The organism is Shigella sonnei (assembly GCF_002950395.1).
Taxonomy (GTDB): Bacteria; Pseudomonadota; Gammaproteobacteria; order Enterobacterales; family Enterobacteriaceae; genus ECMA0423.
In genome coordinates, this window is sequence record NZ_CP026802.1 from 1,841,269 (window position 1) to 2,071,954 (window position 230,686).

Consider the following 230,686-nt stretch of genomic DNA (forward strand, 5'->3'; position numbering starts at 1 on the left):
CTTTGAATCAACATATTAAAATTCATCGAATGGCATCCTTGCTAACCAACAATGCAAAATAGGCAAAAAAATGCCCGCCCCGGCGATCCCAGAGCAGGCAGACAAAACATACCCAGTTTCATGATATGTTTTAAAGCGAAATTATTTGTTGAGCTGGAAGAGCGACAATCCCTGCATATCGGTAAATGCTTTATACGATGCCTGCAATGCCGTTTGCTGCATGATGTAAGATGAAATAGTTGCATTCCAGTCCACATCAACCAGATCGCTCATCTGCTGCGTTTGCCCTAAAGCGCGATCGCTACCTAATGAATCCAGCGACTCCAGTTCGTTCAGCTGCGTGCCTAATTCCGCGCGAACGGTCAGCACATTGTTCAGCGAGTTTTTCAGTCCGCGGTTGGTTTTATCTAACGCCGCAGCGGCGGTTTCTTTATCCGCTTCGCTATCCGCGACCGGCGTTTTCAGGGCTGCGATGGCGCTATCCAGCATGGCAAAAAGATTGGTTTCAGAAGCGCTACCGTCTGGTTCCGCTACCGCGTTACTGGTAATACTGTCGAAAATTTTGTCGCCCGTATGTCCTATCACCATCGAACGCGAAGCATCGACCTGTTGCTTAATACTTTCTGTTCCGCCGACATAATCACCGTTAGCCTCACTAAACGGCGCAGTCTCTGTTTTATAACCGGCAAAAATGTAGCGCCCATTACCGTCAGTGGTGTTCGCCAGATTCAGCAACTGGTCACGAAGCCCCTGAATATCCGTAGCCAGCGAGGCCCGGTCATCGTCACTCAAGGTGCCATTGCTGGCGTAGACAATTTTTTCCTGAGCATTCTGGATAGCAGTGGTGACCTGGCTAAGTACACTCTCTTCCAGTGACACTTTTTGAGTGGCGAAAGTACGCGCCAGCGTGTACTGGCTGTTTTGCGCCTGTGCCTGGGAGAGAACAACCGCTTGTGATGCAGCAATGGGATCATCTGAAGGGTTAACGACTCGCTTACCCGTCGACATCTGTTCGCCGTACTTCATCCATTCTGCCTGAGAATTGGTGATACCACGCATGTTTTGCTGGTACATCATCTGGGTACTGAAACGCATTTTATCTCCCCTTAGCGAATGTTAATCAGCGCATCAAAAATCGCGTTTGCCGTCTGCAGAACCTGCGCATTCGCCAGGTAATACTGCTGAAAACGTTGCAGATTTCCGTACTCCTCATCGAGATTGACACCGGAAATCGACTGCTGCTGATTGGAAAGCTGCGTCACCACATTACCTTGCGTGGTGCTACTGGTTTTCAACGTCGCGGTTTTATTACCGATATCACTCACTAACGAGGCATAAGCGTCGTTAAAGGATTTCGCACCGCCCACCGTTTTACTGTTGCTTTGCAGATCCAGCAGGGCCTGACCGTTGCGGTTATCGCTATCACCCGCATCTTTTTCGCTCGCCATCGCTATTTTCGCTTCGTCGGTGATTAATACATCCATGTTGACGATGGCGTCACTTACTGGTTTCAGCGTGAAGCTGTCGTTAACGGCAGGCGTTCCTGTAAACGTCAACTCCAGACCATCAAATGCCACTTTACCGTTGGCATCCGGCGTCACCGTAAAAGTGGTATTGCTGGCAAGGCGGGTGACCTGCCACTGATTATTATCGAACGAGATTTTGTAATCTGTCGCCAGTACCACGGAGGCATCAGTTACCGTGGCACCGATCGCAACGTCACCTTTGTTTTTCGTGTTTTGCAGAACCGCGGGCTTACCGATAGTAAAGAAATCTTCACCAGCATCGCCGTTAGCATCAAATCCGGCTTTGTGTTGGGTGTTGAAAGCCTCGGCAAATGCCAGCGCCAGTTGTCCAAGCGTATTACGCGTCTGGTCCAGCTCCTGAGAACGGAATGTCAGAATGCCGCCCAGCGACCCGGTATTCAGTAATTTCTCCGGGATCTCAATATTGCCTGCCGTCCCATCAACATAAGCGACAGTCGTACGAGAAGGGTCAGCGCTGGAAGGAACTGCCGCCAGTTGCCGCGCCGTACTTCCCTGAACCAGTGAGTAACCATTGGCCACCGTGATGTTATAAGTGCCGCCATCCTGAACGCTGACTTCTACACCAACAATCTGGTTTAATTCGCTCACCAGTTGATCGCGTTGATCCAGCAGATTGTTAGGTGACGCCCCTGCCCCCACGCCTGTCAGGCGCGAGATTTGATCGTTCAGGCTGGCAATTTGTTTAGCGTAATTGTTGATCTGATCAACGCTGGCACCTATCGCGATATTGACCTGTTTGTCCTGGTCGCGCAGATATTGATCGGTGGTTTTAAACTGATTCACCAACCCTTCTGATTTCCCAATCAGCGCCTGGCGCGCTGCCGGGTCTTCCGCGTTACTCACCAGCGTTTGCAGGCTGGTGAAGAAATCCTGCATCTGTGTTGCCAGCGAAGAGGTACTGGTGGAGAGCATATTGTCGATTTTCGACATCTGCTCATAGCGGGCGGTCAGGCCGCTACTTTGCGTCTGCGCAGCACGTAACTGGTTGGTAATAAACGCATCATACTCACGCTGCACACCAGAAACGTAGACGCCATTGCCAACCCAGCCGCCAGCGCCCAACGTGCTATTGGCCTGCGCCATAATAGTGGTTTGGCGGGTATATCCGGCAACGTTATAGCTGGAGATATTATTACTTGCCGTATTTAACGCCGCCTGGGCCGCGTTCAGTCCGCTCATGGCGTTATTGATCAAGCTGGACATGGAGGTTCCTTATAAGCCTTCAATTACAGAGTATTATCGGCAGCGACCCGCCGGACTTGAGTTATTCAGAACAGATTATCAATGTTCATGCTGTAGGTTTTGCTCACCTTGTCGCTTATCGATTTCATCTGCTGGATCATGTTGGTGAGTTTACGGGCATAGTGAGGATCGGTAGCATACCCCGCGTCCTGTAGGGCCTGCGCCCCCTGCTCCGCACTCGCGGCTGTCGTCACGGCGGCGTAGCGCGGGTTACGTGTTAACAGCCCAACGTAATCCGACAATGCTTCCAGATACGAGCTGTAGACCCGAAATTTCGCTTTTACTTTCTTCGCTTCGCCATTTTCATATTCAGTCGTGGTGATTTCAGTAACTGGACCTTTCCAGTTGCCAGAGGCTTTGACGCCAAACAGGTTATAGCTCGGCTCGCCGTTTTCGCGGCGGATTTGCCGTTGCCCCCAACCAGACTCCAGCGCCGCCTGAGCGAGGATCAAATGATGTGGCACACCGCTTTGCTGGCTTGCCAGTTGGGCGGGCAGCGAGAGTTGCGCGAGGAATGCTTTACTGTCACCCGGCAGCGAATCATCGTAGTTACGTGGCACGGCCTTTTGCACCAGCTGCGAAAGCGCCTGATTTTGATAACGCACCACAGTTTCGAGCGGGAATTTCATCGGTGCTGCTGGCGTGGACTCCTCTGGCAATGGTTGTTCTGGCGTCATCTGTTTAACCATCATCTCTGCAAGCCCCAGACCTTTGCCCGCCGTCATCTGTTGGGCAATCTGCTGGTCATACATACTGGTATACAGGCGAGTGTGCTCGCTGCTGAACAGGCCATCTTTTGGTAAAGCGTCGCGCATGCTTTTCAACATCATCTGCACGAACATCCCTTCCACCTGACGGGCCACCGGACGGATATTTGCCGCCGGATCTTCGCCCGCTTTCGCCTTTAGTTCGTTGAGTGATTGCGCATCCCAGGCCGCACTTGCCAGTAGTTTGCTGTCGCTGATCATCAGATGATTTCCAGTTTTGCCCGCAGACATCCCGCACTTTGCATTGATTGCAGTATGGACATCAGATCCATCGGCGTAGCGCCCAGCGCATTGAGCGCGCGCACCACGTTATTGAGGCTGGCGCTGGAACGTACGCTTTGCAGCGAACCGCCGCTCTGGCGTAAATCGATCTGCGTTTGTGGAGTAACCACAGTCTGTCCACCACCAAACGGTGTATCTGGCTGGCTGACATTGGCCTGACGATTGACTGTTACTGAGAGATTTCCCTGCGCTACCGCGCAGCTGTCGAGGGTCACTTCGCGATTCATCACCACCGAACCGGTGCGCGAGTTAATCACTACTTTAGCGTCCTGCGGGGTGACATTAACCTGCATATTCTGGATATCTGCAAGGAAACGGACCTGGGAACTGTTGCCACTTGGTACGCGCACCTGAATAGTCCGCGCATCTAACGCGGTGGCGCTGCCATATCCACGCACGCGGTTGATGGTGTCAGCGATTTGCTGCGCCATGCTGAAATCTTCGTCGTTAAGTTGCAAATTAAGGGTATTCCCGACGCCAAACTGGCTGGGCAATTCACGTTCAATAACCGCACCATTGGTGATCCGTCCACCGTTCAGTTGGTTCACCTGAACACTGCTACCGCCAGCGGAGGCTCCTGCGCCGCCAACCAGAATATTGCCCTGCGCCAGCGCATACACCTGACTGTCAACGCCCTTAAGCGGCGTCATCAACAACGTACCTCCACGCAAGCTTTTGGCATTTCCCATGGAAGAAACCACCACATCGATGGTTTGCCCCTGACGTCCAAACGGAGGAAGTGACTCTGTCACCATTACCGCAGCGACGTTTTTTAGCTGCATATTGGTGCCCGTCGGAACGGTAATTCCCAGCTGTGAGAGCATGTTATTAAGCGTTTGTGTGGTAAACGGCGTCTGGGTTGTCTGGTCACCGGTGCCATCCAGCCCCACCACCAGACCATAGCCAATCAGTGAGTTTTGCCTTACCCCCTGAACACTGGTGAGATCGCGAATACGCTCAGCCTGAGCCGCCGTCGTAACCAGTAGAAGAATTAATGCAGAGAGAAATTTAATCACCACAGCCTCACTTACATTGGCGACAGGTTAAGGAAGAAACGCTGCAACCAGCCCATATTTTGCGCTTCGTTAATGTAGCCATTGCCTACGTATTCAATGCGCGCATCCGCCACCTGAGTAGACGGTACGGTATTGCTGCCGCTGATAGTGCGTGGATTAACCACGCCAGAGAAGCGAATAAATTCGGTACCCTGATTAATGGCAATCTGTTTTTCACCCACCACATGCAGGTTGCCGTTGACCAGTACCTGGTCAACCGTCACCGTCAACGTGCCGCTAAAGGTATTGCTGGCATTGGCCCCGCCCTTTCCGTTGAACGTGTTACCACCGGAGGCTTCGACATCGGCACGAGCGTTACCAAACAGCCCCTGCAAATAGCGCGGCACAGTATCAAAGCCAAAATTAGTTTTACCGTCACGGCTGGCATTCGCAGAGGAGCTTTTGCTGGCGCTGACGTTCTCCTGCAACACGATGGTCAGCGTATCGCCAATATTGCGTGGTCGACGATCTTCAAACAGCGGTTGATAGCCATAGTTAATCGGCTGAGCAGACTGGAAAATAGAACCGTTGGCGACGGGCGTCGGACCGGGAACCGGTTGTGCACTGGTCGCCCCCTGCACCAGCGGCGTGGAGGGTATCCAGGCGCAGCCGGTTAGTGAAAGCACCAACAAGCTGGAAATGGCATAAGTATGCGCAGCGTTTTTTTGCATGGCTATCATCTTCAAAAATCAGTAAACCGGTGAACCTGCCACCGGTTAAGCCTTAGAGTTGCGTCAGTTTTTGCAGCATCTGATCGGTGGTGGACACCGCTTTACTGTTGATTTCGTAAGCGCGTTGCACCTGAATCATATTGACCAGTTCTTCCGCCACGTTGACGTTAGACGTTTCAACATACCCTTGATACAGCAGTCCCGCGCCGTTCAGGCCCGGCGTGCTTTCGTTCGGTACACCAGAGGATTGCGTTTCGGTGTAGAGGTTTTCGCCAATGCTCTCCAGCCCGGTGTCATTCATAAAGGTGGTGAGATTGAGCTGCCCAACCTGAACCGGAGCTGCCTGGCCTTGTTGGGTTACGCTGACCACGCCATCACGACCGATGGTGATACTTAACGCATTCGCCGGAATGGTGATCGCTGGCTGCACCTGAAAACCACCAGCTGCCCGTTCTGATCCACCTGGAAAGAGCCGTCACGGGTATAGGCTGATGAACCATCTGGCAACATCACCTGGAAAAAGCCCTGCCCTTTAATCGCGACATCTTTGCTGTTGTTGGTCTGCGACAGGTTTCCCTGGCTGTGTAAGCGTTCAGTGGCGACCGGGCGTACCCCCGTGCCGATTTGTAATCCGGAGGGTAAGGTGGTTTGTTCGGAAGACTGTGCCCCCGGCTGGCGAATGGTTTGATAAAGCAGATCTTCAAACACCGCGCGCTGACGCTTAAAACCGTTAGTACTGACGTTTGCCAGGTTGTTGGCAATGACGTCCATATTGGTTTGCTGGGCGTCAAGGCCCGTTTTGGCGATCCATAATGAACTGATCATAAAATGTCCTGTAGTGGATTAGTGACAAAGTGCATATGTCTTCTTGCCGGATGCGGCGTAAACGCCTTATCCGGCCTACAAGTGCTCGCAAAATCGATAAATTGCGATTGCCCCCATAGACCCGATAAACTTGCGCATCGGGCAACTTATACTTGTCATGTATCCTTTCAATTAACTCATCGACAGCAGTTGGTTGGCACGGCCTGCGTTATCATCGACGCTGCTGATCACCTTCATCTGCATTTCAAAACGCCGCGCGCTGGCAATCATGTCGCTCATTGCCGCAACGGCATTGACGTTACTGCCTTCCAGAACCCCCGACATCACACGCAAGGTTGGATCTGCCTGCAGTACCGGCCCTCGCGTGGCCTGGGTTTCTGCGCTTAAACGAAAAATGCCGTCGTCACCGCGCTGCACTTCGCTGCCCGTGGCTTTCACCAGTTTCAGACGCCCTACTGGCGCAACTGTATTTGCCGGATCGCCCGGATTGAGCGCCGAGATTGTGCCATCGGCAGCAATAGTGATTTCCGCTCCTTCCGGCACAGCAATTGGCCCCGCCTCGCCTATCACCTGATGCCCCTGAATTGTCAGTTGCCCGGTGGGATCAACCTGAATGCTGCCATTACGCGTATACCCTTCGCTGCCGTCAGCGGTCTGCACGGCCAGCCAGCCATCCTGCTGCAACGCGACGTCCAGCGGGCGCGAGGTGTAATCCATTTTGCCGGGCGTCATATCTGCGCCCGGCGTTGACGCCGTGACCAACGTGCGCGTGGGCAGAGAAAGCCCTTCCACTGGCACCGCGCGTAAAGCATTCAACTGCGCGCGAAAACCGGGCGTTGAGGCATTGGCCAGATTACTGGCGGTTACCGCCTGTTGATTCAGTGTCTGGCTGGCTGCTCCCATCGCGGTATAAATTGCGTGATCCATTGAGCTATCCCGTCAGCGATTAGCGTAAGTTAACCAGCGTGTTGAGGATCTGGTCCTGAGTTTTGATGGTCTGGGCGTTAGACTGATAGTTACGCTGGGCAACGATCATATTGACCAGTTCTTTACTGAGATCGACATTGGACGCTTCCAACGCACCGTTGGTCAGGGTGCCAAAGTTGCCCGTCCCGGCTGTCCCCAACAGCGCCACGCCAGAAGATTGCGTCGCAGACCAGACGTTGTCGCCTTCGGATGCCAGACCTTCGTTGTTGGCAAAGTTCGCCAGTACAATCTGCCCCAGCAGTTGTGTTTGTTCGTTGGAATAGTTGCCGACAACCGTACCGTCATCATTGATTTGATAACTCACCAGATCGCCCGGTTTGTAGCCATTCTGGGTGGTTGCCACAATATTGTTAGCGCCGGTATTTTGCTGCATGGAGTTGAGGAAGCTCAGGCTAAACGTGGCGGGATCTGCGCCGTTAATTGCGCCAGTGGTAATATTCTCTGTTGGATTTGAGGTCAGAACGCCATTGGCATTAAACACCAGCTTCATTGCAGGCTCGGCTGTACCTGTTGGATCACTGCTATCCTGGGTGTAGACCTGCCAGTTATTATCCCCGGTCTTCACAAAGTAGACGCTCATGTCATGAGCATTACCCTGACTGTCGAAAACAGTCACCGAACCTTTTTTGTTATAGCTATCCGCATTGCTGGCGCTGAATGGCGTAACAGTAGGAAGCGGATCACTGGAATTCAGGTTGATCTGCATCGACGCCGTGGTGGTAGTTTTCGCTGCCATCAGGGTATTCGGGATCGAAATATTGGTCGGATTCGCCCCTTGCTGAATAGTCGGCGGCGTACCGGTTGCCGGGTAACCCGTCAGCTGTAAACCTTGCATATTCACCAGGTTACGGTTTTCATCCAGCTTAAATTGTCCGTTACGGCTGTAGAACACCGAACCGTTGCTGTCTACCAGACGGAAAAAACCGTTCTGGCTGATAGCAACGTCCAGACCTCGCCCGGTGTTGGTGGTCGTGCCATCGGTAAAGTCCTGAGTGATACCGGCAACTTTTACCCCCAGTCCCACTTTCGAACCGGCAAACATATCGGCAAAAGAGGCCGTGCCTGATTTAAAGCCGTAGGTGGCGGAGTTGGCGATATTGTTGCCAATAACATCGAGGTTGGTGGCGGCAGCGTTTAATCCGCTAACCGCTTGAGAAAAGGCCATGACTGACTCCTGAAATGTGAAGGCTTAAATTATCTGCCGTACTTCGTCGAGGGTGGTGGTGCCGTAAGTGCCGAGATCCAGCGTATTACCGCTGTTGCCGCGGATCACACCCTGCACCAGAGCAAACTGCAGCGGCTGGGCAACCAGTTGTGTACCACCGTTACTGGCGCTAATCGCTACATTGTAAGAACCGTTCGGCGCAGTGCTGCCATCAGTCAACGTACCGTCCCAGGTGAAACTGTGGACTCCGGCGGTCAGTTCACCAATATCAATGGTGCGCACAACCGCGCCATTTTTATCGGTGATGGTGGCCGTAACTTTGTCTGCCGCCTGTTGCAGCTCAACACCAAACGGCGTGGTCGTGGTCACAGCCCCTTCTTCACTGCCGGTTCCCGCAAGAACAGTGGTGCCGGGGATCATCACGCCGTGACCGATCAGGTTACTGGCCTGTAACGACTGGCTGTTATCAATCTGTCCGGAAATAGATCCGAGCGTGGTATTGAGTTTTTCAATCCCGCTGACCGTGCTGATTTGTGCCAATTGCGACGTCAGCTCGTTGTTTTCCATTGGATTGGTCGGGTCCTGGTTTTTCAGCTGCGCCACCAACAAAGTCAGAAAACTGCTTTGTAAGTCTGCGGCGTTGCTGCCCGTGAGCGAACTACTGCTGGTGGTACTGACGCCGGTATTTGTCGGATCGGTGGTGGTTACCGCAATGGACATAGCTTTCTCCTTTATTGACCGAGCGTAAGGGTTTTCAGCATCATGCTTTTCACCATGTTGAGCACTTCAACATTGGCCTGATAGCTGCGTGACGCCGACATGGTGTTAACCATCTCCCCGACGACATCAACGTTCGGCATTTTTACGTAGCCCTTTGCATCCGCCAGCGGATTACCCGGTTCATAAACCAGTTTGTCCGGGGCCTGACTTTCTATAACATCGGCAACCTTTACGCCGCCTGTCGCAGCACCTGGTGCAGCGTTAACCTGGAATACCACCTGTTTTGCCCGATATGGCTGTCCATCGGGACCGGTCACGCTATCAGCATTCGCCAGATTACTGGCCGCCACGTTCAAGCGCTGGGACTGGGCAGTTAACGCCGACCCGGCGATATCAAAAATATTCAGCAGTGCCATCCGTTAATTTCCGCTCTGTAAAACGTTCATCATGCCTTTGATTTGCCCGCTCAACGCGCTAAGGCTCATCTGGTATTGCAGGCTGTTATCGGCAAACTGGGTGCGTTCGCGATCCATATCGACGGTATTACCGTCAAGCGAAGGCTGGTCCGGAATACGGTATTGCAGTTCTGCGGTAGGAGGCGTCAGCGCCTGCGCCGGAATGTGTTGCGTTGAGGTCATCGTCAGTGCAACCACACTGGTTGCATCCCGTCCACGTTGCATGACTTTTTTAAGTTCACTGGCAAAATCGATATCGCGCGCCTGATAACCAGGGGTATCGGCATTGGCGATGTTTGCTGCCAGCACTTCCTGACGCTGGGCGCGCAGATTGAGCGCCTCTTGTTGAAAACGTAAGGCGGCGTCGAGCTTATCGAGCATATCTCCTCCGCAGGTATCAAAATTCTGCCATCAGCTTAAATGCCTTTACGCGCGCGTTATCGGCGGAATAAACGCAAAATGGGTCGCTATTTATGCCGTTGATGACCATTGCGGACAGGTACAATTCACGTTGTAGAAATGGCTGGGGGCGAAAATGCTGGCAATAAAACGTAGCGTGGCGATCATCTCGATACTATTCACTCCGTTAAGTGCGGCGAGTAATCTCACATCGCAATTGCAAACCTTTTTTAGCGCCCAGCTCGCGGGGGTAAGTGATGAGGTTCGTGTTTCTATTCGTACAGCGCCCAATCTACTACCGCCGTGCGAGCAGCCATTGCTTTCGATGAGCAATAATTCCCGCCTGTGGGGCAATGTGAATGTGTTGGCACGCTGCGGTAACGACAAACGATATTTACAGGTTAATGTACAGGCCACAGGAAATTATGTGGTTGCCGCGATGCCCATTGTGCGGGGAGGAAAGCTGGAAGCTGGCAATGTCAAACTAAAACGCGGACGGCAGGATACCCTGCCACCGCGTACGGTGCTGGATATCAATCAACTTGTTGATGCCGTTAGCCTGCGCGATCTATCACCCGATCAACCTATCCAGTTAACCCAGTTTCGCCAGGCATGGCGGGTAAAAGCGGGACAACGCGTCAACGTGATCGCCAGCGGTAACGGGTTTAGCGCCAACGCAGAAGGTCAGGCGCTGAACAATGCAGCCGTCACACAGAATGCGCGGGTGCGCATGGTATCGGGACTGGTGGTCAGCGGCGTTGTTGATGCAGATGGGAATATTCTTATAAACCAGTAAGCTGTTAAAGATTACCCGTCCCTTGCCGATAAATAAGCAACACATGATAAAAGCGCCCTCAATGAGGAATAAACCATGAGTATTGATCGCACTTCGCCTCTGAAGCCCGTAAGCACCGTTCAACCACGCGAAACCACTGACGCGTCGGTAACGAACACCCGGGCGGCAAAAACAACAGCCTCCACCAGCACCAGTGTGACGTTAAGCGACGCGCAAGCAAAACTGATGCAACCCGGCAGCAGTGATATCAATCTTGAACGTGTCGAAGCGTTAAAACTGGCGATTCGTAACGGTGAACTAAAAATGGACACCGGCAAAATTGCCGATGCGCTGATCAACGAAGCGCAGCAAGACTTGCAGAGTAACTGATCGTATGACACGTCTTGCAGAGATCCTCGACCAGATGTCCGCTGTGCTTAACGATCTCAAAACGGTAATGGATCAAGAACAGCAACATCTCTCTATGGGGCAGATCAACGGCAGCCAGTTGCAATGGATTACAGAACAAAAAAGCTCACTGCTGGCGACGCTGGATTACCTCGAACAGTTACGCAGGAAAGAACCCAATACAGCAAATAGCGTTGATATTAGTCAACGCTGGCAGGAAATTACTGTGAAAACGCAGCAACTACGCCAAATGAATCAACATAACGGCTGGTTACTGGAAGGACAGATTGAGCGCAATCAACAGGCGCTGGAAATGTTGAAACCGCATCAGGAACCGACGCTATATGGGGCGAACGGTCAGACCTCAACAACCCATCGCGGCGGTAAAAAGATTTCGATCTGAATATTATCTCCGGCCTGCACTGCAGGCCGGAATGCATTGTTACACCGTCCGGCGGGCAAATTCTTTAACTTTGAAGCCCAGTACCGCCAGTGCAGCGAAGTACGCGGCAATCCCCGCCAGCACGACCGCCATTAAACGCAGTAAGCGCCAAGGCATGGTACCCAATGACCACTCCGGCATGATATGTAACATACCTAAAAGCACGCCAGACATCACCAGTACCGCCACCACCAGACGCAACAGAAACGCCATCCAGCCGGGTTGCGGAGTAAAGATTTTCTGCTTACGCAACTGCCAGTAAAGCAGCGAAGCATTCAGACACGCCGCCAGACCAATAGAAAGTGACAGCCCGGCATGTTTCAACGGACCAATAAACGCCAGGTTCATCAATTGCGTTAAAATCAGCGTAACGATGGCAATTTTCACTGGCGTTTTAATGTCCTGGCGGGAATAAAAGCCAGGAGCCAACACTTTCACTACAATCAGGCCAATCAAACCCACCGAGTAGGCAATTAACGCCCGCTGGGTCATCAGCGCATCAAACGCGGTAAATTTACCGTACTGGAACAGCGAAACGGTTAACGGACCCGAAAGAATGCCCAACGCAACCGCACTCGGCAGCGCCAACAGGAAACAAAGACGCAACCCCCAGTCCATCAAACGGTTGTATTCATCATGATTGCCACTGGCAAAACTTTTCGACAGCGACGGCAGCAAAATGGTGCCAAGCGCCACGCCCAGCACACCGGAGGGAAACTCCATTAAGCGGTCGGCGTAATACATCCAAGACACCGAACCGGAAGCAAGAAACGAGGCAAAAATGGTGTTGATGATTAAGGAGATCTGGCTCACAGAGACGCCAAGGATCGCCGGTCCCATCTGTTTCACCACGCGCATTGCTCCGGCATCGTGGAAGTTAATGCGCGGCAGGACCAGCATGCCGATCTTCTTCAGGTGCGGTAGCTGATACACCAGCTGCAGGATGCCGCCGACCGTAACAGCCCACGCCAGCGCCAGCACCGGTGGGTTAAAGTACGGTGCGGCAAACAGCGCGAAACCAATCATGCTGATGTTAAGCAGTGTTGGCGCAAACGCCGGAATCGAGAAGCGGTTCCACGTATTCAGAATCGCTCCCACCAGCGACGCCAGGGAGATCAGCAAGATATAGGGAAAGGTAATCTTTAGTAGCTGGCTGGTCAGGGCAAATTTGTCAGCTGTGTCAGCGAAGCCTGGCGCGGTCACCATGATCACCCACGGTGCGGCGAGCATGCCAGCGACCGTCACAACCGCCAGCGCAAGTGTCAGCAGGCCAGAAACATAAGAGACAAAGACCCGCGTGGCGTCTTCACCCTGCTTACTTTTATATTCCGCCAGAATCGGTACAAATGCCTGGGAAAATGCCCCTTCGGCAAAGATACGGCGTAACAAGTTAGGAAGTTTAAAAGCGACGAAAAAGGCGTCGGTTGCCATCCCTGCGCCAAAGATTCTGGCGACAATTGCGTCTCGTGCGAAGCCAAGCACACGCGAAAACATGGTCATCGAGCTGACGGCGGCCAGCGATTTTAATAAATTCATCGGTGTTCTAATCCAGACCCACGGGCAAAACGCCTGCAAGGCAGGCGCTGAAAGAGGCGAATAGTCTACCTGGATTATGGTGAATTGCTACCGCCAGATGTTACAGGGTTTATTCACTCATCGCATCGCGCCAGATCTTGTCAACGATACGTTGCGCCAGCACTGCCTGTTCGCCGGCGGTTTGCAGAACTGTCTGATTTTGCACACATTCAATGAAGTGCCGCGCACAGCCGACAAATCCACGTTGCTCAAGAGTGCTCTGCCAACCAGGAATCGGTTTATGCACTACGCCCTGCCCGCGCTCCTCACGCCATTCGCGCATATCCGTAATGTCGATGAGCGCACCGTCAGTCACGGCCTGCACGGTTTCACGCTGACTTCCGGCACGGCGATGCATACAGGTGGTGATCTGCAAAGGATCGGCCGAAAAATGGTGCTCGGCAAACAGCATTTCGCCAGCGTCGTTAGTCAGTAGCGTACCGCCATCCAGAGAGGCTTTGCCGCCCGACAACCACAGCGCGGTATCCACCACATGCAGATAATCATCCAGCAACGTGAAATAAAGATCGTGTGGCCCGACACTATTGCTACGATGTTTATCCATTCTTAGCGAAGCTGCGGTAGCGAGTTGCGTTTTTAACTCACCGTAGAGTGGTGCGAAACGACGGTTAAAACCGACCATCAACGTCAGTTTTTTCCGCGCCGCCAGTTCCACCAGCCGTTCAGCATCGCGCAGATTTTCTGCCAGCGGTTTATCGACACAGACATGTACACCCGCATTGAGTAACGTACTGACCACGTCAAAGTGGCTGGCGGTGCTGGAATGCACAAAAACCGCATCGCAACTGGCGGCAAGGCTGGATAACGAATCGGCATAAGGAATGCGCCAGCTTTCACAAATTGGCAGGGCTTTCGCGCGCGTAGGCGACCAGGCTCCTTGTAACATCCAGTCAGACGCTGCCGCCAGCACCGGTAACCACGCTTTTTGCGCAATGCCGCCTAATCCCACAACGCCGATACGTAATTTTTTCACTTTAATCTCCCAGATGGGCCAGCAACGAATCAAGACGCTGTTTCAGTTCTGCCACTTCGATTTCCAGGGCTTCGACGCGGGCCTGTAAATCACCATCAACCGCGTTCGACATATCCGTTACCGCCGGCTGATCCTCTACCTCACCACTGAAAAGATGCATGTAGCGGCTTTCGCGTTTACCCGGTTCGCGGGCCAGACGCACCACAAAAGGACCATCTTCGCGATTTGCCAGTTGTTCCAGCGTCGACTCCACTTCCGCCATATCGCTGAATTCATACATTCGCGCGGCGCGGCTGCGCAGTTCACCCGGCGTCTGGGCACCACGCAATAACAACGTGGTGATTAACGCCACTTCCGCTGCGCTCAGTTTCAGATCGCCAAATTCTGAATTACAAAAACGTTGTTCATATTTGGTGACCCGATTACCAAAGCCACTCACCGTGCGCAGATAATGGCGTTTGACCAGATTATCCAGTTGCTCCTGCACTTCAGATTCACTCAGATTCATGACCGGTTCACGGTTCGTTTTCTGATTACAGGCCGTGACTACACCATTGACTGAGAGCGGGTATTGCTCCGGCGTGGTCACCTGCTTTTCCAGCAAGCAACCAATCACGCGAGCTTCAAGGGCAGTAAGTTGATATTTCATGAGATTCTCCTTAGCGGCCGGGCGTCCAGTCTGGGGTAGTTAATGCCGTCAGTACGTGATCGCGCCATTGTCCATCAATCAACAGATAGTCTTTCGCATAGCCTTCTTTTTCAAAACCCAGTCGCGCCAGTAAATCACCGCTGCGTTTATTGTGCGGCATATAATTAGCCATAATGCGATGAATATGTTGGGTGCGCTGCATATAACGAATGGCTGCGGTCAGGGCTTCAAACATGAGTCCTTTGCCCTGCCATTTTTGCCCAATCGAATAACCGAGATAGCAGGCATGAAAAGAGCCACGAACAACATTGGAAAAATTGGCAACGCCAATAATCTCTTTTTCGTCCGGGTCGAATAAGCCAAAGTAGAAAGCTGAACCTTGTTTATGAAATTCGTTAATCATCCCCAGCCTGGCCTGCCAGCCTGATGGATAACAGTGGCTTTCGTCGCGCACTGGCTCCCAGGGCTTGAGGAAATGGCGATTCTCTGCGTAATAATCCGCAAGACGCCAGGCATCACGATCATGCACCAGACGCACGACCAGTCGGTCTGTGGTTAAGCGCACTTTTGGCACGTTACTGCGATAGCCAAACATTCTATACCTACTCCTTCCCGTAACGTCTTTAATACGCTGTAAGTATTACTATACCTGCGCAACCAGACCCTGTGAAAAGTCCAAAATGCCATTTTCTGCATTATTCACATATTTGATAAAAACTCTCTATCAAAGCGACGTTTTGATAAAAAAATATTGTCCCCGAAGTGATGGGAAAAGTCTTAGCGGCAATGCAGAATAGAAAGTGCTCATCTTTTATTTCCCGGGAGGGGAAATGTCCCGCGTATCGCAGGCGAGGAACCTGGGTAAATATTTCCTGCTCATCGATAATATGCTGGTCGTGCTGGGGTTCTTTGTTGTCTTCCCGCTGATCTCTATCCGCTTCGTTGATCAAATGGGCTGGGCCGCCGTCATGGTCGGTATTGCTCTCGGTCTACGCCAGTTTATTCAGCAAGGTCTGGGTATTTTCGGCGGCGCAATTGCCGACCGCTTTGGTGCCAAACCGATGATTGTTACCGGTATGCTGATGCGCGCCGCCGGATTCGCCACAATGGGTATCGCCCACGAACCGTGGCTATTGTGGTTTTCATGCCTGCTCTCGGGACTCGGCGGCACGTTGTTTGATCCGCCGCGTTCGGCGCTGGTGGTGAAACTAATCCGTCCACAACAACGTTGTCGTTTTTTCTCGCTGTTGATGATGCAGGACAGTGCCGGTGCGGTCATTGGCGCATTGTTGGGGAGCTGGCTGTTGCAATACGACTTTCGCCTGGTCTGCGCCACAGGGGCCGTTTTGTTTGTGCTGTGTGCGGCGTTCAATGCGTGGTTGTTACCGGCATGGAAACTCTCCACCGTACGCACGCCCGTTCGCGAAGGCATGACCCGCGTGATGCGTGACAAGCGTTTTGTCACCTATGTCCTGACGCTGGCGGGTTACTACATGCTGGCTGTACAAGTGATGCTGATGCTGCCAATTATGGTCAACGACGTGGCTGGCGCGCCCTCTGCCGTTAAATGGATGTATGCCATTGAAGCGTGTCTGTCGTTAACGTTGCTCTACCCTATCGCCCGCTGGAGTGAAAAGCATTTTCGTCTGGAACACCGGTTGATGGCTGGGCTGTTGATAATGTCATTAAGCATGATGCCGGTGGGCATGGTCAGCGGTCTGCAACAACTTTTCACCCTGATTTGTCTGTTTTATATCGGGTCGATCATTGCCGAGCCTGCGCGTGAAACCTTAAGTGCTTTGCTGGCGGACGCAAGAGCTCGCGGCAGCTATATGGGGTTTAGCCGTCTGGGTCTGGCGATTGGCGGCGCTATTGGTTATATCGGTGGTGGCTGGCTGTTTGACCTGGGCAAATCGGCGCACCAGCCAGAGCTTCCGTGGATGATGCTGGGAATTATTGGCATCTTCACTTTCCTTGCGCTGGGTTGGCAGTTTAGTCAGAAACGCGCAACGCGTCGTTTGCTGGAACGCGACGCCTGATTTGATACTCCCCCCTGACTCCTCCATACTGAAAGTGAACTGACAGCCAAATGGAGGAGTCACGTGAAGCTATACATTTACGATCACTGCCCTTACTGCCTCAAAGCCCGCATGATTTTCGGCCTGAAAAATATCCCCGTCGAATTACATGTTCTGCTCAACGACGACGCAGAAACACCCACCCGGATGGTCGGTCAAAAACAGGTTCCCATTCTGCAAAAAGATGACAGCCGCTATATGCCAGAAAGCATGGATATCGTTCACTATGTCGATAAACTCGACGGCAAACCGTTACTGACCGGCAAACGTTCCCCTGCCATTGAAGAGTGGCTGCGCAAGGTCAATGGCTACGCCAACAAACTGCTGTTGCCGCGTTTTGCCAAATCGGCATTTGATGAGTTTTCTACTCCCGCCGCGCGCAAATATTTCGTCGACAAGAAAGAGGCCAGCGCGGGTAATTTTGCCGACCTGCTGGCCCACTCTGACGGTCTGATTAAGAATATCAGCGATGATTTGCGTGCGCTGGACAAACTGATCGTCAAACCGAACGCCGTGAATGGCGAACTTTCGGAAGATGATATTCAGCTATTTCCGCTACTGCGTAATCTGACGCTGGTAGCCGGAATCAACTGGCCAAGCCGCGTTGCTGATTACCGCGATAATATGGCGAAACAGACACAAATCAATTTGTTATCATCAATGGCGATTTAATCCTGACCCGCCGCGGCAGCCTGTATTCGCGGGTTGCCGCCGTTTTCAGTTTTTTCTGCTGGCGAGTTTATCGCTGGTGACACATGCTGCGTTGTGTCAGGATATTGACGCAGATTTCATGTCGAGGACTACCATGAACAAGTTTTTATTTGCCGCTGCATTGATCGTCAGTGGCCTGCTCGTTGGCTGTAATCAACTCACCCAATACACCATCACCGAACAAGAAATTAACCAGTCGCTTGCGAAACATAATAATTTCTCAAAAGATATCGGTTTACCCGGCGTGGCTGACGCCCATATTGTTCTGACAAACTTGATCAGCCAAATTGGTCGCGAAGAGCCGAATAAGGTTACCCTAACCGGAGACGCCAATCTGGACATGAACTCCCTGTTCGGTAGTCAGAAAGCGACCATGAAACTGAAGCTGAAAGCGCTGCCCGTGTTTGATAAAGAAAAAGGTGCGATCTTCCTGAAAGAGATGGAAGTGGTCGATGCGACGGTACAACCGGAAAAAATGCAAACGGTGATGCAAACGTTGCTTCCCTATTTGAACCAGGCATTACGCAATTACTTTAACCAGCAACCTGCTTACGTCCTGCGCGAAGATGGCAGTCAGGGCGAAGCAATGGCGAAAAAACTGGCGAAAGGCATTGAAGTGAAGCCAGGCGAAATTGTCATTCCGTTTACGGATTAATGACGAGGGCGCATTCGCGCCCTTTATTTTTCGTGCAAAGGAAAACGTTTCCGCTTATCCTTTGTGTCCGGCAAAAACATTCCTTCAGCCGGAGCATAGAGATTAATGACTGCACCATCCCAGGTATTAAAGATCCGCCGCCCAGACGACTGGCACCTTCACCTCCGCGATGGCGACATGTTAAAAACTGTCGTGCCGTATACCAGCGAAATTTATGGACGGGCTATCGTAATGCCCAATCTGGCTCCGCCCGTGACCACAGTTGAGGCTGCCGTGGCGTATCGCCAACGTATTCTTGACGCCGTACCTGCCGGGCACGATTTCACCCCATTGATAACCTGTTATTTAACAGATTCGCTGGATCCTAATGAGCTGGAGCGCGGATTTAATGAAGGCGTGTTCACCGCTGCAAAACTTTACCCGGCAAACGCAACCACTAACTCCAGCCACGGCGTGACGTCAATTGACGCAATCATGCCGGTACTTGAGCGCATGGAAAAAATCGGTATGCCGCTACTGGTGCATGGTGAAGTGACACATGCAGATATCGACATTTTTGATCGTGAAGCGCGCTTTATAGAAAGCGTGATGGAACCTCTGCGCCAGCGCCTGACTGCGCTGAAAGTCGTTTTTGAGCACATCACCACCAAAGATGCTGCCGACTATGTCCGTGACGGAAATGAACGGCTGGCTGCCACCATCACTCCGCAGCATCTGATGTTTAACCGCAACCATATGCTGGTTGGTGGCGTGCGTCCGCACCTGTATTGTTTACCCATCCTCAAACGCAATATTCACCAACAGGCATTGCGTGAACTGGTCGCCAGCGGTTTTAATCGAGTATTCCTCGGTACGGATTCTGCGCCACATGCACGTCATCGCAAAGAGAGCAGTTGCGGCTGCGCGGGCTGCTTCAACGCCCCAACCGCGCTGGGCAGTTACGCTACCGTCTTTGAAGAGATGAATGCTCTGCAGCACTTTGAAGCATTCTGTTCTGTAAACGGCCCGCAGTTCTATGGGTTGCCGGTCAACGACACATTCATCGAACTGGTACGTGAAGAGCAACAGGTTGCTGAAAGCATCGCACTGACTGATGACACCCTGGTGCCATTCCTCGCCGGGGAAACGGTACGCTGGTCCGTTAAACAATAAAAATCGTAGCTTCCTGTTGTCATTAGGTTATTTAACCTGTATAAATAACCAGTATATTCAACAGGGGGCTATTATGCGAATTGAAGTCACCATAGCGAAAACTTCTCCATTGCCAGCTGGGGCTATTGACGCCCTGGCTGGCGAACTTTCCCGCCGTATTCAGTATGCGTTTCCTGATAATGAAGGCCACGTATCGGTACGTTATGCCGCAGCGAATAATTTATCGGTTATTGGCGCAACAAAAGAAGATAAACAGCGCATTAGCGAAATTCTCCAGGAAACGTGGGAAAGCGCCGATGACTGGTTTGTCAGCGAATAATATGCAGTGATTTTTGTTTTTGCCGGGTCGCCCCGGCTTTTTTATTTTACTTACGAATTTTGAGTACAAAATTTCTACACTTCCTCAAAATAATTGCACAATATGCTAAAAAAATATGAATGACATGCTGTTTTATTGTTCATATAAATCTTAAAAGCAGAAATTTATCTGTTCCCCCCTTTAAAAATTCGGTGAATACCCTTACTTATTGGTATACTGAAGTTGCTTCAGATAAAAACGCATTGAACCTCGAATAACGTTGTCTAGTAACACGAATTAGGGGGCCATGATGGAAAAAAATAATGAAGTCATTCAGACTCATCCGCTCGTAGGGTGGGACATCAGCACCGTTGATAGCTATGATGCGCTGATGTTGCGTTTGCACTACCAGACCCCAAATAAGTCCGAGCAGGAAGGGACTGAAGTTGGTCAAACGCTCTGGTTAACCACTGATGTTGCCAGACAATTTATTTCGATATTAGAAGCAGGAATCGCCAAAATTGAATCCGGTGATTTCCAGGTAAACGAGTATCGGCGTCATTAACATGACATGACCATCCACCCAAAAGGCACCTCACCGGTGCCTTTACCATTTCTGGGTTGTATATCTGCATTCAGTTAATTACTCTGCTTAAACCATGAGAGCAGAGAGAAAAAAATGAAATACGATCTCATCATTATTGGCAGCGGTTCCGTAGGCGCTGCCGCCGGGTATTATGCAACCCGCGCCGGTTTAAACGTGCTAATGACCGACGCCCATATGCCACCGCATCAACACGGCAGCCACCACGGCGATACGCGATTAATTCGCCATGCTTATGGTGAAGGCGAAAAGTATGTCCCGCTGGTCCTCCGCGCGCAAACGCTGTGGGATGAACTTTCCCGCCACAACGAAGATGATCCCATTTTTGTACGCTCTGGTGTCATTAACCTCGGCCCGGCTGACTCCGCATTTCTCGCCAACGTCGCCCACAGCGCCGAACAGTGGCAACTCAACGTTGAAAAGCTCGATGCGCAAGGGATTATGGCCCGCTGGCCAGAAATACGCGTCCCGGACAACTACATCGGCTTATTTGAGACTGATTCCGGTTTTTTTGCGCAGCGAACTGGCGATTAAAACCTGGATCCAACTGGCGAAGGAAGCGGGCTGTGCGCAACTGTTCAACTGCCCGGTCACCGCAATTCGTCATGACGATGATGGCGTAACTATTGAAACGGTTGACGGTGAGTATCAGGCGAAAAAAGCGATTGTCTGCGCGGGAACATGGGTAAAAGACCTGCTCCCGGAGCAGCCTGTCCAGCCCGTACGTAAAGTATTTGCCTGGTATCAGGCCGATGGCCGCTATAGCGTGAAGAATAAATTCCCGGCGTTTACCGGTGAACTGCCCAATGGCGATCAATATTATGGTTTTCCGGCAGAAAACGACGCGTTGAAGATTGGCAAACATAACGGAGGCCAGGTTATCCATTCAGCGGATGAACGTGTTCCGTTTGCGGAAGTGGTCAGCGATGGTTCGGAAGCCTTCCCGTTCTTGCGCAATGTATTGCCGGGTATCGGTTGCTGCCTGTACGGCGCTGCCTGCACCTATGATAATTCGCCTGACGAAGATTTTATTATCGATACCCTACCCGGCCACGATAATACACTGCTCATTACCGGCCTGAGTGGGCACGGTTTTAAATTTGCGTCAGTTTTAGGGGAAATAGCTGCCGATTTTGCGCAAGACAAAAAAAGCGATTTTGATTTGACGCCATTCAGGCTTTCCCGCTTCCAATAATCATCATTACGGCCTCCAGAATGAGGCCGTTTTTACAGGAGTATTTAATGCGTCGGCTGTTGCACTATCTCATCAGGTAATGACTCCAACTTATTGATAGTGTTTTATGTTCAGATAATGCCCGATGACTTTGTCATGCAGCTCCACCGATTTTGAGAACGACAGCGACTTCCGTCCCAGCCGTGCCAGGTGCTGCCTCAGATTCAGGTTATGCCGCTCAATTCGCTGCGTATATCGCTTGCTGATTACGTGCAGCTTTCCCTTCAGGCGGGATTCATACAGCGGCCAGCCATCCGTCATCCATATCACCACGTCAAAGGGTGACAGCAGGCTCATAAGACGCCCCAGCGTCGCCATAGTGCGTTCACCGAATACGTGCGCAACAACCGTCTTCCGGAGACTGTCATACGCGTAAAACAGCCAGCGCTGGCGCGATTTAGCCCCGACATAGCCCCACTGTTCGTCCATTTCCGCGCAGACGATGACGTCACTGCCCGGCTGTATGCGCGAGGTTACCGACTGCGGCCTGAGTTTTTTAAGTGACGTAAAATCGTGTTGAGGCCAACGCCCATAATGCGTGCTGTTGCCCGGCATCCAACGCCATTCATGGCCATATCAATGATTTTCTGGTGCGTACCGGGTTGAGAAGCGGTGTAAGTGAACTGCAGTTGCCATGTTTTACGGCAGTGAGAGCAGAGATAGCGCTGATGTCCGGCAGTGCTTTTGCCGTTACGCACCACCCCGTCAGTAGCTGAACAGGAGGGACAGCTGATAGAAACAGAAGCCACTGGAGCACCTCAAAAACACCATCATACACTAAATCAGTAAGTTGGCAGCATCACCCTCTCGCAAATTCGTATTGGATGCACTTATGTCATTCACAAATACCCCTGAACGCTATGGTGTTATATCTGCGGCCTTCCATTGGCTAAGCGCAATTATTGTCTACGGCATGTTTGCTTTAGGTCTGTGGATGGTCACGCTCAGTTATTACGATGGCTGGTATCACAAAGCACCCGAACTGCATAAAAGCATCGGTATTTTGTTAATGATGGGGCTGGTTATTCGCGTTCTGTGGCGTGTCATATCTCCACCGCCGGGTCCGCTGCCGAGTTATTCGCCCATGACTCGTCTTGCCGCAAAGGCTGGACATCTCGCATTGTACCTATTGCTGTTCGCCATCGGCATCAGCGGCTATCTGATCTCAACTGCCGATGGTAAACCGATCAGCGTTTTTGGCTGGTTTGACGTCCCCGCGACCCTTGCCGACGCTGGCGCACAGGCAGACTTTGCCGGTGCCCTGCATTTTTGGCTCGCGTGGAGCGTCGTAGTACTGTCCGTTATGCACGGATTTATGGCCCTGAAGCATCATTTCATCGATAAAGACGACACTCTGAAGCGCATGCTGGGAAAGTCGTCATCTGACTATGGAGTATAAAAAATGAAAAAAAGCCTGCTTGGTTTAACCTTCGCGTCCCTGATGTTCTCTGCCGGTTCAGCGGTTGCCGCCGATTACAAAATTGACAAAGAAGGTCAGCACGCCTTTGTTAATTTCCGCATCCAGCACCTTGGCTATAGCTGGTTATACGGCACCTTTAAAGATTTCGACGGTACTTTTACCTTTGACGAAAAAAATCCGGCTGCCGATAAAGTGAATGTGACAATTAACACCACCAGCGTCGATACTAATCACGCCGAACGCGATAAACATCTTCGCAGTGCAGATTTCCTCAATACCGCAAAATATCCACAGGCAACATTCACCTCCACCAGCGTGAAGAAAGACGGTGACGAACTGGATATTACCGGCGATCTGACGCTGAATGGCGTAACCAAACCCGTCACGCTGGAAGCGAAATTAATTGGTCAGGGCGACGACCCATGGGGTGGTAAACGTGCAGGCTTCGAGGCCGAAGGCAAAATTAAGCTCAAGGACTTCAATATCAAGACAGATTTAGGTCCAGCTTCTCAGGAAGTGGATCTGATTATTTCAGTGGAAGGCGTACAGCAGAAGTAAGCGTGAAATGTTGCCGGATGGCACGCATCCGGCAATGATATTTATTCTGTTGGATCAGGAATGCCCAGTGTTGTATTCAGACGTCCACGAGACTTATTAAAGATCTTATTGCCATTTTCACGTCCTGCCCGACGGCGTCGCTGTTCTTCTGGCGGTAACGCGCTTTCTTCGCAGCAAATCTCACTACAACAACCTTTGTATTTTTCCGCGCATACTGGACACTGAATAAACAGCAGGTGGCAGCCATCATTTTTACAGTTGGTATGGCTGTCGCACGGCGCGCCGCACTGGTGGCAATGCGCGATAATCTCATCCGATATACGTTCGCCCATCCGCTCGTCAAAAACAAAATTTTTGCCAATAAAACGCACCGGCAAGCCCTGCTCGCGCGCCTTACGGGCGTATTCAATAATTCCGCCCTCGATATGCCAGACTTTGTTGAATCCGTTATGTTTCATCCAGGCACTGGCCTTTTCACAACGAATGCCGCCGGTGCAGTACATGACGATTTTTTTATCTTTATGTGCCTGCATCATCTCGACTGCTTTTGGCAGCTGCTCACGGAAGGTATCTGCCGGAATTTCGAGCGCGTTTTCAAAGTGCCCCACTTCATACTCATAGTGGTTACGCATGTCGATAAATAGTGCATCGGGATCGTCAAGCATGGCGTTCACTTCCGCCGCTTGCAGATACTCACCAACATTGCTGGCATCAAAGTGAGGATCGTCAATACCGTCGGCAACAATGCGATCGCGTACCTTCATGCGCAGTACCCAGAAGGATTTCCCGTCATCATCCAACGCGATATTCAGGCGTAAACCCTCTAAAGCCGGGTCGAAGGCATAGAGCTGCGCGCGAAATGTTTCAACATTGCTCGCAGGTACGCTGATTTGCGCGTTAATGCCCTCATGCGCCAGATACACTCGCCCAAAAACATTCAGCGCGGTAAACAGCTGATATAAAGCGTCACGGGTCGCCTTAGGATCGGCGATGTGGAAATACTTGTAAAACGAAATGGTGGTTCGCGGTTCGCTCTCAACCAACATTTTGGCTTTTAACGCGTCGTTGGAAATGCGGTTGTGTAACACTGGCATGGTGTACGGTTCCTGCGAGATGGGAAAGTAAAAATCCGCGGCATGATATAGCAATTATCGATAATTAACATCCACACATTTTACGCTACATTTGCGCATTAAAAATTATTTGTTATTTACAAGCGCGGCAATTTCGCCCAGTCTTCAGCCACAAATTTTGGTTGCGGGCGAAAAAATGCGACAATACATACAATTGCCCGAATAGGTTGAAAAACAGGATTGATATGACGAATCTACCCAAGTTCTCCACCGCACTGCTTCATCCGCGTTATTGGTTAACCTGGTTGGGTATTGGCGTACTTTGGTTAGTCGTGCAATTGCCCTACCCGGTTATCTACCGCCTCGGTTGTGGATTAGGAAAACTGGCGTTACGTTTTATGAAACGACGCGCAAAAATTGTGCATCGCAACCTGGAACTGTGCTTCCCGGAAATGAGCGAACAAGAACGCCGTAAAATGGTGGTGAAGAATTTCGAATCCGTTGGCATGGGACTGATGGAAACCGGTATGGCGTGGTTCTGGCCGGACCGCCGAATCGCCCGCTGGACGGAAGTGATCGGCATGGAACACATTCGTGACGTGCAGGCGCAAAAACGCGGCATCCTGTTAGTTGGCATCCATTTTCTGACACTGGAACTGGGCGCGCGGCAGTTTGGTATGCAGGAACCGGGGATTGGCGTTTACCGCCCGAACGATAATCCACTGATTGACTGGCTACAAACCTGGGGCCGTTTGCGCTCAAATAAATCGATGCTCGACCGCAAAGATTTAAAAGGCATGATTAAAGCCCTGAAAAAAGGCGAAGTGGTCTGGTACGCACCGGATCATGATTACGGCCCGCGCTCAAGCGTTTTCGTCCCGTTATTTGCCGTTGAGCAGGCTGCGACCACGACCGGAACCTGGATGCTGGCACGGATGTCCGGCGCATGTCTGGTGCCCTTCGTTCCACGCCGTAAGCCAGATGGCAAAGGGTATCAATTGATTATGCTGCCGCCAGAGTGTTCTCCGCCACTGGATGATGCCGAAACTACCGCCGCGTGGATGAACAAAGTGGTCGAAAAATGCATCATGATGGCACCAGAGCAGTATATGTGGTTACACCGTCGCTTTAAAACACGCCCGGAAGGCGTTCCTTCACGCTATTAAATCTCCCCTGCCGGATGCTTCAGAATGGCATCCGGCATTACCACAGCAAATCCCCCTGATTTAGCGATAAAAGCTCTCTGGATTGCGCCCCCTGGAAGTCGGGCGCATAATTAGTGTGCTTATCTTTTCTTCTTATGTTCACCGCGCCTGGCGCACCAACAGCGGATTGCTATGTCACCCTGTGGAAATGACACCCCTATAAACTGGAAACGAAACCTGATCGTCGCCTGGCTAGGCTGTTTTCTTACCGGTGCCGCCTTCAGTCTGGTAATGCCCTTCTTACCCCTCTACGTTGAGCAGCTTGGCGTTACCGGTCACTCCGCCCTGAATATGTGGTCCGGTATTGTCTTCAGTATAATACCTTCCTAAATACACTACCTGAGAGAAGAGATGAAAAGAGCTATCAGCTACATGAGGTTTTCAACTGAGAAGCAGATAAAAGGGGACTCTATACGAAGACAGTCTAAGCTGGTCACTGACTGGTTATCAAAGAACCCTGATTACTGAGGTGTACTGGCAATAGCGGACACTACCATTTGTTCTTTTTTTAAGCAGCCATCTGATGATATTTTTCCCTGAAGGCTGCCGGGGAGATATTCCCCAGACGAGAGTGACGACGCTGACGATTGTAGAAAATCTCAATGTATTCCCGTATTACTGAGATGGCTTCATCCCGGTTATTAAAACGATAGTGGCTCAGGCTCTCATTTTTCAGCGTTCCCCAGAAGCTTTCCATCGGAGCGTTGTCGTAACAGTTACCTTTACGCGACATTGATGTTTTCAGACCAGACTGCTCCTGTATGACCCGGTAATCGTATGCGCAGTACTGTGAACCTCGATCAGAGTGGTGGATTAGCCCGGCAGGTGGGCGCTGGCTCCTGAGCGCCATAAACAGGGCTTTACCTGTCAGCTCTTTTGTCATGCGCTCTCCCATGGCGTAGCCGACAATTTCGCACGTATAAACATCTTTGATGCCAGCGAGGTACAACCATCCCTCCTGTGTGGCAACATACGTCAGGTCCGCCACCCAGACCTGATTTGGTGCTGTAGGAGCGAACGTCTGGTTCAGCAGATTTGGCGCAACTGGCAGATTGTGGTTCGAGTTCGTAGTCGCTCTGAACTTGCGTTTCTGCTTACAGCGTAGCCTTAGCTCCTTACGAAGACGTGCCAGTCGGTCACTAGACTGGCCCCCTGAATCTCCAGACAACCAGTATCACTTAAATAAGTGATAGTCTTAATACTAGTTTTTAGACTAGTCATTGGAGTACAGATGATTGATGTCTTAGGGCCGGAGAAACGCAGACGGCGTACCACACAGGAAAAGATCGCAATTGTTCAGCAGAGCTTTGAACCGGGGATGACGGTCTCCCTCGTTGCCCGGCAACATGGTGTAGCAGCCAGCCAGTTATTTCTCTGGCGTAAGCAATACCAGGAAGGAAGTCTTACTGCTGTCGCCGCCGGAGAACAGGTTGTTCCTGCCTCTGAACTTGCTGCCGCCATGAAGCAGATTAAAGAACTCCAGCGCCTGCTCGGCAAGAAAACGATGGAAAATGAACTCCTCAAAGAAGCCGTTGAATATGGACGGGCAAAAAAGTGGATAGCGCACGCGCCCTTATTGCCCGGGGATGGGGAGTAAGCTTAGTCAGCCGTTGTCTCCGGGTGTCGCGTGCGCAGTTGCACGTCATTCTCAGACGAACCGATGACTGGATGGATGGCCGCCGCAGTCGTCACACTGATGATACGGATGTGCTTCTCCGTATACACCATGTTATCGGAGAGCTGCCCACGTATGGTTATCGTCGGGTATGGGCGCTGCTTCGCAGACAGGCAGAACTTGATGGTATGCCTGCGATCAATGCCAAACGTGTTTACCGGATCATGCGCCAGAATGCGCTGTTGCTTGAGCGAAAACCTGCTGTACCGCCATCGAAACGGGCACATACAGGCAGAGTGGCCGTGAAAGAAAGCAATCAGCGATGGTGCTCTGACGGGTTCGAGTTCTGCTGTGATAACGGAGAGAGACTGCGTGTCACGTTCGCGCTGGACTGCTGTGATCGTGAGGCACTGCACTGGGCGGTGACTACCGGCGGCTTCAACAGTGAAACAGTACAGGACGTCATGCTGGGAGCGGTGGAACGCCGCTTCGGCAACGATCTTCCGTCGTCTCCAGTGGAGTGGCTGACGGATAATGGTTCATGCTACCGGGCTAATGAAACACGCCAGTTCGCCCGGATGTTGGGACTTGAACCGAAGAACACGGCGGTGCGGAGTCCGGAGAGTAACGGAATAGCAGAGAGCTTCGTGAAAACGATAAAGCGTGACTACATCAGTATCATGCCCAAACCAGACGGGTTAACGGCAGCAAAGAACCTTGCAGAGGCGTTCGAGCATTATAACGAATGGCATCCGCATAGTGCGCTGGGTTATCGCTCGCCACGGGAATATCTGCGGCAGCGGGCTTGTAATGGGTTAAGTGATAACAGATGTCTGGAAATATAGGGGCAAATCCATTTACAGACACCTTCTAAGTTATTACAATACCTCTATCCTCGTTCTTCGGTTGTTACTCGTCTTTTTATTGAGTACCTTAGAAGATAGTGTAACTCTCACTAAGAACCCAAGAACATGTGACCCAGAGCGAAGCGACAAGGTTTTAGGTTAAAAAGCATACTCTGTTTTAACAGCTATATTTAATAAATAGCACGAATTGCTAAAGACAAAGGTATTGACAAACTGCTAGTACAAACTGCTAGTATTGAGACATAGCCCTTAATTAATAGATACTTTATAGGCTTTACTTAAACAGTCTGTTCAAACGGTCAACGGTCACTTCCTCTGGTTCTTCGTTCCTCTCTTCTTGGAAGATATCCTTTAAGACTTTTAAGTTATCTATTAAGACAGTCTATTAAGACTCCTACTTAATAAGGGACTTTCCTTCGGTTCTTTGTCCCTCTCTTCTTATCTTAGTGGTTCTTTACAGTAACTTCTAAGAATCTCTTAATACCCTTTATAGATACTGTGTCTCTGTATACAACGATATCTAATGAATCCTCCCAGAAGCTCTAGGAAGCTCTCTAAGCGAGTGTCAGTCTAAAAGGCATCTTATGCCACTTATACAGTTTAGCTCGTTACAGAGCGTTTTAGACCCCTTAAAATTGATTTCTAAGGTACTTCTTAGCCTACTTAATTTTTTTATAAAATAGACTACTGCAAAATGGCATCTGAATCGATCGCAGTTTGGCATTCGAATCGATCATGATTTGGCATCCATCTCCGATCACAGTTTGGCATCACAATCGATCACGATTTGGCATACTTCCGATCATTGATTGGAATTCGCCAGTCACTCCGGGAATTAACTCTTTTCACCACAGTCTCCATTGCCGTGTTTAAACCAGTGGAGACGTCAATGTCCAAAAAGAGAAAATCCAGGAGCACTATGGAAACTTGTTTTAAGATCCTTCAGCTCAAGTTCGATAAGAAGCTGACTAACCGTTGTATCGGACTGACGTTACACATCAGCGCCTCAACCGTTTTTGAGGTTCTTGCCCGCTTCAAAGCCTCTTCTCTGTCATGGCCATTACCTGCGGATATATCCCATGACACGCTGGAGAAACTCATTTTCCCGCCCAAAGACACCTCTGCGTCAGAGCTTGTTATGCCTGACATGCTGTACTTCGATACGGAAATGAGAAAACCTGGCGTGACGCGCCAACTGTTGTGGATGGAATACAAGGCACAGGCGGGTGACAAAGCGATGGGATACTCACACTTCTGCCGTTGCTACCGGAAGTGGAAAAAAACGCGACGCCTCTCCATGCGACAGGAGCATCGTGCTGGCGAAAAGCTCTTTATCGACTTCTGTGGTCCTACGGTCCCTGTTATTAATCCGGACACCGGAGAGATACGCCGCGTGGCAATCTTCGTGGCTGTAATGGGGGCGTCCAACTATACCTATGTTGAAGCGTGCGAAGGTCAGGACATGATGTCATGGTTAAATGCCCACAGCCGTTGCCTGACCTTCCTGGGCGGCGTACCGAAGCTGCTCATCCCCGATAACCTCAGAAGCGCAGTGAAAAAAGCCGATCGCTATGAGCCTGTCATCAACGACAGTTATCAGGCGCTGGCTGAGCACTATGGCACGGTTATTATCCCGGCCCGCCCGCGCAAACCTAAAGATAAACCAAAAGCAGAAAACGGCGTCCTCATCGTCGAGCGATGGCTTCTTGCCCGCATCCGTAATGAAACCTTCCACACGCTCAGGGCGCTGAATGCACGCCTTCGGGAGTTGCTGACGGACATGAATAACCGACCAATGAAGGGATACGGTAATCAAACCCGCGCAGAACGCTTCCGCATGCTGGATGCACCAGCACTCTCTCCGCTGCCTCTGGAGCCTTATGAATACACGGAATACAAAGCCGTGAAGGTTGGCCCTGACTACCACGTTGAATATGCCCGTCACTGGTACTCCGTTCCACACGAACTGGTCGGTCAGCGTCTGTCACTGAAGGTGGGGCAGTCGGTGGTACAGCTCTGGCACAAGGGGCAGTGTGTGGCGCAACATCCGCGCAGCACACATGAATATAAACACACAACCAATCCGCTTCACATGCCAGAACGCCACCGGCGGCATGGGACATGGACACCGGAACGCCTTATCGAGCAGGGAAACCGTACAGGTCCGTCCACAGGCCGGGTGGTTGAATCCATGCTGAAAGCCAAACCCCATCCGGAGCTGGCTTACCGTGCAGTCCTGGGTCTGCTGGCACTTCAGAAAAAATACGGCCCGGAACGGCTGGAAAAGGCCTGTTACGTTGCCCTGCACTATAACGCCCCGGACAGACGCTTTATCGACAATCTGCTGCGTCATCATCGGGATAACGTTGAGCTTCCGTTATCCCGCCAGGGCGAACAACATCCGGCATATGCTTCAGAGCATGAAAACCTGCGTGGTCCTGGCTACTACCACTGACAGAAGGAACAACCGTATGAGTGATAATCTGTTAAACAAACTGACCCAACTGAAACTCCCGGCGATGGCCGGGAGCCTGATACGGCAACGGGAAACGCCTCAGACTTACGACGAACTGTCGTTCGAGGAAAGGCTGACACTGCTGGTTGATGACGAGCTTCTGAGCAGAGAAAACAGTCGTGTGGCACGGTTGAGAAAAAATGCCTGCCTGAAATATCAGGCAACACCGGAAGGGCTGCGTTATCCGGCCTCAAGAGGTCTGCGGGCTGAACAGATGAGGGAACTGCTGAACGGCCACTACATAATCCACAGGAAAAACCTACTGATAACCGGTCCGACAGGATGCGGTAAGAGCTGGATAGCCAATGCGCTGGGCGAACAGGCATGTCGACAGAAATACAGCGTCCGGTACTGTAGAACCGGGCGATTACTGGAACAGTTGGCTCAGGGACGTGTTGATGGCAGTTGGCTGAAATATCTGAAACAGTTGCAAAAAATACAGGTTCTAATCCTGGACGATCTGGGGCTGGAACAGTTAAGTAACGCCCAGTGTAATGACCTTCTGGAGATCACAGAGGATCGTTACGGACAAAGCAGCACGATAGTGGTAAGCCAGTTCCCGGTAGATAAATGGCATGGTCTGATGGAGAACCCAACAACAGCAGATGCCATCCTGGACAGACTGGTACATAACTCACACAGAGTGGTCCTTCAGGGAGAGTCCCTGAGGAAAAATCCCCCTACAGTGGAAAGCAGCGAAAAAACGAGTTAAAAAGCGGTAGAAAAAGTTAAGTTCCCGGTTGATCGAATGGATGCGAATCGCTGATCGAACTTCGATGCCAATCCGTGATCGAATAGAGCGGAATACGCAGACTACCCCCCTTTATATATACCCCTACCCCGTTACTTTATTCGTACCCCTTATAATGGGGTGTTAGCCAGCCAGACCCGGCATGATTACTGCCCCCAGTCGTCCATGATCCGGGGGGTGATGTCACCGGGTCTGGTGGGGCGCTGGTAACCGCTAATAGGGGTCAGGTCAGGCACTTTTGCCGGGACCGTCTGTAACGTGGATGCCGGTACCTGCTCCCCGTGGTTATCTGGTTAACCCATATACAAGGGAGACAGAATGACCGAATCCAGCGATTACGAATCCGTCCAGGTCTTTATCGGCGTTGATGTCGGTAAAGATACGCATCACGCTGTTGCCATTAATCGTTCAGGTAAACGCCTGTTCGATAAAGCATTACCCAACGACGAAAACAAACTCAGGTCGCTAATATCTGACCTGAAACAACATGGTCAGATACTGCTGGTTGTTGATCAGCCAGCTACCATCGGTGCGTTACCTGTCGCCGTTGCCCGCTCAGAAGGAGTCCTTGTCGGATACCTCCCTGGACTGGCCATGCGCCGCATAGCCGACTTACACGCCGGTGAAGCTAAAACTGATGCTCGTGACGCTGCCATCATTGCCGAAGCTGCCCGTACCCTGCCTCACGCGCTACGCACGCTGAAACTGGCTGACGAGCAAATCGCCGAACTCTCCATGCTCTGCGGCTTCGATGATGATCTTGCCGCACAGACAACGCAGGCCAGCAACCGTATCCGCGGCCTTCTGACCCAGATACATCCGGCACTGGAGCGCGTTCTCGGTCCGAGACTTGAGCACCCGGCGGTACTCGATCTTCTCCAGCGATATCCCTCACCAGAAAAACTCGCTTCGCTGGGCTTCGCTGGGTGAGAAGAAGCTGGCAGCCCAGCTCTGCAAACTTGCGCCTCGTCTGGGTAAACGCCTTGCAGCAGACATAGCTCAGGCACTGGCCGAACAAACCGTCGTCGTTCCCGGCACGAATGCCGCTGCCGTAGTACTGCCACGTCTGGCACTCCAGCTCATCACGCTGCGTAAGCAAAGAGACGAGGTGGCGCTTGAGGTAGAACAGCGAGTTCTTGCTCACCCTCTTTACCCGGTCCTGACCAGTATGCCCGGAGTCGGTGTCAGGACCGCAGCCAGACTCCTCACCGAGGTCGCCTGCCGCGCCTTCGCCTCTGCCGCACATCTCGCTGCTTATGCTGGCCTTGCGCCGGTAACTCGGCGATCCGGCTCGTCAATACGCGGTGAGCATCCCTCGCGACGGGGTAATAAAGCTCTCAAACGGGCGTTGTTCCTGTCGGCCTTCGCCGCGCTCAGGGATCCGCTCTCCAGGGCTTACTACACCCGCAAAATGAGTCAGGGAAAACGACACAATCAGGCGCTTATCGCCCTGGCGAGACGACGCTGCGACGTTCTGTTCGCCATGATGCGCGACGGGACTTTTTATACCCCGCAGGGGTCATAACATGCTTGACAACTTAATAGGGGCACCCCCTTGAAGAATATCTGCTCAGGTACTTTCCAGCCTTAGATGTATGTGTTCTTAGTAGCCCTGTTTCAGCCTTACACCTCCCCTTGCAAAATCTACGAATATCACTTGACAGAAGCCCTAAAAGTATCTATGTGACCCACGACAAGAAACGTCCGTTTAATATCTACATAGAAGAGTCACTATAGCTATAGACAACAAACCTACCATTTGCTTTAATGTCTATAGACAAGACAAACTAACCGTTTAATGACTACCCAGAGGGATATCTATGTCACGAACCTTTGCTTACTGCCGTGTATCAGTAGAGACTTCCACCACAGAGAACCAGATTCAAGCCATTAAGAAGGCTGGCTATGATATTCCTAAGTCACGAGTTATAGAGGAGGTTGTCTCTGGTTCAGTGTCAGCTATGGATAGGGACGGATTTGCGAATCTGATCAACCATAAGCTAGAAGAAGGTGACACCCTTGTTGTTCTTAAACTTGACCGTCTGGGAAGGGATAACATCGACCTACAGAATACAGTGACCCTTCTTAATGATAAGGGTGTGAAGCTCATCTGTTTAGATTTACCCGTTAAAGACCTTTCAAGCTCAGAGGGTAAGTTGGTTCTACAGCTATTTAGTACCTTTGCAGAGTTTGAAAGAAACCGTATCAGAGAGCGCACTAAACAGGGTCTAGAGCGTGCTAGAGTTCAAGGTAAGGTACTTGGAAGACCTATAGCGAGTGACACAACTAGAGCGGTCTTAGAGTACAAGGAAAGGGGACTATCTCAGTCTCAGGTAGCTAAGGTTCTTAACCTCTCTGTAAGGACTGTTAGCAGACACTGGACCAAGACCCTGTAAGACCCTTAATAGACTACACAGCCTCCTTTATAGGGGGCTTTTTTGTACCTGTGACATAGCTATCAAGGCGCTATGTAGAGGTCTTTATAGCGTTGTATAGGCCAGTATACAGCACTTTTTAGGAATGGAGAGGGAAACGACTAGACATAACGCTAAGTTATCTATTCAGACTGCACAAGAATCTTTATTGATTTCAATAAGTTACCTTAATAGTATCTATTCATCTCTATACCAAATCTACACAGTCTTCTACCAATAATACTGTATAAACATACAGTAATAACCTGTATAGGCTCACTTATCAGGTAGTGCATTAAGATAGCATATATGAGCATTACATTTTTATTTTCGGCCATCGCCTCACCGTTTTGGGGTGGACTCGCCGACCGTAAAGGCCGAAAACTCATGCTATTACGCTCTGCCCTCGGCATGGGCATCGTGATGGTGTTGATGGGGCTGGCACAAAATATCTGGCAGTTTTTGATCCTGCGGGCGCTTCTTGGGTTACTTGGCGGATTTGTCCCCAACGCTAATGCTCTTATCGCCACACAAGTACCGCGTAATAAAAGCGGCTGGGCGCTGGGTACGCTCTCCACAGGCGGCGTTAGTGGTGCGTTGCTCGGCCCAATGGCTGGCGGCCTGCTCGCCGATAGCTACGGCTTACGTCCGGTATTCTTTATTACCGCCAGTGTGCTCATACTCTGCTTTTTCGTCACCCTGTTTTGCATCAGAGAAAAATTCCAGCCGATCAGCAAAAAAGAGATGCTGCACATGCGGGAAGTGGTGACATCACTTAAAAACCCGAAACTGGTACTCAGCCTGTTTGTCACTACGTTAATCATCCAGGTGGCGACGGGCTCAATTGCCCCCATTCTGACGCTGTATGTCCGCGAACTGGCGGGTAACGTCAGTAACGTCGCCTTTATCAGTGGCATGATCGCCTCGGTGCCAGGCGTGGCGGCTCTGCTAAGTGCACCACGACTCGGCAAACTTGGCGATCGAATCGGACCCGAAAAGATCCTGATTACGGCGCTGATCTTTTCTGTACTGCTGTTGATCCCAATGTCTTACGTTCAGACGCCATTGCAACTTGGGATTTTACGTTTTTTGCTCGGTGCCGCCGATGGTGCACTACTCCCCGCCGTACAGACACTGTTAGTTTATAACTCGAGCAACCAAATCGCCGGACGTATCTTCAGCTATAACCAATCGTTTCGTGATATTGGCAACGTTACCGGACCATTGATGGGAGCAGCGATTTCAGCGAACTACGGTTTCAGAGCGGTATTTCTCGTCACCGCTGGCGTAGTGTTATTCAACGCAGTCTATTCATGGAACAGTCTACGTCGTCGTCGAATACCCCAGGTATCGAACTGATTTTTCGCCTTTCATACTTGCAAAAGCGGAGAATCAGCTATCCTTTTCCCTGAAACCTCATCAACTCAAAGGGAGAATCGTGATGACCATGTACGCAACGCTTGAAGAAGCCATTGACGCTGCACGCGAAGAATTTCTTGCAGACAACCCCGGCATCGACGCCGAAGATGCGAATGTGCAACAGTTCAATGCCCAAAAATACGTTTTGCAGGACGGCGACATCATGTGGCAAGTTGAGTTTTTTGCCGACGAAGGGGAAGAAGGTGAATGTTTACCTATGCTTAGCGGTGAAGCCGCGCAAAGTGTTTTTGATGGCGACTATGATGAGATAGAGATCCGCCAGGAGTGGCAGGAAGAGAATACATTACATGAATGGGACGAGGGGGAATTTCAGCTTGAGCCACCGCTGGATACCGAGGAAGGACACGCTGCAGCTGATGAGTGGGATGAACGTTAATCACTCATACGGGCCATGATGAGTGTCGATCGGCAGCAGTAAAGTATCAAAAACCAGGGAGAATGGCAGATCAAGGATTGTGACATAACGCCAAGCGGAGTCACGCACATCCCATTGCACACCGGGATAATATTGGTTGCCGTGCCCCTGCCCCGGTATAGTGCGGCTAATGATGCTGCCACAGCCACTCAGCAAGGTCACCATGATGCTCACCACAATTAAACGCATTTGATACCTCTTCCGTAAAAAAATACCGGCATAACGCCGTAATGCCAGTCAGTTAAGCAACTGACTGGCTCTTTTTCGGGGCTGTGGGGTATTTCCAGGGCCTCTCCTTTACCACTCTCGGGAAGGCCCTTTCCCTTCTCGTCGGTAATTTCACAAGTTGTCCCATACTTGCAAGATCGCGCATCAGCTCCGGTATACGTCCCGGTGAAGCGCCCTGCAATGTCATCAGCATTCTCATCACCATTCCGCATGATTCTGAGAAACTCAGTTGATTCGGCCAGTAACCTTTCAGATGTTCCGCCATTTTAATCATCTGATATCTCACCAGATTATAAGCCAGTAAGACACCCCACAGCTCTTGCTCCACAAGCTCCGGCTTTTTACTTCTCAGCGTCAGCCTGCTCAGTTGCATCGTCTGTTTTATCTCCCTGTATCCCAGTTCGATTTCCCAGCGATGACTGTACAGATCCGCCATTTCTCCTCCGGGGAAGCGCATGGCGTCCGTCATCGACGTCAGCAGATGGCAGACTTTTCCTTTGCGCGTCACGGTCAGCAGGCGGGCTGTCACTTCATTTCCCAGTCCCGGCCACTTTTTTCGTGCCTGCGGGCTGGTTTTCAGCTTCACCAGATGATCGCCTTTACCCAGTTTTCTGAGCTCTTCATATTGCGCTCCCTTTCTGAGAGGTATCATCCAGTGGCGGTGTTCTCCCGCCAGGCTCCAGGCATTTAACAGTCCCAGTGAGTAATAACCTTTATCCATTAACGTCAGAGTGTTATCGCCGGTTTGTTCTATAAGTTGCTCAGCAAGCTCATTTTCGCTGTTCTTCATCGTGCCGAAGGCTGCAGCCGTCAGCAGATGGCTGGTCAGTTCCATCTGGCAGACCATTTTGACCTGCGGGTAGAGCGCCGGGTTCCCGGCATGTGTCTGGCGGGGGAAGGCTGCATCGTTCTCTGGTGTATCCGGTGTGCGCCAGAACACACCATCGATGGCCAGCAGGGTCAGGCCGCACCAGTGCGGATGCGGCGTGGCGTTATGCCAGAGCTGCGCTGTTTTCGTGAACACGCGGCGGACAGCCTCACTTCCCAGGCGCTGGCGGGCCTGAATAACGGCACTGGGGGCAACGAAGGGGCGATTGCCCGGCAGCATGATGTCCAGGCGATTCACAATCTGGTGAAGAGGTTCTTTACGCTCAAGCGCCATGCCAACAATACACCAGACCATCATTTCGAGGGGAAGACGGCGCTTGCGTAGCGTTACAGTACCTGATTCGGCAAGGCAACGAGAGATGAGTTCGGGGTCGAGGTAATCCCCCAGAGAAGTCAGTGGGTTACGCAGAGAATCGTAACGGGATACCAGATCAAGAGCCTGTCCAATGTGCATAAAAAAATCCGGAAACAAGTGAGCGTTTCCGGATTCTTACACAGCCACTGGATCGGTCAACTGATCCTTAACTGATCGGCATTACGGCATAACGCCGGTATTTTTATTGGCTCGTTGTTTTTGCCGGATGCGACGTGAACGCTTTACCTAACCCACAAAAGCTTGCAAAATCAATAAATTGCATGAACGATGTAGGCCTGATAAGCGTAGCGCATCAGGCAACTACATTTTTATTGCGAAGCCGCATCCGGTTTACGCAATGCCAGTGGATTGAGCTTTATCCCTTCGTAATAACTCACCCATGAAGAATATCTCTCAGGGGAATTCCAGACGCGGAAATGCAGACGGGCCATCGTCACCGGATCGCTTAGCAGCACAAGGCGACGATCGCGATTCAGCTTCTCTGGCGTCTCGTTCAGCGCCTGTTCAACGTGGCGGTCACGGGCGATTTCCAGCACCTTACTGGCGCGGTGACGCGCGGTCGCCATTGCGGTTGCCAGAGCGTTAAATGACGGGTTAAACACTGCGTGCATAAAGCCATCGTCAAGGGAGCGTTGGCGATTCATCTCAAGGAACCGATCGGTATCAACCAGCACCTGCGGCGGTGAATACTCTTCCGGGATCAGGAACAGTTTCCAGCGTTTGGTGCGCAGACCAACGGTGGCACGGCTGGAAATCACCGAAACAAACGGTGACAGGATCAACGAGAAGACAATCGGTGCCAGCCAGAACAGGAAACGCAGATCCAGCCACGCCATCCCAACAGCCCACACTAACCCTAACAGCAGCTGTGAGCCGTGGCGTTTGAACGCTTCACCCCAGGAAGTGGAGTCATCATCACGCTGCGGTGAATTCCACACCACTTCCCAGCCAAGGAACGCGCTGACGACGAAGACCGTATGGAACAGCATGCGTACCGGAGCCAGCAGCACGGAAAACAGCACTTCCAGCAGCAACGATAATGTAACGCGCCAGAAGCCGCCGTATTCTTTCGTTCCTTTGCACCAGATAAGCAAAATGCTCAATAACTTCGGCAGGAACAACAGCACCATGGTCGAAGCAAAAAGTGCAATCGCCAGCTCAGGACGCCACTGCGGCCACACCGGGAACAACTGCCGTGGTTGCAGGAAGTATTGCGGTTCGGTCAACGCATGTACTACCTGCAATGCAGTAGAGAGCGCGAGGAACATAAACCACAGCGGAGCGGAGAGATAAGACATCACGCCCGTCAGGAACACCGCACGGTGAACCGGGTGCATACCCTTCACCAGGAACAGACGGAAGTTCATCAGGTTACCGTGGCACCATCGGCGGTCACGTTTTAGCTCATCAAGCAAGTTAGGCGGCAATTCTTCATAAGAACCCGGGAGATCGTAAGCAATCCAGACCCCCCAACCTGCACGGCGCATCAACGCCGCTTCCACGAAGTCATGTGACAGGATTGAACCGGCAAAGGAACCTTCGCCCGGCAGCGGAGCCAGTGCGCAGTGCTCGATAAACGGTTTCACGCGGATAATCGCGTTATGTCCCCAGTAGTGCGACTCGCCAAGTTGCCAGAAGTGCAAACCGGCTGTAAATAGTGGCCCATACACGCGGGTCGCGAACTGCTGACAGCGCGCATACAGCGTATCCATACCGGACGCTTTCGGCGACGACTGAATGATCCCGGCGTTCGGGTTGGCTTCCATCAGGCGCACCAGCCCGCACAAACAATCACCGGTCATTACCGAGTCAGCATCCAGCACCACCATGTAGCTGTACTGGCTGCCCCAGCGACGGCAGAAGTCATCGATATTACCGCTTTTACGCTTCACGCGGCGACGGCGGCGGCGATAGAAAATCTGACCTTCGCCACCGACTTCAGCGATAAGCTCCATCCAGGCTTTTTGCTCTGCGACGCAGATATCCGGGTTATAACTGTCACTAAGAATGTAGACATCAAAGTGTTTGGCATTCCCGGTGGCTTTTACTGATTCCCACGTTGCACGCAGGCCAGCAAAAACACGGTTCACGTCTTCGTTACAGATAGGCATGATCAACGCCGTGCGATGCTCCGGGTTTAATGGTTCATCGCCAACTGTTGACGCAGATATACTGTATTTATCGCGACCAATAAGCAGTTGCAGGAAGCCCATTAACGCCGTCCAGAATCCGGCGGACACCCAACAGAACAGTACCGCAAAGAGGATCAGGATACCGGTTTGCAGCATATAAGGCAGAAGCTGCATAAAGGAAACCCACAAATCCTGACCAACCATATCCATAGGATTAATCAGCGCCCAACCCTGATAAGGAAGAATGGTCTTCATATACCAGGTCGCGACGACAGTTTGCGCGAGCGTCAGGATCAACAGAATGTAACGGCGGATGGTACCGACGGTACGCCACTTTTGCTCGCTCTCCTGCTCTTCTTTGGTCAAACGAGCCAGATAGCGCGGCGTGACATCGCGTCCACGCAGGCGATCCCAGAAACGGCCTACCGGGTTGGTACGCCACGGGTCGGGAAACATCGAGGAGCGTTTTGCTTCTGGCATCGCCTTCAGCTGATCGCGCCCTTCGTCGTCTTTAATTAACTGTCCATCAGCAAGTGAATCTGGCCAGGCTTGTTCCAGACGCGCCTTTACCGAGCCTTGCGGGGAATCATCCTCCCGCGCCCAGGTGCGGTGTTCGGCATCCAGCGCCTGATGAACGGCGCGGATATCAGTCTTCGGCAATGCCGCTTTCTCGCTTGCGGCGATGGGCATTGCGTCAATGTACTCAGTTGTCTTATTCATTGGCAGGTAACTGGTAGCTCCAGGTTTCACTCAACGTCTGATCGGCATTCACCAGCGCAGCACGCATTTCAGTGGTTTTCTTGGCATCTTTCACTTTCACACGCATCACCAGACGCCAGCCTTTGGTAACCGGGTTATAGCGCACCGTGCTTTCAACTATCTCACCATTATCACCAATGCTGGTTTGCGCTGTGACCGGGGTATCCTCTGGCAGTTTTTTCATCTCTGCGCCGGTAAAATCGACCACAAAGGCGATAGTACCGTCAGGCTGGCGAATCAGGTTCGACTGCTTCACATCCCCCGTTGAACGACGCGTTTGTTGCACCCATGCGTTATCTGGCGCATGCAGTTTGTCTTCATCACGGCTGAAGGTGATGGTGTATTTAAAGTTCATCTCTTTACCCGGCTCCGGCAGCTGATCCGGCGTCCAGTAAGCGACGATGTTATCGTTGGTTTCATCGTTGGTTGGAATTTCCACCAGCTCAACGCTGCCTTTACCCCACTCCCCTTTCGGAGTCACCCATGCGCTTGGACGAAGATCGTAACGATCATCGAGATCTTCAAAGCGGGAGAAATCACGACCGCGCTGCAACAGACCGAAGCCTTGCGGGTTTTCCATCGAGAAGCTGCTAACCGCTAAATGTTTCGGGTTATTCAACGGACGCCAGATCCATTCGCCATTACCGGCATGGATAGAGAGACCGTTAGAGTCGTGCAACTCCGGACGATAGTTATTTGCAGGCGACGGTTGGTTCGGCCCAAACAGGAACATACTGGTTAACGGTGCAACCCCCAGTTTGCCGACTTTATCGCGCAGATAGATTTTCGACTGCACATCCACAACCGTGTCACGCCCTGGCATAACCACGAATTTGTAAGCACCTGTCGCGCGCGGCGAGTCAAGCAATGCATAAATGGTTAAACGTTTATCAGTCGGTTTTGGACGCTCGATCCAGAACTCTTTGAAGCGTGGAAATTCTTCCCCCGATGGCAAGGCGGTATCAATTGCCAGGCCGCGGGCAGAAAGGCCATAAACCTGACCTGCACCAATCACGCGGAAATAGCTGGCCCCGAGCATGCTGACGATTTCATCGTTTTTATCTTTGCTGTTGATCGGGTAAAGCACTTTAAAACCGGCAAAACCAAGGTCTTTTACCGTGTCTTTGTCATGCTGAACATCGCCGAAAGTGAAATAATCCGGGCTGTATTTGATTCGTTTGACTGCGGTGGCAGTCACTTCATTTATTTTGACCGGGGTATCGAAGTACATACCCTGATGGTAGAACTCGAGTTTGAATGGGGTCTTCAGATTGTTCCAGTACGCTTTGTCATGATTAAACTGGATCTGCTGATAGTCCGCGTATTTCATATCGCGGAAAACGGAGGGCAAGTTGCTTTTGGGCGCCTCATAGCCTTTCCCGGCTAAGGATTGAGCTTGCTTTGCGACATCATCAATACTGAAAGCCCAGCTTGAAGATGTATACAGGGTTAACATTACTGCAGCACTCAACCAACGCATTTTCATCATTTGTAGTTTATGTTTCATAATTAGTAAGCACTTCCCCCTTTGTGTGCTTATATCGATCCGATCTATTTTAATGGATAACCAGCCATTCCGACAACAGAATCCCGGTATCGTTCAGCACGCTGGCTCATGGATTAAGCACCTGATTGCAACCGTTTTCACTTTCCGTGCTTCTCCTAAAGACAGAAGCATCGACTTCGTGTAGGGTTTGCCAGCAATTTTATTTATCAACCGTCTTACAGACGCTTCCATTCTGGTTAGTGGTAGCGATGATGCTATGCATAAAAACCTTGAAGCCTGCGCCTGGCGCGGTCAGGTCGGTGTCGCTATGGCAACAAGCCTAAAGGCATAACCCGACAGGGATAAGACGAAAAATCCGAGATTAGTTAACCATATATGAATCCAGTACCCGCGCAACGTGAATATTTCCTCGACTCCATCCGCGCCTGGCTGATGTTGTTAGGGATCCCTTTTCATATTTCTTTAATCTATTCGAGCCATACATGGCATGTGAATAGCGCCGAACCGTCATTGTGGCTGACCCTTTTTAATGACTTCATCCACTCGTTCCGCATGCAGGTATTTTTCGTTATATCCGGCTACTTTTCCTACATGCTTTTTTTACGCTATCCCTTGAAAAAATGGTGGAAAGTACGTGTCGAACGTGTAGGTATCCCGATGTTAACAGCCATCCCCTTACTGACATTGCCGCAATTTATTATGCTGCAATACGTCAAAGGGAAAGCGGAAAGTTGGCCTGGGCTGTCATTGTATGACAAATATAATACGTTGGCCTGGGAATTAATATCACACCTGTGGTTTTTACTGGTGTTAGTAGTCATGACGACGCTGTGCGTATGGATATTTAAACGCATCAGAAATAATTTAGAAAATTCTGATAAAACGAATAAAAAATTCTCGATGGTAAAACTATCGGTGATTTTTTTATGCCTCGGCATCGGCTATGCGGTAATAAGAAGAACGATTTTTATTGTGTATCCGCCCATTCTGAGTAATGGCATGTTCAATTTTATTGTCATGCAAACGCTATTTTATTTGCCGTTCTTTATCCTCGGTGCACTGGCTTTCATTTTCCCTCATCTTAAAGCCTTGTTTACCACGCCGTCTCGTGGCTGTACCCTTGCAGCAGCATTGGCATTTGTCGCTTATTTACTCAACCAGCGCTATGGCAGTGGCGATGCCTGGATGTACGAAACCGAGTCGGTGATCACCATGGTCCTCGGTCTGTGGATGGTGAATGTGGTCTTCTCCTTTGGCCACCGTTTGCTTAACTTCCAGTCAGCGCGGGTGACTTACTTTGTTAACGCATCGCTATTTATCTATCTGGTTCACCACCCGTTAACGCTGTTTTTCGGCGCATACATTACACCGCACATCACCTCCAACTGGCTTGGTTTTCTCTGTGGCCTGATATTCGTAGTAGGGATTGCGATAATTCTGTATGAAATTCATTTACGCATCCCGTTACTGAAGTTTTTGTTTTCTGGTAAACCGGTTGTTAAGCGTGAGAACGATAAAGCACCAGCCCGTTAAGCCACATTTACAATAACCATTCCACGGGCAATATCGACGCCAGTCTGACCATAACCCGCTTCCAGAAACTGGTGGCGGGTTCTTTTTTGAGAATAATCTCTTTCTTTGCATGACGATCAACCCAGTTGATCCGTCCCCACCTGTCCAGACGGAGCTGCCAGGCCGCATCATACTGGCTCTGAATAAAGCGTTTATCAATTAACTGTGCCAGCGTTTCGCTCTCTATCACGAAGCCCATTTCAGTATTGAGCAATGTTGAACGCGGATCGAAATTGAAAGAGCCGATAAACACCGTTTTACCATCGATGCTAAAAGTTTTAGCATGCAGGCTGGCTCCGGAATTACCGGTTATGCCGCGATCGTGTAACGTACTACTTTGTTCACGCGTCGGCTTGAGTTCATATAATTCCACGCCATAGCGGAGCAATTTTTTGCGCCAGCGCGCGTATCCGGCATGGACGACAGCAACATCGTTAGCGGCAAGAGAATTGGTTAGGATCGCAATCTTTACCCCTTTTCTCACCATCCGTAAGAGTTGCGCCACACCTGCGCGTGTCGGTACAAAATAGGAAGAGATAATATCGATGCGTTCACTGGGTGAGCCCATGATATCGGACAGGCGCTGCGGTAACAGTGAATGCCGTTTTGCCTTGCCCTCCCCTTTCGCCGGATCATCACTTAATAAACGTGTTTTCGCCCAGATAAGCGGCAACGTTCCATCAACCAGATGATTTATAAACGGACTGGATTCCATTTGGCGTAAGTAACGATGCGTCATGGCATCGTTATGCCAGGAGGCGGGTAACTCGATGCGATCCGCCATTTCACCTTCCGGGACATCCAGCACCTGCTGTAAGGGTGAAACCGATTTGCAATACCAGTAGCGGGCGAAATCATCGGCAACGTCCTCTACCACGGGTCCTATTGCCATAACATCTAAATCCGAAAAAAGTGGCTCTTCCCCTGCCCCAAAATAGGCATCACCAATATTTCGTCCTCCCACCAGGGTAACCACGCCATCGACAGTGAAACTTTTATTGTGCATACGGCGATTGAGACGGGAAAAGTCGGTGATATAACCAAGCGGACGCAGCAAGCGAAACGAGAAAGGATTAAAAAGCCGGACTTCAATGCGGGGATGGCTGTCAAGCAAGCGTAAAATATCGTCAAGTCCGGGCGTATTGTTGTCGTCCAGCAACAAACGGACGCGAACGCCACGCTTTGCTGCGGCTAACAGGGCGGAAAACAGTAACCGACCCGACATATCGTCCTGCCAGATGTAATACTGAACATCCAGCGTATGCTCTGCCATTTCGGCCAGACGATACCGGGCGGCAAACGCATCCAGACTTTTCTCCAGAGGGAAAAGACCACACTGACCGGGATGTTGCGAACACAGTGGCAGCACCGCGCTCGCCAGCCGGGGCAAATCATTCATCTCCTTGTTGGGTAAGGAGTCTTTCGTAGAGGTGGGCGTTTTCTTCATCATAACAGACAAAGTATACCTGTTCGGGTAAAGCGTGACGGGTAATAAATTCTGAAACGGTTTTAACTGCGATTTCAGCCGCTGCCGCACGAGGGTAACCATAAACCCCAGTACTGATTGCAGGAAAAGCCACTGACGTATAGCTGTTTGCCGCCACCAGTCGCAGGCTATTCAGATAGGCATCCTGCAAAAGCTGGTCTTCGTTTTGTTCACCACCACGCCAGACTGGCCCGACGGTGTGTACTACGGCTTTAGCGGGAAGATCGCCTGCAAGCGTAATAACGGCATGCCCCGTAGGGCAATCGCCCTGCTGTTGCCTGACTTTTAAACAGGCATCCAGCAGGGCCGGACCCGCTGCGCGATGAATGGCCCCATCGACGCCGCCGCCTCCCATTAATGACGGATTAGCCGCATTCACAATCACATCAACGGCCAGTTTGGTAATATCACCCTGCACAACATGAATACGCGTTTTCATAACGCCTCCTTACACCTTCTTGTTTCTTAAGTGTACAGCAGGCTTTTTGGTTAAATCGCATTTTTCTGCTCAGCAACGTGCGTTGTTCAGAAACTTAGTTATATTCGATGTTCATTACAGCCAGCTTTTTCTGTTTATCAAGATACTGCACTTTTACTGAGGCTATTTGCGCGTTTTTAACATTACCGCTCATTAACGCTTTGCTGGAATAGGTTTTGCCCGGAACAGAACCATTCTGTGGGCAGTTCATTTCTACGGGTGATGACTGGGTGCTGACGTCACATGCCGGTTCCACAATTTGGCCATAAAAATGGATCACACCCCCTTGCGCGGTGCTTCCTGCGATGGCAATAAAAGGAAAAAACAAACTGCCGAGCATAAGAGAGTTTAAAAAAGGTCTGAACATTTATTCTATTTCCTCAATGATTAGTCATCCTTGAGGGTTGTGTTATCCATACTTTCAGGTTGGCTGATTCGCAGCAGACCATTCTCTCCAGATTCATCTTATGCTCGATATTTCAACAAATTAAGACTTTTCTGAAGAGGGCGGCCATTGTTGTGATAAATGAAGTGCCTGTCCATCAGAAACAGTAACAACTATTTTCACCCGATCTTCCGGGGAAATATTTAAACTCAACTTCGTCAAAGCAATAGGTTGATTAGCAGGCAATGAGAGGGTCTTTTCTTGCTTCGTCTGACTTTGCCCTGAACTGCCTTCGCGCAGGGACAATATTTGTACTCTGCACAGACAAGATTGAGTAAGAGTGACTTCAGGAATAATGGTATACACATCCCCTTGCTGGGTCGTATTAAAGGTTATCTGGCTGGAAAGTGCCGCAAGGAGTAATAACGCATTCATATTCTTCTCCCGAAAAAAACAGGGCTTGCGCCCTGTTTCTGTAATACTGTCAACGCCACGATGTTTGACCGTTATTTGCCATTTTCATGCCCGCTAAATACTTTCGTTACTGATGCTGTCCGCTTTCCACCATTTCATCATCACTGATTGGCGTTGTGTTTTTGGTCAGCACTCCAGCTTTACGTTTCTCTTTTAACCGGTAACTCTCTCCTTTGATATTCAGCGTGGTTGAGTGATGTAGCAACCGATCCAGGATCGCTGTTGCCAGTACGTGATCTCCGAACATTTCTCCCCAGTCTGCGAACCCTTTGTTTGACGTCAGTATGATGCTCGCTTTTTCATATCGACGGTTCAGTAGCCGGAAGAACAGACTGGCTTCCTCTCTGTTCATCGGCAGATAGTCTATTTCATCCAGGATCAACACCCGGGCATAACTCAGTTGCTGTAGCTGACGCTCCAGCCGGTTTTCCTGTTTCGCTTTCATCAGTGTCGCGATCAGTCTGTCCAGTGGCATAAACAGTACCCGATGTCCCGCATCCACCGCTTTCACGCCAAGAGCTATGGCCAGATGAGTTTTTCCGACACCAGGAGGGCCCAGCAGGATCACGTTTTCGCTGCGCTCCACGAACGCCAGACCAGCCAGTTCCCGGACAACCTTACGGTCGATGCCCGGCTGGAAGGTAAAGTCGAACTGCTCCAGCGTTTTGACCCACGGCAGACGAGCCTGCTTCAGCCTGGACTCCATACCGCGCTGATGCCTGCCGTTCCATTCCTGCTGTAGCGCCATGCACAGGAACTCCCGGTAGTTCAGCTCTTTTTTAGCTGCCTGTTCCAGCAGGCTTTCAACGTGATAACTCAGATGCTCCATTTTCAGGCGACTCAGCAGGACTTCCAGTTCATGCATCACAACAGCTCCTCATAGGCACTCAGTGGTCGATGTTCCACCTGACTGACCTGCTGCCAGAGCGGGGCGTGATGCTCCGGCACTGTCTGCCAGCCAGACGATGCTGAACAGAGGCGATGTGAGGCCACCAGTTTCTCATTACTGTAGATCCGCAACTCGTCATCCAGCGATATTCGTATCGATACCGGCTGACCACACAGCGCTTCGGGAACGCTGTAACGATTACCACCAACCTCGATATAGCTGTCCCAGGACACATGGCGGATATCGAAGTAACTGGTATCGAAGTCTGTATCCGGTAACGGCTGCAGATGTTCCTGCTCCAGCGCGAAGCGCTGTTCCGGCGTTTCTTTGAACTGGCGAAGCTCCCGTTTGTCAGCCACATCGGCTATCCATTGCTCCAGTTGTTGATTGACATGAGTGAAGCTGTCGAACCTGCGGTACCGGACGAAGAAGTTCTCCTTGAGGTATTTCACCATCCGCTCAACCTTACCTTTTGTTCTGGCCCTGCGTGGACGGCATGCCCGTGGCAGGAAGTTATAGTGGTCAGCCAGCAACAGGAATCCGGAGTTGAACACGACTTTCCCGTTGTTATTCTTCAGCACCGCAGCCTTCTGGTTATCAACCAGCACCGTTTTCACACAACCACCGAAGTAGCGGAAGGCGCGAACCAGTGATTCGTAGGTATGCTCAGCATCCTGTTTTGGTGCGGCGAAGACATGGAAGCTGCGGGAGAACCCCAGCGTATTAACCGCAAAGTTAACTTTGCACCGTTGCCCGGCAACCTCCACCTCAACTTCGCCCCAGTCATGCTGGAGCTGGTATCCAGGCTGAGTTTCGAAGCGAACTGTTCTTTTTGACGGACGCATTTTACGTTTGGGCTGGATGTAGTAACGCAGCATGGAACGTCCGCCCGTATAACCCATTGCCTTAATCTCCGCGAAGATAACCTCGCTATTCCAGACATTCTCTGCCAGGCGCATGTCGATGTAATCCATAAACGGTTTCAGCTTAACCATTTTGTGGCGGGTCTTTCTGGCTGGCGGTTCAGGGTATTTGAGGTAGCGTCTGACCGTCCGTTCAGAGCAACCAATCTGAGTCGCAATATCGACGATGTACGCGCCCTGCTGGCGCATTTGCTTTATCATGTAAAAGTCCTCTCTGCTCAGCATGTTGATGTCCTTTCTGGTGTGAGAACCTTAAGGAAACAACATGTTGGGTGGAGCGGACAATCCAAATGGCGAATTACCGTCTTATATCACTGGCGCTGACAATACAAATGATGTATTAGTACTGATGAGCGGTCGCGTTGTTACCAAAGCCAACCTGAGTCACGTTGACGGAGGAGTTAGATGCAGTCTGGTCAACTGCAGCACCGTTGCCACCACCGAACTGTTTAACCGTCATTTCAGAATTTTTGCCGTTCCACTGATCAAGAGTAGCGCTGTTACCGAAGCCACGTTGGGTCAGATCGATTGAGCTGTCATCCGAGCCCTGACCAACATCTGCACCATTACCGCCGCCATGCTGGGTAATAGTCAAGTCAGAGTTACGGGCATCAGTTTGCAGAGCAAGTGCAGAGTTACCGCCACCGTACTGGTAAATGTTCAGCTCAGAATTTGGGCCGCTATTATTACCGCCACCACCATGGTTACCGCCGCCGTACTGAGGAACAACACCTGCCAGAGCGCTACCGGAGAATACGATTGCTGCAATTGCTGCTACTTTTAAAAGTTTCATGTAAAACCCCCATCGGATTGATTTAAAAGTCGAATGGAAATTAACGTTGTGTCACGCGAATAGCCATTTGCGACTGTCTCTGCACTACAATTGCCGTTTTTTGAGTACCATACTGTGTAATATTTGCTTTATTACCAGAACCTTTCTGGATAATCATCGCAGTATTACCATAAGCACCTTGCGAAATACTGGCATCGTTGGCACTGCCCGCCTGATCAATATATGCAAGGTTATAATCTCCTGTCTGGTCAATCTTTGCCCGGTTGCTACTACCTTCTTGCGCAACAACCGCCAAAAGTTTTGAGCCTCCCTGCCGTAACTGAGTACTATTATTAGTCCCAGCTTGACCAATTATGGCTGCCTGATTAAATGAAGACTTACTCAATTCATTTACCGCGAAGTTATATTCTGAATTAGCTAAATCATAACCTGCTGCGGCTGCAATCCCAGGCGCACCCAGTATTGTTAACATCATAAATAACAATTTGTTTTTCATGTTGTCACCCTGGACCTGGTCGTACATTTAAGAAATTAAATCATTTCAACTTGGTTGTTAACGCAACCTGTATTTTGTTAACGCTGCGTTACGATGGAAAGTATGTCTGCGGAAATATTTTTAATAACTCACCCGCGCGTTGTATTTTTCTTTTTTTGTTCATACCAAAGTATTAAAAGCCACGTAAATACGCTGTTATCTACGCAAAAAATATTTTGTTTTCTTTTAAATCTCCGTTTCCGCTATCAAAAATCACCAGACAGTCATTCTTCTTGCCCATCGCTGATTGCTGCGATATGTCTTGCGCACAAGCCGTGACAAACCTCGTCTTTTTGGAGTAAAAATTTGTCCACGGAGGTGTGGAGAAAAAACAACAACTTTTTACATGACGAAAGGACTACACCGAAATATTTTTTATATGCATTATTAGTAAGTTATCACCATTTGTATGATTTTTTAAAATTGTGCAATAAAAACCAAATGTACAACTTTTCTATCATTTCTAAACTTAATAAAACCTTAAGATTAACATTTTAATATAACGAGTTGCATTTAGTTACATGTTTAACACTTGATTTAAGATTTGTAATGGCTAGATTGAAATCAGATGTAATCCATTAGTTTTATATTTTACCCATTTAGGGCTGATTTATTACTACACACAGCAGTGCAACATCTGTCAGTACTTCTGGTGCTTCTATTTTAGAGGCAGCTGTCAGGTGTGCGATCAATAAAAAAAGCGGGGTTTCATCATGTTTAATGAAGTCCATAGTATTCATGGTCATACATTATTGTTGATCACTAAACCTTCTTTGCAGGCGACGGCTCTCTTGCAGCACCTTAAACAATCGCTGGCAATTACAGGAAAATTACATAATATTCAACGTTCTCTGGACGGGTAATGACTCCAACTTATTGATAGTGTTTTATGTTCAGATAATGCCCGATGACTTTGTCATGCAGCTCCACCGATTTTGAGAACGACAGCGACTTCCGTCCCAGCCGTGCCAGGTGCTGCCTCAGATTCAGGTTATGCCGCTCAATTCGCTGCGTATATCGCTTGCTGATTACGTGCAGCTTTCCCTTCAGGCGGGATTCATACAGCGGCCAGCCATCCGTCATCCATATCACCACGTCAAAGGGTGACAGCAGGCTCATAAGACGCCCCAGCGTCGCCATAGTGCGTTCACCGAATACGTGCGCAACAACCGTCTTCCGGAGACTGTCATACGCGTAAAACAGCCAGCGCTGGCGCGATTTAGCCCCGACATAGCCCCACTGTTCGTCCATTTCCGCGCAGACGATGACGTCACTGCCCGGCTGTATGCGCGAGGTTACCGACTGCGGCCTGAGTTTTTTAAGTGACGTAAAATCGTGTTGAGGCCAACGCCCATAATGCGTGCAGTTGCCCGGCATCCAACGCCATTCATGGCCATATCAATGATTTTCTGGTGCGTACCGGGTTGAGAAGCGGTGTAAGTGAACTGCAGTTGCCATGTTTTACGGCAGTGAGAGCAGAGATAGCGCTGATGTCCGGCAGTGCTTTTGCCGTTACGCACCACCCCGTCAGTAGCTGAACAGGAGGGACAGCTGATAGAAACAGAAGCCACTGGAGCACCTCAAAAACACCATCATACACTAAATCAGTAAGTTGGCAGCATCACCCTCTGGACGATATATCTTCAGGCTCTATTATTCTTCTGGATATGATGGAAGCGGATAAAAAGCTTATCCATTATTGGCAGGATACTTTGAGCAGGAAAAACAACAATATCAAAATATTGTTGCTAAATACGCCTGAAGATTACCCGTACCGCGACATTGAAAACTGGCCTCATATCAACGGCGTTTTTTATGCCATGGAGGATCAAGAACGTGTTGTCAATGGGTTGCAAGGCGTCCTGCGCGGCGAATGCTACTTTACGCAAAAGCTTGCCAGCTACTTGATTACGCATTCAGGTAACTATCGTTATAACAGCACGGAATCAGCCCTCCTTACTCATCGGGAAAAAGAGATCCTGAATAAACTGCGTATCGGCGCGTCTAATAACGAGATCGCTCGTTCGTTGTTCATCAGCGAAAATACGGTTAAAACGCATCTTTATAATCTTTTCAAGAAGATAGCCGTAAAAAACCGGACACAAGCGGTTTCCTGGGCAAACGATAACCTCAGGCGATAAAGCCATGAAACGTTATTTACGCTGGATTGTGGCGGCAGAATTTCTGTTCGCCGCAGGGAATCTTCACGCCGTTGAGGTAGAAGTCCCGGGATTGCTAACTGACCATACTGTTTCATCTATTGGCCATGATTTTTACCGAGCCTTTAGTGATAAATGGGAAAGTGACTATACGGGTAACTTAACGATTAATGAAAGGCCCAGTGCACGATGGGGAAGCTGGATCACTATAACGGTCAATCAGGACGTTATTTTCCAGACTTTTTTATTTCCGTTGAAAAAAGACTTCGAGAAAACTGTCGTCTTTGCACTGATTCAAACTGAAGAAGCACTAAATCGTCGCCAGATAAATCAGGCGTTATTAAGTACGGGCGATTTGGCGCATGATGAATTCTAAATAAAAAATTGTTCGGAGGCTGCAATGCGTGTCAAACATGCAGTAGTTCTACTCATGCTTATTTCGCCATTAAGTTGGGCTGGAACCATGACTTTCCAGTTCCGTAATCCAAACTTTGGTGGTAACCCAAATAATGGCGCTTTTTTATTAAATAGCGCTCAGGCCCAAAACTCTTATAAAGATCCGAGCTATAACGATGACTTTGGTATTGAAACACCCTCAGCGTTAGATAACTTTACTCAGGCCATCCAGTCACAAATTTTAGGTGGGCTACTGTCGAATATTAATACCGGTAAACCGGGCCGCATGGTGACCAACGATTATATTGTTGATATTGCTAACCGCGATGGTCAATTGCAGTTGAACGTGACAGATCGTAAAACCGGACAAACCTCGACCATCCAGGTTTCGGGTTTACAAAATAACTCAACCGATTTTTAAGCCCCAGCTTCATAAGGAAAATAATCATGCAGCGCTTATTTCTTTTGGTTGCCGTCATGTTACTGAGCGGATGCTTAACCGCCCCGCCTAAAGAAGCCGCCAGACCGACATTAATGCCTCAAGCTCAGAGCTACAAAGATTTGACCCATCTGCCAGCGCCGACGGGTAAGATCTTTGTTTCGGTATACAACATTCAGGACGAAACCGGGCAATTTAAACCCTACCCGGCAAGTAACTTCTCCACTGCTGTTCCGCAAAGCGCCACGGCAATGCTGGTCACGGCATTGAAAGATTCTCGCTGGTTTATACCGCTGGAGCGTCAGAGTTTACAAAACCTGCTTAACGAGCGCAAGATTATTCGTGCGGCACAAGAAAACGGCACAGTTGCCATTAATAACCGAATCCCGCTGCAATCTTTAACGGCGGCAAATATCATGGTTGAAGGTTCGATTATCGGTTATGAAAGCAACGTTAAATCGGGCGGTGTTGGGGCAAGATATTTTGGGATCGGTGCAGACACGCAATACCAGCTCGATCAGATTGCCGTGAACCTGCGTGTCGTCAATGTGAGTACCGGTGAGATCCTCTCCTCGGTGAACACCAGTAAGACGATACTTTCCTATGAAGTTCAGGCCGGGGTTTTCCGCTTTATTGACTACCAGCGCTTGCTGGAAGGGGAAGTGGGTTACACCTCAAACGAACCCGTTATGCTGTGTCTGATGTCGGCTATCGAAACAGGGGTCATTTTCCTGATTAATGATGGTATCGACCGTGGTCTGTGGGATTTGCAGAACAAAGCAGAACGGCAGAATGACATTCTGGTTAAATACCGCCATATGTCGGTTCCACCAGAATCCTGACAGATAAAAATGCCGGAATTAATAATCCGGCATTTTACTGTTTAAGCGAAAGCGTGAGTGCCCCTCACGCTTTATTTTTGATTTCCTGCTCACGGTGAGCCGTCTTTGCACTACGCGCCGCCAGCCACAGGCCGCTGTTTTTCATTGCGTAACCAAATACCAGCCCAAGCGCCAGCGAAGGTAACACCAGTTTCCAGTCACCCTGCCCGGCAAACGTCGCGCATGCGCCTATAAACGTCCCCGGAACAAATGAAAGCAGCAGCTGTTTGGCCTGAATACACATCAGAAACGCCACAATACCGGTTATGACATAACCGAGAATTTCCAGATGTGGTGCCAGTGCACTACCGTAAATAATGACCATCGCCCACACCACGCCACTAAGCAGGGTTGCAGCGGAGATCGCCAGCCCTTTCAGCCCACCTTGCGGGCAGGCAAAGTAGGCCGTACAGCCCAAGAAGCCCGCCCAGCTTAGTAAGCCCAGGGAAACAGCCACCCATCCCCAGATACCGGAGAGAATGCCTGTTGTGATTGCAATAGAGAGAAGTATGTTCATGCCGCGCATGATAGCAGAAAACGCGGCCATGAATGAGATCGAGCACACATTTTATGCAACAACAAATTATCTGTTGCAGTTATGAGTGACGATGATCACATTTACTCTTCAGAATCTTCTTCCAGCTCGTCCCACATTGCACTAATGGCATCACGGGTTAGCGGTGCCATGGTGCGCCAGAAAGGCGTGGTTGCATGGGCCTCCACTTTGCCGAGGAACGCACCACACCAGGGTAACAGATACTCACTGAACAGTGTTTCCAGTGCTTCGCTCTCATCTTCCGTTGACTGATCTTCCAGCCAGGAAGCCGCAAGCAGCAATGTGCCGATGTGATCGGCTGGCGTATCCGCCAGTGGCATCCCTCGTTCGGAAAGAAAAGCGCGCACTTCCGCTTCCGTTACGTCCTCAACCCATGCGCTACGATATGGCGGCACTGCACATTCATCGCCGATAAACAACGCATTGTAATCGGCAGAGACTTGCGCCATATCACAGCTTTTCTGTAAACGCGTCAGTAACTCATCCTGCTCCAGTGGCCAGTTCGCAGCCAGTTTCCCCTCACGAATCAGGGTAAACAGCGGCACCAGTAAAGGATCTTGCGGTTGGCGGTAATAGAGCGAACCCAGCACACGACAGAGGATAGAAAACTCGTTCATTAATATATTTCCATTACTAGTAATTAAAGGTCTGCAAATTCCGCAATCGGTGCCATACCGCGAGATTCAAGGAAGTTCAGTAAGCGGCGCGGAGAAACATTCAAAATGCGCTCTGGCGGAAAATCTACCGCGTCGAGGATTTTAAGACACTCTTCAAATTCCCCCATGGTAAACGCGGTGTGAGAATCCGAGCCTAATGCCACCCAACCTCCAGCATCACGTACCGCTGCGGCTACCGCACGACAGTTGTCTTCACTGCCCTTACGTGAGTGTAAAAATGAAGAATTATTGATTTCCAGCGCCACCTGATGTTTCGCGGCTGCTTCAGCAACGGCTTTCACATCTATTTCATATTTGGGATTTCCGGGATGGCTTATTATATGCACATTGCCGCTGGCGATAGTGGCGATCATCGCTTGTGTATTGGTCGCTTTGTCATGTGGTGCAAAAACCGGCTCATGAAAACCGGCAATAATCAGATCCAGCGAGTCAAACATTTTACCGCTGCAATCAATTTCACCATCAACATTTTTAATGTTAGCTTCGATGCCGCGCAGGATCCCTACCCCATCAACCACTCGCGGCCAGATACGCATGTTAATGAAGTGCCAGTGATGCGGAGCATCTTCCATATCCGGGCCATGATCGGTGATCGCAAAAAGTTTAATGCCCTTTTGTTTGGCCTGGGCAATGTAATCACTCAATGTGCTATATGCATGTGTGCTGGCAACGGTATGCATATGAAGGTCGACGGGATACATAACTCTCTCCTGTATTCAATTCCCGCCAAGGATAGCAGGAATCCTGATGCTTTATTAGTAGCCGCGTGCGCGGTCGACTTGCCCGCAGACCCTCTCCCCTTTTTCGAGCTGGGCAATGGTGCGAGAAATGTACTCCACAGCTTCAGCGGGACGGGTAATCGCGGCGACATGTGGTGTTATCGTCACGCGTGGATGTTGCCAGAGCGGACTTTCAGGCGGTAAGGGTTCACGATTAAAAACATCCAACATTGCGCCTTTAACTTTGCCGCTATCCAGCGCCGCGAGCAGGTCATCTTCCACAACATGAACACCACGCGCCAGGTTGAGGAGATACGCGCCATCCGGTAATTTTTCGAGTAATTGTTGATTAATAATGCCGACGGTTTCAGGGGTATTCGGTAACAAATTAATCAATACCCGACATTGGCTCAGAAATGCAGACAGTTCTTCCCGTCCGGCAAAGCTTTGCACGCCAGGCCACGATTTACGGGTTCGACTCCAGCAACGCAGCGGAAAGCGCCAGGTTTGCAGACTCTGAGCAACTTTACTGCCCAGTACGCCTGCGCCCAAAATGCCGATGGTAAAATCTTCCCGATGATATTCAGGCAGCGGTTGCCAATGCGAACTATTTTGCTGGATGCGATAATCGTCAAAACGTCGAAACCAATGCAGCACCTGACTGACAGCATATTCCTGCATTTGCTCGCCCATACCGGTATCTTCCAGGCGAAAAAGTGGAACAGAAGGGTTCAGCATTTCAGGGTGTGCCTGTAGCTTGCTCAAAATAGAATCAACACCGGCCCCGAGTGCGAACACCGCTTTAAGATCGCGCCCTGCCAGCATTTCAACAGGAGGATGCCAGACTAAAGCATAATCAGCAGAGTCATTATCTCCGCTTTTCCATGCTCTGACTCTTGCCTGAGGAATAGCTTTGCGCAGTGCCTCAATCCACCATTGGGTATCGAACGTTGGGTGATAAAAGATGATATCCATACTGACTCCCGAAAAGCGTTGTGCGAAATTTATTCGCACTTATCGTTATGATCTACAAAGGCCACCAGCATAACAAATCCGTGGTCGGTGGCAAAAAAAGCAGATTTCGCTTATTAAAACCACACATTGATTGAAGTTTGAATAAACGCGCGATTTTTTCAAAAAGTTTGTTGACCTCAGGTCATGATTTCCCTAAATTAGCGCCCGTTCCAGCAAGACAGGAACGACAATTTGGTGAGGTGTCCGAGTGGCTGAAGGAGCACGCCTGGAAAGTGTGTATACGGCAACGTATCGGGGGTTCGAATCCCCCCTCACCGCCATATTTAAAGAAGAGCTCGTACGAAAGTACGGGCTTTTTTTTCGTATATTGCACACACCGGGGGGATGAGAAGCCCCGACCGGGGTTCGACAACTGGCGACAGCCAGTTGGACAGACCGTGAACGCAGTGAGCGGGCTGCCCGCAGGGCGAGCGAAGCGAGTCAATCCCCCCTCACCGCCATCTTTAAAGAAGAGCTCGTACGAAGGTACGGGCTTTTTTTCGTATATTGCACACACCGGGGGATGAGAAGCCCCGACCGGGATACTTAGTTAATGCACCGGTTCACTCTTTGTCGCCGCGACTAATGGGCGAATTTTGTCACGAGTCTCCCAGACCGGAGGAATTTCCTCCAATTTAGTGACAGAAGCTCGTACAAAAGGCACCCGTGCAAGAGTCATAATTGTATCCAACCAACGGTCACGAATAATGCGATCCGCCCTTTCATGACTCGGGTCATCCAGCTCAATAACACAGACTATTTTATTGTTCTTCTTTGAAACCAGAACATAATCCATTGCCATGCCATTATAAATTGCAAAGAAACGCTTTCTTTCTTCTTCGCTAAACTCAGGTTGTTCTGGAAAGTTGATCAAGCGCCCCAGAGAGACCTGGCAATGGATATGACAATAATGTCCAAACCATTTTTCCAGATTATCGAAATACATTTTTTCACAACGCGTGATTAACCACTCTTTTCTTTCCAATAAAATACCTTCGGCAACCATTCCCTGAAATAACTCATCTCGCTCTTGCCAACGAGAGTCACGATAGGTTTTCTGCGGTATATAGCTCCTTGTCGACGCCTTAGCGGCAGGGGAAGTTGCAGATGAAGGGACGGGTTGCGATTTAGCGATGATTACCGATGAGGCAACTTTTCGGAGTGTCAATTTTCTGGCAACAGCAAAACCGGCGATAAATGCAATTGTCAAACAAGTTACAAAAGCCATAAAGCTCATAATTAATTTTCACCTATCCATGTTGATTATATTTCATTACCAATGTTACTCGCTGCAGCGTGTTACATGCCAACAATGCAACGATCAATATATAGTTAGTATCATGTTTTGATTATTACAACCATCCCTATTTAGCCATTGCGGCTTGCCTTCCACAAAAAAATAACAACACACAATATTAGCAAAGAATTAATTAAGATTAACCTTACATTTATAATATTATCCCTAAAGAATAAATCAGAGGAATATATTCGGTGTTAAACAGTCAGTCAAAGTATAGCCCATTGTTGATTAAACCTCATAAGCAAAATTGGCACCAGATCTCCTGTACAGGTTGAATGGCCGAAAAAAGATAGGCAGATGCTCATTTTTTTGGCTTCTGGAAGAAAAACTCTCCGCGCTGGCAGTATTACACTGGTCTGATGCTATGACGAAAAATGCCTGGTAAGAGTATCTAAACCAGACTCCAGTTCAGCTTATCAACACGCTCAAAGTCGCCCCCCTGAACGCTAACCTGAAGTGAAAATCTGTTGAAATAAAACAAAGCCCGGTTCGCCCGGGCTCTGCACCGATAACACACTTAACTGTAGGCATGCAGCGTACGTTGGCAAAGTGCCGAACGTACGCAGTCCTCTTTACCGAACCGGACGATCCCAACCATTTCATCTTCTTCGAAACGTTCCAGCGCGTCACTTAATCCGGAGCACACGCCGCGAGGCAAATCGCATTGCGTGATATCACCGTTGACGATAACCGTCACGTTCTCCCCGAGGCGGGTTAAAAACATTTTCATTTGCGCGGCAGTCACATTCTGCGCCTCGTCAAGAATGACGACTGCATTTTCAAAGGTACGTCCACGCATATAGGCGAACGGCGCAATTTCCACCTTCCCTATTTCCGGTCGCAGGCAGTACTGCATAAAGGAAGCCCCTAAGCGCCGGACCAGCACGTCGTAGACCGGGCGAAAATAGGGAGCAAACTTTTCTGCGATATCTCCAGGTAAGAAGCCAAGATCTTCATCGGCTTGCAGAACTGGACGGGTGACGATAATCCTGTCGACATCCTTATGTATCAGGGCCTCTGCCGCTTTTGCTGCGCTGATCCAGGTTTTTCCGCCCCCGGCTTCGCCCGTGGCGAATATCAGCTGCTTACTCTCAATAGCCTTCAGATAGTGCAATTGCGCTTCATTTCGCGCGAGGATGGGCGAAGTATCGCGACTGTCGCGGGCCATACCAATGGCTTCTACGCCGCCCATCTGCACAAGCGAGGTGACCGATTCTTCTTCACGCTGCTTATGGCTGCGCGAATCCCGTCTCAGCACACGTTTTGCCTCGCGACGAGCTTTGATCACTGCTTTTTGTCTTCCCATAGAGAGCACCTTGAGTTGTTTGTATTCATCACACGCGCCGTTGGCAGCGCGATTATGCGCACGAACATCAGAGGGTTGGCTTCCTTGTAAGCCATAGTTTGCTTTTGGATAAAATGCCGAAAAACGGCTACGCGCACCGTTTACGGCGTCGGTAACACATGAAAAGAAAGGATGAGGTTGAAAATGCAAAGTGACGAGATGACTACCGGAGGAGAAAACTCCGCGAGTGGTGGCGCGTTGATTATCTAAAACATGTCCAGTACAGGACGTTACCATCCGCGATCTCCATAGTGACTGACTATCACTGCCGGGAACTTCCGCTGCTACTTAATAAGTACAACAGATCTCGCATTTATTGCAACAATATATTTACTTATATTTAACTATAAAACACTATTTCAGTGACATTAGTTTCTACTGGAAAGATGACAGAGTGATGACAGTGATGAAAAAAGCTGTGTGCTTTCAGCAGGATTTGCATCAGGCATCAGTGCACGATCGCCGGATGCGGCGTGAACGCCTTATCCAGCCTACCAAACCCGCACTGATTGTAGGCATGATAAGACGCGCAAGCGTCGCATCAGGCATCTGCGCACAAATGCCTTATCCGCCTAAAAACATTAAACCCGCAATAACGCGCTTCCGAGATAATCGTTCGCGTCCTTCACTCCCGGCAGCGAAAAAAAATAACCGCCGCCGATAGGTTTAACGTATTCCTCCAGCGCTTCGCCATTGAGCCTTTTTTGTACTGTCAGGAAGCCTTTTTCCAGATCGTGTTGGTAGCAGACAAACAGCAACCCCATATCCAGTTGTCCGGAGTTGGTGACCCCCAACGAATAACTGTAGCCGCGACGCAGCATCAGGCTGGACTCACTCTCCGCCGTGCGGGGATTCGCCAGCCGGATATGGCTGTCCAGCGCAATCACCTTCCCTTCCGGGTCGCTGGCGTAATCAGGCACATCATGCTCATGCTGCATTCCCAGCGGCGCACCGGTTTGCTTATCACGGCCAAAAATCGTCTGCTGTTCTTTCAGCGGCGTTCTGTCCCAAAATTCCACTCGAAACTGAATCAAGCGTACTGCCTGATAGCTGCCACCGATTGTCCACGCAGGCTCCTGCTGATCTGCCGTTACCCACACCACTTTTTGCATCAACTTATCATTCTGGCTATCGGGATTGGCAGTGCCGTCTTTGAAACCCAGCAAATTAATCGGCGTCTCTTTGCCTTTACTACGCGACACGTGATCGGAAATAAACCCTTCCCGCTTCCAGCGCACACTGAGCAAATCCGGCGTGTGTTTGATGATATCGCGCAGCGCATGGATAACCGTGTCCTGGGTGTTGGCGCAAATCTGTAGCAACACATCACCATGACATAACGCCGCATCCAGCGAGTCGTTGGGGAAACGCGTCATCTTCTGCAGCTTTTTTGGCATCTGTGGCGCAAGGCCAAAGCGCTCATCAAACAATGAGTGACCCACCGATAACGTGATGGTGAGATTATCGGGCGCAATGTAGCCGCCAAGAATGCCGGAATCGAGTGGTGGCAGGCGCGGATTTGGCGTTTCTGGTGCTGCTCCGCCCTGAGTCAGAAAAGCAAAACGCTGAGTCAACAAGCGAAACAACCGCTCAAGATCGGCTTTATCGCTGGCAAGCACATCAAACGCCACCAGCATCATTGCGGCCTGTTGTGGCGTCAGGATCCCTGCCTGATGCTCACCATAAAACGGCTGTTTCTCATTGCGTGCATCCGGTGAAAGCGTGCCCGGTGCACTTTGCGTTTTTTGTGCATGAGCGACCGGACAACTTCCCGCCAGCGCCAGCGCACCAATCCCTTTCAGTAAACGTCGGCGTGACGGTTCATTCACGCCGTTTTCATCTTTATACTGCATAACGCTTAATCCAGTCCCAGCACACCGCGAAGTTGCGCCAGATCTTCCGCCAGCGCAGTAATCGGTCCTTTCAGTGCATTCCGGTCGGCATCGGTCAATTTGTCGTAGGTTTCAAAACCGTCTTTAGTACGGTATTTCGCCAGAATGGTATCGACCTTTTTAAAGTTGGCATCGACTTTTGCCAGCAGTTCCGGGTTGGCTTTTTGCAGTTGTGGACGCAGCAAATCGACAATTTTCTGCGAGCCTTCAACGTTAGCCTGGAAATCCCACAGATCGGTGTGGCTGTAGCGATCTTCTTCACCGCTAATTTTGCTGGCTGCCACTTCCTCAATCAGTCCGGCTGCGCCGCCGACCACTTTTGAAGGTGGGAAAGCCAGTTCACTGATGCGTTTTTGCAAATCGACCACATCTGTATAAAGCTGCTCAGCGTACTGATCCATCCCTTTGGTGGTGTTGTCGCCAAACAATGCTTTTTCCAGACGGTGGAAACCAGTGAATTTTGGGTCGGCGGCTTTTTGCTCGTAATCATCTTCACGGGCGTCAATGCTGCCATCCAGATCGGAGAACAGTTCAGCAATCGGTTCAATGCGCTCATAGTGCTGGCGCGTCGGCGCATACAGTGCTTTCGCTTTTTCGATATCGCCTGCTTTAATCGCGTCGGTAAAGGCTTTGGTGTCGGTCACCAGCTGCGTGGTTTCCGCCATGACATACGCTTTATATGCAGTAATTGCACCACCAAGACTTAACAGCGCATCACTTTGCGCCGCATCCGCCGTTGCCTCACCTTTGACGATCAACTTCCCTTTCGGGTTAGTCAGCAGACCGCAGGTCATATCGTATTCGCCAGGCTGTAAATTCGCCGTCATTTTCTGGCTAAAACCAGGGGCGATATTTTCCCGCTCTTCCACCACCATCACGCCTTTGAGGATCTCCCACTCCAGCGCCTTCTGGCTATGGTTCTGAATAATGAACTGTGTTTTCCCGGCGTTAACCGTAATGGTCATCGGTTCGCACTGCTTATCCGTCACGGTCACTTTGACCTGCGGCACATCAGCGGCGTTAGCCATAAAAGCAGAAGAAAACAGCGCAGCCACGCTCAACTGCAATGCGTTACGGCGGAAGTTAATGGTCATGACGAGACTATCCCTTTAAAGTATGTTGTAACTAAGCAAGAGTTTGCGTCGTATTTGTTACGCGGAGCGAGACGCTGTCGCCCCTGCGCGTGGTGGCAGAGCAAATGCCACCAGCGCCGGGATGAGATAAATAAACCAGACGGCGACTTCGCTGACGCTCGGTGCTTCCTGATAGCCAAAAATCCCTTCCATCAGCGTGCCAAACAGCGAGTGAGTTGAGAGCACTGCGCTCATATCGAAGGCGATTTCCTGAAAGTGGTTCCACAATCCGGCTTCATGAAATGCGCGAATGGCACCAGCAGCCAGCCCTGCGGCGACGAAGAGAATAAACAGGCTGGTCCATTTAAAAAATGCACCAAGATTGAGGCGAATACCGCCCCAGTAGAGCAGGAAGCCTAGCACCACGGCAGTAGCAAGACCGAGCATTGCACCCAGCGGCGGCCAGATCCCGACATCTTGTTGAAATGCCGCCAGCAGGAAAAAGACCGACTCCAGCCCTTCCCTTGCAACGGCAAAAAAGACCATCATCACCAGCGCCCAGCCATGATGATTTCCACGCTGCAATGCGCTATCGACTGCCTGCTCCAGTTGTACTTTGACGTTGCGCGACACTTTGCGCATCCAGAAAACCATCCAGGTAAGGATCACCACGGCGATCACCGCCACGATACCTTCAAACAGTTCCTGTTCTTTTTGCGGAAATTCGCCGGTGGTTTCGTTAATGAAGATACCCAAGCCCAGGCACAACGCAGCGGCAAGCAACACGCCAATCCACATCACGCCAATCCATCGGCCTCGCTGGGTACGCTTAAGATAGCTGGCAATCAAACTGACAATCAGCGCGGCTTCAAGTCCTTCGCGCAACATAATGAGAAACGGAACAAACATGCCACCCACCCTTAAACGTTTTTCTGAGTCAATCCATGCAAAGAAAAGTAAATCGCAGTGATAGCGATTATCATTACGGCAAAGAAAAATACAAGCGGAATGTTTATAAAATGATGTTGGAATGTAAACAAAGAGAGGTAATACCAGGGGATATAAACGATTATTCCAGGTACAAAGATGGGATTGTTTACAACGAGCCATGTGTTCTTGCCAGATGCCGCGTAAACGCCTTATCCAGCCGACAAAACTGTCCAGACTCAATGCATCACAGCTTCCATGTAAAACTGATAAGCGGGTGTATCAAGCAATTTCGTCCATCCGCGATTATCAAATCTAACTTTTTGCCCGGAACATAATAACAGCGCGGGTGTTGGTGGCGTCAAAATCGCTGAAACGTTCCCCGAAGGCCGGGGCAGCCCACATGGATGTGGGCTGAGGGCGCGTCTTACAGGACGTTACCTCGCGCCCGACCCGGTAGCCGAAGGGGATAAGCTGAAGGTACCGCGCAGCGGCGATTTTGTTCGCCAGAGCCCGGGGGTGCAGGGGGCGGCGGCGACTGGCCGCCCCCTGCGCGCTCCCTGCACCATTCAATTTATATGGCGAGGCACATTAAGGGAGCGCAACCCGCTGCTGAAGCCAAACAAAACCGCCGCAGGCTAAGTCCCTTAGTTTTCCTGCAACCGTGACGGCGGAGCCGAATGATAGTGCGCATCGGCCTCGGCAAAGCGTTTTTGCATCGCCGCTGACGGCGCTTTACCCAGCAAACTAAACACTACAATCCCGATACTGCCGAAGATGAAGCCCGGAATAATTTCGTACAGTCCCAGCCAGCCGAACTGCTTCCAGACGATAACTGTCAGCGCACCGATGATCATCCCCGCCAGCGCACCGTTGCGCGTCATGCGTGACCACATCACCGAGAACAGCACCACCGGACCAAACGCCGCGCCAAAGCCTGCCCACGCGTAGCTCACTAAGCCCAGCACGCGGTTTTCCGGGTTTGCCGCCAGCGCAATCGCCACCAGCGCCACCACCAGCACCATCACACGTCCTACCCACACCAGCTCTTTCTGGCTGGCCTGTTTACGCAGAAACGCTTTGTATAAATCTTCGGTAATCGCACTGGAGCACACCAGCAGCTGGCAACTTAAGGTTGACATTACCGCCGCCAGAATCGCCGACAGCAGAATCCCGGCAATCCACGGGTTAAACAGAATTTGCGCCAGTTCGATAAACACGCGTTCAGCGTTCTGGTTTACCGCACCTGCTACCGCCGGATGCTCGTTAAAGTAAGCGATACCAAAGAAGCCAACAGCCACCGCCCCTGCCAGGCAAAGGATCATCCAGGTCATACTGATACGACGCGCATGGACAATGCTGTGGTGAGAATCTGCCGCCATAAAACGCGCCAGGATGTGCGGCTGCCCGAAGTAACCCAGCCCCCAACCCATCAATGAGATAATGGCAACAAAGTTCAGCCCTTTGAGCATATCCACGTTTTCGATGCTCTTTTGTTTGATCACTTCCAGCGAGTCACCAAAGCCACCGACACTGATAATGACGATAACCGGCGTCAGGATCAGGGCAAAAATCATCAGGCTGGCCTGTACAGTGTCAGTCCAGCTCACCGCGAGGAAACCGCCAATAAAGGTGTAAAGGATCGTCGACGCAGCTCCCGCCAACAGAGCCGTTTCGTAACTCATGCCAAAGGTACTTTCAAACAGACGCGCGCCTGCCACAATGCCCGAAGCGCAATAAATGGTGAAGAACAGCAAAATAACCAGCGCGGAGATAATGCGCAAAATGCGGCTTTTATCTTCAAAACGCCCGGTGAAATAATCCGGCAATGTTAAGGCGTTATTATTGTATTCGGTATGCACACGCAACCGCCCGGCCACCAGCTTCCAGTTGATCCACGCGCCTAATGTCAGGCCAATGGCGATCCAGCTTTCGGAAATCCCGGAAAGAAAAACCGCGCCAGGCAACCCCATTAACAGCCAGCCGCTCATATCCGACGCACCCGCCGATAATGCCGTCACGAATGGCCCAAGACTACGACCGCCCAGAATATAGTCGTCAAAGTTTTTCGTTGATCGCCAGGCGATAAACCCAATCAATATCATGCCAAAGATATAGACACAAAATGTCACCAACATCGGTGTGCTAATAGCCATCTAAAGTCTCCAAAAAATTATTATCGGCAATGTCGAAACTTGCCGTTATATCTGCCACCGGAACGGGGTAACAGAGTTTATGTTTTACCAGGGCGACCGTATCCTGCCGGAAGCGCTGGTTATTCACAATCGATTTAACACACCATTTACATTAAATTTTAGTGCTCAGCGACACTATTTTTCATCAGGTTGCACTCTCTCACATTTTTTGCGGTTGCACCTTTCAAAAAGGTTAACTGCCGCAGAGAAAAAGTCTGAGTTATTTTTTAATCACTGTCATATCGATTTCTTTTATTAACATTTCATTCATTTTTAAGCTTGCTACGCAAGTCACATTTAACATGGTTGCACAAAGTTGCAACATCATGGATATTTCACGATAACGTTAAGTTGCACCTTTCAGAACAACAGGAGTAATGGCATGGGAACCACCACCATGGGGGTTAAGCTGGACGACGCGACGCGTGAGCGTATTAAGTCTGCCGCGACACGTATCGATCGCACACCACACTGGTTAATTAAGCAGGCGATTTTTTCTTATCTCGAACAACTGGAAAACAGCGATACTCTGCCGGAGCTACCTGCGCTGCTTTCTGGCGCGGCCAATGAGAGCGATGAAGCACCGACTCCGGCAGAGGAACCACACCAGCCATTCCTCGACTTTGCCGAGCAAATATTGCCCCAGTCGGTTTCCCGCGCCGCGATCACCGCGGCCTATCGCCGCCCGGAAACCGAAGCGGTTTCTATGCTGCTGGAACAAGCCCGCCTGCCGCAGCCAGTTGCTGAACAGGCGCACAAACTGGCGTATCAACTGGCCGATAAACTGCGTAATCAAAAAAATGCCAGTGGTCGTGCAGGAATGGTCCAGGGGTTATTGCAGGAGTTTTCGCTGTCATCGCAGGAAGGCGTGGCGCTGATGTGTCTGGCAGAAGCGTTGTTGCGTATTCCCGACAAAGCCACCCGCGACGCGTTAATTCGCGACAAAATCAGCAACGGTAACTGGCAGTCACACATTGGTCGTAGCCCGTCACTGTTTGTTAATGCCGCTACCTGGGGGCTGCTGTTTACTGGCAAACTGGTTTCCACCCATAACGAAGCCAGCCTCTCCCGCTCGCTGAACCGCATTATCGGTAAAAGCGGTGAACCGCTGATCCGCAAAGGTGTGGATATGGCGATGCGCCTGATGGGCGAGCAGTTCGTCACGGGTGAAACCATCGCGGAAGCGTTAGCCAATGCCCGCAAGCTGGAAGAGAAAGGTTTCCGTTACTCTTACGATATGCTGGGCGAAGCTGCACTGACTGCCGCAGACGCACAGGCGTATATGGTTTCCTATCAGCAGGCGATTCACGCCATTGGTAAAGCGTCTAACGGTCGTGGCATCTATGAAGGTCCGGGCATTTCAATCAAACTGTCGGCGCTGCATCCGCGCTACAGCCGCGCCCAGTATGACCGGGTAATGGAAGAGCTTTACCCGCGTCTGAAATCACTCACCCTGCTGGCGCGTCAGTATGATATTGGTATTAACATCGATGCCGAAGAGGCCGATCGTCTGGAGATCTCCCTCGATCTGCTGGAAAATCTCTGTTTCGAGCCGGAACTGGCAGGCTGGAACGGCATCGGTTTTGTTATTCAGGCTTATCAAAAACGCTGCCCGTTGGTGATCGATTACCTGGTTGATCTCGCCACCCGCAGCCGTCGCCGTCTGATGATTCGCCTGGTGAAAGGCGCGTACTGGGATAGTGAAATCAAGCGTGCGCAGATGGACGGCCTTGAAGGCTATCCGGTTTATACCCGCAAGGTGTATACCGACGTTTCTTATCTCGCCTGTGCGAAAAAGCTGCTGGCGGTGCCGAATCTAATCTACCCGCAGTTCGCGACGCACAACGCCCATACGCTGGCAGCGATTTATCAACTGGCAGGTCAGAACTACTATCCGGGTCAGTACGAGTTCCAGTGCCTGCATGGTATGGGCGAGCCACTGTACGAGCAGGTCACCGGGAAAGTTGCCGACGGTAAACTTAACCGACCGTGTCGTATTTATGCCCCGGTTGGCACACATGAAACGCTGCTGGCGTATCTGGTGCGTCGCCTGCTGGAAAACGGTGCTAACACCTCGTTTGTTAACCGTATTGCCGACACCTCTTTGCCACTGGATGAACTGGTCGCCGATCCGGTCACTGCTGTAGAAAAACTGGCGCAACAGGAAGGGCAAACTGGATTACCGCATCCGAAAATTCCCCTGCCGCGCGATCTTTACGGTCACGGGCGCGACAACTCGGCAGGGCTGGATCTCGCTAACGAACACCGTCTGGCCTCGCTCTCCTCTGCCCTGCTCAATAGTGCACTGCAAAAATGGCAGGCCTTGCCAATGCTGGAACAACCGGTAGCGGCAGGTGAGATGTCGCCCGTTATTAACCCTGCGGAACCGAAAGATATTGTGGGCTTTGTGCGTGAAGCCACGCCACGTGAAGTAGAACAGGCGCTGGAAAGTGCGGTTAATAACGCGCCAATCTGGTTTGCCACGCCTCCGGCTGAACGCGCGGCGATTTTGCATCGCGCTGCCGTGCTAATGGAAAGCCAGATGCAGCAACTGATTGGTATTCTGGTGCGTGAAGCCGGAAAAACCTTCAGTAACGCCATTGCCGAAGTGCGCGAAGCGGTCGATTTTCTCCACTACTACGCCGGACAGGTGCGGGATGATTTCGCTAACGAAACCCACCGTCCATTAGGGCCTGTGGTGTGTATCAGTCCGTGGAACTTCCCGCTGGCTATTTTCACCGGGCAGATCGCTGCCGCACTGGCGGCAGGTAACAGCGTGCTGGCAAAACCGGCAGAACAAACGCCGCTGATTGCCGCGCAAGGGATCGCCATTTTGCTGGAAGCGGGTGTACCCCCTGGCGTGGTGCAATTGCTGCCAGGTCAGGGGGAAACCGTGGGCGCGCAACTGACGGGTGATGATCGCGTGCGCGGGGTGATGTTTACCGGTTCAACCGAAGTCGCTACGTTACTGCAGCGCAATATCGCCAGCCGCCTGGACGCTCAGGGTCGCCCTATTCCGCTCATCGCTGAAACCGGCGGCATGAACGCGATGATTGTCGATTCTTCAGCACTGACCGAACAAGTCGTCGTGGATGTGCTGGCCTCGGCGTTCGACAGTGCGGGTCAGCGTTGTTCGGCACTGCGCGTGCTGTGCCTGCAAGATGAGATTGCCGACCACACGTTGAAAATGCTGCGCGGTGCAATGGCCGAATGCCGGATGGGTAATCCGGGTCGCCTGACCACCGATATCGGTCCGGTGATTGATAGCGAAGCGAAAGCCAATATTGAGCGCCATATTCAGACCATGCGTAGCAAAGGCCGTCCGGTGTTCCAGGCGGTGCGGGAAAACAGCGAAGATGCCCGTGAATGGCAAAGCGGCACCTTTGTCGCCCCGACGCTGATCGAACTGGATGACTTTGCCGAATTGCACAAAGAGGTCTTTGGTCCGGTGCTGCATGTGGTGCGTTACAACCGTAACCAGCTACCAGAGCTGATCGAGCAGATTAACGCTTCCGGCTATGGTCTGACGCTTGGTGTCCATACGCGTATTGATGAAACCATCGCCCAGGTCACTGGCTCGGCCCATGTTGGTAACCTGTATGTTAACCGTAATATGGTGGGCGCAGTGGTTGGTGTGCAGCCGTTCGGCGGCGAAGGGTTGTCCGGTACCGGGCCGAAAGCAGGCGGTCCGCTCTATCTCTACCGTCTGCTGGCGAATCGCCCGGAAAGTGCGCTGGCAGTGACGCTCGCGCGTCAGGATGCAGAGTATCCGGTCGATGCACAGTTGAAAGCCGCATTGACTCAGCCGCTAAATGCACTGCGGGAATGGGCAGCAAATCGTCCAGAATTGCAGGCGTTATGTACGCAATATGGCGAGCTGGCGCAGGCAGGAACACAACGATTGCTGCCGGGGCCGACGGGTGAACGCAACACCTGGACGCTGCTGCCGCGTGAGCGCGTGTTGTGTATTGCCGATGATGAGCAGGATGCGCTGACTCAGCTCGCCGCCGTGCTGGCGGTGGGCAGCCAGGTACTGTGGCCGGATGACGCGCTGCATCGTCAGCTAGTAAAGGCATTGCCATCGGCAGTCAGCGAACGTATTCAACTGGCGAAAGCGGAAAATATAACCGCTCAACCCTTTGATGCGGTGATCTTCCACGGTGATTCGGATCAGCTTCGCGCATTGTGTGAAGCCGTTGCTGCGCGGGATGGCGCAATTGTTTCGGTGCAGGGTTTTGCCCGTGGCGAAAGCAATATCCTTCTGGAACGGCTGTATATCGAACGTTCGCTGAGTGTGAATACCGCTGCCGCTGGCGGTAACGCCAGTTTAATGACGATCGGTTAAACAGGTAGCCGGAGGATGTTACAACCTCCTCCGGCATCTTTAACGTGGTCGAATCCCCTCAATAATAATCCGCTGCACGTTTTCAACCGTTTGATTGAAAAATATCTCATCGCGCAACGTCGCGCCTGTCACCGCCTCCACCTGAGGGGCGAAATCGGCGTAATGTTGAGTGGAAGCCCAAATCATGAAAATCAAATGCTGCGGATCAATCGGCGCGAGTTTGCCGCTTTTGACCCAACCGGCAATCAGCGCAGATTTCTCATCAATTAATGCCTTCAAATCGCCCGTCAGTTCATCCATTAACAGCGGCGCGCCTGCCAGCATCTCCATACAGAACAGGCGCGAAGCCTGCGGATAATCGCGGGAGACTTCCAGCTTCAGACGGATGTACTCTTTTATCGCCGCCAGCGGAGCGAAATCTTCACGAAACGCTTTTAACGGTGCCAGCCAGATATCGAGAATCTGCCGCAGCACGGCAATATACAGCGCCTCTTTTGACGGAAAGTAATACAGCAGATTGGTTTTTGAAACACCCGCCAACTCTGCGATCTGCTCCAGCCTTGTGCCGTGAAAACCGAATTGTGAAAAAGTGTCCAGTGCTGCGCTAAGAATCGCTTTTTTCTTCGCGCTTACTGCGCGCGAACGTTTACCCGTTGTTTTCACTGCGCCTTGCGTCATGCGCTCTCCCCTCTTGTAGATTGGCAACAGGATAGCAAAACCCCCGCCCGGCCTCGACCTTCTGCACTCTCATCGCGCACAGATGCATGTTTTATGTGCAACTGTTTTGACCGTTTAGTCCACTTTTTATCAGATATTTTAGATAACGTAATATTAACATATTAATAACATTAACTTTTTAAAAACTGGCATCCGCTTTGCAAACAAGCCAATACGCGGCTGAAAAGGATATGCAGGATGCAGCGCCCCGTCTGACTTTCACTTTACGAGACGAAGAGAGGTTGATGATGAAAATTGGCGTATTCGTACCTATTGGCAACAACGGCTGGCTCATTTCGACCCACGCGCCGCAGTACATGCCGACCTTTGAACTGAATAAAGCCATTGTGCAGAAAGCGGAGCATTACCATTTCGATTTCGCCCTGTCGATGATCAAACTGCGTGGCTTTGGCGGCAAAACTGAGTTCTGGGATCACAACCTTGAGTCGTTCACCTTGATGGCGGGTCTGGCAGCCGTGACCTCGCGCATTCAGATTTACGCCACTGCTGCCACCTTAACGTTACCTCCGGCAATCGTCGCCCGTATGGCCGCAACCATCGACTCCATCTCTGGCGGGCGTTTTGGCGTCAACCTCGTGACTGGCTGGCAAAAGCCCGTGTATGAGCAGATGGGTATCTGGCCTGGCGATGACTATTTCTCCCGTCGTTACGACTATCTCACCGAATATGTTCAGGTGCTGCGCGACCTGTGGGGCACGGGGAAAAGCGATTTTAAGGTGATGCTGCCAACTTACTGATTTAGTGTATGATGGTGTTTTTGAGGTGCTCCAGTGGCTTCTGTTTCTATCAGCTGTCCCTCCTGTTCAGCTACTGACGGGGTGGTGCGTAACGGCAAAAGCACTGCCGGACATCAGCGCTATCTCTGCTCTCACTGCCGTAAAACATGGCAAATGCAGTTCACTTACACCGCTTCTCAACCCGGTACGCACCAGAAAATCATTGATATGGCCATGAATGGCGTTGGATGCCGGGCAACTGCACGCATTATGGGCGTTGGCCTCAACACGATTTTACGTCACTTAAAAAACTCAGGCCGCAGTCGGTAACCTCGCGCATACAGCCGGGCAGTGACGTCATCGTCTGCGCGGAAATGGACGAACAGTGGGGCTATGTCGGGGCTAAATCGCGCCAGCGCTGGCTGTTTTACGCGTATGACAGTCTCCGGAAGACGGTTGTTGCGCACGTATTCGGTGAACGCACTATGGCGACGCTGGGGCGTCTTATGAGCCTGCTGTCACCCTTTGACGTGGTGATATGGATGACGGATGGCTGGCCGCTGTATGAATCCCGCCTGAAGGGAAAGCTGCACGTAATCAGCAAGCGATATACGCAGCGAATTGAGCGGCATAACCTGAATCTGAGGCAGCACCTGGCACGGCTGGGACGGAAGTCGCTGTCGTTCTCAAAATCGGTGGAGCTGCATGACAAAGTCATCGGGCATTATCTGAACATAAAACACTATCAATAAGTTGGAGTCATTACCCGATTTTAAAGGCGATTTTTTCACCATGAATGATTGTCGCGTCAGTCCGCAACCGAGTGTCCCCATGAAAGTGATCTGCGCCGGGCAAAGCGACGCTGGCATGGCGTTCTCCGCTCAGTATGCCGATTTCAACTTCTGTTTCGGCAAAGGCGTAAATACACCCACGGCTTTCGCCCCGACCGCTGTGCGGATGAAACAGGCCGCAGAGCAAACCGGGCGCGACGTTGGCTCTTATGTGTTGTTTATGGTGATTGCCGATGAAACCGACGATGCCGCTCGCGCCAAATGGGAACACTACAAAGCGGGCGCGGATGAAGAGGCGTTAAGCTGGCTAACCGAACAAAGTCAGAAAGATACCCGCTCCGGTACTGACACCAACGTCCGTCAGATGGCCGATCCCACTTCGGCGGTAAACATCAATATGGGGACATTAGTCGGTTCTTACGCCAGTGTCGCGCGCATGTTAGATGAAGTCGCAAGCGTGCCTGGTGCCGAAGGCGTGCTGTTGACCTTCGATGATTTTCTGTCGGGAATCGAAACCTTCGGCGAGCGCATTCAACCACTGATGCAGTGCCGCGCCCATCTCCCTGCGCTGACTCAGGAGGTGGCATGATGACGACCTTAACCGCTCGACCGGAAGCCATTACCTTCGATCCGCAGCAAAGTGCGCTGATCGTGGTGGATATGCAAAACGCTTATGCCACGCCAGGCGGCTACTTAGATCTCGCCGGGTTTGATGTCTCAACCACTCGCCCGGTCATTGCCAACATTCAAACCGCCGTGACCGCAGCGCGAGCGGCAGGGATGCTGATCATCTGGTTTCAAAATGGCTGGGATGAACAGTATGTCGAAGCTGGCGGACCCGGCTCACCGAATTTTCATAAATCGAACGCCCTGAAAACCATGCGTAAGCAGCCGCAGCTGCAGGGGAAATTGCTGGCGAAAGGCTCCTGGGATTATCAACTGGTGGATGAACTGGTGCCGCAGCCTGGCGATATTGTGCTGCCGAAGCCGCGCTACAGCGGTTTCTTCAATACGCCGCTGGACAGCATTTTGCGCAGCCGTGGAATACGCCATCTGGTTTTCACCGGTATCGCTACCAACGTCTGCGTCGAATCGACGCTACGCGATGGCTTTTTTCTGGAGTATTTCGGCGTGGTGCTGGAAGACGCAACACACCAGGCGGGGCCTGAATTTGCACAGAAAGCCGCGTTGTTCAATATCGAAACCTTTTTTGGCTGGGTCAGCGACGTCGAAACGTTCTGCGACGCGCTTTCTCCCACGTCCTTTGCTCGTATCGCTTAAGGAGTTTAACGATGCCAAAATCCGTAATTATTCCCGCTGGCAGCAGCGCACCGCTGGCCCCCTTCGTTCCCGGCACGCTGGCTGATGGCGTGGTGTATGTCTCCGGTACGCTGGCTTTTGATCAACATAATAACGGGTAATGACTCCAACTTATTGATAGTGTTTTATGTTCAGATAATGCCCGATGACTTTGTCATGCAGCTCCACCGATTTTGAGAACGACAGCGACTTCCGTCCCAGCCGTGCCAGGTGCTGCCTCAGATTCAGGTTATGCCGCTCAATTCGCTGCGTATATCGCTTGCTGATTACGTGCAGCTTTCCCTTCAGGCGGGATTCATACAGCGGCCAGCCATCCGTCATCCATATCACCACGTCAAAGGGTGACAGCAGGCTCATAAGACGCCCCAGCGTCGCCATAGTGCGTTCACCGAATACGTGCGCAACAACCGTCTTCCGGAGACTGTCATACGCGTAAAACAGCCAGCGCTGGCGCGATTTAGCCCCGACATAGCCCCACTGTTCGTCCATTTCCGCGCAGACGATGACGTCACTGCCCGGCTGTATGCGCGAGGTTACCGACTGCGGCCTGAGTTTTTTAAGTGACGTAAAATCGTGTTGAGGCCAACGCCCATAATGCGTGCAGTTGCCCGGCATCCAACGCCATTCATGGCCATATCAATGATTTTCTGGTGCGTACCGGGTTGAGAAGCGGTGTAAGTGAACTGCAGTTGCCATGTTTTACGGCAGTGAGAGCAGAGATAGCGCTGATGTCCGGCAGTGCTTTTGCCGTTACGCACCACCCCGTCAGTAGCTGAACAGGAGGGACAGCTGATAGAAACAGAAGCCACTGGAGCACCTCAAAAACACCATCATACACTAAATCAGTAAGTTGGCAGCATCACCTAATAACGTGCTGTTTGCCGATGACCCAAAGGCGCAAACCCGCCACGTTCTGGAAACTATCCGCAAGGTGATCGAGACGGCGGGTGGCACGATGGCGGATGTGACCTTCAACAGCATCTTTATTACCGACTGGAAAAATTACGCCGCGATTAACGAAATCTACGCCGAGTTTTTTCCGGGTGATAAACCGGCGCGATTCTGCATTCAGTGCGGACTGGTAAAACCTGACGCGCTGGTGGAAATCGCCACAATTGCGCATATCGCCAAGTGAGGCCGCGATGAAACTTTCACTCTCACCTCCCCCTTATGCTGATGCGCCCGTAGTGGTGTTGATTTCGGGTCTTGGCGGTAGCGGCAGTTACTGGTTACCGCAACTGGCGGTGCTGGAGCAGGAGTATCAGGTAGTCTGTTACGACCAGCGCGGCACCGGCAATAATCCCGACACGCTGGCAGAAGATTACAGTATCGCCCAGATGGCAGCGGAACTGCATCAGGCGCTGGTAGCCGCAGGGATTGAGCATTACGCGGTGGTCGGCCATGCGCTCGGTGCGCTGGTGGGAATGCAGCTGGCGCTGGATTATCCCGCGTCGGTAACTGTGCTGATCAGCGTTAACGGCTGGCTACGAATAAACGCCCATACGCGCCGCTGTTTTCAGGTTCGCGAACGATTACTGTATAGCGGCGGCGCGCAGGCATGGGTGGAAGCGCAGCCGTTGTTCCTCTATCCCGCCGACTGGATGGCGGCCCGCGCACCTTGCCTTGAGGCAGAAGACGCGCTGGCACTGGCGCATTTTCAGGGCAAAAATAATTTACTGCGTCGACTTAACGCCCTCAAACGCGCTGACTTTAGTCACCATGCGGATCGCATCCGCTGCCCGGTGCAAATCATCTGCGCCAGTGATGATCTGCTGGTGCCATCAGCATGTTCCAGTGAGCTTCATGCCGCCCTGCCCGATAGCCAGAAAATGGTGATGCGCTATGGCGGACACGCCTGCAACGTGACCGACCCCGAAACGTTTAATGCTCTGTTACTCAACGGGCTTGCCAGCCTGTTACATCACCGTGAAGCCGCCCTGTAAGGAATTGCTATGAACGAAGCCGTTAGCCCAGGTGCGCTTAGCACCCTGTTCACCGATGCCCGCACTCACAACGGCTGGCGGGAGACACCCGTCAGCGATGAGACGTTACGGGAGCTTTATGCCCCGATAAAATGGGGGCCGACATCAGCTAACTGTTCTCCGGCACGGATCGTGTTTATCCGCACTGTAGAAGGAAAAGAACGTCTGCACCCGGCGCTTTCCAGCGGCAATCTACAAAAAACCCTGACCGCGCCCGTCACCGCTATCGTTGCCTGGGACAGTGAATTTTATGAACGGTTACCACTACTGTTTCCCCACGGTGATGCCCGCAGTTGGTTTACCTCCAGCCCACAACTTGCCGAAGAAACAGCGTTTCGCAACAGCTCCATGCAGGCGGCCTATCTGATCGTCGCTTGCCGTGCGCTGGGACTGGATACCGGCCCGATGTCGGGTTTTGACCGTCAACACGTTGACGACGCCTTTTTTGCGGGCAGCACGCTGAAGAGCAATCTGCTGATTAATATCGGCTATGGCGATAGCAGCAAACTTTTTGCGCGCCTGCCACGTCTGTCCTTTGAAGAAGCCTGCGGGCTGTTGTAAGGAGCAAACTATGAACATAGTTGATCAACAAACCTTTCGCGATGCGATGTCCTGTATGGGCGCGGCGGTCAATATCATCACCACGGACGGTCCATCCGGGCGCGCCGGGTTCACCGCCAGCGCCGTCTGCAGCGTGACCGACACGCCGCCCACATTACTGGTGTGCCTGAATCGTGGGGCGTCCGTCTGGCCGGTATTCAATGAAAATCGAACGCTGTGTGTAAATACACTGAGCGCCGGGCAGGAGCCGCTTTCAAATCTTTTTGGCGGCAAAACGCCCATGGAACACCGCTTTGCCGCCGCCCGCTGGCAGACGGGTGTGACCGGATGCCCGCAACTGGAAGAGGCTCTGGTTTCGTTTGACTGCCGCATCAGCCAGGTGGTGAGCGTCGGCACCCACGACATTCTGTTTTGCGCCATCGAAGCGATTCATCGTCACACCACACCCTACGGGCTGGTGTGGTTCGATCGCAGTTATCACGCGCTGATGCGCCCTGCTTGTTAACCTCCTTAAGGAGACAGCTGATGGCAATGTTCGGTTTTCCTCACTGGCAGTTAAAATCGACCTCTACAGAGAGCGGCGTGGTCGCGCCGGATGAACGATTGCCGTTTGCTCAGACGGCAGTAATGGGCGTTCAACACGCGGTGGCGATGTTTGGCGCGACGGTGTTAATGCCGATTCTGATGGGGCTGGATCCCAATCTTTCCATTTTAATGTCGGGGATCGGCACGTTACTGTTTTTCTTTATTACCGGCGGGCGCGTCCCCAGTTATCTCGGCTCCAGCGCGGCTTTTGTCGGCGTGGTGATTGCCGCGACGGGCTTTAACGGTCAGGGCATTAACCCGAATATCAGCATCGCACTGGGCGGGATTATCGCCTGTGGGCTGGTTTATACCGTCATTGGCCTGGTGGTGATGAAAATTGGTACACGCTGGATTGAACGACTAATGCCGCCGGTGGTGACGGGTGCGGTGGTGATGGCGATTGGCCTGAACTTAGCGCCTATCGCAGTGAAAAGTGTATCGGCTTCGGCCTTTGATAGCTGGATGGCGGTAATGACGGTGCTGTGTATTGGGCTGGTGGCGGTGTTTACCCGTGGCATGATCCAGCGGTTATTGATTCTCGTAGGTTTAATTGTCGCCTGTCTGCTGTATGGCGTGATGACCAACGTTTTAGGGCTGGGAAAAGCCGTCGATTTTACTCTCGTCAGCCATGCTGCCTGGTTCGGTTTGCCACATTTTTCCACTCCTGCTTTTAATAGTCAGGCAATGATGCTGATTGCGCCCGTGGCGGTGATTCTGGTGGCGGAAAACTTAGGTCATCTCAAGGCGGTCGCCGGGATGACCGGACGCAATATGGACCCGTATATGGGGCGAGCATTCGTCGGTGATGGTCTGGCAACGATGCTTTCCGGCTCTGTCGGCGGTAGCGGCGTCACCACCTATGCTGAAAATATCGGTGTGATGGCCGTGACAAAAGTCTACTCGACGCTGGTGTTTGTTGCTGCTGCCGTCATCGCCATGCTGTTGGGCTTTTCGCCGAAATTTGGCGCGCTGATCCATACCATTCCGGCCGCGGTGATTGGTGGTGCATCAATTGTTGTGTTCGGGCTGATTGCCGTCGCAGGCGCAAGGATCTGGGTACAAAACCGTGTCGATTTAAGCCAGAACGGTAATTTGATTATGGTCGCAGTAACCTTAGTGCTGGGCGCGGGTGATTTTGCTCTCACGCTGGGCGGTTTTACGTTGGGAGGGATCGGTACAGCCACCTTTGGCGCGATTTTACTCAATGCGTTGTTAAGTAGAAGGTTGGTTGACGTTCCACCGCCAGAAGTTGTTCATCAGGAGCCATAAACAGAAAACCGCCGGGGTTACCCGGCGGTGCAGATTGTTGACAACGTACGCATTGTTCATGCCGGATGCGGCGTAAACGCCTTATCCGGCCTACAAAACAGTGCAAATTCAATATATTGCAATCTTCTGGTAGGCCTGATAAGCATCGCGCATCAGGCAAGCTTACATTTGTCATCAGTATCAACCACCGGGTAACCGGCGGTGATGGCTTTTTGACGAGCTACAGACAAAAATGCATTCGTCATTGATTAGCCCGGCTAGTTGTCGCTTTTGCCGTGACTGCTCTTGCCACCTTTTTTACCTGCTTCAGATGCGCGCTGCGGGTCATTCTTGAAATTACCCCCGCTGTGCTGTCCACCTTTTTTACCTGCTTCTGATGCTCTTTCGCGGTCTTCTGCAAAATTGCCGGAACCGCCTCGATGGTTTGCCATTACTGACCTCCGTCTGGGTATAGACATCATATTGCATAGAATTAACGCGGCGTATGGCGGCTGCCATATTTTCGCTACGTGGGACTAAGCTTAGTGAACTGACGCGGGTAGACCCGCGTTTGGTAATATCCTGCAACAGCTTCTTAGCGAGAATAGATATCATCTCCAATAATTATCCATAAGCCGCTCTTATGATTAAAAAAACGCGATGAGATAAAAATGTGTCATTTTGCGACAAAATTACGTGCTTGTGAAAGTTGTTATAAATCAAATAAGTGGTTGTGAAATTTGCACTCTGAAAAGGACGTCTTATCTTTAAATAAGTGGTAGCGAATCGCTACGGAATAGAGATAACACGAGGAGTGGTTAGAAATGGCTAAAGTTCTGGTGCTTTATTATTCCATGTACGGACATATTGAAACGATGGCACGCGCAGTCGCTGAGGGTGCAAGCAAAGTCGATGGCGCAGAAGTTGTCGTTAAGCGTGTACCGGAAACCATGCCGCCGCAATTATTTGAAAAAGCAGGCGGTAAAACGCAAACTGCACCGGTTGCAACCCCGCAAGAACTGGCCGATTACGACGCCATTATTTTTGGTACACCTACCCGCTTTGGCAACATGTCCGGTCAAATGCGTACCTTCCTCGACCAGACGGGCGGCCTGTGGGCTTCCGGCGCACTATACGGAAAACTGGCGAGCGTCTTTAGTTCCACCGGTACTGGCGGCGGTCAGGAACAAACTATTACTTCAACCTGGACGACCCTTGCGCATCACGGCATGGTGATTGTCCCCATTGGCTACGCAGCGCAGGAATTATTTGACGTTTCACAGGTTCGCGGCGGTACGCCGTACGGCGCAACCACCATCGCAGGCGGTGACGGCTCACGCCAGCCAAGCCAGGAAGAACTGTCTATTGCTCGTTATCAAGGGGAATATGTCGCAGGTCTGGCAGTTAAACTTAACGGCTAATCTTCAACAGGAGGATACGCATGCCAACTCAAGAAGCGAAAGCTCATCACGTCGGTGAATGGGCATCTCTGCGCAATACGTCGCCGGAAATAGCCGAGGCCATTTTCGAAGTCGCCGGGTACGACGAAAAAATGGCAGAAAAGATTTGGGAAGAAGGTAGCGATGAAGTGTTAGTCAAAGCCTTTGCTAAGGCCGATAAAGATTCGCTTTTTTGGGGCGAACAGACCATCGAACGTAAAAACGTTTAACCAGCGACTCCCCCGCTTCTCGCGGGGGAGTTTTCTGTTATTTCACCGCTTCATTCAACACGCTATCAAATTTATCCATCGGGCAGAAACCGTTGGCATCTATCGGGCAACCGCTTAATTCCAGCGTCACACGCTGAGCAGGTGCCTGCAGGGTTAACGCATCGGCATTACGTAACTGTTCCGCACTCTGATACACATATTCAATTTTCATCAAATCGCGATTGGCTTTGCTGTCATGCCAACGCTGGAAAACGATTTTGCCGCCAATCGGCGTGCGTTCGTTCTGGTCATGCAACTGATACGGTTTGAAATCCAGCGCCGTTAACAGAGAGGCAATGTTGGAGTCGTGCCCAACCAACACTGTAATTTTCGGTGCGCTGGTGCGATCGGTGACCAGAGCTTTGTCGATATAACTGACCAGCGGTTTCGCAACATTGCGCGCCACTTCCGGTGAGGTAAACAGGCTGTCCTGGTAGCCGTTTTTAAGCTTCGACAACACCTTCCACTGCTGGTCAGATTTGATTTCTCCCCAGGCCACCTGATCCATCGGAAAACCTTCGTAATATTGCAAAGTAAACGCATCTACCAGCGAGTTGCCGACTTTCAGCGGCCCGGAAACACCTGGTTCTTGTTGATACTTGGCGCTAAAGGTATTTTTGCCATCCACCAGCGAACACTGTTGTTTCTCTTTACAGGCAGGGGAATCTTTATAGTTAACGATTTTTTCCAGTAGCTGGTAGCTGTCGGTAAGCTGGAGTTTGCTGAGCTCTTTCTCCATTGCCGCCACCGCCTGTTCACTGAATGCGGCGGAATCATCGGTGATCACCGGGTTAAAGGTTGGGTCCATAGTGCCCATTTTTTCCTGGTGATGCACAGGAATATCACACCCCGGGAATGCGCCGGTAATAAAGAACTGTGCGGTCGCAACGGTACGTTGCAGACTATTGGCATAGGCATAAACGGTGTCCGGCGGCGGGCATTCCCCCGATTTCACCATCCCCTGCTCTGCCAGCCATTCACGCATGTAATGGCCCATATACACTTCGAGCACGCCACCTTTGGTGGTGAGTTGCCCACCGGGGACGTCCCATTCTGGCCATTTATTCGGCGTCGACTGCTCCAGCACACTGCCATTGTTCGCCAGCGGCGCACGTAAGTTATGGCGGCTCATCATGAGCACTTGCTGTAGCTGATAGCCTTCCGGTACGGTTTGTGCCTGAGCATTTGAAGCGAGTAAAACTATCCCTGCCACAGTTGCGGCGATTAGCGTTTTGTTCATTCCTGGCACCTCTTTTGTTATCAATCATTAAAGAGTGTGACAGAAATATGACTTTTTTCCGGGAACAGGTTCGCAAAATGGCTTGTTGAACGCCTGTTTTTCTATATATATCTTCAAAAACAGGCAAGGTTTGACGCAAACTATGCCTGATTAGCCCCTGCCTCGCGTACGCCGCTGATAATTGCACCTGTGGCTAAACAGAATATCAGCGGCGTTACTAATACAGAGGCAATAGTACCAATAATAAGAGAAGTGAGGCTAATAACAATGGTTTTTAGCACATGCCTTTGTCATTAAATTGCATAACGAGTTAAAAAATCAATTTGCGCATTCCTTTCCTTATTGTTTAACTCGTAAGCCTGAGCAAAAAGTTCAGGAGGGAGGTAAACGTCATAATGATTGCCAGTGTTTATTAAATACCCATACTCAAGGTCGTCATCTGTTGAAAAGGATTCATTCCCTAAGGAGATTGATGCCACATTGCTGTAAACAATAAATAATGAGCAAATGCTATCTGAAAGAGCAGTGAGGAAATTTTTCACCTCATTAACCTTCTGCTCTGGGTCGGTGTCTAAAACAAGGCGTGCCTTGTTATCATTAAATATAAATTCGGGTAAATGCAGTATGCATTTTTTGTCATTCAAGCAACTATCAATAAATTCTTTTTTAAAAGACAAAAAACTCCATGATAAAAAACCACCCTGCCCCTGAATTTTGTTGTCAGATTGTAGATTAACGCCAAATAACGTCTTTACATCTTCCCTGAGATTATAGAATGCCGTATCAACAAGAGCCTCGATCGTTTGTTTATCAACAATTTTAATAAACTCTTCGTATACTTGCTTTTGCGTCTTATGGCCGCCCAGCGCCCATGAATACTCATGTTCTTTTAAAACCAGTATCTAAATCAGATATTCCCGGCGTATTTATCTGTTCTGGCTGGATACTCATATTTTCATCATCTAAACAATACTCAGAAAAAATATCATCACACGCAGTAATGTTTTCAATATATTCCATAAAGCCATACCAATAATAACCTTTAAAATCTGTGATAGACTCTGAACCTCTGCCCGGCAAGGACACTCTAACAATATCAACATTTTGAACATATTGTATAGTATATGTAATACCTCCTGAAACCCCTGAATAAATTTGTGTATCATTAGTACGCAATGTTCTCATAAATAATGATAGATCATTATCATTCTGCATTTCCTCAAATTCTTTTTCTAGTGATTCACATTCCAGACATGGAGTATCCTCTTCATTTACTTTACGTCTGAGTTCATTGTATAACCGCATAAAACACACCAGTGTGTTTTCAAAAAGCGTGATTGAATATGTTTGATTTTTTTCGTACTCATTTTTTATATCGTTCCAGGCCTGTTTCAAATAATTATTTGCAGTGCAACTAATTCCATGTATATTACTACCCATATATAGCGTCTATAAAATTTAATAAATAATGACGCCCTAGTTAAACTTAAAGTGCCTGGTTCAACTATCAAAAATCGCTCACCCTTTTTCACCTGTTTAAAATATGTTCAGCAACCCATCTTGATGGCGACCTCCTCTCCGCGATGATTTCAATAACATATTCTGTGTTGGCATATGAAATTTTGAGGATTACCCTACACTTATAGGAGTTACCTTACAGGGGTTCCTTCAATTTGTGTTGATTTACGCGAGATAACGCTATGGAATTAAAGGATTATTACGCCATCATGGGCGTGAAACCGACGGACGATCTCAAGACAATCAAGACCGCCTATCGTCGACTGGCCCGTAAATACCATCCTGATGTCAGCAAAGAACCGGATGCCGAAGCCCGCTTCAAAGAGGTCGCTGAAGCCTGGGAAGTGTTAAGTGATGAACAACGTCGCGCTGAGTATGATCAGATGTGGCAACATCGCAACGATCCGCAATTTAACCATCAGTTCCATCATGGCGACGGTCAGAGTTTTAATGCCGAAGATTTTGACGATATCTTCTCGTCAATTTTCGGTCAGCATGCCCGCCAGAGCCGTCAACGCCCCGCCGCACGCGGCCACGATATTGAAATCGAAGTGGCGGTATTCCTCGAAGAAACGCTGACTGAGCATAAGCGTACCATCAGCTATAACCTGCCGGTTTATAACGCCTTTGGCATGATCGAACAGGAAATCCCGAAAACGCTGAATGTGAAGATCCCGGCGGGCGTCGGCAATGGTCAACGCATCCGTCTGAAAGGCCAGGGGACGCCGGGCGAAAACGGTGGTCCAAATGGCGATTTGTGGCTGGTGATTCATATTGCGCCACATCCGCTGTTCGATATTGTCGGCCAGGATCTGGAAATTGTGGTGCCGGTTAGCCCGTGGGAAGCGGCGCTGGGTGCTAAAGTCACCGTTCCAACACTGAAAGAAAGCATTTTGCTGACTATCCCGCCAGGCAGCCAGGCCGGGCAACGATTGCGCGTTAAAGGCAAAGGTCTGGTGAGCAAAAAACAGACCGGCGATCTGTATGCGGTACTGAAAATCGTGATGCCGCCGAAACCGGATGAAAACACTGCCGCGCTGTGGCAGCAACTGGCAGACGCCCAGTCGTCTTTTGATCCACGTAAAGATTGGGGGAAAGCATGATGGCTAATGTTACGGTGACTTTTACTATTACCGAATTTTGCCTGCATACCGGCATCTCTGAAGAGGAGTTGAATGAAATTGTCGGTTTGGGGGTGGTTGAACCGCGTGAGATCCAGGAAACAACCTGGGTATTTGACGACCATGCCGCCATTGTGGTGCAACGCGCGGTACGCCTGCGTCATGAACTGGCTCTGGACTGGCCGGGGATCGCGGTGGCGCTGACGTTAATGGATGATATTGCGCACCTGAAGCAGGAAAACCGCCTGCTACGCCAGCGGCTTTCCCGGTTTGTAGCTCATCCGTGATGTGTGTTTGCCGGATGTGATGACGCATCCGGCAACTGCGCCATAATGCCTGATGCGACGCTAAACGCGTCTTTTCAGGCGCATAAACGACGTTATCTGTTTTGGTGGTCGCACTCCACTAACACCAGCAATAACTGGCTTAGTGCCGCGTAAAAACCAAAGCTGTCATACTGTCGACAACGCGCAGCAAACTCTGGTAACCATTGCCGCAGCGCCGTCAGTGTTTTTTGCCGCAAACTGTCGATTCTTCGCGCAGGAACGGTCCCCTCTCCCAGCGAAAAATGCAGATGACTCAACAACTCGAGATAGATCGCCAGATGATCTGCCGATTCGTTGAAATTGCCACTGGTTTCCATCCCTGCCTCAACTAACAAGCGTTTAATCTCTTGCTCGTCCTGTTTGTAGGCCGATGCATACGGCAGCGCCGCTTGTTTGTCGGTCATCAGAAACAGGCCGCAAAAGTCAGCGGCCAGTTCCAGACGGGCATCGTCACGTACTGTCAGAGCGGCAATACGGTTTTCCAGCGCATTCACCGCCGCAGTGAGCGGCGGTTCGCTTTTCAGCAACGAAAACCATTCAGCCATCTGCGCACTGGAGATTTGCGTCAGTTGTTCATCGTCCAGTTCACGGGAGAACAACTGCGCCAGCTGCGATGTACCGATGTCGATGGTCAACACGTTGGGGTTACCGTATTTGCACAGCGCACCAGGCTCGCCGCCTTTATCTGGATCGTACCATGCCCCTTCGTGAATTCGTGCCACGCCGGGTGCATAGCGGTCAGAAACCACTGCCCCTGCCAACACCTGACCGCGAGCGTTAAAGACGCGTACCACATCACCGTTACGAATACCGCGCGCGCTGGCATCCTGCGGGTTAATGAATACTGGCTCTTTACCCGCTACCGTATATTGCTGACGCAGAGTTTCCGACTCACATAACTGCGAGTGAAGTCGGAAATCCGGATGCACAGATTGCAGATGCAACGGATACTTCTGCGAGCCGGGCCCACCGTGGGAGCGTTCGATTTTCTCAAACCACATCGGATGCCCCTGACAATCGTCGTAGTTCATATCGGCGATGGTTTTCGAGTAGATCTCAATCAGGCCACTCGGCGTGCCCAGCGGTTCGAGATCCGGATCTTCGCGGAATGCCTGGTGGCGAACAAACATCTGCGGATGGTCAAACTCGACGTACTCTTTGTTATTCCAGAAGTCATCAAACGCTGGCAGATGAACGCCGCGTCCTTTGCCTTGTTGTACACCTTCCTGCCAGATGCGTTTCAGCCAGCCCATTTCGTCCAGCCCTTCGGTAAAGGCTTCTTCGCGATTAAAGCGACGGCACAGCTCGCGGAAAATATCAAAGTCGTTGCGCGCCTCGAACTGCGGCGGCACCACCTGTTTCATGGCGATAATGCCACGGTTGGAGTGGTTGCCGTACTGGTCGAGATCGTTACGCTCAAACTGCGTGGTCGCAGGCAGCACGATATCGGCAAAGCGGCAGGTTGAGGTCCACTGGTTATCTATGGCGATAACCGTTTCCAGCTTGCGCCAGCCTTCAATAATGCGGTTGATCTGCTGATGGCGATGGAATGGGTTAGTTCCAGCAAAAATACACATTTTCAGCGGCGGCAGTTTTACCGATTTACCGTTCCAGTTGATCACTTTCCCCGGTTCGAGGATCGCATCGATAAAACGGGCAATCGGAATGGTGCTGCTGTAGCCTTTGTAATCACTGTTGTCGTGAACAGGCGGAATCGACGTAGAGCCGGAGAAACCACTCAGAATAACGCCTTTACGCCCCGGCGTGCCTGCGCCGTTATAGTGCCAGCCAAAACCAAAGCCACCACCTGGCAGGCCAATTTGCCCCAGCATCGCCGCCAGAACCACAATCATCCACGCCCACTGTTCACCGTGCTGCATACGCTGCACGCACCAGCCAGCAATAATTTGCGTTCTGTTCGCCGCCATCTGCCGCGCCAGCCCACGAATGGTTTCGGCATCAATGCCGGTCAGTTTTTCAGCCTATGCGGCATCTTTCGGCTGACCGTCTTTCTCACCCAGCAGGTACGGCAGGAACTGCTCAAAACCCACACAGTAGTTAGCGAGGAAGTTTTTGTCGTACAGGTTTTCACTGTACAGCGTATACGCCAGCGCCAGTTGCAGCGGCACATCAGTTTGCGGGTTAACCGCAATGTGCTTCACATGCTCGCGCCCCAGATACTCATGGGTGGATGTGACAACCGGATCGATGCTGATGACCTCAATTTCACCGGCGGCGACTTTCGCTTTTAGCTGCGCGTAATATTCATAAACATCGTGATCCGGGCACCACCAGTTCGCTTGCTGGTTTTTCAGCAAATCAGAGCCCCACAGCACAATGGTTTTGCTGTTCTGCAATACCAGCGGCCAGGAGGTTTGCTGTTCATACACTTCCATTGAGCCAACCACGCGCGGCAGGATCACCTGCGCAGCACCGGTAGAGTAATCTCCGCCCGTACCAACGCTATTACCATGCAAGGCAATAGCTTTCGCCAGCATCCCCGAAGCGTTATGGAACATCCCCGTCGATTGCCAACCACTGGCGGTCAGCAAGGCACTCGGCCCGTGAGTTTTCTGTACGCGTTCCAGTTCTTCATAGAACATGTCGAGGGCTTCATCCCAGCTCACGCGCACAAAACGGTTATCACCGCGCTGGGAGGTATCGCTGAGATGGCGCTTACGCAGCCAGTCCACGCGTACCATCGGATAACGAATACGCGCCGCGTTGTGTACGTGATCCGGCAATCCGGCAATCATTTTCGACGGATATTTATCCAGTTCGAACGGTTTTGCCGCCACAAAGCGACCATCCTTCACCGTCGCGCGGATAGCCCCCAGTGCGACCCGGTAAGAATGCCCTCTTTCGAGATGACAGCCTCAGTCGCCGCTTGCGCCGCAGTCGCACGGCGCGGCGTTAACAATGACGGCCCCAGCATCCCGGCGACGGTTAAGCCGCCGAGTTGTGCCAGAAAACGCCGACGTGATGCCTGAAAGAGATCGTTATTGTTCATTATTTTTCGTCCTTCTTATCGCCGTGAGCCTTACCTGCGGTGTCAGACTCATTCATTTGCAGATATTTCAACAAGGTGCGTTCTTCACGTTTATCGAGGCTGGTAAAGCCAATCATGCCGTTGAGCGTGCCGATCCAACCGTTAGCGTCAAAGTGGGCGATTTCCGGTGCGCCGTGGCACTGGTTACAGGTGCCGTTGTACAACGAATCCGCATAGGCCCAGATCGGTTTGATATCGTTCACCATGTCGCCTTTCTTCATCCACGCGGTGGCCTGCAACTTGCTCCACTCGGTATTGGTGTCGGCAACGGTGGTTTTCTCCAGCGTTTTCACCTGCTGCTGCACATCACCACGAATCGAGGCAACAAAGATGCGTTTACCTGGGAATTGGGTGAGTACACGCTGACGTCCGGCGCTTTCCGTCCAGCCGGTAATTTCAATTTGCAGCCAGTCGCCGTCACGTTTAAGGACTTTCACTTCCGAAGCAGGCAGCAGAGAACCAGAGGCTTCTTTATCGCCTTTCGCCGCATAAATTGGCTTAATATCAATAGAGTACAGCGTGTCACCACTGTCATTAGCACTGGCGCGCAGCTCATCGAACTGCTTACGGAAGCCGCTACTCATATCCGGTAACTGGTGGGCAATACCTTTATGACAGTCGATGCAGGATTGATTATCTTTCGCTGCCACCTTCATCTGACGTGCCGCTTCAGGATGCTGCCTGGCATGATCCATCGCATCGTAGTTATGGCAGGAGCGACAGGTTGCCGAGTTGTTTTCTTTCATTCGCGCCCATTCACGCTCGGCAAGTTCCGCGCGTTTGGCTTCGAATTTTTCAGGTGTATCAATGGAGTGGGCAATAAAGGTCTGGTAAATGTCGTTGCTCGCTTCCAGTTTGCGCTTCACCATGCCTGGAATATCCGGCGGGATATGACAGTCATGGCATTCAGCTCGCACGCCAGAGGCGTTCTGAAAATGCACCGACTGTTTATATTCTTCATACACCGGTTGCATACTGTGGCAACTGACACAAAATTCGGTTGTGCTGGTGACTTTGATCCCAACGTGTGGCAATACAATCAGCGCAATGCCAATCACAATCCCAATAGCGACCAGCGCCAGTACCGACCAACGAGCACTGGGTCGGCGTAGCGCGTTCCAGAGTTTCCGCATAATAGCCCCTGTAAAATTATGGTTTAGTGAAGCGATCTTAATGAGCAAATATGAACAGCGGCACTGGTCAGGATGAACGGCTTACGGCAGAATATGAACAGAATGAGTAAAACCCTCTGATGCCACATCACATTGTTATTGTTGAAGATGAGCCGGTTACCCAGGCGCGATTACAATCTTACTTCACTCAGGAGGGGTATACCGTTTCCGTTACAGCGAGCGGTGCCGGGCTGCGGGAAATTATGCAGAATCAGCCGGTAGATTTAATTCTGCTGGATATCAACTTACCCGATGAAAATGGCCTGATGTTAACCCGCGCCCTGCGAGAACGCTCAACGGTGGGGATTATTCTGGTTACCGGACGCAGCGATCGGATTGACCGTATTGTTGGGCTGGAAATGGGCGCAGACGATTACGTCACCAAACCGCTGGAACTGCGCGAACTGGTAGTACGGGTGAAAAATCTGCTCTGGCGAATCGACCTCGCGCGACAAGCTCAACCGCACACTCAGGACAACTGCTATCGCTTTGCCGGTTATTGCCTGAATGTGTCGCGCCATACGCTGGAGCGGGATGGCGAGCCGATTAAACTGACCCGCGCAGAGTATGAAATGTTGGTGGCATTTGTGACGAATCCGGGCGAAATTCTCAGCCGTGAACGTCTGCTACGTATGCTTTCTGCGCGTCGGGTGGAAAACCCTGACCTGCGCACCGTCGATGTGTTAATTCGTCGTTTACGTCATAAACTCAGCGCGGATTTACTGGTGACGCAACATGGTGAAGGTTATTTCTTAGCCGCTGATGTGTGCTGATAAAAATAGACCGGACGAAATCCCCCTGGTGACAGCGAGCGGCGAATATGTTCACGGTCGGCATTTTTCGGCGTCAGAACTAAAATCGGTGGGCTGACATTATCAGACACCGATTGCCCCTGTAATTGCCTGATGGCCTGCTCAACCGCCAGTTCCCCCTGCCAGACCATTTGATCGCTGGCAGCCATAATCACTCTTCCCCGCTTCAGCCCGCGATACACCTGATGTGAAAGATAAAACGACACCACGGTAAGCGGCGTTTTCAGGTTACGCCCTTCACCCATTGCCGCCTCTGCCGCAATGGCCGTTCCGGCAACGACGTCGATTTCTGGGTGGCGTTCCAGCATCTCCTGCAACAGGTTACGCTGGATTTCAATATCGTTATCACCAAGCGCAATATCAACAATACGCACCGGGCTTCCGGCAATGGCTGCGCGAAAACCCTCGACCATCTCTTTACTGCCCCCGGCATTATCGGGTCCGGGCATCAACAGCACGTTCAGTGGTTTACCGTGCGCCCATTGCACCAAATATCGCCCAGGTTGATAGCCCATCTGAAACCAGGGTACACCAACGCGGCTTTTCACCTGGGGAGCATCAATAGCATTTACCAGTTCGATCACCGGCAGACTTGCTACCTGCTTTTGCAGATCGGGAAATGAGGTCGTGCTACTACCGAGTAAAATGGCCTCTGCGCCCCACTGTTTACACTGGTCGATTTGTGCTTGCTGGGTAGCCAACTGGCTGTAGCCGCCTGCCTCCAGCACTTTTAAATCCACACCATAACGGCGAGCTGCCTCCTGCATACCATAGTTCAACGATAACCAGTATGAATCTTTCAGGCTGGGATAAAGCGCGCACAGTTTCCATGCGCGTTTGGCTTTAAGCGGCATAGAGGCTTGCACCGTGAAATGCTGCGCATCATGCCAGCGCAACAGGTTATCAGCCGAAAATGCCGGCAACATGAAAAGGGAAAGAAGTAAAAATAGCAGTACGCGCATGATAGCCTCATCAATAATAAGGCTTTATGCTAGATGCATTCCGCTTTGCGACTCAACATTTTTCACCTAAAGTGCACCGACCGTGAATTTAACCCTGACCCGAAGACTCTGGATGGGCTTTGCCCTGATGGCGCTGTTAACCCTGACCAGTACCCTGGTGGGATGGTACAACCTGCGCTTTATCAGCCAGGTGGAAAAAGACAATACTCAGGCATTGATTCCTACCATGAATATGGCGCGCCAGTTGAGCGAAGCCAGCGCCTGGGAACTTTTCGCCACGCAGAACCTGACCAGTGCCGATAACGAAAAGATGTGGCAGGCGCAGGGGCGAATGCTCACCGCACAAAGCCTGAAGATTAATGCGTTGCTGCAAGCGTTACGGGAACAAGGTTTTGATACCACCGCTATTGAACAACAGGAGCAGGAGATCTCCCGTTCGTTACGTCAGCAAGGGGAACTGGTGGGGCGGCGTCTGCAACTACGCCAGCAACAACAGCAACTCAGTCAGCAGATAGTCGCTGCCGCCGATGAGATCGCACGCCTGGCGCAAGGTCAGGCGAATAATGCGACAACTTCCGCTGGAGCGACCCAGGCCGGGATTTACGATTTGATCGAACAAGATCAGCGTCAGGCTGCTGAAAGTGCACTCGATCGGCTGATTGATATCGATCTTGAGTATGTTAACCAGATGAATGAACTGCGCCTTAGCGCTCTGCGGGTGCAGCAAATGGTGATGAATCTGGGGCTGGAGCAGATCCAGAAAAATGCACCAACGCTGGAAAAGCAGCTCAATAATGCGGTGAAAATTCTGCAACGTCGGCAAATACGCATTGAAGATCCGGGAGTTCGTGCGCAGGTCGCAACAACGTTAACTACCGTTAGCCAATATAGCGATCTGTTGGCGCTGTTCCAGCAGGACAGTGAAATCAGCAATCACCTGCAAACTCTCGCCCAAAATAATATCGCCCAGTTCGCGCAGTTTAGTAGCGAAGTCAGTCAGCTGGTCGACACCATTGAGCTGCGTAATCAGCACGGACTGGCGCATCAGGAAAAAGCCAGTGCACGCGGGCAATACAGCCTGTTATTGCTGGGGATGGTTTCACTTTGCGCACTGATTCTGATCCTCTGGCGCGTGGTTTATCGCTCAGTCACGCGTCCACTTGCCGAACAAACGCAGGCGCTGCAACGGCTGCTGGACGGTGATATTGACTCCCCTTTCCCGGAAACCGCTGGCGTACGGGAGCTGGACACCATCGGGCAGCTGATGGGTGCGTTTCGCAGCAGTGTTCATGCACTGAATCGCCACCGTGAACAGCTGGCGGCGCAGGTCAAAGCGCGTACAGCTGAATTGCAGGAACTAGTGATAGAACACCGACAGGCACGGGCGGAAGCAGAAAAAGCCAGCCAGGCAAAATCGGCGTTTCTGGCGGCGATGAGCCATGAGATCCGCACACCGCTGTACGGTATTCTCGGCACCGCACAGCTACTGGCAGATAACCCCGCACTTAACGCCCAGCGTGATGATTTGCGGGCAATTACTGACTCTGGTGAATCGTTGCTGACCATCCTCAACGATATTCTCGATTATTCCGCTATCGAAGCAGGTGGCAAGAATGTTTCGGTCAGCGATGAGCCCTTTGAACCGCGCCCGCTGCTGGAAAGTACCCTGCAATTAATGAGCGGACGGGTGAAAGGTCGCCCGATTCGCCTGGCAACGGCAATTGCCGATGATATGCCGTGCGCGTTAATGGGCGATCCACGACGTATTCGTCAGGTTATAACCAACCTGTTGAGCAACGCCCTGCGTTTTACTGACGAAGGGTACATTATCCTGCGTAGTCGCACTGATGGCGAGCAATGGCTGGTCGAAGTGGAAGACAGCGGCTGCGGTATTGATCCCGCGAAACTGGCAGAAATCTTCCAGCCATTTGTGCAGGTAAGCGGCAAACGCGGCGGCACCGGGCTGGGGCTGACTATCAGTAGCCGTCTGGCCCAGGCGATGGGCGGCGAACTGAGCGCCACCAGCACGCCGGAGGTTGGAAGCTGTTTTTGTTTACGCTTGCCGTTACGTGTTGCCACGGCACCCGTGCCAAAAACAGTCAATCAGGCGGTGCGTCTTGACGGTTTACGTTTGCTGTTAATTGAAGATAACCCGCTAACCCAGCGAATTACCGTTGAGATGCTGAACACCAGTGGTGCGCAGGTTGTTGCTGTTGGCAATGCCGCGCAGGCTTTAGAGACACTGCAAAATAGCGAACCGTTTGCTGCCGCACTGGTGGATTTTGATCTGCCGGATGTCGACGGCATTACGCTTGCCCGACAACTGGCACAGCAATATCCGTCGCTGGTTTTGATTGGCTTTAGCGCCCATGTCATTGACGAAACGCTGCGCCAGCGTACCAGTTCATTATTCCGCGGGATTATCCCTAAACCGGTGCCGCGTGAAGTGCTCGGTCAGTTACTGGCGCACTATCTCCAACTGCAAGTCAATAACGATCAATCGCTGGATGTATCGCAACTCAATGAAGATGCTCAGTTAATGGGGACGGAGAAGATCCACGAATGGCTGGTATTATTTACACAACATGCCCTGCCGCTTCTCGATGAAATCGACATTGCCCGCGCCAGTCAGGATAGCGAGAAAATAAAGCGTGCCGCGCATCAGCTAAAAAGCAGTTGCTCGAGTTTGGGAATGCGTATCGCCAGCCAGCTATGCGCACAACTGGAGCAGCAGCCATTATCTGCCCCCCTTCCACACGAAGAAATTACACGCAGTGTTGCCGCTCTGGAAGCATGGTTGCATAAGAAAGACCTGAACGCGATTTGAATCAATATCAGCCAGTTAAGAACAACTAGAATAGTGGCATTTGGTATGCAACTTAACGGACTGGCAAAATCATGGCAGAGAAAAAAAGAACCCGCTGGCAGCGGCGGCCAGGCACGACGGGCGGCAAATTACCGTGGAATGACTGGCGCAATGCCACGACCTGGCGTAAAGCGACGCAATTATTACTGTTGGCAATGAATATTTATATTGCCATCACGTTCTGGTATTGGGTGCGCTATTACGAAACGGCAAGTAGCACGACATTTGTCGCCAGACCGGGAGGTATCGAAGGCTGGCTACCGATTGCCGGTCTGATGAATCTGAAATATAGCCTTACAACAGGTCAGTTACCGTCCGTCCACGCCGCCGCGATGCTGTTATTGGTCGCTTTTATCGTCATCAGTCTATTACTCAAAAAGGCCTTTTGCTCATGGTTATGCCCGGTTGGTACGCTTTCTGAATTAATCGGCGATCTCGGTAACAAACTGTTTGGTCGGCAATGTGTCCTTCCCCGCTGGCTGGATATTCCTCTGCGCGGCGTGAAGTATTTGCTGTTGAGTTTTTTTCTCTATATCGCGTTATTGATGCCCGCTCAGGCGATTCACTATTTTATGTTGTCGCCCTACAGCGTGGTGATGGACGTAAAAATGCTCGATTTCTTTCGTCATATGGGGACCGCGACATTAATCAGCGTGACCGTTTTGCTGATTGCCAGCCTGTTTATTCGCCATGCCTAGTGTCGTTATCTTTGCCCATATGGCGCGCTGATGGGCGTGGTTTCGCTATTATCGCCGTTTAAGATTCGTCGCAATGCCGAAAGTTGTATCGGCTGTGGCAAATGCGCAAAAAATTGCCCATCACGGATCCCGGTAGATAAATTAATTCAGGTACGAACAGTGGAATGTACCGGCTGTATGACTTGCGTAGAGTCATGTCCGGTAGCCTCAACATTGACCTTTTCACTGCAAAAACCTGCGGCAAATAAAAAAGCTTTTGCGTTGTCTGGCTGGTTAATGACGCTACTGGTTCTGAGGATTATGTTCGCGGTGATTGGTTACGCAATGTATGCGGGAGTATGGCAAAGCCCGGTGCCGGAGGAATTGTACCGACGCTTAATTCCACAAGCGCCAATGATTGGTCACTAAATTAGCAACAAGCGGAACATCACCTCGCACGGGGTGATGTTCACAAAATCACATTATTTTGATTTTGACATCATAACTTTCAAGCCCGGTCATTTTTTCTCGTGCGGTGAAGCGAATTTCAGAGACTTCTTTCCCTGTATTCTTGTTCAGCTCGGCGATTTTTTGCGCGATAAAGTCGGCGATTTCCGTTTCGGCTTGTTTTTTTAACTCTTCAATATTCACTGTTAACCTCTTCTGGTCTTAAAAGACAGCAACACGCCAGTAAGGTGTTGGTTCCCGGTACCCTGGTCAGGTAAGAAATGTTATAAGCCATCTCCCCGAAAGATTCAATAATCAACAGGTTATCGCTTACTATACATACAGCGTTGAAGAAAAATAAGGCAGATATAAAAAAGGCTCCACGAGGGAGCCTGATATTATTTTGTGAAATCCAGCGGCGCATGGTCAGTGCGTATTTGCAGCGCGACGTTATCAAAGGTGATCATCGTCGATTTACAAAAAATACACTTAGCGCCCAAAGGGTTTCGCTCCGTCACATCGAATGCCGATGTGCGGTACTGTGAACCATGACAACATGGACAGCGGAAATGGAGATGTTGAGTAATAACGGCAACCTTAGAGCGTAACAACGTTCGCTGCCGCGGGGCCACGTTGCCCCTGCTCAATAGAAAATTCAACTTTCTGATTTTCGTTCAGCGTGCGGAATTCATTGCTCTGGATGGCGGTGAAATGGACGAAAACGTCTTTGCTGCCATCATCAGGAGTGATAAAGCCAAAACCTTTATCTGCGTTAAACCATTTTACTAAACCAGTCATTTTATTAGACATATTTTACTTCCTTCATTTTGGGCCTTTCGGCAAACAGGGCTTTAATACAGAAACTACTTAGTGTTCAGGAGAGAGACTCAAAAGAAGGGGATAATGCCTGATAATGAGAACTGCTTTAGTAAACTACTTTGTATGCTGTCTGTCTTTCAAACCGACGCAGCTATTAACGCATGATAATTGAGATTAAGCAAATTTTATTTTAGCCGTCCGGCGGGTGATGCTGCCAACTTACTGATTTAGTGTATGATGGTGTTTTTGAGGTGCTCCAGTGGCTTCTGTTTCTATCAGCTGTCCCTCCTGTTCAGCTACTGACGGGGTGGTGCGTAACGGCAAAAGCACTGCCGGACATCAGCGCTATCTCTGCTCTCACTGCCGTAAAACATGGCAACTGCAGTTCACTTACACCGCTTCTCAACCCGGTACGCACCAGAAAATCATTGATATGGCCATGAATGGCGTTGGATGCCGGGCAACTGCACGCATTATGGGCGTTGGCCTCAACACGATTTTACGTCACTTAAAAAACTCAGGCCGCAGTCGGTAACCTCGCGCATACAGCCGGGCAGTGACGTCATCGTCTGCGCGGAAATGGACGAACAGTGGGGCTATGTCGGGGCTAAATCGCGCCAGCGCTGGCTGTTTTACGCGTATGACAGTCTCCGGAAGACGGTTGTTGCGCACGTATTCGGTGAACGCACTATGGCGACGCTGGGGCGTCTTATGAGCCTGCTGTCACCCTTTGACGTGGTGATATGGATGACGGATGGCTGGCCGCTGTATGAATCCCGCCTGAAGGGAAAGCTGCACGTAATCAGCAAGCGATATACGCAGCGAATTGAGCGGCATAACCTGAATCTGAGGCAGCACCTGGCACGGCTGGGACGGAAGTCGCTGTCGTTCTCAAAATCGGTGGAGCTGCATGACAAAGTCATCGGGCATTATCTGAACATAAAACACTATCAATAAGTTGGAGTCATTACCCGTCCGGCGGTCTTAAATATCGCTGGCTTTATTTTATTAACCCCGTATAGTGCAGCGCAGTATTTTCAGTAAGGAATTTGTTTGTCCCGTAAAATGACAGGAATTGTCAAAACCTTTGATCGCAAAAGCGGCAAAGGATTCATTATCCCCTCCGACGGTCGTAAAGAAGTTCAGGTCCATATTTCCGCATTCACTCCCCGCGACGCAGAAGTGCTTATACCAGGATTACGTGTGGAATTTTGCCGCGTAAATGGCCTGCGAGGACCAACAGCGGCAAATGTTTATCTCTCTTAATATGACGCTGCTTGTTTAAAGCTGACTGGTTTTATTGGAATAGTGCAATAGTCAACATCATACATTATAACATCAGTTACTTTTCCACAAAGAAACTAATCCATTTAAGCGAATATCTCTGCACCTAATAGTTATAAATGCCATTTAACAGCCAGTTATAGTACCACTTGAAACTATATTACCAACAATAATTAATAGCTTTCGTAACAATTTCCTTATCTTTAATTTGTATTTTGCTAAGATTTATCTTATGCTCACAAGTCGTATTTCCAGAGGGGATCGTTAATAATCTTATATTTCCCTCTGCGCACCTTTCCTACCCGCAGTATCAGTATATAGTGCAAGCGGTATGAGGAAAGGGAGATTTCACAAGGATGTTATACTCAAAGTAGACAATCCTGATCTCAAGCGTACGTATTGTCCATGCGATGAATAAAGGAAAAGTTATGAAACACAAGCTTTCTGCAATCCTTATGGCCTTCATGTTGACGACGCCAGCTGCGTTTGCTGCCTCTGAAGCAACAAACGGGACCGAGGCAACGACGGGTACTACTGGCACCACAACGACCACTACCGGCGCAACCACGACTGCTACTACCACTGGTGGCGTGGCTGCTGGCGCTGTCGGCACGGCGACAGTTGTCGGTGTGGCAACGGCTGTTGGTGTGGCGACGTTGGCAGTTGTTGCAGCAAATGACAGTGGCGATGGCGGTTCTCATAACACCTCAACCACCACGTCCACTACACGCTAATACTGCTTTAACGCGTCGAAATTAAAGTTAAATGATACCCGGTTGCGATATTCGTACCGGGCTTTAGAGATTTGCATTTTTTTAATTAACCTTTCAAGGATTAAAGGTGCGCCCTCTTATTTTATCGATTTTCGCACTATTTCTTGCGGGATGTACGCACAGCCAGCAAAGTATGGTCGATACATTTCGCGCCAGCCTTTTCGATAATCAGGATATCACCGTAGCGGATCAGCAGATCCAGGCGTTGCCTTATTCCACGATGTATTTACGCCTTAATGAAGGGCAACGAATCTTTGTGGTACTGGGATATATAGAACAAGAACAAAGCAAATGGTTATCCCAGGATAACGCCATGCTGGTTACCCACAATGGACGTCTTTTAAAAACCGTCAAACTTAATAATAATCTGCTGGAAGTGACAAATTCCGGGCAGGACCCTCTGCGTAACGCGCTGGCAATAAAAGATGGCAGCCGCTGGACGCGCGATATTCTCTGGAGTGAAGACAACCATTTTCGCTCTGCGACCCTGAGTTCTACTTTTTCCTTTGCTGGATTAGAGACGCTGAATATTGCGGGTCGCAATGTGCTGTGTAATGTCTGGCAGGAAGAGGTGACTTCCACGCGGCCAGAAAAAACAGTGGCAAAACACATTCTGGGTCGATTCGGCTACTGGCCAGGTTCGTCAAAGTCGGCAAATGTTAGGCGCAGGGGTTATTCCCGTAGAAATGACGTTTCTTAAACCCGCACCATGAATAAATTACAGTCGTATTTCATTGCCAGCGTACTTTACGTAATGACACCCCATGCCTTTGCGCAAGGAACGGTGACTATTTATCTGCCTGGCGAACAACAGACACTTTCCGTTGGCCCCATGGAAAATGTTGTCCAGTTGGTGACACAACCGCAACTGCGCGATCGCCTCTGGTGGCCTGGTGCCTTGCTGACCGACTCTGCGGCGAAAGCTAAAGCGCTTAAAGACTACCAACATGTCATGGCACAGCTTGCTTCCTGGGAAGCAGAAGCTGACGACGATGTGGCGGCAACGATTAAATCCGTGCGCCAGCAGTTACTCAATCTCAATATCACTGGTCGCTTACCGGTCAAACTGGACCCTGATTTTGTACGAGTGGATGAGAACAGCAATCCCCCGTTGGTCGGGGACTATACGCTCTATACCGTACAGCGTCCGGTGACTATTACTCTGCTGGGTGCGGTTTCTGGGGCCGGGCAATTGCCCTGGCAGGCAGGCCGTAGCGTTACCGATTATCTGCAAGATCACCCCCGCCTTGCAGGCGCGGACAAGAATAACGTTATGGTGATTACGCCTGAGGGTGAGACTGTCGTCGCCCCTGTTGCCCTGTGGAATAAAAGACATGTGGAACCACCGCCTGGCAGCCAGCTTTGGTTGGGCTTTTCTGCGCATGTACTGCCCGAAAAATATGCTGATTTAAATGACCAGATTGTGTCTGTTTTAACGCAACGTGTTCCTGACTGATGAAGAAGAATTCTTATCTTTTAAGCTGCCTGGCCATTGCCGTCTCCAGTGCCTGTCATGCTGAAGTATTAACCTACCCGGATCCGCTGGGTTCGTCGCAATCAGACTTTGGCGGCACAGGATTGTTGCAGATGCCAAATGCGCGCATCGCACCGGAAGGTGAATTCAGCGTCAACTACCGGGATAACGATCAATACCGGTTCTACTCCACCTCCGTGGCGCTGTTCCCATGGCTGGAAGGCACCATTCGTTATACGGATGTGCGCACACGCAAATATAGCCAGTGGGAAGATTTCAGCGGCGATCAGTCATACAAAGACAAATCATTCGATTTTAAACTTCGCCTGTGGGAAGAAGGTTACTGGCTACCGCAAGTGGCGTTTGGTAAACGTGATATTGCTGGTACGGGTCTGTTTGACGGTGAGTATCTGGTGGCCAGCAAGCAAGCGGGGCCATTTGATTTCACCCTCGGGATGGCATGGGGCTACGCCGGTAATGCGGGCAATATTACCAACCCGTTTTGCCGGGTGAGCGATAAATATTGTCATCGCGCAGAGTCTCACGATGCGGGCGATATCAGCTTTAGCGATATCTTTCGTGGCCCGGCTTCCATCTTTGGCGGCATTGAGTATCAAACGCCGTGGAATCCCCTGCGTCTGAAACTCGAATACGATGGCAACAATTACCAGAATGATTTCGCTGGCAAACTGCCTCAGGCAAGCCATTTCAACGTCGGCGCAGTTTATCGCGCTGCCAGCTGGGCAGATCTCAACCTGAGTTATGAACGCGGTAACACGTTGATGTTTGGCTTCACGTTACGGACCAATTTCAACGATCTGCGCCCTGCCCTGCGCGATACGCCAAAACCGGCATATCAACCTGCGCCTGAATCTGAAGGATTGCAGTACACCACAGTAGCGAACCAACTTACCGCGCTGAAGTACAACGCAGGTTTTGAAGCACCGGAAATTCAGCTGCGCGATAAGACGCTGTATATGTCTGGTCAACAATACAAATACCGTGATTCTCGCGAAGCGGTCGATCGTGCCAACCGGATTCTGGTGAATAACCTGCCGCAAGGCGTTGAGAAGATTAGCGTGACGCAAAAGCGCGAGCATATGGCGATGGTGACTACCGAAACCGACGTAGCCAGCCTGCGCAAACAGCTGGCTGGTACAGCGCCTGGTCAATCAGAGCAACTTCAACAACAACGTGTTGAAGCAGAAGATCTTTCTGCCTTTGGTCGGGGCTACCGTATTCGTGAAGATCGCTTTAGCTACTCTTTCAACCCAACACTTTCACAGTCGCTGGGCGGCCCGGAAGATTTCTATATGTTCCAGCTGGGGCTGATGTCCAGTGCCCGCTACTGGTTTACCGACCACCTGCTGCTTGATGGCGGTATTTTCACCAATATTTACAACAACTACGACAAGTTTAAGTCTTCGCAGTTGCCCGCGGACTCTACCCTGCCCCGCGTGCGCACGCATATCCGTGATTACGTTCGCAATGACGTTTATCTCAACAACTTGCAGGCGAACTACTTTGCCGACTTAGGCAATGGTTTCTATGGCCAGGTGTATGGCGGTTATCTGGAAACGATGTACGCCGGTGTCGGTTCCGAGCTGCTTTATCGCCCGCTAGATGCCAGCTGGGCGCTGGGTGTGGACGTTAACTACGTGAAGCAACGTGACTGGGACAACATGATGCGCTTCACCGATTATTCCACGCCAACTGGTTTCGTGACGGCTTACTGGAACCCGCCGACGCTCAATGGCGTACTGATGAAACTTAGCGTTGGGCAATATCTGGCAAAAGATAAAGGGGCAACGATCGACGTCGCCAAACGCTTTGACAGCGGCGTGGCGGTAGGGGTATGGGCGGCAATCAGTAACGTATCTAAAGATGACTACGGCGAAGGCGGCTTTAGTAAAGGTTTTTATATCTCGATTCCGTTCGACTTGATGACCATTGGACCTAACCGCAACCGCGCGGTGGTTTCGTGGACACCATTGACGCGTGATGGTGGACAAATGCTGTCACGCAAATACCAGCTCTATCCAATGACGGCAGAGCGAGAAGTACCGGTTGGACAATAACCTGACGTAATTCATAACATTACATTGACTGATAAATATAAACCAATGAAAAAGAACATTTTTAAGTTTTCGGTACTGACATTGGCTGTTCTGTCTTTGACAGCATGTACCCTTGTTCCTGGTCAGAATTTATCGACCAGTAACAAGGATGTCATTGAACTACCTGACAATCAGTATGACCTGGACAAAATGGTCAATATCTATCCCGTCACGCCAGGATTGATTGATCAGTTGCGCGCCAAACCGATTATGTCGCAGGCTAACCCGGAGCTGGAGCAGCAAATCGCAAACTATGAATATCGTATCGGGATTGGTGATGTGTTGATGGTTACGGTCTGGGATCACCCGGAACTAACCACCCCCGCAGGGCAATACCGTAGCGCCAGTGATACCGGCAACTGGGTTAACGCCGATGGTGCGATTTTCTACCCCTATATTGGTCGCCTGAAAGTGGCCGGGAAAACACTTACCCAGGTACGCAACGAGATTACAGCGCGTCTCGATTCAGTCATTGAAAGCCCGCAAGTCGATGTCAGCGTCGCGGCGTTCCGATCGCAAAAAGCGTACGTCACCGGCGAAGTCAGCAAATCGGGTCAGCAGCCGATTACCAATATTCCTCTGACCATCATGGATGCGATTAACGCCGCGGGCGGTCTGACCGCAGATGCAGACTGGCGCAACGTGGTGCTCACCCAGAATGGCGTAAAGACCAAAGTGAACCTCTATGCGCTGATGCAGCGTGGCGACTTGCGCCAGAACAAACTGCTGCACCCGGGCGATATTTTATTTATTCCGCGCAACGATGATCTGAAAGTCTTCGTGATGGGTGAAGTGGGTAAACAGAGCACGCTGAAAATGGACCGCAGCGGTATGACCCTGGCGGAAGCGCTGGGTAACGCTGAGGGTATGAATCAGGATGTCGCTGATGCGACGGGGATTTTTGTTATTCGTGCAACGCAAAACAAGCAGAATGGCAAAATCGCCAATATTTATCAGCTGAATGCGAAGGACGCATCGGCAATGATACTCGGAACGGAATTCCAGCTTGAACCTTACGACATTGTTTATGTCACTACCGCGCCGCTGGCTCGTTGGAACCGTGTGATTTCTCTGCTGGTACCGACGATTTCCGGGGTGCATGACCTGACAGAGACTTCACGGTGGATTCAAACATGGCCCAACTAAAATTTAACTCAATCCTGGTGGTTTGTACCGGCAACATTTGCCGTTCGCCCATTGGCGAGCGCTTGCTGCGTAAACGTCTGCCGGGCGTAAAAGTCAAATCGGCAGGTGTTCATGGTCTGATAAAACACCCTGCAGATGCGACAGCGGCAGATGTTGCCGCTAATCATGGCGTATCTCTTGAAGGACATGCCGGACGTAAGCTCACTGCTGAGATGGCACGAAATTACGATCTGATTCTGGCAATGGAGTCGGAACATATTGCTCAGGTTACCGCAATTGCTCCCGAGGTCCGCGGGAAGACAATGCTGTTTGGGCAATGGCTGGAACAGAAAGAGATCCCGGATCCCTATCGTAAAAGTCAGGACGCATTTGAACATGTCTACGGTATGTTGGAGCGCGCCAGTCAGGAATGGGCGAAGCGCCTCAGCCGATAATTTGAGTTTATAAAATACGATGACAACTAAAAATATGAATACGCCACCAGGCAGCACTCAGGAAAATGAGATCGATCTGCTTCGTCTGGTCGGCGAGTTATGGGATCACCGTAAGTTTATTATCAGCGTGACCGCGTTATTCACGCTGATCGCTGTCGCTTACTCGCTGTTAAGCACACCAATTTATCAGGCAGATACTCTGGTCCAGGTTGAGCAAAAACAGGGCAACGCCATTCTCAGCGGCCTGAGCGATATGATCCCTAACTCATCGCCCGAGTCTGCACCGGAGATCCAACTGCTGCAATCGCGCATGATTCTCGGTAAAACCATTGCTGAACTGAATCTGCGCGACATAGTTGAGCAGAAGTATTTTCCGATTGTGGGTCGCGGCTGGGCGAGATTAACCAAAGAAAAACCAGGTGAGCTGGCGATCAGCTGGATGCATATTCCACAACTGAATGGTCAGGATCAGCAACTGACACTCACGGTTGGGGAAAACGGCCACTATACACTGGAAGGTGAAGAGTTCACCGTCAATGGTATGGTCGGCCAGCGTCTGGAAAAAGATGGCGTTGCGCTGACTATCGCGGACATTAAGGCCAAACCAGGAACACAGTTTGTCCTGAGCCAGCGTACCGAACTGGAAGCGATTAACGCATTGCAGGAAACCTTTACCGTTAGCGAACGCAGTAAAGAAAGCGGGATGCTGGAACTTACCATGACTGGTGATGATCCCCAGTTGATTACTCGTATTCTGAACAGCATCGCTAACAACTATTTGCAACAGAATATCGCTCGCCAGGCGGCGCAGGATTCACAAAGCCTTGAATTCTTACAGCGCCAGTTACCTGAAGTGCGCAGCGAGCTGGACCAGGCGGAAGAAAAACTCAACGTTTATCGCCAGCAGCGCGATTCGGTTGACCTTAACCTGGAAGCCAAAGCCGTTCTTGAGCAGATTGTGAACGTTGATAATCAACTCAATGAGCTGACCTTCCGCGAGGCAGAGATCTCCCAGCTGTATAAGAAAGATCACCCAACTTATCGTGCGCTGCTGGAAAAACGCCAGACGCTGGAGCAAGAACGCAAACGCCTGAATAAGCGGGTATCGGCAATGCCTTCCACCCAACAGGAAGTGTTGCGTTTAAGTCGTGACGTAGAAGCGGGCCGTGCGGTATATCTGCAATTACTTAACCGCCAGCAGGAGTTGAGTATTTCGAAATCCAGTGCCATTGGTAACGTGCGGATTATCGACCCGGCAGTCACTCAGCCGCAGCCAGTGAAACCGAAAAAAGCGTTGAATGTGGTGCTTGGTTTTATTCTTGGCCTGTTTATTTCTGTGGGTGCCGTGCTGGCGCGTGCGATGTTGCGTCGTGGTGTAGAAGCCCCGGAACAACTGGAAGAGCACGGCATCAGCGTTTATGCCACTATCCCAATGTCCGAGTGGCTGGATAAACGCACCCGTCTGCGTAAGAAAAATTTATTTTCTAATCAGCAGCGCCATCGTACTAAAAATATCCCCTTCCTGGCGGTGGATAACCCGGCGGATTCTGCTGTGGAAGCCGTACGTGCGCTACGAACCAGTCTGCATTTCGCTATGATGGAGACGGAGAATAACATTCTGATGATCACCGGTGCGACGCCAGACAGTGGTAAAACGTTTGTCAGTTCAACTCTGGCAGCGGTGATCGCCCAGTCCGATCAAAAAGTGTTATTTATTGATGCCGACTTACGCCGTGGTTATTCGCATAACCTGTTTACCGTGAGTAATGAACATGGCTTGTCGGAATATCTGGCAGGTAAAGATGAGCTCAACAAAGTGATCCAGCATTTTGGCAAAGGAGGCTTTGATGTGATTACTCGCGGTCAGGTGCCACCTAACCCGTCTGAACTGCTGATGCGCGATCGGATGCGTCAATTACTGGAATGGGCGAACGACCATTACGATCTGGTGATTGTCGATACGCCGCCGATGCTGGCGGTGAGTGATGCCGCGGTCGTGGGGCGTTCTGTTGGCACCAGCCTGCTGGTTGCGCGTTTTGGCTTGAACACCGCCAAAGAGGTGAGTTTGTCAATGCAGCGTCTGGAACAGGCAGGCGTCAATATTAAAGGCGCTATCCTCAATGGTGTGATTAAACGCGCCAGCACCGCTTACAGTTACGGCTATAACTATTACGGTTATAGTTACTCCGAGAAAGAGTAAAACTGAAAGTGGCCGGATGCGGCGTGAACGCCTTTTCCGGTCTACGCATTAGACAGTTCTTCGTTTGTCATCAGCCTCAGAGCATTCAGGTAACTGAATGCTCTTTTTTATGCATTACAAACTGCACGCCGGTATGCGTGCTTCATTCACGATTTGCGTAAAACCTGCCAACGAACACATGCCCTGCGCATTTCGCTCTTCACATCCTGCCAGGGTCAGTTTCACCTCTCCGGGCGGCGTATTTAATGACAGCGGCGTTTTATCACGCATCTGCTGTAAAGTCTGGAAGACCAGCGAAACCTGAATCCACTGGCTGTTATCGCTTAGCCGACGCCAGCGTTCAAACACCAGTTCACCACCTGGCGGCGTGTTATCCGGCTGACCGGGAAGCGTCCAGTTGAGCTCCAGTGCGCCGCCGAGATTTGCCAGATTAGTATCGTGTCCGGCGATAAACAGCACTGAAGTGGGTAATGTCACACCATACGCCTGTTTTTGCGGTGGATGGGGCGTCAACGCTGTCTTGATCAAATCTAATAACGGGGTGGCGCGGCTGCGGGCAACCTCTGGCGTGCGTTGTAGCAAATAAAATTGCGCGTTATGCAAACTTAGCAAGGTGTTCCACTGGTGTGAATCGGTGATCCTTCCCCACCCCGGCTCCGGCATTCCCTGTGCTTGTTGCAGGAGAAATATCTCCGTCAGCATTGATGCGAGGCTTACCGCACCGGTTAATGAGACATTGTCGGCGCTCACCTTGAGTTCCGATGGTAATGCCTGCGTTAATGAACAGCTTTCGTCCTGTTTCTCACGTTTAAGGCACAAGTTTGATTGCGGAAAATTAAGCACCCGTTCCAGTTCGCGAAACGCCGTTTGCCGATGCCCGGTAAAGTCAGCAATTGACCCTCCTGCCCTGCTGAGGATCGCGTCAGTCACGTTCGCGTTATCCAGTTGGCAAACGCCAGTTTTTAGAGGATTAAATAACGGATCGGGACTGGACGTATCAGCCTGGGTATGTACGGTTATTGCACAGTCAGGTGCCAGCCCGGCGGCGAAGGCTTCGCCTGTTTTACGGGTACGCTCGTCGACATCAGCAATAATCGCGACCTGACCAGACTGCGGGCAGCCCTTTTTCGCCAGCAATCCGTCGGCTACCAGACGCTGGCGTTGGTAATGTCCGAGATAGGCGATTAGCTCACCACCGCGCGGTGTCAGCCAACCCAGTTTTACCGGCCAGGTTGGCCATGCGTCTGGGGTGACATCCTGCATCAGTTGCGTGGCCTTGGTTGGAGCACGCACACCATGACGACTGACAATCACCACACTTTCCAGCTTCAGCTCCGGCTCACTCTGAGCGAATGCAGATTGCGGGGTTAACGGAATCAGAAGAGATAAAAATGGGATTAAGATCGCTTTCATCGATATGTTTCCGCTTTTCATATCTGACATTATTGATTGCCTGATGCGATGCTAATGCGCCGCATCAGGCCTACGTTCGTTAACTTTTCAGACGCGGGTCCAGCCATACCAACACAAGGGTGGAGAGCGAACACATCAACAAAATGCCGACGAACCAAAGTAAATACCACATTGTTCCTGCTCCTTAGTACAACTCGTTTTCGTTACGGCGGAGAGTTTCTGTTGTCATGCGTCCCCACATTTTGTAGTAGCTCCAGAGAGTGTAGAGCAACACAATGGGCAAAAATATCAGCACGATTACCAACATAATGCTCAGCGTCAGCTGACTGGAAGTGCTGTCCCACAACGTCAGGCTGGAGATTGGACTCACGCTTGACGGCATGACAAAGGGGAACAGCGTGATGCCTGCCGTGAAAATCACGCCAAATTGCATCAATGACGCCATTAAAAATCCCCAACCCGGGCGACCACGATAAATCGCCATCACCGTCAGCAATGGGCAGAAGAACCCCAGCAGCGGGAAGATCCACAAAACGGGCGATTCGACGAAATTATTCATCCAGGCACCAGGTAGCACTGCCACCAGTTTCATTAACGGATTGGAAGGACCGTTAGCATCCTGGGCGAGCAGTACAAAGCCATCAATACCGACCCACAGCCAGTAACCCGCCAGCAAAAAGCACAGCATCACCAACAGTGCAGCGCGTTTGGTGGCCAGCTGTGAACGCAGATGAATCACACCAACAGTTTTCAGTTGTAACCAGACGCCACCTTGCAAAATCACCATCCCAAGGCTGAGCAATCCGCACAATAAAGGGAATGGCGTCAGCAGTTGCCAGAAGCTACCGAGATACTCCACGCGTAATTGCGGTGTGAAGGCAAACGGCACGCCGAGCAACAAGTTGCCGAAGGCGATACCGAAGACTACCGGCGGCACCAGACTGCCGATGACCAGACCGGCGTCCCACATTTTACGCCAGCGTGCATCGGCGATTTTTCCGCGATAATCAAAGGCCAGCGGGCGGAAGAACAGTGAGCACAGCACCAGGATCATCGCCACATAAAAGCCGGAAAACGCCGCTGCATACACTCTGGGCCAGGCGGCAAATAATGCCCCACCAGCGAGGATCAACCAGACCTGGTTGCCTTCCCAGTGTGCACCAACGCTGTTTATCACTATCCGGCGTTCATCATCATTACGCGCCACCAGCGGCAGCAGACAGCCGATCCCCATGTCAAATCCGTCGGAGATCATAAAGACCACCAGGATCACGCCAATCAGCAGCCACCAGATGAAGCGCAATGTTTCATAATCAAACATGATTTTCCCCTTTACCCCTGTTGCTGCGTCGGTTGTTCACTCTGCATCGCGCTCGGCCCCAGACGGGCATATTTCTGCATCAGGTAGACTTCGGCGATTAAGAACAGGGTGTAAAGCCCTACGATCATGATCAGTGAGAAAGCCAGTTGTCCTGTGGTTAAAGCGGAGTGCGCGGAGTATGTCGGTAAGATGTCCTGTATCGCCCACGGCTGACGACCAAACTCGGTCATAAACCACCCGGCTTCAATCGCAATCCACGGCAACGGCAAACTCCAGAGCGCCATTTTCAGCACCCAGCGATGCTGGTCGATTTTGCCACGCAGCGTCTGGACAAGCGCAATCAGCATCACCAGTAGCGGCAGGGAACCACAGCCCACCATGATGCGGAAACTCCAGAATACCGGCGCAACCTGAGGTATCGCGCCACGCATCGCCGCCTGGTACTGTGCGGCTGTGACATGATTCATATCCGGCGCATAGCGGGAGAGCAACATGCCGTAGCCCAGGTCACCTTCCAGTTCCCGGAATGCCTGCAACACATGCGGCTCACGATTGCCTTGCGATATTTCCTGCATTAACAGCCAGGCCATACGTCCGCGTTGCAAGCGTGGGTAGGTTTCAGCCATCAAATTTTTCAGACCCGGCACGGTTTTATCTAATGAGTGAGTGGCGAGGATCCCTAACAGCGCGGGAATTTTGATGGCAAAGGCGTTACGCTCTTGATCCTGTTCCGGCCAGGCAACCACATGGAACGGTGCAGGAGCAGGTTCCGTTTGCCACTCCCCTTCCATCGCCGCCAGTTTTACCGGTTGTACTTGCGCGACTTCATACGCAGAACTGTCTCCGAGTTGTAGCGTGCCGATAATCGCCAGAGTACCGAAGACGGAACCGATGGCAAACGAGCGTAATGCAACATCGCGCTCCCGTCCGCGCAGTAAATACCAGGCGCTGATCGCCATAATAAACATGGCCCCGGTCACGTAGCCCGCCATTACGGTGTGCACAAATTTCACCTGGCTGACCGGGTTAAAGACCAGCTCGCTGAAGCTGGTCATCTCCATACGTAGGGTGTCGATATCAAAATGCGCACCGGTCGGGTATTGCATCCAACCGTTGGCATTCAATATCCACAATGCAGAGAGATTTGAACCGAACGCCACCAGCCACGTCACCAGCAGGTGCTGGTATTTATTCAGCCGCTGCCAGCCGAAGAAGAAAAGCCCGACAAAGGTGGATTCGAGGAAGAAGGCCATTAATGCTTCCATCGCCAGCGGTGCGCCAAAAATATCGCCCACATAGTTGGAATAGAATGACCAGTTAGTACCAAACTGAAACTCCATGGTCAGGCCGGTAGCCACGCCAAGAGCAAAGTTGATACCGAAGAGCTTACCCCAGAAGCGCGTCATATCGCGGTAGATTGTTTTGCCGGTGACCACGTAAATGGTTTCCATGATAGCCAGCAAAAAAATCAGCCCCAGGGTAAGGGGTACAAATAAAAAGTGATACAGCGCGGTCAGAGCAAACTGCCAGCGCGATAAATCAATGACATCCCACATGCGCACTCCTGTAGGCGAAGAGAGAAAAATAACCCGATAATGTTAGATCTCCCTCTTTATCCTGAAACTCTACGACCAGAGGTATTCGCCGATTGCGATATTCATAAGACTGAAAGCGATACTTACCGTCTTTTTACGTCGGTGCAGCTTCCGCCAGCCACTGACATACCTCGCTAAGCCGCTGCGCAGAGTCGACCAAATCTTCTGGCGCTGCCAGCACCACTTCCGGTATTGGGCAGATTTCATAACTTTCCAGTAAAGGACCTTTTAAGGTGTCCGTACAGCGTAAATGCCAGACATGGCGTAACCCCGTGGCGTTGATATAGCTCTCGCCATAGCCAATGGTACGAATCTGAATATTTCCCGGCCCACAGAGACGTGAGAGAAAAAGCCGATCAGCCTCGCTGATGGGTAATTGCGTCAGATTAATGCTGTGCGGCTGCGCGTCGGGGTTACGTACATGCGCCAGTAACTCATGCGCCAACGGTAGGCCATTCATCAGGCCATCAATGGGCGGCGGTAACAGCGAATCTGTCGGCAAGAGATTTTGCGTGGCCGCCTGCCACAACGCCAGCGGCGCGCAGCCGGCCTCCAGTTTGTCCTCCAGCAACTTTTCGCCGCGACGTTTGCGCACCCGCCATAATCCGCAGAAGATCGCCTCCTGTATTTCACTTTCGCTGTCGTCAGCCTGCTGAATGCGCACTGACACTTCCCCTTCCCCGAGAAGCGTATTGATAAAGTGACGATCGTCGGCGTTGAGATTTAACAGATCGACTGCCAGCACCTCGCCCAACGGCGGCTGGCGTTGACTTAGTTGATGTTGTAACTCGTTTAACAGCGCAATCACCTGCGGGCTGTGAGCACATTGCTCCAGGGCCGCCATACTCGGTTCATCATTCACCTGACAGCTGATCGGCAGTGGATTCATGCTGAAACTGTCATCGTTCGGTTGCGTTCCTGGCCCCAGCAGATGGAAAAAAGTTTCGCTCATGAGGCACGCTCCTGTTGTGGTTCGACAAGCCCACGCATCAGGTTTATCAGTTCCGCTCACGGGTGAATACCATTCAGCACACCGCGATAGTTTCCGCCGGTAAACACTAATGTGGCGGGAAAGCGAAAGACGCCAAAGCGATCTCCGATGGCTTCGCTCTGTTCAAGGTCAGCAATCGCCACCTGCCATGTGTAGCCGGGAAACTCGCGCAGTAATTCGCCAATCATTACCGGATTATCGCTGACCTCTGGCGTGCGTTTCGGGTCACTGCTTAATAACACCACGCCGTCTGGCGCTTGCGTAAGCCAGTCGTCAAGACGGAATTCACTAACCGGCGTCCAGCCGCGCGCCAGCATTCGTTGCCACAACGCATCAAATGGCGTGTCGTTGCTCATCCCTGCTCCTCCAGTGTCATCCTGTACTGGCGCAAGCGAACGCCTTCGTAATTTTCCATCGACAGACAGTCATAATTGAGACAGCGCGATTCATTAGCCGGTTGCGGCACAATTCCCCATGCAGCCAGCTGCGCCAGCGCCGCCTGTTCCGCTGCGGGCAGTTGCTCCCGTGCCAGTTCGCTCAGGCGGCCGCCGTAGTCGTCGAGCATTGCGGGTTGCAGACCGACGAGGGCAATATGTGCTGGCAGATGTCCGCGGATATCTGCCAGCGCCAGCACTTCGGAGAAACTGTTCTGGTGCAGGCTCATTTTCTTCGCGCTGAGATAAGCCGGAATACGTTCTCCGGCATAGGTTCGCAGCGTTCCAGGTTCCAGCCCGTAGTCAATGGCATCGAGAATCAACAGATGGCTGGCGCTTTCGACATACCCCAGCAAGTTCAGTCCCTGAGTACCGCCATCGACAATCTCCACATACTCGGGCCAGTGGTAATGGGCATACAACCGTTCCGCCACCCGCACGCCGAAACCTTCATCGGCCCACAGCAGGTTGCCCAGCCCCATTACCACAACGCGTTGCTCGCTCATGAACGCTCCTTGTTACTTATTTTGCCAAATTTGTGGCTACGGTAGCCGTTGACCATGGTGGAGATCACCGTGTCGTCGGACATGATGTCTTCACGCAGCGCCATATAGACATGACCGATCACAAACGCGCCAATCAGCCACATCCCCAGCCGATGCCAGCTGTGAATGTCCATTGAGTTGCCTCCCGTCCAGTAGAAAAATTCCACCACATAACGGAACGGCGCAAAAATAGCGTACTGGCTGTGTTCGCTGTACAGCGCAAAGCCGGTGATGATCATAAAGACCGACATCAGGAAATAGCCGAACATCGCCGCCTGGGCGATGGGGTTATGGCCTATATCGGCACTCGGACGTTTTGCCAGAACAGATACCAGCGGATTTCATACCACACGCCCTGCCACCAGCTTTTACGCCATACCGGCACGATAAACAGCTCGCGGGAGTATCGATTGCCAACAAAAGCCCAGTAGATCCGCATCAGCAAGACCACGGTAAAAACCATCCCGGCGCTGAAGTGAATTAACCTGATGTAGCCCATATAGAACAGATACGTCGCCTCGCCGCTGACGGAAGGTAGCGGCTTGCCGATAAAGTATCCGGTGACCATCAACACCGCCATGCATAACACCGTCAGCCAGTGCCAGATGCGGACTGGCGCTTCAAAGACATAGTGGCTGACAACGTTGTCGCTTTTCTGTTGCATGATGATTCTCCTTCGCTGTTAACGCACCTGCACGGAGATCAGCTCGCTACCGTCGTCGCCCAGCACGTGTGTTGAACAGGCGAGGCACGGGTCAAAGCTGTGCAGAGTACGCAGGATCTCCAGCGGTTGCTCGGGGATCGCCATTTTGGTGTTCATCAGCGCCGCTTCATAAGCGCCAATCTGCCCTTTGGGATCGCGCGGGCTGGCGTTCCAGGTGGTCGGCACCACGCACTGGTAGAGATCAATCTTGCCATCGCGAATGGCGGCCCAGTGGCCTAACGCCCCGCGCGGCGCTTCGGTAAAGCCGACGCCACGGCACTCTGTCGGCCAGGTTGCAGGTTCCCATTTTTCCGTGGAGGCGGTGGCAAGATTGCCGTTTTTCAGGTTAGTCATCAGCTTGTTGAAGAAATATTGCAACTTACCTGCGGCCCACTGTGCTTCGTGCGCGCGGCACAAAATGCGGCCCAACGTTGACTGGATACCGGAAAGCGGCAGGTTCAGCGCCGACATCATGCGATCGACCGACTCAACGGTCGCAGCATCGCCTTTGTGATAAGCGATTAACGTGCGTGCCAGCGGCCCCACTTCCATCGCGTTACCGCGCCAGCGCGGCGCTTTGATCCACGAGTAGCGTTCCTGTTCATTCAGCTGCTGAATGTTGGTATCGCTGCCTTTGACATCGCCGGGGTTGTACCACGGGTCGGTAATGCCATCGAATGGATGACGCCCGACCTGATCGTTGGGATAACGATACCAGGCGTGGTCGACAAACTCCTGCACCTGCTGCGGATCAACCAAATCCACTGGCAGCACATTGTTGAAGTCGCCGTTAATCACCGCGCCGCCAGGCATCAGCAGACTTTTCTCACCAAAGTCGTTGGCAATATCCGGGAACGCACCGTAGCTGAGGACACATTTATCAGAAAGACCCGTGCCGATTTCGCTCCACGGTTTGTTGAACTGACCGATGGCTAAGGCGTCGGGGATCATCACGTTGTTAATGAAGTCCGCCGTGCGGGTGATAATCGACTGCACCAGGTTCAGGCGTTCCATATTGACCGCCCCGACCGCGCCGCTTTCGTCAATGTTAATGGCGCAAGGCATCCCGCCGACAATCCAGTTTGGATGCGGGTTTTTACCGCCAAAGACCGCGTGGATTTTGACAATTTCACGCTGGAAATCGAGAGCTTCGAGATAGTGGGCAAAGCCCATCAGGTTAGCTTCTGGCGGCAGTTTGTACTGCGGGTGCCCCCAGTAGCCATTGCGGAAGATCCCCAACTGCCCGCCTTCAACAAATTTTTTCAGGCGGTTTTGTACGTCGAAGAAATAGCCAGGGGATGATTTCGGCCAAGAGGAGAGACTTTGCGCCAGTTCGGAGGTTTTCCGCGGGTCGGCTTTCAGCGCATCTAACACATCGATCCAGTCCATCCCGGCAAGCTGATAGAAGTGCACCAGATGATCGTGGCACCAGAGCGTTGCCAGCATAATGTTGCGGATGATATTGGCGTTGTCCGGCACTTTAATACCGATAGCATCTTCGATGGCGTAAACCGAAGCCAGGGCGTGTACGCCAGTACAGACGCCGCAGATACGTTCAACGAACGCCCACGCATCGCGCGGGTCGCGCCCTTGTAGGATGATCTCCAGCCCGCGAAACATGGTGCCGCAGGAGACGGCATTGGTGATCACATTCTGATCGTTAATATTCACTTCGCAGCGCATGTGGCCTTCGATGCGCGTAATCGGGTCGACCACCAGGCGGCGTCCGGCATTATTGATGGTGTATCCCTGAGTTTCGTACTGAGTGCTCATGCCTGTTTATCCTCATTGCCTGGCTGATGTTCGGTTTCTGTAGGTTGCTGGTTATGACGTCTGCGCTGGTCAACGGCGCTGGCGACTGCGTGCACACCAACAGCCGCTGCCACCACACCAAGCGCGGTTAAACCGACGGTATCGGCGGTGGAATGAGTACCCATTTGCGGAATATCGACCACGCGGCTGTAGAACGAACCGCAATCCCAGAAACCATTTTCCGCACAGCCCAGGCAGCCGTGACCAGACTGGATTGGGAAAGAAACGCCATCATTCCAGCGTGTGGAGGAACAGGCGTTATAGGTGGTAGGCCCTTTGCAGCCCATTTTGTACAGGCAGTAACCTTTGCGGGCAGCGTCATCATCCCAACTCTGGACGAACTCTCCGGCGTCGAAGTGGGCGCGGCGATAGCATTTATCGTGGATTCGCTGACCATAGAACATCAGCGGACGGCCCATTCTGTCGACATCTGGCAAGCGATCAAAGGTCACCATGTAAGTAATGATGGCGCTCATCACATCCGGGATCGGCGGGCAGCCAGGTACTTTGATAATGGGTTTGTCGGTGATGACTTTGTCGATAGGCGTTGCCTGCGTCGGATTGGGCCACGCGGCCTGCACGCAGCCCCAGGACGCGCAGGTTCCCCAGGCGATAATCGCGCTGGCTCCGGCAGCGGCACGTTTGAGTTTCTCAATAAACGGTCGACCGCTGCTGATACAGAACATCCCCTGCTCGCCCAGCGGCGGATTACCTTCTACTGCGAGGATATATTTGCCATTGTATTGCGTGATGATGTCTTCGAAGACTTCTTCCGCCTGGGTTCCGGCGGCAGCCATCAAAGTATCGTCATAATCGAGGGAAATCAGGGAAAGGATGACGTCCTTCGCCAGTGGGTGAGCGGAGCGGATAAAAGATTCGGTACAGCAGGTGCATTCCAGACCGTGGATCCATACCACCGGAATGCGGGGTTTGTTCTCCAGCGCCCAGGCAATCTTTGGTGCCATTCCCGCGCCTAATCCCAGCGACGTGGCAGCCAGACTACAATATTTGAGAAAGCTGCGCCGGGTAACGCCCTGACGCCGCATGGCCTGGTAAAATGTTTCCTCGTTATTCATATCGCACGTCTCTTCTCCTTGCGACACCGGCAGGACACCGGGCGCTTATGGTCGGCAAGCGACGTCCCTGTAGCAAGGCAAACCATCGCTTCACGTGAGATGCTGAAAACGAAAGCTCATCCTTCTGCACTGGCGCACGTCGCCAGAAAGTATTGTTAATAAAGCGTAGTGAAACTTTTGGGTAATGACTCCAACTTATTGATAGTGTTTTATGTTCAGATAATGCCCGATGACTTTGTCATGCAGCTCCACCGATTTTGAGAACGACAGCGACTTCCGTCCCAGCCGTGCCAGGTGCTGCCTCAGATTCAGGTTATGCCGCTCAATTCGCTGCGTATATCGCTTGCTGATTACGTGCAGCTTTCCCTTCAGGCGGGATTCATACAGCGGCCAGCCATCCGTCATCCATATCACCACGTCAAAGGGTGACAGCAGGCTCATAAGACGCCCCAGCGTCGCCATAGTGCGTTCACCGAATACGTGCGCAACAACCGTCTTCCGGAGACTGTCATACGCGTAAAACAGCCAGCGCTGGCGCGATTTAGCCCCGACATAGCCCCACTGTTCGTCCATTTCCGCGCAGACGATGACGTCACTGCCCGGCTGTATGCGCGAGGTTACCGACTGCGGCCTGAGTTTTTTAAGTGACGTAAAATCGTGTTGAGGCCAACGCCCATAATGCGTGCAGTTGCCCGGCATCCAACGCCATTCATGGCCATATCAATGATTTTCTGGTGCGTACCGGGTTGAGAAGCGGTGTAAGTGAACTGCAGTTGCCATGTTTTACGGCAGTGAGAGCAGAGATAGCGCTGATGTCCGGCAGTGCTTTTGCCGTTACGCACCACCCCGTCAGTAGCTGAACAGGAGGGACAGCTGATAGAAACAGAAGCCACTGGAGCACCTCAAAAACACCATCATACACTAAATCAGTAAGTTGGCAGCATCACCAACTTTTGCACAAAACAATACAAACTGTGTGGATTTATCTTTTAGCGATAAAAATGGACCTATTTTTCTTTTTGCCGGGCGGTGGGGATGTTTAGCCGGTTGCTAAACGAGTAAAAGAGAAGGAATTCATGGTGATGAAATGATCAATCTGCTGTTATTTCACGCTATCAATGCACTTTTGGCTGTTTTTCAGGCAAACAAACAAATTAGGGGTTTACACGCCGCATCGGGATGTTTATAGTGCGCGTCATTCCGGAAGTGTGGCCGAGCGGTTGAAGGCACCGGTCTTGAAAACCGGCGACCCGAAAGGGTTCCAGAGTTCGAATCTCTGCGCTTCCGCCAAATAAGATAAGGGGTTAGCTAAATGCTAACCCCTTTTTCTTTTGCCTGTCGAAATTCTCAGGGCGTTATATTTGCTTAATGACCTGATAATCCGCTGTTAAACCTGTTCCAGATCAAATGCGTAAAGATGGGTAAAACTTCTGGGTGCCCTTACGCATTATCATTATGCTGCTTAATTAATTACATCTGTCATAGAGAGTGACTCAATGGATCGTATTGTTAGTTCTTCACATGACCGTACATCACTGCTTAGCACCCATAAGGTGCTGCGTAATACCTATTTTCTGCTGAGCCTGACGCTGGCCTTTTCGGCGATTACCGCAACTGCCAGTACGGTGCTGATGCTGCCATCTCCGGGTCTGATTCTGACGCTGGTGGGTATGTATGGTTTGATGTTCCTGACCTATAAAACGGCGAATAAGCCGACCGGGATTATCTCCGCATTCGCCTTTACCGGTTTTCTGGGTTATATCCTCGGACCTATTCTGAACACCTATCTGTCTGCCGGAATGGGTGACGTAATCGCTATGGCACTGGGCGGAACGGCGTTAGTGTTCTTCTGCTGCTCTGCATATGTGCTGACCACCCGCAAAGATATGTCGTTCCTCGGCGGTATGCTGATGGCGGGTATTGTGGTGGTGCTGATTGGTATGGTTGCTAATATCTTCCTGCAGCTGCCTGCTCTGCATCTGGCGATCAGCGCGGTCTTCATTCTGATCTCCTCTGGCGCTATTTTGTTTGAAACCAGCAACATCGTTCATGGCGGTGAAACGAACTATATTCGTGCCACGGTTAGCCTGTATGTTTCGCTGTACAACATCTTCGTCAGCCTGCTGAGCATTCTGGGCTTCGCCAGCCGCGATTAATCTCACCCGCTAACACTTTCATAGCCTCGCTTTATGCGGGGCTTTGTTTTTTGTTACACTGCCGCCAGTCTGATTAAGGTAGTAATAATTATGCTGATCTTCGAAGGTAAAGAGATAGAAACGGATACCGAAGGCTATCTCAAAGAAAGCAGCCAGTGGAGTGAGCCGCTGGCAGTGGTGATTGCAGAGAACGAAGGGATTTCGCTGTCACCGGAACACTGGGAAGTGGTGCGTTTTGTGCGTGATTTCTATCTGGAATTCAATACTTCTCCGGCGATTCGTATGCTGGTAAAAGCGATGGCGAATAAATTTGGCGAAGAAAAAGGTAACAGCCGCTATTTATACCGACTGTTTCCGAAAGGTCCGGCTAAGCAAGCCACCAAAATTGCTGGCCTGCCAAAACCGGTAAAATGTATTTAACGGATACGAAAATCGGTTAATTCCCCCGAGGGATGATGCGGCTCGCTGAGCACCCGTTCTACACGCGCAGAACGCGGGCCGCCACTCTTTAACCACTGCATTAATTTTTCCACCTGCCCTTCTTCACCGCAGGCAACCACTTCCACGCTGCCATCGTCAAGATTTTTGGCGTACCCGGTTAAACCCAGTCTTTTCGCTTCGTACTGTGTGGTGTAGCGAAATCCTACGCCCTGAACTCGCCCGTAAACCCAGGCAATTATGCAGACTTTCGACATTGCTGCTCTCCTTATCCTTAATGGACGCGTTGCAAATCCATGGAAAACTCCGGACAATGACGCCCATTTCTTTGCATCGACAGAAAAGTAAATTATGAGTGTACGTTTAGTGTTAGCCAAAGGGCGCGAAAAATCATTACTTCGTCGCCATCCGTGGGTCTTTTCCGGGGCCGTTGCCCGCATGGAAGGTAAAGCCAGCCTCGGTGAAACCATCGATATTGTTGATCATCAGGGAAAATGGTTAGCACGCGGCGCTTATTCGCCAGCTTCGCAAATCCGGGCGCGCGTCTGGACGTTTGACCCGTCTGAGTCTATCGACATTGCTTTTTTTTCCCGCCGTTTGCAACAAGCACAAAAATGGCGTGACTGACTGGCGCAAAAAGATGGCCTCGACAGCTATCGTTTAATCGCCGGAGAATCTGATGGCCTGCCGGGTATTACTATCGATCGTTTCGGTAATTTTCTGGTGCTGCAACTGCTGAGTGCTGGGGCAGAATATCAGCGCGCGGCATTAATTAGTGCCCTGCAAACGCTGTACCCGGAATGTGCGATTTACGATCGCAGCGATGTTGCGGTACGTAAAAAAGAAGGGATGGAGCTGACCCAGGGCCTCGTCACCGGCGAGTTGCCGCCTGCCCTGCTGCCGATTGAAGAACACGGCATGAAGCTGCTGGTGGATATTCAGCACGGACACAAAACGGGCTACTACCTGGACCAGCGAGACAGCCGCCTGGCTACCCGCCGCTACGTTGAAAATAAACGTGTGCTGAACTGTTTCTCCTATACCGGTGGTTTCGCCGTATCGGCACTGATGGGCGGTTGCAGCCAGGTTGTCAGCGTTGATACCTCCTAGGAAGCGCTGGATATTGCACGGCAGAACGTTGAGCTGAACAAACTGGATCTGAGCAAGGCTGAGTTTGTCCGTGATGATGTCTTTAAATTGCTGCGTACTTATCGCGATCGCGGTGAAAAATTTGACGTTATCGTGATGGACCCGCCGAAGTTTGTTGAGAATAAAAGCCAGTTGATGGGCGCGTGTCGTGGCTATAAAGATATCAACATGCTGGCGATTCAGTTGCTGAATGAAGGCGGTATTCTCCTGACTTTCTCCTGTTCCGGTCTGATGACCAGCGATTTATTTCAGAAAATCATCGCGGATGCCGCAATTGATGCCGGCCGTGATGTACAATTTATAGAGCAGTTCCGTCAGGCAGCCGATCATCCGGTGATCGCTACCTATCCGGAAGGGCTATATCTGAAAGGGTTTGCCTGTCGCGTCATGTAACTTGAAATGTGGAATTTTACCCTTATATCAAAGGTAAAGATTTCCCGGGAGGTGACTATGATTGCCAGCAAATTCGGTATCGGCCAGCAGGTCCGCCATTCCCTGTTAGGTTATCTCGGAGTGGTCGTGGATATCGACCCGGTTTATTCGCTCTCTGAACCGTCGCCTGATGAGCTGGCGGTAAATGACGAGCTTCGCGCCGCTCCGTGGTATCACGTAGTGATGGAGGACGATAACGGCCTACCGGTTCATACCTACCTGGCTGAAGCCCAGCTAAGTAGCGAATTGCAGGATGAACATCCTGAACAGCCATCCATGGATGAGCTGGCGCAGACCATCCGCAAACAACTCCAGGCCCCGCGTCTGCGTAACTGATCCCTGAACGAATCCCCGGAAGGTTTTTGCCTTCCGGGGATTTTTTATTTGGCCAGGCCCAGGCGAGGGATCTCAATAGCCGGGCAGCGATCCATCACCACATTCAACCCGGCATCCCGTGCCAGTACTGCCGCTTGCTCATTAATCACCCCCAGTTGCATCCAGAGGGTTTTCGCGCCAATGGCAATAGCTTCCTGTGCCACGCCCCACGCCGCTTCTGAATTACGGAAAACATCGACCATATCGACCTTTTCCGGAACGTCTGCCAGCGTGCCATACCCCTGCTGGCCCAGCAGCGTTTTGCCGGCAACTTTTGGCGAAACCGGAATGACGTGATACCCCTGGTCGAGTAGATATTTCATCACGCGATAGCTGGGACGATCGGGTTTGTCGCTTGCCCCCACCAGCGCAATGGTGTGAGTGGACGTTAAAATGCCTGCAATATCGGTTTCTTTCATTATTTCCTCCAGACTGTTTAACAAAGTGTACGACAAAGCCGACATGCCAACCATGCAGCTAATACGAATGAATGAGAGCAAAAGCGGGAAATATGTCTATATGTTAGTAAGTATGATTAAAGAAAAATTTTGACACATTATTATTCGGGCGGTCTTTTGACAGGAGCTACCTATGAAAACCGGCATCGTGACCACCTTAATTGCATTATGTTTGCCGGTATCCGTTTTTGCCACCACGCTGCGGCTTTCAACCGATGTCGATCTTCTGGTACTCGACGGCAAGAAGGTTTCCAGCTCTCTGCTGCGCGGTGCGGACAGCATTGAACTGGATAATGGACCGCATCAGTTAGTGTTTCGCGTTGAGAAGACGATTCATCTTTCCAATAGTGAAGAACGGCTGTATATCTCCCCACCGCTGGTGGTCAGTTTTAATACCCAGCTCATCAACCAGGTCAATTTTCGCCTGCCTCGCCTGGAGAATGAGCGGGAAGCTAACCATTTTGATGCCGCGCCGCGCCTTGAATTGTTGGATGGCGATGCGACGCCGATTCCGGTAAAGCTGGATATTCTCGCCATTACCTCAACGGCAAAAACGATTGATTATGAGGTCGAGGTTGAACGCTATAACAAATCCGCGAAACGCGCTTCACTACCGCAATTTGCCACGATGATGGCAGATGACAGTACGCTGCTTTCGGGTGTTTCCGAGCTGGATGCTATTCCACCGCAGTCTCAGGTGCTCACAGAACAACGGCTGAAGTATTGGTTTAAACTGGCTGACCCACAAACGCGAAATACTTTCCTGCAGTGGGCGGAAAAACAACCATCTTCCTGAGATTTTTGTGCCTGTGCGCAGGCTTTTTCGGTCTTTATCTTGCAGCGATAAGTGCTTACAGTAATCTGTAGGAAAGTTAACTACGGATGTACATTATGGAACTGACGACTCGCACTTTACCTGCGCGGAAACATATTGCGCTGGTGGCACACGATCACTGCAAACAAATGCTGATGAGCTGGGTGGAACGGCATCAACCGTTACTGGAACAACACGTACTGTATGCAACAGGCACTACCGGTAACTTAATTTCCCGCGCGACCGGCATGAACGTCAACGCGATGTTGAGTGGCCCAATGGGGGGTGACCAGCAGGTTGGCGCATTGATCTCAGAAGGGAAAATTGATGTATTGATTTTCTTCTGGGATCCACTAAATGCCGTGCCGCACGATCCTGACGTGAAAGCCTTGCTGCGTCTGGCGACGGTATGGAACATTCCGGTCGCCACCAACGTGGCAACGGCAGACTTCATAATCCAGTCGCCGCATTTCAACGACGCGGTCGATATTCTAATCCCCGATTATCAGCGTTATCTCGCGGACCGTCTGAAGTAATATTGCACAGGTGGCAAACGCCACCTGTTTCTTACGGTTTTCTCGCCACCGGCACATCCAGATTTTTCAGTATTTCCACAAAGGGAGAGGGATTCTCTTTGTTAAACAGTGCCCATACCCGATGGCGTGCCCGGGTCAGCGCCACGTACATTAACCGCCGTTCTTCAGCGTCCGGGAAATCCTCAACCGGTGGCAGTAGCGCCTCTTCCATAATCGACTCCCGCGCCGCAGCCGGAAAACCATCACTTCCCTCCTGCAAGCCAACGATGATGACGTAATCCGCCTGTTGCCCTTTGCTGGCATGAATGGTCATAAAGTCGATTTGCAACTTCGGCCAGCGTGTTGCCGCTTTTTCCAGGCTGGCAGGCCTCATGTGATGGTAACGCGCCAGGATCAGAATGCGCTCTTCCGGTTTGGCATAACCAGAGAGCTTATCCAGCAAAGCGTCAAGTTGACTCTCATCCAATAACGTGACGGCTTTTTTGTCTCCATTGGTTAAGCTGTTTAGCGGCTTTTTCAGCTGGCCTGGGTTCTGCTGAATAAACCGGTTTGCCACCTTACCGATACGACTGTTAAAACGGTAAGTCGTGTCTAAATCACAACGTTCGCCTTCACCAAAGTTTTCATGGAAAGCGGTGGTGAGCGACATTTGCGCACCGCTGAATCGGTAAATCGCCTGCCAGTCATCACCAACAGCGAACAACGTCGTCTGACTGTTTTGCTTGCGTAATGCCGCTAACAACGCTGCCCGCTGCGGCGAGATATCCTGAAATTCATCAACCAGAATATGCTTCCACGGGCTGATAAAGCGACCTTTCTCCAGAATCACAATCGCCTGATGAATAAGGCCCGAAAAATCGACAGCGTTTTCTGCCTTCAGCGCACCTTTCCAGGCTTTTAATAACGGGGCCATCAACTTGATACGTTTACTGAACAGATCGCGAATCTCTTCGGGTGCACTGGCAATCATTTCTGCCTGTGCACCACCGTGCATCCGCATCAGACTTACCCAGCGATCGAGGCGAGAGGCAAGGCGACGCTGTAATTTTTCATCATCCCAGAAGTTACCTTCTGGCACTGACCACTGCATTTCTTCCGTCAGCCATTGCCGCCAGCCCTTCGCCTGCGCTTTCTTTTCGCTGCATTGCTTGCGCCACTCAGCAATAAAGAGTTCATGACGGGCAGCGGTATCATTTTCCAGTTTGCTGACTATCGGAACTTTTTTGCTGCCCTGCTGAATAATATGCAGCGCCAGCGCATGAAACGTGCGTGCGGTAATGTCTTCGGTATGTAGCCGTTCGCGAATCCGCTCGTCCATCTCTTCAGCGGCTTTGCGACCAAACGCCAGCAATAAAATTTGCTCAGGGGACGCTTCACCACGCGCCAGCAACCAGCCTGCACGGGCCACCAGCACCGACGTTTTTCCGCTTCCTGCACCTGCCAGCACTAACAGAGAATGCTCGCCATTAACGACTGCCCGGGCCTGCGCCGGATTCAGCGGTGAAGACTCGACCTGGCGGAAAAAATCCGCATACTCGGTAAGCATGGCTTCGGTATACGCCTGGTTATGCTGCAACCGAGCGCTTTCAATATCTTTCAACCAGGCCTGACATTTACGCCACGCCTCACGGCAGTTATCGAATTCTTCCAGTCGGTTAACCGGCAACGGCAACGCCGACAAAGCCTGGCGGATTTGTTGCTGAACGCCAGAGGTTTGCTCACGCGTCAGCCATTTATTTTCTCCAGTGCGCGTGGCAATCAAATCCAGTTGCTGGCGTAAAACACCAGACGCAATTTCGCTCATCTCGCCACTCCACCGCCGCCAGTGAGCATCAAGATGATGGTAAAAACGCTGCGTCTCGCCCCATTCGGTGCCGTGCAGACGCACCACTTTTTCGTCCGGCAGTACAAATTCCAGCTCGCCCCATACCAGACCGCGCTTACAGTGAATCGCCAGTAATTGATTGAAAGGAATAAGGTATTCGTGGCGATCGCCGGAGACTTTAATCCCGGCATTGAGGATCACCGCCCGATCGTAAGGGTGCTGTGCCAGACGTTTTCCAAGCGTTGTCGCTTTCAGTTCCATGACTCTGTAGATCCACACGAAATTATTTCTTATCAGTGTAACCGTCAGAGAAAACGTGCTCCAGCCCAAAAAAACGTTACAATTGCCGCCCATTACTGAAAACCACAGTAAAGCGAGGTTTTATGCGTACCGTTTTGAACATTCTGAACTTTGTGCTTGGCGGATTTGCCACCACTCTGGGCTGGCTGTTGGCGACTCTGGTCAGTATTGTGCTGATTTTTACCTTACCGCTGACACGATCCTGCTGGGAGATCACTAAACTATCTCTGGTGCCTTATGGCAATGAAGCTATTCATGTCGATGAACTGAACCCGGCTGGCAAAAATGTGCTGCTGAATACTGGCGGTACGGTATTGAATATTTTCTGGCTGATTTTCTTTGGCTGGTGGTTATGCCTGATGCACATTGCAACGGGCATCGCACAATGTATTTCAATCATTGGCATTCCTGTCGGCATTGCGAACTTTAAAATTGCCGCTATTGCACTATGGCCGGTTGGTCGTCGCGTGGTATCGGTAGAAACAGCGCAAGCTGCGCGTGAAGCCAATGCACGTCGTCGTTTTGAATAATCCACTAATATGGCCTTTATGCTAAGTCCTTTGCTCAAACGCTATACCTGGAACAGCGCCTGGCTGTATTACGCGCGTATTTTTATTGCGCTTTGTGGAACCACAGCGTTTCCGTGGTGGCTGGGTGATGTAAAACTGACGATTCCGCTAACGCTGGGGATGGTGGCAGCGGCGCTGACCGATCTCGATGACCGACTGGCGGGACGTTTGCGTAACCTCATCATTACGCTGTTCTGCTTTTTTATCGCCTCGGCCTCAGTAGAATTGCTGTTTCCCTGGCCCTGGCTATTTGCGATTGGCTTAACGCTCTCTACCAGCGGCTTCATTTTGCTCGGCGGTCTGGGTCAACGCTATGCAACAATTGCCTTCGGTGCATTGCTGATCGCCATTTACACTATGTTGGGAACATCACTGTATGAGCACTGGTATCAGCAGCCGATGTATCTGCTGGCCGGTGCCGTCTGGTACAACGTCCTGACACTTATTGGTCATCTGCTGTTCCCGGTCCGCCCGCTGCAGGACAACCTGGCGCGTTGCTATGAACAACTGGCGCGTTATCTTGAGCTCAAGTCGCGCATGTTTGATCCTGATATTGAAGATGAAAGCCAGGCACCGCTGTACGATTTGGCTCTCGCCAACGGTCTGCTGATGGCGACATTGAATCAGACGAAACTCTCGCTGCTGACCCGCTTACGTGGCGATCGTGGTCAACGGGGAACGCGTCGCACGCTGCATTATTACTTTGTCGCACAGGATATTCACGAGCGTGCCAGCTCTTCTCATATTCAGTATCAAACATTGCGTGAACATTTTCGCCACAGCGACGTGCTGTTCCGTTTTCAGCGGCTGATGTCGATGCAGGGCCAGGCGTGCCAGCAACTGTCACGCTGTATTTTGTTGCGTCAGCCTTATCAACATGATCCGCATTTTGAGCGCGCTTTTACGCATATTGATGCTGCGCTGGAGCGGATGCGCGATAACGGCGCACCCGCCGATTTACTCAAAACACTGGGATTTTTGCTGAACAATTTACGCGCCATTGATGCCCAACTGGCAACAATTGAATCAGAACAGGCCCAGGCACTACCCCATAATAATGACGAAAATGAGCTCGCTGATGACAGCCCGCACGGGTTGAGTGATATCTGGCTGCGTCTTAGCCGTCACTTCACGCCGGAATCCGCCCTCTTCCGTCATGCGGTAAGAATGTCGCTGGTGTTGTGCTTCGGCTACGCCATCATTCAGATAACCGGAATGCATCACGGGTATTGGATCTTGCTGACAAGTTTGTTTGTCTGCCAGCCAAACTATAACGCCACGCGCCACCGCCTGAAGTTAAGGATTATTGGTACGCTGGTAGGTATCGCCATTGGCATTCCTGTGCTGTGGTTTGTGCCATCACTGGAAGGGCAGCTGGTGCTGCTGGTTATTACCGGCGTGCTCTTTTTTGCCTTCCGTAACGTGCAATACGCTCATGCAACGATGTTCATCACACTTTTGGTGCTACTGTGTTTTAACTTACTGGGTGAAGGTTTTGAAGTAGCGTTACCTCGCGTAATCGATACGCTGATTGGTTGTGCCATTGCGTGGGCGGCAGTGAGCTACATCTGGCCTGACTGGCAGTTTCGCAATCTGCCGCGCATGCTCGAACGCGCCACAGAGGCCAACTGTCGGTATCTCGATGCCATACTGGAGCAATACCATCAGGGGCGTGATAACCGTCTGGCGTATCGTATTGCCCGCCGCGATGCACACAACCGTGATGCTGAGCTGGCGTCGGTGGTATCAAATATGTCCAGCGAGCCGAACGTTACCCCGCAAATTCGCGAAGCCGCGTTTCGGTTGCTGTGCCTTAACCATACGTTTACCAGCTATATCTCAGCCCTCGGTGCTCACCGGGAGCAGTTAACTAATCCTGAAATTCTGGCGTTTCTTGATGACGCAGTTTGCTATGTTGATGACGCGTTACATCATCAACCTGCTGATGAAGAACGCGTCAATGAGGCATTAGCTAGCCTGAAACAGCGGATGCAGCAACTTGAACCACGGGCAGACAGCAAAGAACCTCTGGTCGTACAACAAGTTGGATTATTGATTGCATTACTGCCTGAGATTGGTCGTCTGCAACGCCAGATTACTCAAGTTCCGCAGGAAACTCCTGTTTCGGCGTAAGAGAGTCAGCCCATTCTGCAAGCTCCTGGCGGCGTGCCACCGGGAGCGCAGCTTCATGAATGCCGATAATGGCACCTTCAAGCATAAACAGAATCTTTTCTGTCACCAGACTGTTTTGCTGCCGCAGTCGCAACCAACACATTTTTGCCCCAAGTATACGTAACGCCCGTACATCCTTAATCCCCACCTCCCCGAGAATCGCTTCCAGATGAAAAGACATATTGGGCAAATCTTTCAGTCTTTCCCGGGTATTGCGCGTGCTTTTCTCTTTCAGCGCTGCATCGAGAGAATATTTCGACAGACGCACCAGCTTCAGTTGATTTCGCCATAGACTTTCATCAACCCGATAGTAATTGAGGGTAACGGATCGGCCACACTTTTTATATGTCAGCCAGACAGGCGGATGTTTTACACAGTACTGTGCACTTTGCTCACAAGCCCGAAGATACAACTCACCATCAGAAACCATCGCAAACACCGTGTCGTCAACGGTCAGGCTGTAACTGCCAAACAATGATCGGTATTCAATTGTGCCCAACGTTGCCAGGTATTCTTGTGATTTATAGATCCGCTTATAGGAGAGGCTTTTCATAAAATTCCTTTTAAAATCATAACATAAAAGAATGATTCACATTAACGGATCCGTTAACTACGAAAATAGGCAACTTATTCTTAAGGGGCAAGATTAATTTATGTTTTCCCGTCACCAACGACAAAATTTGCGAGGCTCTTTCCGAAAATAGGGTTGATCTTTGTTGTCACTGGATGTACTGTACATCCATACAGTAACTCACAGGGGCTGGATTGATTATGTACACTTCAGGCTATGCACATCGTTCTTCGTCGTTCTCATCCGCAGCAAGTAAAATTGCGCGTGTCTCTACGGAAAACACTACAGCCGGGCTTATCAGTGAAGTTGTCTATCGCGAAGATCAGCCCATGATGACGCAACTTCTACTGTTGCCATTGTTACAGCAACTCGGTCAGCAATCGCGCTGGCAACTCTGGTTAACACCGCAACAAAAACTGAGTCGGGAATGGGTTCAGGCATCTGGGCTACCCTTAACGAAAGTAATGCAGATTAGCCAGCTCTCCCCTTGCCACACTGTGGAGTCAATGGTTCGCGCTTTACGCACGGGCAATTACAGTGTGGTGATCGGTTGGTTGGCAGATGATTTGACTGAAGAAGAGCATGCTGAACTTGTTGATGCGGCAAATGAAGGTAACGCTATGGGGTTTATTATGCGTCCGGTAAGCGCATCCTCTCACGCCACGAGACAACTTTCCGGGCTAAAAATTCACTCTAATTTGTATCATTAAGTAAATTTAGGATTAATCCTGGAACTTTTTTTGTCGCCCAGCCAATGCTTTCAGTCGTGACTAATTTTCCTTGCGGAGGCTTGTCTGAAGCGGTTTCCGCGATTTTCTTCTGTAAATTGTCGCTGACAAAAAAGATTAAACATACCTTATACAAGACTTTTTTTTCATATGCCTGACGGAGTTCACACTTGTAAGTTTTCAACTACGTTGTAGACTTTACATCGCCAGGGGTGCTCGGCATAAGCCGAAGATATCGGTAGAGTTAATTGAGCAGATCCCCCGGTGAAGGATTTAACCGTGTTATCTCGTTGGAGATATTCATGGCGTATTTTGGATGATAACGAGGCGCAAAAAATGAAAAAGACAGCTATCGCGATTGCAGTGGCACTGGCTGGTTTCGCTACCGTAGCGCAGGCCGCTCCGAAAGATAACACCTGGTACACTGGTGCTAAACTGGGCTGGTCCCAGTACCATGACACTGGTTTCATCAACAACAATGGCCCGACCCATGAAAACCAACTGGGCGCTGGTGCTTTTGGTGGTTACCAGGTTAACCCGTATGTTGGCTTTGAAATGGGTTACGACTGGTTAGGTCGTATGCCGTACAAAGGCAGCGTTGAAAACGGTGCATACAAAGCTCAGGGCGTTCAACTGACCGCTAAACTGGGTTACCCAATCACTGACGACCTGGACATCTACACTCGTCTGGGTGGTATGGTATGGCGTGCAGACACTAAATCCAACGTTTATGGTAAAAACCACGACACCGGCGTTTCTCCGGTCTTCGCTGGCGGTGTTGAGTACGCGATCACTCCTGAAATCGCTACCCGTCTGGAATACCAGTGGACCAACAACATCGGTGACGCACACACCATCGGCACTCGTCCGGACAACGGCATGCTGAGCCTGGGGGTTTCCTACCGTTTCGGTCAGGGCGAAGCAGCTCCAGTAGTTGCTCCGGCTCCAGCTCCGGCACCGGAAGTACAGACCAAGCACTTCACTCTGAAGTCTGACGTTCTGTTCAACTTCAACAAAGCAACCCTGAAACCGGAAGGTCAGGCTGCTCTGGATCAGCTGTACAGCCAGCTGAGCAACCTGGATCCGAAAGACGGTTCCGTAGTTGTTCTGGGTTACACCGACCGCATCGGTTCTGACGCTTACAACCAGGGTCTGTCCGAGCGCCGTGCTCAGTCTGTTGTTGATTACCTGATCTCCAAAGGTATCCCGGCAGACAAGATCTCCGCACGTGGTATGGGCGAATCCAACCCGGTTACTGGCAACACCTGTGACAACGTGAAACAGCGTGCTGCACTGATCGACTGCCTGGCTCCGGATCGTCGCGTAGAGATCGAAGTTAAAGGTATCAAAGACGTTGTAACTCAGCCGCAGGCTTAAGTTCTCGTCTGGTAGAAAAACCCCGCTGCTGCGGGGTTTTTTTTGCCTTTAGTAAATTGAACTGACTTTCGTCAGTTATTCCTTACCCAGCAATGCCTGCAGATCCTGCTTCAGAGAAGACATTTTATTCGCGTATTTCTCTTTGTTTTCCGCATCTTCAATCAGCTGAACAATCGTTTCAGAAAGCGTTTTACCGCGACGCTGCGCAAGACCAGCCAGACGTTGCCAGACAATAAATTCCAGATCGATCGATTTTTTGCGCGTATGCTGGTGTTCCGCATTAAAATGGCGCTTTCGTCTTGCCCGAATGGTTTGCTTCATGCGATTGACCAGTTCCGGATTCATATGCTTGTCAATCCAGCCATTTACCAGCACGGGTTCATTTTCCAGCGAGAGCAACACATCGACGGCTTCCTGGGCGGCACTGGCTTCTATGTAACGGGTGATTAACTCCCCTTCGCGATGCTTCTTCACCAGATACTTCCATTTCCAACCGCTTTCAAGATTTTCAAGTTGTTGATATTTCATAGCGATCTCAATGTTACCGTGTAACTCTTTACAGAATATCAGCTTTTTAGGCCAGTGAAGAAAAGAATCTCCATCCTGTGAGCTTTAACGCCCATGCCTGGAGTATTGTCGGTGCTTTCTACGTGTGCTGTAGTGCCGGTTACGGTATAATCGCGGCTTTGACAACAGACTAAAAAACATCAACTTTGACCATTACGAAACTTGCATGGCGTGACCTGGTTCCTGATACCGATAGCTATCAGGAAATATTTGCTCAGCCACATTTGATTGACGAAAACGATCCTTTATTCAGTGATACTCAACCGCGGCTGCAATTTGCGCTGGAGCAGTTGCTGCATACGCGAGCATCCTCCTCTTTTATGCTGGCGAAGGCCCCGGAAGAGTCTGAGTATCTGAATCTTATTGCCAATGCCGCGCGTACGCTACAAAGCGATGCAGGCCAACTGGTGGGCGGTCACTATGAGGTTTCCGGCCACTCCATCCGCTTACGTCACGCAGTGAGTGCAGATGATAATTTTGCGACTTTAACGCAAGTTGTCGCTGCCGACTGGGTAGAAGCGGAGCAACTCTTTGGCTGCCTGCGCCAGTTTAATGGCGACATTACCCTGCAGCCTGGTCTGGTGCATCAGGCAAATGGCGGTATTCTCATCATCTCTTTGCGTACACTGCTGGCGCAACCTCTGCTGTGGATGCGGCTGAAAAATATCGTTAACCGCGAGCGTTTTGACTGGGTTGCGTTTGATGAGTCGCGCCCTCTCCCCGTCTCTGTGCCTTCGATGCCATTGAAGCTGAAAGTCATTCTGGTAGGCGAACGCGAATCATTGGCTGATTTCCAGGAGATGGAGCCAGAGCTTTCAGAGCAGGCTATTTATAGCGAATTTGAAGATACTCTGCAGATTGTCGATGCGGAGTCAGTAACCCAGTGGTGTCGCTGGGTGACATTTACCGCCAGACATAATCACTTACCTGCACCGGGAGCGGATGCCTGGCCGGTACTTATCCGCGAAGCAGCACGCTACACCGGTGAACAAGAAACACTTCCGCTTAGCCCGCAGTGGATCCTCCGCCAGTGTAAAGAGGTCGCCTCCCTGTGTGATGGCGACACCTTCTCCGGCGAGCAGCTAAACTTAATGCTGCAGCAGCGTGAATGGCGCGAAGGTTTCCTCGCTGAACGTATGCAGGATGAGATCCTTCAGGAGCAAATCCTGATTGAAACCGAAGGCGAACGCATCGGGCAAATTAACGCCCTTTCGGTCATTGAATTTCCGGGTCATCCACGCGCTTTTGGCGAACCTTCTCGCATTAGCTGCGTTGTGCATATTGGCGATGGTGAATTCACCGACATCGAACGCAAAGCGGAGCTTGGCGGCAATATCCATGCGAAAGGGATGATGATCATGCAAGCGTTCCTGATGTCGGAACTACAGCTTGAGCAACAGATCCCCTTCTCAGCATCGCTGACATTTGAGCAGTCATACAGTGAAGTTGATGGAGATAGTGCCTCGATGGCTGAACTCTGCGCCCTGATAAGCGCCCTCGCCGATGTGCCGGTGAATCAGAGTATCGCTATCACAGGTTCAGTCGATCAGTTCGGTCGCGCCCAGCCGGTCGGTGGTTTAAATGAGAAAATCGAAGGCTTCTTTGCTATTTGCCAGCAACGTGAGTTAACCGGGAAACAAGGTGTCATTATCCCCACAGCTAACGTTCGCCATTTAAGTCTTCACAGTGAACTAGTGAAAGCGGTAGAAGAAGGCAAATTCACCATCTGGGCAGTAGACGATGTGACTGACGCACTGCCGTTATTATTAAATCTGGTGTGGGATGGCGAAGGCCAAACGACGCTGATGCAAACCATCCAGGAACGTATCGCGCAAGCATCGCAACAGGAAGGACGTCACCGTTTTCCATGGCCATTACGTTGGCTGAACTGGTTTATTCCGAACTGATCGGACTTGTTCAGCGTACACGTGTTAGCTATCCTGCGTGCTTCAATAAAATAAGGCTTACAGAGAACATGGTAGATAAACGCGAATCCTATACAAAAGAAGACCTTCTTGCCTCTGGTCGCGGTGAACTGTTTGGCGCTAAAGGCCCGCAATTGCCAGCACCGAATATGCTGATGATGGACCGTGTGGTCAAAATGACCGAAACGGGTGGTAACTTCGACAAAGGGTATGTTGAAGCAGAACTGGATATCAATCCGGATCTGTGGTTCTTCGGATGCCACTTTATTGGCGATCCGGTTATGCCGGGATGCCTGGGCCTGGACGCAATGTGGCAGCTGGTAGGGTTCTACCTCGGCTGGCTGGGCGGCGAAGGTAAAGGCCGCGCACTGGGCGTTGGCGAAGTGAAATTCACTGGTCAGGTACTGCCGACAGCGAAAAAAGTGACCTACCGTATTCACTTTAAACGCATTGTTAACCGTCGTCTGATTATGGGCCTGGCGGATGGAGAAGTGCTGGTTGATGGTCGTTTGATCTATACCGCCAGCGACCTGAAAGTCGGTCTGTTCCAGGATACTTCTGCCTTCTGATTATAATCAGACAGAGTATCAAAAGGCGAAACCTCCGCAATGCGGAGGTTTCTTTTTAAAGAGACAGAATCAGGCCATTACTACCCTGTCCGCCATGGCTTCTCGCCAGCCTCCCAGCCATTGTGACCTTTGATTCAGCGTCTGATAGGGACACATTTCTTTTGAGCGTCCGGCGATGCCGGCCTGATAACCACGTTGATGTGCCCGTTCCAGGCGATCTCGTTTTTGTCTCTTCATGCCTCGTTTCCCTCATACTGGTTTCTGGTGGAAAAGAAAACAGTGATTACTAAATGTGCAATCACAGTTAAGCAATACCGCGAATCATAACTGCCGTCAATGCGCAAAATTCACGCCACTGTCATATTTGTGAGCTACACGGGTATGTCGGTTGTACAAAAAATGTAAAGAGGAACAACTTTTTCCGCACGTTAGAAACAAAAAAACCGCCTCAGGCAACATACCGGAGACGGTTATATTTACAAATCTTTATAATTAAGGTAGACGCTTTATCTCTTGCGCAATAGAAGCGGCTTCCTGACTCCAGACACTGGCCAGTACTTTAACCATCTCATCGTAACCATCCTGAGTTTGCACTCCTTCCAGACGGAACGGACGTTTGATCAGTTGTCCCTGGTGGTTCAACAGCCACTCACCACTGACAATGACCTTGCCATCATAGCGACCGTTAAACTCCGTTACGGTAACATTGAGCGTGTCCTGGGCGCTTCCCAGAGGCTGGGAGGCAACCACCCAGCCGGGCAGTTGCGTACTCAGGTTGGCAACCAGGGTGTTGCGCAATTGTTGATCCAACGGGCTGGCCCACAAGTTGTTGTTGGCAATCACATACTTCACATCACTGGTTTGATAAACCACACCATTCCCCGCCAGATAGTCAGGAACAGTGACCTGCTCTACCCATAACAGACGATTGCCCTGGCTGGCGGTACTTTGTGTACCGCTCTGCACCACAGGTAACTGGTAATAGTTTTTATTAATTTCGCCGGAGCTGCATCCGGCCAGCCACAGTGCTGCAATCGTCACTAGCCACTTTTTCATTGTTTCGCCCTCTTCGGCTCTGGATCTTTTTTGTCCTTCGCTTCAAATACCAGCGCGTTACTCTTCTCATTGAGCGTTTTCAGCACCGGTTGCAGTTCTCGCAACACCTGATCAAGGCGCTGCATATCCGCCACCATCTTGTTGTAGGCTGCGGAGCCAGGCTGGAAGCCCTGCATGCTGCGATTCAATTCACGCAACGTTGACTGCATATCCGTCGGCAACTGCTGCATCGACTGGCTGGCGAGGATCTTGTTCATGCTATCCAGCGTCGTTTGCAGGTTTTTCATTGTGCGCTGACTTTCAGAAAGCGTACTGGTTGCCTGTTCAATCATCGGATTCAATGGCAGTTTGTTGATCTTATCCAACGCTTCCATCAGTCGTTGCTGGATTTGCGCCAGGCCGCCGCTAACAGTCGGGATAATCTGATAACCATTAAATTCACGAATACCGGTTATTGCAGGCGTATTTGGATAGAAATCAAGATCAACATACAGTGCACCAGTGACCAGGTTTCCGGTTTTCAGCGATCCGCGTAAACCACGTTTCAACAATTCGCCAAGGTGCTCAACAACATCCGCATTTTCGCCAAGCTGCATTTTCAGCCGCTCTGGCTCGATACGAATCAGTACCGGAATACGGTAATCATCGTTAAATGTCTGACGCATATTCGGCGCAAAGAATGGCACTTTGCTTACGGTACCCAGGCGAATACCCCGGAATTCTACCGGAGCTCCCGGTTGCAGACCGCGTACCGAATCTTTAAAGAACATCAGATAATCAATGTGATCGGTGTACAACGAATCCTGAATGCTCTTCTGATCATCATACAAAACGAAAGCTGTTTTCGGTGCCACTGGCTGCCCTAAATCCAGACCTTCCGGCACATCAAAGCTAACACCGCCACTAAGCAGCGTTGTCAATGAGCCCATCTCCACACGCATCCCCGCTGACGTCAGATCAACCGCAATGCCACTATCTTTCCAGAAGCGAACATTGCTGGTCACCAGTCGGTCATAAGGTGCATTGATGAACAGTTGATAACTGATATTGCGTTTTTGCGTATCGAAGGTGCTGGTTTCAACCGAACCTACCCGATAGCCACGGAACAGCACCGGATCTCCTGGCGAGAGCTGCCCGGCTTTTTTGCTATCGAGAATCACACGGATACCTTTCGCATCAGGCGGGGCCAACGGTGGCGAGTCCAGCAAATCGTATTTATCCATTTTGCTGCCTTTCGCGCCTGGCTGCAGTTCGATATAAACTCCAGACAGCAGCGTTCCCAGGCCGCTAATCCCTTCGCGACCAATCTGCGGTTTCACCACCCAAAAGACGGTGTCTTTATGCAGCAATTTTTCCATACCAGAATTCAGCCGCACTTTGATTTCAACGTGCGTCAAATCATCAGCCAGTGTGGCGCTTTCAACCACGCCGACGTCAACGCTACGGCTTTTAATGGTGGTTTTGCCACCTTCAATTCCTTCCGCATTCGCGGTGATCAGGGTCACTTCCAGTCCCTGATGGCTGTAATGATAAAAAAGAACCCAGGCCCCAATGAGCGCCGTGACGATAGGAAATATCCACACGGGAGACCAGTTCTTCACTTTCTGGATTTTGGCTTCCCCATTATTAGATTCCATACTGTCAGGACTCCTCATGCTCTGATTCAGGTTGACGATCCCACGACAAACGCGGGTCAAACGTCATAGCAGAAAACATTGTCATTATGACGACTAAAGCAAACATTAATGCACCCATTGCCGGATAAATACTCATTAAACCTCCCATACGCACCAGCGCCGAGAGCACCGCGATAACGAAAACGTCAATCATCGACCAGCGGCCTACAAACTCAACAACTTCATAAATCAAATGCATTCTTTCACTGTCGCGCTTGCCATGCCCTTTGGCATCCCAACACAGCCACGCGATGGCGATCATCTTTAACGTTGGCACCATAATACTGGCCAGAAAGATCACCGCAGCGACGGGATAAGAGCCTTCGCTCCATAACAGAATGACCCCAGCGAGAATCGTCGACGGCATCTTCGAGCCTAATAAATCCGTCACCATGATGGGCAAAATATTAGCCGGAAGATACAGCATGATGGACGTTACAAGCAGCGCGAGTGTCCACTGCAGGCTGTTTCTACGCCGAACGTACCCTTTGGTACTACAACGCGGGCACACGGGTTCATCAGCAGGAAGGATTGCCGTACAACAGGAGCACGAACGCAGCCCCTGACGTATCCCCGTGACGCCTGGTTTTAGCGGCTGGCGCAGTTCTGGCATCGGGGCGATGTCGTCCCATAACCAGCGACGATCAACGCACTGAAAAGCGCGCAGTTGCAGGACACAAAATAAACACCAGGGGAGAAAGCTGCTGCCTACCCCAATGCTGCCGTAAGCCATCAGTTTAACGAAACTGACCAGCACACCAGCGAGGAAAATCTCCGCCATTCCCCAGGTTTTGAGTTGAAAAAGCACCCGTGCCAGTTGCTCTTTTAAACGGACCGGTAATTCCGCGCGATTCACCAGTAACAGAATGGTTATCAGACAAAACGCGGGAACCAGTTGCACAAACAACAGGAAAAAGGTGCCGAGGCTGGCGTAGTCCTCAGAAAAAAGCACGCCGGGAATTTCCAGTAATGTAATTTCACTGGTAACTCCTGCAACGTTCATATTCACAAAAGGAAACAAGTTGGACAGCAACAGCATGAACAGTGCAGCCAACGCATAGGCGGTCGGACGCTGCCGAGGGGCATCCCACGCCACGGTTAACGTTGTGCCACACCGGGGACATGCCGCTTTCTGACCATGCTCAAGGCGCGGTAACGCCACCAGCATGTCACACTGCGAGCACAGGATGTGCTTCGCGGCATGATGATGTTCGCACATTGGTACTCCTTAATGATGCGCTATTTTACAGATGACTAACAAAGTGTTGGTTTTCATGCCTGATAAACCCAGTTCATCAGGCAATTTTACCGTTGTCAGCTGTCTCTGTTTAAATCGACTATTTTGCGATCAGCCACCATTTTTTAACGCTTCAAGATACTCCCAGCGTTCAAAGGCTTGCTCCAGCTCCTGCTCTGCAGCAGCCATATCGGCGAGCACTTTTTGTGTCTGCTCATGTGGCTGACTGAAGAAGGAAGCATCCGCCACCTGCGTCTGTAGGGCTTCCAGCTTCGCCTCCAGATCTTCGAGCAATTGCGGTAGCTGCTCCAGTTCGCGCTGCAATTTATAGCTTAGTTTGCTACTGCTGCGTTTTACAGTTTCTGCTTTTGCCGCGGCGGCTTCTTCGGTTTTTTTCACCGCAGGCTGTTTGAGCGCCACATACTGCTCTTGCTGACCACGGGCATCATGATAACCGCCGACATAACGACCAATTTTACCGCCGCCTTCGAAGATCCAACATTCTGTAACGGTGTTATCGACAAACTGACGATCGTGGCTAACCAGCAATACCGTGCCCTGATAGCTGTCGATCAGTTCTTCCAGCAGTTCCAGCGTTTCGACATCAAGATCGTTGGTCGGTTCGTCAAGAATCAATAAGTTGCTTGGTTTGAGGAACAAACGCGCCAGCAGCAAGCGGTTCCGCTCACCGCCAGAAAGCGCACGTACCGGCGTCATCGCCCGTTTCGGATGGAACAGAAAGTCCTGCAAATAGCCCAATACGTGGCGTGGCTTGCCGTTAACCATCACCTCTTGCTTACCTTCGGCAAGGTTATCCATCACCGTTTTATCGGGATCCAGTTCCGCGCGGTGCTGATCGAAATAAGCCACTTCCAGTTTGGTGCCAACGTGAATACGCCCGCTGTCCGCTTGAAGCTGACCGAGCATCAGTTTCAGCAGCGTGGTTTTGCCGCACCCATTCGGACCAATCAGGGCAATTTTGTCGCCACGTAGAACCTGGGCCGAAAAATCTTTCACCAGTTGCTTACCGTCAACCTGGTAGCAAACGTCTTCCATTTCGAAAACGATCTTACCGGAGCGGCTGGCCTCTTCCACCTGCATCTTTGCGGTACCCATCACTTCGCGACGTTCACCACGCTCGCGACGCATTGCTTTCAGGGCGCGTACGCGGCCTTCATTACGGGTACGGCGTGCTTTGATCCCCTGGCGGATCCACACCTCTTCCTGCGCCAGTTTGCGATCGAACTCGGCATTTTGTAGTTCTTCCACGCGCAGGGCTTCTTCTTTTTCAAGCAGGTACTGGTCGTAATTCCCTGGATAGGTCACCAGCTTGCCGCGATCGAGATCAACAATGCGCGTCGCCATATTGCGGATAAACGAACGGTCGTGGGAGATGAAAATAATCGTCCCATTGAAGGTTTTAAGGAACCCTTCCAGCCAGTCGATGGTTTCAATATCCAGGTGGTTTGTCGGTTCATCAAGCAACAGCACGCGCGGATTACTCACCAGCGCGCGTCCTAATGCCGCTTTACGCAACCAGCCGCCGGAAAGCGACGACAGCGCAACATTAGGATCTAACCCCAGTTGCGCCAGCACTTCGTTGATGCGGTTTTCCAGCTGCCACAGGTTGTGGTGATCCAACTGTTCCTGAACCTTCGCCAGTTCGTTGAGATTTTTCTCGCTCGGGTCGTTCATCACCAGGCGCGAAATATCGTGATAGCGTTTCAGATATTCCGCTTGTTCTTCAATGCCTTCGGCAACGAAATCATAAACGCTACCCTCAACGTTACGCGGCGGATCCTGTTGCAGACGAGCTACAATCAAATCTTGCTCGTAAATAATGCGACCGTCATCCAGCCCTTGTTCACGGTTGAGGATTTTCATTAACGTCGATTTGCCCGCGCCGTTGCGACCCACCAGACAAACACGTTCGTTATCTTCGATATGCAGTTCTGCGTTATCGAGAAGCGGCGCGTCGCTGAACGACAGCCATGCGCCATGCATACTGATTAATGACATTACTATTCCTTTCAGGCTGCGGTAATCAGCCAGCAGTTGTGGATCTGGCGGTTACGGGCGAAATCCTGGGAGAGCGTTTTTTGCGTAATTTCTTGTGCTTTCAGTCCCAGTTTTGCCAGGCCGTCGAGATCCATACGGAAGCCACGTTTGTTGTTCGAGAACATGATCGTCCCACCTGCACGCAGCAGACGTTTCAAATCTTTCATCAGCGCCATATGATCGCGCTGAACATCAAACGCATCTTCCATTCGTTTTGAGTTAGAGAAGGTTGGCGGATCGATAAAGATCAGATCAAACTGTTCATTTGCCTCACGCAGCCACGCCAGGCAATCGGCCTGAATCAGGCGATGCGCACGCCCGGTCAGGCCATTCAGACGCAGGTTGCGTTCTGCCCACTCCAGATAAGTACGCGACATATCCACGGTGGTGGTGCTGCGCGCGCCGCCTAATCCCGCATGCACGGTGGCGCTACCGGTATAAGAGAACAGGTTGAGGAAATCTTTGCCTTTGCTCATCTGACCGAGCATACGGCGGGCGATACGGTGATCGAGGAACAGACCAGTATCGAGATAATCCGTCAGGTTCACCCACAAGTGAGCGTTATATTCGGTAACTTCAAGAAACTCGCCCTTCTCGCCCAGTTTCTGGTACTGGTTTTTGCCCTTCTGGCGTTCACGGGTTTTCAGCACCAGTTTGTTTGGCGCAATCCCCAGTACCGAAATGGTTGCAGCGATAATATCGAACAGACGCTGACGCGCTTTGTGAGCATCAATAGTTTTTGGCGGCGCATACTCCTGCACCACCACCCAGTCGGCATAACGGTCAACGGCAACGTTATATTCCGGTAGATCGGCGTCATACAGGCGGTAACATTCAATTCCTTCCTGGCGAGCCCACTTCTCGAATTTTTTGAGGTTCTTACGCAGGCGGTTGGCGTAGTCTTCCGCTACCATCGCCGGTTTGCTGTCTGGAGTGCTTTCGGCAACGTGGTAATTTTTCTGTACGCAGTCCAGCGGGCCGTTTTTCGCCTTGTACTGTTTGTCTGCACGCAGCTGCAAGCAGCTTAGCAGATCCGGCGAGGCACTAAACAAAGAGAGATTCCAGCCACCAAACTGGTTTTTCATGATCCGACCCAGCAGGCTATGCAGCGCAATCAGCGCCGGTTCGCTGTCCAGACGTTCCCCGTATGGCGGGTTGCTCAACACTGTGCCGTACGGCCCTTTCGGCAGCGGATTGGTCAGTTGCGCGACATCTTTCACCTCAAAGGTGATCAGTTCACCAATCCCCGCAAGACGGGCGTTAGTGCGCGCACGTTGAATCACCCGTGCGTCGCTGTCCGAACCGTAAAAATGAGAGCTATACTCAGCCAGGCCTTTACGGGCACGAGTTTGCGCTTCCGCTTTCACTTCCTGCCAGATAGCTTCATCATGCTGCACCCAGCCGCTAAAGCCCCAACGCCCACGGTGCAAGCCTGGTGCGCGATCGGTCGCTAGCATCGCCGCTTCAATCAGCAACGTACCGGAACCACACATCGGATCGAGCAGCGGTGTTCCTGGCTGCCAGCCGGTTCGCATCACAATAGCGGCTGCCAGGGTTTCTTTGATCGGCGCAATACCAGCACGATCGCGATAGCCACGCAGATGTAAACCATCACCACTCAGATCAAGAGCGATACTGGCGGTTTCTTTATGCAGCCAGACGTTAACGCGGATATCCGGCGCATCGCGATCAACATTTGGACGCGGCAGATTTTTCCGCGTGAAAGCATCGACGATCGCGTCTTTCACTTTCATCGCGCCGTACTGACTGTTGCGGATGGTGTCATTCAAACCACTGAAGTGGACAGCGAAGGTCGCGCCAAGATTAAACATCTCTGTCCAGTTGATCGCCTGAACACCGAGATAGAGGTCTAAATCGCTGTAAACCTTACACTCGCCCAGCGGCAACATAATACGCGAGGCCAGGCGGCTCCACATCAGGCTCTGGTAAACAAGCCGTGTGTCGCCCTTGAAATGGACCCCACCCTGAACCACCTGGCATTCAACGGCCCCCAGGTTTTCCAGTTCAGTTTTTAACAGCTCTTCCAGCCCACGGGCCGTACTGGCAAACAGAGAATTCATATCGTCACTTTTACTCTAAGAGCCTACCGCAGTAGGCGTAATTGTTGCAGTCAGTCTGGACATGGACAGCGCGGAGAAACCGGAGCGTACACAAGTACGTGAGGATTTCGAGCACAACCCAGGGCCAAACTGACAAATAAAATAGCCTAATGGGACAGGCGCTAAGAAAATTGTTGCGCATTATAGCTAATAAGCGCGTCATGTCATAAAGTTGAGGGCTTATTTTCATTTGAGGACCGCACCGTGGCGACATTAACCCGGCTTTTTATTCATCCTGTTAAATCGATGCGCGGCATTGGTCTTACACATGCTCTGGCTGATGTCAGTGGTCTGGCCTTCGATCGCATCTTTATGATCACGGAACCTGACGGTACGTTTATTACCGCTCGCCAGTTTCCCCAGATGGTACGGTTTACTCCTTCACCTGTGCATGATGGCTTGCATCTCACCGCACCAGATGGCAGTAGCGCATATGTTCGTTTTGCTGATTTCGCCACACAAGACGCACCAACCGAAGTTTGGGGCACACATTTTACCGCGCGAATTGCGCCAGACGCGATCAACAAATGGCTAAGTGGATTTTTCTCCCGCGAAGTGCAATTACGCTGGGTGGGGCCACAAATGACCCGGCGCGTGAAACGCCACAACACTGTACCTCTGTCATTTGCTGATGGCTATCCTTACCTTCTTGCTAACGAAGCCTCGTTACGTGATCTCCAACAACGTTGTCCGGCCAGTGTAAAAATGGAGCAATTCCGCCCCAATCTGGTGGTTTCCGGCGCGTCAGCCTGGGAAGAAGATCGCTGGAAAGTGATTCGCATTGGTGATGTGGTGTTTGATGTGGTTAAACCTTGTAGCCGCTGTATTTTCACCACCGTCAGCCCAGAAAAAGGGCAAAAACATCCGGCAGGCGAACCATTAAAAACATTGCAATCTTTCCGCACTGCCCAGGATAACGGCGATGTCGATTTTGGTCAGAATTTAATTGCCCGTAATAGCGGCGTGATTCGCGTTGGCGATGAGGTGGAAATTCTGGCAACGGCTCCGGCAAAAATTTACGGCGCAGCTGCCGCTGATGATACCGCCAACATCACGCAACAACCGGACGCAAATGTAGATATTGACTGGCAGGGACAGGCATTTCGTGGAAATAACCAACAGGTGTTGCTGGAGCAATTAGAAAATCAGGGAATTCGTATCCCTTATTCTTGCCGCGCGGGCATTTGTGGAAGTTGCCGTGTTCAGCTTTTAGAAGGCGAAGTCACGCCGCTGAAAAAATCAGCAATGGGCGATGATGGCACCATTCTTTGCTGTAGCTGTGTACCGAAGACTGCACTTAAGTTGGCGCGTTAGACTGCCTGTTCGAGGCTGAAGCTGTCAACATTAACCTGCGGTTTCAGCCTGTCGTTCATGATTTTAATGGCGTCGCCCAACTGCATCGCGCGACCCGCAATAACAACGCAGGGTTGTGCCAGCAGGCATAGTGCGGCATTTTCGCCAGATTCAACGACCAGCAAATTGACCTGCTCGTGAGTATCGCTCAACCAAACGCAGGCCGCATCGCCCGGCATGGGCACCCACATTTCACCATGGGAAACAAAATGCCAGCTTTTCGGCATTTGCGGTTTGAGATAGCGAATTGCTACCAGTGCATTCAGCACCAGTTCGGCTTTTTGTTCTTTAGATAAATTAAAATCGCGGCACTTTTCTTCAAAAGAGAAATAGAGCGCGGCGTCGTCAACGCAAAAGCCTGCGGGAGAAAAGGCATCTGGAGTCAACATCTTGCGCGCAAAACGTGAGCGAAATAGCATACCATTGGCTAAATCGAGCATCATTCGATCGTGCTCTTCATCGTAATACCAACGCCAGTTATCGTCTGGTTTAATTCGCATCTGCCTCTCCCCTACCCTATAAAACCGCAGCAACACAATCCATTGTCGCTTCGCTTAATAACCTCAACAATAAAAGTACAAAATGTCTAAATAAGCAACAGCGATGAATATAAAACAACCAGGGCTGAAAATAAAGCCCTGATTATCTTATAAAGAGGAATTCGAAGAAATAATTAGATATGGGTAACGATTTCTTTAATCAGCGGCGGACCTTTAAAAATAAAACCAGAATAAATTTGCACCAGTGAGGCACCCGCAGCAATCTTTTCACGCGCAGCGATAACCGAGTCGATGCCGCCAACACCGATGATCGGTAAGCGACCGTTTAATTCCAGTGACAAGCGGCGAATAATTTCGGTGCTTTTTAACTGAAGCGGACGACCACTTAAGCCACCGGTTTGATCGCAATTTTTCATTCCCTGAACAAGAGAACGATCGAGTGTGGTATTGGTTGCAATAACGCCATCAATATTATGGCGAACTAAACTATCGGCAACCTGGATCAATTCTTCTTCAGAAAGATCCGGCGCGATCTTCACTGCGATCGGCACATATTTATGGTGCATCGCTTGCAAATCATTTTGCTTATTTTTAATCGCGGTTAAGAGATCATCCAGCGCTTCACCATATTGCAGCGTGCGTAATCCTGGGGTATTCGGCGATGAAATATTGATGGCGATATATCCCGCATAGGCATAGATTTTTTCCATACAAATCAGATAGTCATCTTTGCCCTGCTCCACTGGCGTATCTTTATTTTTGCCGATGTTAATACCCAGGACGCCGTCATAATGGGCCTTTTTTACGTTCTCTACGAGGTTATCAACGCCAAGATTATTAAAGCCCATACGGTTGATCAAACCTTCGGCATCTACCAGACGAAAGAGACGCGGCTTGTCATTACCTGGCTGTGGACGTGGCGTGACGGTACCGATCTCGATCGATCCAAATCCCATCGCGCCTAACGCGTCAATGCACTCCCCGTCTTTATCAAGACCGGCTGCCAGACCAAGCGGATTTTTAAACGTCAGGCCCATGCAGTTAACAGGTTTCGCAGGCACTTTCTGCCGCACCAGTGCTTCAAACGGCGTTCCTGTAATACGGCGTAATTGCTGAAAAGTAAACTCATGAGCGCGCTCTGGATCGAGCTGGAAAAGGGCTTTACGAACGAAGGGGTAGTACATGAACTCTCCTGGATTCCCGGTGTGCAAACCGGGGGCGTATTATGTGCGAGTTCGGACCAAAAGGGAATTGACCTGCGGCAAAAAAAACGCAAACGTTTTCCGAACCTGTTTCAGGGCAGATTTTGCTCCTTCTTTGCACTCAACCCGCCGTAATCATTTATCGCCCGCCAGGCGACATGACACGGTGCGATTGCCTGACACCAGCTTGTCTGACGCTGGCTTTTAGGCGGCACAACTCCCGCATTACTTAACGCTTTACCATTTACGCTCACCTGAATCAGGTTAATGTAGTAAGGCGTTGGGTTAGTGAGTTGTACACCCTGCGAATTCCGTGTCCAGCGTAATTGTTGATAAGCTTCCAGCGGGTCGCCCGGCAAACCTTCGGGTCGCCAGAACAGTTTAAATACCGAGCGCATCGCCACTTTTACGCTCTGATTTTCAACTTTGCCGGATGGCACGCTGGCAATGCTTAACTCAAATAGCGTTTCGCGATCCACAGGCAAGATGTCGCTTTCCGTTCTCAGCAAGCGCAACGTGCCTGTAGTACCGGGCTTCAGGAGAATAAGTGGCGGAGCGGCCAGTAATGGTGCTGGCACTGTCGACGCTTCCCCCCGGCCCAACGCGTTGGGCGGTTGATTTTACTGTTAATAAGCCAGGATTCCTGACTGGTATTAGTCAGTAAAATAGATATCGATTCTCTGTCTGCCGGAAAGATAAATCGCGTTCCGCCGACCACCACTCCTGCCCGCAATTCACCCGCCACCAGCAGCGATAAAACGGCGAAAATCAAGAGCGCCAATCTGTTCCACGTATTAGTCATAATGAAGTACAAATGTCGCGCTGGCATTCACTTTACCCGACTGCACATCGCTATTGACAGGTCGCAATTGCGCATAAAAAGTTAATGGCACCTTACCGCTATGTAGGCTGTAGTCTTTACTCGCCTGGTTAAGCGGAATCAATATCTTCGCATCATCCAGAATCGCAATTGCCAGCCCGCTGGCTGCATCCGTACCACTTTCAATGGACAGCATTTCGCTCTGCACTCCGTCGGGGGTTCCTGAAAAGGTGACGTCAACCGTGCTGACATCTGTTCCGCAATCCTGCAAATTAATGATGAAAGATTTCTCCGGGCCATAATTCCCATGAAAAAAACGTGTCAGCGAGACATCGCCTAACTGCACATTGATTTGCTTGCTATCCTGTGCCAGCACGCATGTATTACGGCGAAACGATCCGCTAATGTTGACCGTGCCATCATGGGCAAATAGCTCACAGCCCCCCGTTAATCCCAGTAAGAACAGAATCCAGATTATCCGTTTCAACATCACTCCTTCACTGGTAAACCAGATCAAAATAGAGAACCGCCGTCGCATTACCGCCCGTTGCTCCCGCCTTTGTGGACTTATAACGAAGTTGATATTTGAGTGTGTTATCCCCGGCTTTTAAGGGCGTAAGAGGCTGGACCTGATTGAGCGGGATTTCTTGCTGACTTTGCGCATCAAGAATTTGCACGGCAATCCCCGTTGCCATACCACCGCTTCCGCCTGTGTCAGTTAGTTTGAGCAGTGTCGGCGTAAGGGTGTCAGCCTCGCCGCTAAAAAGGACGTCCGCGCCAGTAATACTAGCGGCACAACCGGTGATATCGATATTCAAATCAGCAGCAGTGCTTACGGTATTCGCGGCCTGAAAATCACTGATATTAAAATCACCAATATGAATATTTTGTAATGCACTTTTGGTGGCGACATCACAGCCCTGATCGACCACATTCCCATAAATATGCATACTAACTTGTTCAGGCCCAGCCATCCCGACATGGATGTTAAGAATGCTAAAGAACAAGATAACGCACTGAAATATCGTTTTTTTCTTCATACGTTCACGCGTTAATCAAAATTTATTCTCACCGTTGCCGTGGCTTCAAATCGCCCGGTTTCTGGTGGTACACCTGTCGTGCTGACTGGATAGACATTCATTCGCGCGATACTGTCTGCATCATCAGGAATAGAGAGCGGTAATGTTCCACCAGCAGGGGAAATAATGTTGTTCTGGCTATCGGTCACCACCACGCCCACGCCAGGACGTGACGTCTTAATCGCCTGGGGATAGCTGGGGTCTGTGGTTGCCGTCAGACTCAGGTTGACGTTAACTAACCCCGCGTTTCCCGTGTTACACCTGACTGGAATTGCAAGTTCTGCCGTTCTGGCCCCAAGAGGCTTATGCCCTACAACACGAAAGTTAGCCGCAAATGCGTCGCCCAGATCGACCTCGATTGTTTCTCCGGCATTGACGGAACATGAGCCAAGTGAATTGATCGTACCAGACAGGTAATACACTAAAACCGGTGTACCTGTAGTCGTGCAGGAATCACCTGCGGGTATGTTGTAGCATTCAAATAATCGCGCCAGCGCCATAGGAGGAATGACGACCGAACCAACGAACGGCTGCAATATTTTCAGGGAAAAGCTACCGCTATTACCGCTAGCCCCCTGGCCACCTAAACGTTGACCGCCGGGATCGCAAATATGCCATCGTGTATCTGCCCCTGTGCCCACGTTTTCGAAAGGAACCGCAGTAGGAGAACTGCCTTTAACCTGCAATAAAACTTTGGCGGCAAGATAGTCATTAATTTTGTACCAGTTGTCGCCTAAATAGACTAACGGTGAATCCGCGGCGAATGCCCATCGGCCACTTCTGACATTGTCTTTATCGCAATCACAGGAAACATAATAATCATTCGATTCGTTCCACTGATAAAATTTGTCTTTAACTACTCCAGCCGTATTTTCTTCTTCCTCCAGGGTTTTAACGCCAAAATTGACGCCAATATACGGATTCCCCTGAGTGGTATGACACTGCCCGCTATAAGCAGCAGTTTGAGCGCACCATAGCATTAAGACGGCGGCAAAAAATAGTCGTAGTAATAACACGCATTTTTCTCCAAAGATTATCTGCATATGGCATCCATTCGCGTAATCGCAGAGTTAATTTGTTGTTCGGTAAGCTGGTAACTGATATGACAAATTTGATCGGGAGCTTCGCCCCAGCGTACAGTTATCGCTCCCTGAGCGGGCAAACCGGACATATAGAGCGAGCCATCATCATCAATAATGCCGCTATTAGTCTGTACGCCGTCCAGCGTCGCTATCGCGCCAAAACGCAGCGGTATACCCTGCTTTGATGTTTTCATTAATACCCTTGCTCCCGCATGGGCATTGAACTCCGCCAGAACCAACGCCCCTTTGGTGGGAACCACGTTGACTACTGCATTTTCAAGATCCACGTTACGTTTTAACGATGCCGCATCAAGTGCGATTCGATTTTCCCGATAAGAAGTGGCATAGGGGACAACGGTATATCCGCGCCAGTCAGTTTTCAGCCCGGTGCTGTTCGCCACACGAGTATTCTCTGCGCCTGGTGCTGCAATCAGCACGTTAGTTTCCCCCAGCGATTGCCCCAGGGTAATGCCCTGTGAATGGGCAACTAAACTGCCTGAAAGAGCGTAGTTCAGTTGTTGTTGACTGCCGTTATCGCTGTAGTTGTAGCCCACTCGGGCATCTGCAAACGCCCCTTTGTAGTCCATGCTGGCGCTACCATTAGCCGTTTTCCCCTCGCTGTTATATCCCTGTTGCACGCTGTAGCTCAGGTTACCGTCATCGAGTAGTGTCTCCGTTAAACCCAGGTTTTGTGTAATGTGCCCTTCGTTATCGATGCTGGTGTTAGAGGTCATCCAGGCGTAATTTTTTTCCTGGTATAGCTATCATTACTTCTGGGGAGCAACAGATTGAGCGGCAGGGAAAAATTTAGTGCAAACACCTGATCAGCATCAGGTTGACCACGGGACTTACTGTAGTTCCAGGAACCCCCCAGCGAGAGATCTTTAATTTGCGTGTTGTAGCCAAACTGTAATAGCCGATCCTGTTGATCGGTATGCCAGTAAGTTTGCTGGCTACCACTTAAATAAAACGAACCGTACTCGCCTAATTGCTGGGAGATATTGACCTGCAGTTTGCCACGTTTGGTGTAAAACAAATTGTAATAACGCGACCACATCGGCGTATCTTCATCATCACCGTCATTAAATTCGTAGCCATCCATATGTTTATACATGGTGTCGGAAAGGGTGTAGAAACCCGACGTCGAATAGCGATAGCCCATCAATTGAAAATTAGTGCCCAATTGGTTGAGCGTTTTGGCATACAGAAAACGATATGACTGACCTTTATGTTCGCTTTGGTCTGCCAGCGTACTCTTCGCCTGGGTCGCATCGAACGAAATTGCTCCGAAATCGCCAAGGTTAAATCCCAGACCAAACATGGCGGCACGGTAATATTCAGCATATTGTCCACCACCATACCATGTCGTTCCCCACGGTCCGCCCCACTGCAACGTGGCCTAGGCAAATTTGCTCTCCTGCTGTTCATTACTATTGGTTCTGTATTTCGCCAGTGTCACCGCGTATTTGATTCGCCCCTGACGCTGGAGTAATGGCACGCTGGAAAACGGTACGCTGTAGCTATTGACGCTGCCGTCCGCTTCTTTGATTTCAACTAACAAATCACCGCTCGACGACGTGGAATAGAGATCACTAATTTCAAAAGCACCAGGCGATACATAAGTTTGGTAAATGGTGTAACCATTTTGCTTAATCGTTATCTGGGCATTGCTTTTGGCGATACCACGCACCACAGGCGCAAACCCTTTCAGGCTGTCTGGCAGCATGTTGTCATCTGACGCCAGCTGCACACCACGAAAGCTGACACTATCGAAAAAATCGCCTGCAGTATAATCATCACCTACGGTCAGTTCGCCTTTTAGTGGAATAACCGCCCGCTGCAAATAGCTGCTGAGATTCTTCCATTCTGCGGTTTGGCCACTACTGCGACTCCATGTTGAATTGTTGCGCAATCTCCATGGGCCTAAATTAACGCCACTGTTTAAATTCAGAAAATAGCTGTCGCCAGAATCACTGTCTGCGCTGCTATGAATACTGTTAGCCCCGCTAAACGAATATCCCAGTAATAGCGCGTTGATCCCTTCATCCCAACGTTCAGGGGGGACATAACCACGGGCATTACTTTTGATGGCGATTTGCGGTACTGAAATTTCCAGACGGAGTTTATTCACATTAAACGTTACGCTGGCATCCGGAATAATCTCCGCCAATGGCACACACGCTTGTTTGTCCAGTTGTTTAAAAGCCGGAAACGCATCAGTATTAACACCCATTGCATCCAGGCTTTCAGTCGTCAAACAGGCGGCAATCCCCTTCTCTGGCGTTATCTCAACAAAATTGACGTTGCGCGTATCTACAATTGTCTGATTCAGAACAATATCGACACGATAAACCCCTGGCGTTATTTTTTGTCCTTTTTCGAAACGAGACAAATCGGCCACCATTGAGGGATCATCTTTGAAAAAAGCAGGATCGAACCAGGTTTCAGCTTGTGCATTGAACGCTGCCGACACAAACACCACCAGCCCACCAATAAACGATGGCACTCCACCAGAGCTTAACAGGCTGTGTTGTCGATGAGTTCTATACATCTCGCTCTCTTAACTGAAGACGGCTTACGATTTACAGTTGAGTTGTGGCGTTTCCGCCCCGTAATCATTGATGGTTCGATACGTTACGCTGCTATTTTTGGCCCCCTTTGGCAGAGAGAATTGGTATTTATCAAAGGGGGAAATCATTTGATTTTTAACTACCTTTCCCCCTATTTTCAGGTCTGTCAGGGTAATGAAATAAGGTGTTGGGTTACTGACCGTAACCATGTCAGCTGACGAAGTGCAACGCAGTTTCGCCGGAGCCTCGCCTAAGGGATACGCTAAACCTTTTGGTCGCCAGAAAAGTTTGATGACGCTTTGTGTGGCAATCTTCAGGGTATTTCCCTCTTCCCGCTTCGTTGTTGAAGGGACTGCCCGTACGCTAGTGAAGAAAAGGGTTTCTCTGTCTTTCGCCAACGGCGCACCAATGTACATAATGCGTAACAGATTCTCATTAGCCGGATTCAGCACAAATAGCGGTGGTGTAATAATAAAATCTGCTGATTTTTTATTATCTGGGGTCATCACCCATGACTGAATAAGATAAGGAACATCCGGACTGGTGTTACGTACACCCAGTGAAATTTGCTCTTCACCTTCTGAATAAACAAGACGTGTTGCTGCAAGTCCAATCCCGCCTTTACCTGCCGCCCATGCGGATGAGCAGCTGAGTAATATTGCCGTTAAACTTACGGTCACAATTCCCTTTGTTATGCAAGTTTTCATAAATAGTCACTCTTAAAAAATATGAATATCCCCTCCAGAACACTAGAGGGGTACTAATTAATAAAACAATTAATGAGTTCTATTAATAATAGTTAATATGGAAATTTGTTACCGCATTCACATTACCAGAAGTCGCTTTCCCCGTAGCGATATAATCAACTTTAAAGGTCACTGTTTGCTCAGCAGAATCCGCTAACTGAATATTCGACGTTTCGGTACCGGGAGTTACCGATGTAGAACCATCTGGCAGATACATTTGTAGAGCAACATTCGTCGCTGCATCGGTGGTAGCCTGGTTGGCAAATGCTGTAGGTTGCACGCCGTCAGCCGTACCACTAAAGGTAAACGTCGCATTTTTAGTTACAGTAACATCACAGCCTTCTAAGGCAATTGGTACATCAGTTTTAACGCCAGAGACTGCTCCATTAGTTTGCAACTTGGTGGCGCTGACATTTGGCAATGTGACTACTGAATCTTTCGTCGCAGCTACCAGGGTACAAGCTGGAGCAATAACTTTACCATTAAATGTTACTTTGCCATCCGTGATAGCATTATCATCAGCTGCCATAACGCTGGACGTTGCACATACCACAGTTATAAACGCCGTCAATACACTTTTTTTCATCGTCATCATCCTGATCTCTTCGTAAATATGATAATGCCTTTAGGTAATGACTCCAACTTATTGATAGTGTTTTATGTTCAGATAATGCCCGATGACTTTGTCATGCAGCTCCACCGATTTTGAGAACGACAGCGACTTCCGTCCCAGCCGTGCCAGGTGCTGCCTCAGATTCAGGTTATGCCGCTCAATTCGCTGCGTATATCGCTTGCTGATTACGTGCAGCTTTCCCTTCAGGCGGGATTCATACAGCGGCCAGCCATCCGTCATCCATATCACCACGTCAAAGGGTGACAGCAGGCTCATAAGACGCCCCAGCGTCGCCATAGTGCGTTCACCGAATACGTGCGCAACAACCGTCTTCCGGAGACTGTCATACGCGTAAAACAGCCAGCGCTGGCGCGATTTAGCCCCGACATAGCCCCACTGTTCGTCCATTTCCGCGCAGACGATGACGTCACTGCCCGGCTGTATGCGCGAGGTTACCGACTGCGGCCTGAGTTTTTTAAGTGACGTAAAATCGTGTTGAGGCCAACGCCCATAATGCGTGCAGTTGCCCGGCATCCAACGCCATTCATGGCCATATCAATGATTTTCTGGTGCGTACCGGGTTGAGAAGCGGTGTAAGTGAACTGCAGTTGCCATGTTTTACGGCAGTGAGAGCAGAGATAGCGCTGATGTCCGGCAGTGCTTTTGCCGTTACGCACCACCCCGTCAGTAGCTGAACAGGAGGGACAGCTGATAGAAACAGAAGCCACTGGAGCACCTCAAAAACACCATCATACACTAAATCAGTAAGTTGGCAGCATCACCATGCCTTTAAATGACATTAGACTTAATAATAACAATAATTGACCGCCATTTAAATCAAGCATACTAAATCCAATAAGTGACAAATCTTTAATTTATAGATTTCATGAATATTTAAATATTAACTGAACGAGTAATTCATTGATTCAACATCTAATGACTATCCAACAAATAAATATGCGTGATATATAAAGCCCTTTCTTTAGTTTATTTTCAGAAAAAGATACACAAAATTTATATTTGGCATTTTCTTGTCTCTCCGACAGACTGACCGAATTGTTATCAATGTTAACAAAAAAAGAACAATTGGTTATAAGGAGAGAGTATGCGTGTCATCACCCTGGCGGGTAGTCCTCGCTTTCCTTCTCGCTCCAGCTCCTTGCTGGAATATGCGCGGGAAAAACTAAATGGCCTGGATGTAGAGGTTTATCACTGGAATCTGCAAAACTTCGCCCCGGAAGATCTGCTTTACGCTCGTTTCGATAGTCCGGCACTCAAGACCTTCACCGAACAGCTGCAACAGGCTGATGGACTGATAGTCGCTACACCTGTGTATAAAGCCGCCTATTCCGGCGCGCTGAAAACCCTGCTCGACCTGCTGCCAGAGCGCGCTTTGCAAGGCAAAGTGGTGCTACCGCTGGCGACGGGCGGTACGGTGGCTCATCTGCTGGCGGTCGATTATGCCCTTAAGCCAGTTTTAAGTGCGATGAAAGCCCAGGAGCTCCTGCACGGCGTGTTTGCCGATGACTCACAAGTTATTGATTACCATCACAAACCCCAGTTCACGCCAAATCTGCAAACCCGTCTTGATACCGCGCTAGAAACTTTCTGGCAGGCATTGCACCGCCGCGATGTTCAGGTTCCTGACCTTCTGTCTCTGCGAGGTAATGTCCATGCGTAACATCATTAAACTGGCGCTGGCGGGATTGCTTAGCGTCTCTACTTTTGCGGTTGCTGCAGAATCCTCGCCTGAAGCGTTACGTATAGGCTATCAGAAAGGCAGTATTGGTATGGTATTGGCAAAAAGCCACCAGTTACTGGAAAAACGCTATCCGCAATCAAAAATCTCCTGGGTGGAGTTCCCCGCGGGTCCGCAAATGTTGGAAGCGTTAAACGTTGGCAGTATTGATCTCGGCAGTACCGGGGATATTCCGCCAATCTTTGCCCAGGCTGCCGGGGCTGATTTGATATATGTGGGCGTCGAGCCACCGAAGCCCAAAGCCGAAGTGATTCTGGTGGCAGAAAACAGCCCGATCAAAACCGTAGCCGATCTTAAAGGTCACAAAGTTGCCTTTCAGAAAGGTTCCAGTTCACACAACCTTTTACTGCGTGCACTGCGTCAGGCCGGACTTAAGTTTACTGACATCCAGCCCACTTATCTGACGCCAGCTGATGCCCGCGCCGCGTTCCAGCAAGGTAACGTTGACGCCTGGGCTATCTGGGATCCCTACTACTCCGCTGCGTTATTACAGGGCGGCGTGCGGGTGCTGAAAGACGGCACCGATCTCAATCAAACTGGATCGTTTTATCTGGCAGCTCGCCCCTATGCAGAAAAAAACGGCGCTTTTATTCAGGGCGTACTGGCAACCTTTAGTGAGGCCGATGCGTTAACCCGCAGCCAGCGCGAGCAAAGCATCGCTTTACTGGCAAAAACGATGGGCTTACCGGCACCGGTGATTGCCTCGTATCTGGATCATCGTCCTCCCACCACCATCAAACCGGTGAGCGCTGAAGTTGCCGCCTTACAGCAGCAAACGGCAGATCTGTTTTATGAAAACCGTCTGGTGTCGAAAAAAGTTGATATTCGCCAGCGCATCTGGCAGCCCACTCACCTGGAAGGAAAACAATTATGAGTCTGAATATGTTCTGGTTTTTACCGACCCATGGTGACGGGCATTATCTTGGAACGGAAGAAGGTTCACGCCCGGTTGATCACGGCTATCTGCAACAAATTGCGCAAGCGGCGGATCGTCTGGGCTATACCGGTGTGCTGATCCCAACGGGGCGATCGTGTGAAGATGCGTGGCTGGTGGCGGCGTCGATGATCCCGGTGACGCAGCGGCTGAAGTTTCTTGTCGCCCTGCGTCCCAGCGTAACCTCACCTACCGTTGCCGCTCGCCAGGCCGCCACGCTTGACCGTCTCTCAAATGGTCGTGCGTTGTTTAATCTGGTCACAGGCAGCGATCCACAAGAGTTGGCAGGCGACGGCGTGTTCCTTGATCATAGCGAGCGCTACGAAGCCTCGGCGGAATTTACCCAGGTCTGGCGGGGCGCTTATTGCTGGGGGAAAGCGTCGATTTCAACGGTAAACATATTCATGTGCGGGGAGCAAAACTGCTCTTCCCGCCGATTCAACAGCCGTATCCTCCGCTTTACTTTGGCGGATCGTCAGATGTCGCCCAGGAGCTGGCGGCAGAACAAGTTGATCTCTACCTCACCTGGGGCGAACCGCCAGAGCTGGTAAAAGAGAAGATCGAACAAGTGCGGGCGAAAGCTGCCGCGCATGGACGCAAAATTCGTTTCGGTATTCGTCTGCATGTGATTGTTCGTGAAACTAACGACGAAGCGTGGCAGGCCGCCGAGCGGTTAATCTCGCATCTTGATGATGAAACTATCGCCAAAGCACAGGCCGCATTCGCCCGGACGGATTCCGTAGGACAACAGCGAATGGCGGCGCTACATAACGGCAAGCGCGACAATCTGGAGATCAGCCCCAATTTATGGGCGGGCGTTGGCTTAGTGCGCGGCGGTGCCGGAACGGCGCTGGTGGGCGATGGTCCTACGGTCGCCGCGCGAATCAACGAATACGCCGCGCTTGGCATCGACAGCTTTGTGCTTTCGGGCTACCCGCATCTGGAAGAAGCGTATCGGGTTGGCGAGTTGCTGTTCCCACATCTGGATGTCGCCATTCCGGAAATTCCCCAGCCGCAGCCGCTGAATCCGCAAGGCGAAGCGGTGGCGAATGATTTTATCCCCCGTAAAGTCGCGCAAAGCTAAGGAACACGATGATGGCAACGCCAGTGAAGAAGTGGTTATTGCGCGTTGCCCCCTGGTTTTTACCGGTGGGCATCGTGGCGGTGTGGCAACTGGCCTCCTCGGTTGGCTGGCTGTCGACGCGTATTTTGCCTTCACCGGAAGGAGTGGTGACGGCGTTCTGGACGCTCTCCGCCAGCGGCGAATTGTGGCAGCATCTGGCGATCAGTTCCTGGCGGGCGCTGATTGGCTTTTCAATTGGCGGATCGCTGGGCTTGATTCTGGGACTGATTAGCGGGCTGTCACGCTGGGGAGAACGGCTGCTGGATACCTCAATTCAGATGTTGCGCAACGTACCGCATCTGGCGCTGATCCCGCTGGTGATTTTGTGGTTTGGCATTGATGAATCCGCAAAAATCTTTCTGGTGGCGCTCGGCACGCTATTCCCCATTTATATCAACACCTGGCATGGCATCCGTAATATCGATCGCGGTCTGGTGGAAATGGCGCGTAGCTATGGATTATCCGGCATACCGCTGTTTATCCATGTGATCCTGCCTGGTGCCCTGCCCTCAATTATGGTCGGCGTGCGTTTTGCGTTGGGCCTGATGTGGCTGACGCTGATTGTTGCCGAAACCATTTCTGCCAATTCAGGCATTGGTTATCTGGCGATGAATGCGCGGGAGTTTTTGCAAACGGACGTGGTGGTAGTCGCTATTATTCTTTACGCCCTGCTCGGCAAACTTGCTGACGTCAGCGCGCAGCTGTTAGAGCGCCTCTGGTTGCGCTGGAACCCGGCTTATCATTTGAAGGAGGCCACGGTATGAATACTGCTCGTCTGAACCAGGGCACACCATTGTTGCTCAATGCAGTAAGCAAACATTACGCGGAAAATATCGTCCTGAACCAACTGGATTTACATATTCCGGCAGGTCAGTTTGTGGCGGTGGTGGGCCGCAGCGGTGGTGGCAAAAGTACCCTGCTGCGCCTGCTGGCAGGTCTGGAAACGCCAACCGCAGGCGATGTGTTAGCGGGCACCACACCGCTGGCTGAGATTCAGGAAGACACGCGAATGATGTTTCAGGATGCGCGTCTGCTGCCGTGGAAATCGGTGATTGATAACGTTGGGTTAGGCCTTAAAGGCCAGTGGCGCGATGCCGCGCGTCGGGCGTTGGCTGCAGTAGGACTGGAGAATCGCGCCGGGGAATGGCCTGCCGCACTTTCTGGCGGGCAGAAACAGCGTGTGGCGCTGGCAAGAGCGTTGATTCATCGACCGGGTTTATTGTTGCTTGATGAACCGCTCGGGGCACTGGACGCCTTAACGCGACTCGAGATGCAGGATTTGATTGTGTCACTTTGGCAGCAGCACGGCTTTACCGTACTGTTGGTGACGCATGATGTGAGCGAAGCGGTAGCAATGGCTGACCGGGTGTTGTTAATTGAAGAGGGAAAAATTGGTCTGGATTTGACAGTGGATATCCCCCGTCCGCGTCGATTAGGGTCGGTGCGATTAGCGGAGCTGGAAGCGGAAGTATTGCAACGGGTAATGCGGCGTGGGCATTCTGAACAACTGATTCGGCGTCATGGTTAATATGCCGGATGTGGCGCACAAAACCAGCATTTTCAACGGACTTGTAGGCCTGATAAGACACGTCAAGCATCGCATCAGGCAGTTGGGCACGGCTGCCGGATGCGGCGTGAACGCCTTATCCAGCCTACAAAACCAGCAATTTCAACGGAGTTGTAGGCCTGATAAGACGCGTCAAGCGTCGCATCAGGCATTTTGGCTCAAAAGTATCAAGCCAGTGCTTTGGTGATCTTCTCGTACAGATCGCCAGAGAGATTTTCCAGCCCTTTCAACTGTTCCAGCGCCGCGCGCATTTTCTCCTGACGTTTGGCATCATAACGTTTCAGGCGAATCAGCGGTTCAATCAGACGTGAAGCTACCTGCGGGTTACGGCTGTTGAGGTCGGTAAGCATTTCCACCAGGAACTGGTAACCGCTGCCATCTTCGGCATGGAACGCTGCCGGGTTGCTGCCCGCAAACGCACCAATCAACGAACGAATACGGTTCGGGTTGCTCATGGTAAATGAGCGATGCTGCAACAGACCACGCACCGTCTCCAGCACATTCGCCGCCGGGCTGGTGGCTTGCAGGATAAACCATTTATCCATCACCAGACCGTCCTGATGCCACTTATCGTCGTACTCCTGCATCAGCGCGTCACGGCAAGGCAGCTGTGCAGCAACCGCCGCAGAAAGCGCTGCCAGCGCATCGGTCATATTGTTTGCTTCATGGTATTGCTTGCTCACCAGCACGTCAGCCAGATGCGTTTCACCAAAAGCAAGGAAGCGCAGGCAGGCATTTCGCAGAGTGCGTTTTGCAATATCTTCATGCTCAACACGGTACTCGCTCTGGTAATTCGCGTTGTAAATAGCCAGCAGCTCATCCGCCAGTTCAGTCGCCAGAGTACGAGTGAGTGCTTCGCGTACTTCGGCAATAGCAATCGGGTCGATGATATCGAACAGTTCAGCCATTTCATTGACAGAAGGCAGCGTCAGGATTTCTGCCGCCAGCGCCGGATCAATCTTCTCATCGAGCAGCACCGCGCGGAAAGCGTCAGCCACATGTACCGGCAGAGACAGCGGCTGCCCTTGCTGATGACGGGCGACGTTCAGCTTGATGTAGGTTGCCAGCAAACTTTGCGCCGCATCCCAACGGGAGAAATCATTACGCGCATGACGCATCAGGAAGGTCAGTTGCTGATCACTCCACTTATATTCCAGTTTCACTGGCGCAGAGAATTCGCACAGCAGCGCAGGCACCGGCTGGAAGTAGACATTATCAAAAACAAAGGTCTGTTCCGCCTGGGTGACGTTCAGCACGGAATTCACCGGATGACCGCCTTTCTGCAACGGGATCACTTTGCCTTCGTTGTCATACAATTCGATGGCAAACGGAATATGCAGCGGCTGTTTTTCTGCCTGATCCGGCGTGGCTGGCGTGCGCTGGCTGATGGTCAGGGTGTACTGCTCAGTTTCCGGATTGTAGTCGTCTTTGACGGTCACAATCGGCGTACCGGACTGGCTGTACCAACGGCGGAAATGGGAGAGATCAACATTCGACGCATCTTCCATCGCCTGCACAAAGTCGTCACAGGTCGCTGCGCTACCATCATGACGCTCGAAATAGAGTTGCATCCCTTTCTGGAAGTTTTCTTCGCCCAGCAGGGTGTGGATCATACGGATCACTTCCGCGCCCTTCTCGTAAACGGTCAGGGTGTAGAAGTTGTTCATCTCAATGACCATGTCCGGGCGGATTGGGTGCGCCATCGGGCTGGCGTCTTCCGCAAACTGCAATCCGCGCATGGTGCGCACATTATTGATGCGGTTAACTGCGCGGGAACCAAGGTCAGAGCTGAATTCCTGATCGCGGAAGACGGTTAAACCTTCTTTCAGGCTGAGCTGGAACCAGTCGCGGCAGGTCACTCGGTTACCGGTCCAGTTATGGAAATATTCATGGCCGATAACGCGTTCAATATCGAGGTAATCTTTGTCGGTGGCGGTGTCGGTGCGGGCCAGCACATATTTGGAGTTAAAGATATTCAGACCCTTATTCTCCATTGCGCCCATATTGAAGAAATCCACCGCGACGATCATATAGATGTCGAGGTCATACTCCAGGCCGAAGCGTTCTTCATCCCATTTCATTGAGTTTTTCAGCGAGGTCATCGCCCACGGCGCGCGATCAAGGTTGCCGCGATCGACGTACAGCTCCAGCGCCACTTCGCGACCAGAACGCGTGGTAAAGGTGTCGCGCAGTACATCAAAGTCGCCTGCCACCAGCGCAAACAGGTAGCACGGTTTCGGGAACGGGTCCTGCCACTGTACCCAATGGCGTCCGTTTTCCAGTTCACCTTGCGCAACGCGGTTACCGTTGGAAAGCAGGAAGGGATATTTGGTTTTATCGGCAATAATTTTGGTGGTAAAACGCGCCAGCACGTCCGGGCGGTCGAGATAATACGTAATATGGCGGAAACCTTCGGCTTCACACTGGGTGCAAAGCGCATCGCCTGACTGATAAAGCCCTTCCAGCGCGGTATTCGCCGCCGGGCTTATTTCATTAACGATCTTAAGCGTAAAATGCTCCGGCAAATTACTGATGACCAGTGCGCCCTCTTCTTCTTTCCAGGCGGTCCACGGCTCATCATTAATATGAACAGAAACCAGTTTGAGGTCTTCGCCGTTGAGACGAAGTGGAGCATCTGATGCACCATGACGGACAGCCTGGCTGACCGCGGTAACGACCGTCTTTTGCGCGTCGAGGTCAAAGGTCAAGTCAATATCAGTAATCTGGTAATCCGGCGCACGATAATCGTGACGGTATTTGGCTTGTGGCTGTTGAGTCATAAATAACCTTTAGCATCTTTTATAGAGTCTGGTGTTCAGTCTATTCCTGTTGCGTAAATCGCGCTATGCAGAATCTTCATCTTTTCAGGTACAAACGCCTTTATTGCTACATTTTTATAACATACACCGCGTAATGCCATCGACCAGAAAGGTGGCATATGGTGTGATCGGGGTTCAATAAATTGCGAAACAAGGTATACTCCAGCAGTTCCTGAAGATGTTTATTGTACTAAACGCTCCTGTACGAGGACGCTACTGCGCACCTATGACACAATTCGCTTCTCCTGTTCTGCACTCGTTGCTGGATACAGATGCTTATAAGTTGCATATGCAGCAAGCCGTGTTTCATCACTATTACGATGTGCATGTCGCGGCGGAGTTTCGTTGCCGAGGTGACGATCTGCTGGGTATTTATGCCGATGCTATTCGTGAACAGATTCAGGCGATGCAGCACCTGCGCCTGCAGGATGATGAATATCAGTGGCTCTCTGCCCTGCCTTTCTTTAAGGCCGACTATCTTAACTGGTTACGCGAGTTCCGCTTTAACCCGGAACAAGTCACCGTGTCCAACGATAATGGCAAGCTGGATATTCGCTTAAGCGGTCCGTGGCGTGAAGTCATCCTCTGGGAAGTTCCTTTGCTGGCGGTTATCAGTGAAATGGTACATCGCTATCGCTCACCGCAGGCCGACGTTGCGCAAGCCCTCGACACGCTGGAAAGCAAATTAGTCGACTTCTCGGCGTTAACCGCCGGTCTTGATATGTCGCGCTTCCATCTGATGGATTTTGGCACCCGTCGCCGTTTTTCTCGCGAAGTACAAGAAACCATCGTTAAGCGTCTGCAACAGGAATCCTGGTTCGTGGGCACCAGCAACTACGATCTGGCGCGTCGGCTTTCCCTCACGCCGATGGGAACACAGGCACACGAATGGTTCCAGGCACATCAGCAAATCAGCCCGGATCTAGCCAACAGCCAGCGAGCTGCACTTGCTGCCTGGCTGGAAGAGTATCCCGACCAACTTGGCATTGCATTAACCGACTGCATCACTATGGATGCTTTCCTGCGTGATTTCGGTGTCGAGTTCGCTAGTCGGTATCAGGGCCTGCGTCATGACTCTGGCGACCCGGTTGAATGGGGTGAAAAAGCCATTGCACATTATGAAAAGCTGGGAATTGATCCACAGAGTAAAACGCTGGTTTTCTCTGACAATCTGGATTTACGCAAAGCGGTTGAGCTATACCGCCACTTCTCTTCCCGCGTGCAATTAAGTTTTGGTATTGGGACTCGCCTGACCTGCGATATCCCCCAGGTAAAACCCCTGAATATTGTGATTAAGTTGGTAGAGTGTAACGGTAAACCGGTGGCGAAACTTTCTGACAGCCCTGGCAAAACTATCTGCCATGATAAAGCGTTTGTTCGGGCGCTGCGCAAAGCGTTCGACCTTCCGCATATTAAAAAAGCCAGTTAATATCATCAGGGAGCTAATCGGCTCCCTTTTTTTACCTTTAATTCCGAAATCTTTCGCTGCATTTGCGAATTCTGCTTGTCTGATTGCAGATGCCAGGTAACATAGGTATCCCCCCCATTTACGGGTGGACAAGTGTTTATTTTTTCCGACTATTAACAGAGAGAATATTATGAGCGTTGTGCCTGTAGCCGACGTACTCCAGGGCCGCGTAGCCGTTGACAGCGAAGTCACCGTACGCGGATGGGTACGTACCCGCCGAGATTCAAAAGCTGGCATCTCCTTCCTCGCCGTTTATGACGGTTCCTGCTTTGATCCTGTACAGGCTGTCATCAATAATTCTCTGCCCAATTACAATGAAGACGTCCTGCGTCTGACCACCGGCTGCTCGGTCATTGTGACGGGTAAAGTCGTGGCATCGCCGGGCCAGGGGCAACAATTTGAAATTCAGGCCAGCAAGGTTGAAGTTGCTGGTTGGGTTGAAGATCCAGACACTTACCCGATGGCGGCAAAACGCCACAGCATTGAGTATCTGCGTGAAGTCGCTCACCTGCGTCCGCGCACAAACCTGATTGGTGCCGTCGCGCGCGTTCGCCATACGCTGGCGCAGGCGCTGCATCGCTTCTTTAACGAGCAGGGATTCTTCTGGGTTTCAACGCCACTGATTACCGCATCTGATACCGAAGGTGCAGGCGAAATGTTCCGCGTTTCTACGCTGGATCTGGAAAACCTGCCGCGTAACGATCAGGGCAAAGTGGATTTCGACAAAGACTTCTTTGGTAAAGAGTCTTTCCTGACCGTATCTGGCCAGTTGAACGGCGAAACCTACGCTTGCGCATTATCCAAAATTTATACCTTCGGCCCGACTTTCCGTGCTGAAAACTCCAACACCAGCCGTCACCTGGCGGAATTCTGGATGCTGGAGCCGGAAGTGGCGTTTGCTAACCTGAACGATATCGCGGGTCTGGCTGAAGCCATGCTGAAATATGTCTTCAAAGCGGTTCTCGAAGAACGCGCAGACGACATGAAATTCTTCGCTGAACGCGTAGATAAAGATGCCGTTTCACGTCTGGAACGCTTCATTGAGGCCGATTTCGCGCAGGTGGATTACACCGACGCAGTGACCATTCTCGAAAACTGCGGCAGGAAGTTTGAAAACCCGGTTTACTGGGGCGTCGATCTCTCTTCTGAGCATGAGCGTTATCTGGCGGAAGAACACTTTAAAGCACCGGTAGTGGTTAAAAACTATCCGAAAGATATTAAAGCGTTCTATATGCGCCTCAACGAAGACGGTAAAACCGTTGCGGCTATGGACGTTCTGGCTCCGGGCATCGGTGAGATCATTGGTGGCTCCCAGCGTGAAGAACGTCTGGACGTTCTGGACGAGCGTATGCTGGAAATGGGCCTGAATAAAGAAGATTACTGGTGGTATCGCGATCTGCGTCGCTACGGTACTGTTCCGCATTCAGGTTTCGGTCTTGGTTTTGAACGCCTGATTGCTTACGTAACTGGCGTGCAAAACGTGCGTGATGTGATTCCGTTCCCACGTACTCCGCGCAACGCCAGCTTCTGATTTTCTTCCTCAAAGAGCCAGCGCCTGCTGGCTCTTTTTTATCCTTTCTGTCAAGTTATCTGTTTGTTAAGTCAAGCAATCTATTTGCAACCCCGCCATAACGATCATCCTGTTACGGAATATTACATTGCAACATTTACGCACAAAAAATAACCCGCATTCTTATTGCGGATTAGTTTTTTCTTAGCTGATAGCACAATTTTCATACTATTTTTTGGCATTCTGGATGTCTGAAAGAGGATTTTGTGCCAGGTCGATAAAGTTTCCATCAGAAACAAAATTTCCGTTTAGTTAATTTAAATATAAGTAAATCATATAAATAGATAAAAATTGCTGTAAATATCATCACGTTTCTATGGAAATATGACGGTGTTCACAAAGTTCCTTAATTTTTACTTTTGGTTACATATTTTTTCTTTTTGAAACTAAATCTTTATCTTTGTAGCACTTTCACGGTAGCGAAACGTTAGTTTGAATGGAAAGATGCCTGCAGACACATAAAGACACCAAACTCTCATCAATAGTTCCGTAAATTTTTATTGACAGAACTTATTGACGCAGTGGCAGGTGTCATAAAAAAAACCATGAGGGTAATAAATAATGATGAAGCGCAATATTCTGGCAGTGATCGTCCCTGCTCTGTTAGTAGCAGGTACTGCAAACGCTGCAGAAATCTATAACAAAGATGGCAACAAAGTAGATCTGTACGGTAAAGCTGTTGGTCTGCATTATTTTTCCAAGGGTAACGGTGAAAACAGTTACGGTGGCAATGGCGACATGACCTATGCCCGTCTTGGTTTTAAAGGGGAAACTCAAATCAATTCCGATCTGACCGGTTATGGTCAGTGGGAATATAACTTCCAGGGTAACAACTCTGAAGGCGCTGACGCTCAAACTGGTAACAAAACGCGTCTGGCATTCGCGGGTCTTAAATACGCTGACGTTGGTTCTTTCGATTACGGCCGTAACTACGGTGTGGTTTATGATGCACTGGGTTACACCGATATGCTGCCAGAATTTGGTGGTGATACTGCATACAGCGATGACTTCTTCGTTGGTCGTGTTGGCGGCGTTGCTACCTATCGTAACTCCAACTTCTTTGGTCTGGTTGATGGCCTGAACTTCGCTGTTCAGTACCTGGGTAAAAACGAGCGTGACACTGCACGCCGTTCTAACGGCGACGGTGTTGGCGGTTCTATCAGCTACGAATACGAAGGCTTTGGTATCGTTGGTGCTTATGGTGCAGCTGACCGTACCAACCTGCAAGAAGCTCAACCTCTTGGCAACGGTAAAAAAGCTGAACAGTGGGCTACTGGTCTGAAGTACGACGCGAACAACATCTACCTGGCAGCGAACTACGGTGAAACCCGTAACGCTACGCCGATCACTAATAAATTTACAAACACCAGCGGCTTCGCCAACAAAACGCAAGACGTTCTGTTAGTTGCGCAATACCAGTTCGATTTCGGTCTGCGTCCGTCCATCGCTTACACCAAATCTAAAGCGAAAGACGTAGAAGGTATCGGTGATGTTGAGCTGGTGAACTACTTTGAAGTGGGCGCAACCTACTACTTCAACAAAAACATGTCCACCTATGTTGACTACATCATCAACCAGATCGATTCTGACAACAAACTGGGCGTAGGTTCAGACGACACCGTTGCTGTGGGTATCGTTTACCAGTTCTAATAGCACACCTCTTTGTTAAATGCCGAAAAAACAGGACTTTGGTCCTGTTTTTTTTATACCTTCCAGAGCAATCTCACGTCTTGCAAAAACAGCCTGCGTTTTCATCAGTAATAGTTGGAATTTTGTAAATCTCCCGTTACCCTGATAGCGGACTTCCCTTCTGTAACCATAATGGAACCTCGTCATGTTTGAGAACATTACCGCCGCTCCTGCCGACCCGATTCTGGGCCTGGCCGATCTGTTTCGTGCCGATGAACGTCCCGGCAAAATTAACCTCGGGATTGGTGTCTATAAAGATGAGACGGGCAAAACCCCGGTACTGACCAGCGTGAAAAAGGCTGAACAGTATCTGCTCGAAAATGAAACCACCAAAAATTACCTCGGCATTGACGGCATCCCTGAATTTGGTCGCTGCACTCAGGAACTGCTGTTTGGTAAAGGTAGCGCCCTGATCAATGACAAACGTGCTCGCACGGCACAGACTCCGGGGGGCACTGGCGCACTACGCGTAGCTGCCGATTTCCTGGCAAAAAATACCAGCGTTAAGCGAGTGTGGGTGAGCAACCCAAGCTGGCCGAACCATAAGAGCGTCTTTAACTCTGCAGGTCTGGAAGTTCGTGAATACGCTTATTATGATGCGGAAAATCACACTCTTGACTTCGATGCACTGATTAACAGCCTGAATGAAGCTCAGGCTGGCGACGTAGTGCTGTTCCATGGCTGCTGCCATAACCCAACCGGTATCGACCCTACGCTGGAACAATGGCAGACACTGGCACAACTCTCCGTTGAGAAAGGCTGGTTACCGCTGTTTGACTTCGCTTACCAGGGTTTTGCCCGTGGTCTGGAAGAAGATGCTGAAGGACTGCGCGCTTTCGCGGCTATGCATAAAGAGCTGATTGTTGCCAGTTCCTACTCTAAAAACTTTGGCCTGTACAACGAGCGTGTTGGCGCTTGTACTCTGGTTGCTGCCGACAGTGAAACCGTTGATCGCGCATTCAGCCAAATGAAAGCGGCGATTCGCGCTAACTACTCTAACCCACCAGCACACGGCGCTTCTGTTGTTGCCACCATCCTGAGCAACGATGCGTTACGTGCGATTTGGGAACAAGAGCTGACTGATATGCGCCAGCGTATTCAGCGTATGCGTCAGTTGTTCGTCAATACGCTGCAGGAAAAAGGCGCAAACCGCGACTTCAGCTTTATCATCAAACAGAACGGCATGTTCTCCTTCAGTGGCCTGACAAAAGAACAAGTGCTGCGTCTGCGCGAAGAGTTTGGCGTATATGCGGTTGCTTCTGGTCGCGTAAATGTGGCCGGGATGACACCAGATAACATGGCTCCGCTGTGCGAAGCGATTGTGGCAGTGCTGTAAGCATTAAAAACAATGAAGCCCGCTGAAAAGCGGGCTGAGACTGATGACAAACGCAACATTGCCTGATGCGCTACGCTTATCAGGCCTACGCGTCCCCTGCAATATTTTGAATTTGCACGATTTTGTAGGCCGGATAAGGCGCTCGTGCCGCATCCGGCATAAACAAAGCGCACTTTGCCAGAAATCCAGGCCCGCATTAAAAGCGGGCTTTTTTATGTGCCTTACCAGACGGGCATTTCGTCTTGCAGGAAGGGATTATGCAGGCGTTCATAACCAAGTGTGGATAATGGTCCGTGACCCGGAATAAATGTCACGTCATCCCCCAGTGGCAGCAATTTATCTTTGATTGAAGAAATCAGTTGATTATGATCGCCACGCGGGAAGTCACTGCGCCCTACTCCGCCTTTGAAAATAACATCGCCAGAAATCAGCAGCTTTGCCCGATCATCAAAAAACACGACATGACCCGGCGTATGCCCAGGGCAATGTAACACCTGTAAAGTCACATTCCCTATGCTGATGGTATCGCCTTCGTTCAGCCAACGATCTGGCGTCAGCGGCTGGCACTCTTCCAGACCAAACATACGACTTTGCGCAGGCAAGCCTTGCAGCCAGAACTCATCTTCTTTTTCCGGGCCAAAAACCGGCACGCCGTAATGTTGCGCCAGTTCCGCCGCTGCGCCAACGTGGTCCAGATGACCATGCGTCAGCAGGATCTGCATCAGTGTCAGGCCGCTGTCATCAACTTCCTGTTTGATTTTTTCCGCATCGCCGCCAGGATCGACCAGTGCGGCCAGACGGGTTTGTTCACACCAGATTAATGAACAGTTCTGGGAGAATGCGGTGACCGGAATAATACGATAGTTCATACTGCCCCTGTTTCGTTAAGCAATTACTACCAGTGCCGTGCTGGCCCGGTATCAATATGCACAAAGTTACTACGTGGATAATATCCTACACCACCTGCGCGCATAGATAACGCGGCTTTGCGAATATTGCTTAACGCGATACCTTCAATATGGAAATCCATCGCCTGGCCTTTAGTGTGATAGCTTTTCTTCGCTACTCCACGGCTGCGGGCGCGTAGTTCATTGTTGGTATCAATAGAACGATAACCGGAAATGAGTTGCACCGGTTTGCGCGTGCCTAACAACCCTTGCAGGCGATACAACTGGTCGAATAATCCTGGGTCGATGGACTTTATTTTGTTCGCGCGGTAATCGCGGAAAAAATGGTTAAGTTTTGCCAATTCTTCCTGAATATAGCCTCTGCCATCGAAAAACTCCGCTTTGATTGACTCTCCGGTATGAAGATTATTGAGTGTCAAAATGCGCGGGCGTGGGGTAGAGAGTGTTGCAAACGCAGGGGTCGGCAGGATGGCGGCACCGAGTGCAACGCCACCAAGCGCCAGCAATTTGCGGCGATTAGCGTCGAATTTGTCCATGATAATCAAGTCTACAGGTCAATGTTATCGTTTATATGCACTTCTGGCGCACAAGAGGCACCTTAACCGCCCGTAAAGCAGACGTCAAGATGACTCAACCCCAGCAGTGACGGGGGCTGCAGAGAATCGCCCCCAATCATGCTAATTATTACGACAACTGATTTCCCCGAACTACTTCATTTACCTGATTAATTGTTCCGCTTTCGATACGATTTGCGAGCTGGATCGCGCAGGCAGATCATAATTGTAAATATCTGTACGATACTGGGTACGACCATCTGCACCAACAAAGGCCGTCAGGTAGTAGAGATTCACCGGAATCGACTGCCGAATATTGACGTAACGTGTATCACCCTGCTTCAGCGCATCAGAAATACGTTTGTCATTCCAGCCTGCATCCTGCAACAGCATATTCGCCAGATCGGAAGCTTTATTCACTCGTACACAGCCTGAGCTCAATGCGCGTGTATCACGCTTGAACAGATTGTGGTTCGGCGTGTCATGCAAATAAATGGCCTCTGAACTCGGCATATTGAATTTATAGCGCCCCAGCGAGTTCCGTGGGCCTGGAGCCTGCTGGAAGCGGAACGGTAAATTCGAGGCCGTGATTGTAGACCAGTCAACCTGCCATGGGTCAATCGCTTCTCTGCTGTTCCAGCCGCGCATCACCGTATAGCCATGGCTTTCGAGATATCCCGGATCGTTGCGCACTTTTGGCAGAATATCTTTGCGTGCCAGAGTTGGAGGTACGTTCCACGGCGGGTTTACCACTACGTTGTTAAGGGCACTGCTCATCATCGGCGTTTTGCGATCGGGGCGACCGACAATGACTCGCGAATCCAGCACCTGATTGCCGTTCTGATAGTAGACCAGCGAATAGGCCGGAATGTTAACCATGATCCCGGTAGAAAGCTCTGTTGGCAGCAAGCGCAATCGCTGGATGTTGAGAGCCAACACGCCAGCACGCTGGGCGGGCGTTACGTTTAACCAGTCACGTGTTGCCGGGCCAATAGCACCATCTGCCCCCAATCCTTGCCATGCCTGAAAACGTTTAACGGCTTCCACCAGTTCATTATCGTAGGCGGCGCGAACGGCAGGCGCAGGTTTACTACGAGACGTCGTTTGCTTGTCCATCGGCTTAGTTTCTGCTGTTTCAACAGTAACAGCGGATGGGCTGACTACCGCGTCAGTTGGCGTGTCATCGCCAGGTAGAGTAATTTTCGGCCCCCCGTCCAACATGCCTGTGCGTTGCAATATTTCGCGCAACGCCGGTACGTCGTTACTCCACTGCCCTGGGCGCAACGTTGCTTTGCCGGTCAGTTGGGGCCACGGTTTGGTGTCACTGAGTAAGGCCAGTAACGATTCATGCATCGCCGCATATTGCGGATGCTGCGGTGCCAGTCCTGCAACAAACGTAGGCAATTGACCTTTATCCAGCGCCAGCTGCCATTGGTTAATCACCGAGAGCGGCGGCGTTGCAAGTGCATAAGGTTTACTGCTATATAGCCAGCGAGTGCCTTTGACCGGAATATTTGCAATGAAATGGAGATAGCCCATCATCGCATCAGAGAGCACTACGTCGCGTGCCATCCCGTTAACACCAGGATCGGTCAGTAACTCTACCCATTTATTAAACTGCGGCTGGAAAACGGCAATCGCCACCTCTGCCAGCTGTTGCTGGAAGGCTTTAACAGCATCACGGTTTTCCCACATGGGTTGCATATCGCGTGCGGCATACAACAGTTGAAGCTGGTTAAGATAAACCGGCTTGTAACCTGCGGGTAATTGAGATTCGATTTGCGTGCGGGCTTTTTCTGCCGCACCTTCAGGCAATGGCTGGATCCCCGCCATTATTGCCGTGGCTTGCGCCTGCGGCAGTGCCTCGCCCTGTTCACTGACAGCCACCGGGCTGTCGCCAGGGATTACTTCAGGCTCATCGGCCTGCGCATTGAACAGTGGAGCGAATGTTACGGCCAGGCACAAACTGATTGCCGACAGCCGACGACCACACATCATATTAAGCAACATCCCTTGCCCCCTGTTTTTATCATACTCTGAATAGCCAGGCTGTTATTTTACGACTTGCCTGTACAACGCCAATACTCACGAAAGTATGACGAGCAAGCCTGTTACTCATCAGGCTTATCTTCAGTATATAAACGCCGATACGTTTTTACATAACCTAATGTAAAGAAGTTTAAAGAAAAGCGCGCCGTAATGTGTAATGCCAGTCAGTTAAGCAACTGACTGGCTCTTTTTCGGGGCTGTGGGGTATTTCCAGGGCCTCTCCTTTACCACTCTCGGGAAGGCCCTTTCCCTTCTCGTCGGTAATTTCACAAGTTGTCCCATACTTGCAAGATCGCGCATCAGCTCCGGTATACGTCCCGGTGAAGCGCCCTGCAATGTCATCAGCATTCTCATCACCATTCCGCATGATTCTGAGAAACTCAGTTGATTCGGCCAGTAACCTTTCAGATGTTCCGCCATTTTAATCATCTGATATCTCACCAGATTATAAGCCAGTAAGACACCCCACAGCTCTTGCTCCACAAGCTCCGGCTTTTTACTTCTCAGCGTCAGCCTGCTCAGTTGCATCGTCTGTTTTATCTCCCTGTATCCCAGTTCGATTTCCCAGCGATGACTGTACAGATCCGCCATTTCTCCTCCGGGGAAGCGCATGGCGTCCGTCATCGACGTCAGCAGATGGCAGACTTTTCCTTTGCGCGTCACGGTCAGCAGGCGGGCTGTCACTTCATTTCCCAGTCCCGGCCACTTTTTTCGTGCCTGCGGGCTGGTTTTCAGCTTCACCAGATGATCGCCTTTACCCAGTTTTCTGAGCTCTTCATATTGCGCTCCCTTTCTGAGAGGTATCATCCAGTGGCGGTGTTCTCCCGCCAGGCTCCAGGCATTTAACAGTCCCAGTGAGTAATAACCTTTATCCATTAACGTCAGAGTGTTATCGCCGGTTTGTTCTATAAGTTGCTCAGCAAGCTCATTTTCGCTGTTCTTCATCGTGCCGAAGGCTGCAGCCGTCAGCAGATGGCTGGTCAGTTCCATCTGGCAGACCATTTTGACCTGCGGGTAGAGCGCCGGGTTCCCGGCATGTGTCTGGCGGGGGAAGGCTGCATCGTTCTCTGGTGTATCCGGTGTGCGCCAGAACACACCATCGATGGCCAGCAGGGTCAGGCCGCACCAGTGCGGATGCGGCGTGGCGTTATGCCAGAGCTGCGCTGTTTTCGTGAACACGCGGCGGACAGCCTCACTTCCCAGGCGCTGGCGGGCCTGAATAACGGCACTGGGGGCAACGAAGGGGCGATTGCCCGGCAGCATGATGTCCAGGCGATTCACAATCTGGTGAAGAGGTTCTTTACGCTCAAGCGCCATGCCAACAATACACCAGACCATCATTTCGAGGGGAAGACGGCGCTTGCGTAGCGTTACAGTACCTGATTCGGCAAGGCAACGAGAGATGAGTTCGGGGTCGAGGTAATCCCCCAGAGAAGTCAGTGGGTTACGCAGAGAATCGTAACGGGATACCAGATCAAGAGCCTGTCCAATGTGCATAAAAAAATCCGGAAACAAGTGAGCGTTTCCGGATTCTTACACAGCCACTGGATCGGTCAACTGATCCTTAACTGATCGGCATTACGCCGTAATGTGCCACTTTTTTAGTGCAGAAACGGAGTTTTCGGAAAAAGAAAAGGCGGCATTGCTGCCGCCTTAATTTTAACTCTCCTGAGAAGGCGCTTCGTCACTTCCTGGAAGCGTTTCAGGGAGTTGCGGCGCAAATCCTCGCAGGCCGACGACGTGAACGTGTTCGGTATTCTGGAAGACTTTACGCACCAGTTTATAGGTGGTGCCTTTCTCCGGGCTGATATTTTCCGGCGCTGCGATGATGAGCTGCATTTGCAAACGTTCACACAATTCAAACAGCGTGGCGATAGAACGAGCATCCAGTCGCGCTGCTTCATCGAGGAACAGCAGGCGGCAAGGAGAGATATCTTTACCGCGCAGGCGGCGAGATTCATCTTCCCAGCTTTGTACCACCATCACCAGAATCGACATACCGGTACCAATCGCCTCACCGGTCGACAATGCACCAGACTCTGCGCGCAACCAGCCATCGGAACCACGGTTAACCTCAACTTCCATTTCCAGATAGTTGCGGTAATCCAGCAGTTCTTCGCCAATGGTCTGCGGCGTGCGCTGCCCCATATCAATCTGCGGATTAAGACGCTGATACAATTTCGCCAGCGCTTCCGAGAAGGTCAGACGGTTGCTGTTAAACAGATCCTGATGCTGCTCGTGCTGTTCAGAGAGCACATCCAGCAGCATGGCGTGCGTTTCACGCACGTTCACGTTCAGACGTACGCTGTTCACCTGACCAAACGATACGTTCTGCAACCCCTGGTTGAGCATACGGATACGGTTCTGTTCGCGCTGAATGGTTTTGCGAATGATGTTCGCCACGCTGCGGGAACTGATCGCCAGTTTCTGTTCGCGGGAGGTTAACTCCTCGGTCAGTCGGCTAAGTTCGATTTCCATCTGCTCGATGGCTTCCACCGGATCATCGGTACGAATAATATCCTGACGAATACGTTCACGCAGATGCTGATAAACCGCCACGAAGAACTGAATTTTACGTTCCGGACGTTTTGGATCTTCCGACATGCGCAGCACGTCGCGCAGATGTTCGTTATCCGCCACCGCCAGACGCAGCGCACCCAATGCCTTATCCGACATAGAGCGCAAATCATCAGCGGAGAGATAAGCCAGCTCGCGACGGTGTAAGCGCCGTTCAACGACGTTATCTTTCACCATGCGCATCACTGCACACCAGCCCGCTTTGGCGGTCACTACCTGCTCGCGCATCTCAAAGTAATCCCGCTCCAGCTTGCGCAGTTTGCGGGTCAGATTGTCCATCTCCGCTTCGCAGAAAGTCAGTGCTTTTTCCAGCTGGTTGCGGCGGGACCGGTTATTACTCAGTTGCGCATGCAGCTCGTCACGGCGAATTCGCGCCCGCTCTTCTGCCCCGCTATCGGCGCGCACGCCGATATCCTGCAATTCACGTTGCAGATCGTTGAGTAGCTCTTTTTTGGTGTCGTAAGAACTTTTCAGCGAAGCCAGCACCTGGTTGTACTGACTCAACTGCGCTGCGTGACCACGCAACGCTTCACGAGCGCGAGTACGCTCCGCTTCCGCCTGTTCCAGACGTTCACGCAGCTTTTCGTTGAGATCGCTATTACCGCTCAGCATTTCTGCCGAGTCAGAATAGCTAAAGTGCGCACGACGCTGCACCACTTCCGTCAGGGCAAACGCCTGCTGACGGGCATCGCGCTGCATCTGCTGAGAGTACGCGTAATCTTCTTTTAGCTGTTCGAACTGTTCCGGGTCGCTCTGCAATACCGAAACGATCGGTTCCAGTTTCGCCAGTTGATTGCCAAACTGCTGAACAAAACGCGCGGCTTCCTGGGCTTCATCCAGACGTTCGCGGATTTCATCGACGCGATCCGCCAGGCTGTCATCAGCCAACAGGTTGAGACGCGGCAGAATGCGGTTCAGCGCCGTAACGCCTTCTTTCGCCTGCTCAAACTGAATACGCTGCTGCTGGTTATCATTTTCATGATTACTCAACGCCCGCTCCAGTTCGACGCGACGGCTGTTCAGTTGACGGATTTCTGCTTCCGGGTCAGACTCAAACGCCACCGCCAGATGACTGCCGATAAAGCGGCTGAACGCCTGATGCAGACGCTGGGTTTTCTGTACATCAAAGGAGAGCGTGGCGAAGCGTTCGGAAAGCACTTCACGCTCGGCATGGAGGCTTTCAATACGGCTTTCACGCGCAGCACGACCAAACAGCGGCACTTCCGGGAAACGTGAATAACGCCACTGACGATCGGCGATTTTCACCACTACCGCTTTTTCCAGCTCATCAACGCTGAACACGCTGTCATCGAATGACTGCGGATCCCCTTCGATCAAATAGAGATCTTCCGGGCAATCGGTCAAGCCTTCCAGGTGTTCAGTTACCTGTGACAGATCTGGCACCACGATGGCGTGGCGTGACGGGCCATACAGCGCTGAGAAGTACGGCGCATCTTCCAGGCTAACGTCGTCATAAATTTCTGACAGCAGCACGCCGCCAAAACGCTCCGCCAGCGCGTTCAGACGCTGATCTTCAGAGCCGCCAGGCTGGCTTAAACGTTCGATCTCTTCATCGACAGCGTTTTTGCGCGCGCCCACTTCATCGCGTTCAACAATCGCCTCTCGCTCACGCTCCAGCAACTGTTGCAGATATTCGGTGACGTCCTGGCTGGAGGTAAACTCTTCACCGCACTGCTCGCTCAACTGGTTGAGACTGTTTTGCGCTGCCAGCCAAACCGGCGCACGCTGCATCAAACTCTGAATGCGAGACTGCAGCTGTTCCTGTTCCTGGCGCAGTGCCATGCGCTCTTCACGGGCGTTAGACACGCTATCGGAAAGAGAGGCAATGCGCGCTTCCAGCTCCTGATGCAGAGCTTCCAGTTCATCAATATCAAAATTCTTGCCCTGACGTTTGCAGAAGTCTGCCAGCAGGCGTTCGGCTTCTTGCTGCTCGCGCAGACGCTGTTCCAGTTCACTTAAGCGCATCCGCAACGGTTGAACCTGCTCTGCCAGGTGACGCTGATCGACCCCTTCGCGCAGCAGTTCGCGGGCGACATCCCAAGCCTCGTTACGCGCCAGCGGGCCGTTGATTGCCACCACCAGCTGATAAGCCTGCTCAAACTGGCTGTGCGCGGTTTGCGCCATGCTCATTTTCTGCTCAAGAGAGAGCATTTTTTCAGTCGCTTCCAGCTCTTTCGCCTGGAAGGTTTCCAGCCATTCGGCGGCGCTGTCGGCGGTTAAGTCCGGCAGATGGCACAGTTCTTTGGCGCGATTAAGCGCAGCAATCGCCTGGTTATACTGGATCGCGCGCGTTTGCTGGACGTCCAGCGCCTGCTGGTAGTCAGCAAGCTGGCTTTTCAGCTCGTCCACTTCCAGTTCGGCAGCTTCCGCGCGAGCCTCGTTCTCTTCCTGGCGTTCGATGGCTTCTGCCACCACTTCGTTTTGCTCTTCCAGACGGATCTGCAGCTCATCGAGATCCGCTTCGTAGCGTTCGATCTTCTCCTGCTGACGCTGTGCGGTTTGCACCAGGTTCAGGTGATCGCTGGCCGCCTGATAATCCGCTTCCAGATCGCCTTCGGCACCGTTGTGCTCTGCCAGCTCACGCGCCATATCGACGTGTTTGTACTGCTCAGCCGCCAGTTGCTGACGCGAAGTATGTAACTCGCGACGAAACTCCAGGGCTTTGTCGAGATGGACACGGCGCTCGTTGGCGTGACGCATGTAGTCCGCCGCCACGTAGTTGGTAGCTTCGCTGATCAGATGCTTAAACAGGTCACGGTCCGACTGGGTGACACGAATCGCTTCCAGCGTCATGCGGTTTTCACGCAGCGCCGCTTCCATGTCCTGGAACGCTTTACGCACGCCGCTGTTTTCCGGCAACAGGTAGTCGCGCAGAGAACGGGTAATGGCACTGGAGATCCCGCCATACAGCGAAGCTTCGATCAGACGATAGAATTTGCTACGGTCAGATGCGGAGCGCAGACGACGCGCGATGATGCCCAGATCGAACATCAGCGAGTGGTAATCGGTAATGGAGTTGAACTGTTTAAACTGCACGCCTTCCATCGCCTCGAGCTTGTCTTTCAGCTCGTTAAGCGGCAGCACGCGCGCCTGGCGTTCGTTCAGGGTTTCGGTCACCAGCTGTGTCGGCTGCACCGACATCGGCAGTCCCTGAATGGCAAATGGTTTGATATCCACTTTACGATCGCGTCCGGCAACCTGTTGCAGACGCACACCGACCACCACGCGCTGGTGGCGCGAGTTAATGGTGTCGAGCATCGAATAACAGACACCCGCTTTCAGCTTACCGTGCAGACCTTTATCGCGCGAACCGCTGGTGGCCCCGGCTTCCGTAGTGTTACGGAAATGCAGCAGGGTCAGGTCGGGGATCAGCGCCGTAACGAACGCCGCCATGGTGGTGGATTTACCCGCCCCGTTACCGCCAGAAAGCGTCGTGACCAGCTCGTCAAGGTCAAAAGTTCGGGCAAAAAAGCCGTTCCAGTTAATCAGCGTCAGTGAGCGAAATTTACCGCGTTCAATCATTATTCTTCCTCTCCGCTATCTGGCTGATTCTCTTCGGTTTCATCGTTGAGTTGCAGATGATTTTCAATCGGCATTGCTTCGCCATCACGAATCAGGCGACGCTGTGCTTCACGGGGATCGTCGCCAGCACGCACATCGGCTCCGAAGCGGAACACCGATTCGGTAATGCGAAACTTGCTGCTGTCGTGGCCCATAAACCACACCATGCCTAAACGACGCAGACGGTTGAGCGAAGAACGTACTTTCTCCTGCAACTTCTGACGGTCAACGTCTGAACCGGTTGAACGGTTGTTCACCAGTTTCAGCAGTTTTGCTTCATCGGCCAGGGTGAGCAGTTCGTCGTACAGTTCCTGCTGGGTGAAAATCCCCTCATTCGCCAGCCGTTCCGGGCTGAGATAGAGATAACAGAGGATTTTCCCGACCATCATATCCAGTTCCGACAAGACGGAACGCGGGATAAGAGTGGTGGAACGTGGGCGTAAATAGAAGAACCCTTCCGGTGCGCGAATAAGCTCAACGTTATAACGCGCGTAAAACTCTTCCAGATATTCCTGAAAATCCATCAGGAATGCATGATTATCCAGTTCGTCGAGGCCAATATGGCGGCCTGAACGTAAGGCGCTGTCCAGCGCCGGAAATAACGGATTCGCCAGCGCCTGCGCCAGCTTAACCGACATCACTTGTTCAATATTTGTCGATGACATGCGCCTGTACCTTGGCTCCGTAATCATTAATCGGCTGCCATTTCGCTGGCAGTCCGGTGAAATCTGCTTGCGCTACGCCAAGACGTACCGCCTGATCAATAACAATACGCGCAACGTCAAAGTGACGTGCACGCGGATACTGTGACAGATATTCGCGTACCACCAGACCAAGATCCAGCGGCACTTGTCTGGTTTTGTACACGGCAAGTTGTTCTTCGATGATCGCCGCCAGCTGTTCGCGGATCTCGTTAAACTCTTCGTATTCCAGATCCTCAGGAAGTTCCCCAGTCACTTCTTCATCGCGCAGTGCCATCTCTTCGTCACGCATATCCAGCAGACGATCGGCATTGGCATAAGTTAGCGCCCACGGCTCATCAAAATAGGTTTGTACCGACTGACGTAACCGCTGAGCAAAGACGCGGTTTTTATCCATATCGATCGCGGTACGAATAAATTTGTGTACGTGGCGGTCGTAGCCAATCCACAAGTCGATGGATTGCTGGCCCCAACTGATAATACGATCGAGTTTGCTCTGCAGATCGAACACCAGACGATCGACGAAATGCAGATCGTCATGGGTCATCGTCGCATCCTGAATGCGCAACAGATTAGCCTGCAATTTGTCGCCTGCCGCTTCCAGCGTATCCTGCAATTCACGCAGCGTTCCGGAAGTTTCCGAAAGCAACAATTCACAGCTGGAAATCGCCGCCCGCCAGTCTTTGTTCAGCAACTGGGCGATATCGTCCTTCACCTGCTGCTGCTGTTCGTCCATCAGACGTTGCGTCAGGTCGATACTGTCGAAAATTTCTGCTACCGAATATTTCAGTGGCGCATAGACATTACGGTGCCAGTGAAATTCATCACCGCCCTCTTCGGCGGCATCTGCTGCGCGTTTGAGCTCACCCGCCACAATCGACAACTGCATAGAAAGACGCAGCGTAGAAAACTCGCGCTGACGGATGTAGTAGTCAGTAATGCCGATGCCGAGCGGCGTCAGACGGTAAATTGCGTTCCCTTCCGCCTGCTCGCTGGTAAAGCGGTTCAGCAGACGTTGACGCACCATGTCGTTGATCGCGTTATTGGCGCGCACGCCGATGGTTTCGCTGGTTTGCTCAAACGCATCACTCACATGGCGGAATGCATCCACCAGCTCGCCTTCACTCATCTCACCATCCAGACGCTCGCCGTTCAGCGTGGCAACCGCCAGCAGAAAAGAGAGTCGGTCTACCGGCAGCGAGATGGAGAAGTCATTTTTTCTGGCCCAGGCAACCAGTTCGGGGACTGTCTGGGAAAATTCACTCATACTTTATCCTTGCTCTGCGGTTTGCGCGCGGTGACATGAATATAACGCCCCAGGGTAATATACGGTTCCTGACGGCAATAACGCGTTTCTAATTCAAGTAATGCTTCATAGCAGTCGCGCTGCTGGTGCTTCTCGCGCAGATAATCATGAAACACGCGAACGCCTGTCTTACCCATAATTTGCCAACCAGCTTCTTCCAGCCACAGATAAACCTGCGCCGGGTCGCGTGGATAATCTGGCGAAAGCGTCCGTTTTTTCTTTTTCGGCATTCCCGCCTGCACGTAATCAAAATTCCCGGCGACCATGTTATGCATCAACAAACCATGCGCATTGTAGAACATTAACGACAACACGCCGCCTGGACGCAACACTGACCACAGGGTCTGCAATACACTGCGGGGATCGGCCACCCACTCGAGCACCGCATGGAACAATATCAGATCAACGGGCGTTTCCAAATGCGAAGCAACATCCTGAGCGGCGCAATGTATAAATTGCATGTTGTCGCTCACACCTTTTGCTTCTGCCGCCTGTTTTGCGCGGTCGATCATCTGCGCAGAAAGATCGCATAAAATGACCTGATGCCCGCGCTCGGCCATTTTGATTGCGGTCTGCCCTTCTCCACCGCCCGCATCCAGCACACGCAGTTTTTGCGGACCCATTTCCGCCAGCACGCGATCGAGATCCTGCCACAGAATAGCCTGTCGAAGCTGCCCTTTGGTGGTGCCGTAAATGTTACGGGAAAACTTTTCCGCAATATCATCAAAATTGCGATCCTGCATTGCTTTCTCCACCGGTTGGCTAAGACGTTTTCTGATAAAGACGCTATTTTGTCACAGCCACGGCGAGAATGAACCCGTCTGGTGTAATATCGCTGGCGATCCCTTGCTATATGGTTAAAAAAGGAACCAGAAAGGATGCTTTTTACACTGAAAAAAGTGATTGGCAATATGTTGCTGCCACTTCCGCTGATGTTGTTAATTATTGGCGCTGGCCTGGCGCTGCTGTGGTTTAGCCGTTTTCAAAAAACCGCGAAGATTTTTATTAGCATTGGGTGGCTGGCACTCTTGTTATTGAGTTTGCAACCGGTAGCCGACCGCCTGCTGCGTCCCATCGAAAGCACCTATCCGACATGGAATAATTCGCAAAAAGTGGACTATATCGTGGTGCTCGGAGGTGGTTATACCTGGAACCCGCAGTGGGCACCGAGCTCTAATTTAATCAATAACAGTCTGCCACGCCTGAATGAAGGTATTCGCTTATGGCGCGAAAATCCGGGATCAAAACTGATCTTCACGGGAGGCGTAGCAAAAACCAATACGGTGAGTACAGCGGAAGTAGGTGCCAGAGTTGCGCAATCGCTGGGCGTGCCGCGCGAGCAAATTATCACCCTGGATTTGCCAAAAGATACCGAAGAAGAAGCTGCGGCAGTGAAACAGGCGATTGGTGACGCCCCTTTCCTGCTGGTGACCTCCGCATCACATCTGCCGCGGGCGATGATCTTTTTTCAGCAGGAAGAGTTAAATCCGCTACCAGCCCCGGCGAATCAGTTGGCCATCGACTCGCCGCTTAATCCGTGGGAACGGGCAATCCCTTCTCCGGTCTGGCTGATGCATAGCGATCGTGTTGGCTATGAAACGCTTGGCCGCATCTGGCAGTGGCTGAAAGGTCCGTCAGGCGAGCCACGGCAAGAGTGATTTTGATGCCAGATCGAAGTTGCGCCGACTAAATCGTCCGGTATTAACCAGTTGCGCAACTTCATCCCATAACACATACAACCAACGCCGCCAGATGAACGACTCCGCCACTGGCGCGCGTTGCAGGTAACTCCAGAGCAAATCTTCCGCCAGAGAATTATCCATTAGTCGGAACAGTTCGTATTCTCGCGGTGCCCAAAGCATTAGTCCCGGCCCGACCATCGCCAGTAACTGATCGCTGCGCGAATCTTTCAGCATGCTGCGTAAACAGAAGTTACCGTGAATCAACACACAATTGTCGTTAAAGCCTTCAAATAATGCCGGGAGACATTCGCGAGTGCGAAACAGGATCCGCTTATCCTGCATCGTCAGACCGGTGTTATTGAACTGATTGAGCGTGGTCCATAGCACTTCAACATGTTGCCGGTACCATGAGGGCCAGAAATTTTCCTGAGTATTGTCGACCGCGCCGACGCAACCGCGACTGTCCTGACGGTGCCAGGCCAGTAAGGCTTCAACGATTTGGTCTTTGAGCTGTTCCCAGCGTTCTGGTGTTCGGGCTGGTGCCTCCACCGAAACACCACGCATCCGCTCCAGTAGCAGGACATCAGGGCCGGGGTGTTCTTCATGCGTCATCACACCATAAATAGTCGGCATACGGACAGTCCCACTTCTTGCCAGCATGGTGGTTTTCCATGCCAGTTGTCGGGCTTTTCCGGGCGTACTAAAGCTTCTTGCCATTAACGGCATTGGGTTTCCCTGGCTGTCATACAAAGCCCACAACGCCGTATCCGCTTTTTCATTGACGCACTCAATACGACTGAGTTTTTCGCCCAGTAAATGGCTTAATTCGGCACGCAGCTGTTCCATTCAGATTACCCTCATAAAAGCTACTGCTTTCATAATGAGCGCCAATATAAAAGATGTCACCTGAATGAGATCAATTGTTGAAAAGAAAAATTGAGGAAAATCGTAACGGTACGACACTCCTCCCAAAATTGGCTGAAGTGTCGTGAAGTGAAATTAGCGCATTTCAGCGCGAACGCGCTCAAGATCTTCAGGGGTATCCACACCTGTGCCAGGAACTTCCTGAGCAACAGCAACATGGATTTTTTCGCCGTACCACAGAACACGAAGCTGCTCTAACATTTCGATGTGTTCTAACGGACTTGCCTGCCAGTTGACGTAACGACGGATAAAGCCTGCACGGTAGCCATAAATACCAAGATGACGCAGGAAGTTATCGCCAACGGTTTCAAGGCCTTCTGCAAAACGATCACGATCCCAAGGAATGGTGGCGCGTGAGAAGTACAGTGCATACCCTTCAGCGTCGAGAACCACTTTCACCGCATTCGGGTTAAACGCTTCTTCCGCATTGTGGATTGGCACCGCCAGAGTCGCCATACCCACCTGACGCTGAGCGAGGTTATCAGCAACCTGACGAATGATTGTCGCAGGGATCATCGGTTCATCACCCTGCACATTAACGATCACCGTGTCGTCGCTGAATGCGCATTTTTCGACAACTTCCGCCAGACGTTCTGTTCCTGACTGATGATCGGCGCGCGTCATACATACTTCACCGCCAGCGGCTTCAACGGCGCGGGCAACATCCTCATGATCGGTTGCCACGATGATGCGCTCGGCACCTGATTCACGCGCGCGTTCAAGAACATGAACAATCATGGGTTTGCCGTTAATATCAACCAATGGTTTACCGGGCAGACGCGTGGACGCGTAGCGCGCGGGAATAATGACCACAAAACTCATGATTTACTCTCATCAGCAGTCAGCACGCGGGCTTCCGTTTCCAGCAACACTGGAATGCCATCGCGGAGCGGGAAAGCCAGGTTATCCAGTTTGCAAATAAGCTCTTGTTTTTCCTGGTTATACCAAAGTTTTCCGTTGCAAACCGGGCAGGCAATGATTTCAAGCAAACGATGATCCATAGTTCCTCCAGATGGATCGGGTTATGAATGCATAAATCTTATCATAATCATTTATGCGACGGGGTCTATTTCCCAGCCAGTGCGGCAATCAGTAAAGAGACCTTGCGGGCAGCGTCCTAATGTCACCCGCGTTGCCTGCTGCCAGCTCGCGAAATCAGTAATCGCCTGACGTAACCCTTTTTGCAGCATTGTCGTTGGTTTAATGCCTTCCTGTAACCACAGAGAGATAACTTCAAGGATGCCTGTCTGGCGATGCATTTTGGCATCCATTCGCCCAACTAATTGCCCACGATGTAATAATGGCAGAACAAAATAGCCATACTGGCGTTTCGGCGCTGGGGTATAGCACTCCAGCCGGTAGCTAAAATCAAAAAGCTGCTCTGCGCGTTTGCGATCCCAGACAACAGGATCAAAAGGCGAAAGTACCGCGCTGTGCGTTGCAGTGAGCTTTCCGGCCAGCGCACGCTCGAGTAGCGGCAGCAAATCAGCATGCAGCCAAAGATTGCCCAATTTTTCAACATGCACAGCAATGATTTGCTGCTGTTCAGCCCTCGCTTCGCGCCACGCCGCCAGTGCCGGACGTTTCAGCCGATAGTAATCTGCCAGCCACTGTTCGCGGAATATTCCCAGGCTACGCGCACTGTTATCCAGCATGATGATTTCTGCTTCTGTTTGCGAAACGAGATCGCGCTCATCATCCCAGTCAGGCATGACACGGTGGGTTAAATCATAAACGCGCTGGAAGTTGCGCCGTTCAATCACCATCACCTTTCCGGCAGTAAATAAACCTTCCAGATGCCGTTTATGCGGCTTCCATTCCCACCAGCCGCTTGCACCTTTACGAGGATGCTCAAAATCGGCTGAACGTACCGGCCCCTTATCATGAATATGCTGAATTAACTGTGCAATTTCCGCCTCATGTTCCTGCATCCAGGCGTCTTTGTATTTCCAGCCCATTTTTTCAGGTGCCAGCATGCGGTGGCGAATAAGACGAAAGTCGCTACGCGGCATAAAGCAGGCTTCATGCGCCCAGTATTCCATTAATTCGCCACGCGCCAGAGACTCATCCAGCCACTGGGCAGGATAATTTCCCAGACGACTGAAAAGCACCAGATATGGACTACGGGCAACAATATTGATGGTATCGATTTGCAGCAAGGACATGCGGGAGATCGTTGCCGGAATATCCTCCAACGACGCTCGACGGCGGGGTTTGTTTAACAGGCCTTGTGCGGCAAGGTGAAGATTACGCGCATCAGCAAGGGAGAGGTGCGGCAGTGACATTCATGACTCCATCAATCGAACGCTGCCGCGGCGTAACTAGTTGCCAGAAGCCAGCGAGGTTAGTTGCGTAAGCAGTTTCGCTGGTTCATCACCTGAAAGCTGTGCGTCTACAGGCAAATACCACCAATTTTCTTCTGCAAAGGCCCGGCATTTCACCGCATCTTTTTCAGTCATTACCAGCGTTTGCCCGGCGCTTACCAACGCACTGACATCCGCATGGTTCAAAGACTGATGATCGGCCAGCGGTACACATTTTTCCGGTTGTACGCCACACATCTTCAGCGTGGCAAAAAAGCGCGGCGGATGCCCAATCCCCGCCATCGCCACTACATGTTCAAGCTGAGCAACGTCACAACGCGTACCGGTACGTAAATTCACCGCCTGACCCGGCAGCAGATGCATGGGGATTTCACCGCTGCGAGGGACACCGCCGTTGACGATTACCGCATCAACCGACTTTAAGCGCCCCGCTCGCTCACGCATTGGCCCCGCCGGCAACCACCAGCCATTGCCAAAGCGACGCACACCATCAATAACGACAATTTCCACATCACGCGCCAGACGGTAATGCTGTAAACCGTCGTCGGTTACGATGATCTGCACATCAGGGTGTTGCGCCAGAATGGCTTTTACCGCATCAGAACGAACGGGAGAAACCGCAACAGGCGCATCAGTGCGTTGATAAATCAACACAGGTTCATCACCCGCCTGTGCTGTTGTGGTATCTGCCGACAATAACAGCGGATAAGATTCAGCCTTACCACCATATCCCCGCGATACGACCCCCACGCGAATACCGCGCTGTTGCAACTGTTCCACCAGCCAGACAACGACCGGGGTTTTTCCGTTGCCGCCTGCGGTGAGATTACCAACCACGACAACCGGTACGGGGGCACGCCAGGCGCGCTTCAGTTTTAGTTTATAGCAAAGACGGATCGCGCCACTCACCAGGCCATACAACCAGGAGAGTGGCAGCAATAGCCGCCACAAAGGGGATTCACCAGACCAGATTTTTTCGATCATTGGCCAAACTGCATTTTGTGAAGTTGCGCGTAAACGCCGCGGTGCTCAAGCAAATCGTTATGCGTACCGCGTTCCACAATGACACCATCCTCAACGACCACGATTTCGTCTGCCTTTTCAATGGTAGACAAGCGGTGGGCAATCACCAGAGAGGTACGGTTTTTCTGCAACTCATCCAGTGCCGCCTGAATCGCACGTTCGGATTCGGTATCCAACGCCGAGGTAGCTTCGTCCAGAATCAGAATCGGGCTATCACGCAACAAGGCTCGAGCGATAGCAATACGCTGACGCTGACCGCCAGAGAGCAGCACGCCGTTTTCACCAATCACTGTATCGAGACCGTTATCCATCTTATTGATGAAGTCTATGGCGTAGGCCATACGCGCCGCTTCTTCAATTTGCTCACGGCTGTACTGTTCAGTCCGTGCGTAAGCAATGTTGTTAGCAACCGTATCGTTAAACAGATGGACATTCTGCGACACCAGAGCAACCTGGTTACGTAACGACGCCAGGGTATACTCGCGCAGATCGTGACCATCCATCAGGATTTCGCCTTCATCAATATCGTAAAAACGCGTGATCAGGCTGGCGATGGTTGATTTACCTGAACCAGAGCGTCCAACCAGAGCGACCGTTTTCCCTGCCGGAATTTTCAGGTTGATGTTACGCAATGCGGGCACGTCACGTCCCGGATAAGTAAAGGTGACATTGCGGAATTCCACGTCGCCAGTCGCACGCTCGATCACGCGCTTACCTTCGTCTTTCTCCTGCTCACTGTCCAGAATGGTAAACAGCGTCTGACAAGCCGCCATACCGCGCTGGAACTGGGCGTTAACGTTGGTCAGCGATTTCAGCGGACGCATCAGTGCAATCATTGAAGAGAAAACAACGGTAATCGTACCGGCAGTCAGGTTATCCATAACACTTGGGAAGCTCGCCGCATACAGAACAAACGCCAGCGCCAAAGAGGCGATTAGCTGAATGATCGGATCAGAGATGGAAGAGGCTGAAACCATTTTCATCCCCTGAAGACGCATTCGGTTACTGACTTTATCGAAGCGTTTCGTTTCCACTTCCTGACCACCGAAAATCAATACTTCTTTGTGGCCCTTCAGCATTTGTTCTGCGCTGGTGGTCACCTGCCCCATGGTGTTCTGCATGTTTTTACTGATGTTGCGAAAACGCTTCGATACAACGCGAATCGCAATCGAAACAATCGGTGCCAGCACAATCAAAATGATCGACAGTTGCCAACTGTAATAGAACATCATGATGAACAGGCCGATGATTGACGCACCTTCACGCACAACCGTTATCAGTGCGCCGGAAGAAGAAGAAGCAACCTGTTCGGAATCGTAGGTGATACGTGACAACAGCGTACCCGTTGACTGTTTGTCAAAAAATGAAACCGGCATTCCCATCATGTGACCAAACAGGCGGCGACGCATGGTCATTACCACCTTTCCTGATACCCAGGAGATACAGTAGCTGGAGACATAGCTGGTGATACCACGTAAAATCATCAGCCCGATCACCACCAGCGGCATCCACACCAGCACGGAGCGATCTGTTTTACCAAAGCCATCATCAAGAAGTGGCTTAAGGAGCGATAACATGAAGGTATCGCTGGCTGCGTTGAGGATTAACGCTACGCCCGCCACGATCAGACCCGCTTTAAAAGGCGCAATGGTTGGCCACAGTCGGCGGAACGTCTGCCACGTAGAGAGATCTTTGTCGTTATGCATTCAAAAAACCAGCATTTGTTGAAATAGCCGCATATTCTACCCGTTATCCACTGGCACGCCAAACCACTGATGATACCAACGAGGTAAAATTTGCTCCCTGAGGCTGCTAATCCGCCAGCCTTGCGCTGAAAAATTGACCGTTATTTGCCCCTGATGAGGAGTATCAAGCCACTTATAACCCTGTTGTTGATAGCGATGTTTAACTTTGCTTGAGGGCAATCGCCATGCGTTATAGCGCGATGCCGATGCGAGTGCCACTTTTCCATTCACTCGCTGAATTAATGGCAACGATGATGAGGTATTACTGCCATGGTGAGGTACCTGAAGCAATGTTGTCTGCACTTGCTGCCAGTAACGGCTTAGCATCTTTTGTTCAGCGGGGACTTCAATATCACCGGTTAGAAGAATGCTATTCGTCCCGTCATCAACCTTAACCACACAGGAATGGTTATTTCCTTTATCGTTGCTAGCTTGTAAAGGCCAGTGCACGCTGAAACGCAATCCTTGCCATTGCCACGCTTCGCCACGCACACAGGGCTGATGATGTTCCCAGTTTAACGGACTTCTGATCCATAACATCGGCCATGTGTGCAATATTGAGTCCAGCCCTCCCCGGTGATCCAGATGTTCATGACTCAGAATAACGCCTTCCGGTTCAAGATTATGCCAGTGGAGCCAGGGGATAATCAGTTGTTGCCCACTATCCCCTTCGGGCCAGGCCAGTCCTGTGTCATAGAGAATCGCTTTGCCGTTTCTGGCTATCACCATTGCCAGCCCTTGCCCGACATCAAGCATGTACACCTGCCACTCGTCAGGTCGAGGTTTTTGCCACAGCGGCCAGCACATCAGCAAGCCTACAGCCACACACATTGCTGGCAACGTTCGCCAGGCGTTTAATCGCCATACCACCAGTAAGAACCATGGGGAAAATGATTAGACTGGCCCCCTGAATCTCCAGACAACCAGTATCACTTAAATAAGTGATAGTCTTAATACTAGTTTTTAGACTAGTCATTGGAGTACAGATGATTGATGTCTTAGGGCCGGAGAAACGCAGACGGCGTACCACACAGGAAAAGATCGCAATTGTTCAGCAGAGCTTTGAACCGGGGATGACGGTCTCCCTCGTTGCCCGGCAACATGGTGTAGCAGCCAGCCAGTTATTTCTCTGGCGTAAGCAATACCAGGAAGGAAGTCTTACTGCTGTCGCCGCCGGAGAACAGGTTGTTCCTGCCTCTGAACTTGCTGCCGCCATGAAGCAGATTAAAGAACTCCAGCGCCTGCTCGGCAAGAAAACGATGGAAAATGAACTCCTCAAAGAAGCCGTTGAATATGGACGGGCAAAAAAGTGGATAGCGCACGCGCCCTTATTGCCCGGGGATGGGGAGTAAGCTTAGTCAGCCGTTGTCTCCGGGTGTCGCGTGCGCAGTTGCACGTCATTCTCAGACGAACCGATGACTGGATGGATGGCCGCCGCAGTCGTCACACTGATGATACGGATGTGCTTCTCCGTATACACCATGTTATCGGAGAGCTGCCCACGTATGGTTATCGTCGGGTATGGGCGCTGCTTCGCAGACAGGCAGAACTTGATGGTATGCCTGCGATCAATGCCAAACGTGTTTACCGGATCATGCGCCAGAATGCGCTGTTGCTTGAGCGAAAACCTGCTGTACCGCCATCGAAACGGGCACATACAGGCAGAGTGGCCGTGAAAGAAAGCAATCAGCGATGGTGCTCTGACGGGTTCGAGTTCTGCTGTGATAACGGAGAGAGACTGCGTGTCACGTTCGCGCTGGACTGCTGTGATCGTGAGGCACTGCACTGGGCGGTGACTACCGGCGGCTTCAACAGTGAAACAGTACAGGACGTCATGCTGGGAGCGGTGGAACGCCGCTTCGGCAACGATCTTCCGTCGTCTCCAGTGGAGTGGCTGACGGATAATGGTTCATGCTACCGGGCTAATGAAACACGCCAGTTCGCCCGGATGTTGGGACTTGAACCGAAGAACACGGCGGTGCGGAGTCCGGAGAGTAACGGAATAGCAGAGAGCTTCGTGAAAACGATAAAGCGTGACTACATCAGTATCATGCCCAAACCAGACGGGTTAACGGCAGCAAAGAACCTTGCAGAGGCGTTCGAGCATTATAACGAATGGCATCCGCATAGTGCGCTGGGTTATCGCTCGCCACGGGAATATCTGCGGCAGCGGGCTTGTAATGGGTTAAGTGATAACAGATGTCTGGAAATATAGGGGCAAATCCAATGATAGCCATTGCCAACGTTCAGCAATGTTGATCCACCCTTCTGGCAAACTCTTTAACCCCCAGAAAAGTAAAGCCAAAGACCGGTCGGCAAGAAACCATAACCCTTGCTCCAGGATTAACGGCCCGCTTAAATGCACAACCATCGCGGCGAGGATCAACGGAACCGTGATAAATGTCACCAAGGGAATTGCTAATAGATTTGCAATAAACGAGGTCAGACTAATGCCATGAAATATGACGATTTGCACGGGCATAAGCAGAAGTGTGATACCCAGTTGCAGATGGATGAGGGAAACAACTGCACGCAATACCGGCGGCAGTTGCCACTCAGGACAGGGAAACCACTGATACCAAAAAATCAGTGCCGCGACCGCAGCGGCAGAGAGCCATAAACTTTGCGAGAGAATGGCAACAGGATCCATCAGCAAAATTGCCGCCAGACAACATATCCATACATCCCAGCCACTCCACTGTCGCCCACTTAACTTAAGCATTCCCCACGTAGCAAGCGCCACCACGGTACGCAATGCAGGAGGTTGCATTCCCGTCAACCAGGCATAAAAAGCAGCACAGCAGATCCCACCAATTAATGGTATTTGCCAGTGGATCCAGCGCCCAGGCAGAAAAATTTGTCCACTGCGAATGAGTCCGGCAGCCAGCAACACCGCAAAAGCGATGTGCAATCCCGATATCGCCATTAAATGCGCCGTTCCAGTATCGCGCATGATATTTTTGATTTCTTTGGGGACGGATAACCGTTCCCCCATACCTAAACCAAGAATAACCGCATTCCACGGATAGGGTTGCAGCGTTGTTTGTAGTGACGCCAGATACTGTGCACGCAGGCTACAATTCGGTTCAATAACACTTGCCTGCAGAAAGCGGCCGGTGAGCGGCTGATGCTGGGCAATGGCATAACGCTGGCTATCAAAGCCGCCATCATTAAGTTGACCATGAACGGCACGAACTTTGAGTTTCATTGACCACAGTTGTCCGGCACAAACCGCTTGCGGAAGATATTCGCCATACAGCACAAGGCCTGGCGCAGGGAATATACGTCGACCTTGTAGATAAGTAATTTGACCGTAATGAGTGGTCATGCCGTCAGTAGCAGTGATCTCAACAATTGCATCCTGCGTCGCGCCAGTTAAGGTTTCTCCTGCCCACAAAATTTGCTTTGCTGATAATATGCCCCAAACGAAAAACAGCAACGTCAGCGCGATATAACGGACGGTTTTAACAGGTATAAATGCCAGTACGCAGGCGAAGAGAGTCAGAAACGCAAGGGCTAATGTCCCAGGCAATTGGGGCAAAATCAGCAACGGAAAAATTCCGCAAATTATGCATACGTCGACTGTCGTTATTTTCATGCACTCCTCCCTGTTTATGGAAAGTGTGCAACTTTGTTGAGCGGTTGTCTGGTGGGAATTTTGCGTTCCCCGAGGCACATTCAGAAGAATTTAACGAGAGGGTGAAAACTGCTCAAAACTCTGCGAGGCAGCTTCCAGTTCCTGATTAGAGAAATGAAAAAAGCACCCGACAGGTGCTTTTCTCGCGTTCAAGTTTGAGTAAAAACTTAACCGTAAATATTGGCGCGATCGCGCAGTTCTTTACCAGGTTTAAAGTGAGGAACGTATTTTCCTTCCAGTTCTACTTTATCGCCAGTCTTCGGATTACGTCCGGTACGTGGTGCGCGGTAGTGCAAAGAGAAACTGCCGAAACCGCGGATTTCAATACGCTCGCCCTGCGCAAGAGTCGAGGCCATATGCTCCAGCATCTCTTTTACTGCATCTTCAACCGTCTTGGCGGGAATGTGCGATTGCTGGGTGGCAAGTCTTTCTATCAATTCTGACTTGGTCATGATTCCTCCGGTTCCTTAAAGGCAAATTAAGCGGCTGCTGTTGCTGCATTGATTAAGGGCGGCCGTAGCCGCCCTTAGTGCTTGATTACAGGACGAAACCTGCAATCTGTCAAGTAAACTCAACAAACTTCGGAATAAAAATCCCGAAGAGTCAGAGAATTACTCGCCTTTAGCTGCTTTGAAAGCTTCAGCCATTGCGTTGTTGGAGAAGTTTGCATCTTCCTGTTTGTTAACAGTTGCGATTGCATCTTTCTCGTCAGCTTCGTCTTTCGCACGAACAGACAGGCTGATTGCGCGGTTTTTACGATCAACGCCGGTGAATTTAGCTTCAACTTCGTCGCCAACGCTCAGAACCAAGGTAGCGTCTTCAACGCGGTCACGAGATGCTTCAGAAGCACGCAGGTAACCTTCAACGCCGTCAGCCAGTTCTACGGTTGCGCCTTTAGCGTCAACTGCAGTTACTTTACCGGTTACGATAGCGCCTTTCTTGTTCAGAGCAACCCAGTTGTTGAACGGATCTTCTGCGAGCTGTTTAACGCCCAGGGAGATACGTTCACGTTCTGCGTCAACCTGCAGAACAACTGCAGCGATTTCGTCGCCTTTTTTGTATTCACGAACTGCTTCTTCGCCTGCAACGTTCCAGGAGATGTCAGACAGGTGAACCAGGCCGTCGATGCCGCCGTCCAGGCCGATGAAGATACCGAAGTCAGTGATAGACTTGATTTTACCTTCAACACGGTCGCCCTTGTTGTGGGTTTCCGCGAACTGCTGCCACGGGTTAGCTTTGCACTGTTTCAGACCCAGGGAGATACGACGACGTTCTTCGTCGATATCCAGAACCATAACTTCCACTACATCGCCAACGTTAACAACTTTGGACGGGTGGATGTTTTTGTTGGTCCAATCCATTTCGGAAACGTGTACCAGACCTTCAACGCCTTCTTCGATTTCAACGAAGCAGCCGTAGTCAGTCAGGTTGGTCACGCGACCAGTCAGTTTGGTACCTTCCGGATAACGTTTAGCGATAGCTACCCACGGATCTTCGCCCAGCTGTTTCAGGCCCAGGGATACACGGGTACGTTCGCGGTCGAACTTCAGCACTTTAACAGTGATTTCGTCGCCCACGTTGACGATTTCGCTCGGATGCTTAACGCGTTTCCAGGCCATGTCAGTGATGTGCAGCAGGCCGTCAACGCCGCCCAGATCAACGAATGCACCGTAGTCAGTGAGGTTCTTAACGATACCTTTAACTTCCATGCCTTCCTGCAGGTTTTCCAGCAGCTGATCGCGCTCTGCGCTGTTTTCGGATTCGATAACGGCACGACGAGAAACAACAACGTTGTTGCGCTTCTGATCCAGCTTGATTACTTTAAATTCAAGCTCTTTGCCTTCCAGGTGCAGAGTGTCACGCACCGGACGAACGTCTACCAGAGAACCTGGCAGGAACGCACGAATACCGTTCAGCTCAACAGTGAAGCCGCCCTTAACTTTGCCGTTGATAACACCGGTAACAGTTTCAGCATCTTCGTAAGCTTTTTCCAGCGTGATCCAGGCTTCGTGACGTTTAGCTTTCTCACGGGACAGCAGAGTTTCACCGAAGCCGTCTTCTACTGCGTCCAGAGCAACGTCAACTTCGTCACCTACCTGGATTTCCAGCTCGCCCTGGGCGTTTTTGAACTGCTCAGCCGGGATGGCGGACTCAGATTTCAGACCAGCGTCAACCAGTACTACGTCTTTGTCGATAGCAACAACAACGCCACGAACGATAGAACCCGGGCGGGTTTCGATTTCTTTTAAGGACTCTTCAAAGAGTTGAGCAAAAGATTCAGTCATGTTTAATCTTCAGGTTTATATTTAACGTCCACCTGGCTCCATGCCGGATGGGGTTGTTTAACATACCCGCTGTCATTCCATTGCAACGGGGGTACTGCAAATTCGGTCGCTTATGCGAGAGCCAATTTCTGGCGCGCGTATTGTAGCGCTTTTTCAATCACTTGCTCAATGCTTAAGGTGGTGGAATCCAACACTAAAGCATCGGCTGCCGGAACCAGTGGCGCTACCGCTCGGTTACGATCGCGGTCGTCGCGTTCTTTGATCTCGGCCAAAAGGCGCTCAAAGTTAACACTAAAGCCCTTCTCCTGCAACTGTAGCATGCGGCGATGCGCACGTTCTTCCGAGGAGGCGTCAAGGAAAATTTTCACTGGCGCATCAGGGAATACCACCGTTCCCATGTCGCGGCCATCGGCAATCAGGCCTGGTAATTCGCGAAACGCGCGTTGGCGACGCAATAATGCTTCACGAACGCGTGGGAATGCCGCGACTTGTGAAGCTGCATTCGCCACTTCCTGAGTACGAATTTCGCCGCTGACATCTTCCCCTTCGAGGATCACTTCCAGATTGCCATTGGTTGACACAAAACGTACATCCAGATGGGATGCCAGCGGTACCAGCGCATCTTCTGACGCAACATCAACATGGTGATGTAATGCCGCCAACGCCAGTACGCGATAAATTGCACCCGAATCCAGCAGATGCCATTGCAATGCTTCCGCCATAGCCTTACACAAGGTGCCTTTCCCTGCACCGCTTGGGCCATCAATGGTAATAACCGGGGCAATTGCCGTCATCTTTATCTCCTTAAAACAGGCGTACCGTTAACATAACCGCGCGCATTATACGCGCCGACGCCACAAATCGTTAACGTTGTGTGCAAAAACCAGTTTTGTCTGTATTCAGATGGGGATTTATTGCGCAATTATAGCGGGCTGGCAGAAGACCAGCCCGAAAGATGACAATGATTTACTTACCAGAGGCGATACGATCACGGATGTGTTGCGCACGCTCTGTTGATGGTGGGTGAGAGTCAAACATGGACTGGGTGCGACCGCCATCCAGACTAGCCAGTTTTTCAAAGCTGCCAACCAGCCCCTGGGTGCTGATGCCACGTTTCTTCAACAGATCAAAGGAGAAATCATCTGCTTCGGACTCTTTATCACGGGAGTATTTAGCATTAATAGCGCCTTCTGCGATATCACCCAATTGTGAGCGGGAAAGCTGGGAAGCCACACCGCTGGTAGCTGAAATGGCATCGCGTGCGGCAACGATCGCATAAGAAGCTTTCATTTCAGCCAGCGAGTGACCCAACGCGACGTGGCCCAGTTCATGGCCCAGAACACCTTCAATTTCGTTGTCATTCATCATGTCCATCAGGCCACTGTAGACACGGACACAGCCGTTCGCCATCGCCCATGCGTTGACGTCGCTGGTCATATAAACCTTATAGTTGACCGGCGTGCCATTAATATTGTTACCCAATGCTTTGGCGATTTTTGCCAGACGTTTACCGTACTTGCTGGATTTACTTGCGACTTGATTGCCGCTGTCCATTTCGGCACAGCCCTGATTGGCAATCGCTTTTGCATCGGCATCGCTTAATGTTGCTGCTTTATAGGCATTTAAACCGGAGCTGATAGCCATATTGGTATCAATACCGTGGGTATTTTGACACCCTGTCAGTAATGCTGCAGAGGTCGCAATCGCCAGCAGTAATTTAGTATTCTTCATGTGAATCATCCGTTGATTAATCATATATAAATATTATGTATCAACAACTTACATTGACAAGCGACGCTACCATTAATCAAAATGACTCACAAGGTCCGAAAAAAAACGCCGACAATGTGCCGTAATGCCAGTCAGTTAAGCAACTGACTGGCTCTTTTTCGGGGCTGTGGGGTATTTCCAGGGCCTCTCCTTTACCACTCTCGGGAAGGCCCTTTCCCTTCTCGTCGGTAATTTCACAAGTTGTCCCATACTTGCAAGATCGCGCATCAGCTCCGGTATACGTCCCGGTGAAGCGCCCTGCAATGTCATCAGCATTCTCATCACCATTCCGCATGATTCTGAGAAACTCAGTTGATTCGGCCAGTAACCTTTCAGATGTTCCGCCATTTTAATCATCTGATATCTCACCAGATTATAAGCCAGTAAGACACCCCACAGCTCTTGCTCCACAAGCTCCGGCTTTTTACTTCTCAGCGTCAGCCTGCTCAGTTGCATCGTCTGTTTTATCTCCCTGTATCCCAGTTCGATTTCCCAGCGATGACTGTACAGATCCGCCATTTCTCCTCCGGGGAAGCGCATGGCGTCCGTCATCGACGTCAGCAGATGGCAGACTTTTCCTTTGCGCGTCACGGTCAGCAGGCGGGCTGTCACTTCATTTCCCAGTCCCGGCCACTTTTTTCGTGCCTGCGGGCTGGTTTTCAGCTTCACCAGATGATCGCCTTTACCCAGTTTTCTGAGCTCTTCATATTGCGCTCCCTTTCTGAGAGGTATCATCCAGTGGCGGTGTTCTCCCGCCAGGCTCCAGGCATTTAACAGTCCCAGTGAGTAATAACCTTTATCCATTAACGTCAGAGTGTTATCGCCGGTTTGTTCTATAAGTTGCTCAGCAAGCTCATTTTCGCTGTTCTTCATCGTGCCGAAGGCTGCAGCCGTCAGCAGATGGCTGGTCAGTTCCATCTGGCAGACCATTTTGACCTGCGGGTAGAGCGCCGGGTTCCCGGCATGTGTCTGGCGGGGGAAGGCTGCATCGTTCTCTGGTGTATCCGGTGTGCGCCAGAACACACCATCGATGGCCAGCAGGGTCAGGCCGCACCAGTGCGGATGCGGCGTGGCGTTATGCCAGAGCTGCGCTGTTTTCGTGAACACGCGGCGGACAGCCTCACTTCCCAGGCGCTGGCGGGCCTGAATAACGGCACTGGGGGCAACGAAGGGGCGATTGCCCGGCAGCATGATGTCCAGGCGATTCACAATCTGGTGAAGAGGTTCTTTACGCTCAAGCGCCATGCCAACAATACACCAGACCATCATTTCGAGGGGAAGACGGCGCTTGCGTAGCGTTACAGTACCTGATTCGGCAAGGCAACGAGAGATGAGTTCGGGGTCGAGGTAATCCCCCAGAGAAGTCAGTGGGTTACGCAGAGAATCGTAACGGGATACCAGATCAAGAGCCTGTCCAATGTGCATAAAAAAATCCGGAAACAAGTGAGCGTTTCCGGATTCTTACACAGCCACTGGATCGGTCAACTGATCCTTAACTGATCGGCATTACGACAATGTGCCGACGTTTTGATAAAGAAAGATTTGGCTATTTATTGCCCGTTGTTCATTCAGGCTGCCTGGCTAATCCGCGCCAACTGCTCGAAATAATCCGGAAATGTTTTGGCCGTACATTTGGGATCAAGAATCGTCACTGGTGTATCTGACAACGCCACCAGCGAGAAACACATCGCCATCCGGTGATCATTGTATGTCGCGATCTCGGCAAAGTTCAGTTTTTCCGGTGGAGTGATACGAATGTAATCGTGCCCCTCTTCTACTTCCGCACCGACTTTACGCAGTTCTGTTGCCATCGCAAACAGGCGATCGGTCTCTTTAACACGCCAGTTATAGATATTGCGCAGCGTGGTGGTGCCTTTTGCAAATAACGCCGCCGTGGCAATGGTCATCGCCGCATCGGGAATATGGTTCATATCCATATCAATAGCGTTCAGTTCACCACGCGTGCAGGAAATATAATCATCGCCCCAGCAAATGGTCGCGCCCATTTTTTCCAGCACATCAGCAAAGCGAATATCACCCTGCATACTGTTACGTCCAATACCGGTCACTTTTACAGTGCCGCCTTTGATTGCTGCTGCTGCCAGAAAGTAAGAAGCCGAAGATGCATCGCCTTCGACCAAATAAGTACCCGGAGACTGATAAGACTGCCCGCCTTTTACGACAAATTGTTGATAGTGCTGATTTTCAATTTCAACACCAAACGTCTTCATCAGATTGAGTGTGATGTCGATATAAGGTTTAGAAACCAGATCGCCTTTAATACGAATCACCGTATCTTCCGGCGCAAGAGGCGCAGTCATTAACAGTGCGGTGAGGAATTGGCTGGAAACGGAGCCATCAACGTCAACGTTGCCGCCAGTAAAGCCGCCCTGTAAACGCAACGGCGGATAATTTTCTTGTTCCAGGTAAGTGATCTTCGCCCCGCCCAGGCGCAGCGCATCCACCAGATGACCAATCGGGCGTTCTTTCATACGCGGCTCACCGGTCAGCACAATATCATTGCTACCCAGACAAAGAGCTGCCGCCAGCGGACGCATTGCCGTTCCGGCGTTACCGAGGAACAACTCCAGGGCACCTTCTGCGTGTAATGGACCGCCGTTACCGATAATTTCGCAACGCGTACGATCGGCTGAAAGCGTATAGCTTACCCCTAACGCTGTTAATGCATTCAGCATATGGCGCACGTCATCGCTATCCAGCAGATTGGTTAATACTGTTTTGCCGTGTGCTAATGCCGCCAGCAATAAAGCGCGGTTAGAAACGCTCTTGGAACCGGGCAGATTAATAGTGCCATCGACACGAGCGATGGGTTGTAACGTCAGGGATTCCATGAACTCAACTCTCTACAACAGAAATAAAAACCCCACAGGCTGGCTGTGGGGATTAAGCAAAATTTCGGCATTAACCGTGACGGCGTTCGAACTCAACCATGAAGTCTGTCAGCGCTTTAACGCCTTCCAGCGGCATGGCGTTATAAATAGAAGCGCGCATTCCGCCGACCACACGGTGACCTTTCAGTGCATGAAGGCCAGCAGCAAAAGACTCTTCAAGGAACAATTTGTCAAGCGCACTGTCCGCCAACTGGAACGGCACGTTCATCCGCGAACGGTTAGCTTTCGCCACGTCATTGCGGTAGAAATCGCTGTTATCAATCACCCCATATAGCAGTTCTGCTTTTTGCTGATTGATTTTATCCATTTCAGCTACACCGCCGTTCGCTTTCAGCCATTTAAAGACCAGACCAGATAGATACCAGGCAAATGTCGGCGGCGTGTTAAACATGGAGCCGTTATCGTTGAGGATGGAATAATCCAGAATCGACGGACACGCGATATTCGCTTTGCCCAGCAAATCTTCACGAACGATGACGATTGTCAGGCCAGCCGGGCCGATATTTTTCTGCGCGCCAGCGTAAATCACGCCATAACGGCTGACGTCAATCGGACGGGAAAGAATGGTTGAAGAGAAGTCGGCGGCGACCACCACATCTTTGCCGAAGTCTGGCGTTTCGTCGATGGCGATACCGTCGATGGTTTCATTCGGGCAGTAATGCATATAAGCAGCATTATCAGAGAGTTGCCATTCACGCATTGGCTTAACCGCGCGCAGACCATCAACAGTCACTTTGGCGTCAAAGACATTAGGCGTGCAGTATTTTTTCGCTTCTTTAATGGCACTTGCCGCCCAGTAACCGGCATCAACATAATCTGCGGTGGTTTTATCACCGAGAATATTCAGCGGTACCGCAGCAAACTGACCGCGACCACCGCCATGGCAGAATAATACCTTGTAGTTGGAGGGGACATTAAGAAGATCGCGAAAATCCTTCTCGGCTTCCTCTGCAACCTGAATGAACTCTTTGCCACGGTGACTCACTTCCATCACCGACGTACCAAGACCGTTCCAGTCGCGCAGTTCCTGTTGAGCCTGTTTAAGCACCTCTGCCGGTAGCATTGCCGGACCAGAACTAAAATTGAAGATTTGAGCCATTGCCCCTCACCACGTTGCGTTGCTATTAACCCGCGGTCAATCGATTGCGACCACAGGTAATACATTATTCCTGTGGCTATCGGTTTTATCATTCAGTGACACACATCGCAATGAGTAAAACCGTTGAGGGCAAAAATGTGGCTTGCATCACACAAAAGAATCTCTCGGATTATTAGCAAAAAGCCGATGTTTTTACTGTCAGGTCACCCGTTTTGCCCGACTTGCCTTCGTCCATTCTGGATTTGCACAGCGCGGACATAATTGTTTTTCCCCCGCTTTCATATGAATGATTTCACTACAACGAATACAGGCATAGTCCGCCGACTCCGGCACCACTTTGTAACGCTGCGTACAATCACTGGGTAAAATAAGTAAACCCGGTTTCACCTTGTCATCTTCAAAGAAATAGACACTGATTTGCCCGTTGGTTTCGAGAATCGCCAGACGTACCTGCCCCAGCTGCTCCACGCCACGCAATCGTAGCTCCATAAAGAACTCAAATTCCGTCATGTTGGAGTTATTGAGTTTCGACCAGGCCAGCTCGCCATCTTCAATAATAACAACCGGCTTACCTTCCAGTAGATCTTCCAGTTTTTCACTGTGCGCCATCAACCACATTACCAGGCGGTATAACAACGCCAGAGTGATAAAGACGATAAGTACCGGCACCATCGGCACATCATCATAAAACGCCACATCTCCCGCCGCTGAACCCAGCGTGAGAATGATTAACACTTCAAACAGCGACATCTGTCGCACACCGCGTCTTCCGGTCATTTTGAGGAACAAAAAAACCAGTACAAAGGTATAAAGACTACGTAGTGCAACTTCGCCAAGGAAATCAAAAGGCACTTTATCAAATGCCATACGGTGGAGATCGAACGCCTTCATTTTTATGCTCTTATCGTGGTTTATCCGCTAAAAGCATAGTCAACAGTTCATCGGCATGGCGGCGGTGATAGCGCCTTTGAGATAAAACCCGTATTATTGCGCGCTTTCCGTACGACTAAAGTGATTTTCATGACGCAAACATTTATCCCCGGCAAAGATGCCGCTCTGGAAGATTCCATCGCTCGCTTCCAGCAAAAACTTTCAGACCTCGGCTTTCAGATTGAAGAGGCCTCCTGGCTGAATCCTGTGCCTAACGTCTGGTCTGTACATATTCGCGACAAAGAGTGCGCACTGTGTTTTACCAACGGTAAAGGCGCAACCAAAAAAGCGGCGCTGGCTTCTGCACTTGGTGAATATTTCGAGCGTCTCTCAACCAACTACTTTTTTGCTGATTTCTGGCTGGGCGAAACCATCGCCAACGGTCCGTTCGTGCATTATCCCAACGAAAAATGGTTCCCACTGACCGAAAATGACGATGTGCCAGAAGGACTACTCGATGACCGTCTGCGCGCGTTTTATGATCCGGAGAATGAACTGACCGGCAGCATGCTGATTGACCTACAATCCGGTAACGAAGATCGTGGTATTTGCGGCCTGCCGTTTACGCGTCAGTCCGACAATCAGACCGTTTATATTCCGATGAATATCATTGGTAACCTGTACGTCTCCAACGGTATGTCCGCAGGTAATACCCGCAACGAAGCACGCGTTCAGGGATTGTCTGAAGTTTTCGAACGCTACGTGAAAAACCGCATTATTGCTGAAAGCATCAGCCTGCCAGAGATCCCGGCAGACGTGCTGGCGCGTTACCCAGCAGTAGTTGAAGCCATCGAAACGCTGGAAGCGGAGGGTTTCCCAATCTTCGCTTATGACGGTTCGCTTGGCGGCCAGTATCCGGTGATTTGCGTGGTACTGTTCAATCCTGCTAACGGTACCTGCTTTGCCTCTTTCGGTGCGCATCCTGATTTTGGCGTAGCACTGGAACGTACCGTGACCGAGCTGCTGCAAGGTCGTGGCCTGAAAGATTTGGATGTGTTTACTCCGCCAACCTTCGATGATGAAGAAGTCGCTGAACATACCAACCTCGAAACGCACTTTATCGATTCCAGCGGTTTAATCTCCTGGGACCTGTTCAAGCAGGATGCCGATTATCCGTTTGTGGACTGGAATTTCTCCGGCACCACGGAAGAAGAGTTTGCTACGCTGATGGCTATCTTCAACAAAGAAGATAAAGAAGTTTATATTGCCGATTACGAGCATCTGGGCGTTTATGCTTGCCGTATTATCGTGCCTGGCATGTCCGATATTTATCCGGCTGAAGATCTGTGGCTCGCGAATAACAGTATGGGCAGCCATTTACGTGAAACGATTCTTTCGCTACCAGGCAGCGAGTGGGAAAAAGAAGATTACCTGAACCTCATCGAGCAACTGGATGAAGAAGGTTTTGATGACTTTACCCGCGTGCGTGAGCTGTTGGGTCTGGCGACCGGGTCGGATAACGGTTGGTACACCCTGCGTATCGGTGAATTAAAAGCCATGCTGGCGCTGGCTGGTGGCGATCTGGAACAGGCTCTGGTCTGGACCGAATGGACGATGGAGTTTAACTCATCAGTATTTAGTCCGGAACGCGCCAACTATTATCGCTGCCTGCAAACGTTGTTATTACTGGCACAGGAAGAAGATCGCCAGCCGCTGCAATATCTGAATGCGTTTGTTCGCATGTACGGCGCAGATGCCGTAGAAGCCGCCAGTGCGGCAATGAGCGGCGAAGCGGCGTTTTACGGCCTGCAACCGGTAGATAGCGATCTGCACGCGTTTGCTGCACATCAGTCGTTGTTGAAGGCCTACGAAAAGCTGCAGCGCGCCAAAGCAGCATTCTGGGCAAAATAAAATCAAATAGCCTACGCAATGTAGGCTTAATGATTAGTCTGAGTTATATTACGGGGCGTTTTTTTAATGCCCCGCTTTACATATATTTGCATTAATAAAATAATTGTAATTATAAGGTTAAATATCGGTAATTTGTATTTAATAAATACGATCGATATTGTTACTTTATTCGCCTGATGCTCCCTTTTAATTAACTGTTTTAGCGGAGGATGCGGAAAAAATTCAACTCATTTGTTAATTTTTAAAATTTATTTTTATTTGGATAATCAAATATTTACTCCGTATCTGCATAAAAACCATGCGAGTTACGGGCCTATAAGCCAGGCGAGATATGATCTATATCAATTTCTCATCTATAATGCTTTGTTAGTATCTCGTCGCCGACTTAATAAAGAGAGAGTTAGTGTGAAAGCTGACAACCCTTTTGATCTTTTACTTCCTGCTGCAATGGCCAAAGTGGCCGAAGAGGCGGGTGTCTATAAAGCAACGAAACATCCGCTTAAGACTTTCTATCTGGCGATTACCGCCGGTGTTTTCATCTCAATCGCATTCGTCTTCTATATCACAGCAACCACTGGCACAGGCACAATGCCCTTCGGCATGGCAAAACTGGTTGGCGGCATTTGCTTCTCTCTGGGGCTGATTCTTTGTGTTGTCTGCGGAGCCGATCTCTTTACTTCCACCGTGTTGATTGTTGTTGCTAAGGCGAGTGGGCGCATCACCTGGGGTCAGTTGGCGAAAAACTGGCTAAATGTCTATTTTGGCAACCTGGTCGGCGCACTGCTGTTTGTACTTTTAATGTGGCTTTCCGGCGAGTATATGACCGCAAATGGTCAATGGGGACTAAACGTCCTACAAACCGCCGACCACAAAGTGCACCATACTTTTATTGAGGCCGTCTGTCTTGGTATCCTGGCAAACCTGATGGTATGTCTGGCAGTATGGATGAGTTATTCTGGCCGCAGCCTGATGGACAAAGCGTTCATTATGGTGCTGCCGGTCGCGATGTTTGTTGCCAGCGGTTTTGAGCACAGTATCGCAAACATGTTTATGATCCCGATGGGTATTGTAATCCGCGACTTCGCATCCCCGGAATTTTGGACCGCAGTCGGTTCTGCACCGGAAAATTTTTCTCACCTGACCGTGATGAATTTCATCACTGATAACCTGATTCCGGTTACGATCGGCAACATTATCGGTGGTGGTTTGTTGGTTGGGTTGACATACTGGGTCATTTACCTGCGTGAAAACGACCACCATTAATGGTTGTCGAAGTACGCAGTAAATAAAAAATCCACTTAAGAAGGTAGGTGTTACATGTCCGAGCTTAATGAAAAGTTAGCCACAGCCTGGGAAGGTTTTACCAAAGGTGACTGGCAGAATGAAGTAAACGTCCGTGACTTCATTCAGAAAAACTACACTCCGTACGAGGGTGACGAGTCCTTCCTGGCTGGCGCTACTGAAGCGACCACCACCCTGTGGGACAAAGTAATGGAAGGCGTTAAACTGGAAAACCGCACTCACGCGCCAGTTGACTTTGACACCGCTGTTGCTTCCACCATCACCTCTCACGACGCTGGCTACATCAACAAGCAGCTTGAGAAAATCGTTGGTCTGCAGACTGAAGCTCCGCTGAAACGTGCTCTTATCCCGTTCGGTGGTATCAAAATGATCGAAGGTTCCTGCAAAGCGTACAACCGCGAACTGGATCCGATGATCAAAAAAATCTTCACTGAATACCGTAAAACTCACAACCAGGGCGTGTTCGACGTTTACACTCCGGACATCCTGCGTTGCCGTAAATCTGGTGTTCTGACCGGTCTGCCAGATGCATATGGCCGTGGCCGTATCATCGGTGACTACCGTCGCGTTGCGCTGTACGGTATCGACTACCTGATGAAAGACAAACTGGCACAGTTCACTTCTCTGCAGGCTGATCTGGAAAACGGCGTAAACTTGGAACAGACTATCCGTCTGCGCGAAGAAATCGCTGAACAGCACCGCGCTCTGGGTCAGATGAAAGAAATGGCTGCGAAATACGGCTACGACATCTCTGGTCCGGCTACCAACGCTCAGGAAGCTATCCAGTGGACTTACTTCGGCTACCTGGCTGCTGTTAAGTCTCAGAACGGTGCTGCAATGTCCTTCGGTCGTACCTCCACCTTCCTGGATGTGTACATCGAACGTGACCTGAAAGCTGGCAAGATCACCGAACAAGAAGCGCAGGAAATGGTTGACCACCTGGTCATGAAACTGCGTATGGTTCGCTTCCTGCGTACTCCGGAATACGATGAACTGTTCTCTGGCGACCCGATCTGGGCAACCGAATCTATCGGTGGTATGGGCCTCGACGGTCGTACCCTGGTTACCAAAAACAGCTTCCGTTTCCTGAACACCCTGTACACCATGGGTCCGTCTCCGGAACCGAACATGACCATTCTGTGGTCTGAAAAACTGCCGCTGAACTTCAAGAAATTCGCCGCTAAAGTGTCCATCGACACCTCTTCTCTGCAGTATGAGAACGATGACCTGATGCGTCCGGACTTCAACAACGATGACTACGCTATTGCTTGCTGCGTAAGCCCGATGATCGTTGGTAAACAAATGCAGTTCTTCGGTGCGCGTGCAAACCTGGCGAAAACCATGCTGTACGCAATCAACGGCGGCGTTGACGAAAAACTGAAAATGCAGGTTGGTCCGAAGTCTGAACCGATCAAAGGCGATGTCCTGAACTATGATGAAGTGATGGAGCGCATGGATCACTTCATGGACTGGCTGGCTAAACAGTACATCACTGCACTAAACATCATCCACTACATGCACGACAAGTACAGCTACGAAGCCTCTCTGATGGCGCTGCACGACCGTGACGTTATCCGCACCATGGCGTGTGGTATCGCTGGTCTGTCCGTTGCTGCTGACTCCCTGTCTGCAATCAAATATGCGAAAGTTAAACCGATTCGTGACGAAGACGGTCTGGCTATCGACTTCGAAATCGAAGGCGAATACCCGCAGTTTGGTAACAACGATCCGCGTGTAGATGACCTGGCTGTTGACCTGGTAGAACGTTTCATGAAGAAAATTCAGAAACTGCACACCTACCGTGACGCTATCCCGACTCAGTCTGTTCTGACCATCACTTCTAACGTTGTGTATGGTAAGAAAACGGGTAACACCCCAGACGGTCGTCGTGCTGGCGCGCCGTTCGGACCGGGTGCTAACCCGATGCACGGTCGTGACCAGAAAGGTGCAGTAGCCTCTCTGACTTCCGTTGCTAAACTGCCGTTTGCTTACGCTAAAGATGGTATCTCCTACACCTTCTCTATCGTTCCGAACGCACTGGGTAAAGACGACGAAGTTCGTAAGACCAACCTGGCTGGTCTGATGGATGGTTACTTCCACCACGAAGCATCCATCGAAGGTGGTCAGCACCTGAACGTTAACGTGATGAACCGTGAAATGCTGCTCGACGCGATGGAAAACCCGGAAAAATATCCGCAGCTGACCATCCGTGTATCTGGCTACGCAGTACGTTTCAACTCGCTGACTAAAGAACAGCAGCAGGACGTTATTACTCGTACCTTCACTCAATCTATGTAATTAGATTTGACTGAAATCGTACAGTAAAAAGCGTACAATAAAGGCTCCACGAAAGTGGGGCCTTTTTTAGCACGAGAGCCTTTTTTGTCAGCTATCTATACTCTAAGGTGACTGCCAAAACAGACTCGACGTAGCCTTCGAGCTGCGCACCAACACGGCCTCAGATGGGCCACATCTGGAGAAACACCGCAATGTCAGTTATTGGTCGCATTCACTCCTTTGAATCCTGTGGAACCGTAGACGGCCCGGGTATTCGCTTTATCACCTTTTTCCAGGGCTGCCTGATGCGCTGCCTGTATTGTCATAACCGCGACACCTGGGATACGCATGGCGGTAAAGAAGTTACCGTTGAAGATTTAATGAAAGAGGTGGTGACCTATCGCCACTTTATGAACGCTTCCGGCGGCGGCGTTACCGCATCCGGCGGTGAGGCAATCCTACAAGCTGAGTTTGTTCGTGACTGGTTCCGCGCCTGCAAAAAAGAAGGCATTCATACCTGTCTGGACACCAACGGTTTTGTTCGTCGTTACGATCCGGTGATTGATGAACTGCTGGAAGTAACCGACCTGGTAATGCTCGATCTCAAACAGATGAACGACGAGATCCACCAAAATCTGGTTGGAGTTTCCAATCACCGCACGCTGGAGTTCGCCAAATATCTGGCGAACAAAAATGTGAAGGTGTGGATCCGCTACGTTGTTGTCCCAGGCTGGTCTGACGATGACGATTCAGCGCATCGCCTCGGTGAATTTACCCGTGATATGGGCAACGTTGAGAAAATCGAGCTTCTCCCCTACCACGAGCTGGGCAAACACAAATGGGTGGCAATGGGTGAAGAGTACAAACTCGACGGTGTTAAACCACCGAAGAAAGAGACCATGGAACGCGTGAAAGGCATTCTTGAGCAGTACGGTCATAAGGTAATGTTCTAATTTCCCCGTAAAGCGGCAACTTTATTGAGTTGCCGCTTTTTTATTCCGCACTTCATTCTGCTACAGCGTTTTTAACACATCTTATAGTGCATCTACCATATCCCGTACCTGAGATAATAACGACTGATAATAGCTCGCGTGAAGTTCTTCCCCATCGAATACCACTGTATTACACAAGAAAGTGACATCGGCATCTTCAATACCAAGATAACTGCACATATTTTTTAAATAATCGCTTATATTTTTTTCCCAGCCCATCTGGACAAATGATTCTTTGTCTCCTCCAACCAGCGCCACCCAACGAACTTTATTGAATGGTAATTTCTGCCCATCTCCATAAGCCAGCCCATTATTCCATACTCTGTCAATATATCCTTTTAGCATTGCCGGGAAGCTGTACCACCAGACAGGAAAAACCACCACTAACGTGTCATGTTCAAGCAGCTCTGAATAAAGCTGATGAACCTCTGGAGAATAACGTTTATCCATATTCTTCCAGTCTGGTTCATCTTCCGGCGTCATCACCGGGTTGAAATTACGCCGATATAAATCGAGTTCCGTCACCTGTATTTTCCGCTCCATTGCCCGCTGATGGATCGCATCAGCAATATGTGCGGTCAATGAATCATGACGAGGATGGGCCCATACCAAATAAATACGTTCAGACTGCATAATTTTACCTCCACGTTAAGTTCTGGAGCGCACTTTACGCAGGCGGCATAATCATGTAAACGTGATGATTCAGGATGAGTTAATGAAGGATTTTCACTAATGCGGATGAATATGTCTGACTTTGCCACTTTCTTTGCTGTGGCCCGTAATCAAAGCTTTCGTGCAGCGGGCGATGAGTTAGGCTTATCCTCGTCCGCCATTAGCCATAGTATTAAAACACTGGAACAACGTCTTAAAATTCGCTTATTCAATCGGACAACCCGAAGCGTATCGTTAACGGAAGCGGGTTCTAATCTCTATGAACGATTGCGCCCAGCTTTCGACGAAATTCAGATCATGTTAGATGAGATGAATGATTTTCGTCTGACACCAACAGGAACGCTCAAAATCAATGCCGCCCGGGTAGCTGCACGTATATTTTTAATGCCTTTACTGGTTGGTTTCACACGTGAATATCCTGATATTAAAGTCGAGCTCACAACTGACGACTCTCTTGTCGATATCGTCCAACAGGGCTTTGACGCTGGCGTTCGACTTAGTGGCATCGTCGAAAAAGATATGATCAGCGTGGCGATCGGCCCACCAGTGAAATTATGTGTAGCAGCAACGCCAGAGTACTTTGCAAGATATGGCAAACCCCGCCATCCTCATGATCTGCTTAATCATCAATGTGTTGTATTTCGTTATCCCAGCGGCAAACCTTTCCACTGGCAATTTGCAAAGGAGCAGGAAATTGCTGTCGCAGGGAATATCATTCTGGATGATGGGTAATGACTCCAACTTATTGATAGTGTTTTATGTTCAGATAATGCCCGATGACTTTGTCATGCAGCTCCACCGATTTTGAGAACGACAGCGACTTCCGTCCCAGCCGTGCCAGGTGCTGCCTCAGATTCAGGTTATGCCGCTCAATTCGCTGCGTATATCGCTTGCTGATTACGTGCAGCTTTCCCTTCAGGCGGGATTCATACAGCGGCCAGCCATCCGTCATCCATATCACCACGTCAAAGGGTGACAGCAGGCTCATAAGACGCCCCAGCGTCGCCATAGTGCGTTCACCGAATACGTGCGCAACAACCGTCTTCCGGAGACTGTCATACGCGTAAAACAGCCAGCGCTGGCGCGATTTAGCCCCGACATAGCCCCACTGTTCGTCCATTTCCGCGCAGACGATGACGTCACTGCCCGGCTGTATGCGCGAGGTTACCGACTGCGGCCTGAGTTTTTTAAGTGACGTAAAATCGTGTTGAGGCCAACGCCCATAATGCGTGCAGTTGCCCGGCATCCAACGCCATTCATGGCCATATCAATGATTTTCTGGTGCGTACCGGGTTGAGAAGCGGTGTAAGTGAACTGCAGTTGCCATGTTTTACGGCAGTGAGAGCAGAGATAGCGCTGATGTCCGGCAGTGCTTTTGCCGTTACGCACCACCCCGTCAGTAGCTGAACAGGAGGGACAGCTGATAGAAACAGAAGCCACTGGAGCACCTCAAAAACACCATCATACACTAAATCAGTAAGTTGGCAGCATCACCTGGATGATGTTGATGCTGAACTGGATGCCGTTTTGATGGGTGCTGGTATCGGGTATCTGCTCTATGAACAGATCAAGGAGTACCTTGATACCGGTCGTTTAGAATGTGTACTGGAAGACTGGATCACAGAGCGTCCAGGCTTCCAGATCTATTACCCAAACCGCCAGTATATGTCCTGCGGCTTGCGCGCATTTCTCGATTATGTAAAAACGGGTCAGATCTGCCAGAGTCAGCGTCACCGACCACAATAATTATTTACTATTCGCTTTACGCGCCAGCAGCGGGAATATCAGTCCTAATCCTACCAGCACAAACGGCGTTGCAACATTCAGCGCCAACTGGAAGGTCCACTCTGCAGTGAAGGCTTCCATTTTCGGGAAGATCCCCGTCAAACAGGCAAAGGCGGTAAAGGCAAAACACCAAATCCCGACGGTCATTGCCAGAGGCTTATTACGAATAAAGACATATTCTGGTTTATATTTCTGCGCCAGGCGAACGACTGCAATAAATGCAACAAATACCCATAAATAACGCAGCGGCATCACTACCGAATTAAGGTTCAACAGCCATTTATAGAGATTGTTCATATCACCAATGCCGAGAGTCGGCAGCATAATCAGAATCGCCACCAGTACCAGGGTCAGAAAATAGCCATTAACGGGCGTACCAGAAGCGTTGGTACGACATAAACTGGCTGGAATATATTTGCTGTCAGCATCACCTAATAGCACTTTAAGCGGGGCATCAATCGAGAATACCAGCGCCGCTACTTGTCCCAGGGTATTCGCAATGGCGTAAATCACCATTAAAGTATTACCCATGTTGTAATACTCGCCCAGCTTCTGAAAGGCGTAATACTGACCGTTGGTCATTAAGTCATCCGGGATATTACGCGAATCAAACATCATCCCCATCGCCAGCGAGCCCAGAATGGCACAAACCGCAACCATCACCGCCAGGCATAACATCCCTTTTGGAAATTCTTTTCCTGGGTTGCGCGTTTGATTAACGTAAGGAGAAATCTTCTCTGCTCCGCCAACCGCGAAAACCAGCATTGAAATAGTGGTAATGTAGGTAAAGTCGATATGAGGAATGAACGTTTCCCAGGTAATGTTTGTGGTCGCAATATGCACTTCAGTAATTGCAGGCGCGGTTACCGCCATCGCCACATACAGGAGCGACATAACAAACATAGCAATCCCTGCCACAGAACCGACGATTTTCAGCGATTTCATACCGCGTGAAGCAACCCACATAAAGAAGATAAACAGCACCAGCGTTAACCCCTGTAACGCTACGACTGAATATTCTTTGATTAGCGAACCGTCGCCTTTCATCGCCCAACCGAGCGCAATCAGAATTGCCTGGGGTTTTTGTGCCAGATAGGGAATATGCACCACCCAGTAGGTCCACGCGGCGAGATAAGCCAGTCCGGGTCCCATCGTGTGTTTAATCCAGGTACTGACCCCGCCCTTCCCATCTTTGAAGGTCGAGCCTAACTGACCAACAATTAGCGCATAAGGTGTGAAATAGAGCGCAAAGATAAACACCCATGAAAAAACAACCACCAGCCCCTGGTTGGCGTAGTTATTAACAACGTTGCCAAAACCCCAGACAGTGATAAAAGACATCAGCGCAATGTTGTACCATCGCAGCTGTTTTTCCTGAACATTCCCAGCCATAGACAAATCCTTCGCCAAAATTATAGGGGCATCTGTAAAACGAGGGATTATGCGCGGCAAATAAGAAGTGCGGAAATAGCGAAATGCAAAATTATAACCTGCTACACATTTTATTTTTAAACGAATAAAATTTGGAATAAAGCAAGTCAGATAGAAGAAACAAAAAAGCAGAGTGTGAAACAGTAAGTTCACACTCTGCTTGAATTCATTTACACGTGAGCAACGGGTTTCGGCGTATGACCGGCGTTGCGCAGCAGCATCAGCAAATAGATAAACGATACGCTGGCGATCATGATAAACAATAAATTATCGGAGAAATTCTGCATTAGCATAGCGGTAAATGACGGGCCAAGCAGACTTCCCACAGTATAGCTCAACAGTAAGGCTTGGTTCATCGCCACCAGTTGATGATGTTCAACTTTCTCGCAAGCCCATGCCATCGCCACCGGATATAGCGTAAAGCCAGCGGCACCGAGGATGAATAACGCTGGGGCCATCGCCGCCTGGCTAAGCATCGCAATACTGCCGAGAATGACGACAAAGACCTGAACACGCAAAACCAGCAGTCGACCAAACTTATCCGCCAGACGTCCAATCGGCCATTGTCCGAGGATACCCGCACTGACCAGTACCGCCATCCAGAAACCAATACTGGCATTGCTCACCCCTTTGTGATTGAGGTACAGAGGCATCAGGCCATATAGAGATCCCAGAACGATTCCTGAGATAATGCAGCCATTCACGCCAAGCCGCGCCTGACGGAGTTTTAGCATTGCCGTAATTGACGTCGAATCATGGTTTTCAGCCTGCTGATTCAGGACACGCGTAAACAACAGCGGTAAGATCCCTGCCAATGTCAAACCTGTAACCCACGGCAATACGCTCATCAGCTCGGTTGAGACCTTGCTGACCAGTAACTGGCCTAAAAACGTTCCCACGTAATAAACCATCATGTATGCAGCAAGCAAACGCCCACGGTTACGTGACGTCCCACTGCACATCAGCGCGCTCTCAACGACTACCCAAATCATGGCACAGCCGACGCCCGCGACAAAACGCCACGCCAACCAACTCCAGAATCCAATCATCAGGCCAAGGCCGGCACAGCCAGCGGCAAAAATGAAGGAGGCCAGATAATAGCTGCGGTTAAAACCAATGCGTTTAATGACATACCCTGTCAGCAATGTACCGACAAGGTTGCCGGTAAAATAGGATGAGCTGACAACGCCTACCTGCCATGTGGACATGTGTTCCTGGGCGAGCCAAAGCGGCACGAGTGTATTTAACACCGCGATCGCCAGAGTCAACAAAAGCAGGCCAGACAGCAAAAGCATGACAGGCCGGGTATACGTGGACATGAATTAAAACCGTGAGGAAGTTCAAATTTCATGCGCATCATGCCACCGCCAAAAACATTGTCAATGGGTGAAAATACGCGCATATCGCAACGGCGGTATTATCGATTTATATTACTCATTCATAACGCTAATACTGAAGAGATGATTAATCTCATCTGATTGTTTTTATTGATCTAACACAAATTTCATACGCTTCGTTCAGTCGAAAAATTTCATGGTCACAGCAAACTCATATTTCCCGTCTATGCTTTCAGAGCAATGCATCACGTCTGACCGATTTCAGGCGTACCACTGACTCTCGAAAGGAGAAGAGGATGACCAAACCGTATGTTCGTCTTGATAAAAATGATGCTGCTGTTTTGCTTGTTGATCACCAGGCTGGTTTACTTTCCCTTGTACGGGATATCGAACCCGATAAGTTTAAAAATAACGTGCTGGCGCTGGGTGACCTGGCTAAGTATTTCAACTTACCAACTATTCTTACCACCAGTTTTGAAACCGGTCCTAACGGCCCATTAGTTCCAGAACTGAAAGCACAATTCCCCGATGCACCTTACATTGCTCGCCCGGGCAATATTAACGCCTGGGATAACGAAGATTTTGTAAAAGCAGTCAAAGCGACAGGTAAAAAACAGTTAATTATTGCCGGTGTGGTAACCGAAGTTTGCGTGGCATTCCCGGCGCTTTCAGCCATTGAAGAAGGGTTTGATGTGTTTGTTGTGACTGACGCGTCAGGGACCTTTAATGAAATTACCCGGCATTCGGCATGGGATCGCATGTCGCAAGCAGGTGCGCAATTGATGACATGGTTCGGCGTGGCTTGCGAGCTGCACCGTGACTGGCGTAATGATATTGAAGGACTGGCGACGTTGTTCTCTAACCATATTCCTGATTATCGTAATTTGATGACCAGTTATGACACGTTAACGAAGCAGAAATAAAAGAGAACCGGGGCCGAAACCCCGGTTGTTACTGATTAGCTTGCGACGGCCATCCCCACGGTCATATGCAAACCATAGAATACGCCGCGACCGATTAATTCCCCTGCCAGAAGCAGAATGAATGAGACGGATAGTAGCGGAACCGCAGGCTGATAACCTTTTAGCTGTGGTGCAATCCACAAGCACAGGGCAACGGCCAAAAGCACGATCCGCCAGGACATCAGCGCACCATAGTCCGGCACCAGCGCTGCGGCCTGCTGCACAGAACTATGAATAGTCGCCAGCTCTGCGCCCTGCATCACTGACACCACGCCACTCACCACCAGTGCCAGTACGGAAATGGCTGGCAGCAGACGCATCGCCCAGCTATCGACGCCAGCCAGACTCAGCAACAGGTACCCCAGTAACGGGCCGCCCATGAACATCGTCAGGAAGAAGCCCATCGGCGTCCAGATGCTGTACCAGGTCGGAACGGTATCAATGCTGTTATACACACGCACCATCATCCAGACAAAGACGACGCCAAGAACCATCGTCACCACCAGCCAAAGCGTACGCAATGCCGGTGACAGCTTTTTCAGCATTGCCAGCAACCAGCCGATGCCGCCTACGGCAAAAAAGATCGAACCGCTGGCGATTTCGTTACTGAGTGCTGAAGCCCCTACCCGGTTGAGCGAGTTAAAAGCGCGCATCGGTGAACCAAGATGGAGCATAGAAGCGATAAAGCCAATGCCCATCAGCACCCATAAGCCAAACATGCAGGCGATAACACGCTGCTGGGCTTCTGCTCGCAGGTCGCCTTTGAGCAGCGCCAAAGCCAGAACGATAAAACCACCCGCCACACATTGCCCGAAGACCGTGAAGATCATCAGCGGCCATTCATGCCATCCACTTCCCATCTCACACCTCCTTCGGGTTTGCCAGATAGCCAGTGGTATCCCCGGTCGGGCGGCTATTGGCATTGGGTTTGATCACAATATTCGGTTTGGTAAAGTGAGCTCGCGGCAACGGCGCAACGGCCGCCAGATCGCCATGTTTTTTACGCAGCTCGTCGATAGGGCCGAAATCCAGCGCCCGCAGCGGACAAGATTCAACACAGATCGGCTTTTTACCCTCCGCAACACGGTCATAACAACCATCGCATTTGGTCATATGGCCTTTCGTTTCGTTATATTGCGGTGCGCCATACGGGCAAGCCATATGGCAGTAGCGGCAGCCAATGCACACATCTTCATCGACCACAACAAAACCATCTTCACGTTTATGCATCGCACCGCTCGGGCAGACTTTAGTACAAGCCGGATCTTCGCAGTGGTTGCACGAAATCGACAGATAGTAGGCAAACACGTTCTGGTGCCAGACACCGTTATCTTCCTGCCAGTCGCCGCCAGCATATTCATAAATGCGGCGGAAGCTGACTTCTGGCGTCAAATCTTTGTAGTCTTTACAAGCCAGCTCGCAGGTTTTGCAACCGGTGCAACGGCTGGAATCAATAAAAAATCCATACTGGGTTGTCATCGGTTACTCCTTACACCTTTTCAACCTGAACAAGGTTTGTATGTGACGGATTCCCCTTAGCGAGAGGAGACGGACGTTGAGTGGTCAGTACGTTAATACAACCACCCTTATCGACACGTTTTGCATCCGGGTCATACCAGGCACCTTCACCCAGTGCGACCACACCTGGCATCATTCGTGGCGTCACTTTCGCCTCAATATGAACTTCACCACGATCGTTAAAGATCCTGACTTTATCGCCGTTGTTGATACCGCGTTTTTGCGCATCAAGCGGGTTGATCCACATTTCCTGACGGCAAGCTGCTTTCAGCACATCAACGTTGCCGTAAGTTGAGTGAACGCGAGATTTATAGTGGAAACCCGTAAGCTGCAGCGGATACTGTTTGTTCAGCGGATCCTGATAACTTTCAAAGCCCGGCGTGTAGATCGGCAGTGGATCGATCACATCGCCTTCTGGCAATTCCCAGGTAGCGGCAATGTCAGCCAGCGCCTGCGAATAAATCTCAATTTTGCCCGATGGCGTAGTCAGTGGGTTTGCCTGCGGATCTTCACGGAAGGCTTTATAAGCAACGTGATGCCCTTGTGGGTCGCGCTTTTTAAAGATCCCCTGCTTGCGGAACTCTTCAAACGTTGGCAGTTCAGGAATCGCTTCCCGCGACTGGGCATACAGATGCCGCATCCACTCTTCCTGGGTACGGCCTTCAGTAAACTGTTGCTCAACGCCAAGACGTTTTGCCAGTTCGCTGGTCATTTCATAGATGGTCTTACATTCAAAGCGCGGTTTAATCACCTGATCGTTGAAAATCACGTAAGACATATTCCCGCAGGATGCATCCAGCGCAAAGTCCATCTGTTCGGAAGCGGTGCAGTCAGGCAGCAGGATGTCAGCATATTTCGCCGATGAGGTCATGTGGCAGTCGATAACCACAATCAGCTCGCACTTCTTATCATCCTGAAGGATTTCATGGGTACGGTTGATTTCAGAATGCTGGTTAACCAGGCAGTTACCGGCATAGTTCCAGATCATTTTGATCGGCACATCCAGCTTATCTTTCCCGCGTACACCATCACGCAGCGCCGTCATTTCCGGGCCACGTTCAATGGCATCGGTCCACATAAACATCGAAATGCTGGTCTGGATCGGGTTTTCCAAGGTCGGCATACGGACAAACGGTAAGCTGTATGAACCTTCACGCGCGCCGCTGTTCCCTCCATTAATACCAACGTTACCGGTCAGAATCGCCAGCATCGAGATAGCACGGGTTGCGATTTCACCGTTAGCGTGACGCTGCGGGCCCCATCCCTGGCTGATAAACGCCGGTTTGGTACTGCCGATTTCACGAGCCAGTTTGATGATTTTGTCTGCCGGAACACCGGTGATTTGTGAGGCCCATTCCGGTGTTTTAGCCACGCCATCTGGCCCTTCACCCAGAATATAAGCTTTATAGTGGCCATTTTTCGGCGCACTGGCTGGCAGGGTTTTCTCATCGTAGCCAACGCAATATTTATCGAGGAATGCCTGATCCACCAGGTTTTCAGTGATCATGACGTACGCCAGACCGTTAACCAGTGCGGCATCTGTTCCCGGACGAATAGGGATCCACTCATCTTCGCGCCCGGCACCGGTGTCGGTATAGCGCGGATCGATGATGATCATGCGGGCATTAGATTTCTGGCGTGCCTGTTCAAGATAGTAAGTCACCCCACCGCCACTCATTCGCGTTTCGCCAGGGTTATTACCAAACAGCACTACCAGCTTACTGTTTTCGATATCCGACGGGCTGTTGCCATCTGCCCAGCCGCCGTAGGTATAGTTCAAACCTTCCGCAATTTGCGCGGAGGAGTAGTCGCCGTAATGGTTCAGATAGCCGCCGCAGCAGTTCATCAGCCGCGCGACCAGGGTATTTCCCGGCGGCCAGGAGCGGGTCATGGTGCCGCCCAGCGTACCGGTGCCATAGTTCAGATAGATAGACTCGTTGCCGTACTCTTTGATCAGGCGCTGCATATTGGTCGCGATGATGTCGTAGGCTTCTTCCCAGCTAATGCGCTCGAATTTGCCTTCACCGCGCGCCCCGACTCGTTTCATCGGATATTTCAGGCGGTCCGGATTGTAGACACGGCGACGCATGGAACGCCCACGCAGGCAGGCGCGAACCTGGTGCAGGCCGTCGTAATTGTCATCGCCGGTATTGTCCGTTTCGACATATTTGATTTCACCGTCCACGACGTGCATACGTAGCGGGCAGCGACTACCACAGTTAACTGTACAGGCGCTCCAGATAACCTTTTCGTCTGATTTTGTTGGAATGGCGCTATCGACAGCGTGCGCAATCCGACTAAAAGGTAATGTTAATGCGCTGCTGGCCATTGCCAGGCCGCCGATCGCTGTCGTTTTTACCAAACCACGGCGACTCACCTCAGCAGCCAATACCGCATCAGGGATTTTCGTTTTCATAATGGCTCACTCAAGCTTGCTCACGATTGATTCCAGTAACAAACCGTATTGTGTAATTATTTCTATAGCAGTTCGCTATATAGGCTTGTATACATCGAATAATTTGAAAATCAAAGAGATAGGTAGATTTTCACTCGAAAGTAGTATTACGTGTAAGTGAGGAGTAATTATTGTTCGGTATCAAAGGGAGACAAAAAAAGCGCCCGCAGGCGCTTTTTAGATTCAGAAAAATTGGGTATTAGCCAATATATTCCAGTCCGTTCATATACGGACGCAGAACTTCTGGTACTTCAATACGACCATCAGCCTGCTGATAGTTTTCCATTACTGCAACCAGCGTACGACCAACAGCCAGACCAGAACCGTTCAGGGTATGAACCAGACGGGTTTTCTTGTCCGACTTGCTGCGGCAACGTGCCTGCATACGACGTGCCTGGAAATCCCAAACGTTGGAGCAGGAAGAGATCTCACGGTAGGTGTTCTGTGCCGGGATCCATACTTCCAGGTCGTAAGTTTTGCAAGCGCCAAAGCCCATGTCGCCAGTGCAAAGGATGATTTTACGGTACGGCAGGCCCAGCAACTGCAGGACTTTTTCTGCATGACCAGTCATCTCTTCCAGCGCCGCCATTGAGTCTTCCGGGCGCACGATCTGCACCATTTCAACTTTGTCGAACTGGTGCATACGGATCAGACCACGGGTGTCACGACCATATGAACCGGCTTCAGAACGGAAGCATGGGGTGTGGGCGGTCATCTTAATTGGCAGATCATCTTCATCGATGATTTCACCGCGCACCAGGTTAGTCAGCGGAACTTCTGCCGTTGGGATCAGCGCATAGTTACTGGTGTCTGCTTCTTCTTCCAGCGGACGAGTATGGAACAGATCGCCAGCAAATTTCGGCAGCTGACCCGTACCGTACAGCGTGTCCTGGTTAACCAGGTACGGAACATAGTTCTCACTGTAGCCATGCTGTTCGGTATGCAGATCCAGCATAAACTGCGACAGTGCGCGGTGCATGCGAGCAATCTGCCCTTTCATTACCACAAAGCGGGAACCAGTCAGCTTAACTGCAGCTGCAAAGTCGAGGCCAGAGTGCATTTCACCCAGCGTCACGTGGTCACGAACTTCAAAGTCAAACTCACGCGGGGTACCCCAGCGGCTGACTTCAACGTTGTCATTTTCGTCTTTACCTACCGGCACTTCATCTGCAGGCAGGTTAGGGATGGTCAGCGCGATATCGCGAATTTCAGCCTGTAAAGCATCCAGCTCGGCTTTTGCTGCATCCAGCTCTTCGCCCAGTTTGTTCACTTCCAGACGTAAAGGCTCGATATCTTCCCCGCGCGCTTTCGCCTGGCCAATGGATTTCGATCGGGAGTTACGCTCCGCTTGCAGGTTTTCCGTTTTGACCTGCAATACTTTACGACGCTCTTCAAGAGCGCCCAGCTTATCTACATCCAGCTTAAAGCCCCGGCGTGCCAGTTTTTCAGCGACTGCGTCTGGCTCATTACGCAGCAGATTGGGATCGAGCATGCTTATCCTGTGCTTATCGAATTAAATGGGAGATGTGGCCACAGCCTGCGACCACAGGGATACAGTAACAACATTACCGCAACGATAACATTAACGGTAGCGTTTTATGGGGCTATTTTGATCCTGTTCAGCCAGCCAGGCGAGCTTTTCGCCAATCTTGCCTTCAAGGCCCCTGTTTGTCGGGAAATAATAGCGTGTTTGTGCTATTTCCGGCGGGAAGTAAACCTCACCGGCAGCATAAGCGTTTGCTTCATCATGAGCGTAACGATATTCCTGCCCGTAGCCCATTTCCTTCATTAATTTCGTCGGCGCATTACGCAAATGAACCGGCACGTCATAATCCGGGCGTTCGCGAGCATCCGCCAGCGCAGCTTTAAACGCAGTGTAGACAGCGTTGCTTTTTGGCGCGCAGGCCAGGTAAACAATCGCCTGAGCAATGGCGCGTTCACCTTCCGCCGGGCCAACGCGAGTAAAGCAATCCCAGGCCGCAATTGCCACCTGCATCGCCCGTGGGTCGGCATTGCCGACATCTTCGGAAGCAATTGCCAGGCAACGACGCGCGACATATAACGGATCGCCACCAGCGGTAATAATTCGCGCATACCAGTAGAGCGCCGCATCGGGTGCGCTACCACGTACCGACTTATGCAGTGCGGAAATGAGATCGTAAAAGCGATCGCCTTTGTTATCAAAGCGGGCGCTTCGCTCACCGGCGATTTCGGTCAATAATTCAGGCTTCAGGACCCGCTTACCGCTATCATTGACTTCGGCCATATCCGCCATCATTTCCAGCGTATTTAACGCCCGGCGCGCGTCGCCATTCACCAGTTCAGCAATGGCGCGTCGTGTTTCATCTGGCAGAACAATATCCTGACCACCATAACCACGGGTCTTGTCTTCCATCGCCTGAGTTAGTACTTGCTCAATATCCTCTGTACCCAGGGATTTCAACAGATAGACACGGGCACGGGAAAGCAGTGCCGAATTAAGCTCAAACGACGGGTTTTCAGTGGTTGCGCCAATAAAAGTGATGGTGCCGTCTTCAATATGTGGCAGAAATGCATCCTGCTGGCTTTTGTTGAATCGGTGCACTTCGTCAACAAAAAGAATAGTGCGGCGACCTGCATTGCGGTTTTGCCGGGCGCGCTCGATCGCCTCGCGAATCTCTTTCACGCCAGAGGTGACGGCAGAAATACGTTCCACATCAGCGTTCGCATAGCGGGCAATCACTTCAGCGAGGGTTGTTTTGCCGGTACCCGGTGGCCCCCAGAGGATCATAGAATGCAGATGCCCGGCTTCGATAGCGCGCGGCAACGGCTTCCCCGCAGCCAGCAAATGTTGCTGGCCGATATACTGTGCTAAATTTTCTGGCCGCATACGCGCGGCCAGAGGTTGAAAAGTATTATCCGAAAAATCGAGCGACAGATTGCTCACTCAGGTGCCTCTACTTACGTTGATCATCTACCGTGACGCCTTGCGGCGGGGTGAAGGTAAATTTCGCTGCATCCACAGCCCCATTTTGCTGGGATTTCAGTTGATAACTGCTGCGCTGATCGTCCTGCTCCACCGCGCTAAACTGATGGATTGTGCCATCACGTCCCACGTTAATGGTGAACTGCTTCAGATTGCCATTGCTGGCTTTCGGCGTCAGGACAAAGTCATCGCCATTCTGTTTGATATTGTACTGCTGCCAGTCGCTGGACTGGTTGCGGGCAATCAGCATAAACGGCGTATTACCGGTGGCATCTTTCAGCCAAGTTGCCGTAGCTTGCTCAACGAACGGGTTATAGAACCACAGTGTTTTACCGTCAGAAACCAGAATGCTTTCATCAGGTTGTGTCATATGCCAGTTGAATAAGTTTGGACGTTTCACCCACAGATCGCCCTGACCTTCCTGCACCGCCGCGCCGCTACCGTCAGTCACTTTTTGTGTGAAGCTGGCGTGGAAGCTGCTGACTTTATCCAGGCGGCTTTTCAGATCGCTTGCGGCATCAGCCCAAACGCTGCTTGCTACTAAGCTTGAGAGTAATGCACAGGTGATGGCAATTTTTTTCATCATTATTCCTCAAATTACGTCACTCCCGATCGGGAGTTCCCTCTACTCTCTATTCCAGGCTAATAATCAGCTTGAGGAAAGAAGAAAATACTGAATTTTCAGTTGATAGAGTGCCGGATGCGACGCTACCGCGCCTTATCCGGCAATGCATTAATTAGTCAAACGGCGGTGGAGCCAGCACTTCACGATTACCGTTGTGCCCCTGTTCGCTGACAATCCCCTGCGCTTCCATCTGTTCGATAATACGCGCTGCACGGTTATAACCAATGCGGAACTGACGCTGTACGCCAGAAATTGACGCTTTGCGTTTTTCAGTGACAAACTGCACCGCCTGATCGAACAACGGATCCAGTTCTTCAGCGCCATCGAAACCGCCCGCGCCACCTTCGCTTTCACTGTCGGAAGTGATGCCATCAACATACTGTGGGCGACCACGCGCTTTCCAGTCCTGCACCACGGCATGAACTTCCTGATCGCGAACAAAAGCACCATGGACACGTACCGGCAACGTGGAGTTCGGCCCAGAGTAGAGCATATCCCCCATCCCCAGCAGTGATTCCGCGCCAGCCTGATCAAGAATGGTACGTGAGTCAATCTTACTGGATACGGTAAAGGCGATACGGGTCGGAATATTCGCTTTAATCAGACCAGTAATAACATCAACCGATGGACGCTGAGTTGCCAGTACGAGGTGGATACCCGCGGCACGGGCTTTTTGCGCCAGACGTGCTATCAGCTCTTCCACTTTTTTACCTACCGTCATCATCAGGTCGGCAAATTCGTCAACCAACACCACAATGTATGGTTCTTTTTTCAGCACCGGATGCTGGGCATCCATACTGTCACCCGGCTTCCAGTACGGGTCTGGAATCGGACGCATCATGCGATCGGCTTCAGCAATTTTTTCGTTATAACCCGCCAGATTACGCACACCCAGCGCAGACATCAGTTTATAACGACGCTCCATCTCGTTAACACACCAGCGCAGCGCGTTGGCGGCATCTTTCATATCAGTAACGACTTCCGTTAACAGATGCGGAATGCCTTCATAAACCGAAAGCTCCAGCATTTTCGGGTCGATCATGATGAAACGCACATCTTCTGGCTGTGCTTTATAAAGCATGCTCAGGATCATCGCGTTCACACCGACAGATTTACCGGAACCGGTAGTCCCCGCAACCAACAAGTGCGGCATTTTCGCCAGATCGGCAACCACCGGCTCACCGGCGATATCTTTACCCAGCACCACGGTTAATGGCGACGGATTATCGCGGAATTTGGCGTTATCCAAAACTTCGCGCAGATAAACGGTTTGTCGTTTTTTATTCGGTAACTCCAGACCTACATAGGGTTTGCCAGGAATAACTTCAACGACACGCACCGCCACCGTCGAAAGTGAACGGGCAAGGTCCCGTGACAAGTTAGAAATGCGCGCCGCTTTTACGCCCGGTGCCAGGTTCAATTCAAAGCGAGTGATAACCGGCCCCGGAGAGTAATTGACAACATCGGCTTTAATACGGAAATCAGCCAGACGCGCTTCCACCAGGCGAGCCATTTGTTCAAGCGCAAAGGTATCTACCGGCTCCACTTCGCTCGGCGGCGGTGTCAGCAAATCCAGAGAAGGCAGCGGCGTCGTCGGTTTATGCAACGGACGGCTGTCGCCATTACGCATCAACAGCGGATGAAGCAGGGTATCCTGCGGTTGTGGCGCAACTGGCTGTTGTGGCTGCTGATACTGCTGCTGCGGCGCAACCGGTTGTTGCGGCTGTTGATACTGCGGCTGCGGCGCAACTGGTTGTTGCGGCTGCTGATATTGCTGCTGTGGCGCAACCGGTTGTTGCGGCTGCTGATATTGTGGCTGCGGCGCAACCGGCTGTTGCGGCTGCTGATATTGCTGCTGTGGCGCAACCGGCTGTTGTGGCTGCTGATACTGCTGCTGCGGTGCAACCGGTTGTTGCGGCTGCTGTACAGGTTCAACAATTGGCGTAAACAACGGTTCGTGTGGACCATCATCCAGCAACGCTTTCATTGGCGAAAATTCAAAATCATCCAGCGAGAACGGATTCGCCCCAGCCGGTTGTTCGCCGGAATAACGTTGTTGTTGAGTTTGCGCAAACTGACGAGCCAGTTCAGCCTCTGCCGCAGCATCTGCATCTTCTGCGTTTACGGGCACATCATGTTGATACTGTTCGCCATAGCGTTGCTGCTGTGTCTGGGCGAACTGACGTGCCAGTTCATCCTGCTGCATCGCATCGATTTCATCATCGTTGTACTGATCGCCAGAATCGTACTGATTGCGCTGGGCTTCACGGGCTTTTTCTTCCGCCGCACGCTGTGAGGGCAGCTTAATACCGTAAGACGCCAATTCACGGCGAGTTGGCACGCGGATACGTTTCGGTCGTGGCAACTGCGGGCCAATCCCCTCTTTGACCTGCGGACGCGGTCCACCGCTATTTGCCAGACTGAAGACTGGCGCGGCAACGGTTGCGGCAGCCCCCGTCGCCAGTGTCGCTTTTTTCACGCCAGATGCCAGCGGAGAAACAGCGGCAGCGGTTTCTACTGGAGGTACTGCTGCAACAGAAGGTGCTTTCAGCGAAGATTTGATCGGTTCTGGTTCTTTAACCGGTTCTGGAATCGGTTGATACCAGGCCGCAAGTTGTTCACGTTCACGGGCTCGCTTCTCTTCCACTTCTTCAAAATAGTAAAGTGGCGGACGCGCGGGTTTTGTCTCTTCTACAACGGGTTCAGGCTCCACAACAGGCTGCTGTTCAACGGGTTGCGGCTGTTGGTACAACGGCTCCTGAGCGGCTGGTTGCTGATAAGTTTGCTCAGTCTGGTATGTAGACTGTGGAGCAAAAGTGGATTGCTGCTCTTCGGCTTGCCAGGCGTTACCTGCCACCGGTTGTTCTGGCGCAGGGGCGTAATACGGTTGCTGAACAGGTTGTTCCGCCGCAGGAGCGTAGTAAGGTTGTTGCACAGGTTGTTCAGCTGCAGGTGCATAATACGGCTGCTGTGGCTGTACTGGTTGTTGCAGCGGCTCATTATATTGCACTGCAGGCTGCGCATATTGTGGCTGCTGTGGGTAACCTTCCGGTGCAGGAGCAATAACCGGCTCTCCCGTTTGTGGACCCGGTACAGGCTGCCAGGCTACTGTAGGTTGCGAAGGTGGAACATCAACAGAGGCAACAGGCGGCGTCTGAGTCACAGGTTCAACCGGCGCAGCCCAGCTTTGTGCCGCCGTGGTAGCAGCAGCTGCTACAGCGACAGGTTCGGTAATTGGCGCACCGTTTAATAATGGATCGTATTCGTCATATTCTGGCTGCGTTGCACGATTGCCCGAAAATAGGACGTCGTCAGGGTCGGCAGCCACACCGCGTGCAGTGTAGGTAATCTCTTCGTCATCATCCATCCGCTTACCGGAGAACAACGCAGCGTCTGTTTGCCGCCCCATCGGATTAATGAATTTTTCCGCCAACCGTTTACGACGCGCTAGCGCGCCGCGAAGAATACGGGCACGGCGTGATTCATGCTGTTTGCCGTGATTTTCATCTTCATACTCTTCGTCGTCTTCATACTCATCTTCATCGACCCAGGTATCATCGCGACGGGTACGATTACTGGCGAAGGTGAGAATGTTTAAAATCCAGCCGCCGAGTTTTTCAGCAATGGTCACCCATGACCAACCGGTGAACAACGTCAGGCCCGCTGCCCAAACGCAGAGCAGCGCAATAGTTCCCCCGCTACTGTGTAGCAGTGGTTGTAGCGTAGTGCTTAGTAAGCTGCCAATGACGCCACCGGAGGCAAAATACCAGATATCGTCAGCGTTGATTGCCGCCAGACCACAGGAGGTAAGGATGAGCGCCAAAACGCCAATGATGCGTAGCGAAACGGCAAAATAATCAATGTATTCGTCGCTGGACTGATGACGCCAGGCAAACCAACAACCGCCGACAATAATGACGGGAATGGTGTAAGCCATCACGCCAAAAATAAAGAACAGCGTATCTGCCAACCACGCACCGGGCATCCCACCTAAATTATGGATAGGTTCATGCCAGGCCGTTTGCGACCAGCTGGGGTCCGAAGGGTTAAAGCTTAGTAAGGCAGCCATCAACCAGACGGCAAACAGGACAATAAGGATCAGCAACGCCTCCAGAAGGCGGCGGCCGCTACTTAACTTTGTCAATGTGACTTCTTTGTCTTCAGTGTATTCCTGGCTCAAGAAAGGCTCTCCAGGTTACAGGCTTTTCCTGCCCGATGCTAAAACGGACAACAGTACCAGGTTACCCCAGTACTGTTGCTGTATGGATTAACAGGAGTGTAATCAAAATACGCCGATTTTGCACCTGTTCCGTGTTAGCGCGTCTTAATAACCAGACGATTACTCTGCTTGACTTCTTCCATAACAACGTATGTCCGTGTGTCATTGACGCCAGGCAGACGCAGCAGGGTTTCCCCCAGCAACTTACGGTAAGCTGACATATCCGGCACGCGTGTTTTCAACAGGTAGTCGAAATCACCAGATACTAAATGACACTCCTGAATTTCTTCAAGTTTTTGTACAGCGGTATTGAATTGTTCAAACACATCCGGTGCGCCACGATTCAGAGTAATCTCAACGAATACCAGAAGTGATGCATCCAGATAATGGGGGTTAAGCAGCGCCGTATAGCCCTGAATAAACCCTTGTCTTTCCAGCCGACGCACACGCTCAAGGCACGGCGTTGGGGAAAGTCCCACACGTTTAGAAAGCTCGACGTTAGAAATACGCCCATCCTTTTGCAACTCATTAAGAATGTTACGATCGATACGGTCGAGATCTTTGCCAAGGCGCTTCTTGCTATCTACCATTATTATTGTCTCTCTGTATTCCTTCCCTACTCCTGTCTGCCCCTGAAACATCACTGTTCAGAGTCGCTACCCGTCACGATAGACCGAAATCATGAAGATTCACGGCGCGCAATGCCTGGGTCTACGGTGAGAAGACCGTTGCCTTGTGGCAGCTATCGACATCACGAATGGCGTCTGTCCACGCCATACGTAGATTTCACTAGCACGGTAAACATGGTATTTACATGCATGGTTATGCGCATATAAGAATACTGTTTTTTTTCTTCCTCGAATGTTTTCGCAAAACACCAGGGGATTGTCAAAGCAAAACATCGATTTTTAGTACAACATGCCAGATATTCATTAACAGGGGCGTTTATTCATCATTTAATCGGCTTATAAAGCGGGAAATTTAAGTAGCAGAGGTGATAATGACGGGAGAATTTGACCTGCTTATCGATGCTGCCGATTGCACAAATTGTTAACAAAATCGTCATACTCTTTTTTTACGTCTGTAAATTCCCTACAATCCTGCCCATTGTCTGCCAACAACTATGGGGATCTCATGGGCACGACCAAACACAGTAAACTGCTTATCCTGGGTTCAGGCCCGGCGGGATACACCGCTGCTGTCTACGCGGCGCGCGCCAACCTGCAACCTGTGCTGATTACCGGCATGGAAAAAGGCGGCCAACTGACCACCACCACGGAAGTGGAAAACTGGCCTGGTGATCCAAACGATCTGACCGGTCCGTTATTAATGGAGCGCATGCACGAACATGCCACCAAGTTTGAAACTGAGATCATTTTTGATCATATCAACAAGGTGGATCTGCAAAACCGTCCGTTCCGTCTGAATGGCGATAACGGCGAATACACTTGCGACGCGCTGATTATTGCCACCGGAGCTTCTGCACGCTATCTCGGCCTGCCCTCTGAAGAAGCCTTTAAAGGCCGTGGGGTTTCTGCTTGTGCAACCTGCGACGGTTTCTTCTATCGCAACCAGAAAGTTGCGGTCATCGGCGGCGGCAATACCGCGGTTGAAGAGGCGCTGTATCTGTCTAACATCGCTTCGGAAGTGCATCTGATTCACCGCCGTGACGGTTTCCGCGCGGAAAAAATCCTTATTAAGCGTCTGATGGATAAAGTGGAGAACGGCAACATCATTCTGCACACCAACCGTACGCTGGAAGAAGTGACCGGCGATCAAATGGGTGTCACTGGCGTTCGTCTGCGCGATACGCAAAACAGCGATAACATCGAGTCACTCGACGTTGCCGGTCTGTTTGTTGCTATCGGTCACAGCCCGAATACTGCGATTTTCGAAGGGCAGCTGGAACTGGAAAACGGCTACATCAAAGTACAGTCGGGTATTCATGGTAATGCCACCCAGACCAGCATTCCTGGCGTCTTTGCCGCAGGCGACGTGATGGATCACATTTATCGCCAGGCCATTACTTCGGCCGGTACTGGCTGCATGGCAGCACTTGATGCGGAACGCTACCTCGATGGTTTAGCTGACGCAAAATAATTTTACAAATCAGTAACAAAAGTAAAGAAGGCGACACCTTGCGACTATGGGTCGCCTTTATTTTTTCCCCGTTGTAACATTGCTCTGCAAATAATTCTGATAACTCACCTGCTAAGCGTGCAATGAATAAATCTCGTCAAAAAGAGTTAACCCGCTGGTTAAAACAGCAAAGCGTCATCTCCCAACGTTGGCTGAATATTTCTCGTCTGCTGGGCTTTGTAAGCGGCATATTGATCATTGCCCAGGCCTGGTTCATGGCGCGAATTCTGCAACATATGATTATGGAGAATATTCCCCGTGAAGCCCTGCTGCTTCCCTTTACGTTACTGGTTCTGACCTTTGTACTGCGCGCATGGGCGGTCTGGTTACGCGAACGGGTGGGTTATCACGCCGGGCAGCATATCCGCTTTGCCATCCGCCGTCAGGTTCTCGACCGTCTGCAACAAGCAGGGCCAGCGTGGATTCAGGGTAAACCTGCGGGGAGCTGGGCGACGCTGGTACTCGAGCAAATTGACGATATGCATGATTACTATGCACGCTACCTGCCGCAAATGGCGCTGGCAGTGTCGGTGCCGTTGCTGATTGTGGTGGCAATCTTCCCCTCAAACTGGGCTGCGGCGCTCATTCTGCTGGGCACTGCACCGTTAATTCCGTTGTTTATGGCGCTGGTTGGAATGGGGGCTGCCGATGCTAACCGACGTAACTTTCTCGCTCTTGCTCGCTTAAGTGGGCATTTCCTCGATCGCCTGCGCGGCATGGAAACATTGCGTATTTTTGGTCGTGGTGAAGCTGAAATTGAAAGTATTCGTTCTGCTTCGGAAGATTTCCGCCAACGGACAATGGAAGTGCTACGGCTGGCATTTTTATCCTCCGGCATTCTCGAATTTTTTACCTCGCTGTCAATTGCTCTGGTGGCGGTCTACTTTGGTTTTTCCTATCTCGGCGAGCTGGATTTTGGTCACTACGATACTGGCGTGACGCTGGCTGCGGGTTTTCTGGCCCTGATCCTTGCGCCAGAGTTTTTCCAGCCATTACGCGATCTCGGTACGTTTTATCATGCTAAAGCCCAAGCTGTTGGTGCAGCTGACAGTCTGAAAACGTTTATGGAAACCCCGCTCGCCCATCCGCAGCGTGGCGAGGTGGAATTAGCATCGACCGATCCGGTGACCATTGAGGCCGAGGATCTGTTTATCACGTCGCCGGAAGGTAAAACGCTGGCCGGACCGCTGAACTTTACTTTGCCAGCAGGCCAACGTGCCGTGTTGGTTGGTCGCAGCGGTTCAGGTAAAAGTTCACTGTTGAACGCGCTTTCTGGTTTTCTCTCATATCAGGGATCGCTACGAATCAACGGGATAGAATTACGCGATTTATCACCAGAATCATGGCGTAAACATCTCTCCTGGGTTGGGCAAAATCCACAATTACCGGCAGCAACATTACGGGATAACGTACTACTGGCGCGACCTGATGCCAGCGAACATGAATTACAAGCAGCGCTGGATAACGCCTGGGTCAGCGAGTTTCTACCGCTCCTGCCACAAGGCGTTGATACGCCTGTTGGCGACCAGGCTGCCCGCCTTTCCGTGGGGCAGGCGCAGCGCGTGGCGGTGGCCCGTGCGTTACTAAATCCCTGTTCGCTATTACTGTTGGATGAACCCGCTGCCAGCCTTGATGCTCACAGTGAACAGCGCGTAATGGAGGCGCTGAATGCCGCCTCTCTGCGCCAGACAACGTTAATGGTCACCCACCAGTTAGAAGATCTTGCTGACTGGGATGTCATTTGGGTAATGCAGGATGGTCAGATTATTGAGCAAGGACGTTACGCGGAATTAAGTGTGGCTGGTGGCCCATTCGCCACATTACTGGCCCATCGTCAGGAGGAGATTTAAATGCGCGCTTTGCTACCCTATCTGGCACTGTATAAACGTCATAAATGGATGTTAAGTCTTGGTATTGTGCTGGCAATTGTGACGCTGCTCGCCAGTATCGGTCTGTTGACACTTTCCGGCTGGTTCCTCTCGGCCTCAGCGGTTGCGGGGGTTGCCGGACTGTACAGCTTCAACTATATGCTACCCGCTGCGGGCGTGCGTGGTGCCGCAATCACCCGTACTGCCGGGCGTTATTTTGAACGTCTGGTAAGTCACGACGCGACTTTCCGCGTGTTGCAGCATCTGCGCATTTACACCTTCAGCAAATTGTTGCCCCTCTCCCCTGCCGGACTGGCGCGCTATCGTCAGGGCGAATTGCTCAATCGCGTGGTGGCGGATGTTGATACGCTCGATCATCTTTACCTGCGCGTTATCTCGCCGCTGGTGGGCGCTTTTGTGGTGATTATGGTGGTGACAGTCGGGTTAAGTTTCCTTGATTTCACCCTCGCCTTTACGCTGGGCGGCATTATGTTACTGACGCTTTTCCTGATGCCACCGCTGTTTTATCGTGCGGGAAAAAGCACCGGGCAAAATCTGACTCATCTTCGCGGACAGTATCGCCAACAACTGACGGCCTGGCTGCAAGGGCAAGCTGAGCTGACCATTTTTGGTGCCAGCGATCGTTATCGCACGCAACTAGAGAATACAGAAATTCAATGGCTGGAAGCGCAACGCCGTCAATCTGAACTGACCGCATTGTCGCAAGCGATAATGCTGCTCATTGGCGCGTTAGCGGTGATCCTGATGCTGTGGATGGCGTCTGGCGGCGTTGGCGGCAATGCTCAACCCGGCGCGTTAATTGCCCTGTTTGTCTTCTGCGCGTTAGCCGCGTTTGAAGCACTGGCACCAGTAACGGGTGCATTTCAGCATCTGGGGCAAGTCATTGCCTCTGCCGTTCGGATCACTGATTTAACGGATCAAAAACCGGAAGTCACCTTCCCTGATACCCAAACTCGTGTTGCCGATCGCGTTTCGCTGACATTACGGGATGTTCAGTTCACTTATCCGGAGCAATCCCAACAGGCACTTAAAGGGATTTCTCTTCAGGTAAACGCCGGGGAACATATTGCGATTCTCGGGCGAACCGGATGCGGCAAATCAACACTGTTACAACTGCTGACCCGCGCTTGGGACCCGCAACAGGGCGAGATTTTGCTTAACGATAGCCCCATAGCCAGCCTGAATGAAGCGGCTCTACGACAGACCATCAGCGTTGTTCCTCAGCGAGTGCATCTGTTTAGCGCCACGCTGCGTGATAATCTGTTACTCGCCTCGCCTGGCAGTAGTGATGAGGCTCTGTCGGAGATCTTGCGTCGCGTTGGTCTGGAGAAGCTGCTCGAGGACGCAGGTCTCAACAGTTGGTTAGGTGAAGGCGGACGCCAGCTCTCCGGTGGTGAACTGCGCCGTCTGGCTATCGCCCGTGCGCTGTTACATGATGCGCCACTGGTGTTGCTGGATGAACCTACCGAAGGCTTAGATGCCACAACCGAAAGCCAGATCCTTGAATTGCTTGCAGAAATGATGCGTGAGAAAACGGTGTTAATGGTCACCCATCGACTTCGCGGACTCTCTCGTTTCCAACAAATAATAGTGATGGACAACGGGCAAATTATTGAGCAAGGTACTCACGCAGAACTGCTTGCCAGACAGGGGCGTTATTACCAGTTTAAGCAGGGTTTGTAAGCTATTATTGAACGATCCGACTTGCGTGGAGTTTTGCGGTCATGCGCCTGGTTCAGCTTTCTCGCCATTCAATAGCCTTCCCTTCCCCGGAAGGCGCATTACGTGAGCCTAACGGCCTGCTGGCTCTGGGGGGCGATCTTAGCCCTGCGCGCCTGTTAATGGCTTACCAGCGTGGTATTTTTCCGTGGTTTTCTCCAGGCGCCCCCATCCTCTGGTGGTCGCCCGATCCTCGCGCGGTGCTTTGGCCTGAATCACTGCATATCAGCCGTAGTATGAAGCGATTTCATAAACGCTCGCCCTATCGTGTCACGATGAATTACGCTTTTGGTCAGGTCATTGAAGGTTGTGCCAGCGATCGCGAAGAAGGAACCTGGATCACGCGTGGCGTGGTCGAAGCCTACCATCGCCTTCACGAACTCGGTCATGCCCACTCCATTGAAGTCTGGCATGAAGATGAGCTTGTCGGCGGTATGTACGGCGTGGCCCAGGGAACGCTATTTTGTGGCGAGTCCATGTTCAGCCGGATGGAAAATGCGTCTAAAACGGCGCTTCTGGTATTCTGTGAGGAATTTATCAGTCATGGCGGTAAGCTTATCGACTGCCAGGTCCTTAACGATCACACAGCATCGCTTGGTGCCTGCGAAATTCCCCGTCGGGATTATCTGAATTATCTCAATCAAATGCGCCTCGGACGATTGCCGAATAATTTCTGGGTGCCACGATGCTTGTTTTCACCACAAAAATGAATGTTTTCGGCACATTTCTCCCCAGAGTGTTATAATTGCGGTCGCAGAGTTGGTTATGCTCATTACCCCGCTGCCGATAAGGAATTTTTCGCGTCAGGTAACGCCCATCGTTTATCTCACCGCTCCCTTATACGTTGCGCTTTTGGTGCGGCTTAGCCGTGTGTTTTCGGAGTAATGTGCCGAACCTGTTTGTTGCGATTTAGCGCGCAAATCTTTACTTATTTACAGAACTTCGGCATTATCTTGCCGGTTCAAATTACGGTAGTGATACCCCAGAGGATTAGATGGCCAAAGAAGACAATATTGAAATGCAAGGTACCGTTCTTGAAACGTTGCCTAATACCATGTTCCGCGTAGAGTTAGAAAACGGTCACGTGGTTACTGCACACATCTCCGGTAAAATGCGCAAAAACTACATCCGCATCCTGACGGGCGACAAAGTGACTGTTGAACTGACCCCGTACGACCTGAGCAAAGGCCGCATTGTCTTCCGTAGTCGCTGATTGTTTTACCGCCTGATGGGCGAAGAGAAAGAACGAGTAAAAGGTCGGTTTAACCGGCCTTTTTATTTTGTGATATGTATGAAGTACTTTGGAAGTATAAGTCCGTAACTTGTCTCGATGTAGATATACTGCACAACTTGTTTACAGTATGAGCAAACAATAATTATCATTAAAATTCTTCTTGACCGTTTTACTCCAACTCCCTATAGTAGCGCCCCGTTGCCACCCATGAGGTTTGGTAGCAAAACAATTTGGTGAGGTGTCCGAGTGGCTGAAGGAGCACGCCTGGAAAGTGTGTATACGGCAACGTATCGGGGGTTCGAATCCCCCCCTCACCGCCATATTTAAAGAAGAGCTCGTACGAAAGTGCGAGCTTTTTTTTCGCATTTTATCTTTCTGTACGGCAGTGAACATGGTGGGCGGGTGGAGTATGTTACCTGTGAATTTCTAAGCTGCCTGTACGGCAGTGAACGCGTTCGCAAAGGTTTTACCGCACCCCGTCGATTTCTAAGCTGCCTGTACGGCAGTGAACTCAAATACTACACGTTTAGTCCGTTGTTAATAAAGCAAAACCATCTCATTTTCCTGCTGTCACCCTTTTTTATCCTTACCTTTTCCAGCAGCACTAATTATCAACAAATTACCTTCACCTCCAAAAATAGGGTTTTCACCGTTCCACCCCATAAACAAAAAGTCCGTAACCTCTTTCGAGATTACGGACTTCACCAACCTACCTAACAATTAGATTAATGCGCTGCTTCCGCCTTGTGCTTTTGTGCACTCTGGAATCCGTAAGTCAGCTCATTTTTCTCTTTATCCAGCGCGACGGTGACCTGACCGCCGTCCACCAGCGAACCAAACAGCAGTTCGTTGGCGAGCGGTTTTTTCAGGTTGTCCTGGATGACACGCGCCATCGGACGAGCGCCCATTGCCCGGTCGTAACCTTTCTCGGCCAGCCAGTTACGCGCTTCCTGGCTCACTTCCAGAGAAACACCTTTCTGATCCAGCTGAACCTGCAACTCGACGATGAATTTATCCACCACCTGATGGATCACGTCGGTTGACAGATGATCAAACCAGATAATGTTGTCGAGACGGTTACGGAATTCCGGTGTAAAGATCTTCTTGATCTCTTCCATCGCATCGGTGCTGTTATCCTGGTGGATAAGACCAATGGATTTGCGCTCAGTTTCCCGTACCCCGGCGTTGGTGGTCATCACCAGCACCACGTTACGGAAGTCCGCTTTGCGTCCGTTGTTATCGGTCAGCGTACCGTTGTCCATCACCTGCAACAGAATATTGAACACGTCCGGATGCGCTTTCTCGATTTCGTCCAGCAGCAGCACCGCATGTGGATGCTTGATTACCGCATCGGTCAGCAAACCGCCCTGATCAAAACCAACGTATCCCGGAGGCGCACCAATCAGACGGCTGACGGTATGGCGTTCCATATACTCGGACATATCAAAGCGCAGAAGCTCAATGCCCAACGCTTTCGAAAGCTGTACCGTCACCTCTGTTTTCCCGACCCCGGTAGGACCGGCAAACAGGAACGAACCGACCGGTTTATGTTCGTGACCTAAACCTGCACGCGCCATCTTAATGGCTTCAGTCAGCGCCTCAATGGCTTTATCCTGACCGAAGACCAGCATTTTCAGGCGATCGCCGAGGTTTTTCAGGGTATCGCGGTCACTCTGAGAAACACTCTTCTCTGGAATGCGTGCAATACGGGCCACCACGGACTCAATATCCGCCACATTAACGGTTTTCTTGCGTTTGCTTACCGGCATCAGGCGTGCGCGAGCGCCCGCTTCGTCGATAACATCAATCGCTTTATCCGGCAGATGACGATCATTGATGTATTTCACCGCCAGCTCTACCGCCGCACGCACCGCTTTTGCGGTATAACGCACGTCGTGGTGCGCTTCATACTTCGGTTTCAGGCCATTGATGATTTGAACAGTTTCTTCGATTGACGGTTCAGTAATATCAATTTTCTGGAAGCGACGCGCCAGAGCACGGTCTTTCTCGAAAATGTTGCTGAACTCCTGATAGGTTGTCGAACCAATTACACGAATTTTACCGCTGGAGAGCAACGGTTTGATTAGGTTAGCCGCATCAACCTGACCACCAGACGCTGCCCCCGCACCGATAATGGTGTGGATCTCATCAATAAACAGGATGCTGTTAGTGTCCTGCTCCAGCTGCTTGAGCAACGCTTTAAAACGTTTTTCAAAGTCGCCGCGATATTTTGTGCCCGCTAACAGAGAACCGATATCGAGAGAGTAAATCGTACAGTCAGCCATCACTTCCGGCACATCGCCCTGAACAATTCGCCAGGCAAGACCTTCCGCAATCGCGGTTTTACCGACACCAGATTCCCCCACCAGCAGCGGGTTGTTTTTACGGCGACGGCAGAGAACCTGAATAGCACGCTCCAGCTCCTTCTCACGACCAATCAGTGGGTCGATTCCGCCCACGCGCGCAAGCTGATTCAGGTTCGTCGTGAAATTCTCCATACGTTCCTCCCCACCAGCTTGTTCTTCGCTGTTTGGCTGGCTGCCAGGATCAGAAGACTGTGTCGGCTCGTCTTTACGCGTGCCATGAGAGATAAAATTCACCACATCGAGACGGCTGACTTCATGTTTACGCAACAGATATGCCGCCTGCGACTCCTGTTCGCTAAAGATAGCGACCAGAACGTTTGCACCGGTAACCTCATTGCGACCGGAGGACTGGACATGGAAGACCGCACGTTGCAGTACACGCTGAAAACTCAGCGTCGGCTGTGTGTCGCGCTCCTCTTCACTGGCAGGCAGAACGGGTGTGGTTTGTTCAATAAAGGCTTCCAGTTCCTGACGGAGCGCAACCAAATCCACAGAACACGCTTCCAGCGCCTCCCGGGCAGATGGGTTACTGAGCAGCGCCAGTAACAAGTGCTCGACGGTCATAAACTCATGACGGTGCTCGCGCGCTCTGGCGAAAGCCATATTTAAACTGAGTTCCAGTTCTTGATTGAGCATAGGCACCTCCCCCAATTTTTATGCCTGCATTCAGGCTTTTTCTAGCGTACACAGCAATGGATGCTCATTCTCCCTCGCGTACTTGTTCACCATCGCCACTTTGGTTTCTGCAACCTCGGCGGTAAAGACTCCGCAAATGGCCTTCCCCTGGTAGTGAACAGCGAGCATCAATTGCGTTGCACGTTCTACATCATAAGAAAAGAATTTTTTGTAACACGTCAATAACAAACTCCATCGGAGTGTAATCATCATTGACTAATATCACTTTATACATAGATGGCGGTTTTAGCGCGTCGCGAACTTTTTCTTCCGCCAGTTGATCAAAGTCCAGCCAGTCGTTCGTTTTACCCATTGTCAGTTATCATCTTCGGTTACGGTTATCGGCAGAACGCCCTGCCGCTGACAAGAGCTTATTTGCCTGACCAATCTACTCCACATGATAGATAACTATCATCTATCGTTGGCATCAGCGACATCTGTCACATTCCTGTCAATAGCGTTAACTGCTTCAAATTTTTGATTCATACCTGCCCCCTGGCCCCTGTCAAATGCTTGACGGCTCGCCCTAATTCTCTAAATTGTATTTCTAGAGTTGGCGAGGTTTTGAACAGCCCCCTCTCTGACCCCGGTTTATTCCATCTTACTTGTATAAGATTTGCGAAGGATGTCGAAGCATGGAAAAGGGTACTGTTAAGTGGTTCAACAATGCCAAAGGGTTTGGTTTCATCTGCCCTGAAGGCGGCGGCGAAGATATTTTCGCTCATTATTCCACCATTCAGATGGATGGTTATAGAACGCTAAAAGCTGGACAATCCGTTCAGTTTGATGTCCACCAGGGGCCAAAAGGCAATCACGCCAGTGTTATTGTGCCCGTCGAAGTAGAAGCGGCAGTCGCATAGCTCTTCTGTCTCATTGTGTACATCCTAAAGGCAAAATGCCAGCCCGATCGGCTGGCATTTTTATCTCAAAAATTACTCTCGTGCCAGAGCATCTACTGGATCCAGTCGTGCCGCATTTCGTGCGGGTAACCATCCAAATAAAATCCCGGTGGCCGTCGAGCAGAGAAACGCCAGCAGCAGTGCCAACGGTGAAAAACCAATCTCCCAGCCGGGTAAGAAAAGCTGCAAGGTGAAAGCAATTAACAGTGACAGAGTTATTCCCAACGCGCCACCGACCAGGCAAACCAGTACGGCTTCGATCAGGAACTGTTGCAAAACATCGCTTGCTCGCGCACCTACAGCCATGCGAATGCCAATTTCCCGCGTCCGCTCGGTCACTGACACCAGCATAATATTCATTACACCAATACCACCCACCACCAGCGAAATCACCGCCACCAGCGTCAGAAACAGTTGTAAAGTACGTGTGGTCTTTTCAACAGTTTTCAAGACGCCGTCCATGTTCCAGGTAAAGAAATCCTTCTTACCGTGGCGCAGTGAAAGTAAACGCGTGAGTTGCTGTTCCGCCTCGGCGCTGTCAAATCCTTCTTTCACCCTGACAGTAATGGAGTTAAGCCACGACTGGCCCATAACTCGCCCGGACATCGTGCTGTAAGGTAGCCAGACACGCAGCACTTTACTGCTACCAAACATCGACTGTTTTTCTTCCGCCACACCAATGACTCTGGCGGGCATATTGCCGACCAGAATCACCTCGCCAACCACATCTGCTTTATGGGGGAAAAG

At 51.0% G+C, this 230,686-nt stretch carries 192 protein-coding genes, 3 tRNA genes, 1 other RNA gene and 26 pseudogenes (1 of these 222 cut by a window edge); 95 read left to right on the plus strand and 127 right to left on the minus strand.

Going from position 1 to position 230,686, the window contains the following annotated elements; all coding sequences use genetic code 11:
- Window positions 1-141: 141 nt before the first annotated feature.
- From flgL to flgB, 11 genes and pseudogenes are all read right to left on the minus strand, one after another.
- Window positions 142-1,095, minus strand: coding sequence for a flagellar hook-associated protein FlgL (gene flgL / locus C1P89_RS09920; protein WP_001212776.1), 954 nt, complete (start codon window positions 1,093-1,095; stop codon window positions 142-144).
- Between the two features lie 11 nt (window positions 1,096-1,106).
- The gene (flgK, locus tag C1P89_RS09925) at window positions 1,107-2,750 is read right to left on the minus strand and encodes a flagellar hook-associated protein FlgK (RefSeq protein ID WP_000096500.1); all 1,644 of its coding nucleotides are present in this window, start codon (window positions 2,748-2,750) and stop codon (window positions 1,107-1,109) included.
- Window positions 2,751-2,815: 65 nt separating this feature from the next.
- A complete protein-coding gene (gene flgJ / locus C1P89_RS09930) occupies window positions 2,816-3,757 on the minus strand; it encodes a flagellar assembly peptidoglycan hydrolase FlgJ (RefSeq protein WP_001295441.1) in 942 nt (313 codons plus the stop codon).
- Window positions 3,757-4,854: a flagellar basal body P-ring protein FlgI gene (gene flgI / locus C1P89_RS09935; RefSeq protein ID WP_000589330.1), complete on the minus strand. Its 1,098-nt coding sequence runs from the start codon at window positions 4,852-4,854 to the stop codon at window positions 3,757-3,759. The genes flgJ and flgI overlap by 1 nt, the downstream gene beginning before the upstream one ends.
- Window positions 4,855-4,865: 11 nt before the next feature.
- The gene (gene flgH / locus C1P89_RS09940; RefSeq protein WP_001295442.1) at window positions 4,866-5,564 is read right to left on the minus strand and encodes a flagellar basal body L-ring protein FlgH; all 699 of its coding nucleotides are present in this window, start codon (window positions 5,562-5,564) and stop codon (window positions 4,866-4,868) included.
- 52 nt (window positions 5,565-5,616) lie between these two features.
- Window positions 5,617-6,389: pseudogene (flgG, locus tag C1P89_RS09945) on the minus strand (flagellar basal-body rod protein FlgG).
- A 171-nt stretch (window positions 6,390-6,560) separates the two neighbouring features.
- Window positions 6,561-7,316, minus strand: a complete 756-nt coding sequence (flgF, locus tag C1P89_RS09950; protein ID WP_000349330.1) for a flagellar basal-body rod protein FlgF — start codon at window positions 7,314-7,316, stop codon at window positions 6,561-6,563.
- A 19-nt stretch (window positions 7,317-7,335) separates the two neighbouring features.
- Window positions 7,336-8,541, minus strand: a complete 1,206-nt coding sequence (flgE, locus tag C1P89_RS09955) for a flagellar hook protein FlgE (RefSeq protein WP_000885878.1) — start codon at window positions 8,539-8,541, stop codon at window positions 7,336-7,338.
- A 24-nt stretch (window positions 8,542-8,565) separates the two neighbouring features.
- A complete protein-coding gene (gene flgD / locus C1P89_RS09960; protein WP_000020486.1) occupies window positions 8,566-9,261 on the minus strand; it encodes a flagellar hook assembly protein FlgD in 696 nt (231 codons plus the stop codon).
- Between the two features lie 11 nt (window positions 9,262-9,272).
- Window positions 9,273-9,677: a flagellar basal body rod protein FlgC gene (gene flgC, locus C1P89_RS09965; RefSeq protein ID WP_001196459.1), complete on the minus strand. Its 405-nt coding sequence runs from the start codon at window positions 9,675-9,677 to the stop codon at window positions 9,273-9,275.
- Window positions 9,678-9,680: 3 nt separating this feature from the next.
- Window positions 9,681-10,097, minus strand: coding sequence for a flagellar basal body rod protein FlgB (gene flgB, locus C1P89_RS09970; protein ID WP_000884702.1), 417 nt, complete (start codon window positions 10,095-10,097; stop codon window positions 9,681-9,683).
- Between the two features lie 154 nt (window positions 10,098-10,251).
- Here flgB and flgA point away from each other — a divergent pair, with 154 nt between their 5' ends.
- The 3 genes from flgA to flgN all read left to right on the plus strand — a co-directional run bounded on the left by flgA (window position 10,252) and on the right by flgN (window position 11,701).
- Complete coding sequence (flgA, locus tag C1P89_RS09975; protein WP_000879711.1) at window positions 10,252-10,911, plus strand: flagellar basal body P-ring formation chaperone FlgA; 660 nt, start codon at window positions 10,252-10,254, stop codon at window positions 10,909-10,911.
- Between the two features lie 75 nt (window positions 10,912-10,986).
- Window positions 10,987-11,280 carry a flagellar biosynthesis anti-sigma factor FlgM gene (gene flgM, locus C1P89_RS09980; RefSeq protein ID WP_000020888.1) on the plus strand — a complete coding sequence of 98 codons (294 nt, stop codon included), beginning with the start codon at window positions 10,987-10,989 and terminating at the stop codon, window positions 11,278-11,280.
- 4 nt (window positions 11,281-11,284) lie between these two features.
- Window positions 11,285-11,701: a flagella biosynthesis chaperone FlgN gene (gene flgN / locus C1P89_RS09985; RefSeq protein WP_000197363.1), complete on the plus strand. Its 417-nt coding sequence runs from the start codon at window positions 11,285-11,287 to the stop codon at window positions 11,699-11,701.
- Window positions 11,702-11,740: 39 nt separating this feature from the next.
- Here flgN and murJ read toward each other — a convergent pair whose 3' ends face one another.
- The 4 genes from murJ to rimJ form a co-directional block, all read right to left on the minus strand.
- Entirely contained in the window at window positions 11,741-13,276 is a 1,536-nt protein-coding gene (gene murJ, locus C1P89_RS09990; protein ID WP_001050672.1) for a murein biosynthesis integral membrane protein MurJ, read from the minus strand.
- A gap of 109 nt (window positions 13,277-13,385) precedes the next feature.
- Complete coding sequence (locus C1P89_RS09995) at window positions 13,386-14,309, minus strand: Gfo/Idh/MocA family protein (protein ID WP_000736123.1); 924 nt, start codon at window positions 14,307-14,309, stop codon at window positions 13,386-13,388.
- A gap of 1 nt (window position 14,310) precedes the next feature.
- Window positions 14,311-14,958: a YceH family protein gene (locus C1P89_RS10000; protein ID WP_000877116.1), complete on the minus strand. Its 648-nt coding sequence runs from the start codon at window positions 14,956-14,958 to the stop codon at window positions 14,311-14,313.
- Between the two features lie 10 nt (window positions 14,959-14,968).
- A complete protein-coding gene (gene rimJ / locus C1P89_RS10005; RefSeq protein WP_000468186.1) occupies window positions 14,969-15,553 on the minus strand; it encodes a ribosomal protein S5-alanine N-acetyltransferase in 585 nt (194 codons plus the stop codon).
- 235 nt (window positions 15,554-15,788) lie between these two features.
- Here rimJ and mdtH point away from each other — a divergent pair, with 235 nt between their 5' ends.
- The 7 genes and pseudogenes from mdtH (at window position 15,789) to solA (ending at window position 21,651) form a co-directional block, all read left to right on the plus strand.
- Window positions 15,789-16,997 carry a multidrug efflux MFS transporter MdtH gene (gene mdtH, locus C1P89_RS10010; protein WP_000092189.1) on the plus strand — a complete coding sequence of 403 codons (1,209 nt, stop codon included), beginning with the start codon at window positions 15,789-15,791 and terminating at the stop codon, window positions 16,995-16,997.
- A 63-nt stretch (window positions 16,998-17,060) separates the two neighbouring features.
- Window positions 17,061-17,708, plus strand: a complete 648-nt coding sequence (gene grxB / locus C1P89_RS10015) for a glutaredoxin 2 (protein WP_000780912.1) — start codon at window positions 17,061-17,063, stop codon at window positions 17,706-17,708.
- A gap of 133 nt (window positions 17,709-17,841) precedes the next feature.
- Window positions 17,842-18,402, plus strand: a complete 561-nt coding sequence (locus tag C1P89_RS10020; protein WP_005145817.1) for a lipoprotein — start codon at window positions 17,842-17,844, stop codon at window positions 18,400-18,402.
- Between the two features lie 105 nt (window positions 18,403-18,507).
- Window positions 18,508-19,554: a dihydroorotase gene (gene pyrC, locus C1P89_RS10025; protein ID WP_000126529.1), complete on the plus strand. Its 1,047-nt coding sequence runs from the start codon at window positions 18,508-18,510 to the stop codon at window positions 19,552-19,554.
- 73 nt (window positions 19,555-19,627) lie between these two features.
- Entirely contained in the window at window positions 19,628-19,873 is a 246-nt protein-coding gene (dinI, locus tag C1P89_RS10030) for a DNA damage-inducible protein I (protein ID WP_001217754.1), read from the plus strand.
- A 289-nt stretch (window positions 19,874-20,162) separates the two neighbouring features.
- A complete protein-coding gene (gene bssS, locus C1P89_RS10035) occupies window positions 20,163-20,417 on the plus strand; it encodes a biofilm formation regulator BssS (RefSeq protein ID WP_000414438.1) in 255 nt (84 codons plus the stop codon).
- Between the two features lie 114 nt (window positions 20,418-20,531).
- A pseudogene (gene solA / locus C1P89_RS10040) lies at window positions 20,532-21,651 on the plus strand (N-methyl-L-tryptophan oxidase).
- Window positions 21,652-21,741: 90 nt separating this feature from the next.
- Here the strand turns inward: solA and C1P89_RS10045 are convergent.
- A protein-coding gene (locus C1P89_RS10045; protein ID WP_094096600.1) for an IS1-like element IS1A family transposase occupies window positions 21,742-22,439 on the minus strand; the annotation gives its coding sequence in 2 pieces (ribosomal slippage) (window positions 21,742-22,190 and window positions 22,190-22,439; 699 coding nt in all).
- 83 nt (window positions 22,440-22,522) lie between these two features.
- Here C1P89_RS10045 and C1P89_RS10050 point away from each other — a divergent pair.
- Both C1P89_RS10050 and C1P89_RS10055 read left to right on the plus strand, forming a co-directional pair.
- The gene (locus C1P89_RS10050) at window positions 22,523-23,089 is read left to right on the plus strand and encodes a cytochrome b (protein WP_000011108.1); all 567 of its coding nucleotides are present in this window, start codon (window positions 22,523-22,525) and stop codon (window positions 23,087-23,089) included.
- Window positions 23,090-23,092: 3 nt separating this feature from the next.
- Entirely contained in the window at window positions 23,093-23,668 is a 576-nt protein-coding gene (locus C1P89_RS10055) for a YceI family protein (protein WP_000749261.1), read from the plus strand.
- A gap of 41 nt (window positions 23,669-23,709) precedes the next feature.
- On the opposite strand, the gene trhO is transcribed toward C1P89_RS10055, so the two are convergent.
- Complete coding sequence (gene trhO, locus C1P89_RS10060; RefSeq protein ID WP_005139946.1) at window positions 23,710-24,762, minus strand: oxygen-dependent tRNA uridine(34) hydroxylase TrhO; 1,053 nt, start codon at window positions 24,760-24,762, stop codon at window positions 23,710-23,712.
- 224 nt (window positions 24,763-24,986) lie between these two features.
- Here trhO and lpxL point away from each other — a divergent pair, with 224 nt between their 5' ends.
- Entirely contained in the window at window positions 24,987-25,907 is a 921-nt protein-coding gene (lpxL, locus tag C1P89_RS10065) for a kdo(2)-lipid IV(A) lauroyltransferase (RefSeq protein WP_000183364.1), read from the plus strand.
- A 171-nt stretch (window positions 25,908-26,078) separates the two neighbouring features.
- Window positions 26,079-26,264, plus strand: a pseudogene (locus C1P89_RS10070) (multidrug transporter); the annotation flags it as partial.
- A gap of 190 nt (window positions 26,265-26,454) precedes the next feature.
- Here the strand turns inward: C1P89_RS10070 and C1P89_RS10075 are convergent.
- Window positions 26,455-27,084: pseudogene (locus C1P89_RS10075) on the minus strand (IS3-like element IS600 family transposase); the annotation flags it as partial.
- Between the two features lie 93 nt (window positions 27,085-27,177).
- Between C1P89_RS10075 and C1P89_RS10080 the strand changes: the two are divergent.
- The 7 genes and pseudogenes from C1P89_RS10080 to C1P89_RS10115 all read left to right on the plus strand — a co-directional run bounded on the left by C1P89_RS10080 (window position 27,178) and on the right by C1P89_RS10115 (window position 35,923).
- Window positions 27,178-28,406 (plus strand): IS3-like element IS2 family transposase gene (locus C1P89_RS10080; RefSeq protein ID WP_088895425.1). Its coding sequence is split into 2 segments (ribosomal slippage): window positions 27,178-27,493 and window positions 27,493-28,406, totalling 1,230 coding nucleotides; the frame shifts between segments, so codons are not numbered across the junction.
- Between the two features lie 940 nt (window positions 28,407-29,346).
- The gene (gene istA, locus C1P89_RS10085) at window positions 29,347-30,882 is read left to right on the plus strand and encodes an IS21-like element ISSso4 family transposase (RefSeq protein WP_000447022.1); all 1,536 of its coding nucleotides are present in this window, start codon (window positions 29,347-29,349) and stop codon (window positions 30,880-30,882) included.
- Between the two features lie 16 nt (window positions 30,883-30,898).
- Window positions 30,899-31,654, plus strand: coding sequence for an IS21-like element ISSso4 family helper ATPase IstB (gene istB / locus C1P89_RS10090; RefSeq protein ID WP_001282649.1), 756 nt, complete (start codon window positions 30,899-30,901; stop codon window positions 31,652-31,654).
- Window positions 31,655-32,011: 357 nt separating this feature from the next.
- Window positions 32,012-33,218, plus strand: a pseudogene (locus tag C1P89_RS10100) (IS110-like element ISEc20 family transposase).
- 295 nt (window positions 33,219-33,513) lie between these two features.
- Complete coding sequence (locus tag C1P89_RS10105) at window positions 33,514-34,089, plus strand: recombinase family protein (RefSeq protein WP_000091686.1); 576 nt, start codon at window positions 33,514-33,516, stop codon at window positions 34,087-34,089.
- A gap of 330 nt (window positions 34,090-34,419) precedes the next feature.
- Window positions 34,420-35,466 (plus strand): annotated as a pseudogene (gene mdtG, locus C1P89_RS10110) (multidrug efflux MFS transporter MdtG); the annotation flags it as partial.
- 82 nt (window positions 35,467-35,548) lie between these two features.
- Window positions 35,549-35,923, plus strand: a complete 375-nt coding sequence (locus C1P89_RS10115) for a MysB family protein (protein WP_000180055.1) — start codon at window positions 35,549-35,551, stop codon at window positions 35,921-35,923.
- On the opposite strand, the gene C1P89_RS10120 is transcribed toward C1P89_RS10115, so the two are convergent.
- The 4 genes from C1P89_RS10120 to mdoG all read right to left on the minus strand — a co-directional run bounded on the left by C1P89_RS10120 (window position 35,924) and on the right by mdoG (window position 41,834).
- The gene (locus C1P89_RS10120; RefSeq protein WP_001237206.1) at window positions 35,924-36,151 is read right to left on the minus strand and encodes a YceK/YidQ family lipoprotein; all 228 of its coding nucleotides are present in this window, start codon (window positions 36,149-36,151) and stop codon (window positions 35,924-35,926) included.
- Between the two features lie 52 nt (window positions 36,152-36,203).
- Complete coding sequence (locus tag C1P89_RS10125) at window positions 36,204-37,550, minus strand: IS4-like element IS4 family transposase (protein ID WP_000483769.1); 1,347 nt, start codon at window positions 37,548-37,550, stop codon at window positions 36,204-36,206.
- A 212-nt stretch (window positions 37,551-37,762) separates the two neighbouring features.
- Window positions 37,763-40,306, minus strand: coding sequence for a glucans biosynthesis glucosyltransferase MdoH (gene mdoH, locus C1P89_RS10130; protein WP_001295445.1), 2,544 nt, complete (start codon window positions 40,304-40,306; stop codon window positions 37,763-37,765).
- Window positions 40,299-41,834 carry a glucans biosynthesis protein MdoG gene (gene mdoG / locus C1P89_RS10135; RefSeq protein WP_001300662.1) on the minus strand — a complete coding sequence of 512 codons (1,536 nt, stop codon included), beginning with the start codon at window positions 41,832-41,834 and terminating at the stop codon, window positions 40,299-40,301. The genes mdoH and mdoG overlap by 8 nt, the downstream gene beginning before the upstream one ends.
- A gap of 393 nt (window positions 41,835-42,227) precedes the next feature.
- Here mdoG and mdoC point away from each other — a divergent pair, with 393 nt between their 5' ends.
- Window positions 42,228-43,385, plus strand: coding sequence for a glucans biosynthesis protein MdoC (mdoC, locus tag C1P89_RS10140; RefSeq protein WP_001070350.1), 1,158 nt, complete (start codon window positions 42,228-42,230; stop codon window positions 43,383-43,385).
- 7 nt (window positions 43,386-43,392) lie between these two features.
- Here the strand turns inward: mdoC and clsC are convergent, their stop codons facing one another.
- The 8 genes from clsC to csgB all read right to left on the minus strand — a co-directional run bounded on the left by clsC (window position 43,393) and on the right by csgB (window position 49,348).
- A complete protein-coding gene (clsC, locus tag C1P89_RS10145; RefSeq protein ID WP_011310180.1) occupies window positions 43,393-44,874 on the minus strand; it encodes a cardiolipin synthase ClsC in 1,482 nt (493 codons plus the stop codon).
- Window positions 44,816-45,349, minus strand: a complete 534-nt coding sequence (gene ymdB / locus C1P89_RS10150; protein WP_000857405.1) for an O-acetyl-ADP-ribose deacetylase — start codon at window positions 45,347-45,349, stop codon at window positions 44,816-44,818. Before ymdB ends, clsC begins: the two co-directional genes overlap by 59 nt.
- A gap of 94 nt (window positions 45,350-45,443) precedes the next feature.
- On the minus strand, window positions 45,444-45,755 hold the full coding sequence (locus C1P89_RS10155) for a YmdA family protein (protein WP_000489578.1): 312 nt from the start codon (window positions 45,753-45,755) through the stop codon (window positions 45,444-45,446).
- A gap of 120 nt (window positions 45,756-45,875) precedes the next feature.
- Window positions 45,876-46,208: a curli assembly chaperone CsgC gene (gene csgC / locus C1P89_RS10160; protein ID WP_000992833.1), complete on the minus strand. Its 333-nt coding sequence runs from the start codon at window positions 46,206-46,208 to the stop codon at window positions 45,876-45,878.
- Window positions 46,209-46,314: 106 nt separating this feature from the next.
- Entirely contained in the window at window positions 46,315-47,112 is a 798-nt protein-coding gene (gene istB / locus C1P89_RS10165; protein ID WP_000544824.1) for an IS21-like element IS21 family helper ATPase IstB, read from the minus strand.
- A complete protein-coding gene (gene istA, locus C1P89_RS10170) occupies window positions 47,112-48,284 on the minus strand; it encodes an IS21-like element IS21 family transposase (protein ID WP_000952382.1) in 1,173 nt (390 codons plus the stop codon). The genes istB (C1P89_RS10165) and istA (C1P89_RS10170) overlap by 1 nt, the downstream gene beginning before the upstream one ends.
- A 115-nt stretch (window positions 48,285-48,399) precedes the next feature.
- Window positions 48,400-48,852 (minus strand): curli major subunit CsgA, encoded by a 453-nt coding sequence (gene csgA, locus C1P89_RS10175; RefSeq protein WP_000771443.1) that lies wholly within the window; start codon window positions 48,850-48,852, stop codon window positions 48,400-48,402.
- 40 nt (window positions 48,853-48,892) lie between these two features.
- Window positions 48,893-49,348, minus strand: a complete 456-nt coding sequence (gene csgB, locus C1P89_RS10180; RefSeq protein WP_005139897.1) for a curli minor subunit CsgB — start codon at window positions 49,346-49,348, stop codon at window positions 48,893-48,895.
- Between the two features lie 752 nt (window positions 49,349-50,100).
- On the opposite strand from csgB, the pseudogene C1P89_RS10185 reads away from it, so the two are divergent.
- Window positions 50,101-50,244: pseudogene (locus C1P89_RS10185) on the plus strand (biofilm master transcriptional regulator CsgD); the annotation flags it as partial.
- A 16-nt stretch (window positions 50,245-50,260) separates the two neighbouring features.
- Here the strand turns inward: C1P89_RS10185 and C1P89_RS10190 are convergent.
- A protein-coding gene (locus C1P89_RS10190) for an IS1-like element IS1A family transposase (protein WP_094096600.1) occupies window positions 50,261-50,958 on the minus strand; the annotation gives its coding sequence in 2 pieces (ribosomal slippage) (window positions 50,261-50,709 and window positions 50,709-50,958; 699 coding nt in all).
- A gap of 54 nt (window positions 50,959-51,012) precedes the next feature.
- Here C1P89_RS10190 and csgD point away from each other — a divergent pair.
- The 4 genes and pseudogenes from csgD to csgG form a co-directional block, all read left to right on the plus strand.
- Window positions 51,013-51,528: pseudogene (gene csgD / locus C1P89_RS10195) on the plus strand (biofilm master transcriptional regulator CsgD); the annotation flags it as partial.
- 4 nt (window positions 51,529-51,532) lie between these two features.
- Window positions 51,533-51,922, plus strand: coding sequence for a curli production assembly/transport protein CsgE (gene csgE, locus C1P89_RS10200; RefSeq protein WP_000833285.1), 390 nt, complete (start codon window positions 51,533-51,535; stop codon window positions 51,920-51,922).
- Between the two features lie 24 nt (window positions 51,923-51,946).
- On the plus strand, window positions 51,947-52,363 hold the full coding sequence (csgF, locus tag C1P89_RS10205) for a curli production assembly/transport protein CsgF (protein ID WP_001264088.1): 417 nt from the start codon (window positions 51,947-51,949) through the stop codon (window positions 52,361-52,363).
- Between the two features lie 26 nt (window positions 52,364-52,389).
- Window positions 52,390-53,223: a curli production assembly/transport protein CsgG gene (gene csgG, locus C1P89_RS10210; RefSeq protein WP_001189311.1), complete on the plus strand. Its 834-nt coding sequence runs from the start codon at window positions 52,390-52,392 to the stop codon at window positions 53,221-53,223.
- A gap of 64 nt (window positions 53,224-53,287) precedes the next feature.
- Here the strand turns inward: csgG and C1P89_RS10215 are convergent, their stop codons facing one another.
- The 4 genes from C1P89_RS10215 to ghrA all read right to left on the minus strand — a co-directional run bounded on the left by C1P89_RS10215 (window position 53,288) and on the right by ghrA (window position 56,189).
- Window positions 53,288-53,779 (minus strand): DUF1097 domain-containing protein, encoded by a 492-nt coding sequence (locus C1P89_RS10215; protein WP_001297187.1) that lies wholly within the window; start codon window positions 53,777-53,779, stop codon window positions 53,288-53,290.
- 101 nt (window positions 53,780-53,880) lie between these two features.
- Window positions 53,881-54,435, minus strand: coding sequence for a molecular chaperone YcdY (gene ycdY / locus C1P89_RS10220; RefSeq protein ID WP_001001907.1), 555 nt, complete (start codon window positions 54,433-54,435; stop codon window positions 53,881-53,883).
- Between the two features lie 23 nt (window positions 54,436-54,458).
- Window positions 54,459-55,196, minus strand: coding sequence for a zinc-binding phosphatase (gene ycdX / locus C1P89_RS10225; protein WP_000283664.1), 738 nt, complete (start codon window positions 55,194-55,196; stop codon window positions 54,459-54,461).
- Between the two features lie 54 nt (window positions 55,197-55,250).
- A complete protein-coding gene (gene ghrA / locus C1P89_RS10230; RefSeq protein ID WP_000351317.1) occupies window positions 55,251-56,189 on the minus strand; it encodes a glyoxylate/hydroxypyruvate reductase GhrA in 939 nt (312 codons plus the stop codon).
- Between the two features lie 233 nt (window positions 56,190-56,422).
- Between ghrA and C1P89_RS10235 the strand changes: the two genes are divergently transcribed.
- A tRNA-Ser gene (locus C1P89_RS10235) sits at window positions 56,423-56,509 on the plus strand.
- A gap of 44 nt (window positions 56,510-56,553) precedes the next feature.
- Window positions 56,554-56,689, plus strand: a non-coding RNA gene (locus C1P89_RS10240) — RtT sRNA.
- A gap of 89 nt (window positions 56,690-56,778) precedes the next feature.
- Here C1P89_RS10240 and C1P89_RS10245 read toward each other — a convergent pair.
- From C1P89_RS10245 to putP, 6 genes are all read right to left on the minus strand, one after another.
- Window positions 56,779-57,465: a DUF2726 domain-containing protein gene (locus C1P89_RS10245; protein WP_000009226.1), complete on the minus strand. Its 687-nt coding sequence runs from the start codon at window positions 57,463-57,465 to the stop codon at window positions 56,779-56,781.
- Window positions 57,466-58,045: 580 nt separating this feature from the next.
- A complete protein-coding gene (gene phoH, locus C1P89_RS10255) occupies window positions 58,046-58,834 on the minus strand; it encodes a phosphate starvation-inducible protein PhoH (protein WP_005139879.1) in 789 nt (262 codons plus the stop codon).
- Window positions 58,835-59,454: 620 nt separating this feature from the next.
- Window positions 59,455-60,726: an iron uptake transporter deferrochelatase/peroxidase subunit gene (gene efeB, locus C1P89_RS10260; RefSeq protein ID WP_001199462.1), complete on the minus strand. Its 1,272-nt coding sequence runs from the start codon at window positions 60,724-60,726 to the stop codon at window positions 59,455-59,457.
- Window positions 60,727-60,731: 5 nt separating this feature from the next.
- Window positions 60,732-61,859 (minus strand): iron uptake system protein EfeO, encoded by a 1,128-nt coding sequence (gene efeO / locus C1P89_RS10265; protein ID WP_000154398.1) that lies wholly within the window; start codon window positions 61,857-61,859, stop codon window positions 60,732-60,734.
- Between the two features lie 57 nt (window positions 61,860-61,916).
- Complete coding sequence (gene efeU, locus C1P89_RS10270; protein ID WP_000497942.1) at window positions 61,917-62,747, minus strand: iron uptake transporter permease EfeU; 831 nt, start codon at window positions 62,745-62,747, stop codon at window positions 61,917-61,919.
- Window positions 62,748-63,412: 665 nt separating this feature from the next.
- Window positions 63,413-64,921, minus strand: a complete 1,509-nt coding sequence (putP, locus tag C1P89_RS10275) for a sodium/proline symporter PutP (protein ID WP_001018475.1) — start codon at window positions 64,919-64,921, stop codon at window positions 63,413-63,415.
- Window positions 64,922-65,342: 421 nt separating this feature from the next.
- Between putP and putA the strand changes: the two genes are divergently transcribed.
- A complete protein-coding gene (putA, locus tag C1P89_RS10280) occupies window positions 65,343-69,305 on the plus strand; it encodes a trifunctional transcriptional regulator/proline dehydrogenase/L-glutamate gamma-semialdehyde dehydrogenase (protein ID WP_000537543.1) in 3,963 nt (1,320 codons plus the stop codon).
- Window positions 69,306-69,344: 39 nt separating this feature from the next.
- Here putA and rutR read toward each other — a convergent pair whose 3' ends face one another.
- The gene (gene rutR, locus C1P89_RS10285; RefSeq protein WP_000191700.1) at window positions 69,345-69,983 is read right to left on the minus strand and encodes an HTH-type transcriptional regulator RutR; all 639 of its coding nucleotides are present in this window, start codon (window positions 69,981-69,983) and stop codon (window positions 69,345-69,347) included.
- Window positions 69,984-70,270: 287 nt separating this feature from the next.
- Between rutR and C1P89_RS10295 the strand changes: the two are divergent.
- The 5 genes and pseudogenes from C1P89_RS10295 to rutC (C1P89_RS25925) form a co-directional block, all read left to right on the plus strand.
- Window positions 70,271-70,759, plus strand: a pseudogene (locus tag C1P89_RS10295) (LLM class flavin-dependent oxidoreductase); the annotation flags it as partial.
- A gap of 54 nt (window positions 70,760-70,813) precedes the next feature.
- A protein-coding gene (locus C1P89_RS10300) for an IS1-like element IS1A family transposase (RefSeq protein ID WP_237158176.1) occupies window positions 70,814-71,511 on the plus strand; the annotation gives its coding sequence in 2 pieces (ribosomal slippage) (window positions 70,814-71,063 and window positions 71,063-71,511; 699 coding nt in all).
- 16 nt (window positions 71,512-71,527) lie between these two features.
- Window positions 71,528-72,139 (plus strand): annotated as a pseudogene (locus C1P89_RS10305) (LLM class flavin-dependent oxidoreductase); the annotation flags it as partial.
- Window positions 72,139-72,831: a peroxyureidoacrylate/ureidoacrylate amidohydrolase RutB gene (rutB, locus tag C1P89_RS10310; RefSeq protein ID WP_001307708.1), complete on the plus strand. Its 693-nt coding sequence runs from the start codon at window positions 72,139-72,141 to the stop codon at window positions 72,829-72,831. The pseudogene C1P89_RS10305 and the gene rutB, both read left to right, overlap by 1 nt.
- 11 nt (window positions 72,832-72,842) lie before the next feature.
- Window positions 72,843-72,965, plus strand: a pseudogene (rutC, locus tag C1P89_RS25925) (3-aminoacrylate deaminase); the annotation flags it as partial.
- A gap of 16 nt (window positions 72,966-72,981) precedes the next feature.
- Here the strand turns inward: rutC (C1P89_RS25925) and C1P89_RS10315 are convergent.
- Window positions 72,982-73,679, minus strand: a protein-coding gene (locus C1P89_RS10315) for an IS1-like element IS1A family transposase (RefSeq protein ID WP_094096600.1) whose coding sequence is annotated in 2 segments (ribosomal slippage) — window positions 72,982-73,430 and window positions 73,430-73,679 — 699 coding nt in all. Because the reading frame shifts where the segments join, the coding sequence is not laid out codon by codon here.
- A gap of 56 nt (window positions 73,680-73,735) precedes the next feature.
- Between C1P89_RS10315 and rutC (C1P89_RS10320) the strand changes: the two are divergent.
- The 5 genes and pseudogenes from rutC (C1P89_RS10320) to rutG all read left to right on the plus strand — a co-directional run.
- A pseudogene (gene rutC / locus C1P89_RS10320) lies at window positions 73,736-74,005 on the plus strand (3-aminoacrylate deaminase); the annotation flags it as partial.
- A 7-nt stretch (window positions 74,006-74,012) separates the two neighbouring features.
- Complete coding sequence (rutD, locus tag C1P89_RS10325) at window positions 74,013-74,813, plus strand: pyrimidine utilization protein D (RefSeq protein WP_005139845.1); 801 nt, start codon at window positions 74,013-74,015, stop codon at window positions 74,811-74,813.
- Between the two features lie 9 nt (window positions 74,814-74,822).
- Window positions 74,823-75,413, plus strand: a complete 591-nt coding sequence (locus tag C1P89_RS10330; RefSeq protein WP_001001197.1) for a malonic semialdehyde reductase — start codon at window positions 74,823-74,825, stop codon at window positions 75,411-75,413.
- 10 nt (window positions 75,414-75,423) lie between these two features.
- Window positions 75,424-75,918, plus strand: a complete 495-nt coding sequence (gene rutF, locus C1P89_RS10335; RefSeq protein WP_001028106.1) for an NADH-dependent FMN reductase RutF — start codon at window positions 75,424-75,426, stop codon at window positions 75,916-75,918.
- A gap of 20 nt (window positions 75,919-75,938) precedes the next feature.
- Entirely contained in the window at window positions 75,939-77,267 is a 1,329-nt protein-coding gene (rutG, locus tag C1P89_RS10340; protein WP_001299829.1) for a pyrimidine utilization transport protein G, read from the plus strand.
- 257 nt (window positions 77,268-77,524) lie between these two features.
- Here rutG and C1P89_RS10345 read toward each other — a convergent pair whose 3' ends face one another.
- Entirely contained in the window at window positions 77,525-77,698 is a 174-nt protein-coding gene (locus C1P89_RS10345) for a con-10 family general stress protein (RefSeq protein WP_001273658.1), read from the minus strand.
- A gap of 372 nt (window positions 77,699-78,070) precedes the next feature.
- On the opposite strand from C1P89_RS10345, the gene wrbA reads away from it, so the two are divergent.
- Together wrbA and C1P89_RS10355 are read left to right on the plus strand one after the other, a co-directional pair.
- Entirely contained in the window at window positions 78,071-78,667 is a 597-nt protein-coding gene (gene wrbA, locus C1P89_RS10350) for an NAD(P)H:quinone oxidoreductase (RefSeq protein ID WP_001151437.1), read from the plus strand.
- 20 nt (window positions 78,668-78,687) lie between these two features.
- Entirely contained in the window at window positions 78,688-78,915 is a 228-nt protein-coding gene (locus C1P89_RS10355; RefSeq protein ID WP_001143118.1) for a YccJ family protein, read from the plus strand.
- A 37-nt stretch (window positions 78,916-78,952) separates the two neighbouring features.
- Here C1P89_RS10355 and agp read toward each other — a convergent pair whose 3' ends face one another.
- Together agp and C1P89_RS10365 are read right to left on the minus strand one after the other, a co-directional pair.
- Window positions 78,953-80,194, minus strand: coding sequence for a bifunctional glucose-1-phosphatase/inositol phosphatase (gene agp / locus C1P89_RS10360; protein WP_001044307.1), 1,242 nt, complete (start codon window positions 80,192-80,194; stop codon window positions 78,953-78,955).
- A gap of 293 nt (window positions 80,195-80,487) precedes the next feature.
- Window positions 80,488-81,634 (minus strand): annotated as a pseudogene (locus C1P89_RS10365) (hypothetical protein).
- A 260-nt stretch (window positions 81,635-81,894) separates the two neighbouring features.
- On the opposite strand from C1P89_RS10365, the gene cbpA reads away from it, so the two are divergent.
- Window positions 81,895-82,815: a curved DNA-binding protein gene (gene cbpA / locus C1P89_RS10370; protein ID WP_000420610.1), complete on the plus strand. Its 921-nt coding sequence runs from the start codon at window positions 81,895-81,897 to the stop codon at window positions 82,813-82,815.
- Window positions 82,815-83,120 (plus strand): chaperone modulator CbpM, encoded by a 306-nt coding sequence (cbpM, locus tag C1P89_RS10375; RefSeq protein WP_000024560.1) that lies wholly within the window; start codon window positions 82,815-82,817, stop codon window positions 83,118-83,120. The genes cbpA and cbpM overlap by 1 nt, the downstream gene beginning before the upstream one ends.
- Before the next feature lie 92 nt (window positions 83,121-83,212).
- Here cbpM and torD read toward each other — a convergent pair whose 3' ends face one another.
- The 3 genes and pseudogenes from torD to torC all read right to left on the minus strand — a co-directional run bounded on the left by torD (window position 83,213) and on the right by torC (window position 87,341).
- Window positions 83,213-83,758: a molecular chaperone TorD gene (torD, locus tag C1P89_RS25930; protein ID WP_238932600.1), complete on the minus strand. Its 546-nt coding sequence runs from the start codon at window positions 83,756-83,758 to the stop codon at window positions 83,213-83,215.
- A pseudogene (torA, locus tag C1P89_RS10380) lies at window positions 83,750-86,169 on the minus strand (trimethylamine-N-oxide reductase TorA); the annotation flags it as partial. The pseudogene torA and the gene torD, both read right to left, overlap by 9 nt.
- Window positions 86,169-87,341 (minus strand): pentaheme c-type cytochrome TorC, encoded by a 1,173-nt coding sequence (gene torC / locus C1P89_RS10385; protein ID WP_005139806.1) that lies wholly within the window; start codon window positions 87,339-87,341, stop codon window positions 86,169-86,171. The gene torC and the pseudogene torA, both read right to left, overlap by 1 nt.
- A 119-nt stretch (window positions 87,342-87,460) precedes the next feature.
- On the opposite strand from torC, the gene torR reads away from it, so the two are divergent.
- A complete protein-coding gene (torR, locus tag C1P89_RS10390; protein ID WP_001120112.1) occupies window positions 87,461-88,153 on the plus strand; it encodes a two-component system response regulator TorR in 693 nt (230 codons plus the stop codon).
- Here the strand turns inward: torR and torT are convergent.
- Entirely contained in the window at window positions 88,126-89,154 is a 1,029-nt protein-coding gene (gene torT, locus C1P89_RS10395; protein ID WP_001264919.1) for a TMAO reductase system periplasmic protein TorT, read from the minus strand. The two genes, torR and torT, sit on opposite strands and share 28 nt — an antisense overlap.
- A gap of 82 nt (window positions 89,155-89,236) precedes the next feature.
- Between torT and torS the strand changes: the two genes are divergently transcribed.
- Both torS and C1P89_RS10405 read left to right on the plus strand, forming a co-directional pair.
- Window positions 89,237-91,981 (plus strand): TMAO reductase system sensor histidine kinase/response regulator TorS, encoded by a 2,745-nt coding sequence (gene torS, locus C1P89_RS10400; protein WP_014333994.1) that lies wholly within the window; start codon window positions 89,237-89,239, stop codon window positions 91,979-91,981.
- Between the two features lie 71 nt (window positions 91,982-92,052).
- A pseudogene (locus C1P89_RS10405) lies at window positions 92,053-93,126 on the plus strand (4Fe-4S binding protein).
- Between the two features lie 48 nt (window positions 93,127-93,174).
- Here C1P89_RS10405 and C1P89_RS10410 read toward each other — a convergent pair.
- Genes C1P89_RS10410 through cspG form a run of 4 tightly spaced genes read right to left on the minus strand, consistent with a single transcriptional unit; the run spans window position 93,175 to window position 93,954 of the window.
- Window positions 93,175-93,348, minus strand: coding sequence for a GnsA/GnsB family addiction module toxin (locus tag C1P89_RS10410; protein ID WP_001019197.1), 174 nt, complete (start codon window positions 93,346-93,348; stop codon window positions 93,175-93,177).
- On the minus strand, window positions 93,338-93,568 hold the full coding sequence (gene ymcE, locus C1P89_RS10415; RefSeq protein WP_001309400.1) for a protein YmcE: 231 nt from the start codon (window positions 93,566-93,568) through the stop codon (window positions 93,338-93,340). Before ymcE ends, C1P89_RS10410 begins: the two co-directional genes overlap by 11 nt.
- Window positions 93,543-93,731 (minus strand): cold shock small protein YmcF, encoded by a 189-nt coding sequence (ymcF, locus tag C1P89_RS10420; protein WP_071524879.1) that lies wholly within the window; start codon window positions 93,729-93,731, stop codon window positions 93,543-93,545. Before ymcF ends, ymcE begins: the two co-directional genes overlap by 26 nt.
- A 10-nt stretch (window positions 93,732-93,741) precedes the next feature.
- Window positions 93,742-93,954, minus strand: a complete 213-nt coding sequence (cspG, locus tag C1P89_RS10425) for a cold shock protein CspG (RefSeq protein ID WP_000066490.1) — start codon at window positions 93,952-93,954, stop codon at window positions 93,742-93,744.
- A 268-nt stretch (window positions 93,955-94,222) separates the two neighbouring features.
- Here cspG and C1P89_RS10430 point away from each other — a divergent pair.
- From C1P89_RS10430 to etk, 9 genes and pseudogenes are all read left to right on the plus strand, one after another.
- A protein-coding gene (locus C1P89_RS10430) for an IS1-like element IS1A family transposase (RefSeq protein ID WP_094096600.1) occupies window positions 94,223-94,920 on the plus strand; the annotation gives its coding sequence in 2 pieces (ribosomal slippage) (window positions 94,223-94,472 and window positions 94,472-94,920; 699 coding nt in all).
- 96 nt (window positions 94,921-95,016) lie between these two features.
- Window positions 95,017-95,229 carry a cold shock-like protein CspH gene (cspH, locus tag C1P89_RS10435; protein ID WP_000087763.1) on the plus strand — a complete coding sequence of 71 codons (213 nt, stop codon included), beginning with the start codon at window positions 95,017-95,019 and terminating at the stop codon, window positions 95,227-95,229.
- Between the two features lie 446 nt (window positions 95,230-95,675).
- A complete protein-coding gene (locus C1P89_RS10440; RefSeq protein ID WP_005141976.1) occupies window positions 95,676-95,981 on the plus strand; it encodes a hypothetical protein in 306 nt (101 codons plus the stop codon).
- Window positions 95,982-96,087: 106 nt separating this feature from the next.
- Window positions 96,088-96,733: pseudogene (gene gfcB, locus C1P89_RS10445) on the plus strand (lipoprotein GfcB).
- Window positions 96,730-97,476, plus strand: a complete 747-nt coding sequence (locus C1P89_RS10450; protein ID WP_001038062.1) for a capsule biosynthesis GfcC family protein — start codon at window positions 96,730-96,732, stop codon at window positions 97,474-97,476. Before gfcB ends, C1P89_RS10450 begins: the two are co-directional and overlap by 4 nt.
- Entirely contained in the window at window positions 97,476-99,572 is a 2,097-nt protein-coding gene (locus tag C1P89_RS10455; RefSeq protein WP_000742350.1) for a YjbH domain-containing protein, read from the plus strand. The genes C1P89_RS10450 and C1P89_RS10455 overlap by 1 nt, the downstream gene beginning before the upstream one ends.
- 45 nt (window positions 99,573-99,617) lie before the next feature.
- Window positions 99,618-100,757 carry a polysaccharide export protein gene (locus C1P89_RS10460; protein ID WP_001295357.1) on the plus strand — a complete coding sequence of 380 codons (1,140 nt, stop codon included), beginning with the start codon at window positions 99,618-99,620 and terminating at the stop codon, window positions 100,755-100,757.
- Window positions 100,745-101,191 (plus strand): protein-tyrosine-phosphatase Etp, encoded by a 447-nt coding sequence (gene etp / locus C1P89_RS10465; protein ID WP_000057865.1) that lies wholly within the window; start codon window positions 100,745-100,747, stop codon window positions 101,189-101,191. Before C1P89_RS10460 ends, etp begins: the two co-directional genes overlap by 13 nt.
- 19 nt (window positions 101,192-101,210) lie before the next feature.
- On the plus strand, window positions 101,211-103,391 hold the full coding sequence (etk, locus tag C1P89_RS10470; protein WP_000208650.1) for a tyrosine-protein kinase: 2,181 nt from the start codon (window positions 101,211-101,213) through the stop codon (window positions 103,389-103,391).
- A 114-nt stretch (window positions 103,392-103,505) separates the two neighbouring features.
- Here etk and appA read toward each other — a convergent pair whose 3' ends face one another.
- From appA to C1P89_RS10525, 11 genes and pseudogenes are all read right to left on the minus strand, one after another.
- Window positions 103,506-104,804 (minus strand): bifunctional acid phosphatase/4-phytase, encoded by a 1,299-nt coding sequence (gene appA, locus C1P89_RS10475; protein WP_001300464.1) that lies wholly within the window; start codon window positions 104,802-104,804, stop codon window positions 103,506-103,508.
- A 79-nt stretch (window positions 104,805-104,883) separates the two neighbouring features.
- Window positions 104,884-104,976: a cytochrome bd-II oxidase subunit CbdX gene (gene cbdX / locus C1P89_RS10480; protein WP_000270305.1), complete on the minus strand. Its 93-nt coding sequence runs from the start codon at window positions 104,974-104,976 to the stop codon at window positions 104,884-104,886.
- Between the two features lie 12 nt (window positions 104,977-104,988).
- Window positions 104,989-106,125: a cytochrome d ubiquinol oxidase subunit II gene (gene appB / locus C1P89_RS10485; RefSeq protein ID WP_000460803.1), complete on the minus strand. Its 1,137-nt coding sequence runs from the start codon at window positions 106,123-106,125 to the stop codon at window positions 104,989-104,991.
- An 11-nt stretch (window positions 106,126-106,136) separates the two neighbouring features.
- Window positions 106,137-107,681 carry a cytochrome bd-II oxidase subunit 1 gene (appC, locus tag C1P89_RS10490; protein WP_000263570.1) on the minus strand — a complete coding sequence of 515 codons (1,545 nt, stop codon included), beginning with the start codon at window positions 107,679-107,681 and terminating at the stop codon, window positions 106,137-106,139.
- A 133-nt stretch (window positions 107,682-107,814) separates the two neighbouring features.
- Window positions 107,815-108,672, minus strand: coding sequence for a hydrogenase expression/formation protein (locus C1P89_RS10495; RefSeq protein WP_000004883.1), 858 nt, complete (start codon window positions 108,670-108,672; stop codon window positions 107,815-107,817).
- Window positions 108,673-108,728: 56 nt separating this feature from the next.
- Window positions 108,729-109,067 (minus strand): hydrogenase-1 operon protein HyaE, encoded by a 339-nt coding sequence (gene hyaE / locus C1P89_RS10500; RefSeq protein WP_000063970.1) that lies wholly within the window; start codon window positions 109,065-109,067, stop codon window positions 108,729-108,731.
- Complete coding sequence (gene hyaD, locus C1P89_RS10505; RefSeq protein WP_000003661.1) at window positions 109,064-109,651, minus strand: hydrogenase 1 maturation protease; 588 nt, start codon at window positions 109,649-109,651, stop codon at window positions 109,064-109,066. Before hyaD ends, hyaE begins: the two co-directional genes overlap by 4 nt.
- A pseudogene (gene hyaC, locus C1P89_RS10510) lies at window positions 109,648-110,354 on the minus strand (Ni/Fe-hydrogenase b-type cytochrome subunit). Before hyaC ends, hyaD begins: the two are co-directional and overlap by 4 nt.
- 18 nt (window positions 110,355-110,372) lie before the next feature.
- The gene (gene hyaB, locus C1P89_RS10515) at window positions 110,373-112,166 is read right to left on the minus strand and encodes a Ni/Fe-hydrogenase large subunit (protein ID WP_000107389.1); all 1,794 of its coding nucleotides are present in this window, start codon (window positions 112,164-112,166) and stop codon (window positions 110,373-110,375) included.
- A complete protein-coding gene (gene hyaA, locus C1P89_RS10520) occupies window positions 112,163-113,281 on the minus strand; it encodes a hydrogenase 1 small subunit (protein ID WP_005139779.1) in 1,119 nt (372 codons plus the stop codon). The genes hyaB and hyaA overlap by 4 nt, the downstream gene beginning before the upstream one ends.
- Before the next feature lie 195 nt (window positions 113,282-113,476).
- Window positions 113,477-114,174 (minus strand): IS1-like element IS1A family transposase gene (locus C1P89_RS10525; protein ID WP_094096600.1). Its coding sequence is split into 2 segments (ribosomal slippage): window positions 113,477-113,925 and window positions 113,925-114,174, totalling 699 coding nucleotides; the frame shifts between segments, so codons are not numbered across the junction.
- A 309-nt stretch (window positions 114,175-114,483) separates the two neighbouring features.
- Here C1P89_RS10525 and C1P89_RS10530 point away from each other — a divergent pair.
- From C1P89_RS10530 to tusE, 3 genes are all read left to right on the plus strand, one after another.
- Window positions 114,484-114,571, plus strand: a tRNA-Ser gene (locus C1P89_RS10530).
- 206 nt (window positions 114,572-114,777) lie between these two features.
- Entirely contained in the window at window positions 114,778-115,437 is a 660-nt protein-coding gene (gene yccA, locus C1P89_RS10535; RefSeq protein WP_000375138.1) for an FtsH protease modulator YccA, read from the plus strand.
- A 90-nt stretch (window positions 115,438-115,527) separates the two neighbouring features.
- A complete protein-coding gene (gene tusE / locus C1P89_RS10540; protein ID WP_000904442.1) occupies window positions 115,528-115,857 on the plus strand; it encodes a sulfurtransferase TusE in 330 nt (109 codons plus the stop codon).
- Here tusE and yccX read toward each other — a convergent pair.
- Window positions 115,854-116,132 (minus strand): acylphosphatase, encoded by a 279-nt coding sequence (gene yccX, locus C1P89_RS10545; RefSeq protein ID WP_000048252.1) that lies wholly within the window; start codon window positions 116,130-116,132, stop codon window positions 115,854-115,856. The two genes, tusE and yccX, sit on opposite strands and share 4 nt — an antisense overlap.
- A 94-nt stretch (window positions 116,133-116,226) precedes the next feature.
- On the opposite strand from yccX, the pseudogene rlmI reads away from it, so the two are divergent.
- Together rlmI and hspQ are read left to right on the plus strand one after the other, a co-directional pair.
- Window positions 116,227-117,417 (plus strand): annotated as a pseudogene (gene rlmI / locus C1P89_RS10550) (23S rRNA (cytosine(1962)-C(5))-methyltransferase RlmI).
- Window positions 117,418-117,474: 57 nt separating this feature from the next.
- Window positions 117,475-117,792: a heat shock protein HspQ gene (hspQ, locus tag C1P89_RS10555; RefSeq protein WP_001295356.1), complete on the plus strand. Its 318-nt coding sequence runs from the start codon at window positions 117,475-117,477 to the stop codon at window positions 117,790-117,792.
- Window positions 117,793-117,836: 44 nt separating this feature from the next.
- Here hspQ and C1P89_RS10560 read toward each other — a convergent pair whose 3' ends face one another.
- A complete protein-coding gene (locus tag C1P89_RS10560) occupies window positions 117,837-118,250 on the minus strand; it encodes a CoA-binding protein (RefSeq protein WP_000665217.1) in 414 nt (137 codons plus the stop codon).
- A 172-nt stretch (window positions 118,251-118,422) separates the two neighbouring features.
- Between C1P89_RS10560 and C1P89_RS10565 the strand changes: the two genes are divergently transcribed.
- The gene (locus tag C1P89_RS10565; protein ID WP_000847791.1) at window positions 118,423-119,085 is read left to right on the plus strand and encodes a DUF2057 family protein; all 663 of its coding nucleotides are present in this window, start codon (window positions 118,423-118,425) and stop codon (window positions 119,083-119,085) included.
- Between the two features lie 95 nt (window positions 119,086-119,180).
- A complete protein-coding gene (gene mgsA / locus C1P89_RS10570; RefSeq protein ID WP_000424181.1) occupies window positions 119,181-119,639 on the plus strand; it encodes a methylglyoxal synthase in 459 nt (152 codons plus the stop codon).
- A 31-nt stretch (window positions 119,640-119,670) separates the two neighbouring features.
- Here the strand turns inward: mgsA and helD are convergent, their stop codons facing one another.
- Window positions 119,671-121,725 (minus strand): DNA helicase IV, encoded by a 2,055-nt coding sequence (gene helD / locus C1P89_RS10575; RefSeq protein WP_000420537.1) that lies wholly within the window; start codon window positions 121,723-121,725, stop codon window positions 119,671-119,673.
- A 122-nt stretch (window positions 121,726-121,847) separates the two neighbouring features.
- On the opposite strand from helD, the gene C1P89_RS10580 reads away from it, so the two are divergent.
- Both C1P89_RS10580 and yccS read left to right on the plus strand, forming a co-directional pair.
- Window positions 121,848-122,294: a YccF domain-containing protein gene (locus C1P89_RS10580; protein WP_001261235.1), complete on the plus strand. Its 447-nt coding sequence runs from the start codon at window positions 121,848-121,850 to the stop codon at window positions 122,292-122,294.
- A gap of 9 nt (window positions 122,295-122,303) precedes the next feature.
- Window positions 122,304-124,466 (plus strand): YccS family putative transporter, encoded by a 2,163-nt coding sequence (gene yccS, locus C1P89_RS10585; protein WP_000875023.1) that lies wholly within the window; start codon window positions 122,304-122,306, stop codon window positions 124,464-124,466.
- Here yccS and sxy read toward each other — a convergent pair.
- Window positions 124,429-125,058, minus strand: coding sequence for a CRP-S regulon transcriptional coactivator Sxy (sxy, locus tag C1P89_RS10590; protein ID WP_000839153.1), 630 nt, complete (start codon window positions 125,056-125,058; stop codon window positions 124,429-124,431). The genes yccS and sxy overlap by 38 nt on opposite strands.
- Window positions 125,059-125,276: 218 nt before the next feature.
- On the opposite strand from sxy, the gene sulA reads away from it, so the two are divergent.
- Window positions 125,277-125,786, plus strand: a complete 510-nt coding sequence (gene sulA, locus C1P89_RS10595; RefSeq protein ID WP_000288710.1) for an SOS-induced cell division inhibitor SulA — start codon at window positions 125,277-125,279, stop codon at window positions 125,784-125,786.
- Window positions 125,787-126,140: 354 nt separating this feature from the next.
- Window positions 126,141-127,181: a porin OmpA gene (gene ompA, locus C1P89_RS10600; protein ID WP_000750416.1), complete on the plus strand. Its 1,041-nt coding sequence runs from the start codon at window positions 126,141-126,143 to the stop codon at window positions 127,179-127,181.
- A gap of 75 nt (window positions 127,182-127,256) precedes the next feature.
- On the opposite strand, the gene matP is transcribed toward ompA, so the two are convergent.
- The gene (gene matP, locus C1P89_RS10605; RefSeq protein WP_000877161.1) at window positions 127,257-127,709 is read right to left on the minus strand and encodes a macrodomain Ter protein MatP; all 453 of its coding nucleotides are present in this window, start codon (window positions 127,707-127,709) and stop codon (window positions 127,257-127,259) included.
- Window positions 127,710-127,894: 185 nt separating this feature from the next.
- On the opposite strand from matP, the gene C1P89_RS10610 reads away from it, so the two are divergent.
- Window positions 127,895-129,655 (plus strand): AAA family ATPase, encoded by a 1,761-nt coding sequence (locus C1P89_RS10610; protein ID WP_000156526.1) that lies wholly within the window; start codon window positions 127,895-127,897, stop codon window positions 129,653-129,655.
- Between the two features lie 68 nt (window positions 129,656-129,723).
- Entirely contained in the window at window positions 129,724-130,242 is a 519-nt protein-coding gene (gene fabA / locus C1P89_RS10615) for a bifunctional 3-hydroxydecanoyl-ACP dehydratase/trans-2-decenoyl-ACP isomerase (protein WP_000227927.1), read from the plus strand.
- 69 nt (window positions 130,243-130,311) lie between these two features.
- On the opposite strand, the gene rmf is transcribed toward fabA, so the two are convergent.
- The 6 genes from rmf to rlmKL form a co-directional block, all read right to left on the minus strand.
- Entirely contained in the window at window positions 130,312-130,479 is a 168-nt protein-coding gene (gene rmf / locus C1P89_RS10620) for a ribosome modulation factor (protein ID WP_000828648.1), read from the minus strand.
- A 255-nt stretch (window positions 130,480-130,734) separates the two neighbouring features.
- Window positions 130,735-131,298, minus strand: coding sequence for a membrane integrity-associated transporter subunit PqiC (gene pqiC / locus C1P89_RS10625; protein ID WP_000759123.1), 564 nt, complete (start codon window positions 131,296-131,298; stop codon window positions 130,735-130,737).
- Window positions 131,295-132,935: an intermembrane transport protein PqiB gene (gene pqiB / locus C1P89_RS10630; protein ID WP_000445523.1), complete on the minus strand. Its 1,641-nt coding sequence runs from the start codon at window positions 132,933-132,935 to the stop codon at window positions 131,295-131,297. Before pqiB ends, pqiC begins: the two co-directional genes overlap by 4 nt.
- A 4-nt stretch (window positions 132,936-132,939) precedes the next feature.
- A complete protein-coding gene (gene pqiA, locus C1P89_RS10635; RefSeq protein ID WP_000333176.1) occupies window positions 132,940-134,193 on the minus strand; it encodes a membrane integrity-associated transporter subunit PqiA in 1,254 nt (417 codons plus the stop codon).
- A 129-nt stretch (window positions 134,194-134,322) separates the two neighbouring features.
- Window positions 134,323-136,230, minus strand: a complete 1,908-nt coding sequence (locus C1P89_RS10640) for an ABC transporter ATP-binding protein (protein ID WP_000053089.1) — start codon at window positions 136,228-136,230, stop codon at window positions 134,323-134,325.
- Between the two features lie 11 nt (window positions 136,231-136,241).
- Entirely contained in the window at window positions 136,242-138,350 is a 2,109-nt protein-coding gene (gene rlmKL / locus C1P89_RS10645; protein ID WP_001086492.1) for a bifunctional 23S rRNA (guanine(2069)-N(7))-methyltransferase RlmK/23S rRNA (guanine(2445)-N(2))-methyltransferase RlmL, read from the minus strand.
- A gap of 243 nt (window positions 138,351-138,593) precedes the next feature.
- Between rlmKL and ycbX the strand changes: the two genes are divergently transcribed.
- Window positions 138,594-139,703 carry a 6-N-hydroxylaminopurine resistance protein YcbX gene (gene ycbX / locus C1P89_RS10650; protein ID WP_000224270.1) on the plus strand — a complete coding sequence of 370 codons (1,110 nt, stop codon included), beginning with the start codon at window positions 138,594-138,596 and terminating at the stop codon, window positions 139,701-139,703.
- Here the strand turns inward: ycbX and zapC are convergent.
- From zapC to C1P89_RS10710, 10 genes and pseudogenes are all read right to left on the minus strand, one after another.
- A complete protein-coding gene (gene zapC / locus C1P89_RS10655) occupies window positions 139,700-140,242 on the minus strand; it encodes a cell division protein ZapC (protein ID WP_001295353.1) in 543 nt (180 codons plus the stop codon). The two genes, ycbX and zapC, sit on opposite strands and share 4 nt — an antisense overlap.
- 173 nt (window positions 140,243-140,415) lie before the next feature.
- Window positions 140,416-141,426, minus strand: a complete 1,011-nt coding sequence (gene pyrD, locus C1P89_RS10660) for a quinone-dependent dihydroorotate dehydrogenase (protein ID WP_001295352.1) — start codon at window positions 141,424-141,426, stop codon at window positions 140,416-140,418.
- Between the two features lie 110 nt (window positions 141,427-141,536).
- A pseudogene (locus tag C1P89_RS10665) lies at window positions 141,537-142,273 on the minus strand (fimbrial chaperone).
- Window positions 142,239-142,754: a fimbrial protein gene (locus C1P89_RS10670; protein ID WP_000919489.1), complete on the minus strand. Its 516-nt coding sequence runs from the start codon at window positions 142,752-142,754 to the stop codon at window positions 142,239-142,241. Before C1P89_RS10670 ends, C1P89_RS10665 begins: the two are co-directional and overlap by 35 nt.
- 7 nt (window positions 142,755-142,761) lie before the next feature.
- A complete protein-coding gene (locus C1P89_RS10675; RefSeq protein ID WP_000730618.1) occupies window positions 142,762-143,304 on the minus strand; it encodes a fimbrial protein in 543 nt (180 codons plus the stop codon).
- 11 nt (window positions 143,305-143,315) lie between these two features.
- On the minus strand, window positions 143,316-144,386 hold the full coding sequence (locus C1P89_RS10680) for a fimbrial protein (protein WP_001165654.1): 1,071 nt from the start codon (window positions 144,384-144,386) through the stop codon (window positions 143,316-143,318).
- Window positions 144,377-146,976, minus strand: a pseudogene (locus C1P89_RS25935) (fimbrial biogenesis usher protein). The gene C1P89_RS10680 and the pseudogene C1P89_RS25935 overlap by 10 nt, the downstream one beginning before the upstream one ends.
- Before the next feature lie 24 nt (window positions 146,977-147,000).
- On the minus strand, window positions 147,001-147,702 hold the full coding sequence (locus C1P89_RS10700; protein WP_000845152.1) for a fimbrial biogenesis chaperone: 702 nt from the start codon (window positions 147,700-147,702) through the stop codon (window positions 147,001-147,003).
- Window positions 147,703-147,784: 82 nt separating this feature from the next.
- Window positions 147,785-148,327, minus strand: coding sequence for a fimbrial protein (locus tag C1P89_RS10705; RefSeq protein WP_000750284.1), 543 nt, complete (start codon window positions 148,325-148,327; stop codon window positions 147,785-147,787).
- Window positions 148,328-148,384: 57 nt separating this feature from the next.
- A protein-coding gene (locus C1P89_RS10710) for an IS1-like element IS1A family transposase (protein ID WP_094096600.1) occupies window positions 148,385-149,082 on the minus strand; the annotation gives its coding sequence in 2 pieces (ribosomal slippage) (window positions 148,385-148,833 and window positions 148,833-149,082; 699 coding nt in all).
- Window positions 149,083-149,459: 377 nt separating this feature from the next.
- Here C1P89_RS10710 and ssuE point away from each other — a divergent pair.
- From ssuE to ssuB, 5 genes and pseudogenes are all read left to right on the plus strand, one after another.
- Window positions 149,460-150,035, plus strand: a complete 576-nt coding sequence (ssuE, locus tag C1P89_RS10715) for an NADPH-dependent FMN reductase (RefSeq protein WP_001263937.1) — start codon at window positions 149,460-149,462, stop codon at window positions 150,033-150,035.
- Window positions 150,028-150,987, plus strand: a complete 960-nt coding sequence (ssuA, locus tag C1P89_RS10720; protein WP_001244312.1) for an aliphatic sulfonate ABC transporter substrate-binding protein SsuA — start codon at window positions 150,028-150,030, stop codon at window positions 150,985-150,987. The genes ssuE and ssuA overlap by 8 nt, the downstream gene beginning before the upstream one ends.
- Window positions 150,984-152,131 (plus strand): annotated as a pseudogene (gene ssuD / locus C1P89_RS10725) (FMNH2-dependent alkanesulfonate monooxygenase). The gene ssuA and the pseudogene ssuD overlap by 4 nt, the downstream one beginning before the upstream one ends.
- An 11-nt stretch (window positions 152,132-152,142) precedes the next feature.
- On the plus strand, window positions 152,143-152,934 hold the full coding sequence (ssuC, locus tag C1P89_RS10730; protein ID WP_000235203.1) for an aliphatic sulfonate ABC transporter permease SsuC: 792 nt from the start codon (window positions 152,143-152,145) through the stop codon (window positions 152,932-152,934).
- On the plus strand, window positions 152,931-153,698 hold the full coding sequence (ssuB, locus tag C1P89_RS10735; RefSeq protein ID WP_001090514.1) for an aliphatic sulfonates ABC transporter ATP-binding protein: 768 nt from the start codon (window positions 152,931-152,933) through the stop codon (window positions 153,696-153,698). The genes ssuC and ssuB overlap by 4 nt, the downstream gene beginning before the upstream one ends.
- A gap of 206 nt (window positions 153,699-153,904) precedes the next feature.
- Here the strand turns inward: ssuB and pepN are convergent, their stop codons facing one another.
- Window positions 153,905-156,517, minus strand: coding sequence for an aminopeptidase N (gene pepN / locus C1P89_RS10740; RefSeq protein ID WP_000193831.1), 2,613 nt, complete (start codon window positions 156,515-156,517; stop codon window positions 153,905-153,907).
- 265 nt (window positions 156,518-156,782) lie between these two features.
- Between pepN and pncB the strand changes: the two genes are divergently transcribed.
- The 4 genes from pncB to aspC all read left to right on the plus strand — a co-directional run bounded on the left by pncB (window position 156,783) and on the right by aspC (window position 162,619).
- Complete coding sequence (gene pncB / locus C1P89_RS10745) at window positions 156,783-157,985, plus strand: nicotinate phosphoribosyltransferase (protein ID WP_001297200.1); 1,203 nt, start codon at window positions 156,783-156,785, stop codon at window positions 157,983-157,985.
- A 169-nt stretch (window positions 157,986-158,154) separates the two neighbouring features.
- Complete coding sequence (gene asnS / locus C1P89_RS10750) at window positions 158,155-159,555, plus strand: asparagine--tRNA ligase (RefSeq protein ID WP_000117881.1); 1,401 nt, start codon at window positions 158,155-158,157, stop codon at window positions 159,553-159,555.
- Window positions 159,556-160,155: 600 nt separating this feature from the next.
- Window positions 160,156-161,244, plus strand: a complete 1,089-nt coding sequence (ompF, locus tag C1P89_RS10755) for a porin OmpF (protein ID WP_000977922.1) — start codon at window positions 160,156-160,158, stop codon at window positions 161,242-161,244.
- A gap of 184 nt (window positions 161,245-161,428) precedes the next feature.
- Complete coding sequence (gene aspC / locus C1P89_RS10760) at window positions 161,429-162,619, plus strand: aspartate transaminase (RefSeq protein ID WP_000462687.1); 1,191 nt, start codon at window positions 161,429-161,431, stop codon at window positions 162,617-162,619.
- A 221-nt stretch (window positions 162,620-162,840) separates the two neighbouring features.
- Here aspC and gloC read toward each other — a convergent pair whose 3' ends face one another.
- The 8 genes from gloC to cmoM all read right to left on the minus strand — a co-directional run bounded on the left by gloC (window position 162,841) and on the right by cmoM (window position 175,039).
- The gene (gloC, locus tag C1P89_RS10765) at window positions 162,841-163,488 is read right to left on the minus strand and encodes a hydroxyacylglutathione hydrolase GloC (RefSeq protein ID WP_001109487.1); all 648 of its coding nucleotides are present in this window, start codon (window positions 163,486-163,488) and stop codon (window positions 162,841-162,843) included.
- Window positions 163,489-163,514: 26 nt separating this feature from the next.
- Window positions 163,515-164,063, minus strand: a complete 549-nt coding sequence (mepK, locus tag C1P89_RS10770; protein WP_001295932.1) for a peptidoglycan L,D-endopeptidase MepK — start codon at window positions 164,061-164,063, stop codon at window positions 163,515-163,517.
- 180 nt (window positions 164,064-164,243) lie between these two features.
- The gene (gene ldtD, locus C1P89_RS10775) at window positions 164,244-166,091 is read right to left on the minus strand and encodes a L,D-transpeptidase (protein ID WP_000926024.1); all 1,848 of its coding nucleotides are present in this window, start codon (window positions 166,089-166,091) and stop codon (window positions 164,244-164,246) included.
- Between the two features lie 207 nt (window positions 166,092-166,298).
- Window positions 166,299-167,645 carry an IS4-like element IS4 family transposase gene (locus C1P89_RS10780; protein ID WP_000483769.1) on the minus strand — a complete coding sequence of 449 codons (1,347 nt, stop codon included), beginning with the start codon at window positions 167,643-167,645 and terminating at the stop codon, window positions 166,299-166,301.
- A gap of 144 nt (window positions 167,646-167,789) precedes the next feature.
- Complete coding sequence (gene mukB, locus C1P89_RS10785; RefSeq protein WP_000572708.1) at window positions 167,790-172,250, minus strand: chromosome partition protein MukB; 4,461 nt, start codon at window positions 172,248-172,250, stop codon at window positions 167,790-167,792.
- Window positions 172,250-172,954: a chromosome partition protein MukE gene (gene mukE / locus C1P89_RS10790; protein ID WP_014333992.1), complete on the minus strand. Its 705-nt coding sequence runs from the start codon at window positions 172,952-172,954 to the stop codon at window positions 172,250-172,252. The genes mukB and mukE overlap by 1 nt, the downstream gene beginning before the upstream one ends.
- A complete protein-coding gene (mukF, locus tag C1P89_RS10795) occupies window positions 172,935-174,257 on the minus strand; it encodes a chromosome partition protein MukF (protein WP_001288850.1) in 1,323 nt (440 codons plus the stop codon). The genes mukE and mukF overlap by 20 nt, the downstream gene beginning before the upstream one ends.
- On the minus strand, window positions 174,254-175,039 hold the full coding sequence (gene cmoM, locus C1P89_RS10800; protein ID WP_001298300.1) for a tRNA uridine 5-oxyacetic acid(34) methyltransferase CmoM: 786 nt from the start codon (window positions 175,037-175,039) through the stop codon (window positions 174,254-174,256). The genes mukF and cmoM overlap by 4 nt, the downstream gene beginning before the upstream one ends.
- Window positions 175,040-175,174: 135 nt before the next feature.
- On the opposite strand from cmoM, the gene elyC reads away from it, so the two are divergent.
- A complete protein-coding gene (gene elyC / locus C1P89_RS10805; protein WP_000899573.1) occupies window positions 175,175-175,954 on the plus strand; it encodes an envelope biogenesis factor ElyC in 780 nt (259 codons plus the stop codon).
- On the opposite strand, the gene C1P89_RS10810 is transcribed toward elyC, so the two are convergent.
- From C1P89_RS10810 to C1P89_RS10840, 7 genes and pseudogenes are all read right to left on the minus strand, one after another.
- Window positions 175,931-176,824, minus strand: coding sequence for a YcbJ family phosphotransferase (locus tag C1P89_RS10810; RefSeq protein ID WP_000436922.1), 894 nt, complete (start codon window positions 176,822-176,824; stop codon window positions 175,931-175,933). The two genes, elyC and C1P89_RS10810, sit on opposite strands and share 24 nt — an antisense overlap.
- A gap of 153 nt (window positions 176,825-176,977) precedes the next feature.
- Window positions 176,978-177,724, minus strand: a complete 747-nt coding sequence (kdsB, locus tag C1P89_RS10815) for a 3-deoxy-manno-octulosonate cytidylyltransferase (protein ID WP_000011601.1) — start codon at window positions 177,722-177,724, stop codon at window positions 176,978-176,980.
- Window positions 177,721-177,903: a protein YcaR gene (ycaR, locus tag C1P89_RS10820; RefSeq protein WP_000350058.1), complete on the minus strand. Its 183-nt coding sequence runs from the start codon at window positions 177,901-177,903 to the stop codon at window positions 177,721-177,723. Before ycaR ends, kdsB begins: the two co-directional genes overlap by 4 nt.
- A 51-nt stretch (window positions 177,904-177,954) precedes the next feature.
- A complete protein-coding gene (gene ycaQ / locus C1P89_RS10825; RefSeq protein ID WP_000056529.1) occupies window positions 177,955-179,187 on the minus strand; it encodes a crosslink repair DNA glycosylase YcaQ in 1,233 nt (410 codons plus the stop codon).
- A 36-nt stretch (window positions 179,188-179,223) separates the two neighbouring features.
- Window positions 179,224-180,210, minus strand: a complete 987-nt coding sequence (lpxK, locus tag C1P89_RS10830; protein WP_000570540.1) for a tetraacyldisaccharide 4'-kinase — start codon at window positions 180,208-180,210, stop codon at window positions 179,224-179,226.
- Window positions 180,207-181,955: a lipid A ABC transporter ATP-binding protein/permease MsbA gene (msbA, locus tag C1P89_RS10835; RefSeq protein ID WP_000551265.1), complete on the minus strand. Its 1,749-nt coding sequence runs from the start codon at window positions 181,953-181,955 to the stop codon at window positions 180,207-180,209. Before msbA ends, lpxK begins: the two co-directional genes overlap by 4 nt.
- 36 nt (window positions 181,956-181,991) lie before the next feature.
- Window positions 181,992-182,888: pseudogene (locus C1P89_RS10840) on the minus strand (DNA internalization-related competence protein ComEC/Rec2); the annotation flags it as partial.
- 92 nt (window positions 182,889-182,980) lie between these two features.
- Between C1P89_RS10840 and C1P89_RS10845 the strand changes: the two are divergent.
- Window positions 182,981-184,209, plus strand: a protein-coding gene (locus C1P89_RS10845; protein ID WP_088895425.1) for an IS3-like element IS2 family transposase whose coding sequence is annotated in 2 segments (ribosomal slippage) — window positions 182,981-183,296 and window positions 183,296-184,209 — 1,230 coding nt in all. Because the reading frame shifts where the segments join, the coding sequence is not laid out codon by codon here.
- Window positions 184,210-184,221: 12 nt separating this feature from the next.
- Here C1P89_RS10845 and C1P89_RS10850 read toward each other — a convergent pair.
- The 9 genes and pseudogenes from C1P89_RS10850 to C1P89_RS10890 all read right to left on the minus strand — a co-directional run.
- Window positions 184,222-185,592: pseudogene (locus C1P89_RS10850) on the minus strand (DNA internalization-related competence protein ComEC/Rec2); the annotation flags it as partial.
- 206 nt (window positions 185,593-185,798) lie between these two features.
- The gene (gene ihfB / locus C1P89_RS10855) at window positions 185,799-186,083 is read right to left on the minus strand and encodes an integration host factor subunit beta (RefSeq protein ID WP_000167336.1); all 285 of its coding nucleotides are present in this window, start codon (window positions 186,081-186,083) and stop codon (window positions 185,799-185,801) included.
- Between the two features lie 159 nt (window positions 186,084-186,242).
- Entirely contained in the window at window positions 186,243-187,916 is a 1,674-nt protein-coding gene (gene rpsA / locus C1P89_RS10860; RefSeq protein ID WP_000140327.1) for a 30S ribosomal protein S1, read from the minus strand.
- Between the two features lie 110 nt (window positions 187,917-188,026).
- Complete coding sequence (gene cmk / locus C1P89_RS10865) at window positions 188,027-188,710, minus strand: (d)CMP kinase (protein ID WP_000125016.1); 684 nt, start codon at window positions 188,708-188,710, stop codon at window positions 188,027-188,029.
- Window positions 188,711-188,882: 172 nt separating this feature from the next.
- Window positions 188,883-189,647 carry a metallopeptidase YcaL gene (ycaL, locus tag C1P89_RS10870; protein ID WP_001295345.1) on the minus strand — a complete coding sequence of 255 codons (765 nt, stop codon included), beginning with the start codon at window positions 189,645-189,647 and terminating at the stop codon, window positions 188,883-188,885.
- Window positions 189,648-189,782: 135 nt separating this feature from the next.
- The gene (locus C1P89_RS10875) at window positions 189,783-191,129 is read right to left on the minus strand and encodes an IS4-like element IS4 family transposase (RefSeq protein WP_000483769.1); all 1,347 of its coding nucleotides are present in this window, start codon (window positions 191,127-191,129) and stop codon (window positions 189,783-189,785) included.
- Window positions 191,130-191,254: 125 nt separating this feature from the next.
- On the minus strand, window positions 191,255-192,538 hold the full coding sequence (gene aroA, locus C1P89_RS10880; protein WP_000445231.1) for a 3-phosphoshikimate 1-carboxyvinyltransferase: 1,284 nt from the start codon (window positions 192,536-192,538) through the stop codon (window positions 191,255-191,257).
- 70 nt (window positions 192,539-192,608) lie between these two features.
- Entirely contained in the window at window positions 192,609-193,697 is a 1,089-nt protein-coding gene (gene serC / locus C1P89_RS10885; RefSeq protein WP_000057149.1) for a 3-phosphoserine/phosphohydroxythreonine transaminase, read from the minus strand.
- A gap of 198 nt (window positions 193,698-193,895) precedes the next feature.
- Window positions 193,896-194,588 carry a DUF421 domain-containing protein gene (locus tag C1P89_RS10890; protein WP_000642849.1) on the minus strand — a complete coding sequence of 231 codons (693 nt, stop codon included), beginning with the start codon at window positions 194,586-194,588 and terminating at the stop codon, window positions 193,896-193,898.
- A 129-nt stretch (window positions 194,589-194,717) separates the two neighbouring features.
- On the opposite strand from C1P89_RS10890, the gene ycaO reads away from it, so the two are divergent.
- The 4 genes from ycaO to pflA all read left to right on the plus strand — a co-directional run bounded on the left by ycaO (window position 194,718) and on the right by pflA (window position 201,010).
- Window positions 194,718-196,478: a 30S ribosomal protein S12 methylthiotransferase accessory factor YcaO gene (gene ycaO, locus C1P89_RS10895; RefSeq protein WP_001295344.1), complete on the plus strand. Its 1,761-nt coding sequence runs from the start codon at window positions 194,718-194,720 to the stop codon at window positions 196,476-196,478.
- A 405-nt stretch (window positions 196,479-196,883) separates the two neighbouring features.
- Window positions 196,884-197,741, plus strand: coding sequence for a formate transporter FocA (gene focA, locus C1P89_RS10900; RefSeq protein WP_000642546.1), 858 nt, complete (start codon window positions 196,884-196,886; stop codon window positions 197,739-197,741).
- Between the two features lie 54 nt (window positions 197,742-197,795).
- Window positions 197,796-200,078: a formate C-acetyltransferase gene (gene pflB / locus C1P89_RS10905; protein WP_001292822.1), complete on the plus strand. Its 2,283-nt coding sequence runs from the start codon at window positions 197,796-197,798 to the stop codon at window positions 200,076-200,078.
- Window positions 200,079-200,269: 191 nt separating this feature from the next.
- Entirely contained in the window at window positions 200,270-201,010 is a 741-nt protein-coding gene (gene pflA / locus C1P89_RS10910) for a pyruvate formate lyase 1-activating protein (RefSeq protein WP_000111043.1), read from the plus strand.
- A gap of 81 nt (window positions 201,011-201,091) precedes the next feature.
- Here the strand turns inward: pflA and C1P89_RS10915 are convergent, their stop codons facing one another.
- Window positions 201,092-201,682 carry an NAD(P)H oxidoreductase gene (locus C1P89_RS10915; protein ID WP_001190370.1) on the minus strand — a complete coding sequence of 197 codons (591 nt, stop codon included), beginning with the start codon at window positions 201,680-201,682 and terminating at the stop codon, window positions 201,092-201,094.
- Window positions 201,683-201,781: 99 nt separating this feature from the next.
- Here C1P89_RS10915 and C1P89_RS10920 point away from each other — a divergent pair.
- A pseudogene (locus C1P89_RS10920) lies at window positions 201,782-202,447 on the plus strand (LysR family transcriptional regulator); the annotation flags it as partial.
- A gap of 16 nt (window positions 202,448-202,463) precedes the next feature.
- Here the strand turns inward: C1P89_RS10920 and C1P89_RS10925 are convergent.
- Window positions 202,464-203,161 (minus strand): IS1-like element IS1A family transposase gene (locus C1P89_RS10925; RefSeq protein WP_094096600.1). Its coding sequence is split into 2 segments (ribosomal slippage): window positions 202,464-202,912 and window positions 202,912-203,161, totalling 699 coding nucleotides; the frame shifts between segments, so codons are not numbered across the junction.
- 51 nt (window positions 203,162-203,212) lie between these two features.
- Between C1P89_RS10925 and C1P89_RS10930 the strand changes: the two are divergent.
- Window positions 203,213-203,467, plus strand: a pseudogene (locus tag C1P89_RS10930) (LysR substrate-binding domain-containing protein); the annotation flags it as partial.
- On the opposite strand, the gene C1P89_RS10935 reads toward C1P89_RS10930, so the two are convergent.
- Both C1P89_RS10935 and C1P89_RS10940 read right to left on the minus strand, forming a co-directional pair.
- Window positions 203,468-204,898: an APC family permease gene (locus tag C1P89_RS10935; RefSeq protein WP_000918506.1), complete on the minus strand. Its 1,431-nt coding sequence runs from the start codon at window positions 204,896-204,898 to the stop codon at window positions 203,468-203,470.
- Window positions 204,899-205,107: 209 nt separating this feature from the next.
- Window positions 205,108-206,256, minus strand: coding sequence for an MFS transporter (locus C1P89_RS10940; protein WP_000109289.1), 1,149 nt, complete (start codon window positions 206,254-206,256; stop codon window positions 205,108-205,110).
- 314 nt (window positions 206,257-206,570) lie between these two features.
- On the opposite strand from C1P89_RS10940, the gene ycaC reads away from it, so the two are divergent.
- On the plus strand, window positions 206,571-207,197 hold the full coding sequence (gene ycaC, locus C1P89_RS10945) for an isochorismate family cysteine hydrolase YcaC (RefSeq protein WP_000165876.1): 627 nt from the start codon (window positions 206,571-206,573) through the stop codon (window positions 207,195-207,197).
- 35 nt (window positions 207,198-207,232) lie between these two features.
- Here the strand turns inward: ycaC and dmsC are convergent, their stop codons facing one another.
- The 8 genes from dmsC to lrp form a co-directional block, all read right to left on the minus strand.
- Window positions 207,233-208,096 carry a dimethyl sulfoxide reductase anchor subunit DmsC gene (gene dmsC, locus C1P89_RS10950; RefSeq protein ID WP_000534650.1) on the minus strand — a complete coding sequence of 288 codons (864 nt, stop codon included), beginning with the start codon at window positions 208,094-208,096 and terminating at the stop codon, window positions 207,233-207,235.
- Window position 208,097: 1 nt separating this feature from the next.
- Window positions 208,098-208,715, minus strand: a complete 618-nt coding sequence (gene dmsB / locus C1P89_RS10955) for a dimethylsulfoxide reductase iron-sulfur subunit DmsB (protein WP_000213098.1) — start codon at window positions 208,713-208,715, stop codon at window positions 208,098-208,100.
- Between the two features lie 10 nt (window positions 208,716-208,725).
- The gene (gene dmsA / locus C1P89_RS10960) at window positions 208,726-211,170 is read right to left on the minus strand and encodes a dimethylsulfoxide reductase subunit A (protein WP_000850307.1); all 2,445 of its coding nucleotides are present in this window, start codon (window positions 211,168-211,170) and stop codon (window positions 208,726-208,728) included.
- A 238-nt stretch (window positions 211,171-211,408) separates the two neighbouring features.
- Window positions 211,409-212,701 carry a serine--tRNA ligase gene (serS, locus tag C1P89_RS10965; RefSeq protein ID WP_000886683.1) on the minus strand — a complete coding sequence of 431 codons (1,293 nt, stop codon included), beginning with the start codon at window positions 212,699-212,701 and terminating at the stop codon, window positions 211,409-211,411.
- Between the two features lie 90 nt (window positions 212,702-212,791).
- A complete protein-coding gene (gene rarA / locus C1P89_RS10970; RefSeq protein ID WP_000067740.1) occupies window positions 212,792-214,135 on the minus strand; it encodes a replication-associated recombination protein RarA in 1,344 nt (447 codons plus the stop codon).
- Window positions 214,136-214,145: 10 nt separating this feature from the next.
- Entirely contained in the window at window positions 214,146-214,757 is a 612-nt protein-coding gene (gene lolA, locus C1P89_RS10975) for an outer membrane lipoprotein periplasmic chaperone LolA (RefSeq protein ID WP_001295343.1), read from the minus strand.
- A gap of 154 nt (window positions 214,758-214,911) precedes the next feature.
- Window positions 214,912-218,979, minus strand: coding sequence for a DNA translocase FtsK (gene ftsK / locus C1P89_RS10980; RefSeq protein ID WP_000077026.1), 4,068 nt, complete (start codon window positions 218,977-218,979; stop codon window positions 214,912-214,914).
- Window positions 218,980-219,113: 134 nt separating this feature from the next.
- Window positions 219,114-219,608, minus strand: a complete 495-nt coding sequence (gene lrp / locus C1P89_RS10985) for a leucine-responsive transcriptional regulator Lrp (protein WP_000228463.1) — start codon at window positions 219,606-219,608, stop codon at window positions 219,114-219,116.
- Between the two features lie 544 nt (window positions 219,609-220,152).
- On the opposite strand from lrp, the gene trxB reads away from it, so the two are divergent.
- From trxB to C1P89_RS11015, 6 genes are all read left to right on the plus strand, one after another.
- Window positions 220,153-221,118 carry a thioredoxin-disulfide reductase gene (trxB, locus tag C1P89_RS10990; RefSeq protein WP_000537418.1) on the plus strand — a complete coding sequence of 322 codons (966 nt, stop codon included), beginning with the start codon at window positions 220,153-220,155 and terminating at the stop codon, window positions 221,116-221,118.
- Window positions 221,119-221,240: 122 nt separating this feature from the next.
- The gene (cydD, locus tag C1P89_RS10995) at window positions 221,241-223,007 is read left to right on the plus strand and encodes a heme ABC transporter permease/ATP-binding protein CydD (RefSeq protein ID WP_001043565.1); all 1,767 of its coding nucleotides are present in this window, start codon (window positions 221,241-221,243) and stop codon (window positions 223,005-223,007) included.
- Window positions 223,008-224,729 carry a heme ABC transporter ATP-binding protein/permease CydC gene (gene cydC, locus C1P89_RS11000; RefSeq protein WP_001202233.1) on the plus strand — a complete coding sequence of 574 codons (1,722 nt, stop codon included), beginning with the start codon at window positions 223,008-223,010 and terminating at the stop codon, window positions 224,727-224,729. It begins immediately after the preceding gene.
- Between the two features lie 41 nt (window positions 224,730-224,770).
- The gene (gene aat / locus C1P89_RS11005; RefSeq protein ID WP_001241654.1) at window positions 224,771-225,475 is read left to right on the plus strand and encodes a leucyl/phenylalanyl-tRNA--protein transferase; all 705 of its coding nucleotides are present in this window, start codon (window positions 224,771-224,773) and stop codon (window positions 225,473-225,475) included.
- 284 nt (window positions 225,476-225,759) lie between these two features.
- Entirely contained in the window at window positions 225,760-225,978 is a 219-nt protein-coding gene (gene infA / locus C1P89_RS11010; protein ID WP_001040187.1) for a translation initiation factor IF-1, read from the plus strand.
- 253 nt (window positions 225,979-226,231) lie between these two features.
- A tRNA-Ser gene (locus C1P89_RS11015) sits at window positions 226,232-226,319 on the plus strand.
- Between the two features lie 405 nt (window positions 226,320-226,724).
- Here the strand turns inward: C1P89_RS11015 and clpA are convergent.
- The 3 genes and pseudogenes from clpA to yljB all read right to left on the minus strand — a co-directional run bounded on the left by clpA (window position 226,725) and on the right by yljB (window position 229,526).
- Window positions 226,725-229,001, minus strand: a complete 2,277-nt coding sequence (gene clpA, locus C1P89_RS11020; protein WP_000934041.1) for an ATP-dependent Clp protease ATP-binding subunit ClpA — start codon at window positions 228,999-229,001, stop codon at window positions 226,725-226,727.
- Between the two features lie 30 nt (window positions 229,002-229,031).
- Window positions 229,032-229,353: pseudogene (gene clpS / locus C1P89_RS11025) on the minus strand (ATP-dependent Clp protease adapter ClpS).
- A gap of 98 nt (window positions 229,354-229,451) precedes the next feature.
- Complete coding sequence (gene yljB / locus C1P89_RS25940) at window positions 229,452-229,526, minus strand: protein YljB (protein WP_001406719.1); 75 nt, start codon at window positions 229,524-229,526, stop codon at window positions 229,452-229,454.
- Window positions 229,527-229,675: 149 nt separating this feature from the next.
- On the opposite strand from yljB, the gene cspD reads away from it, so the two are divergent.
- Complete coding sequence (cspD, locus tag C1P89_RS11030; protein ID WP_000410785.1) at window positions 229,676-229,900, plus strand: cold shock-like protein CspD; 225 nt, start codon at window positions 229,676-229,678, stop codon at window positions 229,898-229,900.
- A gap of 72 nt (window positions 229,901-229,972) precedes the next feature.
- On the opposite strand, the gene macB is transcribed toward cspD, so the two are convergent.
- A protein-coding gene (gene macB, locus C1P89_RS11035) for a macrolide ABC transporter ATP-binding protein/permease MacB (RefSeq protein ID WP_000188203.1) crosses the window boundary here: on the minus strand, window positions 229,973-230,686 show its 3' end. 1,233 nt of this gene lie beyond the right edge of the window; only the last 714 of its 1,947 coding nucleotides appear in the window; its start codon lies beyond the right edge, outside the window; the stop codon is at window positions 229,973-229,975.

Coding starts and splice junctions, on each gene's coding strand:
- flgL (WP_001212776.1), bottom strand. CDS start 1,095: ATGCGTTTCAGTACCCAGATGATGTACCAGCAAAACATGCGTGGTATC.
- flgK (WP_000096500.1), bottom strand. CDS start 2,750: ATGTCCAGCTTGATCAATAACGCCATGAGCGGACTGAACGCGGCCCAG.
- flgJ (WP_001295441.1), bottom strand. CDS start 3,757: ATGATCAGCGACAGCAAACTACTGGCAAGTGCGGCCTGGGATGCGCAA.
- flgH (WP_001295442.1), bottom strand. CDS start 5,564: ATGCAAAAAAACGCTGCGCATACTTATGCCATTTCCAGCTTGTTGGTG.
- flgF (WP_000349330.1), bottom strand. CDS start 7,316: ATGGATCACGCAATTTATACCGCGATGGGAGCAGCCAGCCAGACACTG.
- flgE (WP_000885878.1), bottom strand. CDS start 8,541: ATGGCCTTTTCTCAAGCGGTTAGCGGATTAAACGCTGCCGCCACCAAC.
- flgD (WP_000020486.1), bottom strand. CDS start 9,261: ATGTCCATTGCGGTAACCACCACCGATCCGACAAATACCGGCGTCAGT.
- flgC (WP_001196459.1), bottom strand. CDS start 9,677: ATGGCACTGCTGAATATTTTTGATATCGCCGGGTCGGCGTTAACTGCC.
- flgB (WP_000884702.1), bottom strand. CDS start 10,097: ATGCTCGATAAGCTCGACGCCGCCTTACGTTTTCAACAAGAGGCGCTC.
- flgA (WP_000879711.1), top strand. CDS start 10,252: ATGCTGGCAATAAAACGTAGCGTGGCGATCATCTCGATACTATTCACT.
- flgM (WP_000020888.1), top strand. CDS start 10,987: ATGAGTATTGATCGCACTTCGCCTCTGAAGCCCGTAAGCACCGTTCAA.
- flgN (WP_000197363.1), top strand. CDS start 11,285: ATGACACGTCTTGCAGAGATCCTCGACCAGATGTCCGCTGTGCTTAAC.
- murJ (WP_001050672.1), bottom strand. CDS start 13,276: ATGAATTTATTAAAATCGCTGGCCGCCGTCAGCTCGATGACCATGTTT.
- C1P89_RS10000 (WP_000877116.1), bottom strand. CDS start 14,958: ATGAAATATCAACTTACTGCCCTTGAAGCTCGCGTGATTGGTTGCTTG.
- rimJ (WP_000468186.1), bottom strand. CDS start 15,553: ATGTTTGGCTATCGCAGTAACGTGCCAAAAGTGCGCTTAACCACAGAC.
- mdtH (WP_000092189.1), top strand. CDS start 15,789: ATGTCCCGCGTATCGCAGGCGAGGAACCTGGGTAAATATTTCCTGCTC.
- C1P89_RS10020 (WP_005145817.1), top strand. CDS start 17,842: ATGAACAAGTTTTTATTTGCCGCTGCATTGATCGTCAGTGGCCTGCTC.
- pyrC (WP_000126529.1), top strand. CDS start 18,508: ATGACTGCACCATCCCAGGTATTAAAGATCCGCCGCCCAGACGACTGG.
- dinI (WP_001217754.1), top strand. CDS start 19,628: ATGCGAATTGAAGTCACCATAGCGAAAACTTCTCCATTGCCAGCTGGG.
- bssS (WP_000414438.1), top strand. CDS start 20,163: ATGGAAAAAAATAATGAAGTCATTCAGACTCATCCGCTCGTAGGGTGG.
- C1P89_RS10050 (WP_000011108.1), top strand. CDS start 22,523: ATGTCATTCACAAATACCCCTGAACGCTATGGTGTTATATCTGCGGCC.
- C1P89_RS10055 (WP_000749261.1), top strand. CDS start 23,093: ATGAAAAAAAGCCTGCTTGGTTTAACCTTCGCGTCCCTGATGTTCTCT.
- trhO (WP_005139946.1), bottom strand. CDS start 24,762: ATGCCAGTGTTACACAACCGCATTTCCAACGACGCGTTAAAAGCCAAA.
- lpxL (WP_000183364.1), top strand. CDS start 24,987: ATGACGAATCTACCCAAGTTCTCCACCGCACTGCTTCATCCGCGTTAT.
- istA (WP_000447022.1), top strand. CDS start 29,347: ATGGAAACTTGTTTTAAGATCCTTCAGCTCAAGTTCGATAAGAAGCTG.
- istB (WP_001282649.1), top strand. CDS start 30,899: ATGAGTGATAATCTGTTAAACAAACTGACCCAACTGAAACTCCCGGCG.
- C1P89_RS10105 (WP_000091686.1), top strand. CDS start 33,514: ATGTCACGAACCTTTGCTTACTGCCGTGTATCAGTAGAGACTTCCACC.
- C1P89_RS10115 (WP_000180055.1), top strand. CDS start 35,549: ATGACCATGTACGCAACGCTTGAAGAAGCCATTGACGCTGCACGCGAA.
- C1P89_RS10120 (WP_001237206.1), bottom strand. CDS start 36,151: ATGCGTTTAATTGTGGTGAGCATCATGGTGACCTTGCTGAGTGGCTGT.
- mdoH (WP_001295445.1), bottom strand. CDS start 40,306: ATGAATAAGACAACTGAGTACATTGACGCAATGCCCATCGCCGCAAGC.
- mdoG (WP_001300662.1), bottom strand. CDS start 41,834: ATGATGAAAATGCGTTGGTTGAGTGCTGCAGTAATGTTAACCCTGTAT.
- mdoC (WP_001070350.1), top strand. CDS start 42,228: ATGAATCCAGTACCCGCGCAACGTGAATATTTCCTCGACTCCATCCGC.
- clsC (WP_011310180.1), bottom strand. CDS start 44,874: ATGATGAAGAAAACGCCCACCTCTACGAAAGACTCCTTACCCAACAAG.
- ymdB (WP_000857405.1), bottom strand. CDS start 45,349: ATGAAAACGCGTATTCATGTTGTGCAGGGTGATATTACCAAACTGGCC.
- C1P89_RS10155 (WP_000489578.1), bottom strand. CDS start 45,755: ATGTTCAGACCTTTTTTAAACTCTCTTATGCTCGGCAGTTTGTTTTTT.
- csgC (WP_000992833.1), bottom strand. CDS start 46,208: ATGAATGCGTTATTACTCCTTGCGGCACTTTCCAGCCAGATAACCTTT.
- istB (WP_000544824.1), bottom strand. CDS start 47,112: ATGCATGAACTGGAAGTCCTGCTGAGTCGCCTGAAAATGGAGCATCTG.
- istA (WP_000952382.1), bottom strand. CDS start 48,284: ATGCTGAGCAGAGAGGACTTTTACATGATAAAGCAAATGCGCCAGCAG.
- csgA (WP_000771443.1), bottom strand. CDS start 48,852: ATGAAACTTTTAAAAGTAGCAGCAATTGCAGCAATCGTATTCTCCGGT.
- csgB (WP_005139897.1), bottom strand. CDS start 49,348: ATGAAAAACAAATTGTTATTTATGATGTTAACAATACTGGGTGCGCCT.
- csgE (WP_000833285.1), top strand. CDS start 51,533: ATGAAACGTTATTTACGCTGGATTGTGGCGGCAGAATTTCTGTTCGCC.
- csgF (WP_001264088.1), top strand. CDS start 51,947: ATGCGTGTCAAACATGCAGTAGTTCTACTCATGCTTATTTCGCCATTA.
- csgG (WP_001189311.1), top strand. CDS start 52,390: ATGCAGCGCTTATTTCTTTTGGTTGCCGTCATGTTACTGAGCGGATGC.
- C1P89_RS10215 (WP_001297187.1), bottom strand. CDS start 53,779: ATGAACATACTTCTCTCTATTGCAATCACAACAGGCATTCTCTCCGGT.
- ycdY (WP_001001907.1), bottom strand. CDS start 54,435: ATGAACGAGTTTTCTATCCTCTGTCGTGTGCTGGGTTCGCTCTATTAC.
- ycdX (WP_000283664.1), bottom strand. CDS start 55,196: ATGTATCCCGTCGACCTTCATATGCATACCGTTGCCAGCACACATGCA.
- ghrA (WP_000351317.1), bottom strand. CDS start 56,189: ATGGATATCATCTTTTATCACCCAACGTTCGATACCCAATGGTGGATT.
- C1P89_RS10245 (WP_000009226.1), bottom strand. CDS start 57,465: ATGAGCTTTATGGCTTTTGTAACTTGTTTGACAATTGCATTTATCGCC.
- phoH (WP_005139879.1), bottom strand. CDS start 58,834: ATGGGAAGACAAAAAGCAGTGATCAAAGCTCGTCGCGAGGCAAAACGT.
- efeB (WP_001199462.1), bottom strand. CDS start 60,726: ATGCAGTATAAAGATGAAAACGGCGTGAATGAACCGTCACGCCGACGT.
- efeO (WP_000154398.1), bottom strand. CDS start 61,859: ATGACCATTAACTTCCGCCGTAACGCATTGCAGTTGAGCGTGGCTGCG.
- efeU (WP_000497942.1), bottom strand. CDS start 62,747: ATGTTTGTTCCGTTTCTCATTATGTTGCGCGAAGGACTTGAAGCCGCG.
- putP (WP_001018475.1), bottom strand. CDS start 64,921: ATGGCTATTAGCACACCGATGTTGGTGACATTTTGTGTCTATATCTTT.
- putA (WP_000537543.1), top strand. CDS start 65,343: ATGGGAACCACCACCATGGGGGTTAAGCTGGACGACGCGACGCGTGAG.
- rutR (WP_000191700.1), bottom strand. CDS start 69,983: ATGACGCAAGGCGCAGTGAAAACAACGGGTAAACGTTCGCGCGCAGTA.
- rutB (WP_001307708.1), top strand. CDS start 72,139: ATGACGACCTTAACCGCTCGACCGGAAGCCATTACCTTCGATCCGCAG.
- rutD (WP_005139845.1), top strand. CDS start 74,013: ATGAAACTTTCACTCTCACCTCCCCCTTATGCTGATGCGCCCGTAGTG.
- C1P89_RS10330 (WP_001001197.1), top strand. CDS start 74,823: ATGAACGAAGCCGTTAGCCCAGGTGCGCTTAGCACCCTGTTCACCGAT.
- rutF (WP_001028106.1), top strand. CDS start 75,424: ATGAACATAGTTGATCAACAAACCTTTCGCGATGCGATGTCCTGTATG.
- rutG (WP_001299829.1), top strand. CDS start 75,939: ATGGCAATGTTCGGTTTTCCTCACTGGCAGTTAAAATCGACCTCTACA.
- C1P89_RS10345 (WP_001273658.1), bottom strand. CDS start 77,698: ATGGCAAACCATCGAGGCGGTTCCGGCAATTTTGCAGAAGACCGCGAA.
- wrbA (WP_001151437.1), top strand. CDS start 78,071: ATGGCTAAAGTTCTGGTGCTTTATTATTCCATGTACGGACATATTGAA.
- C1P89_RS10355 (WP_001143118.1), top strand. CDS start 78,688: ATGCCAACTCAAGAAGCGAAAGCTCATCACGTCGGTGAATGGGCATCT.
- agp (WP_001044307.1), bottom strand. CDS start 80,194: ATGAACAAAACGCTAATCGCCGCAACTGTGGCAGGGATAGTTTTACTC.
- cbpA (WP_000420610.1), top strand. CDS start 81,895: ATGGAATTAAAGGATTATTACGCCATCATGGGCGTGAAACCGACGGAC.
- cbpM (WP_000024560.1), top strand. CDS start 82,815: ATGGCTAATGTTACGGTGACTTTTACTATTACCGAATTTTGCCTGCAT.
- torC (WP_005139806.1), bottom strand. CDS start 87,341: ATGCGGAAACTCTGGAACGCGCTACGCCGACCCAGTGCTCGTTGGTCG.
- torR (WP_001120112.1), top strand. CDS start 87,461: ATGCCACATCACATTGTTATTGTTGAAGATGAGCCGGTTACCCAGGCG.
- torT (WP_001264919.1), bottom strand. CDS start 89,154: ATGCGCGTACTGCTATTTTTACTTCTTTCCCTTTTCATGTTGCCGGCA.
- ymcE (WP_001309400.1), bottom strand. CDS start 93,568: ATGCGCCGCTGGATTTCACAAAATAATATCAGGCTCCCTCGTGGAGCC.
- cspG (WP_000066490.1), bottom strand. CDS start 93,954: ATGTCTAATAAAATGACTGGTTTAGTAAAATGGTTTAACGCAGATAAA.
- C1P89_RS10440 (WP_005141976.1), top strand. CDS start 95,676: ATGAAACACAAGCTTTCTGCAATCCTTATGGCCTTCATGTTGACGACG.
- C1P89_RS10450 (WP_001038062.1), top strand. CDS start 96,730: ATGAATAAATTACAGTCGTATTTCATTGCCAGCGTACTTTACGTAATG.
- C1P89_RS10455 (WP_000742350.1), top strand. CDS start 97,476: ATGAAGAAGAATTCTTATCTTTTAAGCTGCCTGGCCATTGCCGTCTCC.
- C1P89_RS10460 (WP_001295357.1), top strand. CDS start 99,618: ATGAAAAAGAACATTTTTAAGTTTTCGGTACTGACATTGGCTGTTCTG.
- etp (WP_000057865.1), top strand. CDS start 100,745: ATGGCCCAACTAAAATTTAACTCAATCCTGGTGGTTTGTACCGGCAAC.
- etk (WP_000208650.1), top strand. CDS start 101,211: ATGACAACTAAAAATATGAATACGCCACCAGGCAGCACTCAGGAAAAT.
- appA (WP_001300464.1), bottom strand. CDS start 104,804: ATGAAAGCGATCTTAATCCCATTTTTATCTCTTCTGATTCCGTTAACC.
- cbdX (WP_000270305.1), bottom strand. CDS start 104,976: ATGTGGTATTTACTTTGGTTCGTCGGCATTTTGTTGATGTGTTCGCTC.
- appB (WP_000460803.1), bottom strand. CDS start 106,125: ATGTTTGATTATGAAACATTGCGCTTCATCTGGTGGCTGCTGATTGGC.
- appC (WP_000263570.1), bottom strand. CDS start 107,681: ATGTGGGATGTCATTGATTTATCGCGCTGGCAGTTTGCTCTGACCGCG.
- C1P89_RS10495 (WP_000004883.1), bottom strand. CDS start 108,672: ATGAGCGAAACTTTTTTCCATCTGCTGGGGCCAGGAACGCAACCGAAC.
- hyaE (WP_000063970.1), bottom strand. CDS start 109,067: ATGAGCAACGACACGCCATTTGATGCGTTGTGGCAACGAATGCTGGCG.
- hyaD (WP_000003661.1), bottom strand. CDS start 109,651: ATGAGCGAGCAACGCGTTGTGGTAATGGGGCTGGGCAACCTGCTGTGG.
- hyaB (WP_000107389.1), bottom strand. CDS start 112,166: ATGAGCACTCAGTACGAAACTCAGGGATACACCATCAATAATGCCGGA.
- hyaA (WP_005139779.1), bottom strand. CDS start 113,281: ATGAATAACGAGGAAACATTTTACCAGGCCATGCGGCGTCAGGGCGTT.
- yccA (WP_000375138.1), top strand. CDS start 114,778: ATGGATCGTATTGTTAGTTCTTCACATGACCGTACATCACTGCTTAGC.
- tusE (WP_000904442.1), top strand. CDS start 115,528: ATGCTGATCTTCGAAGGTAAAGAGATAGAAACGGATACCGAAGGCTAT.
- yccX (WP_000048252.1), bottom strand. CDS start 116,132: ATGTCGAAAGTCTGCATAATTGCCTGGGTTTACGGGCGAGTTCAGGGC.
- hspQ (WP_001295356.1), top strand. CDS start 117,475: ATGATTGCCAGCAAATTCGGTATCGGCCAGCAGGTCCGCCATTCCCTG.
- C1P89_RS10560 (WP_000665217.1), bottom strand. CDS start 118,250: ATGAAAGAAACCGATATTGCAGGCATTTTAACGTCCACTCACACCATT.
- C1P89_RS10565 (WP_000847791.1), top strand. CDS start 118,423: ATGAAAACCGGCATCGTGACCACCTTAATTGCATTATGTTTGCCGGTA.
- mgsA (WP_000424181.1), top strand. CDS start 119,181: ATGGAACTGACGACTCGCACTTTACCTGCGCGGAAACATATTGCGCTG.
- helD (WP_000420537.1), bottom strand. CDS start 121,725: ATGGAACTGAAAGCGACAACGCTTGGAAAACGTCTGGCACAGCACCCT.
- C1P89_RS10580 (WP_001261235.1), top strand. CDS start 121,848: ATGCGTACCGTTTTGAACATTCTGAACTTTGTGCTTGGCGGATTTGCC.
- yccS (WP_000875023.1), top strand. CDS start 122,304: ATGGCCTTTATGCTAAGTCCTTTGCTCAAACGCTATACCTGGAACAGC.
- sxy (WP_000839153.1), bottom strand. CDS start 125,058: ATGAAAAGCCTCTCCTATAAGCGGATCTATAAATCACAAGAATACCTG.
- sulA (WP_000288710.1), top strand. CDS start 125,277: ATGTACACTTCAGGCTATGCACATCGTTCTTCGTCGTTCTCATCCGCA.
- ompA (WP_000750416.1), top strand. CDS start 126,141: ATGAAAAAGACAGCTATCGCGATTGCAGTGGCACTGGCTGGTTTCGCT.
- matP (WP_000877161.1), bottom strand. CDS start 127,709: ATGAAATATCAACAACTTGAAAATCTTGAAAGCGGTTGGAAATGGAAG.
- fabA (WP_000227927.1), top strand. CDS start 129,724: ATGGTAGATAAACGCGAATCCTATACAAAAGAAGACCTTCTTGCCTCT.
- rmf (WP_000828648.1), bottom strand. CDS start 130,479: ATGAAGAGACAAAAACGAGATCGCCTGGAACGGGCACATCAACGTGGT.
- pqiC (WP_000759123.1), bottom strand. CDS start 131,298: ATGAAAAAGTGGCTAGTGACGATTGCAGCACTGTGGCTGGCCGGATGC.
- pqiB (WP_000445523.1), bottom strand. CDS start 132,935: ATGGAATCTAATAATGGGGAAGCCAAAATCCAGAAAGTGAAGAACTGG.
- pqiA (WP_000333176.1), bottom strand. CDS start 134,193: ATGTGCGAACATCATCATGCCGCGAAGCACATCCTGTGCTCGCAGTGT.
- C1P89_RS10640 (WP_000053089.1), bottom strand. CDS start 136,230: ATGTCATTAATCAGTATGCATGGCGCATGGCTGTCGTTCAGCGACGCG.
- rlmKL (WP_001086492.1), bottom strand. CDS start 138,350: ATGAATTCTCTGTTTGCCAGTACGGCCCGTGGGCTGGAAGAGCTGTTA.
- zapC (WP_001295353.1), bottom strand. CDS start 140,242: ATGCGAATTAAACCAGACGATAACTGGCGTTGGTATTACGATGAAGAG.
- pyrD (WP_001295352.1), bottom strand. CDS start 141,426: ATGTACTACCCCTTCGTTCGTAAAGCCCTTTTCCAGCTCGATCCAGAG.
- C1P89_RS10670 (WP_000919489.1), bottom strand. CDS start 142,754: ATGTTGAAACGGATAATCTGGATTCTGTTCTTACTGGGATTAACGGGG.
- C1P89_RS10675 (WP_000730618.1), bottom strand. CDS start 143,304: ATGAAGAAAAAAACGATATTTCAGTGCGTTATCTTGTTCTTTAGCATT.
- C1P89_RS10680 (WP_001165654.1), bottom strand. CDS start 144,386: ATGCAGATAATCTTTGGAGAAAAATGCGTGTTATTACTACGACTATTT.
- C1P89_RS10700 (WP_000845152.1), bottom strand. CDS start 147,702: ATGAAAACTTGCATAACAAAGGGAATTGTGACCGTAAGTTTAACGGCA.
- C1P89_RS10705 (WP_000750284.1), bottom strand. CDS start 148,327: ATGAAAAAAAGTGTATTGACGGCGTTTATAACTGTGGTATGTGCAACG.
- ssuE (WP_001263937.1), top strand. CDS start 149,460: ATGCGTGTCATCACCCTGGCGGGTAGTCCTCGCTTTCCTTCTCGCTCC.
- ssuA (WP_001244312.1), top strand. CDS start 150,028: ATGCGTAACATCATTAAACTGGCGCTGGCGGGATTGCTTAGCGTCTCT.
- ssuC (WP_000235203.1), top strand. CDS start 152,143: ATGGCAACGCCAGTGAAGAAGTGGTTATTGCGCGTTGCCCCCTGGTTT.
- ssuB (WP_001090514.1), top strand. CDS start 152,931: ATGAATACTGCTCGTCTGAACCAGGGCACACCATTGTTGCTCAATGCA.
- pepN (WP_000193831.1), bottom strand. CDS start 156,517: ATGACTCAACAGCCACAAGCCAAATACCGTCACGATTATCGTGCGCCG.
- pncB (WP_001297200.1), top strand. CDS start 156,783: ATGACACAATTCGCTTCTCCTGTTCTGCACTCGTTGCTGGATACAGAT.
- asnS (WP_000117881.1), top strand. CDS start 158,155: ATGAGCGTTGTGCCTGTAGCCGACGTACTCCAGGGCCGCGTAGCCGTT.
- ompF (WP_000977922.1), top strand. CDS start 160,156: ATGATGAAGCGCAATATTCTGGCAGTGATCGTCCCTGCTCTGTTAGTA.
- aspC (WP_000462687.1), top strand. CDS start 161,429: ATGTTTGAGAACATTACCGCCGCTCCTGCCGACCCGATTCTGGGCCTG.
- gloC (WP_001109487.1), bottom strand. CDS start 163,488: ATGAACTATCGTATTATTCCGGTCACCGCATTCTCCCAGAACTGTTCA.
- mepK (WP_001295932.1), bottom strand. CDS start 164,063: ATGGACAAATTCGACGCTAATCGCCGCAAATTGCTGGCGCTTGGTGGC.
- ldtD (WP_000926024.1), bottom strand. CDS start 166,091: ATGTTGCTTAATATGATGTGTGGTCGTCGGCTGTCGGCAATCAGTTTG.
- mukB (WP_000572708.1), bottom strand. CDS start 172,250: ATGATTGAACGCGGTAAATTTCGCTCACTGACGCTGATTAACTGGAAC.
- mukE (WP_014333992.1), bottom strand. CDS start 172,954: ATGTCATCGACAAATATTGAACAAGTGATGTCGGTTAAGCTGGCGCAG.
- mukF (WP_001288850.1), bottom strand. CDS start 174,257: ATGAGTGAATTTTCCCAGACAGTCCCCGAACTGGTTGCCTGGGCCAGA.
- cmoM (WP_001298300.1), bottom strand. CDS start 175,039: ATGCAGGATCGCAATTTTGATGATATTGCGGAAAAGTTTTCCCGTAAC.
- elyC (WP_000899573.1), top strand. CDS start 175,175: ATGCTTTTTACACTGAAAAAAGTGATTGGCAATATGTTGCTGCCACTT.
- C1P89_RS10810 (WP_000436922.1), bottom strand. CDS start 176,824: ATGGAACAGCTGCGTGCCGAATTAAGCCATTTACTGGGCGAAAAACTC.
- kdsB (WP_000011601.1), bottom strand. CDS start 177,724: ATGAGTTTTGTGGTCATTATTCCCGCGCGCTACGCGTCCACGCGTCTG.
- ycaR (WP_000350058.1), bottom strand. CDS start 177,903: ATGGATCATCGTTTGCTTGAAATCATTGCCTGCCCGGTTTGCAACGGA.
- ycaQ (WP_000056529.1), bottom strand. CDS start 179,187: ATGTCACTGCCGCACCTCTCCCTTGCTGATGCGCGTAATCTTCACCTT.
- lpxK (WP_000570540.1), bottom strand. CDS start 180,210: ATGATCGAAAAAATCTGGTCTGGTGAATCCCCTTTGTGGCGGCTATTG.
- msbA (WP_000551265.1), bottom strand. CDS start 181,955: ATGCATAACGACAAAGATCTCTCTACGTGGCAGACGTTCCGCCGACTG.
- ihfB (WP_000167336.1), bottom strand. CDS start 186,083: ATGACCAAGTCAGAATTGATAGAAAGACTTGCCACCCAGCAATCGCAC.
- rpsA (WP_000140327.1), bottom strand. CDS start 187,916: ATGACTGAATCTTTTGCTCAACTCTTTGAAGAGTCCTTAAAAGAAATC.
- cmk (WP_000125016.1), bottom strand. CDS start 188,710: ATGACGGCAATTGCCCCGGTTATTACCATTGATGGCCCAAGCGGTGCA.
- ycaL (WP_001295345.1), bottom strand. CDS start 189,647: ATGAAGAATACTAAATTACTGCTGGCGATTGCGACCTCTGCAGCATTA.
- aroA (WP_000445231.1), bottom strand. CDS start 192,538: ATGGAATCCCTGACGTTACAACCCATCGCTCGTGTCGATGGCACTATT.
- serC (WP_000057149.1), bottom strand. CDS start 193,697: ATGGCTCAAATCTTCAATTTTAGTTCTGGTCCGGCAATGCTACCGGCA.
- C1P89_RS10890 (WP_000642849.1), bottom strand. CDS start 194,588: ATGAAGGCGTTCGATCTCCACCGTATGGCATTTGATAAAGTGCCTTTT.
- ycaO (WP_001295344.1), top strand. CDS start 194,718: ATGACGCAAACATTTATCCCCGGCAAAGATGCCGCTCTGGAAGATTCC.
- pflB (WP_001292822.1), top strand. CDS start 197,796: ATGTCCGAGCTTAATGAAAAGTTAGCCACAGCCTGGGAAGGTTTTACC.
- pflA (WP_000111043.1), top strand. CDS start 200,270: ATGTCAGTTATTGGTCGCATTCACTCCTTTGAATCCTGTGGAACCGTA.
- C1P89_RS10915 (WP_001190370.1), bottom strand. CDS start 201,682: ATGCAGTCTGAACGTATTTATTTGGTATGGGCCCATCCTCGTCATGAT.
- C1P89_RS10935 (WP_000918506.1), bottom strand. CDS start 204,898: ATGGCTGGGAATGTTCAGGAAAAACAGCTGCGATGGTACAACATTGCG.
- C1P89_RS10940 (WP_000109289.1), bottom strand. CDS start 206,256: ATGTCCACGTATACCCGGCCTGTCATGCTTTTGCTGTCTGGCCTGCTT.
- ycaC (WP_000165876.1), top strand. CDS start 206,571: ATGACCAAACCGTATGTTCGTCTTGATAAAAATGATGCTGCTGTTTTG.
- dmsC (WP_000534650.1), bottom strand. CDS start 208,096: ATGGGAAGTGGATGGCATGAATGGCCGCTGATGATCTTCACGGTCTTC.
- dmsB (WP_000213098.1), bottom strand. CDS start 208,715: ATGACAACCCAGTATGGATTTTTTATTGATTCCAGCCGTTGCACCGGT.
- dmsA (WP_000850307.1), bottom strand. CDS start 211,170: ATGAAAACGAAAATCCCTGATGCGGTATTGGCTGCTGAGGTGAGTCGC.
- serS (WP_000886683.1), bottom strand. CDS start 212,701: ATGCTCGATCCCAATCTGCTGCGTAATGAGCCAGACGCAGTCGCTGAA.
- lolA (WP_001295343.1), bottom strand. CDS start 214,757: ATGAAAAAAATTGCCATCACCTGTGCATTACTCTCAAGCTTAGTAGCA.
- lrp (WP_000228463.1), bottom strand. CDS start 219,608: ATGGTAGATAGCAAGAAGCGCCTTGGCAAAGATCTCGACCGTATCGAT.
- trxB (WP_000537418.1), top strand. CDS start 220,153: ATGGGCACGACCAAACACAGTAAACTGCTTATCCTGGGTTCAGGCCCG.
- cydD (WP_001043565.1), top strand. CDS start 221,241: ATGAATAAATCTCGTCAAAAAGAGTTAACCCGCTGGTTAAAACAGCAA.
- cydC (WP_001202233.1), top strand. CDS start 223,008: ATGCGCGCTTTGCTACCCTATCTGGCACTGTATAAACGTCATAAATGG.
- aat (WP_001241654.1), top strand. CDS start 224,771: ATGCGCCTGGTTCAGCTTTCTCGCCATTCAATAGCCTTCCCTTCCCCG.
- infA (WP_001040187.1), top strand. CDS start 225,760: ATGGCCAAAGAAGACAATATTGAAATGCAAGGTACCGTTCTTGAAACG.
- clpA (WP_000934041.1), bottom strand. CDS start 229,001: ATGCTCAATCAAGAACTGGAACTCAGTTTAAATATGGCTTTCGCCAGA.
- cspD (WP_000410785.1), top strand. CDS start 229,676: ATGGAAAAGGGTACTGTTAAGTGGTTCAACAATGCCAAAGGGTTTGGT.